This window comes from Propioniciclava sinopodophylli (assembly GCF_004324755.1).
Taxonomy (GTDB): domain Bacteria; phylum Actinomycetota; class Actinomycetes; order Propionibacteriales; family Propionibacteriaceae; genus Propioniciclava; species Propioniciclava sinopodophylli.
The window spans coordinates 1-201,503 of sequence record NZ_SDMQ01000004.1; the positions used below are offsets into that span (position 1 = coordinate 1).

The 201,503-nt window shown below is 70.1% G+C and carries 198 protein-coding genes, 4 tRNA genes and 11 pseudogenes; 107 read left to right on the forward strand and 106 right to left on the reverse strand.

The window, feature by feature from the left end:
* The first annotated feature begins 142 nt into the window (after window positions 1-142).
* Window positions 143-826, forward strand: a complete 684-nt coding sequence (locus ET989_RS05095) for an HNH endonuclease signature motif containing protein (protein ID WP_277751345.1) — start codon at window positions 143-145, stop codon at window positions 824-826.
* Here ET989_RS05095 and yaaA read toward each other — a convergent pair.
* Window positions 742-1,545, reverse strand: a complete 804-nt coding sequence (gene yaaA, locus ET989_RS05100) for a peroxide stress protein YaaA (protein ID WP_131167488.1) — start codon at window positions 1,543-1,545, stop codon at window positions 742-744. The two genes, ET989_RS05095 and yaaA, sit on opposite strands and share 85 nt — an antisense overlap.
* A 77-nt stretch (window positions 1,546-1,622) precedes the next feature.
* A complete protein-coding gene (locus ET989_RS05105; protein ID WP_131167489.1) occupies window positions 1,623-2,384 on the reverse strand; it encodes a DUF3152 domain-containing protein in 762 nt (253 codons plus the stop codon).
* Between the two features lie 191 nt (window positions 2,385-2,575).
* Between ET989_RS05105 and ET989_RS05110 the strand changes: the two genes are divergently transcribed.
* The 5 genes and pseudogenes from ET989_RS05110 to ET989_RS05130 all read left to right on the forward strand — a co-directional run bounded on the left by ET989_RS05110 (window position 2,576) and on the right by ET989_RS05130 (window position 6,154).
* Entirely contained in the window at window positions 2,576-3,847 is a 1,272-nt protein-coding gene (locus ET989_RS05110) for an ROK family transcriptional regulator (protein WP_241656217.1), read from the forward strand.
* 141 nt (window positions 3,848-3,988) lie between these two features.
* Window positions 3,989-4,183 (forward strand): annotated as a pseudogene (locus tag ET989_RS15940) (extracellular solute-binding protein); the annotation flags it as partial.
* Window positions 4,184-4,236: 53 nt separating this feature from the next.
* Window positions 4,237-4,329, forward strand: a pseudogene (locus ET989_RS15945) (galactokinase family protein); the annotation flags it as partial.
* Between the two features lie 100 nt (window positions 4,330-4,429).
* Window positions 4,430-5,119 carry a GHMP family kinase ATP-binding protein gene (locus ET989_RS05125; RefSeq protein ID WP_131167490.1) on the forward strand — a complete coding sequence of 230 codons (690 nt, stop codon included), beginning with the start codon at window positions 4,430-4,432 and terminating at the stop codon, window positions 5,117-5,119.
* Between the two features lie 9 nt (window positions 5,120-5,128).
* Window positions 5,129-6,154, forward strand: coding sequence for a ketopantoate reductase family protein (locus ET989_RS05130; protein ID WP_131167491.1), 1,026 nt, complete (start codon window positions 5,129-5,131; stop codon window positions 6,152-6,154).
* An 83-nt stretch (window positions 6,155-6,237) separates the two neighbouring features.
* Here ET989_RS05130 and ET989_RS05135 read toward each other — a convergent pair whose 3' ends face one another.
* Window positions 6,238-7,260: a Gfo/Idh/MocA family protein gene (locus ET989_RS05135; RefSeq protein ID WP_131167492.1), complete on the reverse strand. Its 1,023-nt coding sequence runs from the start codon at window positions 7,258-7,260 to the stop codon at window positions 6,238-6,240.
* Between the two features lie 108 nt (window positions 7,261-7,368).
* Between ET989_RS05135 and ET989_RS05140 the strand changes: the two genes are divergently transcribed.
* Both ET989_RS05140 and ET989_RS05145 read left to right on the forward strand, forming a co-directional pair.
* Window positions 7,369-7,824 carry a hypothetical protein gene (locus ET989_RS05140; protein ID WP_131167493.1) on the forward strand — a complete coding sequence of 152 codons (456 nt, stop codon included), beginning with the start codon at window positions 7,369-7,371 and terminating at the stop codon, window positions 7,822-7,824.
* Between the two features lie 34 nt (window positions 7,825-7,858).
* Window positions 7,859-8,239 carry an ankyrin repeat domain-containing protein gene (locus ET989_RS05145; protein ID WP_131167494.1) on the forward strand — a complete coding sequence of 127 codons (381 nt, stop codon included), beginning with the start codon at window positions 7,859-7,861 and terminating at the stop codon, window positions 8,237-8,239.
* Here the strand turns inward: ET989_RS05145 and ET989_RS05150 are convergent.
* From ET989_RS05150 to ET989_RS05165, 3 genes and pseudogenes are all read right to left on the reverse strand, one after another.
* Window positions 8,236-8,745, reverse strand: a complete 510-nt coding sequence (locus tag ET989_RS05150; protein ID WP_131167495.1) for a nuclear transport factor 2 family protein — start codon at window positions 8,743-8,745, stop codon at window positions 8,236-8,238. The genes ET989_RS05145 and ET989_RS05150 overlap by 4 nt on opposite strands.
* Window positions 8,746-8,773: 28 nt before the next feature.
* Window positions 8,774-9,480, reverse strand: a pseudogene (locus tag ET989_RS15140) (LrgB family protein).
* Complete coding sequence (locus tag ET989_RS05165) at window positions 9,480-9,839, reverse strand: CidA/LrgA family protein (protein ID WP_165490040.1); 360 nt, start codon at window positions 9,837-9,839, stop codon at window positions 9,480-9,482. Before ET989_RS05165 ends, ET989_RS15140 begins: the two are co-directional and overlap by 1 nt.
* An 85-nt stretch (window positions 9,840-9,924) precedes the next feature.
* On the opposite strand from ET989_RS05165, the gene ET989_RS05170 reads away from it, so the two are divergent.
* The 8 genes from ET989_RS05170 to ET989_RS05200 all read left to right on the forward strand — a co-directional run bounded on the left by ET989_RS05170 (window position 9,925) and on the right by ET989_RS05200 (window position 17,510).
* Window positions 9,925-10,662, forward strand: a complete 738-nt coding sequence (locus tag ET989_RS05170; protein ID WP_131167499.1) for a cytochrome b5 domain-containing protein — start codon at window positions 9,925-9,927, stop codon at window positions 10,660-10,662.
* Between the two features lie 111 nt (window positions 10,663-10,773).
* On the forward strand, window positions 10,774-11,520 hold the full coding sequence (locus ET989_RS15770; protein WP_131167500.1) for a S8 family serine peptidase: 747 nt from the start codon (window positions 10,774-10,776) through the stop codon (window positions 11,518-11,520).
* On the forward strand, window positions 11,484-12,164 hold the full coding sequence (locus ET989_RS15450; RefSeq protein ID WP_277751346.1) for a S8 family serine peptidase: 681 nt from the start codon (window positions 11,484-11,486) through the stop codon (window positions 12,162-12,164). The genes ET989_RS15770 and ET989_RS15450 overlap by 37 nt, the downstream gene beginning before the upstream one ends.
* Before the next feature lie 74 nt (window positions 12,165-12,238).
* Window positions 12,239-13,903: a glutamine--tRNA ligase/YqeY domain fusion protein gene (locus tag ET989_RS05185; RefSeq protein ID WP_131167502.1), complete on the forward strand. Its 1,665-nt coding sequence runs from the start codon at window positions 12,239-12,241 to the stop codon at window positions 13,901-13,903.
* A gap of 42 nt (window positions 13,904-13,945) precedes the next feature.
* Window positions 13,946-14,185 (forward strand): hypothetical protein, encoded by a 240-nt coding sequence (locus ET989_RS14815; protein ID WP_165490041.1) that lies wholly within the window; start codon window positions 13,946-13,948, stop codon window positions 14,183-14,185.
* Complete coding sequence (locus ET989_RS05190) at window positions 14,178-14,585, forward strand: PIN domain-containing protein (RefSeq protein ID WP_165490042.1); 408 nt, start codon at window positions 14,178-14,180, stop codon at window positions 14,583-14,585. The genes ET989_RS14815 and ET989_RS05190 overlap by 8 nt, the downstream gene beginning before the upstream one ends.
* A 44-nt stretch (window positions 14,586-14,629) precedes the next feature.
* Window positions 14,630-15,826, forward strand: a complete 1,197-nt coding sequence (locus ET989_RS05195; protein WP_131167504.1) for an MFS transporter — start codon at window positions 14,630-14,632, stop codon at window positions 15,824-15,826.
* 133 nt (window positions 15,827-15,959) lie between these two features.
* A complete protein-coding gene (locus tag ET989_RS05200; protein ID WP_131167505.1) occupies window positions 15,960-17,510 on the forward strand; it encodes a S1C family serine protease in 1,551 nt (516 codons plus the stop codon).
* A gap of 68 nt (window positions 17,511-17,578) precedes the next feature.
* Here ET989_RS05200 and ET989_RS15455 read toward each other — a convergent pair whose 3' ends face one another.
* From ET989_RS15455 to ET989_RS15460, 3 genes and pseudogenes are all read right to left on the reverse strand, one after another.
* The gene (locus tag ET989_RS15455; protein WP_165490039.1) at window positions 17,579-17,857 is read right to left on the reverse strand and encodes a hypothetical protein; all 279 of its coding nucleotides are present in this window, start codon (window positions 17,855-17,857) and stop codon (window positions 17,579-17,581) included.
* Between the two features lie 56 nt (window positions 17,858-17,913).
* A pseudogene (locus ET989_RS15950) lies at window positions 17,914-18,231 on the reverse strand (SDR family oxidoreductase); the annotation flags it as partial.
* 165 nt (window positions 18,232-18,396) lie between these two features.
* Window positions 18,397-18,576 (reverse strand): annotated as a pseudogene (locus ET989_RS15460) (aminoacyl-tRNA deacylase); the annotation flags it as partial.
* Between ET989_RS15460 and ET989_RS15465 the strand changes: the two are divergent.
* The 5 genes from ET989_RS15465 to ET989_RS05230 all read left to right on the forward strand — a co-directional run bounded on the left by ET989_RS15465 (window position 18,518) and on the right by ET989_RS05230 (window position 22,566).
* Window positions 18,518-18,682: a hypothetical protein gene (locus tag ET989_RS15465; RefSeq protein ID WP_241656231.1), complete on the forward strand. Its 165-nt coding sequence runs from the start codon at window positions 18,518-18,520 to the stop codon at window positions 18,680-18,682. The pseudogene ET989_RS15460 and the gene ET989_RS15465 sit on opposite strands and share 59 nt — an antisense overlap.
* Entirely contained in the window at window positions 18,679-19,032 is a 354-nt protein-coding gene (locus ET989_RS05215; RefSeq protein WP_131167507.1) for an iron chaperone, read from the forward strand. The genes ET989_RS15465 and ET989_RS05215 overlap by 4 nt, the downstream gene beginning before the upstream one ends.
* Entirely contained in the window at window positions 19,029-19,430 is a 402-nt protein-coding gene (locus ET989_RS05220; protein ID WP_131167508.1) for an MmcQ/YjbR family DNA-binding protein, read from the forward strand. Before ET989_RS05215 ends, ET989_RS05220 begins: the two co-directional genes overlap by 4 nt.
* 92 nt (window positions 19,431-19,522) lie before the next feature.
* Window positions 19,523-21,388 carry an MBL fold metallo-hydrolase RNA specificity domain-containing protein gene (locus tag ET989_RS05225; protein ID WP_180320758.1) on the forward strand — a complete coding sequence of 622 codons (1,866 nt, stop codon included), beginning with the start codon at window positions 19,523-19,525 and terminating at the stop codon, window positions 21,386-21,388.
* 104 nt (window positions 21,389-21,492) lie between these two features.
* Window positions 21,493-22,566: a proline-rich domain-containing protein gene (locus tag ET989_RS05230; RefSeq protein ID WP_131167509.1), complete on the forward strand. Its 1,074-nt coding sequence runs from the start codon at window positions 21,493-21,495 to the stop codon at window positions 22,564-22,566.
* Here ET989_RS05230 and ET989_RS05235 read toward each other — a convergent pair.
* Window positions 22,549-22,983 carry a MarR family winged helix-turn-helix transcriptional regulator gene (locus ET989_RS05235; RefSeq protein WP_165490043.1) on the reverse strand — a complete coding sequence of 145 codons (435 nt, stop codon included), beginning with the start codon at window positions 22,981-22,983 and terminating at the stop codon, window positions 22,549-22,551. The two genes, ET989_RS05230 and ET989_RS05235, sit on opposite strands and share 18 nt — an antisense overlap.
* 94 nt (window positions 22,984-23,077) lie before the next feature.
* On the opposite strand from ET989_RS05235, the gene ET989_RS05240 reads away from it, so the two are divergent.
* The 4 genes from ET989_RS05240 (at window position 23,078) to ET989_RS05255 (ending at window position 26,000) form a co-directional block, all read left to right on the forward strand.
* Window positions 23,078-23,293, forward strand: a complete 216-nt coding sequence (locus ET989_RS05240) for a hypothetical protein (protein WP_131167511.1) — start codon at window positions 23,078-23,080, stop codon at window positions 23,291-23,293.
* 77 nt (window positions 23,294-23,370) lie between these two features.
* Window positions 23,371-24,171, forward strand: a complete 801-nt coding sequence (locus ET989_RS05245; protein WP_131167512.1) for a sugar phosphate isomerase/epimerase family protein — start codon at window positions 23,371-23,373, stop codon at window positions 24,169-24,171.
* Window positions 24,172-24,217: 46 nt separating this feature from the next.
* Window positions 24,218-25,396 carry an aminotransferase-like domain-containing protein gene (locus ET989_RS05250; RefSeq protein ID WP_206662236.1) on the forward strand — a complete coding sequence of 393 codons (1,179 nt, stop codon included), beginning with the start codon at window positions 24,218-24,220 and terminating at the stop codon, window positions 25,394-25,396.
* 94 nt (window positions 25,397-25,490) lie between these two features.
* Entirely contained in the window at window positions 25,491-26,000 is a 510-nt protein-coding gene (locus ET989_RS05255) for a GNAT family N-acetyltransferase (RefSeq protein WP_131167514.1), read from the forward strand.
* An 11-nt stretch (window positions 26,001-26,011) separates the two neighbouring features.
* Here ET989_RS05255 and ET989_RS05260 read toward each other — a convergent pair whose 3' ends face one another.
* From ET989_RS05260 to ET989_RS05270, 3 genes are read right to left on the reverse strand one after another with little or no spacing between them, the layout of a single operon-like run.
* Window positions 26,012-27,019 (reverse strand): aldo/keto reductase, encoded by a 1,008-nt coding sequence (locus tag ET989_RS05260; protein ID WP_131167515.1) that lies wholly within the window; start codon window positions 27,017-27,019, stop codon window positions 26,012-26,014.
* A 12-nt stretch (window positions 27,020-27,031) separates the two neighbouring features.
* A complete protein-coding gene (locus ET989_RS05265; RefSeq protein ID WP_131167516.1) occupies window positions 27,032-27,886 on the reverse strand; it encodes a Cof-type HAD-IIB family hydrolase in 855 nt (284 codons plus the stop codon).
* Window positions 27,883-28,338: a PTS sugar transporter subunit IIB gene (locus ET989_RS05270; RefSeq protein WP_165490044.1), complete on the reverse strand. Its 456-nt coding sequence runs from the start codon at window positions 28,336-28,338 to the stop codon at window positions 27,883-27,885. The genes ET989_RS05265 and ET989_RS05270 overlap by 4 nt, the downstream gene beginning before the upstream one ends.
* A 479-nt stretch (window positions 28,339-28,817) precedes the next feature.
* Here ET989_RS05270 and ET989_RS05275 point away from each other — a divergent pair, with 479 nt between their 5' ends.
* Genes ET989_RS05275 through ET989_RS05290 form a run of 4 tightly spaced genes read left to right on the forward strand, consistent with a single transcriptional unit; the run spans window position 28,818 to window position 33,901 of the window.
* Window positions 28,818-29,564 (forward strand): TetR/AcrR family transcriptional regulator, encoded by a 747-nt coding sequence (locus ET989_RS05275; RefSeq protein WP_165490045.1) that lies wholly within the window; start codon window positions 28,818-28,820, stop codon window positions 29,562-29,564.
* Window position 29,565: 1 nt separating this feature from the next.
* Entirely contained in the window at window positions 29,566-30,606 is a 1,041-nt protein-coding gene (locus ET989_RS05280) for an efflux RND transporter periplasmic adaptor subunit (RefSeq protein WP_131167519.1), read from the forward strand.
* The gene (locus tag ET989_RS05285) at window positions 30,593-31,345 is read left to right on the forward strand and encodes an ABC transporter ATP-binding protein (protein WP_131167520.1); all 753 of its coding nucleotides are present in this window, start codon (window positions 30,593-30,595) and stop codon (window positions 31,343-31,345) included. The genes ET989_RS05280 and ET989_RS05285 overlap by 14 nt, the downstream gene beginning before the upstream one ends.
* Window positions 31,346-31,351: 6 nt before the next feature.
* Window positions 31,352-33,901, forward strand: a complete 2,550-nt coding sequence (locus tag ET989_RS05290) for an ABC transporter permease (RefSeq protein WP_131167521.1) — start codon at window positions 31,352-31,354, stop codon at window positions 33,899-33,901.
* 47 nt (window positions 33,902-33,948) lie between these two features.
* On the opposite strand, the gene ET989_RS05295 is transcribed toward ET989_RS05290, so the two are convergent.
* A complete protein-coding gene (locus ET989_RS05295; protein ID WP_131167522.1) occupies window positions 33,949-34,404 on the reverse strand; it encodes a cupin domain-containing protein in 456 nt (151 codons plus the stop codon).
* A 157-nt stretch (window positions 34,405-34,561) separates the two neighbouring features.
* Here ET989_RS05295 and ctlX point away from each other — a divergent pair, with 157 nt between their 5' ends.
* The gene (gene ctlX, locus ET989_RS05300; protein WP_206662237.1) at window positions 34,562-35,485 is read left to right on the forward strand and encodes a citrulline utilization hydrolase CtlX; all 924 of its coding nucleotides are present in this window, start codon (window positions 34,562-34,564) and stop codon (window positions 35,483-35,485) included.
* 302 nt (window positions 35,486-35,787) lie between these two features.
* Here the strand turns inward: ctlX and hutG are convergent, their stop codons facing one another.
* The 3 genes from hutG to hutU are packed head-to-tail and all read right to left on the reverse strand — an operon-like array spanning window position 35,788 to window position 39,525.
* Window positions 35,788-36,696, reverse strand: a complete 909-nt coding sequence (gene hutG / locus ET989_RS05305) for a formimidoylglutamase (protein ID WP_131167524.1) — start codon at window positions 36,694-36,696, stop codon at window positions 35,788-35,790.
* Window positions 36,689-37,852, reverse strand: coding sequence for an imidazolonepropionase (gene hutI / locus ET989_RS05310; RefSeq protein ID WP_131167660.1), 1,164 nt, complete (start codon window positions 37,850-37,852; stop codon window positions 36,689-36,691). The genes hutG and hutI overlap by 8 nt, the downstream gene beginning before the upstream one ends.
* The gene (gene hutU, locus ET989_RS05315; RefSeq protein ID WP_131167525.1) at window positions 37,852-39,525 is read right to left on the reverse strand and encodes a urocanate hydratase; all 1,674 of its coding nucleotides are present in this window, start codon (window positions 39,523-39,525) and stop codon (window positions 37,852-37,854) included. The genes hutI and hutU overlap by 1 nt, the downstream gene beginning before the upstream one ends.
* A 119-nt stretch (window positions 39,526-39,644) precedes the next feature.
* Here hutU and hutH point away from each other — a divergent pair, with 119 nt between their 5' ends.
* Window positions 39,645-41,192: a histidine ammonia-lyase gene (gene hutH / locus ET989_RS05320; protein WP_131167526.1), complete on the forward strand. Its 1,548-nt coding sequence runs from the start codon at window positions 39,645-39,647 to the stop codon at window positions 41,190-41,192.
* A 22-nt stretch (window positions 41,193-41,214) separates the two neighbouring features.
* On the opposite strand, the gene ET989_RS05325 is transcribed toward hutH, so the two are convergent.
* Window positions 41,215-41,988 carry an IclR family transcriptional regulator gene (locus ET989_RS05325; protein ID WP_131167527.1) on the reverse strand — a complete coding sequence of 258 codons (774 nt, stop codon included), beginning with the start codon at window positions 41,986-41,988 and terminating at the stop codon, window positions 41,215-41,217.
* An 18-nt stretch (window positions 41,989-42,006) separates the two neighbouring features.
* A complete protein-coding gene (locus ET989_RS05330) occupies window positions 42,007-43,425 on the reverse strand; it encodes a TIGR01777 family oxidoreductase (RefSeq protein ID WP_131167528.1) in 1,419 nt (472 codons plus the stop codon).
* Window positions 43,426-43,670: 245 nt separating this feature from the next.
* On the opposite strand from ET989_RS05330, the gene ET989_RS05335 reads away from it, so the two are divergent.
* Together ET989_RS05335 and ET989_RS05340 are read left to right on the forward strand one after the other, a co-directional pair.
* Entirely contained in the window at window positions 43,671-44,096 is a 426-nt protein-coding gene (locus tag ET989_RS05335) for a MarR family winged helix-turn-helix transcriptional regulator (RefSeq protein ID WP_206662238.1), read from the forward strand.
* Entirely contained in the window at window positions 44,093-45,397 is a 1,305-nt protein-coding gene (locus ET989_RS05340; protein WP_131167530.1) for an MFS transporter, read from the forward strand. Before ET989_RS05335 ends, ET989_RS05340 begins: the two co-directional genes overlap by 4 nt.
* 17 nt (window positions 45,398-45,414) lie before the next feature.
* On the opposite strand, the gene ET989_RS05345 is transcribed toward ET989_RS05340, so the two are convergent.
* From ET989_RS05345 to ET989_RS05355, 3 genes are all read right to left on the reverse strand, one after another.
* Window positions 45,415-45,945 carry an endonuclease domain-containing protein gene (locus ET989_RS05345; RefSeq protein WP_165490046.1) on the reverse strand — a complete coding sequence of 177 codons (531 nt, stop codon included), beginning with the start codon at window positions 45,943-45,945 and terminating at the stop codon, window positions 45,415-45,417.
* A 532-nt stretch (window positions 45,946-46,477) separates the two neighbouring features.
* Window positions 46,478-48,238, reverse strand: coding sequence for a DEAD/DEAH box helicase (locus ET989_RS05350; protein WP_131167532.1), 1,761 nt, complete (start codon window positions 48,236-48,238; stop codon window positions 46,478-46,480).
* A 341-nt stretch (window positions 48,239-48,579) separates the two neighbouring features.
* The gene (locus tag ET989_RS05355; protein WP_131167533.1) at window positions 48,580-49,044 is read right to left on the reverse strand and encodes an NUDIX hydrolase; all 465 of its coding nucleotides are present in this window, start codon (window positions 49,042-49,044) and stop codon (window positions 48,580-48,582) included.
* A gap of 188 nt (window positions 49,045-49,232) precedes the next feature.
* Between ET989_RS05355 and ET989_RS05360 the strand changes: the two genes are divergently transcribed.
* From ET989_RS05360 to ET989_RS05370, 3 genes are read left to right on the forward strand one after another with little or no spacing between them, the layout of a single operon-like run.
* Window positions 49,233-49,418: a DUF5302 domain-containing protein gene (locus tag ET989_RS05360; protein ID WP_131167534.1), complete on the forward strand. Its 186-nt coding sequence runs from the start codon at window positions 49,233-49,235 to the stop codon at window positions 49,416-49,418.
* Between the two features lie 6 nt (window positions 49,419-49,424).
* Window positions 49,425-50,531 (forward strand): alanine dehydrogenase, encoded by a 1,107-nt coding sequence (gene ald / locus ET989_RS05365; RefSeq protein ID WP_131167535.1) that lies wholly within the window; start codon window positions 49,425-49,427, stop codon window positions 50,529-50,531.
* A gap of 1 nt (window position 50,532) precedes the next feature.
* Entirely contained in the window at window positions 50,533-51,561 is a 1,029-nt protein-coding gene (locus ET989_RS05370; protein WP_131167536.1) for an NAD(P)H-dependent flavin oxidoreductase, read from the forward strand.
* A gap of 59 nt (window positions 51,562-51,620) precedes the next feature.
* Here the strand turns inward: ET989_RS05370 and ET989_RS14835 are convergent, their stop codons facing one another.
* Window positions 51,621-52,079, reverse strand: coding sequence for an SRPBCC family protein (locus ET989_RS14835; RefSeq protein WP_165490047.1), 459 nt, complete (start codon window positions 52,077-52,079; stop codon window positions 51,621-51,623).
* Window positions 52,080-52,169: 90 nt separating this feature from the next.
* Between ET989_RS14835 and ET989_RS14840 the strand changes: the two genes are divergently transcribed.
* Window positions 52,170-52,964 (forward strand): HAD hydrolase family protein, encoded by a 795-nt coding sequence (locus tag ET989_RS14840; protein WP_165490048.1) that lies wholly within the window; start codon window positions 52,170-52,172, stop codon window positions 52,962-52,964.
* A 16-nt stretch (window positions 52,965-52,980) separates the two neighbouring features.
* On the opposite strand, the gene ET989_RS05380 is transcribed toward ET989_RS14840, so the two are convergent.
* Entirely contained in the window at window positions 52,981-54,018 is a 1,038-nt protein-coding gene (locus ET989_RS05380) for a M20/M25/M40 family metallo-hydrolase (protein ID WP_131167538.1), read from the reverse strand.
* Between the two features lie 76 nt (window positions 54,019-54,094).
* Here ET989_RS05380 and ET989_RS05385 point away from each other — a divergent pair, with 76 nt between their 5' ends.
* A complete protein-coding gene (locus tag ET989_RS05385) occupies window positions 54,095-54,331 on the forward strand; it encodes a hypothetical protein (RefSeq protein WP_131167539.1) in 237 nt (78 codons plus the stop codon).
* A gap of 54 nt (window positions 54,332-54,385) precedes the next feature.
* Here ET989_RS05385 and istB read toward each other — a convergent pair whose 3' ends face one another.
* Genes istB through ET989_RS05420 form a run of 7 tightly spaced genes read right to left on the reverse strand, consistent with a single transcriptional unit; the run spans window position 54,386 to window position 65,841 of the window.
* On the reverse strand, window positions 54,386-55,150 hold the full coding sequence (gene istB, locus ET989_RS05390; RefSeq protein ID WP_131167540.1) for an IS21-like element helper ATPase IstB: 765 nt from the start codon (window positions 55,148-55,150) through the stop codon (window positions 54,386-54,388).
* A complete protein-coding gene (istA, locus tag ET989_RS05395; protein WP_131167661.1) occupies window positions 55,147-56,409 on the reverse strand; it encodes an IS21 family transposase in 1,263 nt (420 codons plus the stop codon). Before istA ends, istB begins: the two co-directional genes overlap by 4 nt.
* Before the next feature lie 48 nt (window positions 56,410-56,457).
* Window positions 56,458-56,763, reverse strand: a complete 306-nt coding sequence (locus ET989_RS05400) for a hypothetical protein (protein WP_165490049.1) — start codon at window positions 56,761-56,763, stop codon at window positions 56,458-56,460.
* A 2-nt stretch (window positions 56,764-56,765) separates the two neighbouring features.
* Window positions 56,766-57,275 (reverse strand): very short patch repair endonuclease, encoded by a 510-nt coding sequence (locus ET989_RS05405; protein WP_338324524.1) that lies wholly within the window; start codon window positions 57,273-57,275, stop codon window positions 56,766-56,768.
* Complete coding sequence (locus ET989_RS05410; protein ID WP_131167541.1) at window positions 57,214-62,532, reverse strand: hypothetical protein; 5,319 nt, start codon at window positions 62,530-62,532, stop codon at window positions 57,214-57,216. Before ET989_RS05410 ends, ET989_RS05405 begins: the two co-directional genes overlap by 62 nt.
* Before the next feature lie 2 nt (window positions 62,533-62,534).
* Complete coding sequence (locus ET989_RS05415) at window positions 62,535-63,911, reverse strand: hypothetical protein (protein ID WP_131167542.1); 1,377 nt, start codon at window positions 63,909-63,911, stop codon at window positions 62,535-62,537.
* Window positions 63,912-63,921: 10 nt separating this feature from the next.
* Complete coding sequence (locus ET989_RS05420) at window positions 63,922-65,841, reverse strand: hypothetical protein (RefSeq protein ID WP_131167543.1); 1,920 nt, start codon at window positions 65,839-65,841, stop codon at window positions 63,922-63,924.
* Between the two features lie 130 nt (window positions 65,842-65,971).
* Between ET989_RS05420 and ET989_RS05425 the strand changes: the two genes are divergently transcribed.
* Window positions 65,972-67,273: a DNA cytosine methyltransferase gene (locus tag ET989_RS05425; protein WP_131167544.1), complete on the forward strand. Its 1,302-nt coding sequence runs from the start codon at window positions 65,972-65,974 to the stop codon at window positions 67,271-67,273.
* A 24-nt stretch (window positions 67,274-67,297) separates the two neighbouring features.
* Here ET989_RS05425 and ET989_RS05430 read toward each other — a convergent pair whose 3' ends face one another.
* The 4 genes from ET989_RS05430 to ET989_RS05445 form a co-directional block, all read right to left on the reverse strand.
* Window positions 67,298-67,477 (reverse strand): hypothetical protein, encoded by a 180-nt coding sequence (locus ET989_RS05430; protein ID WP_131167545.1) that lies wholly within the window; start codon window positions 67,475-67,477, stop codon window positions 67,298-67,300.
* A 156-nt stretch (window positions 67,478-67,633) separates the two neighbouring features.
* Window positions 67,634-68,077 carry a hypothetical protein gene (locus ET989_RS05435; protein ID WP_131167546.1) on the reverse strand — a complete coding sequence of 148 codons (444 nt, stop codon included), beginning with the start codon at window positions 68,075-68,077 and terminating at the stop codon, window positions 67,634-67,636.
* Between the two features lie 222 nt (window positions 68,078-68,299).
* The gene (locus ET989_RS05440; protein WP_131167547.1) at window positions 68,300-68,590 is read right to left on the reverse strand and encodes a sigma factor; all 291 of its coding nucleotides are present in this window, start codon (window positions 68,588-68,590) and stop codon (window positions 68,300-68,302) included.
* An 81-nt stretch (window positions 68,591-68,671) separates the two neighbouring features.
* Window positions 68,672-69,202: a TetR/AcrR family transcriptional regulator gene (locus ET989_RS05445; protein ID WP_131167548.1), complete on the reverse strand. Its 531-nt coding sequence runs from the start codon at window positions 69,200-69,202 to the stop codon at window positions 68,672-68,674.
* Window positions 69,203-69,248: 46 nt separating this feature from the next.
* Here ET989_RS05445 and ET989_RS05450 point away from each other — a divergent pair, with 46 nt between their 5' ends.
* Complete coding sequence (locus ET989_RS05450; protein ID WP_131167549.1) at window positions 69,249-70,268, forward strand: FAD-dependent monooxygenase; 1,020 nt, start codon at window positions 69,249-69,251, stop codon at window positions 70,266-70,268.
* Window positions 70,269-70,765: 497 nt separating this feature from the next.
* On the opposite strand, the gene ET989_RS05455 is transcribed toward ET989_RS05450, so the two are convergent.
* Window positions 70,766-71,350: a hypothetical protein gene (locus tag ET989_RS05455; protein WP_131167550.1), complete on the reverse strand. Its 585-nt coding sequence runs from the start codon at window positions 71,348-71,350 to the stop codon at window positions 70,766-70,768.
* Between the two features lie 61 nt (window positions 71,351-71,411).
* Between ET989_RS05455 and ET989_RS14845 the strand changes: the two genes are divergently transcribed.
* Window positions 71,412-71,549 (forward strand): hypothetical protein, encoded by a 138-nt coding sequence (locus ET989_RS14845; protein WP_165490050.1) that lies wholly within the window; start codon window positions 71,412-71,414, stop codon window positions 71,547-71,549.
* Window positions 71,550-71,579: 30 nt separating this feature from the next.
* Window positions 71,580-72,827 (forward strand): alpha/beta fold hydrolase, encoded by a 1,248-nt coding sequence (locus ET989_RS05460; RefSeq protein ID WP_131167551.1) that lies wholly within the window; start codon window positions 71,580-71,582, stop codon window positions 72,825-72,827.
* 5 nt (window positions 72,828-72,832) lie between these two features.
* Here the strand turns inward: ET989_RS05460 and ET989_RS05465 are convergent, their stop codons facing one another.
* Complete coding sequence (locus ET989_RS05465; protein ID WP_131167552.1) at window positions 72,833-73,711, reverse strand: hypothetical protein; 879 nt, start codon at window positions 73,709-73,711, stop codon at window positions 72,833-72,835.
* Window positions 73,712-73,857: 146 nt separating this feature from the next.
* Here ET989_RS05465 and ET989_RS15470 point away from each other — a divergent pair, with 146 nt between their 5' ends.
* The 4 genes from ET989_RS15470 (at window position 73,858) to ET989_RS05480 (ending at window position 76,476) form a co-directional block, all read left to right on the forward strand.
* On the forward strand, window positions 73,858-74,163 hold the full coding sequence (locus tag ET989_RS15470; protein ID WP_241656219.1) for a sigma factor: 306 nt from the start codon (window positions 73,858-73,860) through the stop codon (window positions 74,161-74,163).
* A gap of 27 nt (window positions 74,164-74,190) precedes the next feature.
* Complete coding sequence (locus tag ET989_RS15475; protein WP_241656220.1) at window positions 74,191-74,301, forward strand: sigma factor-like helix-turn-helix DNA-binding protein; 111 nt, start codon at window positions 74,191-74,193, stop codon at window positions 74,299-74,301.
* Window positions 74,302-74,365: 64 nt separating this feature from the next.
* Window positions 74,366-75,067, forward strand: coding sequence for a hypothetical protein (locus ET989_RS05475; RefSeq protein ID WP_131167553.1), 702 nt, complete (start codon window positions 74,366-74,368; stop codon window positions 75,065-75,067).
* A complete protein-coding gene (locus ET989_RS05480) occupies window positions 75,055-76,476 on the forward strand; it encodes an HNH endonuclease signature motif containing protein (protein WP_131167554.1) in 1,422 nt (473 codons plus the stop codon). The genes ET989_RS05475 and ET989_RS05480 overlap by 13 nt, the downstream gene beginning before the upstream one ends.
* Window positions 76,477-76,480: 4 nt before the next feature.
* Here the strand turns inward: ET989_RS05480 and ET989_RS05485 are convergent, their stop codons facing one another.
* The 8 genes from ET989_RS05485 to ET989_RS05520 form a co-directional block, all read right to left on the reverse strand.
* A complete protein-coding gene (locus ET989_RS05485; protein ID WP_131167555.1) occupies window positions 76,481-77,659 on the reverse strand; it encodes a VanZ family protein in 1,179 nt (392 codons plus the stop codon).
* 67 nt (window positions 77,660-77,726) lie between these two features.
* Entirely contained in the window at window positions 77,727-78,338 is a 612-nt protein-coding gene (locus tag ET989_RS05490; protein WP_131167556.1) for a response regulator, read from the reverse strand.
* On the reverse strand, window positions 78,335-79,528 hold the full coding sequence (locus ET989_RS05495) for a sensor histidine kinase (protein WP_131167557.1): 1,194 nt from the start codon (window positions 79,526-79,528) through the stop codon (window positions 78,335-78,337). The genes ET989_RS05490 and ET989_RS05495 overlap by 4 nt, the downstream gene beginning before the upstream one ends.
* A gap of 20 nt (window positions 79,529-79,548) precedes the next feature.
* Window positions 79,549-80,343 carry an ABC transporter permease gene (locus ET989_RS05500; protein ID WP_131167558.1) on the reverse strand — a complete coding sequence of 265 codons (795 nt, stop codon included), beginning with the start codon at window positions 80,341-80,343 and terminating at the stop codon, window positions 79,549-79,551.
* Window positions 80,340-81,269, reverse strand: a complete 930-nt coding sequence (locus ET989_RS05505) for an ABC transporter ATP-binding protein (RefSeq protein WP_131167559.1) — start codon at window positions 81,267-81,269, stop codon at window positions 80,340-80,342. Before ET989_RS05505 ends, ET989_RS05500 begins: the two co-directional genes overlap by 4 nt.
* Window positions 81,270-81,475: 206 nt before the next feature.
* The gene (locus ET989_RS05510) at window positions 81,476-82,687 is read right to left on the reverse strand and encodes an MFS transporter (RefSeq protein ID WP_131167560.1); all 1,212 of its coding nucleotides are present in this window, start codon (window positions 82,685-82,687) and stop codon (window positions 81,476-81,478) included.
* 52 nt (window positions 82,688-82,739) lie between these two features.
* Window positions 82,740-83,486, reverse strand: coding sequence for a hypothetical protein (locus ET989_RS05515; RefSeq protein ID WP_131167561.1), 747 nt, complete (start codon window positions 83,484-83,486; stop codon window positions 82,740-82,742).
* Between the two features lie 128 nt (window positions 83,487-83,614).
* Window positions 83,615-84,211, reverse strand: a complete 597-nt coding sequence (locus tag ET989_RS05520; RefSeq protein ID WP_131167562.1) for a hypothetical protein — start codon at window positions 84,209-84,211, stop codon at window positions 83,615-83,617.
* Between the two features lie 153 nt (window positions 84,212-84,364).
* On the opposite strand from ET989_RS05520, the gene ET989_RS05525 reads away from it, so the two are divergent.
* Window positions 84,365-85,264 (forward strand): LysR substrate-binding domain-containing protein, encoded by a 900-nt coding sequence (locus ET989_RS05525; RefSeq protein ID WP_131167563.1) that lies wholly within the window; start codon window positions 84,365-84,367, stop codon window positions 85,262-85,264.
* Between the two features lie 137 nt (window positions 85,265-85,401).
* Here the strand turns inward: ET989_RS05525 and ET989_RS05530 are convergent.
* Both ET989_RS05530 and ET989_RS05535 read right to left on the reverse strand, forming a co-directional pair.
* Window positions 85,402-85,474: transfer RNA gene (locus ET989_RS05530), tRNA-Arg, on the reverse strand.
* A 137-nt stretch (window positions 85,475-85,611) separates the two neighbouring features.
* Complete coding sequence (locus tag ET989_RS05535) at window positions 85,612-86,631, reverse strand: LacI family DNA-binding transcriptional regulator (RefSeq protein ID WP_131167564.1); 1,020 nt, start codon at window positions 86,629-86,631, stop codon at window positions 85,612-85,614.
* A 173-nt stretch (window positions 86,632-86,804) separates the two neighbouring features.
* On the opposite strand from ET989_RS05535, the gene ET989_RS05540 reads away from it, so the two are divergent.
* From ET989_RS05540 to ET989_RS05570, 7 genes are all read left to right on the forward strand, one after another.
* Window positions 86,805-88,112: a sugar ABC transporter substrate-binding protein gene (locus ET989_RS05540; RefSeq protein WP_131167565.1), complete on the forward strand. Its 1,308-nt coding sequence runs from the start codon at window positions 86,805-86,807 to the stop codon at window positions 88,110-88,112.
* A 57-nt stretch (window positions 88,113-88,169) separates the two neighbouring features.
* Window positions 88,170-89,102 carry a carbohydrate ABC transporter permease gene (locus ET989_RS05545; RefSeq protein ID WP_131167566.1) on the forward strand — a complete coding sequence of 311 codons (933 nt, stop codon included), beginning with the start codon at window positions 88,170-88,172 and terminating at the stop codon, window positions 89,100-89,102.
* On the forward strand, window positions 89,099-90,016 hold the full coding sequence (locus ET989_RS05550; protein ID WP_131167567.1) for a carbohydrate ABC transporter permease: 918 nt from the start codon (window positions 89,099-89,101) through the stop codon (window positions 90,014-90,016). Before ET989_RS05545 ends, ET989_RS05550 begins: the two co-directional genes overlap by 4 nt.
* A gap of 1 nt (window position 90,017) precedes the next feature.
* Window positions 90,018-91,001 carry a family 43 glycosylhydrolase gene (locus ET989_RS05555; protein ID WP_131167568.1) on the forward strand — a complete coding sequence of 328 codons (984 nt, stop codon included), beginning with the start codon at window positions 90,018-90,020 and terminating at the stop codon, window positions 90,999-91,001.
* Between the two features lie 333 nt (window positions 91,002-91,334).
* Window positions 91,335-91,847 carry an ATP-binding cassette domain-containing protein gene (locus tag ET989_RS05560; protein WP_131167569.1) on the forward strand — a complete coding sequence of 171 codons (513 nt, stop codon included), beginning with the start codon at window positions 91,335-91,337 and terminating at the stop codon, window positions 91,845-91,847.
* A gap of 14 nt (window positions 91,848-91,861) precedes the next feature.
* Window positions 91,862-93,709: a phosphoenolpyruvate carboxykinase (GTP) gene (locus ET989_RS05565; protein ID WP_131167570.1), complete on the forward strand. Its 1,848-nt coding sequence runs from the start codon at window positions 91,862-91,864 to the stop codon at window positions 93,707-93,709.
* Between the two features lie 161 nt (window positions 93,710-93,870).
* On the forward strand, window positions 93,871-95,088 hold the full coding sequence (locus ET989_RS05570) for a globin domain-containing protein (protein ID WP_131167571.1): 1,218 nt from the start codon (window positions 93,871-93,873) through the stop codon (window positions 95,086-95,088).
* A 99-nt stretch (window positions 95,089-95,187) separates the two neighbouring features.
* On the opposite strand, the gene ET989_RS05575 is transcribed toward ET989_RS05570, so the two are convergent.
* Window positions 95,188-97,278, reverse strand: a complete 2,091-nt coding sequence (locus ET989_RS05575; protein ID WP_131167572.1) for a DUF4185 domain-containing protein — start codon at window positions 97,276-97,278, stop codon at window positions 95,188-95,190.
* A 195-nt stretch (window positions 97,279-97,473) separates the two neighbouring features.
* Between ET989_RS05575 and ET989_RS05580 the strand changes: the two genes are divergently transcribed.
* Genes ET989_RS05580 through ET989_RS05590 form a run of 3 tightly spaced genes read left to right on the forward strand, consistent with a single transcriptional unit; the run spans window position 97,474 to window position 100,551 of the window.
* Window positions 97,474-98,691 carry a quaternary amine ABC transporter ATP-binding protein gene (locus ET989_RS05580; RefSeq protein ID WP_165490051.1) on the forward strand — a complete coding sequence of 406 codons (1,218 nt, stop codon included), beginning with the start codon at window positions 97,474-97,476 and terminating at the stop codon, window positions 98,689-98,691.
* Entirely contained in the window at window positions 98,688-99,584 is an 897-nt protein-coding gene (locus ET989_RS05585; RefSeq protein WP_131167573.1) for an ABC transporter permease, read from the forward strand. The genes ET989_RS05580 and ET989_RS05585 overlap by 4 nt, the downstream gene beginning before the upstream one ends.
* Window positions 99,585-99,621: 37 nt before the next feature.
* Entirely contained in the window at window positions 99,622-100,551 is a 930-nt protein-coding gene (locus tag ET989_RS05590; protein WP_131167574.1) for a glycine betaine ABC transporter substrate-binding protein, read from the forward strand.
* 4 nt (window positions 100,552-100,555) lie between these two features.
* Here ET989_RS05590 and ET989_RS05595 read toward each other — a convergent pair whose 3' ends face one another.
* Window positions 100,556-101,158 (reverse strand): hypothetical protein, encoded by a 603-nt coding sequence (locus ET989_RS05595; protein ID WP_131167575.1) that lies wholly within the window; start codon window positions 101,156-101,158, stop codon window positions 100,556-100,558.
* Window positions 101,159-101,829: 671 nt separating this feature from the next.
* On the opposite strand from ET989_RS05595, the gene ET989_RS05600 reads away from it, so the two are divergent.
* Window positions 101,830-103,602, forward strand: a complete 1,773-nt coding sequence (locus ET989_RS05600) for an ATP-binding protein (RefSeq protein WP_131167576.1) — start codon at window positions 101,830-101,832, stop codon at window positions 103,600-103,602.
* Window positions 103,603-103,683: 81 nt separating this feature from the next.
* Here ET989_RS05600 and ET989_RS05605 read toward each other — a convergent pair whose 3' ends face one another.
* Window positions 103,684-105,411: a protein kinase domain-containing protein gene (locus ET989_RS05605; RefSeq protein WP_479681045.1), complete on the reverse strand. Its 1,728-nt coding sequence runs from the start codon at window positions 105,409-105,411 to the stop codon at window positions 103,684-103,686.
* Window positions 105,412-105,816: 405 nt separating this feature from the next.
* Between ET989_RS05605 and ET989_RS05610 the strand changes: the two genes are divergently transcribed.
* A complete protein-coding gene (locus ET989_RS05610) occupies window positions 105,817-107,424 on the forward strand; it encodes a pentapeptide repeat-containing protein (protein WP_131167578.1) in 1,608 nt (535 codons plus the stop codon).
* A 306-nt stretch (window positions 107,425-107,730) separates the two neighbouring features.
* Here ET989_RS05610 and ET989_RS05615 read toward each other — a convergent pair whose 3' ends face one another.
* Window positions 107,731-107,928, reverse strand: a complete 198-nt coding sequence (locus ET989_RS05615; RefSeq protein WP_131167579.1) for a hypothetical protein — start codon at window positions 107,926-107,928, stop codon at window positions 107,731-107,733.
* A 302-nt stretch (window positions 107,929-108,230) separates the two neighbouring features.
* Here ET989_RS05615 and ET989_RS05620 point away from each other — a divergent pair, with 302 nt between their 5' ends.
* The gene (locus ET989_RS05620; RefSeq protein ID WP_421958210.1) at window positions 108,231-108,776 is read left to right on the forward strand and encodes a tyrosine-type recombinase/integrase; all 546 of its coding nucleotides are present in this window, start codon (window positions 108,231-108,233) and stop codon (window positions 108,774-108,776) included.
* Between the two features lie 82 nt (window positions 108,777-108,858).
* Here the strand turns inward: ET989_RS05620 and ET989_RS05625 are convergent.
* Window positions 108,859-108,951, reverse strand: a tRNA-Ser gene (locus ET989_RS05625).
* Between the two features lie 96 nt (window positions 108,952-109,047).
* Between ET989_RS05625 and ET989_RS05630 the strand changes: the two genes are divergently transcribed.
* Entirely contained in the window at window positions 109,048-110,658 is a 1,611-nt protein-coding gene (locus tag ET989_RS05630) for an LCP family protein (protein ID WP_131167581.1), read from the forward strand.
* Between the two features lie 4 nt (window positions 110,659-110,662).
* Here the strand turns inward: ET989_RS05630 and ET989_RS05635 are convergent, their stop codons facing one another.
* Both ET989_RS05635 and ET989_RS05640 read right to left on the reverse strand, forming a co-directional pair.
* On the reverse strand, window positions 110,663-111,121 hold the full coding sequence (locus ET989_RS05635) for a hypothetical protein (RefSeq protein WP_131167582.1): 459 nt from the start codon (window positions 111,119-111,121) through the stop codon (window positions 110,663-110,665).
* Between the two features lies 1 nt (window position 111,122).
* Window positions 111,123-111,207 (reverse strand) — tRNA-Ser (locus ET989_RS05640).
* A gap of 53 nt (window positions 111,208-111,260) precedes the next feature.
* Between ET989_RS05640 and ET989_RS05645 the strand changes: the two genes are divergently transcribed.
* From ET989_RS05645 to ET989_RS05655, 3 genes are all read left to right on the forward strand, one after another.
* Entirely contained in the window at window positions 111,261-112,232 is a 972-nt protein-coding gene (locus ET989_RS05645) for an NAD(P)H-quinone oxidoreductase (RefSeq protein ID WP_131167583.1), read from the forward strand.
* Between the two features lie 9 nt (window positions 112,233-112,241).
* Window positions 112,242-113,516 carry an MFS transporter gene (locus tag ET989_RS05650; protein ID WP_131167584.1) on the forward strand — a complete coding sequence of 425 codons (1,275 nt, stop codon included), beginning with the start codon at window positions 112,242-112,244 and terminating at the stop codon, window positions 113,514-113,516.
* A gap of 426 nt (window positions 113,517-113,942) precedes the next feature.
* On the forward strand, window positions 113,943-114,269 hold the full coding sequence (locus tag ET989_RS05655; RefSeq protein WP_131167585.1) for a hypothetical protein: 327 nt from the start codon (window positions 113,943-113,945) through the stop codon (window positions 114,267-114,269).
* Window positions 114,270-114,366: 97 nt separating this feature from the next.
* Here ET989_RS05655 and ET989_RS05660 read toward each other — a convergent pair whose 3' ends face one another.
* From ET989_RS05660 to ET989_RS05680, 4 genes are all read right to left on the reverse strand, one after another.
* Window positions 114,367-115,200, reverse strand: coding sequence for an ABC transporter permease (locus ET989_RS05660; protein ID WP_131167586.1), 834 nt, complete (start codon window positions 115,198-115,200; stop codon window positions 114,367-114,369).
* Window positions 115,197-116,039 (reverse strand): ABC transporter permease, encoded by an 843-nt coding sequence (locus ET989_RS05665; protein WP_131167587.1) that lies wholly within the window; start codon window positions 116,037-116,039, stop codon window positions 115,197-115,199. Before ET989_RS05665 ends, ET989_RS05660 begins: the two co-directional genes overlap by 4 nt.
* Window positions 116,032-116,952: an ABC transporter ATP-binding protein gene (locus ET989_RS05670; RefSeq protein ID WP_241656221.1), complete on the reverse strand. Its 921-nt coding sequence runs from the start codon at window positions 116,950-116,952 to the stop codon at window positions 116,032-116,034. Before ET989_RS05670 ends, ET989_RS05665 begins: the two co-directional genes overlap by 8 nt.
* Before the next feature lie 255 nt (window positions 116,953-117,207).
* A complete protein-coding gene (locus ET989_RS05680) occupies window positions 117,208-117,675 on the reverse strand; it encodes a hypothetical protein (protein ID WP_131167588.1) in 468 nt (155 codons plus the stop codon).
* Between the two features lie 289 nt (window positions 117,676-117,964).
* Here ET989_RS05680 and ET989_RS05685 point away from each other — a divergent pair, with 289 nt between their 5' ends.
* Window positions 117,965-118,174, forward strand: coding sequence for a hypothetical protein (locus ET989_RS05685; protein ID WP_131167589.1), 210 nt, complete (start codon window positions 117,965-117,967; stop codon window positions 118,172-118,174).
* Window positions 118,175-118,177: 3 nt separating this feature from the next.
* Here ET989_RS05685 and ET989_RS05690 read toward each other — a convergent pair whose 3' ends face one another.
* The 3 genes from ET989_RS05690 to ET989_RS05700 form a co-directional block, all read right to left on the reverse strand.
* On the reverse strand, window positions 118,178-118,696 hold the full coding sequence (locus ET989_RS05690; protein WP_131167590.1) for a DUF1707 SHOCT-like domain-containing protein: 519 nt from the start codon (window positions 118,694-118,696) through the stop codon (window positions 118,178-118,180).
* Between the two features lie 39 nt (window positions 118,697-118,735).
* Window positions 118,736-120,076: a DUF4921 family protein gene (locus ET989_RS05695; protein ID WP_131167591.1), complete on the reverse strand. Its 1,341-nt coding sequence runs from the start codon at window positions 120,074-120,076 to the stop codon at window positions 118,736-118,738.
* 61 nt (window positions 120,077-120,137) lie between these two features.
* Window positions 120,138-120,947: an HAD family hydrolase gene (locus ET989_RS05700; RefSeq protein WP_131167592.1), complete on the reverse strand. Its 810-nt coding sequence runs from the start codon at window positions 120,945-120,947 to the stop codon at window positions 120,138-120,140.
* Window positions 120,948-121,044: 97 nt separating this feature from the next.
* On the opposite strand from ET989_RS05700, the gene ET989_RS15780 reads away from it, so the two are divergent.
* The 3 genes from ET989_RS15780 (at window position 121,045) to ET989_RS05710 (ending at window position 122,838) form a co-directional block, all read left to right on the forward strand.
* Entirely contained in the window at window positions 121,045-121,176 is a 132-nt protein-coding gene (locus ET989_RS15780; RefSeq protein WP_277751344.1) for a hypothetical protein, read from the forward strand.
* Between the two features lie 35 nt (window positions 121,177-121,211).
* Window positions 121,212-121,898, forward strand: a complete 687-nt coding sequence (locus ET989_RS05705; protein ID WP_165490052.1) for a DUF1707 SHOCT-like domain-containing protein — start codon at window positions 121,212-121,214, stop codon at window positions 121,896-121,898.
* 85 nt (window positions 121,899-121,983) lie between these two features.
* On the forward strand, window positions 121,984-122,838 hold the full coding sequence (locus tag ET989_RS05710) for an alpha/beta hydrolase (RefSeq protein ID WP_131167594.1): 855 nt from the start codon (window positions 121,984-121,986) through the stop codon (window positions 122,836-122,838).
* Here ET989_RS05710 and ET989_RS05715 read toward each other — a convergent pair.
* From ET989_RS05715 to serS, 3 genes are read right to left on the reverse strand one after another with little or no spacing between them, the layout of a single operon-like run.
* A complete protein-coding gene (locus ET989_RS05715; protein WP_206662240.1) occupies window positions 122,807-123,271 on the reverse strand; it encodes a class I SAM-dependent methyltransferase in 465 nt (154 codons plus the stop codon). The genes ET989_RS05710 and ET989_RS05715 overlap by 32 nt on opposite strands.
* Window positions 123,268-124,137: an aminoglycoside phosphotransferase family protein gene (locus tag ET989_RS05720; RefSeq protein ID WP_131167595.1), complete on the reverse strand. Its 870-nt coding sequence runs from the start codon at window positions 124,135-124,137 to the stop codon at window positions 123,268-123,270. The genes ET989_RS05715 and ET989_RS05720 overlap by 4 nt, the downstream gene beginning before the upstream one ends.
* Before the next feature lie 11 nt (window positions 124,138-124,148).
* Window positions 124,149-125,429, reverse strand: a complete 1,281-nt coding sequence (gene serS, locus ET989_RS05725) for a serine--tRNA ligase (RefSeq protein ID WP_131167596.1) — start codon at window positions 125,427-125,429, stop codon at window positions 124,149-124,151.
* 75 nt (window positions 125,430-125,504) lie between these two features.
* On the opposite strand from serS, the gene ET989_RS05730 reads away from it, so the two are divergent.
* Window positions 125,505-127,049 carry a bifunctional phosphatase PAP2/diacylglycerol kinase family protein gene (locus tag ET989_RS05730; protein WP_131167597.1) on the forward strand — a complete coding sequence of 515 codons (1,545 nt, stop codon included), beginning with the start codon at window positions 125,505-125,507 and terminating at the stop codon, window positions 127,047-127,049.
* 267 nt (window positions 127,050-127,316) lie between these two features.
* Here ET989_RS05730 and pheA read toward each other — a convergent pair whose 3' ends face one another.
* The 5 genes from pheA to aat form a co-directional block, all read right to left on the reverse strand.
* Window positions 127,317-128,237 carry a prephenate dehydratase gene (gene pheA / locus ET989_RS05735; RefSeq protein ID WP_131167598.1) on the reverse strand — a complete coding sequence of 307 codons (921 nt, stop codon included), beginning with the start codon at window positions 128,235-128,237 and terminating at the stop codon, window positions 127,317-127,319.
* Window positions 128,238-128,264: 27 nt separating this feature from the next.
* Window positions 128,265-129,956, reverse strand: a complete 1,692-nt coding sequence (mptB, locus tag ET989_RS05740) for a polyprenol phosphomannose-dependent alpha 1,6 mannosyltransferase MptB (RefSeq protein ID WP_131167599.1) — start codon at window positions 129,954-129,956, stop codon at window positions 128,265-128,267.
* 42 nt (window positions 129,957-129,998) lie between these two features.
* Window positions 129,999-130,871, reverse strand: a complete 873-nt coding sequence (locus ET989_RS05745; RefSeq protein WP_131167600.1) for an Fpg/Nei family DNA glycosylase — start codon at window positions 130,869-130,871, stop codon at window positions 129,999-130,001.
* Window position 130,872: 1 nt separating this feature from the next.
* A complete protein-coding gene (locus ET989_RS05750; RefSeq protein ID WP_131167601.1) occupies window positions 130,873-131,472 on the reverse strand; it encodes a DUF1707 SHOCT-like domain-containing protein in 600 nt (199 codons plus the stop codon).
* Window positions 131,473-131,565: 93 nt separating this feature from the next.
* On the reverse strand, window positions 131,566-132,261 hold the full coding sequence (aat, locus tag ET989_RS05755; RefSeq protein WP_131167602.1) for a leucyl/phenylalanyl-tRNA--protein transferase: 696 nt from the start codon (window positions 132,259-132,261) through the stop codon (window positions 131,566-131,568).
* Window positions 132,262-132,378: 117 nt separating this feature from the next.
* Here aat and ET989_RS05760 point away from each other — a divergent pair, with 117 nt between their 5' ends.
* The gene (locus ET989_RS05760) at window positions 132,379-133,059 is read left to right on the forward strand and encodes an EcsC family protein (RefSeq protein WP_131167603.1); all 681 of its coding nucleotides are present in this window, start codon (window positions 132,379-132,381) and stop codon (window positions 133,057-133,059) included.
* Here ET989_RS05760 and ET989_RS05765 read toward each other — a convergent pair.
* The 9 genes from ET989_RS05765 to ET989_RS05805 form a co-directional block, all read right to left on the reverse strand.
* Window positions 133,043-133,678, reverse strand: coding sequence for a flavin reductase family protein (locus ET989_RS05765; RefSeq protein ID WP_131167604.1), 636 nt, complete (start codon window positions 133,676-133,678; stop codon window positions 133,043-133,045). The two genes, ET989_RS05760 and ET989_RS05765, sit on opposite strands and share 17 nt — an antisense overlap.
* Window positions 133,678-134,313 carry a DUF2087 domain-containing protein gene (locus tag ET989_RS05770; protein ID WP_206662241.1) on the reverse strand — a complete coding sequence of 212 codons (636 nt, stop codon included), beginning with the start codon at window positions 134,311-134,313 and terminating at the stop codon, window positions 133,678-133,680. The genes ET989_RS05765 and ET989_RS05770 overlap by 1 nt, the downstream gene beginning before the upstream one ends.
* Before the next feature lie 39 nt (window positions 134,314-134,352).
* Window positions 134,353-134,586 (reverse strand): hypothetical protein, encoded by a 234-nt coding sequence (locus ET989_RS05775; RefSeq protein WP_131167605.1) that lies wholly within the window; start codon window positions 134,584-134,586, stop codon window positions 134,353-134,355.
* A gap of 42 nt (window positions 134,587-134,628) precedes the next feature.
* Window positions 134,629-134,829 carry a hypothetical protein gene (locus ET989_RS05780; protein WP_131167606.1) on the reverse strand — a complete coding sequence of 67 codons (201 nt, stop codon included), beginning with the start codon at window positions 134,827-134,829 and terminating at the stop codon, window positions 134,629-134,631.
* Between the two features lie 133 nt (window positions 134,830-134,962).
* Window positions 134,963-136,081 carry an alanine racemase gene (gene alr / locus ET989_RS05785; RefSeq protein ID WP_165490053.1) on the reverse strand — a complete coding sequence of 373 codons (1,119 nt, stop codon included), beginning with the start codon at window positions 136,079-136,081 and terminating at the stop codon, window positions 134,963-134,965.
* 24 nt (window positions 136,082-136,105) lie between these two features.
* On the reverse strand, window positions 136,106-136,837 hold the full coding sequence (locus tag ET989_RS05790) for a DUF4282 domain-containing protein (RefSeq protein WP_131167608.1): 732 nt from the start codon (window positions 136,835-136,837) through the stop codon (window positions 136,106-136,108).
* 114 nt (window positions 136,838-136,951) lie between these two features.
* Window positions 136,952-138,376: a dihydrolipoamide acetyltransferase family protein gene (locus ET989_RS05795; RefSeq protein ID WP_131167609.1), complete on the reverse strand. Its 1,425-nt coding sequence runs from the start codon at window positions 138,374-138,376 to the stop codon at window positions 136,952-136,954.
* 9 nt (window positions 138,377-138,385) lie between these two features.
* Complete coding sequence (locus ET989_RS05800) at window positions 138,386-139,363, reverse strand: alpha-ketoacid dehydrogenase subunit beta (protein WP_131167610.1); 978 nt, start codon at window positions 139,361-139,363, stop codon at window positions 138,386-138,388.
* The gene (locus ET989_RS05805) at window positions 139,360-140,532 is read right to left on the reverse strand and encodes a thiamine pyrophosphate-dependent dehydrogenase E1 component subunit alpha (protein WP_241656222.1); all 1,173 of its coding nucleotides are present in this window, start codon (window positions 140,530-140,532) and stop codon (window positions 139,360-139,362) included. The genes ET989_RS05800 and ET989_RS05805 overlap by 4 nt, the downstream gene beginning before the upstream one ends.
* A gap of 307 nt (window positions 140,533-140,839) precedes the next feature.
* Here ET989_RS05805 and ET989_RS05810 point away from each other — a divergent pair, with 307 nt between their 5' ends.
* A complete protein-coding gene (locus tag ET989_RS05810) occupies window positions 140,840-141,442 on the forward strand; it encodes an HAD-IA family hydrolase (protein WP_131167611.1) in 603 nt (200 codons plus the stop codon).
* Window positions 141,443-141,544: 102 nt separating this feature from the next.
* Here ET989_RS05810 and argF read toward each other — a convergent pair whose 3' ends face one another.
* Window positions 141,545-142,534: an ornithine carbamoyltransferase gene (gene argF / locus ET989_RS05815; protein ID WP_206662242.1), complete on the reverse strand. Its 990-nt coding sequence runs from the start codon at window positions 142,532-142,534 to the stop codon at window positions 141,545-141,547.
* A gap of 105 nt (window positions 142,535-142,639) precedes the next feature.
* Between argF and ET989_RS05820 the strand changes: the two genes are divergently transcribed.
* From ET989_RS05820 to ET989_RS05840, 5 genes are all read left to right on the forward strand, one after another.
* Window positions 142,640-143,023 carry a phage holin family protein gene (locus tag ET989_RS05820; RefSeq protein ID WP_131167613.1) on the forward strand — a complete coding sequence of 128 codons (384 nt, stop codon included), beginning with the start codon at window positions 142,640-142,642 and terminating at the stop codon, window positions 143,021-143,023.
* On the forward strand, window positions 143,023-143,508 hold the full coding sequence (locus ET989_RS05825; protein ID WP_131167614.1) for a low molecular weight protein-tyrosine-phosphatase: 486 nt from the start codon (window positions 143,023-143,025) through the stop codon (window positions 143,506-143,508). Before ET989_RS05820 ends, ET989_RS05825 begins: the two co-directional genes overlap by 1 nt.
* 9 nt (window positions 143,509-143,517) lie before the next feature.
* Window positions 143,518-144,219, forward strand: coding sequence for a response regulator transcription factor (locus ET989_RS05830; RefSeq protein WP_131167615.1), 702 nt, complete (start codon window positions 143,518-143,520; stop codon window positions 144,217-144,219).
* The gene (locus ET989_RS05835; protein WP_241656223.1) at window positions 144,216-145,652 is read left to right on the forward strand and encodes a sensor histidine kinase; all 1,437 of its coding nucleotides are present in this window, start codon (window positions 144,216-144,218) and stop codon (window positions 145,650-145,652) included. Before ET989_RS05830 ends, ET989_RS05835 begins: the two co-directional genes overlap by 4 nt.
* A 325-nt stretch (window positions 145,653-145,977) precedes the next feature.
* A complete protein-coding gene (locus tag ET989_RS05840; protein WP_131167616.1) occupies window positions 145,978-146,715 on the forward strand; it encodes a DUF1345 domain-containing protein in 738 nt (245 codons plus the stop codon).
* Here ET989_RS05840 and ET989_RS05845 read toward each other — a convergent pair.
* Window positions 146,705-147,298, reverse strand: coding sequence for a 2'-5' RNA ligase family protein (locus ET989_RS05845; RefSeq protein ID WP_131167617.1), 594 nt, complete (start codon window positions 147,296-147,298; stop codon window positions 146,705-146,707). The two genes, ET989_RS05840 and ET989_RS05845, sit on opposite strands and share 11 nt — an antisense overlap.
* A complete protein-coding gene (locus ET989_RS05850) occupies window positions 147,291-147,494 on the reverse strand; it encodes a cold-shock protein (protein WP_131167618.1) in 204 nt (67 codons plus the stop codon). Before ET989_RS05850 ends, ET989_RS05845 begins: the two co-directional genes overlap by 8 nt.
* A gap of 299 nt (window positions 147,495-147,793) precedes the next feature.
* Here ET989_RS05850 and ET989_RS15785 point away from each other — a divergent pair, with 299 nt between their 5' ends.
* Genes ET989_RS15785 through ET989_RS05865 form a run of 3 tightly spaced genes read left to right on the forward strand, consistent with a single transcriptional unit; the run spans window position 147,794 to window position 150,800 of the window.
* Window positions 147,794-149,122: a M23 family metallopeptidase gene (locus tag ET989_RS15785; RefSeq protein WP_165490054.1), complete on the forward strand. Its 1,329-nt coding sequence runs from the start codon at window positions 147,794-147,796 to the stop codon at window positions 149,120-149,122.
* A gap of 41 nt (window positions 149,123-149,163) precedes the next feature.
* Window positions 149,164-149,388, forward strand: a complete 225-nt coding sequence (locus tag ET989_RS05860) for a hypothetical protein (protein WP_131167620.1) — start codon at window positions 149,164-149,166, stop codon at window positions 149,386-149,388.
* An 8-nt stretch (window positions 149,389-149,396) separates the two neighbouring features.
* A complete protein-coding gene (locus ET989_RS05865; RefSeq protein ID WP_131167621.1) occupies window positions 149,397-150,800 on the forward strand; it encodes a sodium:proton antiporter in 1,404 nt (467 codons plus the stop codon).
* 33 nt (window positions 150,801-150,833) lie between these two features.
* On the opposite strand, the pseudogene ET989_RS15495 reads toward ET989_RS05865, so the two are convergent.
* From ET989_RS15495 to rpsF, 5 genes and pseudogenes are all read right to left on the reverse strand, one after another.
* Window positions 150,834-151,778 (reverse strand): annotated as a pseudogene (locus ET989_RS15495) (DUF4349 domain-containing protein); the annotation flags it as partial.
* A gap of 179 nt (window positions 151,779-151,957) precedes the next feature.
* The gene (gene rplI / locus ET989_RS05875; protein ID WP_131167623.1) at window positions 151,958-152,404 is read right to left on the reverse strand and encodes a 50S ribosomal protein L9; all 447 of its coding nucleotides are present in this window, start codon (window positions 152,402-152,404) and stop codon (window positions 151,958-151,960) included.
* A gap of 17 nt (window positions 152,405-152,421) precedes the next feature.
* On the reverse strand, window positions 152,422-152,658 hold the full coding sequence (rpsR, locus tag ET989_RS05880; RefSeq protein WP_131167624.1) for a 30S ribosomal protein S18: 237 nt from the start codon (window positions 152,656-152,658) through the stop codon (window positions 152,422-152,424).
* Between the two features lie 107 nt (window positions 152,659-152,765).
* Entirely contained in the window at window positions 152,766-153,296 is a 531-nt protein-coding gene (locus ET989_RS05885) for a single-stranded DNA-binding protein (RefSeq protein ID WP_131167625.1), read from the reverse strand.
* Between the two features lie 102 nt (window positions 153,297-153,398).
* Window positions 153,399-153,692, reverse strand: a complete 294-nt coding sequence (gene rpsF / locus ET989_RS05890) for a 30S ribosomal protein S6 (protein WP_131167669.1) — start codon at window positions 153,690-153,692, stop codon at window positions 153,399-153,401.
* A 230-nt stretch (window positions 153,693-153,922) separates the two neighbouring features.
* On the opposite strand from rpsF, the gene ET989_RS05895 reads away from it, so the two are divergent.
* The gene (locus ET989_RS05895) at window positions 153,923-154,309 is read left to right on the forward strand and encodes a globin (protein ID WP_131167626.1); all 387 of its coding nucleotides are present in this window, start codon (window positions 153,923-153,925) and stop codon (window positions 154,307-154,309) included.
* A gap of 2 nt (window positions 154,310-154,311) precedes the next feature.
* On the opposite strand, the gene ET989_RS05900 is transcribed toward ET989_RS05895, so the two are convergent.
* The 3 genes from ET989_RS05900 to ET989_RS05910 all read right to left on the reverse strand — a co-directional run bounded on the left by ET989_RS05900 (window position 154,312) and on the right by ET989_RS05910 (window position 158,040).
* A complete protein-coding gene (locus ET989_RS05900) occupies window positions 154,312-155,544 on the reverse strand; it encodes a hypothetical protein (RefSeq protein WP_131167627.1) in 1,233 nt (410 codons plus the stop codon).
* On the reverse strand, window positions 155,541-156,044 hold the full coding sequence (locus ET989_RS05905; protein WP_180320761.1) for an RNA polymerase sigma factor: 504 nt from the start codon (window positions 156,042-156,044) through the stop codon (window positions 155,541-155,543). The genes ET989_RS05900 and ET989_RS05905 overlap by 4 nt, the downstream gene beginning before the upstream one ends.
* 187 nt (window positions 156,045-156,231) lie before the next feature.
* Window positions 156,232-158,040 carry an AMP-dependent synthetase/ligase gene (locus ET989_RS05910; protein WP_131167628.1) on the reverse strand — a complete coding sequence of 603 codons (1,809 nt, stop codon included), beginning with the start codon at window positions 158,038-158,040 and terminating at the stop codon, window positions 156,232-156,234.
* Window positions 158,041-158,137: 97 nt separating this feature from the next.
* Between ET989_RS05910 and ET989_RS05915 the strand changes: the two genes are divergently transcribed.
* The 6 genes from ET989_RS05915 to ET989_RS05940 all read left to right on the forward strand — a co-directional run bounded on the left by ET989_RS05915 (window position 158,138) and on the right by ET989_RS05940 (window position 164,382).
* A complete protein-coding gene (locus ET989_RS05915) occupies window positions 158,138-158,521 on the forward strand; it encodes an ACT domain-containing protein (protein ID WP_131167629.1) in 384 nt (127 codons plus the stop codon).
* The gene (locus ET989_RS05920) at window positions 158,518-159,315 is read left to right on the forward strand and encodes a deoxyribonuclease IV (RefSeq protein WP_131167630.1); all 798 of its coding nucleotides are present in this window, start codon (window positions 158,518-158,520) and stop codon (window positions 159,313-159,315) included. The genes ET989_RS05915 and ET989_RS05920 overlap by 4 nt, the downstream gene beginning before the upstream one ends.
* 178 nt (window positions 159,316-159,493) lie before the next feature.
* The gene (gene pta / locus ET989_RS05925) at window positions 159,494-161,554 is read left to right on the forward strand and encodes a phosphate acetyltransferase (RefSeq protein ID WP_131167631.1); all 2,061 of its coding nucleotides are present in this window, start codon (window positions 159,494-159,496) and stop codon (window positions 161,552-161,554) included.
* Between the two features lie 14 nt (window positions 161,555-161,568).
* Complete coding sequence (locus tag ET989_RS05930) at window positions 161,569-162,756, forward strand: acetate/propionate family kinase (protein ID WP_131167632.1); 1,188 nt, start codon at window positions 161,569-161,571, stop codon at window positions 162,754-162,756.
* Between the two features lie 30 nt (window positions 162,757-162,786).
* A complete protein-coding gene (locus tag ET989_RS05935; RefSeq protein WP_131167633.1) occupies window positions 162,787-163,554 on the forward strand; it encodes an SDR family NAD(P)-dependent oxidoreductase in 768 nt (255 codons plus the stop codon).
* A gap of 45 nt (window positions 163,555-163,599) precedes the next feature.
* The gene (locus tag ET989_RS05940; protein WP_206662243.1) at window positions 163,600-164,382 is read left to right on the forward strand and encodes a lysophospholipid acyltransferase family protein; all 783 of its coding nucleotides are present in this window, start codon (window positions 163,600-163,602) and stop codon (window positions 164,380-164,382) included.
* Between the two features lie 175 nt (window positions 164,383-164,557).
* Here the strand turns inward: ET989_RS05940 and ET989_RS05945 are convergent, their stop codons facing one another.
* Both ET989_RS05945 and ET989_RS05950 read right to left on the reverse strand, forming a co-directional pair.
* Entirely contained in the window at window positions 164,558-167,110 is a 2,553-nt protein-coding gene (locus ET989_RS05945) for a YhgE/Pip domain-containing protein (protein ID WP_131167634.1), read from the reverse strand.
* Window positions 167,107-169,857, reverse strand: a complete 2,751-nt coding sequence (locus ET989_RS05950; RefSeq protein WP_165490055.1) for an MMPL family transporter — start codon at window positions 169,855-169,857, stop codon at window positions 167,107-167,109. Before ET989_RS05950 ends, ET989_RS05945 begins: the two co-directional genes overlap by 4 nt.
* A 100-nt stretch (window positions 169,858-169,957) precedes the next feature.
* On the opposite strand from ET989_RS05950, the gene ET989_RS15240 reads away from it, so the two are divergent.
* Window positions 169,958-170,590: a TetR/AcrR family transcriptional regulator gene (locus ET989_RS15240; RefSeq protein ID WP_206662244.1), complete on the forward strand. Its 633-nt coding sequence runs from the start codon at window positions 169,958-169,960 to the stop codon at window positions 170,588-170,590.
* Here the strand turns inward: ET989_RS15240 and ET989_RS05960 are convergent.
* Both ET989_RS05960 and ET989_RS05965 read right to left on the reverse strand, forming a co-directional pair.
* Complete coding sequence (locus ET989_RS05960; protein ID WP_131167636.1) at window positions 170,568-171,680, reverse strand: mannosyltransferase family protein; 1,113 nt, start codon at window positions 171,678-171,680, stop codon at window positions 170,568-170,570. The two genes, ET989_RS15240 and ET989_RS05960, sit on opposite strands and share 23 nt — an antisense overlap.
* Before the next feature lie 33 nt (window positions 171,681-171,713).
* Window positions 171,714-173,948, reverse strand: coding sequence for a transglycosylase domain-containing protein (locus tag ET989_RS05965; protein ID WP_131167637.1), 2,235 nt, complete (start codon window positions 173,946-173,948; stop codon window positions 171,714-171,716).
* A 289-nt stretch (window positions 173,949-174,237) separates the two neighbouring features.
* Between ET989_RS05965 and ET989_RS05970 the strand changes: the two genes are divergently transcribed.
* Window positions 174,238-174,310: transfer RNA gene (locus ET989_RS05970), tRNA-Ala, on the forward strand.
* A gap of 610 nt (window positions 174,311-174,920) precedes the next feature.
* Here ET989_RS05970 and ET989_RS05975 read toward each other — a convergent pair.
* From ET989_RS05975 to ET989_RS16110, 8 genes and pseudogenes are all read right to left on the reverse strand, one after another.
* Window positions 174,921-176,177: pseudogene (locus ET989_RS05975) on the reverse strand (recombinase family protein); the annotation flags it as partial.
* The gene (locus ET989_RS05980) at window positions 176,146-176,373 is read right to left on the reverse strand and encodes a hypothetical protein (RefSeq protein ID WP_180320757.1); all 228 of its coding nucleotides are present in this window, start codon (window positions 176,371-176,373) and stop codon (window positions 176,146-176,148) included. The pseudogene ET989_RS05975 and the gene ET989_RS05980, both read right to left, overlap by 32 nt.
* Before the next feature lie 4 nt (window positions 176,374-176,377).
* Window positions 176,378-176,917 carry a hypothetical protein gene (locus ET989_RS05985; RefSeq protein WP_131167638.1) on the reverse strand — a complete coding sequence of 180 codons (540 nt, stop codon included), beginning with the start codon at window positions 176,915-176,917 and terminating at the stop codon, window positions 176,378-176,380.
* 76 nt (window positions 176,918-176,993) lie between these two features.
* Window positions 176,994-177,296 (reverse strand): hypothetical protein, encoded by a 303-nt coding sequence (locus ET989_RS05990; protein ID WP_206662245.1) that lies wholly within the window; start codon window positions 177,294-177,296, stop codon window positions 176,994-176,996.
* A 79-nt stretch (window positions 177,297-177,375) separates the two neighbouring features.
* Window positions 177,376-179,151 carry a type IV secretory system conjugative DNA transfer family protein gene (locus ET989_RS05995; RefSeq protein WP_131167639.1) on the reverse strand — a complete coding sequence of 592 codons (1,776 nt, stop codon included), beginning with the start codon at window positions 179,149-179,151 and terminating at the stop codon, window positions 177,376-177,378.
* A 50-nt stretch (window positions 179,152-179,201) separates the two neighbouring features.
* Window positions 179,202-179,696: a hypothetical protein gene (locus ET989_RS06000; protein ID WP_131167640.1), complete on the reverse strand. Its 495-nt coding sequence runs from the start codon at window positions 179,694-179,696 to the stop codon at window positions 179,202-179,204.
* The gene (locus tag ET989_RS16105) at window positions 179,693-180,004 is read right to left on the reverse strand and encodes a hypothetical protein (protein WP_479681046.1); all 312 of its coding nucleotides are present in this window, start codon (window positions 180,002-180,004) and stop codon (window positions 179,693-179,695) included. Before ET989_RS16105 ends, ET989_RS06000 begins: the two co-directional genes overlap by 4 nt.
* 75 nt (window positions 180,005-180,079) lie before the next feature.
* Window positions 180,080-180,352, reverse strand: a complete 273-nt coding sequence (locus ET989_RS16110) for a hypothetical protein (protein ID WP_479681047.1) — start codon at window positions 180,350-180,352, stop codon at window positions 180,080-180,082.
* Between ET989_RS16110 and ET989_RS06010 the strand changes: the two genes are divergently transcribed.
* The 4 genes from ET989_RS06010 to ET989_RS06025 all read left to right on the forward strand — a co-directional run bounded on the left by ET989_RS06010 (window position 180,345) and on the right by ET989_RS06025 (window position 182,648).
* A complete protein-coding gene (locus ET989_RS06010; RefSeq protein WP_131167641.1) occupies window positions 180,345-180,662 on the forward strand; it encodes a hypothetical protein in 318 nt (105 codons plus the stop codon). The two genes, ET989_RS16110 and ET989_RS06010, sit on opposite strands and share 8 nt — an antisense overlap.
* 239 nt (window positions 180,663-180,901) lie before the next feature.
* On the forward strand, window positions 180,902-181,327 hold the full coding sequence (trxA, locus tag ET989_RS06015; protein ID WP_131167642.1) for a thioredoxin: 426 nt from the start codon (window positions 180,902-180,904) through the stop codon (window positions 181,325-181,327).
* Window positions 181,328-181,354: 27 nt separating this feature from the next.
* Window positions 181,355-181,813, forward strand: coding sequence for a polysaccharide deacetylase family protein (locus ET989_RS06020; RefSeq protein ID WP_277751348.1), 459 nt, complete (start codon window positions 181,355-181,357; stop codon window positions 181,811-181,813).
* A 97-nt stretch (window positions 181,814-181,910) separates the two neighbouring features.
* A complete protein-coding gene (locus ET989_RS06025) occupies window positions 181,911-182,648 on the forward strand; it encodes a hypothetical protein (RefSeq protein ID WP_131167644.1) in 738 nt (245 codons plus the stop codon).
* A 62-nt stretch (window positions 182,649-182,710) separates the two neighbouring features.
* Here the strand turns inward: ET989_RS06025 and clpB are convergent, their stop codons facing one another.
* Window positions 182,711-185,293, reverse strand: coding sequence for an ATP-dependent chaperone ClpB (gene clpB / locus ET989_RS06030; RefSeq protein ID WP_131167645.1), 2,583 nt, complete (start codon window positions 185,291-185,293; stop codon window positions 182,711-182,713).
* A gap of 314 nt (window positions 185,294-185,607) precedes the next feature.
* Between clpB and ET989_RS06035 the strand changes: the two genes are divergently transcribed.
* From ET989_RS06035 to ET989_RS06055, 5 genes are all read left to right on the forward strand, one after another.
* Window positions 185,608-186,354: a universal stress protein gene (locus ET989_RS06035; RefSeq protein WP_131167646.1), complete on the forward strand. Its 747-nt coding sequence runs from the start codon at window positions 185,608-185,610 to the stop codon at window positions 186,352-186,354.
* Window positions 186,355-186,459: 105 nt separating this feature from the next.
* Window positions 186,460-187,425, forward strand: a complete 966-nt coding sequence (locus ET989_RS06040; RefSeq protein ID WP_131167647.1) for a sensor histidine kinase — start codon at window positions 186,460-186,462, stop codon at window positions 187,423-187,425.
* Between the two features lie 2 nt (window positions 187,426-187,427).
* Complete coding sequence (locus ET989_RS06045) at window positions 187,428-188,087, forward strand: response regulator (RefSeq protein ID WP_165490057.1); 660 nt, start codon at window positions 187,428-187,430, stop codon at window positions 188,085-188,087.
* A gap of 117 nt (window positions 188,088-188,204) precedes the next feature.
* The gene (locus ET989_RS06050) at window positions 188,205-188,726 is read left to right on the forward strand and encodes a DUF308 domain-containing protein (RefSeq protein ID WP_165490058.1); all 522 of its coding nucleotides are present in this window, start codon (window positions 188,205-188,207) and stop codon (window positions 188,724-188,726) included.
* Window positions 188,727-189,001: 275 nt separating this feature from the next.
* Window positions 189,002-189,886, forward strand: coding sequence for a S1C family serine protease (locus ET989_RS06055; RefSeq protein ID WP_206662246.1), 885 nt, complete (start codon window positions 189,002-189,004; stop codon window positions 189,884-189,886).
* 81 nt (window positions 189,887-189,967) lie between these two features.
* Here ET989_RS06055 and ET989_RS06060 read toward each other — a convergent pair whose 3' ends face one another.
* On the reverse strand, window positions 189,968-190,879 hold the full coding sequence (locus ET989_RS06060) for a universal stress protein (RefSeq protein WP_165490059.1): 912 nt from the start codon (window positions 190,877-190,879) through the stop codon (window positions 189,968-189,970).
* Between the two features lie 238 nt (window positions 190,880-191,117).
* Here ET989_RS06060 and dnaK point away from each other — a divergent pair, with 238 nt between their 5' ends.
* From dnaK to ET989_RS06105, 9 genes and pseudogenes are all read left to right on the forward strand, one after another.
* Complete coding sequence (dnaK, locus tag ET989_RS06065; RefSeq protein ID WP_131167651.1) at window positions 191,118-192,953, forward strand: molecular chaperone DnaK; 1,836 nt, start codon at window positions 191,118-191,120, stop codon at window positions 192,951-192,953.
* A gap of 159 nt (window positions 192,954-193,112) precedes the next feature.
* A complete protein-coding gene (gene grpE / locus ET989_RS06070) occupies window positions 193,113-193,679 on the forward strand; it encodes a nucleotide exchange factor GrpE (protein WP_129457910.1) in 567 nt (188 codons plus the stop codon).
* Window positions 193,679-194,779, forward strand: coding sequence for a DnaJ C-terminal domain-containing protein (locus ET989_RS06075; RefSeq protein WP_131167652.1), 1,101 nt, complete (start codon window positions 193,679-193,681; stop codon window positions 194,777-194,779). The genes grpE and ET989_RS06075 overlap by 1 nt, the downstream gene beginning before the upstream one ends.
* Window positions 194,780-194,781: 2 nt before the next feature.
* On the forward strand, window positions 194,782-195,201 hold the full coding sequence (locus tag ET989_RS06080; RefSeq protein WP_165490060.1) for a MerR family transcriptional regulator: 420 nt from the start codon (window positions 194,782-194,784) through the stop codon (window positions 195,199-195,201).
* A gap of 43 nt (window positions 195,202-195,244) precedes the next feature.
* Window positions 195,245-195,415: a hypothetical protein gene (locus tag ET989_RS15500; protein WP_206660981.1), complete on the forward strand. Its 171-nt coding sequence runs from the start codon at window positions 195,245-195,247 to the stop codon at window positions 195,413-195,415.
* Window positions 195,399-196,416, forward strand: a pseudogene (locus tag ET989_RS15505) (NAD(P)/FAD-dependent oxidoreductase). Before ET989_RS15500 ends, ET989_RS15505 begins: the two are co-directional and overlap by 17 nt.
* Window positions 196,340-197,401: a rhodanese-like domain-containing protein gene (locus ET989_RS15510; RefSeq protein ID WP_241656224.1), complete on the forward strand. Its 1,062-nt coding sequence runs from the start codon at window positions 196,340-196,342 to the stop codon at window positions 197,399-197,401. Before ET989_RS15505 ends, ET989_RS15510 begins: the two are co-directional and overlap by 77 nt.
* A gap of 430 nt (window positions 197,402-197,831) precedes the next feature.
* A complete protein-coding gene (locus ET989_RS06100; RefSeq protein ID WP_131167673.1) occupies window positions 197,832-198,299 on the forward strand; it encodes an Hsp20/alpha crystallin family protein in 468 nt (155 codons plus the stop codon).
* Between the two features lie 369 nt (window positions 198,300-198,668).
* Window positions 198,669-199,196 carry a YflT domain-containing protein gene (locus tag ET989_RS06105; RefSeq protein ID WP_131167656.1) on the forward strand — a complete coding sequence of 176 codons (528 nt, stop codon included), beginning with the start codon at window positions 198,669-198,671 and terminating at the stop codon, window positions 199,194-199,196.
* Between the two features lie 32 nt (window positions 199,197-199,228).
* Here ET989_RS06105 and ET989_RS06110 read toward each other — a convergent pair.
* Window positions 199,229-199,378 (reverse strand): annotated as a pseudogene (locus tag ET989_RS06110) (IS3 family transposase); the annotation flags it as partial.
* A gap of 26 nt (window positions 199,379-199,404) precedes the next feature.
* Window positions 199,405-199,716: pseudogene (locus ET989_RS06115) on the reverse strand (transposase); the annotation flags it as partial.
* Between the two features lie 55 nt (window positions 199,717-199,771).
* Between ET989_RS06115 and ET989_RS15515 the strand changes: the two are divergent.
* A pseudogene (locus tag ET989_RS15515) lies at window positions 199,772-200,661 on the forward strand (IS3 family transposase); the annotation flags it as partial.
* Window positions 200,662-201,142: 481 nt separating this feature from the next.
* Here ET989_RS15515 and ET989_RS14850 read toward each other — a convergent pair.
* Window positions 201,143-201,304, reverse strand: coding sequence for a hypothetical protein (locus ET989_RS14850; protein ID WP_165490061.1), 162 nt, complete (start codon window positions 201,302-201,304; stop codon window positions 201,143-201,145).
* Window positions 201,305-201,503 lie beyond the last annotated feature (199 nt).

Consider the following 201,503-nt stretch of genomic DNA (forward strand, 5'->3'; position numbering starts at 1 on the left):
GCAGCGCACCGCCGACGGCCTCATCGCCCTCGTTGCTGGTCGCGCTCCCAGGCCCGCCCGGTCCCCTGAGCCGGCCCGGTTCGGTGAACCCGCCGAAGGGCACCGGGCCCCTGAGCGTGTCGAAGGGTCCAGCGCGCACTCGATGAGCTCAGCTACCCGACCTGGGTTCCCTGAGTCTGCGGAAGTGTCCTCGTCCCAGGCCGGGGCTTCGGCAAGATTCGCCACCCGGACCGGCCCGCCTGGGAAGCCGACCGTGGTGGTCACCCTGTCCTACGACGACGTCCTGAACCGGGTCGAGCAGGCCGGGGTGCTGGCCAGCGGCGAGCAGGTCACCGCCGGCGAACTGCGCCGGTTGGCGTGCGACGCCACCATCGTGCCGATCGTGCTCGGCTCGGCCAGCCAGCCCCTCGACGTCGGCCGCGACCAACGCCTCGTCACCCCCGCCATCCGCAAAGCCCTCGAGGCCCGCGACAAGCGGTGTGCGTTCCCGGGCTGCCGGGTGCCAGCCTCGGGGTGTGAAGCGCACCACATCCTCCCCTGGTGGCTGGGCGGCGAAACCGCCTTGGGCAACATGGTGATCCTGTGCCCCCACCACCACGGCACCGTCGAACCCCACCGGTTCTTCGACCACAGCTCCCCACCCACCCGATGGACCGTCCACATCGCCCACGACGGACACCCCGTCTTCACCCCACCCACCCGCGTAGGCCAACCCCGGCCCCACGCCCCTAGCGGCCTGCCCTACGCGGCGTTGGCCGGGCGGTCCTCGAAGGAGCGCACGAAGACCGGGACGTCCGGCGTCGAGGCGGTTTGGTCGAACCGGTAGCCCGCCTCATCGAAGCCGCGCAGGGCGCCCACCGTCCGAACGCGGTTGCGCACCATCCAGCCCGCCATCTCACCGCGGGCCCGCTTGGCGAAGAACGACACGATCTTGCGGGTGCCGCGGGCGTCGGTGTCCTCGAAGCGGGGCGAGATGATGCGGGCCCCCAGCACGTCGGGACGCACGGAGCGGAAGTACTCGTCCGAGGCGAGGTTGACCACGGCGTCCGCGCCGGGCGACTCCGCGAGGTCATCGCGCAGCACCTCCGAGATCCGGTGGCCCCACCACGCATACAGGTTCGCCCCCCGCTCGGTGCGAAGCTTGGTACCCATCTCCAGCCGGTAGGGCTGCATCAGATCCAGGGGCCGTAGCACGCCGTACAGCCCCGACAGGATCCGCACCGTCTTCTGGGCCTCGGTGAAGTCCCGCTCGTCGAACCGCTCGGCGGCCGCCATGCCCTGGTAGACATCGCCGTCGAACGCGAGCAACGCCTGCTTGGCGTTCTTCGTCGTGAACGGGGGCGCAAAGTCGGCGTACCGCTGCGCGTTGAGGGCGGCGAGCTCGTCCGAGATGTGCATGAGCGAGGCGAGGTCGGCGACCGAGCGCGTCCGCAACACCTCGATGAGCCCCTCGGACTCCTCCAGGAGGCGCGGCTCGGTGTGCTTGCGCGTGGTGGGCTTCGATTCGTAGTCCAGCGACTTGGCCGGGGACAGCAGCGTGATCACGCACCGAGGCTAGCCGAGGGCGTCCGCGCGGAAGCAGGGAGCGGCCACACTCGACCCCTCCCCCCCCGGGCGGGAGTTCAGTCGGCCGACCGCGGCCAGGCGTTGCGCACGCACCCGCCGAGGTCGATGCTCTGCTGCATCATCACGGGAGCGACGGCGCCCTCCCGGGGGCAGCCCACGTGGCCCTGCCCCAGGAAGTGCCCCACCTCGTGGTTGACGAGGTAGGCGCGGTAGTCGCCGAGGTCGTCGTAGGTGGGCGTCATGTACTTCCACCGGTCGGAGTTGAGCACGACCCGATCGCCCACCCGGCAGTTCCACTTCGACTCCACGTCGGCGGGCTTGCACAGCTCGTTCGTGGTGTCGGGCGAGGCCACGTAGATCGTGAGCTCGGCGTCGGCATCCGTCACGAGGCGGAACGTGCGCTTGCCGTACCCGGCCCAGCCGCGCTCGTCGTCGAAGACGGCCTGCACCTCGCGGGCCACCTCGTTGGCGTCCAGCTCGGTCGTGTCCTCCACCTGGAGGCGGTACGCCACCACGGCCGGCGCTTCGAGCGCGGGCTCGAGGGTGATCGTGTTGGTGAGGTACTGCCCCGACGGCTCGGTGTCGGAGGTCCACACCTCCTGGCGCGCGATCTCCGGGATGGAGGGCGTCGGGGAGGCCGTCGGCGCGGGCGCGAGCACGGTGCCGGGCGTGTACGCCTCGGGAGGCCGCTGGCTCATCCAGCCCCACAGCATGCCGAGCGCCGCGAGGATGGCCACGAACACCAGCCACCAGACCCGCGACGCCGGACGCCGTGGGCCGGAGCCGGCCCGCGCGTCGGGTCGTCTGGTCTCGGTCACCCCTTCACCCTAGGCGACGGCGACACCTGGGGCGCCCGCCACGCGCGTAGGGCTGATCTTCATTGACGTCTCGCTCTCTCCCGGCGCCGGGACCTCCACGGCGCCATTGATTCGCATTACTTCCTTATTAACTTAGGTGGCGTCGATGCCCCAAAGCCGTGCCAGACTTGGGGAGACGAGAGGAGGGGCGCGTGGCCAAGGAGTTGCTGAAGCGTCCCGCCCTGCCGCCCTCGCCGGGCAGCATCCTGGGCGGACGCGTGGCCCAGGCGGAGATGCGGGCCGCGAACATGGGGCTGCTGCTGCGCCACCTGCGCGGCCACGGCGGGCGCTCGCGCGCCCAGCTCGCCAGCGAGACCGGCCTGTCGAAGGCCACCACGTCCAGCCTGATCGCCGACCTCGCCGCCCGCGGCCTGGTGCGCGAGGGCGAACTCGTCCGCGGCGGGTCGGTGGGCCGCCCCGGCCAGACCGTCACCCTCGACGGCGCCAATGTGACCGGCATCGGCCTCGAGCTGAGCGTCGACTACGCGGCCCTCACCGCCGTCTCGCTGGCCGGCACCGTCGTGCGCGAGTCGGTCGTCCCCCTGGACGTGGCCCACCTCGCCCTCGACGTCGTCTTCGACCGCGCGGCCGCCTACCTCACCCGGGCCGTCGACTCGCTGCGGGAGGCCGGCGCCCACGTCGTCGGCATCACGGTCGCCCCGCCCGGCATCATCGACTACGACACCGGCACCCTGCGCTTCGCCCCCAACCTCGGCTGGCGCGGCGTCCCGCTGGTGGCCGAGCTGAGCGAGCGCCTCGGGCCGGAGGCCCCTCCGATCCGGCTGGAGAACGACGCCAAGCTCGCCGCGGTGGCCGAGTTCGACCGCGTGGCACCCCAGGGCATCCGCGACCTGCTGTACCTGTCGGGCGAGGTCGGCATCGGCGCCGGCATCGTCGCCGACGGACGCCTCGTGCGCGGCTACTCCGGCTTCTCCGGCGAGGTGGGGCACCTGCCGCTCGACCCGACTCTGACGCCCTGCAACTGCGGACGCCGCGGGTGCTGGGAGACCATCGTCGGTCTGACCGCCTTCCTGCGCTTGGCCGCCGACCCCGGCGACAGCCTGCACGACCCCAAGCGCGCCCTGGAGGATCGCCTGCTGACGCTGGCCGACCGCGCCCGCGCGGGCGACGAGCGGACGCTGGTCGCCCTGGCCACCGTCACCGAGCGCCTCGCGCTGGGGCTGGGCATCCTCGTCGACGTGCTCAACCCGAAGATGATCGTGCTGGGCGGCTACTACGCGTTCTTCGGTGAGTTCATCCTGCCCCCCGTGCAGGCCGCGCTGGCCGAGCGCCGGCTCGACGAGGGCAGCGCGATCGTGCTTGCCACCTCGGAGTTGGGACTCATCTCGACCGCCCGCGGCGGGGCCCTGCTGGCGCTCGAGGACGTGTTCACCGACCCCACGGTGGTGGCGGGAGCCGATTGACCCCCGCGCCCAGACGGCCAATACTTCGTTCATTGTCCGAACTTTTGGGGATCCGTCCATGCCCGCCATCGGGGCGGCCATTACCTGCGCGACGGCCAGCCGCGCCGCAAACGGCTCCACCTCCGAGGCGGACTGGGACCCATCACCGCCAAGTTCAACGAGGAGCACCCGAACGTCAAGGTTGAGCTGCAGATCGCCGGCTGGGACGACTTCGCCACGACGGTGCAGTCCCGCATCCAGGCCAACGACCTGCCCGACATCCTGAACGACAACGCCTTCGCGTCGTCGTCCGAGGCGGGTCTCCTGATCCCGATCGACGAGCTGCTGAGCGCCGAGACGATCGCCAACATCGAGCCCGGCCTGCTCGCCAACGCCAAGGGCGCGCCACCTGGCGGGTGCCGGGTCGCATCGAGGTGCTGGGCAAGCACACGGACTACGCCGGCGGCAACGTCCTGGTCTGCGCGGCTGCCCAGTCCGTCACCGCCACCGCCACCCCTCTCTGCCCCCCCCACGGCGCCGACAGCCCCGGCTTCGCCCGCCGACAGCCCCGGTTTGGTCCGCCGACAGCCCCGTCCGGGCCTCGTGGCGCGCTCCTCGGCGTTCGACGGCGAGGTCGTCATCGACGCCGACGGCGCCACCCCCCTGCCGCCCGGACACTGGGGCCGCTACGTCGCCACCGCCTGGCACCGCCTGCGCGCCAACTTCGGCGAGCTACCTGCCGCCGAGCTGACCTTCTCCTCCGACCTGCCGCTCGCCGCCGGCATGAGCTCCTCCTCCGCCCTCGTCGTCGCCTCCGCGCTGGCCCTGGCCGACCTCGCCGGGCTGCGCGAGACCGAGCTGTGGGCGTCCGAACTCGGCGACGATCGCCTGCGGTGGGCCACCTACCTTGCCGCCACGGAGAACGGCGTCACGTTCGCGGGCCTGCCCGGCAGCGCCGGCGTCGGCACCCGCGGCGGCTCCGAGGACCACACCGGCATGCTGTGCTCCCGCCCCGGGCAGCTCGGCCAGTTCGGGTTCGACCCCGTCGCGCGCCACCGCCACGTCGCACTGCCGTCCGGGATGGTGTTCGTCGTCGGCCTCAGCGGTGTCATCGCCGAGAAGACCGGCGCGGCGCAGGCCCAGTACAACCGCGCATCGGACGCCGGCGCGTTCGCGTCCGACTGGCTGGCGCGCCACCGCGCGGCCTTCCCGCACCGCGTCCAGGCGGACACGCTCGTGACGGACGCCGCGGCCGCTGCCCAGCGCGTCCAACGGCCGTACTTGCGCGGCTAGGGTGGTCGCGTGAGATTCCTCTTCCTCGGCGCGGGCGCCATCGGGACGTACGTGGGGGGTTCGCTCGCCTCGGCCGGGCACGACGTGGCCTTCATCGAGCAGCCCCTCCCTGCCGCTGAGATCGCCCGCCACGGCCTCGTGGTGGAGTCGGTCTCCGGCAGGCGCGAGGTCCGCGACGTGACGCTGTTCACCGACGCGCGCGAGGCCCTCGACGCCGGCGGTTGGGACATCGCGGTCTTCGCCCTGAAGTCCTTCGACACTGCCGAGGCGGTCGACCAACTCGTTGCGACCGCACGGCCGGTGCCGACGATCCTGTCGCTGCAGAACGGCGTCGACAACGAGCCGCTCATCGCCTCGCGGCTGGGCGCCGACCGCGTCATCGCGGGCACCGTGACCACCGCGATCGGCAAGCCCGGCGTGGGCCACGTCGTCGAGGAGAAGCACCGCGGCATCGGCATCGCGCACGGCCACGCGTTGTCGGCGCAGGTGGCGGACGCCCTCAACGACGCCCGGCTGGGGGCGCGGACGTTCCCGGCCGCCGGGCCGATGAAGTGGTCGAAACTGCTGACCAACCTGCAGGGCAGCGCGACGTCGGCGATCCTCGACCTGCCGGTCGGGGCCATCTTCTCCGACAAGCGGCTGCTCGCGGTGGAGACGGCGTCGCTGCGCGAGTGCATCGCGGTGATGCGGGCGCTGGGCCACGACCCGGTCGACCTGCCCGGGACGCCCGTCCGCGCGCTCGCGTGGGCCGTGGAGCGGCTGCCCCAGTCGGTGACGCGTCCGATCTTCACCCGCCTGCTCGGCGGCTCGCGCGGCGACAAGATGCCGTCGCTCCACATCGACCTGCACGCCGGACGCGGCCGCTCCGAGGTGGGACACCTCCATGGCGCCGTCGTCCGCCACGGGGCGTCGGTGGGCGTGCCGACGCCGGTGAACGCCGTGCTGACGTCGGTGCTGGAGGGCCTCACCCTCGGCACCGAGGACATCGAGTCCTTCCGGCGCCGTCCCGAGGCCCTGCTCGCCCGCCTGCCCTGACCGCCGAGGGCTTGGGTTCGATCCGCCGAGGGCTTGGGTTCGATCCGCCGAGGGCTTGGGTTCAGTCCGCCGAGGGCTTGCCTTCAGGCCGGGGCCACCATGCCGACCTGGGCGCGCATGGCGTCCATCGTCTCCATGATCGAGACCGTCTCGTCCAGCCCCAGCAGCGGCGACTCGGTGGCGCCGTCAGCCACCAGCTGCGCCAGGTGGGACGCCTCGTAGCACAGCCCGAGGTGCCCCGGGATACGCGGGGCCTCCGACTCGAACACCTCCCCGTCCCGGCCGATGAGGCGGACGACCTGCGGGGTGTAGAACGGCCCGGCGAGCTCGACCCGGGCGTCCGTGCCGCTGATGGACGCCCTGGTCGGCGTCCGCGCCGCGAGCGTCGTCGTCACCAGCGCCGTCGCCCCGGACGCGTACTCGAGCACAGCCGACACCTGGCGGTCCACCCCGGTCTCGGTGAGCGTGCCAGCCGCGGAAATGCGGGTGGGCGTCCCGAGCACGAAGGACGCGTACGACACGGGGTAGACGCCCAGGTCGAGCAGCGCCCCGCCTGCGAGCTCGGGCGCGAACAGCCGTGAGGACCGGTCGAACGCGAACCACTGCCCGTGGTCGGCGGTGAGGGTCTCGATGGCGCCGAGCGCCCCGTCTGCGAGCAACTGCCGGACGATGTCGGTGGCCGGCAGGTAGCGCGTCCACATGGCCTCGACGGCGGTGACGCCGGCCGCGCGGGCGTTGTCCACGACCTCGCGCGCCTCGGCGGCGGTGCGCGTGAAGGCCTTCTCGACCAGCACGTGCTTGCCTGCCGCGATCGCGAGCAGGGCCTGCTCACGGTGGTGCGAGTGCGGGGAGGCGATGTAGACCGCGTCCACCTCGGGGTCAGCGACCAGCGCCTCGTAGGAGTCGTGCGCGCGCCCGATCCCGAACCGCTGCGCGAAGGACGCCCCGCGCTCGGCCGAGCGCGACCCCACCGCCACCACCCGCTGGCGGGTGAACCGCTGCAGGGCCTCGACCATGGTGGCCGCGATGCCGCCGGGGGCGAGGATGCCCCAGTTCAGGGGCGGGGCGGCCAGAGGGTCGGGCGTGCGCGGGGACGGCAGGTTCATCGCCCCAGCATGGCACCGCCCGTGGGGAGTGCTCCCCGTTGCGGCCCGGACGCGCCGGGCCTAGGTTCGAGGCGTCCCCACCCCGGACCCACCCCCAAGGAGAAACAGATGACCGTTCGTTCCCGCCTGTCCAAGCTGGCCCTCGCCACCGCCGCCACGGCCGGCAGCCTCGCGCTGCTCGTCTCGTCGGCGACCCCGGCGGAGGCCGCCTTCAGCCGTTCGCCGTACGGCACCAGCGTCGGCACCTCGTGTTCGGGCAGCAAGACCACCTACAACTACCCGGGCGGCGCCCCGTTCGCGATCGAGGTGTACTACAGCACCGCCTCGGGCGGCACCAACTGCGTCAAGCTCATCAACAAGTCGGGCCGCTACGCCGACATGCGCGTGAAGCTCGAGGTGCCGGCCAACAACTACGCGTACGCGCAGGACGTCGGCTACTACCGCTCCTACGCCGGCGCCGTGCGGGTGCACAACACCAACGGCAAGTGCATCAACGTCTGGAGCGACGTGGTCCAGAGCGGCAAGTACTACTCCCGCGACCTCGTGCAGGTGCACTGCGGCTGAGCCCGCCCACGGGGCGGGGCCGTAGGCTGCCTGCATGACCGAGGTACCCGACGGCTCCGACCCCGTGGCTCTGGCCAACTGGCTCTTCGACCTCGCCCGCCAGGGCGACGCGGCCCGCCTGGCCGCCTACGTGGACGCCGGCGCCCCCGTCGACCTGACCGACGCCGAGGGCAACACCCTGCTGATGCTGGCCGCCTACCACGACCAGCCCGCGACGGTCGCCGCCCTCGTCGAGCGCGGCGCCGACGTCGAGGCCCAGAACCGGCGCGGCCAGTCGCCGCTCGCCGGCGCGGTGTTCAAGCAGGCCGACGAGGTCGTCCGCGTGCTGCTGGAGGCGGGCGCCGACCCCGACGCCGGGACGCCCACCGCCCGTCAGACCGCCCAGATGTTCGGACGCCCCGAGCTGTTCGGCTAGCGCCCACCCGGCCCCAACCGCGGCATCAGGAAGCGCTCGATGCCGCCGAACAGCGCCGCGAACGGCGCCAGCGACCCCGCCGCCACCCCGGCCCGGGCAGGCAGCACCCCGCGCGCCGCCAGCCGCGACCCGATGCGCGCGAACAACGCGATCGCCACGGGCACCGGCCGGATGAACAGCGTCACCTCGGCGATCAGCCCGTCGTCCCCCAGGCGTAGCCACTGGATCTCCTCCAGATTCCGCCCGCCCAGGGTGTTGGTCCCGTGGACGACCCAGTCGTCGCCGGCGCCGGTCACCGCCTCGATCTCGATGTCGGCCAGCAGGTCGAGGGCCGCGCCGAAGACCTGCGCGACGTCACGGCGTCCGACGAAGGTGAAGGCGTCGGTGAGCGGCGAGCGCAACACGGCGTGCGGGGAGAGTTGGGCCTCCATGGCGGGCAGCTCCAGCAGGCGGTCGGCCTCGACCCAGGCGGCGATGGCGGGCGGCATCTCGGGGGGTGTGCGCATACCGCCATCCTGCTCCATGCGGCAGGGGTCAGGGCACCAACCACGTGATGATCAGCGACACGGTCAGGCCGGTCAGGCCCATCGCCAGCCCCGAGAAGGCGCCCTGGGTCTGTCCCTCCTGGAAGGCCCGCGACGTGCCCACGCCGTGCGAGGCCACGCCCATCGCCAGCCCGCGCGCCCGCGGGTCGGTGACGCGCACCAGGTCGAGGATCTTGGGCCCGATCACCGCGCCCGCCAGCCCCGCGACCATCACGAACAGCACCGCCAGCGGCGCGAGCCCGCCGATCTGCTCGGCCAGAGCCATCGCGATCGGGGTCGTGGCCGACTTCGGCGCCATGGACGCCGCGAGCTCCGTCGAGCCGCCCAGCCACAGCGTCACCCAGTAGCCGGAGATGATCGAGAAGAACGCTCCCACGAGCACGGCGCCGAGCACCATCGGCGCGGCCTCCTTCACGTGCGAGGCCTGCCGGTGCAGCGGCAGCGCCAGCGCGACGGTGGCCGGCCCGAGCAGGATCGTCAGGATGCTCGCCCGTTCGCGTACGCCGTGTAGTCGATACCGGCCACGACCAGCACGATGCTGATCACGGTCACGGTGATGAGCAGCGGGGTCAGCAGGGGGTGGCGCCCGGAGCGCTCCCACAGCTTGTCGGCGGCCCAGTACACGCCCACGGTCAGGGTGAGCGCGAGCAGCGGCGAGGTCGAGAGCCACTCCCACGTGGCGGTCAGGTTCTCCATCACGCGACCTCCTCCTTCGGACGCCGCGGGCGCAGCCAGACCGCCACCCAGGCCACGAGGATGAACGTCACCAGCCACGTGCCGAAGGACGCCACCGCCGCCGGGAACCACTGCGCGGCCACCTGGGGGCCGTACGCCACGATGCCGACGGTGGTCGGGACGAACATGATCGGCAGGTAGCGCACCAGCACGTCGGCGGCCCGGACCGAGGGCGCGCCCTCGCGCGGGTGGTGCCAGCGCAACCACGAGAAGAACAGCACCATCCCGATCACCGGACCGGGGATGGGCAGGCCGGTCAGCCGGACGAACAGCTCCCCGACCAGCTGGAACGCCAGGAGCAGCGCGAGACCTCCGATCATGGTCGCCAGTCTCGCACCCGTCGCCGCCCCGCCCCACCGGGGCCCACCACGGCGGACGTCGGACCCCCTCCGTACACTGCACGACATGACCGCGCTGGACGCCTCGTTCCTCGGCCTGCCCCTGCACCCGCTCGTCGTGCACCTCGTCGTGGTGGCGCTGCCGGTGGGCGCGCTGGCCACGGTGGCGTCCGTGGTGTCCCCGGCCGTGCGGTCCCGCTTCGGGCTGCTGTCTCTGGCCACCCTGACAGTCGGCGCCCTGGCGGCGATCGCCGCAAAGTTCTCGGGCGAGGCGCTCGCCGAGACGGTCACGCGCCCCGAGTCCCACGAGCGATTCGGCAACATCACGCTCATGGCCGGCCTCGTCACCGCCGCGTTGGCGTGGCTGTGGTGGTGGCTGGAGCGCCGCCGCGAGCAGGCGCCCCCGGGCACGAGCGGCTTCGCGGCGATGGCGGTCGGCGGGCTCGTCGCCACCGCCGCCCTGGCGGTCACCGGCCTGGCAGTCGCGACCGGGCACTCGGGCGCGCAGGCCACGTGGTCCAGCCTCCTGGCCGCCCCGGCCGCGGCAGGCGGCACGGCCGCGCCCGCGGCGTCCACGTTCACGATGGAGGAGGTGGCCTCGCACGACTCGGCCGAGTCCTGCTGGGCCGTGGTGGACGGCGGTGTCTACGACCTGACCCGCTGGGCCGGCCTCCACCCCGGCGGGTCGCAGCGCATCCTCGACCTGTGCGGGACCGACGCGACCGAGCGGTTCCAGGTGCAGCACAGCCGGAACCCGCGCTCGAACGCCCAGCTCGACGGCCTGCGCATCGGGACGCTCGCCTGAGAATTCACCCATTTCACTTTTGACAGCGTCCGGCGCCCGACCTCCTCCCTTCCGGCGGCGAACCGCCACTGGTTTGCGTGCGGACACTCCCACACGTGGAGGGGGACCCACATGAAGACCAGTACCGCTGTTGCCCTTGTGGCGGCGTCCGCGCTGGCCATCGGGGGCGCGAGCCTGCCCGCCGTGGCCGCGCCCGACAAGAACATCGACATCAACGTGGCGCTGAAGGCCGACATCACGCCGGCCGCGCTCAAGGCGCTCGGCGCGTACGGCAAGGTCACCGGCCAGCTGCCGCAGATCGACGCCGTCACCATGAAGGCGCGCAGCTCGGCGCTGCCGAAGATCCAGGCGCTCGACATCGTCGCCGCCGCCAACCCGGACGCCAAGCGCATCGGCAAGCCGGTGGTGCCCAGCGAGCTCGCCGACATGGCCACGGGCCGGAGCACCTACAGCCTCGACCAGATGGACGTCCGTGGCCCGCTCCCGCAGGGCCCGCGCCAGGTCCAGCAGACCGGTGACGGCGTCTACGTGGCGGTCCTCGACACCGGGCTGTTCTCGTCGTGGCGTTACTACTTCGGCGAGGACCGCATCGCCACCGAGTACGCGAAGTCGTTCGGCGGCGGGGGCGGGTCGAACGTCAGCGAGCAGCCCAACGAGTGGCAGACCGATACCCAAGGCCACGGCACCCACGTGACCAGCACCATCATCGGCTTCGACATGGGCGACGTGGCCGTCGACGGCGTGGCACCGAAGGCCAAGATCATCCCGGTCAAGGTGCTCAACAACACGGCTCGGGAGCCTCCGCCACCGTCGCCGCCGGCATCACCTACGTCGCCGACCTCAAGATGGGCCCGCTGAAGGGTTCCCCGGTCGTGATCAACATGTCGCTGGGCGGCTCCGAGCTGGACGCTGTCGAGAAGGCGGCGCTGGACTACGCGCTTGAGGCGGGCGTCCTGATCGTGGCATCCGCCGGCAACTCCGGCGAGGCCGGCATGGGATACCCCGGCGCGTACGCGCCGGTCGTCTCCGTCGCCGCCACCGGCTGGACCGGCGAGTGGAAGCCTGACGCCAAGGGCAACCCGCGCACGTGGTGGTACGCGGGTGACGTCGCCGAGAAGCCCGGTGTGGTCGACGAGACCTACATCGCTGACTTCAGCAGCCGCGAACTCCCGGGCCCGGACCTCGACGTGGCCGCCCCCGGCGCGTGGGTGCTGGGCGCCTACCAGGTGAACCAGGGCCAGCAGGCCTTCTACTACCTGGGCGGCACCTCGATGGCCGCGCCGCACGTGGCCGGCCTCGTCGCCCTGATGGCCGAGAAGGACCCGGGCCTGACCCAGACCGAGACCGAGACGATCCTGGAGTCGACCGCCGTGGCGCTCGACGCCGGCTGCGCCGCCGTGCGCCCCGGCCCCGGTGCCGCCCCGGCCGAGGTCTGCTGGGGCGAGAACGCCACTGGCCACGGCCTCGTCAACGCCGTCGACGCCCTCGCCGCGCTCGACTGACCACACGGCAACAACCACCTGGAGGACCCCGGCGCATGCCGGGGTCCTCCTCGCTTCCGGATAGGCTCTCCCCCATGACCGAAGCACCTGTGGGATCCGACTTCATCCGCGACACGATCCGTCGCGACAACGAGGCAGGGACCTACGGCGGCCGCGTCCAGACGCGTTTCCCACCTGAGCCGAACGGCTACCTCCACATCGGGCACGCGAAGGCGATCGTCACCGACTTCGGCATCGCCGAGGACTTCGACGGCGTCTGCAACCTGCGCCTGGACGACACCAACCCCGAGTCCGAGGACGTCGAGTACGTCGAGGAGATCAAGGCCGACATCGCCTGGCTGGGCTACACCCCCGGCGTCACGGTGCACGCGTCCGACTACTTCGAGCAGCTGTACGCGTGGGCCGAGTACCTCGTCGAGCAGGGCAAGGCGTACGTCGACGACCAGGACGCCGAGACGATCTCGGCGCAGAAGGGCGGCTTCGGCACCCCCGGGGTCGAGTCGCCCTACCGCGACCGCACGCCGGAGGAGAACCTCGACCTGCTGCGCCGGATGCGCGCAGGCGAGTTCCCCGACGGTGCCCGCGTCCTGCGCGCCAAGATCGACATGGCCAGCGACGAGATGTGGCTGCGCGACCCGGTCATGTACCGCATCCGCCACGCGCACCACCACAACACCGGTGACGCCTGGCCCATTTACCCCACCTACGACTGGGCGCACGGGCAGTCGGACGCCATCGAGGGCGTCACGCACTCGCTCTGTTCCCTCGAGTTCGAGAGTCACCGCCCCCTGTACGACTGGTTCCTGGCCAACCTGCCGCTCGAGTCCGCCCCCCCGAAGCAGCGCGAGTTCGCCCGCCTCGAGCTGACCCACACGGTCACCTCGAAGCGCCGCCTGCGCAAGCTGGTCGAGGAAGGCGTCGTCGACGGCTGGGACGACCCGCGCATGCCCACGCTGTCGGGCCTGAGGCGCCGCGGCTACCCGGCGTCGGCGATCCGCGCGTTCTGCGAGGCGACGGGCATCACCCGCACCAACTCCCGCAAGGCCATCGAGGAGCTGGAGAGCTTCGTCCGCCGCGACCTCAACGCCACCGCGCAGCGCCGCATGGCCGTCCTGCGCCCGCTCAGGCTGGTGCTGACGAACTGGCCCGAGGGCCAGGTGGAGCACTTCGAGGTCGTCAACAACCCGGAGAACGCCGACGACGGCGTCCGGTCGGTCGCGTTCAGCGGCGAACTTTTCATCGAGGCGGACGACTTCGCCGAGGTGCCCCCGCCGAAGTTCTTCCGCCTGTCGCCCGGGCGCGAGGTGCGCCTGCGCGGGGCGTACTTCGTCACCGCCACCGACGTGGTGAAGGACGCCTCGGGTGCGGTCGTCCAGGTGAACGCCACCTATGACCCCGAGTCGCGGGGCGGCAACTCCCCTGACGGGCGCAAGGTGAAGTCGACGATGCACTGGGTCTCCGCCGAGCACGCCGTGGACGCCTCCGTCGCCCTCTACGACCGCCTGTTCACCGCCGAGGTGCCAGGCGCCGCCACGGGCGAGGCGCTGGACGACCTCAACCCCGCCAGCCGCGAGATTGTGGACGCCAAGGTCGAGGCCGCCCTGGCCGAGACGAAGCCCGGCGAGGTCGTCCAGTTCGAGCGCCTGGGCTACTTCGCCGCCGACCCCCGCGAGCCGATGCTGTTCCACCGCACGGTGGGCCTGCGCGACGAGTGGGCGGCCGCCCAGAAGCGGGGTTGATGGTGAACCCGTGCTCCACGGGTTCCGCGCTACACTGACTCCATGGCGAACCTGACGATCTCGGTCGACGAGTCCGTGCTGCGCCGTGCCCGGATCCGGGCGCTCCAGCGCAACGAGTCCGTCAACCGCCACCTGGCGGAAACCTTGGAGCGCTACGCCGACGGTTCGGACCAGAGCGCCGTCGAGGAGGTCATCAGTCTGGCCCGGACGCTGCGTACCGGCCGTACCGCCCACGCCGGCGAGGGGCGCGGCTGGACCCGCGACGAGTTGCACCGTGGCTAGGGTCTTCGTCGACACCAACGTGCTGGCCTACCTGTTCGATGACCGCGACGCGACCAAGCAGGCTCGAGCCGAGGAGGCGCTGCGCCGGGGCGACAACCTGGTGATCAGCACCCAAGTGCTCCTCGAGCTCTACTCCGTCCTGACCCGGAAGCTCTCGCCACCGCTGACGGCCGAGGAGGGCCACCAGGTGCTGGCCGGACTGCGGCGCTGGGAGGTGCTCGGCGCAGACGCCGACCTGGTGCTCACCGCGGCGCGCACGGCGTCCGAGCACCAGCTCTCGATTTGGGACGCCATGGTCGTGGAAGCGGCTCGACTCGGCGGCTGCACCGAGTTGTGGACGGAAGACCTGCAGACCGGAGCCGAGATCCGCGGCGTCCGAATCGTCAACCCGCTCGCCTGACCGGTTGCTTCCGGCTTGAAGCAAAGACCCTAGGATGGGCGACCGTGGCCCCGACCCTGCGCACGGCACGCACCGGCATCTCGCTGTTCTTCTTCACCAACGGCGCGCTGTTCGCCGGCATGTTGCCGCGCTATCCGGAGATCAAGGCGGCCTTCGAGATCTCCAACACCCAATTCGGCTTCATGGTCGCCATCGGACCGGTGGCGTCCATGCTGGCCTCGACGCTGCCCGCCCCGCTCATCCGCCGGTTCGGCGCCCAGCACGTGGCGTTGGGCGGCACGATCGTCATGGCCGCGGCGATCGCCCTGGCGGGCGTGGCCCCCGCCACCGGCCTGTTCGCCCTGTTCGCGGCGGCCCTGGCGGTCGCCGGCTTCTCCGACGCGATCGTCGACGCCGCCCAGAACGTGCACGGCGTGAAGGTCGAGGACGCCTACGGCAAGACGATCATCAACTCCCTGCACGCGTTCTGGAGCCTGGGCTCGACCACCGGCGGGGCCATCGGCGCCGCGGCGGCGGCGCTCGCGGTGCCCCTCGGCGTTCACCTGGGCGTGATGAGCGTGGTCATGGTCGGCGTCGCGGCGCTGGCCACCTGGCTGGGCCGCATTCCCGGGCACCGCGACCACGAGGAGGGCGACGCCGACGTCGCAACGGCCGTCGACCCCGCCCCCACCAAGCTGCCCAAGGGCGCCTGGGGGCTGGTGCTGCCGATGGTCGCCCTGGCCGTGGCCGGTGCGCTCGCCGAGGACGTCGCAGCGAACTGGTCCGCCCTCTACCTGGTGCAGGTGGTCGGGGTGACCGTCGGCGTGGGCGGCCTGGGCTACGCCGTCATGCTGGGCGCTCAGTTCGTGGGCCGCCTCCTGGGCGACCCCGCCACCGACAGGTGGGGCCCGGTCCGCGTCATCCAGGTCGGCGGCGCCATGATCGCGCTCGGTGGCGCGCTGGTGGTGTTCGTGCCGACGGTGTGGACCGTCATGCTCGGCTACGCGCTGGCCGGCTACGGCTGCGCGACGATCGTCCCAGCCGCCTACGCGGCCGCGGGACGCCTGCCGGGCCTGCCCGAGGGAGCCGGCATCACGCTGGTGAGCTGGCTGATGCGCATCGCGTTCCTGGCCACCTCCCCGCTCATCGGGTCGGTCGCCGACCTGACGAACCTGCGTGTCAGCCTGGGCGTCCTCATGCTCGGCGGCCTGACGGTGATCGCGCTGGCGGGAGTGGTCCGGCCCGTCGACGACGACTCCTGAGCCCACAAGGGGCGACGCTGAGCCGTTCCGGACGCTGGACGCCTCGGCACCGAAGAGCCATCACACCCTGCTAGCTTGCAGTCACCATCGACGCGCCGGCTCCACCCCCGGCCCAGGCTGCAAGGACACCGCCATGCCCCGCAACCCGTTGCGCGCCGCGCTGCGCGCCGCCGTCCCCCTGATCGCCCTCGGCTTGGCCACCACCGGTTGCTCGGCCACCAACTCCCCCATCCCGTTCCTCAACCCCGGCACGTCCGGCCTGGACGCGGTCAAGCAGTCCACCGTCCAGGTCCTGGCCGACGGCGAGATCCGCAGCTTCGAGGGCTCCCAGTCCTTCCACGGCTCGGGGTCGGGATTCATCCTCGACCGCGACGGCCACATCGTCACGAACAACCACGTCGTCACCGGCGCCGGCGCGCTGCGCGTCCGCATCGGCGGCAACGCCGACGAGTACCCCGCGAAGATCGTCGGGGTCAACGAGTGCAGCGACCTGGCCGTGATCCAGCTCACCGAGAGCGTGGACGCCCCGGCCCTGGGCTGGTCCGATCGGACGCCCAACCCGCCGATGGGCGTGTACGCAGCGGGCTACCCGCTCGGCGACCCTGAGTTCACGATGACCAAGGGGATCGTGTCCAAGGCCTCGGCCGCCGGCGACACCAGCTGGGCATCGATCCGCCGCGCGATCGAGCACGACGCGTCCATCCAACCCGGCAACTCGGGTGGGCCGCTGGTCGACGAGGCCGGGCGCGTCCTGGGCGTGAACTACGCCACGGGGAACCCCGGCACGGGCACGTCGCAGTTCTTCGCGATCTCCGCCGCAGACGCCCAGCCGCTGGTCGAAACCCTCATGGGCGGCGACGAGCACTCGATCGGCGTCAACGGCAATGCGATCCGCGATGACGCCAACGGGCTGGCCGGCGTCTGGGTCGCGGGGGTCGCCGCGGGCAAGTCGGCCGCGAAAGCCGGCCTCAAGCCCGGCGACGTCATCACCCACCTCAACGGCGTCGCGCTGACCTCGGGCACCTACAAGGAGTACTGCTCGGTCCTGCGCAGCAACGACATCGACGACGCGATGGCCGTGCGTGTGCTCCGCCTCGACACCAAGGAGGTGCTCGAGGGGGAGATCAACGGTCGCGAGCTGCAGCCGGTGTTCTCCTTCGAGAACAAGCTGCAGGGCCAAGTCGCGGACTCCGGCCCGTCGGCCGGTGTCGAGACGACCGAGGTCGTCGACGACACGGGCGCGATGTCCATGCTCCTCCCGACATCGTGGTCCGACCGCAACACCGCGCCGCAGGACCTGCTGGGCATCGGGCGTCCGATGCCGTCGATCACGGCGTCCACGAACATCGCACAGCTGGACAACAACGCCGCGCCGGGCATCATGGCGGTCTACTTCACCGCTGTCGGCTCGTTCACCGCCGACCAGCTGATCGACTCGATGGTCCAAGGCGTGGGGGCCGACTGCAAGGAGACCCTGCGCGACAACTTCGACAACAACGTCGTCCAGGGTCGCTACGCGGCGGTGGAGTGCAACGGCGGCGCGACCGGCACCCTGGTCGGCATCCTGCTGGTCGCGTCCTCGGACACCGACCCCAACTCCATCCTCGTCGGCGCCGCGGCGGCGCTCACCGATGGTGACCTTCGCGCCATCGACACGGCCCTGTCGAGCTTCACGCTGAAGTAGTTCCCAGACCGCCGTCCCGGCCCCCCAATGGGTCATGCCGCGCACACGGGGCCGGACGGCGGGTCGCCTCAGTCGGAGACGTCCGCGCGGCTCGCCCCCAACCCGCAGTCGATGCGCCGGGCGATGCGGACGGCGTCCAGACGCAGATCGCGGAACATGCCTGAGATCGGGTTGGTGAACCCCGTGAACCAGAGCCCGGGCAAGGCCGGACGCCCCCCGTGCGCCGTGGGCAGCCCCCGCTCGCCGAGCACCCCGAGGTGCCCCGCGAGCGGTTCCAGGCCCGCCCGGTAGCCGGTCGCGAGCAGGATGACGTCGGGGCGCACCCGCCGGCCGCCGGCCAGCACCACGTCGTCGCCCTCGAAGCGGCGCGCCGCCCAGGCTCGAGAGCTCGCGCCATCGCCGCCGCGGCCACGACGGCCTGCTTGGTGACGGTGTAGGGCAGCTGGCGGGGCGCGACCATCAGGCCCGCCAGCGAGCCGGTGTTGAGGATCGTCCCGCTGCCCTGCCGGGTCATCACCGCGTAGGCGGCCTGCGACCCGTGCACGACGCCGAGCAGGTTAACGTCGAGGGCGCGGCGCCAGTGGCCCTCGTCGTACTCGCCGAAGGGCCCGTTCAGCAGGATGCCGGCGTTGTTGACCATGCAGTCCAGGCGTTGTGGGGGGCGAAGGGTGGGCGGCCCATGGTCACTCCGAGACGTCCGCGACCTCGGCGCCGAGCGCAGCCAGCGCCGCGTCGGCGTCGACGGTGATGCCGACCCCGTGGGCGCCCCCGCCCATCGAGATGCGACGGCCCGCGACGGCGGCGTCGGCGATGACCGGCCACGCGTCGACCCGAAGGGGGTGATGGTGCCGCGCTCGTAGCCGGTGGCCTCGCGCGCGGTGGCCGCGTCGGGCATCGACAGCCGGCTCACGCCGAGCAGCGCCCGCAGCTTGGGCCAGCTGAACTCGCGGTCGCCCGGGACGAGCACGAACACGTAGTCGTCGTCGGCCCGGCGGACCACGATCGTCTTGACCAGGTCGCGCGGCTGGATGCCGCGCGCGGCGGCGGCCTCCTCCAACGAGTTCACGCGTCCGTGGCGGGTGACCTCGTGGTCGAGCCTGAGGGCGGTGACGGCCTCGATGGCCGGCGTGGTGGCGTCGGTGGCACTCATGCGGGCAACCTACAACCCATGACGGTCATCGACGACTACCTCGCGGAGCACTCCGGCCCCCACCGCGAGCACATGGACGCCCTCCGCGCGATCATCACGCGCCTGGCCCCCGACGCGACCCAGGCGCTGGCGTGGGGGATGCCGACGTGGAAGCTCAACGGCAACCTCGTCCACATCGCGGCCGGCAAGCACCACGTGGGGCTCTACCCGGGCGGCGAGGGCGTCGAGTTCGTGCGCGACGAGCTCGTCGAACTCGGCCTGAAGTTCAGCAAAGGCGCCATCCAGCTGCCCGTGGACCGGCCGGTCCCGGTCGAGCTGGTCGAGCGGCTGGTCGCGTTCCGCGTGGCCCAGCAGGAGGCGAAGGGGCGATGACCCACCCGCTGATGTTCGACGCCGACGACCCGATCCTCGCCTCGCTGCGCGAGCTCGCGCTGTCGTTCCCCGGGGCGCAGGAGAAGGTGAGCCACGGGCGTCCGGTGTGGTTCACGCAGAACCATTTCGCCTCGTTCGGGGGTCACGTGAAGGGCTCCCATGGCGACACCTCACTCGCCCGGGCGCTGCTGTTCAAGCCGGACGCCGACCACCGCGACCTGCTGCTCGGCGACGAGCGGTTCGTCGTGCCCGCCTACGTCGGCCCGTTCGGCTGGCTGGCGATCGCCCTCGACACCTGGGAACCGAGCTGGGACGAGGTGCTCGTCCTGCTCGACGAGTCGTTCCGCATGACCGCCCCGCCCAAGCTGGTGAAGGAGCTGGATTCCCGTGCGGGCTGACCGCGCCGAGGGCTCTACTTAGACCGTCATCAAAGTAGAGCCCTCGACGTGATCCCTCGATAAGTGTCGTCGGGGCGTGCCAGAGTGACGTCATGGCGAAAGCACCCCGTACGACCTTGACGTTCCTCGGTGCCGCGAGCACGGTGACGGGCTCGAAGTACCTCCTCCAGGTGGGCGATCGGCGGCTGCTGGTCGACTCGGGCATGTTCCAGGGCGAGAAGAAGTGGCGCGAGATGAACTGGGAGCCGTTCCCTGTCGACCCGGCGTCCCTCTCCGACATCGTGCTCACCCACGCGCACATGGACCACGTGGGCTACCTACCCGCCCTCACCAAGGGCGGGTTCGACGGGCCAATCTGGTGCACCGAGGGCACCCGCCAGCTCGCCGAGATCGTGCTGCGCGACTCGGCCCACCTGCAGGAGCAGGAGGCGCAGGACGCCAACGAGCAGGGCTACTCCAAGCACGACCCGGCGCTGCCGCTCTACACGACCGAGGACGTGGAGGCCATGCTCGGCCAGTTCGTCACCCTGGAGTACGACACCGACTTCGAGCTCACCGGCAACGAGCGCCCGGGCTTCACCGCCAAGCCCGAAGAGCTGGTGACCATCCACCTCACGCGCGCGGGCCACATCCTCGGCTCCGCCTCGGTCAACCTCTGGACGCCGTCGGCGTCGGTCCTCTTCTCGGGCGACCTGGGCCGCAAGGACCACCCGGTGCTCAAGCCCCGCGAGGTGCCCGGCGGTGCGCCGTTCGTGCTGGTCGAGTCGACCTACGGCGACCGCGAGCACCCCGAGCCCGCGAACCTGCCCCACGAGGGCTTCGCCGACGTGATCCGCCGCACGATGGCGCGCGGCGGCTCGGTGGTGATCCCGGCGTTCGCGATCGACCGCACCGAGATCATCCTCAAGACGATCTCCGACATGGAGCGCGAGGGCCGCATCCCCGACGTGCCGGTGTACGTGAACTCGCCGATGGGCGTCCGGGCCCTGCGGGTCTACCAGACGCTGACCGACGAGCTGCGCGACGACCTCCACCCCGAGGACTTCGTGAAGATCCCCGACCTGACCGCGGTCGAGACCGCCGACGACTCCAAGAAGCTCACCGGGGATGGCGGCCACGGCCCGGCCGTCATCATCTCGAGCGCGGGCATGGCGACCGGCGGCCGCGTGCTGCACCACCTCGAGAAGATGCTGCCCGACCCGAAGAACGCCGTGATCCTGACCGGCTACCAGGGCGTCGGCACGCGCGGGCGCCAGCTGTCCGAGGGCGCGACGCAGATCAAGATCCGCGGCAAGTACATCCCGGTGAAGGCCGAGGTCTACCACGACCGAGAGTTCTCGGTGCACGCCGACTGCTCCGACCTGCTCGACTGGCTCCGCGAGCTCGACCCGCAGCCGCAGGAGGTCTTCTGCGTCCACGGCGAGGAGGACGCCTCGAAGGCGTTCGCCGCGCGCATCCAGTCCGACCTCGGCCTCAACGCGGTCGTGCCGCGCCACGGCGAGGTCGTGCTGCTCGACACCGACGGGGTGGAGCCGCACGTCGGCACCGGCCAGAAGAAGGCGGCCCCCGCGCCACGGCCCAAGCGGACGCCCGCCGGGCCGGCCACGCGGCGTCCGGTCTCTGCTGCCCCGACGGCCGCCGTCGGCGACCTGCCCGCGGGCAAGCTCGCCTACCGGCTGGTCACGGGCGAGCCCGCGGCCGCGTTCGACCAGGAGGTGAGCGCCGCGCTCGGCGAGGGCTACACGCTGGCCGGGTCGCCGACGCTGGCGTTCTCGGGCGAGAAGGTCATCGCCGGCCAGGCCCTGGTGTGGTCGGGGCGGGTCCCGGCCGCGGCGCCGGCAGCGCCCGCATCCCAAGCCGTCGCCGTGACCGCCGAGACCGGCGAGCCGGCCGACGGGGCCGATCCCGACGGCACGACGCGCGTGGACCGGCCCGAGCCGGTGGGCCAGGAGGACTGACCGGTCGGGTTGGGCGTCTGGGCCGTGCCCGGGCGCCCGGCACCCGCGTCCCGAGGGGAGTGCTCCCCACCCGAACCGTCGGTCGGGAGCGTTAGGGTCGTGCCATGACTTGGACCACCCCCTCAGTCCCGGCCGCTGGCGGCCACGCCCTGCTCCCCCACGGCCCGCTCACCCTCGGCGACATCGTCGGCGGCGCGTGGCGCGTCTACAAGGCCCGGTTCGGGCTCTTCCTGAAGCTCCTGCTGATGCCGTTCCTGATCATGTTCGGCGCCACCCTGGTCTTCGGCCTCGTCATCGCGGCGATGGTGCTGGCCGACCCGCGCGGCGGGCAGCAGGCCACCCCGGCCGTCATCGGCCTGGGCATCCTCTTCTACATCGCCATGCTGGCGATCTCGCTGCTGGTGTACGTCTACCAGGGTCGCACGGTGATCGGGGGCATCGACCTGGCCACCGGGCGGGCCAACCCGACCAGCGCCAACCTCGCCGAGCGCACGCGCGGCATGCTCGGCCGCGTCTTCATCCTGATGCTGATCGCCTTCGCCGCGAGCATCGTCCTGGTCGTGGCGCTCATCGCGGTGATGGTGCCGATCGGCATGGCCGCCGACTCCGACAGCGGCAGCGCCAACGGCGCGAGCATCCTGCTCGGGTTCGTGTTCCTGACCGCGGTGTACGTGGGCGCGATCTGGCTCATGATCAAGGTCGTCTACACGATCCCGGCCATGGCCGAGGAGGGGCTCGACGCGATCCCCTCGATCAAGCGGTCGTTCCAGCTCACCAAGGGTGCGTTCTGGAAGACGTTCGGCTACCAGCTCGTGCTCGGCCTCATCGGCATGGCGCTGTTCCTGGTGCCCTACTTCGTGATGATGGGGGCGGCCTTCGCCCTGGCCCAGTCGCAGGGGCAGAACTCCGCGGCCGCGCTGACCGGCATGGGCTTCGCGCTGCTCGTCCTGTACGCCGTGCTGCTGCTGTACGTGCCCTACCAGTACATCTTCACCGGTCTGATGTACCTGAGCCGCACCCGTGAGCGCGGCGAGGTCCGCTCGGTGTGGGGTGCGGGCGCCAACGGCCAGAACCCGCCGTACGGCCAGCAGGGCTACCCGCAGCAGGGCTACCCGCAGCAGGGCTACCCGCAGCAGGGCTACCCGCAGCAGGGCCCGGGCTCAACCCCGCAGGGCTGACGGCTTCTTCACGTCGAGGATCTTCGCGGCACGTGCCAGCAGCTTGACGAGCTTCTCGGCCTCCTTGGGGCCGAGTTGCTCGGCAAGCGCATCCTCGACGCGCGTGGCCGCGGCCTGCTCGAGGCGCGCCCGTTCCCTCGGGGCCAGGTCGGCCCAGCGGGATCGGGCGTCCTTCGGGTTCTTTTCCCACTTGATCGCGCCCCGCTCGGTGAGCTTCGCCAAGGTCGACGAGACGTGGGACTGGGCGAACCCCGTCCGCTGGGTGATCTCCCGCACGGCGCTGCGGCCGTTCAGCAGAAGGTCGTCCAGGATGGCCAGCTCGCCCGGAGTGGTGCCCTTCTCGGCGTCCGCGTGGGTCAGGTCCCCGGCCAGGCCGGAGAGGCGGCGCCCGAGTTGGTGCAGGGTGGCGGCTCTCATGGAGCCAAGTATATCCATCGTTGCCGATCCATCGCCAACGATGTAAAGTTGGGCGTCGCACGCACCACACCCCGACCTAGGAGCGCACCACACCATGGGCCGCTACGACCTGACCACCACCAAGGTGGGCCAACTGCTCGACGACCCGGCCGCCGTCGCCGTCCTCGAACGCCGCTACCCCGGCCTCACCAGCCAGCCGATGGTGTCCATGCTGAAGGGCATGGTCGCCCAGAAGGCGCTCCGGATGGCCGCCGGGTACGTCAGCGACGCCGAGGTGGCCGAGGTGCGCGCCGAGCTCGAGAGCCTCTGAGCCGGGGGCTGTCGGCAGACCACGCTGGGGCTGTGGGCGCACGACCCGGGGCCGTCGGCGGTGGCTAGGCTGGCGTGGTGTTGACCCTCACCGGATTCACCGACGAGGCGCTGACGACATTCCCCAGCCAGGCGCGGATGGCGTCCGAAGCCGGGTTGACCCACGTGGAGTTGCGGCGCGTCGGCGTCCGGCCCACACCGATCCTCAAGGCGTCACCCCGCACGGTCGATGACGCCGAGCGCGCGCTGGCCCAACACGGTCTGAAGGTCTCGTGCATCGCCACCGGCATCGGCAAAGCTCCCGTGGACGCCCCGCTCGGCCCCCAGGTCGAGGCCGTCAAGCGCGCCGCCTCGCTCGCCCACCGCTTCGGGACGCCGTGGGTGCGCACCTTCTCCTGGCACACCGCCACCCCGAACGCTGACCGCCCCCGCGTCCTCCGACAGCTCACCACCCTCGCCACCACGGCCGAGGCCGAGGGCGTGCGGCTCGTGCACGAGAACGAGAAGGGCGTCTATGGCGACACCCCCACCCGATGCCTGGAGCTGGCTACCGAGTGCGGCATCCGCCTGATCTTCGACCCGGCGAACTTCGTGCAGTGCGGCGTCCGCCCCGCCGAGGAGGCGTGGCCGCTGTTGGGCGATCACGTCGCCTACGCCCACGCCAAGGACGCCCGCGCCGACACACGCCGCGTCGTCCCGGTCGGCGAGGGCGACGGCCAGTGGCCGGCGCTGGTCGCCGAACTGAAGAAGGCCGACTGGTCGGGGTTCGTCTCGCTCGAACCCCACCTGGGACTTGGCGGACGCGGCGGCCCCATCACCCCGCGCCGCTGGGTGCGGGCACTGAACGCCCTCCGCCGCACGCTCGCCACCGCGACGTAGTGGGACCGACCGGGCGCGCCCGACCCCCGGTGGGAGGATGCAACCCATGACGTTCAGGTTCCCGGTGAGCTCACGGTTCGGCGACGAGCCGGCCGATCCGGTCGGCGACCTCTTCTCGGTGCTCAGCCGCGGCGACATCATCAGCTTCGCCGGCGGCATCCCGGACGGGGCGCTGTTCGACGTCGACCCGATCCGGGACAGCTTCGAGTTCGTGCTGGGCCGCCACGCCCGGCGCGCGCTTCAGTACGGCGCCACCCCGGGCGAGCCGGAGCTGCGGGCCGCGGCCGCCGCCCTCGTCTCGCGCCACCTGCCCACGGCCCCCGAGGACATCCTCGTCACGTCCGGCTCCCAGGAGGGCATCTACCTGTCGGCCCAGGCGCTGCTCTCCCCCGGCGACGTCGTGCTGGTCGAGGAGCCGACCTACCTCGCCGCCGTCCAGGCGTTCTCGCTCAACGGCGCCAAGCTGGTTGGCGTCGCCGCGGACGCGGAGGGCATGCTGCCCGAGGCCCTCGACGAGGCGATCGCCGAGCACGCCCCGCGGTTCGTCTACCTGATCCCGACCTTCGCCAACCCGTCCGGCAAGACCATGGGCCGCCGTCGCCGCGAGGCGATCGCCGAGATCCTCCTGCGTGCGCAGGTGGCCCTCGTCGAGGACGACCCGTACGGACAGCTGCGCTTCTCGGGCGAGCCCGTGCCGCCGATCGCCTCGCTGCCCGGCATGGCCGAGCAGACGATCCTGCTCAACTCGATGTCGAAGGTGATGGCGCCGGGCCTGCGCATCGGCTGGATGCGCGTGCAGGGCCCGCTCAAGCAGATCCTCGGCATCGCGAAGTCGGCCGTCACCCTGCAATCGCCGGCGCTGAACCAGCTCGCGATCGCGCACTACCTGACCCACCACGACCTGGACGCCCACATTGCCCGCGTCGTCGGCCCCTACCGCGAGCGCCGCGACGCCCTGCACGCCGGGCTGCTGGCGATACTGCCCGCAACGGCGACGGTCACGCGCCCCGACGGCGGCATGTTCTGCTGGGTGACGCTCGGCGATGACACCGACACCGCCCGCCTGCTGCCGGTGGCCGTCGAGGAGGGCGTCGCCTTCGTGCCCGGCTGGAGCTTCTACGCCAGCGACCCCGACCGCTCCACGATGCGGCTCAGCTACGCGACGAACTCCCCCGACACCATCGCCGAGGGCTTGGGCCGCCTCGCGGCCGCTCTGGGGCGCTGAGTCAGGCCGGAGGCACGGGGCAGGCCATACCCGAGGGGGTATCAGTTGCCACCGGGGATTGGACGCACGCCCTCCCCGGGTGTGCAATCGGGCCATGGACTTCCTTGTCGACCTCGGTGACGTGTGCGTCGCACGGGCCACGCGCGAGCACATCTCTGCGATCGAGCGGCTGCTGGCCGACGATCCCACCTCCCCTCAGCACGTCGCCACGACCAACCTGGTCAGCGACGACATGCTCGGCGAGGGCCCCCAGGGCGCCGACCTCGAGGAGGCGTTCGCCCGCATCGACGCCGACCCTAACCAGGACCTGTTCGTCGTCCTCGATGACGGTGACCGCGCCATCGGCACCATGCAGCTCTCGCTGCTGCCGACCATGGCGCGCGGCGGCGGCATCCGGGGCGTCGTCACCGGGGCCCGCATCCGGGCCGGCGCCGACAGCATCATCATCGCCCGCCGTGTGGTCGGCTGGCTGGCCGAGCACGCGCGCGAGCGCGGCGCGCGCGTCCTCATCATCATCACCGACAAGAACCGCGCGCACATCCACGGCTTCTACACCACGATGGGCTTCCGCCAGAGCCACGAGGGGCTCGTCCTGCCCCTGTGAGGGCCCCGGTCCTACTCGGGGAGTGGCGCCTCCAGGTTCACGCGGACGTTCTGGTCCTCCGGGTAGCGCTCACCGACGATCTCGATCGCGTCCGCGGCGCGGGTGATCTCGTCGACCTGCCCGGGCGACAGCACGATGTCGGCGGCGGCAGTGTTCTCCTCCAGGCGCGCGACGCGCTTGGTGCCCGGGATCGGCACGATCCACGGCTTGCGGGCCAGCAGCCAGCCCAGCGCGACCTGGGCGGGGGTGGCGCCCATGGCGTCCGCCACGCCCTTGAGCACGTCGACGAGCGCCAGGTTGGCCTCGAGCGCCTCGCCCTGGAAGCGAGGCGTGGCCGCGCGGAGGTCCGTCTCCCCGAACTGGGTGTCGGCCGAGATCGCGCCGGTCAGGAAGCCCTTGCCGAGCGGGCTGTACGGCACGAGCCCGATGCCGAGCTCCTCCAGCACGGGGATGACGTCGGCCTCGCGGTCCCGCCACCACAGCGAGTACTCGCTCTGCACCGCCGCGACCGGGTGCACGGCGTGCGCGCGGCGGATCGTGCCGGCCGCCGCCTCGGACAGGCCCAAGTGCAGCACCTTGCCCTCGTCGATGAGCTCGGACACGGCGCCCGCGACGTCCTCGATCGGCACCGTGAGGTCGACGCGGTGCTGGTAGTAGAGGTCGATGTGGTCGGTGCGCAAGCGGCGCAGCGAGCCCTCCACGGCCTGCCTGATGTGCCCGGGACGGCTGTTGGTGCCGAGGTTGTTGCCGTCGGCGTCGAACTCGAAGGCGAACTTGGTGGCGATCTTCACCTGGTCGCGGACGGGCTCGAGCGCCTCGCCGACGATGTCCTCGTTGGCGAAGGGGCCGTAGACCTCGGCGGTGTCGAAGAAGGTGACGCCGAGCTCGACCGCCCGCCGGATCACGGCGATGCTGTCGGCGCGGTCGGGCGGGCTGTCGGCGTAGGCGCCGGTGAAGCTCATACAGCCGAGGCCCAGGGCGGAGACGGTGAGGCCGTCACCGAGGGTGCGCTGGCGCATGGGAGGTTCCTCTCATTGGGATGGGGCCAGGGGGCCGGTCAGGCCCAGGTGGTGGAAGGCGTGGGCGAGGCCATCCTCGTCGACGGGACGGGTGACGAACGTCGCCACCGCCTTGAGCTCGTCAGGCGCCTGCCCCATGGCGACGCCGGTGCCGCAGGCGCGCAGCAGCTCGATGTCGCTGCGGGCGTCGCCGAAGCCGACGAGGTCGGACGCCGTGGCCCCCAGGTGTTCGGCCAGCAGCCGGACCGCGTGCCCCTTGTGGACGCCGACCTGGCCGACCTCGCCGAACTCCGGCCCCGACCCGGTCAGCGACCACGTGTCGACCTGGACGCCCGCGCCCAGCTCGGCGGCCAGCGCGTCGAGGTCGACGTCGTCGCGCAGCACGAAGCTGATCTTGTTGGTGTCGGAGCGCCACGGGGCATCCGGGCCGGCGCCCTCGATGGCGCCGAGGATCAGGTCGGGCATCGCGGCGGTGACCATCGCGAGGGTCTCCTCGCGGGGGCCGTCGTAGAGCGCCGCGACGGCGGGGAGCAGGTCGTCGGTGCCGTACAGCCCCGCGTTGCACTCGATGTAGAACGGGAGCCCCTTGCCGAGCAGCCAGTCCACGGCGGCGCCCACGGCGTCCGGGTCGAGCACCTGGTGCAGCAGCACCGCGCCGTCGGACTCGACGTAGGAGCCGTTGCCGCCGATTATGCCGTGCAGCCCGAGGTCCCAGAGTTCGGGGTAGACCTCGGCCCTGGCACGGCCGGTGCAGGCGTACAGGCGGTGCCCGGCGGCGACGGCGGCGCGGACGGCGGCCTCGGCCGAGGGGGGCAGGTGGGTGGTGTGGTCGACGAGTGTGCCGTCGATGTCGAGCAGGAGGATCACTTCTCGGGCTTTCCGATGCTGGCCGCCTGCGTGAGGCGGGCGACGTGGAGGGTGAGGTACGAGATCTCGTCCTCGGTGATGGGCTGGCCCAGGCGCAGCTCGAGGATGTCGGCCACCCGCCGGGCGCAGCGGTGGGCGTCCGGGTAGGCGGTGGCGATGGCGTCCAGGAAGGAGGTGGGGTGGTCCTGGACCTGCTCCTCGCTGTGCACGCGGACGAAGAAGTAGCGCAGGTGGGTGATGAAGCGGGCCACGTTGACCAAGTCGCGGTCCAGCGGTTGGCTGAACGCTCCCTCGATCACCTCGAAGACCTGCGAGAACATGCCGGCCTTGTCGGCGAGCGACTCGTCCTTGAGCTTCAGGCGCAGGCGGGTGGCGCAGTGCGCCATCGAGACGATGTTCACCTCGCCGCCGACCTTCTCCAAGATCTGTGGTGCGAGTGCCTTGTAATCCACGGAGCCCATCGTTGGGTCCTCTCTCTTTGTGGGGAAACGCAAAAAAGGCCCGAGGCGCACGGGTGTGCGTCTCAGGCCTTGCCTCAACAGCTGAGTAACAATCCTGGGAGCCCGTCGAGGGGCTCACGTCCTCACGGTAAGCCGAGAACGCCGACGGGCGCAACCCCCCGCGTGGGGTGTTGCCACCCCTTGCGTCGGGGTCCCTCCGCGCGGGCTGAGGGCCCTGAGGTGCGCGCGAAGCGAGCCTCGAAGGGCTGGCACCGCACAGACGCACCCCGAAAGTGAATCTGCACCTGCTCCAGCGGGTGCGGATGCACTTTCGAGGTGCATCGACGCGAAAGACCACCACCCCACGAACCGTTGGCGTCCGGCGACCCGACGTTGCGGGTGGTCTCGACAGGCTCGCCCAACCGGGTTGACGACGGCGCCATCCGGCGTACACTTCGAACTGACTGACGGTCAGTCGGATGAGGTGGACCATGGCACGCAGGGTTTCCAAGCGTCCCGACGTCCGGCGTGACGAGATGATGGACGCCGCGCTCCGGCTCTGCATCGACGTCGGCTACGAGCGCCTGTCCATCGACCAGGTGACGCAGGCGGTCGGGGTGGCGAAGGGCACGTTCTACTACCACTTCCCCTCCAGGACCGCCCTGCTGCTGGCGCTCGTCGACCGCTGGGTGGACGAGCTCTTCGAAGGACTCGAGGCACGGGCGCCCCACCTGGAGGGCACCGGAGCGGAGCGCTTCCGCCAGCTCATGCAGCTGTCGGCCCAGTGGAAGCTGGCCCGCGTCGACTCGGCGCTGGCGTCCATCCCGCTGCTCTACAAGCCGGAGAACCTCGAACTGCGCCACAGGCTCTTCGACTCATGGACCGCCCGCATGCGCCACCTGTTCCTGCCGCTGGTCGAGATGGGGCACGACGACGGCAGCCTGGCCGTCGACGATCCGGGAGCGACGGTCGACGTCGTGCTGGCGATGATGGTCGACGGGTCGGCCCGCCTGACCGACCGCGCGTTCGCCGCCGACACCGAGGACGAGTACCTCCAGCTCCTCACGACCGGCCTGCCCGCGCTGATGACCGCCACCGAGCGGGTGCTGGGCGCCGCGCCCGACACGTTCGCGATCCCCGGCGACTTCACCGAGACCTACCGCGCCATGCGCGGCCCCTTCCTCGCCGCCCTCGGCCGCGACCCGGCCGACTCACCCCACCCCACCCAGGAGGACTGACATGACCAGGCGTCGCGTCATCGCCATTGCGGTCGTCGCCGCGCTCGCCCTCGCCCTCGGCGGCGGCTGGTGGTACTCCAAGCAGGCCGCGCGCACGACGGTCGCCACGGCCACGGCGTCCACCCAGCCGCTTGTCGTCACGGTGAACGCCAAGGGGACCATCACCCCGGACGCCCAGGCGTCCGTCACCGCCCCCGTCGCCGGGACGCTGGGGTCCGTCGCCGTCACCGACGGGCAGTTTGTCGAGGCCGGGCAGGTGCTCGGCGCGATGGACGCAGCACCGCTCGACCGGGCCGTCGCGCAGGCCGAGGCACAGTACGCGGCCGCCCGCGCGATGCCGACGGGATCCGACCGGTTGAACCGCTCCCGCGACGCGGCCACCCACGCCGCCCAGCTCGCCCTCGACCAGGCCCGCGCCGACCGGGAGCGCGCCGAGCTGACGGCCCCCGTGGCGGGCACGGTGCAGTTCACGTCGCTCTCGCTGGCGCCCGGCCTGCCGGCGCTCTTCACCACCGCGGCGGGCGTCGCTGTCACCGAGGGCATGACCCTGTTCTCCATCGTCGACCCGGCCTCGCTGCGCTTCGAAGCTCAGGTCGACGAGTCCGACATCGCGGGCGTCGCGGTGGACATGCCGGCCAGCGTCCACCTGGACGCCTTCGCCGGCACCGCGTTCACGGGCACCGTCGAGTCGGTGCGCCCGGTCGCGGTGACCACCTCGACCGGCGGCGTCGCGTTCCGCACCGTCATCCGCGTGGACCACGCCGGCAAGGCCCTGATGAACGGCATGACCGGCGACGCCGACATCGCCACCGCCGCGATCCCGGATGCCCTCGTGGTGCCCGTCCAGGCCGTCGTGGCGGACGGCTCGAAGCGCTACGTCTGGGTCGTCGACGGCGACACGGTTCGCCGCGCCGACGTCAGCGTGGGGCCGTCCACCGACACGCTCACCCAGGTCACCGCAGGGTTGGACGCCGGCGTCCGGGTCGCCACGACCAACCTCTCCGACCTCACCGAGGGGGCGAGGGTCCATGCCACCCCCTGACACCATCGAGCGCCCCATCGTCGAGACCGTCGAACTCGTCAAGACCTACGGCATCGAGCCCAACCCCGTGCACGCGCTGGCGGGTGTCAGCCTGAGGGTGCGCCCGGGCCAGTTCGTCGCGGTGATGGGACCCTCGGGCTGCGGCAAGTCGACGCTGCTCAACCTCATCGGCGGCCTCGACACCCCCACTGCGGGGCGCGTCGCCATCGACGGCATCGACATCGCAAGCCTTCCCGACGACGACCTCACGACCCTGCGCCGGCGTCGGCTGGGCTTCGTGTTCCAGTTCTTCAACCTCATCCCCGTGCTGGACGCCACGGAGAACGCCGCGCTCCCCCTCACCCTCGACGGGGCGCCGGACGCCGCGGCGCGCGCGCAGACGTGGCTGCGCCAGGTGGGCCTCGGTGACCGGCTCACCCACCGGCCCGACCAGCTCTCCGGTGGCCAGCAGCAGCGGGTCGCGGTGGCTCGCGCCCTGGCGACCGACCCGGCGCTGGTGCTGGCCGACGAGCCGACGGGCAACCTCGACTCGGCCTCGGGCACCGAGATCGCCGAGCTGCTCGCGACCGTGGCGTCCGAGTGGGGACGCGCGGTGCTGATGGTGACCCACGACCCGCGGATCGCGTCCTACGCCGACCGGCTCGTGCTGATGCGCGACGGCCGCATCGTCGACGACCTGGCCCTCGACGGGCGCCGCGAGGCCGCCCGCGACGCCATGGACCGCGCCGGGATGCTCTGATCCGCCATGACCCGCCGCACGCGCACCCCGTGGGCCACGTCGATCGACCTGGCCTGGCGCTACCTGCGCGGCCGCGGCCTGCGCTCGGCGCTCACCACGCTCGCGGTGGCTCTCGGCGTCATGCTCGTGTTCGGGCTCAACGGCATCTCCCCGGCCCTGATGGAGGCGTTCACCAAGTCGATGATGTCGGCGGCCGGGCGCATCGACGTCACGGTCGGCAGCGCGTTCCGCCAACCCATCGAGGTCGACGTGCTCGACACCGTGCTCCGCACGCCCGGCATTGCCGCGGCCTCCGGCGAGGTGCAACGGCCCGCCCCGCTCACCTCCCGCGCCGGATTGTCGGACGCCCCCGCCATGATCAACGTCGTCGGCATCGACCCGGGCCCGGCCGCCCGGGTCCGCGACCTGCCCGTGGAACAGGGCCGCGCGCTGGCGTCCGGTGACGGCGACGTCGCCGTGCTGTCGTCCGACCTGGCCGAACGCCTCGCGGTGCGGGTCGGCGACGAACTGACACTGCCGAGCGCGTCCGGCACGACGCGGTTGACGATCGTCGGGCTGTTGTCGACCCCGACCGTGCCGGGCCAGGAGCAGCTGTACGTGCCGCTGGCGTCCGCGCAGCGCCTGTTCTCGCTGGGCGACCGGCTGACGGTGGTCGAGGCGTCGCTGGCCCCGGGAGCCGACCGCGCGACGGTCGAGGACGCCCTCCGCCGCCAGCTGGGTGACCGCTACACCGTGGGCGGGCTGAGCTCGAACGGGTCGTTGGTCGCGAGCATGGAGGTCGCCCAGTACGCGTTCACCCTGTTCGGGGTGTTCGCGCTGGCCACGGCGGGGTTCATCATCGCCAACTCCTTCCGGACGGTGATCGCCGAGCGGCGCCGCGACATCGGCATGCTGCGCGCCATCGGGACGCCTCGGAGGGTGATCCGCCGGATGTTCCTGGCCGAGTCGCTCCTCCAGGGCGTGCTCGGCACCGCGCTCGGGCTGGTGCTGGGCTGGCTGCTCGCGGCCGGCGCGTTCGCCGCGATGCGCCCGATCGTGTCCCAGTACATGCGCATGCAGATTGGCCCGCCCGTCTTCGAACCCTGGACGTGGGCGCTCGCCATCGGCCTCGGGCTGCTCGTCACGGTGCTCGCGGCGGTGCTGCCCGCGCGCACGGCGTCCCGCATCGCGCCGCTGGAGGCCATGCGCCCGCCGGTCGCCGAAGTGCACCAGGCGGTGGCCGGACGCCGTGCGCTGGGGGGGGCCGCGCTGGTCATGGTGTCGGTGTTCCTGCTCGCCTCGCGCGTGCCGACCTGGATGGCGGTCGGGTCGGTGGTGTTCCTGGTCGCGATCGCGCTGGTCACCCCCGCGGTCGTGAACCCGCTGGCGTCCGCGTTCGGGTCGGTCGTCGAACTGCTGTTCGCCCGCGAGGGCGCGCTGGCCCGCTCGAACCTGCAGCGCAACCCGGCCCGCTCCGCGGCGACGGTGACGGCAGTGATGCTGGGCCTGGCCTCGATCGTGGCGATGCTGACGGTGGTGGCGTCCATCTTCAGCGGGTTCATGGGCTACATCGACCGCTCCATGGGCTCGGACTACCTGGTCATCCCCGGCTCGATCGTGCTGCAGGAGGGCAACGTCGCGGCCGGACCGCGGCTGGGCGCCGAACTGCGGGCCGTGCCCGGGGTGGCGTCCGTCGCGTCGCTGCGTGTGGCGAACGGCCGCCTCGACGGCCACGACGTGCAGGTGATCGGCATCGACCCGGTCGAGTACCCGAGGGTCGCCTCGCTGGAGTGGAACGGGTCATCGTCGGATGCGGCGTTCGGCCAGCTCGCTCAAGGCCGGTGGCTGATCGCCAACGGCATCTTCGCGTCGCAGGCGGGCCTGCGGACCGGCCAGGCCGTGACGCTGGAGACCCCGAACGAGCGCCGCACCTACGTGGTGGCCGCGGTCGGGAGCGACTACCTGAACGCCAAGCTGTCGACGATCTACGTCTCCCAGGACGTGCTGGCGCGCGACTTCGCGACCACCACCGACCTGATGTTCCTGCTCAACCTGGCCCCCGGCGCGGACGCCTCCGCCGCCGACCGCGCAGTGGCCAAGGTCGTGGACGACTACCCGGCGTTCACCCTGCACTCCACGCAGGAGTGGCGCGCCGAGCAACAGGCCACCTTCAACGGGACACTCGGCATCTTCTACGGCCTCATCGCCGTGCTGGCCCTGCCGTCGCTGCTCGCGCTGATGAACACGCTGGCCATCTCGGTGCTGGCGCGCACCCGCGAGATCGGCATGCTGCGGGCGGTGGGCGCCACCCGGCGCCAGATCCGCCGCATGGTCATGGCCGAGTCGATCCTGCTCACCCTGATCGGCATCGCCTTCGGCGTGGTTTCGGGGCTGTGGCTCGGCTACGCGCTGGTGGTGGCGATGTCGAACGTCGGCTGGGAGATGCCGTGGTCCTTCCCGTTCGACGGCGTGGTCGTCACCATCGCCGTCGGACTGGTCTTCGGCGTGCTGGCGTCGGTGGCGCCCGCCCGTTCGGCCGCTCGTCTCGACGTGGTGGACGCCCTCCACCACGAGTGAGGCCCCTGAGGTGCGAGCGCCAGCGAGCCTGTAAGGCCGCCCCGGCGTCAGCTGCCGGGCTGTACCGTCCAGGCCGGCGGCTCGTCGTTGCCCGACTCCTCGTCGGCCTCGGACTCGGCGAAGGTCTTGTGGATCTTGCCGGCCGCGTGGTGCGACGGGGCGTAGATCGCGTACAGCCGCATGGGCTTCTTGCCGGTGTTGATCACGTCGTGCCACGTGCCGGCGGGGACGAAGATGCACCAGCCGTCGGAAACCTCCTCCGTGAAGGTGACCTCCTCGGCGTTGGGGCCCATGCGGACGTGCCCCTCGCCCGCGTCCAGGCGCAGGAACTGGTCGGTCTCGGGGTGCACCTCGAGACCGATCGACTGCCCCGGCTCGATGGACATCAGGGTCAGCTGCAGGTACTTGCCGGTCCACGCCACCTGGCGGTAGACCTCGTTCTCCCCCGTGGCCTTCTCGAGGTCGAACGAGTTGGGCTTGGGGCCGACGTCGGTGATCTTCACTGTTGTTCTCCTTCGACGAGGTTCGCCCCCGACCCTAGCAACCGGCCCCCTCCGCGCCCATGGGTGTGCATTTCCATGGGGCGCTCCATTGCATCAGCGCGGCGTGTCGCCCCGATCCATCATGGACACGCCGCATGGAAATGCCCACGATGGGGGCGTGCGTCACCAGATCCAGGCACCGTCGGCCGTCGTGATGGTCCGCCCCCACCACTTCACGCCCAACCCGGAGACGGCGGCGGACAACGCCTTCCAGCTTCCCCGCCCGGAGATCAGCGCCGACGCGTTCGAGGCGCGCGCGCTGCGCGAGGTGGACGCGGTCGCCCGCACGCTCATGGAGCACGGCGTCCGCGTGCACGTCTTCGACGACCTCGGACGCGATACGCCCGACTCGGTGTTCCCGAACAACTGGTTCTCCACGCACCACGGCGGCCGCATCGTCATGTACCCCATGGCCGCCCCGAGCCGGCGCGGCGAGCGGCGCGCGGACATCATCGAGCTGCTCAAGCGCGAGTACCGCGTGCAGGAGGTCGTTGACTACTCGGGGCTGGAGCCAGACGGGCTGTTCCTCGAGGGGACGGGCGCGATGATCCTCGACCACCTCGAGCGGGTGGCCTACGTGGGGGCGTCGCAGCGCGCGGACCCGATCATCCTCGAACGGTTCTGCACCCACGTCGGCTACGAGCCCATGGTCTTCGCCAACCGCGACCCCGAGGGCCACGCGATCTATCACACGAACGTGATCATGAGCATCGGCACCGAGTTCGCCCTGCTCTGCACGGAGATCATGACGGACACCGCCCGCCGCGACGAGATCGTCGCCCGCCTGACCCACTCGGGACGCGATGTCATCGCCATCTCGTGGCAGCAGGTGACCGAGTTCGCCGGCAACGGGATGGAGCTGACCGGCACCTCGGGGAGGCTGTTCGCCTGCTCGGCACGCGCGGCGGCGTCCTACACGCCCGAGCAGCGCGCCCGCATCGAGGCATCAGCCACGATCGTGCCGATCGACGTTCCCACGATCGAGCTCGCGGGCGGTTCGGTGCGCTGCATGCTGGCGGGGATCCACCTCTCGCGGCGCTGACGTGGTAACCGAAGGTTCTTCTCGCGCCCCCGACCAAGACGTCCCTGCGTGCCGCGACCCTCGGCATCGCTGCCCTTGCGGCAGCCCCGTGCCGAGCTGACGCGTGTCGTAGCGCCATGTGGACCACACATGGTTGAGCCCGCGCCGCGTCACCCCTAGTCAGCGAGATACGCTCTAGGCGAGGCATCGTGGGTTGTGGTCGAGATGGCGCTACGCCGACGGCAACCCTCGACAGGGACCTCCTCGGGAGCACCCTCGAGCGACCCGACCACGAGGAGCCACAGGGGACGCCCCGAGGCCCGTTAGGCGCGCACGGCCAGGTCGATGAGCCGCGCCGCCGTGCGTGCGGTGCGTCCGTCGACGTCGAAGGACGGATTGAGCTCGGCGACCTCCAGCAGGCCGAGGGTGCCCGAGCCGACCACGGCCCGGACAACCGCCCGGACACAATCCAGCCCGATCCCGAACCCGGCCGGCGCGCTCACTCCGGGCGCAACGGACGCCGGCAGCGCGTCCAGGTCGAGCGTGAGGTGCACGCTGTCGACGCGGGCCACGAACTCCTCGGCGAAGGCACCCGCGGTGGCGGGCGTGCAGTCCTCGTCGAGCAGGACCTCGACGCCCAGCCGCTCGGCGGCGTCGAACAGCACCCGGGTGTTGTTGGCCCGAGAGATCCCGGCGACGGCGTAGGCGAGATCCCGGCCAGCGGACGCCTCATCGGCGGCCATCTGGGCGAAGGGCGTCCCGGACGTGGCGCGGTCGGACGCGCGCAGGTCGAAGTGGGCGTCCACGTTGAGGACGCCCCAGCCCGGGCGCCCGGCCCAACCGAGGTACGAGCCGTAGGCCACGGCGTGCCCACCGCCCAGCACGACGGGCAAGCCACCCGCATCGAGGATGGCGCCGACCACGGCGCCGAGGCGGGCCTGCCCGCCCTCCAGATCCGAGTCAACCACCACGTCGCCCGCGTCGAACACCGGACGGCCGGGATCGCCGAGCGAGGCCAACGCACCCCGCAGCGCAGCGGGACCGGCAGCAGCCCCGACTCGGCCCCCGTTGCGGCGGACACCCTCGTCGGAGGCGAACCCCACCATGACCACCCCTCCCGCCGGCAACGTCGAGCCCGGCACCCAACCCCGCACCACGGAGTGCCACCGGGCGTGCTCGGGCCCGGGGCCGTCGTCGCGCCCCGTCCACGGCACGAACAGACGGTCAGCCACGGCGTCCGTCCTTGAGCACGTCCCGCACGAGCGGCACCCCGGGGCGGTAGGCCAGGTGCAGGTACGAGGGGGCGTCCAGCACGGCGAGGTCGGCGCGGGCGCCGATGCCGAGGTGGCCGACGTCGTCCAGCCGCAGGGCTCGCGCCCCGCCGGCGGTCACCGACCAGAGCGCCTCGGCCGGGGTCATCCGCAGCTCGCGGACGGCCAGCGCCACCACGAGCGGCAGCGACGTCGTGTACGAGGTGCCGGGGTTGCAGTCGGCGCCGAGCGCGACCGTGACGCCGGCGTCCAGCAGGCGGCGGGCGTCCGGGTAGGGGCCGCGCGTGGAGAAGTCGGCCGAGGGCAGCAGGGTGGCCACGGTGTCCGAGCCCGCCAGTGCCGCGACGTCGGCGTCCGTCAGGTGCACGCAGTGGTCGACCGAGGCCGCGCCCAGCTCGACGCCCAGCCGGACGCCCCCGCCGGCGGTCAGCTGGTTGGCGTGCACGCGGACGCCCAGCCCGGCCTGCTTGCCCGCCAACAGAACAGCCCTCGACTGATCGACGTCGAAGGCCCCGCGCTCGCAGAACACGTCGATCCAGCGGGCCGAGGGGGCCGCGGCGGGGATCAGCTCCTCGACCACGAGCCGCACGTAGTCGTCGGCGCGTCCCTCGAACTCGGGCGGGACGACGTGCGCCGCGAGCAGGGTCGCCTCGTCGGTGTGGGCGGAGGCGATGCGCACGGAGCGCTCCTCGTCGCGGACGGTCTGCCCGTAGCCGGACTTCACCTCGAGGGTCGTCGTGCCCTGCCGCCGGTACTCGTCGGCCAGGCGGATGAGGTTGGCCGTCAGGTCGCGGTCGGTGGCGTGCCGGGTGGCGGCCAGCGTCGCGCGGATGCCGCCTGCGGCATAGGGCTCGCCGGCCATGCGGGCGGCGAACTCCTCGGCGCGGTCGCCGGCGAAGACCAGGTGGCTGTGCGACTCCACGAACCCCGGGATGACCGCCGCCCCGCCCACGTCCAGCACGTCGTCGCACGGCTGCGCGCGCGTGCGCGGGCCGACCCACGCGACTCGCCCGTCGGTGACGACGACCGCAGCGTCGCGGATCAGGCCGAGGGGCCCCTCACCCGTCGTCGGGTCGTTGGTGACGAGTTCGCCGATGCGGTCGACCAGGAGCGCCATCACTCCTCCATCATCGGGATCCGCACGCCCCGCTCGCGCGCGACGTCGCGGGCGTGCTCGTAGCCGGCGTCGACGTGGCGCATGACGCCGGTGCCGGGGTCGTTGGTGAGCACCCGCTGGAGCTTCTGCGCGGCCAGTTCCGAACCGTCCGCCACGCACACCTGTCCGGCGTGGATCGAGCGTCCGATGCCGACGCCGCCGCCGTGGTGGATCGACACCCAGGACGCCCCGGAGGCGGTGTTGAGCAGCGCGTTCAGCAGCGGCCAGTCGGCCACGGCGTCCGTGCCGTCGGCCATCGCCTCGGTCTCGCGGTAGGGCGAGGCGACCGAGCCGGAGTCGAGGTGGTCGCGTCCGATCGCGATCGGCCCGATCTCACCGTTCGCGACCATCTCGTTGAACCTCAGGCCGGCGCGGTGGCGTTCGCCGTAGCCGAGCCAGCAGATGCGCGCGGGCAGCCCCTGGAAGTGGACGCGCTCGCCCGCCAGGGTGATCCAGCGGCGGAGGTGCTCGTTCTCGGGGAACAGTTCGAGGATCGCGGCGTCCGTCTTCGCGATGTCCTCGGGGTCGCCCGACAGCGCGGCCCAGCGGAACGGCCCCTTGCCCTCCTCGAACAGCGGCCGGATGTAGGCCGGCACGAAGCCGGGGAACGCGAACGCGTTCTCCAGCCCGCCCTTGCGCGCCTCGTCGCGGATGGAGTTGCCGTAGTCGAACACCTCGGCTCCGGCGTCGGCGAAGCCGATCATCGCCTCGACGTGCCTGGCCATGGACGCCTGCGCCGCGGCCGTGAAGCCGGCCGGGTCGTCGGACGCGTGGCGCTTCATGTCTTCGAAGGGGACGCCGACGGGCAGGTACTGCAGGGGGTCGTGCGCGGAGGTCTGGTCGGTGACGACGTCGACGGTGATGTCGCCGGCGCGGTGGCGCTCCAGCAGCGCCGGGACGACCTCGGCCGCGTTGCCGAGCAGGCCGATCGACAGGGGCGTCCGTGACGCCTTGGCTTCGTTCGCGAGCGCGATCGCGTGGTCGAGGTCGTCGGCGCGCACGTCGAGGTAGCGGTGCTCCAGGCGGCGCTCGATGCGCGAGTCGTCGCACTCGACGCAGAGCGCGACTCCCTCGTTCATGGTCACCGCGAGCGGCTGGGCGCCACCCATGCCGCCGAGGCCGGCGGTGAGGGTGATGGTCCCGGCCAGGGTCCCTGAGCCTGTCGGAGGGCCGAAGCGCTTGCGCGCCACCGCACCGAACGTCTCGTACGTGCCCTGGAGGATGCCCTGGGTGCCGATGTAGATCCACGACCCGGCGGTCATCTGGCCGTACATCATCAGGCCGGCCCGCTCGAGCTCGCGGAAGTGCTCCCAGGTGGCCCAGTCGCCGACGAGGTTGGAGTTGGCGATGAGGACGCGCGGCGCCCACTCGTGCGTCCTGAACACCCCCACCGGCTTGCCGGACTGGACCAGCAATGTCTCGTCGGCGTCCAGCGTTTCCAGGGTGCGGACGATCGCGTCGTAGGCCTCCCACGAGCGCGCGGCCTTGCCGGAGCCCCCGTACACGACGAGCTGCTCGGGGTGCTCGGCGACCTCGGGGTCGAGGTTGTTCATCAGCATCCGCAGGGCGCCCTCCTGCTGCCAGCCGCGGGTGTTGAGGTCGAGGCCCCGAGGGGCGCGGATCGTCTTCGCCATGGCCCCAGATTCGCCTGCGCGGGACCACGCGTCTCCCTCCGCCGAGGGCTTGTCTCGGATTTCAGACAAGCCCTCGGCGGAGGGGGTGCGGGCGTCACCGGTCGGGGACACTCGTCCCCATGCTTGAGGTGTTGGTGGGAACAGGACCGGTCAGCTTCGAGGACGTCGTCGCCGTGGCACGGCACGACGCGCGCGTCACCGTCGCGGCCGAGGCGCTGGACGCCGTGGCCGCCACCCGGCGCCACATCGAGAAACTCGCCGCCGCCGACCGCCCCGTCTACGGCGTCTCGACGGGCTTCGGGGCGCTGGCGACCCAGCACATCCCGTCCGAGAAGCGGGCGCAGTTGCAGGTGTCGCTGATCCGCTCGCACGCGGCCGGCTCGGGCGCCGAGGTGGAGCGCGAAGTCGTCCGGGCGATGATGCTGCTGCGGTTGTCCACGCTGGCGAGCGGTCGCACGGGCGTCCGGCCGGTCGTCGTGGAGACCTACGCCGCCCTGCTGAACGCGGGCATCACCCCGGTCGTGCACGAGTACGGCTCGCTCGGCTGCTCGGGCGACCTGGCGCCGCTGGCGCACTGCGCGCTCGCCGCCATGGGCGAGGGCGAGGTGCGGGACGCCGCGGGCGTGCGTCGCCCTGGCGCCGAAGTGTTGGCCGAGGCCGGGATCGAACCGCTGGTGCTCGCCGAGAAGGAGGGACTGGCGCTCATCAACGGCACCGACGGCATGCTGGGCCAGCTGGTGCTGGCGTGTCACGACCTCGGCGTCCTGCTGGCGACGACCGACGTGATCGCCGCCCTGTCCGTCGAGGGGCTGATGGGCACCGACCGCGTCTTCGCCGAGGACCTGCACGCCATGCGACCCCACCCCGGGCAGGGGCTGTCGGCGGCGACGATGCGCGCGGTGCTGGACGGGTCACCGATCGTGGCACGGCACCGCGACGATCCCGACTGCCCGATCGTCCAGGACGCCTACTCGCTGCGCTGCGCACCCCAGGTCACCGGCGCCGCCCGGGACACCCTGGTGCACGCCATGCTGGTCGCCCAGCGGGAGCTGGCCTCGGTGATCGACAACCCCGTCGTCACGCCCGACGGGCGCGTCGAGTCGAACGGCAACTTCCACGGCGCACCGGTCGCCTACGTGCTGGACTTCCTGGCCATCGCGGTCGCCGACGTCGCCTCCATGTCGGAGCGCCGCACCGACCGGTTCCTCGACCCCAAGCGCAACCACGGGCTGCCGCCGTTCCTCGCCGACGACCCCGGCGTCGACTCCGGCCACATGATCCTGCAGTACATGCAGGCCGGCGTGGTCGCCGAGCTGAAGCGCCTGGCCGTGCCGGCGTCGGCGGACTCGATCCCCAGCTCGGCGATGCAGGAAGACCACGTGTCGCTGGGCTGGCACGCCGCCCGCAAGCTGCGCCGCTCGCTCGACGGGCTCGCGCGCGTGCTGGCCGGCGAGGCCCTGACCGCCGCCCGGGCGCTCGACCTGCGCGGGCTCGGTTCGGCCCCGGCCACGGCGGCGGTGGTGTCGCGGATCCGCGAGGTGGTCCAGGGCCCGGGCACCGACCGATTCCTGTCGCCGGAGATCGAGGCAGCGTTCGCGCTGGTCTCCTCGGGCGCCCTGGTGGACGCCGCGGCGTCCGTCACCGGCCCCCTCCCGCCGCGCCCCTGACCGCGAAAAGCTCCAGGGGGCGTCAGCCACCCAGACGGCGGGACACCTCGGCGGCGCCGGCCAGCAGGCCGGCCACGATGGGTTCCGAATCCCGCGCGGGGACGTGGGCCCGCCACGTGCAGCTCAGCGCCGCGACGGGCTGGGCGTGCAGGTCGAACACCGCCGCTCCCACCGAGCGGAGCCCGGGCGTGACGAGCTCGACCTCCTCCGACCAGCCCCGCTCGCGCTCGGGGGCAAGCTCGGCGAGCAGGTCGGCCAGCCCGCGCGGCCCACGTCCCGTGCGCGACACGAAGTCACCCGGACGCGTGTACAACGCCCGCACGGTGGCGTCCGCCAACCGCGCCAGGATCGCCCGCCCGGTCGCCGTCAGGTGCGCCGGCAGCAGCACCCCGACGGCCGTCACGAGCGACGGCTCATCCCCCGAGGCGGCAACGGGCCCCTCCTTCACCAGGTAGAGCGTCAACGGCCCCCGCAGGATCCCCAGGTGCACCGTGACCCACAACTCCGCAGCCAAACCCCGCATCACTGGGCGCGCCAGCCGCTCCAACCCCTCGTGCGGCGTGTACGCGCTGGTGAGCCCGTACGCCCCGGCCCCCAACACCCAGCCCCGCGACTCCGGCACGTGCAGCGCGAACCCCCGCTCGGCCAGCACCGTCAGGATGTGATACGTCGACGACCGCGGCAGCCCGAGGTCCCGCGCGATGGCGGACGCGCCCACCGGGCCGGCCTGCCGCGACAGGTGCGTCAAGATGTCCAGCGCCCGCCCGACCGCCGGCGACGCGCTCGAACCGGCCACGGCGTCCCGACCGACCCGTCAGCGCATCAGCGCGTGACGCAGCGCGTCCGCCAGGGTGCCCTGGGCGAACCAGAACCCCGACTCCGACAGCTTCTGCGACGCCACCCTTTGGTCGGTGTCGATCATCTGGTCGTAGCCGTCGGCGCCGAGCAGCAGCTTGGGGCCGATGCTCGGCGTCGGCACCGCCGCCGGCCGGTGCAGGACGCGTCCGAGCGTCGTCGCGAACTCCTGGTTCGTGACCGGACGCGGCGCGACCAGGTTCGTCGGGCCCTCCACCACATCAGTGAGGATCGTGTGCAGGTAGGCGCGGACGGTGTCGTCCAGCCCGATCCAGCTCATCCAAGCGTTCGGGGCGCCGAGGCGTCCGCCCAACCCCACCGAGAACAGCGGCACCTGCGGCGCGAGCGCTCCCCCGCCCTCGCTGAGCACGATGCCGGTGCGCAACTGCGCCACCCGGACGCCCGCGTCCGCCGCCGGCTGCGCGGCGGCCTCCCACGCGCGGACGACGCCGGCCAACAAGTCCTGGCCGGGGTCGGACGCCTCGGTCAACAGCTCGCCCGGACGCCGTGCGCCGTAGTACCCGATCGCCGACGCCTGCACGAGCGCGGGCACCCTCGCCGCGGCGACGGCGGACGCCAGCGTGTTCGTCGCGTCCAGTCGCGACGCCAGCACCTTCTCCTTGTGCGCCCGCGTGAACCGCCCGGCGATCGACTCCCCGGACAGGTTGACCACCGCGTCCGCCCCCTCGAGGGCGGCGACGTCGAGGCGGCGTTGCGCCGGGTCCCAGCGCACGGCGTCCGGCTGGCCCTTGGCCGACCCGCGCACGAGCCGCGTCACGGTGTGGCCGCCGGTGGTGAGGAGGGCGCACAACTGCGTGCCGATCAGGCCGGACGCCCCCGCCACGACCACGCGGCGGGGTGGCGCCGCGAGGCGCGTGTGCAGGTCGAGGTCGTCGCGGAGCTGGCGCTCGCGGAACGCGAAGAGCCCGTCGAGCTGCATCTCGACGAGGGCCTGGTCGATGCCTCCCGGGATGCTGACGGGGAGCGCCCACGTGACGCGGTCGGTGATGATCGTCGAGCCCCCGGGGCCGTCGGTGAACGTGTGCTCGTGGCGCCAGGACCTGAACGGCTCGCTCACCTGCTCGTCGACGAACCGCTCGTTCGCGACGAACTCCACGTGCCGCACCAACCACCGGAGGCCGATCGGCGCCCCCTTGCGCATCCCACGCCGGGGGACGTGCGGCAGCAGCCCAGCGACCAGCGGGTGACTGATCAGCAGCTCGGTCTCGGACCCCACCTCGATGCCGTTGGTCAGCGGCTTGAGGGCGGTGGCCATCCCGGGAGGGCTCAGCCGGGCGAACGCGCCCGGCCGGGTGTGCCAGGCGAACACGGTCGCGCGCGGGTACGGGTACCGGCTCACACGCTCGAAGACGGGCATGTCCCCACCCTATGTGCCGGTAGTTGTGCGCGACAGCCCCGGGTTTGTGTGCCGAGAGCCCCGGCGTTGGGCGCCGAGAGCCCCGGGTTTGTGTGCCGACAGCCCCGGGTTTGTGTGCCCAGAGCCCCGGGTTTGTGTGCCGAGAGCCCGACCTTTCGAGGCTCACTGCGGCCACGGTTCACGGACCGATGGCAACCAGGACAACGAATTTGATTAGCACAGGTAATGAGCTAGCCTAACCAATCGTGCCTGATCGTGATTCCCTCCAGACCCTCGCCAGTGATGTCCGCCTGGCGTGCCAGCACGTGAGCCGTCGGGTGCGGTACGACAACTGCCACGAGATCCCGCCGCACCAGTTCAGCGTGCTGGCCAAGCTCTCCAACGGCGCCAAGACCCCCGGCGAGCTCGCTCGCATCGAGGAGGTCAGCGCCCCCAGCATGACCCGCACCGTCAATGGACTCGTCGAGCAGGGCCTCGTCGCCCGCAGCGCCGACCCCAACGACGGACGCCGCCAGCACCTCGAGCTGACCCCGTCCGGCCGCGAGATGATCGAGCGCACCCGCGCCTCCCGCGACGACTGGATGGTGCAGCGCCTCCAGGGCCTCTCCACCGACGAGCTCCGCGTCCTGCGCGAGGCGACCGACATCCTGCAGCGGGTGATCCACGTATGAGCACCTCCACGAGCGCCCCCGCGCGGACGTCCACGTTCGCGTCCCTCAAGGTGCGCAACTACAAGCTCTTCTTCTACGGCGGACTGCTGTCCAACACCGGCACCTGGATGGGCCGCGTCGCCCAGACCTGGCTCGTCCTCACGATCCTGACCGACAACTCCGCCACCGCCGTCGGCTACCTCGCCGCGCTGCAGTTCCTGCCCATGGCGCTGCTCGGCCCGTGGGGCGGCGCGGTCGCCGACCGGTTCCCCAAGCGCACCATCCTCATCTGGACGCAGGTCTTCCTCTTCATCAACGCCGGCATCCTCGCGCTGCTGGTCCTCACGAACACGACCGAGTTGTGGCACGTGTACGCGCTGGCCCTGATGCTGGGTGCGATCTCCGCGGTCGACAACCCGACCCGGCAGGCGTTCGCGTCCGAGATGGTCGGGCCGGACCTGCTCCCCAACGCGGTCGGCCTCAACTCGGCGTCCTTCAACGGCGCCCGCCTCGTCGGGCCCGCGCTGGCCGGCGTCCTCATCGCCCTGTGGGGGGTCGGCCCCGCGATGGTCATCAACGCGGTCAGCTTCCTGCCGGTGATCATCGCTCTCGTCGCGATGAACCCCGCCGAACTCACCCCGGCTCCCCTGCGGCGCGGACGCGGTGCGGTGCGCGAGGGCCTCCGGTACGTGGCCGGACGCCCCGATATCCAGCTGATCATGTTCATCGTGTTCATGCTGGGCACCTTCGGGATGAACTTCCAGATCACCAACGCCCTCATGGCCACCGAGGTCTACGACGTCGGGGCGGATGCCTACGGCGCCCTCGGGTCGATCATGGCGATCGGGTCGCTGTCGGCGGCGCTGATGGCGGCGCGCCGGCCCAGACCGCGCCTCAGCATGCTGCTGGGGGCGCTGGGCGGGTTCGCCGTCTCCACGACGCTGCTGGCCCTGGCGCCCACCTACCTGACGTTCGCGATCATGCTGGTGCCCGTCGGCCTCACGGCCCTCACCGTGATGACCACCGCGAACGCGTCGGTGCAGCTCACCACCGAGCCCGCCGTGCGCGGCCGGGTGATGGCGCTCTACATGACGATCTTCCTCGGCGGGACGCCGCTGGGCTCCCCCGTCATCGGTTGGATCGGGGACGCCTGGGGCGCCCGTTGGACGCTCCTCATCGGCGGCATCGCCACCGGCATCGCCTTCGCCGTCGGCATGTTCTACGCCCTCCGCAACAACGACTGGCGCCTGCCGTCGTGGCGCGAGCTGCGCGGCTACCCCGACCCCGTGCCGCTGGATGCCGACGAGGCCCCGGCGCGCTGACATGTCCGCCCGTGGCCTCACCTGAGGCCGCGGCACAGCGCAGCTCGGGCCGTGACGACAGCCCGGATGGTCTCCTTCACCCGCTCCTCGGTGGCGAAGATGCTAACCGCGTCGAACCGCACCACCTGCCACCCCATGGCGGCCAGCCGAGCGTCATGGGCCCGGTCTGCCACGAAGGCCGCCCGGGTTCCGTGGAACTCCCAACCGTCCACCTCGAAGGCGAGCATGAGGTCGGGCAGCGCGTAGTCGAGGAAGCGGATGGTTCCGTCGGGCAGCGCGATCCGGTAGTTGGTGTGGTGCCGGTACGGCAGGTCGAGTTCGCGGTTGTAACGCTGGAAGTACCGCTCGGCCTCGGACCATGGCTCGTCACGGGAGTCCTCGAGGAGCTGCCGCCTCAGGATGTCGCCCCTGCGGCGCGGCAGGCCGGCGAAGACATCCTGTAGTTGGGTCAGGGTGACCGCTCGGCGCCGGAGCGCCTCGTCGATCACTGAACCTCCCAGCGAGGGCAGAAGGTCGAGCACTGTCAGCGGTGCCTCCGTGAATCTCACGTCACCGCGATCCACCGTGAGGTCGATGGGGATGCTCCGCCGACACCAGGTGATGCCGTCACCATCGGGGCGCCTGCCCGACGCCGCAAGTTCAACCGTGCTCGCAGCCCGTTGGGGCCACCACCCCAAGGTGGCGGCGGCATCACCGACCACGATGGCGTTCGGGTCATAGAGGACTGCCGCACGGATGCGGGTGATGAGGTCGAGCTCAGCCCCCGATGCCCGGTAGATCCCCGGCAACACGGGAGAGATCGCGCCGCGCCGCAACGCTCGATCAAGCGCTCGGCTCAGCGACGGGTGCTCCCGGCGAACGATCAAACCGTCACGGGCGCGCAACGCCCGTCTCCATGCATGCTCCACGCCTAGACAAGTAGGCGGCGCTTGTCACGGCCCATGATCGAAGTGACGGTCAACCGCCTCTCAGCAGGCTTCAGGTGTGCACGTACCGCTCAAGGAGGCGCCGCGACCCCGATCGAGAGGCGGTTGACCGTCACTTCTGGCCGAGCCCCTGTACCCCCACGCACCACTGCCCTCAGACGCGCCCGTGCCAGGCACGGATCATCGTGATGCGCGCCTCGACCTGGTCGGTCGTCGCGGCCGCGAGCGAAGGGCCCCCGCACTGGCGCCGCAGTTCGGCGTGCACGTGGCTGTGGGGCATCCCCTTCACGCGCGCGTACTGCGACACGAGCATGTTCAACTCCTTGCGCCGCGTCTCCAACGCCCGATGCAGCGACACCTCCGCCGGGACCTTCTCCCGCCGCTCCACCCGCTCGTGACGCCGCACCTGGCGCGCCTGGCGCTCGCGCAGCAGGTGGGAGATCTGGTCGGGTTCCAGCAGCCCGGGCAGCCCGAGGTACTCGGCCTCGTCGTCCGAAGTCGGCACGGCGTGCATCCCGAACTGCTGCGACTCGAACAGTACGTGGTCGAACGTCGCCGCCGAGTCGAGCGCCTCAAACGACCCCAGCAGGTCATCGGACGCCCCCTCAGCGCGGTTCGCCCGCTCCAGGATCGCCTCCGCCTCGGCCCAGACGTCGACCTCGGGCGCCCCCGGCTTCCTTCCGAGCACGTGGTCACGCTGCCGCTCCAGGGACGACGCGTGCGCCAGCACGATCGGCACCGTCGGCAGGAACACGGTCGCCACCTCCCCGCGGCGCCGCGTCCGCACGAAGCGCCCGACGGCCTGGGCGAAGAACAGCGGCGTGGACGTCGCTGTCGCGTAGACCCCGACCGCCAGACGTGGCACGTCCACGCCCTCCGAGACCATCCGGACCGCCACCATCCAGCGGTCCTCGGACCCGGAGAACTCCTCGATGCGCGCGGAGGCCCCCGCGTCGTCCGAGAGCACGACGGTCGGCTTCACCCCCGTCATCGACTCGAGCACCCGTGCGTAGGCGCGTGCGTTGGTCTGGTTGGTGGCGATGACGAGGCCGCCGGCGTCCGGCACGTGGCGGCGCACCTCGCTCAGCCGCTTGTCGGCCGCGCGCAGCACGGCGCCGATCCACTCACCCTTGGGGTCGAGGGCCGTGCGCCACGCCTGGGATGTGATGTCCTTCGTGGTCACCTCGCCGAGGTTCGTGGCCATCTCGTCGCCCGACTTGGTGCGCCACCGCATGGGGCCGCCGTAGTTCATGAACACCACCGGCCGGACGACGTGGTCGCGCAGCGCCTCGGCGTACCCGTACGTGTAGTCGGCCCGCGACACGAGCGAGCCGCCGGGTAGCTGTTCGTAGGTCACGAACGGGATCGGGTTGTCGTCCGAGCGGAAAGGCGTTCCGGTCAGCGCCAGCCGCCGCGTCGCGTACTGGAACGCCTCGCGCACCGACTCACCCCAGGCCAGCGCGTCGCCCGCGTGGTGCACCTCGTCGAGGATCACCAGGGTGTCCATGTTGGCCGTCATCGTCTGGTGGTGCAGCATCGCCGCCGCGACGCCCGCGTACGTGACGGCCACCCCGTCAAACTGCCGCGAGCGCCCGCGCTTGCGCCCGCCGGTGCCCGGGTCGAGCTGGACGCCGACCTTCGCCGCGGCGTCCGCCCACTGCACCTTGAGGTGCTCGGTCGGGGCGACCACGACCACGCGGCGGACGGTGCGCGAGTGCAGCAGTTCGACGGCGATGCGGAGCGCGAAGGTCGTCTTGCCGGCGCCGGGGGTCGCGACGGCGAGGAAGTCACGGGGAGCCTTGGCCATGTAGAGGTCGAGGGCCTCCTGCTGCCAGGCGCGGAGCTTCGTGGCGGTGCCCCACGGCGCGCGCTGCGGGAACGCCGGGCCGAGCCGGTCGAACGCAGATTGGCTCATGCGCGCGCGGGCCTGGCGGGGGCGTTCGGGGAAGGCATAGGTCCCCGACCATAGCTCGCAGGCAAGGGAACGGGTCAAACACCGGGCGAGGCGTGTCCCGCCGAGGGCTTGGGTTGCGGACGCCGAGGGCTTGGGTTCGATCCGCCGAGGGCTTGTCTTCCGGACGCCGAGGGCTTGCCTTCGAACGGGTGGACAGCGGACCGCGCCCAGCGAACACAAGCCCTCGGCGTCCTGAACCGGAGCCCTCGGCGCACCGGAGCGGAGCCCTCGGCGTCCTGAACCGGAGCCCTCGGCGCACCGGAGCGGAGCCCTCGGCGTCCTGGAGCGGAGCCCTCGGCGGATCAGCCGACCAGCTTCTCCAGCGAGTCCAGCAGGGGGACCTGGCCCAGCGTCAACTTGGAGCGGGCCTCCTCGACGGAGAACCAGTCGGCCCGGTCAACCTCAGGATAGGTCTGGAACCGCCCCGACTTGCGCGGCCACTCCACCTCGAAGGTGTTGCTCGTCACGAACGCCAGGTCGGCGGGCGCCTCGACCGCGTACCCCCGCACCCGCTTGCCCGAGCTCAGCCGCACCTCGCCGAGGTCGATCAACTCACCCTCGGGGGGCGTGCACCCGACCTCCTCGGCGAACTCGCGCAGGGCGGCGTCCTGGGGTGTCTCCTCGCCGGGGATGTACATGCCCTTCGCCAATGACCACCCGCCCGCGTCGCGGTGCCCCCAGAACGGGCCGCCCATGTGCACGATGAACACGCGCAAGGTGCCATCCACACGGGTGTATGGCAGCAGTCCGGCGCTGTGTAGGGGCATGGACCCATCGTGCCGCGCCTGTCCAAGAACGTCCACGACCAGCGTGTCCGGCTTGGTGGGGTGGCGTGTCGTGAGGGCTTGTCGTCGGCCCTTCGAGGCTCGCTTCGCTCGCGCCTCAGGGACCCCAGTCGCCCGCACCTCAGAGACCTCCCATGGACGCGAGCGCACCGGGGTGGAAAGGTAGGCACATGAGCGAAGCCAAGGATGCCGACAAGGTCATCGACCCCAAGGAGCAGATGAAGGCCGCCCTCGAGGCGAAGAAGAACGCCGCGCACGCGAACACCCAGGGCGCCCAGGGCGGGCCCAAGGCGTCCGGCGGGCCGCACGGCCAGCAGGGAGGGAAGCGCACGTTCCGGCGCAAGGCCGGGGGCTGATCGGCCGTGCGCGTCTCGATCCCCAAGGAGACGAAGGTCCACGAGTACCGTGTCGCCATCACGCCGGTTGGTGTGCACGACCTGGTCGAGGCTGGCCACGAGGTGCTGGTCGAGTCCGGTGCGGGCGCAGGCTCGGCCATCCAGGATGCCGACTACGAGGCCGTTGGCGCCCGGATCGTTGACACGGACGCCGCGTGGTCGGGTGACCTCGTCCTCAAGGTGAAGGAGCCGACCGACCAAGAGTTCGGACGCCTGCGCGACGACATGGTGCTGTTCACCTACCTGCACCTCGCCCCGGACCGTCCCTTGACCGAGGCGCTCCTCAACGCGGGCACGACCGCGGTCGCGTACGAGACCGTCCGCCTCCCCAACGGGCAGCTGCCGCTGCTGTACCCGATGTCGGAGGTGGCGGGTTGCCTGGCGCCGCAGGTGGGCGCGAACGCGCTCCTGCGCGCCCACGGAGGCCGCGGCGTCCTGATGGGCGGGGTCGCAGGGGTGCCCAGCGCGAAGGTCGTCGTGCTCGGCGGCGGCATCGCGGGGCAGAACGCGACCAGCGTCGCCCTCGGCATGGGCGCGGACGTCACCGTGCTCGACACCGACCTCAACAAGCTCCGCGACATCATGTGGAAGTTCGACGACAAGGTCGACACCCTCGTGTCGTCGACCCTGACCGTCCGCGAGCAGGTGCTGGCGGCGGATCTCGTGATCGGCACCGTGCTCGTCCCCGGCGCCCGGACGCCCAAGCTCGTCACCAACGACATGGTCGCCCAGATGAAGCCGGGCGCCGTGCTCGTCGACGTCGCGGTCGATCAGGGCGGCTGCTTCGAGGACTCCCACCCGACCACGCACGACGACCCCACGTTCACGGTGCACGACACGATCTTCTACTGCGTCGCGAACATGCCGGGCGCCGTGCCGACCACGTCCACCCAGGCGCTGACGAACTCCACCCTGCCGTACGTCCGCCGCATCGCGAACGAGGGCTGGGCGGACGCCGCGGCCGCCGACCCCGCGCTCGCCGAGGGCCTGAACACCATCGGCGGACGCCTCGCCCACCCCGGCGTGATCGAAGCGTTCCCGGACCTACCCGCCGTCTCACCCCAGGAGGACTGACATGGTCTCGCCCGCTGACCTCGCCGTGCCCGTCGTGGCCGCCCCGATGGCTGGCGGGCCCTCCACCCCGGCGCTGGTCGCTGCGGTGACGGACGCCGGGGGCCTCGGCTTCCTCGCCGCGGGCAACCAGACGGTGGACGCGGTACGCGACCAGATCGCCGTGACCCGCACCCTCACCAGCGGCGCGTTCGGCGCGAACCTCTTCGTGCCCGAGCTTCGCGAGGACGACGCGTCCCACCGCGAGATCAAGCGCGTCGAGGCGTACCGCGCGTCGCTGGCCGCGTGGGCCGACGAGTTCGGCGTCGAGCTACCGCTCCCCCACCCCGACGACGACGCCTGGGACGCCAAGCTCGACCTCCTCGAGGCCGACCCCGTCGCGGTGGTGTCGTTCACGTTCGGCATCCCGTCCTCGAAGGTCGTCCACCGCCTGCAGCGGGTCGGCACGTCGGTGTGGGCGTCTGTCACCTCGGTCGCGGACGCCGTGGTCGCGGCCTCGAGCGGGGTGGACGCCCTCGTCGTGCAGGGCACGCAAGCGGGCGGGCATCGTGCGACGAGCCACTGCATCGATATGCCCAACGAGGCGAGCACGATCGCCCTGGTTGCCGCGGTGCGCTGGGTGGTCGACCTGCCGGTCATCGCCGCCGGCGGCGTCATGGACTCCGACGGGCTTCACGACGCGATCATGGCCGGCGCGACCGCCGTCCAGTGCGGCACGGCGTTCCTGCTCACGCCGGAGGCGGGCACGTCCGCGGTGGTGCGTGCGGCGCTGGTCGACGACGTGTTCACCGAGACCGTCGTGACTCGTTCGTTTACCGGACGCCTCGCGCGCGGCCTGGCCAACCGCTGGACGACCGAGTTCCCGGACGCCCCGGCGTTCTACCCCGCCGTCCACCAGGTCACGTCCCCGTTGCGCGCCGCGGCGGCCGAGGCCGGGGACGCCCAGCGCGTCCACCTGTGGGCCGGCACCGGCTGGCGGCAGGCTCGCGCCGAACCGGCCGCCGACGTGGTGCGTTTCCTCGCGGGTCCCTGAGGCGACGCGAGGTCCCTGAGGTGCGAGCGAAGCGAGCCTCGACGACGACGCCCGTCATGTCAGATGTGCGCGGCGGCCACGATGTTGCGCAGGACGGTGGGCAGGCCCCGGGTGAAGGAGCGGCCGACGATGCGGTCCCAGAGCTTGGCGAGGGGGCCGGTGATGGTGGCGGTGTGGGTGAGCACCCAGGCGTCCGGCTCGACCTCGGCGAGGGGCTCGTGGAGGTCGGGGTCGTCGGCGGGACGCTCAAGGGTGTGCTCGAAGGTGAGCTGGGCGAGCGGCAGCCTGGTCTCGAGGACGAAGCGCATCGCGCCTCGGTCGACCTCGACGAGCTTGAAGGGGGTCTTGAAGCCGCCGCGGGGCTGGATCCAGCCGGTGGCGCCCTTGGCGAGCGGGCCGTTCAGCCGCGCCTTGACCAGGTCGGGGTCGTCGACGGGCCAGTGCTCGACGTCGGTCCAGCGCTCCCAGACGGCCGCCGGGTCGACGGCAGCGGTGACGCTGCGGCTGTGGACACCCATGTTGCAAACCCCCCTTGTGACGGCTCCATTGTGGGCCCCCACGCAAGGGCGGGGGCATGGGCGTCCAGATCGGTGGGCCAGAATGGCCGCATGACGGCTCACCCGCGCAAGATGGTTTTCCTCGACGTCGACGGCACGTACCTGGCCGGCGACAGCGTCCCGCCCAGTGCTGCGGACGCCGTGCGCGCGGCCCGGGCGAACGGTCACCTCGTGCTGCTGTGCACCGGCCGAGCCCTCGTGCAGATCTACCCGTGGATCCGCGAGGCCGGGTTCGACGGGATCATCGCCGCCGCCGGAGGCATGGTGATGGTGGGCGAGGAGGTGCTGGCGTCGCGGGCGTTCGCGCCCGAGCTGGTCGACCGCGCCACGACTTGGCTGGACGAGCGCGGCATCGCGTACTGGCTCGAGACGGACGCCGCCCTGCACGCAAGCGCGTCCCTGGAGAGGCTGCTGGAGGACGTCCCGCCGCAGCCCTACCTGGCGATCCCCTTCGAGCCGGTGGGGTCAGAGCGCGGCGAGGTGCGCAAGATCATCCTGATCGGGTCGGACACCCCCCTGGACGAGACCCGCGCCCATTTCGCCGGTGACCTGGACATCATCGGCGCCACGATCCCCGCCCTCGGGGACAACATGGGCGAGCTGGCGCTGACGGGCGTCCACAAGGCGACGGGCATCGAGATAGCCGCCCGCCACGCCGGCGTCGACCGCGCGGACACCATCGGCTTCGGCGACGGCACCAACGACCTGGAGATGCTCGCTTGGTGCGGCGTCGGTGTCGCGATGGGCGACGCCGCGGACGTCGTCAAGGACGCCGCCGACCTGGTCGTCGCGTCGGCCGCCGACGGCGGGATCGCGGAGGGGTTCGCGAAGCTCGGCCTGATCTGAGGCCTGCGCCGCCGGGTCAGGGGCGCGTGGAGAGCGTGAGCGTGGCGTGCGCGAGGGCGTCCGCCATGAGCTCGAGGACATCCGCGTCGATGGCGTCCGTGCGGTCGCAGGCGAGGTGGTAGCAGGGGTCGGCGGGGGCGTCCGGGGTGCCACCGTGGCGGACGGCCTCGCCGCGCGACTTGTCCTCGCCGGCGCCCGTGTAGAGGCCGCCGACGGGGATGCCCGCCTCCGCGAACGGCAGGTGGTCGCTGCCCTCGAAGAACACGATCTCGGGTGGGGTGCCCTGCGCGGTGAGGTAGTCGACCAGCAGATCTTCGATCACCTCGGACCCGTCCGCCCAGCCCTCGCCGTCGCCGTACACGGACGGGACGGCGTTGGGGGAGCCGACCATGTCGAGGTTGAGGTAGGCGGCGGTGCGCTGCGGGTCAGCGAGCTCGCGGACGTAGTGGTGGGACCCGTACAGGCCGTCCTCCTCGCCGCTCCAGAACGCGAAGCGGACGCGGTGGGTGGGCTGCACGCCGAGCGCGGCGAACTGCCGGGCGGTCTCGAGGGCCGCGGCCACCCCGGTGGCGTTGTCGTTGATGCCGGGACCGCCAGCCACCCCGTCGAGGTGCGCCCCGATGACGATGGTGCCGTCCTCGGAGCCGGCGGTGTCGGCGAGCAGGTTGGCCGTCGTAACGCGCTCCGTCGCCCCGTCCGGGGTCTGCCGCTTGTAGGAGAACTCCTGGCGCTGGGTGGTGTAGCCGGCCTCCTTGAGCTGCGCCTCTACGTAGTCGATGGACGCCTCGAACCCCGGCTTGCCCGCCTGCCGGTTGCCGCCGTTGGAGTCGGCTGCGGCTTGGAGCGCCTGGAGGTGTCCGAGCAGGTTCCCGCGCGTGACGGCCTCGGTCAGGCTCGCGGGTTCAACGGTGGCGGACGCGTTGGGTCCGGCTTGGGTGGTCGGTGCGGTCGGTGCCTGTTGGGTTGCCGTCGGGAGGATGCCGCACGCGGACAACACGATCGCGGACGCCGTCGCCACGGCGCTCGTGGCGAGACGCCCGGTGCGGTTGGTCATCCTGCGAACGTACCCGACTGGCCAATCTGGGCGGCTAATCGGAGGCCGTTGCCATCGCCCCCCCCTGGCTGGTGCCATGGGCATGATCTGGGTGGCATACCGCCGGGACCGGCTGTATGCGGACGTGCTCCTCGCCAACCCTGTCTTGATCGACGACCTGCTGGAATTCGACGACGAGGAACCGATAGCCGCGAAGATCGCAAGCCACCTGGCCGTACTCGACACGGCAGCGCTGCGCGCACGATTCGACCCCGCCGCGATGAGTCGGGCAGACGGCTGTCCGTCGGGCATGTCAACGCCGACCGAATTTTGACCCCTTTCTGCCGAACAAAAACTGACCCCCCTCGTTTGATGGTTGTTGTTGGTTCTACTTGTTGGGGCGCCGGTGTCCGCGGGTGCGGTAGGAGTCGCCGTCGAGCCCGATGACGTGGGCATGGTGGATGAGCCGGTCTATGGTGGCGGCGGCGACTATGACGTCGCCGAGGGTCTCTCCCCAGCGGCTGAAGGGCAGGTTCGAGGTCACGATCACCGAGCCGGTCTCGTAGCGGGACGCGATGAGTTGGAAGAACAACGCCGACGCGGTGGTGTCGAAGGGCAGGTAGCCGACCTCATCGATGATCAGCATCCGGTAGCGCTTGAGGCGTCGCAGCTCGCGTTCCAGACAGCCTGCGGCGTGCGCTGCGGCGAGGCGGTTGATCCAGCCGGTGGCCGAGTCGAACAAGACCGGGTGGGACGCTTCGGCGGCTTTCATGCCCAACGCGATCGCCAAGTGGGCCTTGCCCGTCCCCGGTGGCCCGAGCAGGACCACGTTGTCACGTTTCGCGATGAACGTCGTGGTGGCCAAGTGCGCGATCAGGTCACGGGACGCGGCCGGGACGTGGTCGAAGGTGAAGTCCTCCATCGTCTTGATCGTGGGGAAGTGCGCGGCGGCGATCCGCAGCCGGGTTCCGTTCGCGGTCCGGGAGGCGACCTGACGGCGCAGGACGGCCACCAGGTACTCCTCGTGGGACCAGCCGGCGTCGCGGGCCTGGTCGCCGAGGGTGGCGAACGTTTCAGCGATCACGGGGGTCTTCAGTTCCCGGGCCAGGAACGTGACCTCACCAGCGAGGTCACGAGTGAACGTGGTGCTCATCGGGCCACCGCCCCCACGTCGGTGTCCATACCCAGACGGGTCAGGTCGAACATGTCGTCGTAGACGCTCAAGGGTCGCTGCCCGACCTGCTCCCCAGTCATCCAGGCGGTGGGCCTGCCCGCCGTCCGCTGGGTCCGGTAGGCCGTCCGCAGGCTCTTCGCGGTGGCCACGTGGACAGGGTCGGTGATCGTACGACGGGAGTCCCAGCAGCGGGCGTGGCCGGCGACCTGCTGCCCAGCGCAGGTGACCCTCACGGTGGTCAGGTCGTAGTGGACCTCGACGAACCGGCCGATCACAGTGGGGTCGACCGAGTAGTCGGTGCCGGCGACCCGCACGTAGTAGTCCCGACCCAACCGCACCCGTTCTGACCAGCCGATCCGCGGCGGCACCGGCGGCAACGCGGACATCGCCGTCACCTCAGCCTCGAGCCGATCGACGGGCCGGGCGCCCGTGCGCCGCAACAGCCGCTGGTTCGCTCGCGGTAGCCATCCCTCGAGCTGGGTGTTGAAATCAGCCGGTGAGCTGAACTCCCTACCCGGAAGGAACGACGTCTGCAAGAACCCGTTCGCCCGCTCCACCACGCCCTTGGCCTCAGGATCCCGGGGACGGGTCTGGTAGATCCGGGTCCCCAACGTGCCCGCGAACGCACGCGCCCCCACCGTGAGCCGCTGGTGCTGCCCGATCCCGGCCTCGTTGTCCCACACCAGCATCCGCGGTACCCCACCGAAACTGCCCGCCAACAGCTGCCACATGCCCGTCAGCAGATCGCTGGTCTGCCGGGTGGGCAGCAACACCGCGGCGATGAACCCCGACCAAGCGGCCACCATCGTCAACACCGGCGGCACCACCAGCACTTCAGGAGCGACCGGGATCACCTTGGGTGGGAACCACAAGTCGCATTGCACGATGTCGCCCGGCTGGTACTCGGTACGGTCGGCCGGATCGGCATGCAAATAGAACGGCCGCAGCTCGGCGACCTTCGCCCGCAAAACCGACGCCGAATGCTCCCACCCGATCCGCTCCGCGATCACCGTGGCCGGCATGTCCGGCGTCGCCGCCAACAACGCCCGGATCTGCGGCTCGACATCGTCGACCAACGACCCCGACGCCTTGCGTTCGTACTTGGGTGGGCCATCGGAGGCCAACGCGGCCCGCACCGTGTTACGAGCCACCCCCAACTGGCGGGCGATCGCCTTGATAGCCATCCCCTCCGACTTGTGCAGCCGTCGAATCTCGGCCCAATCCTCCACACTAATCACTCCCTCACTCTGTCCGAGGGGGGTCAAATTTCACTCGGCGCCACGGGGTCAGTATTCACTCGGCATCGACAGGCCCTTGCCCGGCTTCTTGTTGTCTCCGTAGTAGGTGAAGTCACCGGTCGACGGATCAAGTTCGTCTGGCCAGTCGAGGTCCTCCCCCGACGTATAGAGAACCACCAAGCGCACGGTCCGCTGTCCGACGCTCCCCCTAAACCTGAAGCCGCCTTGGTTACCGACCGGGACGAGCCTGTTGATGGGGTCGTCGCCCGTGTTGCCCGCGCGTCCACCCCGATACGTCCGGTCAACGACCAGATCAGCGTGCGGTAGGTCCCCGAACTCGACTACGGGCGCCATGGTCACAGCATCCCAGAACCGGGTTTGGGGCTACCAAGACTCGGCTCCGCCAGGGCGCTTCGAACCATTTCCACAGCCTGAGCCGGCTCAACATGCTCCCAGATGCGGAGGACCCTCCAGCCCTCCTCGCGAAGCTTCGCATCGGTATCACGGTCTCGGGCCTCGTTGGTGGCCCTCTTCCAATCCCACCAGGAGGAGTTCCTCGCTGGAGGTTTGCGGTGCTCAGGGCAGCCGTGCCAGAAGCACCCGTCAATCAAGACCGCGAGCTTCTGACGCGGGAAGGCGACGTCGATGCGCCTCCGGGGAGCCCCCGGCATTGGGTACTCGACGCGATACCTCAGCCCCGAGGCATGCAGTGCTCGGCGGACGGCGAGCTCGGGAGCCGTATCGCGCCGCGCGAGCTGCGAGAACTTGGCGTGGACTGACGCGGTCGCGGCCTCGCGAGCTGGCTCACGAGTCATCTCGAACAAGTTCGTAGAACGGCGTCGCACGGATAACCCGCCCGGGTTCATCAAGTCCCTTGTAGAGGGCGTAGTGAACCTCAAGGGAACCTACTGAATCAGCCACCCGTTCACTCACCCGAATGCCAACCTTGTCCAGATCCCGCTCATTCACCGAAGGAACCTTGTGCACGAACCAGGTGAGCAGGGGCTCCGACCAGTCGTTCTTGCGGGTCCTGAAGTGGGACAGGAACTGGGACGACAGGATGACTCCGACTCCGTACTCACGCCCTTGGAGGAGCAGGTTCATGAGTACCTCGAAGTCATAACGCAGGATGTTGACAGCCTCATCAACCAAGAGGAACGAGTTCAGACGACGGAGTTGGGGCGATGCCCCTTCGAAAGGCCACTTCCGCTGCCGCGTCATATACCCGTAGTACTCATTGAGGAAGAGCGCCACCAACGAGTTCTTGCCATCCTGATCGTTGCCCAACTCATTGACGGCCAGCACCACTACTGAGTCGCCGAGCAACTCGTCGAGTGACTGGGTCGGACCACGCCCATCAATGAAGATGTGGCGCATTACGAAGTTCGAGAGTATAGAAGTCACGGAGTCCGGTCGTCCGTCCTCGCGGTACCGCTCCAGTACAGAACTCAGCGTCGGGGCTTCGCCGGCCCGCTCCCGATACAGATCGAGGATCGTCGTGGTGAGCCGCTCTTTCTGGACCGGACCCACCCCGGCATAGATCCTCCCGAGGACGTCACAGAACTCGACAGCCACCTCGTATGCCGCGCGCTCGGAGTACTCGCCACGAATCGCCAGGGGGTTCAGCGGAATGTCTTCGGGGTGCAGAACCCGTCCTCCCACCGCCTCTAGGAACTCAGGGTCCTGAAAGTCCCTCTTGTAGTCGAAGATCAGGAAGCTCAAGGGGTTCGGCTGGTTCGCCTTGGCTTGGCGGCGCAATTGATAGACCAACGCCTTCAAGAGCTGCGTCTTGCCCGTGCCGAGATCTCCCGCCACCCCGATGTTCATCTGGTTGAGCCGGGTGTTGGACGGCCACAGAGATGGCCGATCTTGACCAAGTGATCCTCGGTAGTCACCGAGATCGAACTTGATACCCGACCCACGGAGCGTGTCGGCGAGCGGAGACTGGGCCAACGCAACGTTCGCTGCCGCATCCCCCGAGGGAACGACAACTGGCTCCTGAGCCCGTTCGGAGGGCTCCAGAGTCGTGCCCGAGTCCACAGGCGTTACGTGCACTTGGTCCTCGAGGGGGACCTCGCGCGTTGCCCACTCGACGACCTTCGCCCACTGCGCGATCACCTCGTGGTCGGTTTGCTCCGACACGGCCTGGAAGACCAGGCGCGGGCGCGCAATCAGGCATCCGTAGTTCTCTGCTGCCGCTTCCACGTCCGTGTGCACATGGAAACCCGGTTGGACGTCATCGCCGTGCTGGAAGTAGACAACCACGGGGCTACCGACCTGCAGGGCTGACTCGCCACGGACGAGGGATTGCAGGACTTCGGTACTAGTAGGCGCCAGGTCACCATGGGTCTCGTCGCTCAGGCGAAGTCCACTCTCGATCAGGGTTGCGAACGCGTTATCCCAAAGATCCGCATCGGTTGTGCCATCGATCAACTTGCGGCGCTCCAGTGCCTGCTTGAGCGACTGCACGGTGGCTGCCACTTGGCCGACTGCCTCGCGCGTTGCCGCGCCGGGCTGAGGGAGGGCGTGGCTATCGGCCGCACCGGCACCGTAGAACTTGATCTCGATCGGCACGAGCACCACAGATTGCCGCCGGATCCGCGCCAGTAACACGTCCGCCCGCTTGGAAGCGTTCCCGGCCGGGCTGCCACCCATCGCTTCGAGGAACGTGTCGCACGCGTCCAGAGGGAGTGCAATGTCGACTGCATCCCGCGTCTGTGCCGCATCCAGCAACTCGTAGGTCAAGTAGAAACCGAGCGCTCCTGACTCGTGTGTGTCGCCCCGCGTGAACAACGACGACAGTCCGAGCCCGCGGGTCCCCAGTCTCTCGAGGACCCGATGCGACAGAAGCCCGAGTTGTTCATCATCGACAGCCGTGATGCTCCGTAGCTTGTCCAGGAGGTTGCGCTCAAGGGCAGGCGCTACGCGAGCGACGGTCACGTAGGGCCTCCGTTCGATGTGACCGCCCTGACCACCTTTACCTCCTTGAAGGTAAGGCGGACGCCATTCCCAGAGGAGACGTTTCGTCCCCGCCGTCGGCGCCTGCTCGACCAACAGTGCCCCAAGCGCACCCGGGCTCAGAAAGGCTTCTCCCGACACAGTCCAATCAGCCTCGGTGTCCACGAGGTAGCTCTGAGCCAGTCGAATCGCCAGGTCGGACGACTCGGGAGTCGATTCCAGCGCGTGGAGGGCAGCGTCGAAGCTGGCCCAGCCAGTCGGCGCCAGGGTCGTCGAGGAGGACGCCTCACTGTCTGCCACGAGTTCTGCCGTCGAGAAGCGCCGGAGTGGGATCTTGCCGGCAACCTGTTCGCTCTTGAGCCGGGCCTCCTTGGCACGGATCTGCGCACCCGAGTCCTGCAGCAGCCGGATGTTGCTCCGGAGATTGCTTCCGAGCTTTGGCCGATATCGGGACCACGTCACGACCGAGCTACCGCCGTCGACGAGTTTGGTTAGCTCATCTCGGGGGAGGTCACCTGCTCGGTGCAGGGAGTCGAGCACCCGCACTCCTTGGAGCCGCCCCTGCCCGGTCCACGAACGGATGGTGGCCAGCACCGCTGTATCGACCTCGGCCAGCCGCGGAGAATCCGCTGAGGCCGAGAGGTCGATCGTAAGGCTGGGCACATGAGGATGCGCCCGTCGGAAGTCACGCAGGGCCGCCTCCGCCGCCGAAGCGGTAAGCCCACTGGGGGAGGAGCCGGGAGCCGGCTGCCCCATGATTCGCTCAGGGCTGGCGAGTGCCTGCCCCTGATTAGTCGAGACCGGGACCATCAGGGACCAAGCAGCAAAGATCTCCCCCGGACCAGAGTCGCTCGGGATTGCCAAGACCTTCCCGCTCGGAGTCGGCGACGGCCCGATCAGAGGGAAGGCCCATCCCTCAACGACACCAACGAGACCCAGTGCTTCCTGAGATGCATCTTCGAGGGTGGCCTCTGTGGCCGCCAACCAAGCGAGCCGAACGGGGTGAAGCGGGCTCACGAGAACCGCGGTGCAGTTAGCCCCATCCCACACGCTGATGCTGAAGGGGAAGCATGCCCAGAACCGGTGGAAGTTGTTCTTCCCCGACGCAAGCTCGACCAGTTCGGAGTACGACTGTAGGTACTCGTCGAGAACTCCGGAGTCCTCGTCGAACAAGGAGCGCCAAGCCACCTTGCTCGGCCACCTGGCCGGGTCGCCCAGCCGCTGGAGAATCGCAGCAGCTGCCTTGGTGAACCGCTTGGCTTCGTCGGAGGACGCGAGGCTAGCGCTCACTGAGAGCCCCGTCTGAGCAGCCCAGTGCCCAGCGAATCCGTTCGGGGCAATCACCCGGTGGTCACCATGGACATTGAGGGCGTGGTCACTCAATTCGTCCCCTTCAGCGGGGAGGATGCAGTGGCCTAGCGCTCCGAGCAGAGCCTCGGGCTCACGGCTGGCAATGAACTCCTCGTAGATCCCCCGCACCATCCGCCTTGCAGGCTCGGGCGCTCGTCCTCGGAAGTAGGGCTCGGAGAACGGTGCAGCAGCAAGCGGGGTCTCATAGCGAGGGTCGCCCTCCGGACTGAGCAGTTGCAAGGTCGCATCGCCAATGCTCACCGTGGCGGACGCCTGGGCAGGACACTCGGCGTAGGAGAATCCCACGCGCCCCGGGAGTGGCAACAGGCCCAGTTCCTCCGACGAGGACTCGCCTCCCCAGACAAGGACCAAATGCGGCAAGTCGGCGAGGTTGTGCGTGAACACCGTCTCTTCCTCGTCGACCCTTTCAGGCCCGCAGTACTTGGCGGGGCTGAGGGCACCCCCAGCACGCCGTGGGAACACCAAGGCCCCCAGAGGTGAGGGGAGCAAGGTCAACGCGGCCTGGGCTCGCGAATTCACTCGCCCAAGGAGGTCTGGGTCCCGCGTGGCATCAAGGCTCAACGTGACACGAATCGGCTTGATGCTGGCTCGCGGCTTAACCTCGACGTATCCGCGTACCATCGCGCGGTTTCCTCGAATCCGCGTCTCCAGCTTGCGGAACTTGGCGTATGCCGGCTTCGAGACGAGCTCTATGTCAATCGACTCATCGGGCCTCAACGCCTCCACGACTACACCAACCCAGAACTCCTGCGACGTCCACATCTCCTCGCCGTCCAAGAGCGACAGCGGCGCCGGGCTGCCAGGGCCGGCCAGTTCAAGCTCCTCCCCGTCGATGGATTCCAGGTGGAGCGGCTCCTTGCTGGTCTCAGGAGCCTCGAACAACGAACGATGCATGTGGGACCACGCTGTCATCGCCTTGGGAGACCCCGTAACCGCCATCTGCAAGGCACGGAAGACGCTTCCCTCGCGAATGACGTTTTCGTCGAACTCGGCCCAATCGATCTCCTCCCACTTTGCTGACGGGTCCGCGACGGCGACGTGGGCCATCGTCACCTCGATCTGGGTGCTGTCTACCCACCAGTCCTCGGTCGCCTTCACGAACTGCCCAGGTGCCGTCGTAGCGCCCCATTTCTTGGTGACCTCGGGTTGCGGCAGACCGAATGCAGTCCACACCCACCGGTCAAAGGCCTCTTCGAAGGACTCCTTGCCTGGGCTTACCTCGGCGGCCCGTAGGACGCCGATCAAGGTCGCGATGGCCAAGTCCACGTGCTTGTACCAGATGGAGTTCCACGACTCCGTTATGTCTGCACTCTTCTCGTAGATCGACGCAACGACGTCAAGTGCGAGCGTCAACGAAGCAGCAGAGGTTTGCCAGCTGCCTTGTTCAATCACCGTCGACAACTCGGCCTGGATCAGGTTCAGGAGGGCCTCGCCTAGTCGAGCCAACGGGAGGAGTTGGGACTGCTGACGAGGGAACCCCGGCCCCACGGCCTGCCTGTAGGAACCATCAAACGAAGCGAGATCGACCCCGTTCCCGCCAACACAAGCGAGGCGGTCACCCTTCCGGTACTGAATCGCATTCGTTCGGGAAACCCGCGGCAGGCGGTTATCGGAGAGGTCCTCCTCTTCCGAGATGAGGATCGCGTAAGGCGGCGACGCGGGCCGCTCTTGATTGGCGGCGCACACGATGGACTCGGCGAACGAGCGCTCCAGATCACTGGGCAGTTGCACCACCAAGAGTCCGCTCTGACCAGCGCATACTTGCGCGATTGCCTGTGCGACGTAGGAGGCCATGACTACTCCCCTTCCCCAAATGGGCTAGCCACTCGGACCCCATGGTCCGCATCGGCACTTCCTCGTGCGAGACCCGCCGACTCAAGCAGCCGGACCAGTTCCGAGACAGGCGGCCGCAGCCCCAGCCGGGCCAACTCCTCAACGATCCTGCCCACATGGTTGGACGCGCCCGGCGCGGGCGCGGCAAGGCCCGCCACCATGGCAACCCATTCAGTCCCCGGGTCTAGCAGGGTGACATTGGTGCCACGCGGAACCAAGAGCCCATAGTGGTCAGACTGGTCGCGTCGAACGAGGGCGTAGAACACAGTTTCGTAGACGTTCTTCAAGGCGCTCGGGCGCGAGCTCTCGGACAGCGCGGCCTTGGCCTCATTGAGGAATGCCGGGTTCGAGGCCCAGCCCCGGCCGGAGGGGTCGCCTTCAACCACGGCCCAGCGGGCCATGACGTTTCGAAGCCGCCCTCCCTCATCGATTCTGCGCCTCATAGCTGGCCTGACGCTGCGCGAGCTCGGTGGGAGATAGGCGGCCGGCCAAGGGAGCAACTCCGGTTGACCCATATCCAAGGCATCCGCCAGTGTCCTGCTGCTGAGGATGCCCTGGAGGACGGACCGGTACCTCTCCGCCTCCCACAGGAATCCAAACGCCAAACCCATACGCAGGGTGGTGGTTGCCCAGTCGATCCAGACGCGCGGCGGGAGAGCGTCAACCCATTCGTTGCTGGTCAGCTTCACCCACGAGTCATGCAACCAGCCGAAGGGCGAATTGGGATAGGCCCCACGAAGGGAGTCAACCTCAGCTCTGGCGACCTGAGGGCGTTCACGATACTCCCCATAGAGTTCCACGAAAGCCGCATCCACGCGCGCGAGGACGGAGTCGGTGTCTACTCTCCGGCTTGCGGCGGATAGCCAGCGGGAAGCCATCGTGGGGCCGTCGCTTTCAGAGGACGGGGAGCCCATTGCGAACATCGCTTCCAAGATGGCTGCGTAGTTCACCGGATTGGCAAGCCCCGTCATACCCGTCGTGTCTTGGAGGAGCGCCAGGGCTGGGGTCATGGGACTTGCCGCCTGAACCTTGGCCCGAGTGGGCCGAACACCGGCGATGCTGTTGAGGAATGCCTTCGGTACGACGTTGCCTTCGAGTTCGTGGCTGATACCAGCTTCGGTGAGGGCGTCGCCGAACTTGACCAAGGCGTCACCAGTCGGCCGAGTTTCCTCACCCTTTGTCTTGGTGGAGGTCCGGTCAACCACTTGGTACTTGCGCCCTGCCGAAGTGCGAACGTCGGCGTACTCGAGGACTTCCCATGCGAGCGCCGAGATCAGTGTCTCTGCAGAAGGGACGTACTGAGGTCGGTTGAGGGGGAGAACCAGCGGGACAGCGTTCAACGTCGGCTCCTCAGTCGGTTTCGACAGAAATCTGGTCGTCACGCATCCCGTGCTCGACCGCCAGCGGGGGGTTCTGCGCCAGCCTGCTAGACACAAGCCGTCGAGCCCGGAACCGCTCAACACGCGGTTCAGTCTGCTCCCGAGCCTCGGTCATCCCGAGCCAATCGTCCGAGCAGGTCATCGCCTCCCTCAGGAGGTCGAAGTCGAGCAATACCGAACCAATGGGCCCGCCGTCCTCCTTGACGGTGAGGTGCAGCGCTTCGCCCTCCCTTCGAGTCCCAAACTGGAACGCGCTTGCTCGAAGTGCAAGCGTGGGTTGCGCCACATATCCCAAGATCGGCTCGGTTCTGCTGGCGTAAAGGGGGACGACCGGATTGGAGTCCAGCGAGGACGGGTCGCGCCGAGGGCTCAACAGGGTCCGCAGGGGGCCACCGAGAACGTCAGGAAGCGTCGGGCTGAGTGCCCACGCCCCCGTCCAGGCCGTCACGACCTCGCGGAACGCAGGCACGCCCATGGCGGCGGCATACATGCGGGTGAGGTACCTTCCGTACCAGGCCGTTGCCGACGCCCGCTGCTCGGGCTTCGCGGTGGTGCAGTAGTTCCGGAAGGCGAGGTCCACACTTCGGTCGAAGGGCTGAATGACGCCGTGTCGCTCCCGAGGCATCTCCTGCTCGAGGCTGTCGAGCGGCGAACCCCCAAGTGCTGTGCTGCTGAACGCATCGAGAACGGGCGAAGCCCAACCACCATCCGGTCGGGCTATGTTGCCGGGGCGTGCGTCCAGAAGCGGGTCGATGCGACGCGTAAAGCGGAGAACCGGGTCCTGGGCCATGCCCGGGTCGCCCGTCTCCATTCCACCGAAGAGGCCGACGAAGCTCCGCAACTGTGCGAGCTCCTGAAGCCGGGCGAAGGTGTCCTGCTCATTGGCGTCCTCAGGGGGCATCCGATCGGCGATGTAGGTAGTGGCTGGAACCGGGCCCATGCGTAAGGGCAAGTCGCCGAAGATTGCCCTGCAGATGGATCCCCAGAGCTCGCGGTAGGTGAAGCGCTCTCCAAGTGCGATCTCCGCTCCGCGCATGAGCTGAAGATGACCGCATAGGACTGCAGGGTCTTGCAGTGCTTGGATGTTGGCGCGAACAGGATCCCATTCGGGCGCCACCACGGACGGCCACGTCAACGAGTGCGCCACCTTGCTGAAGAGGATGCCCGCCGGGGTCTTGGCACGGTCGACCTTGCTGAACTGACCAAGCCTGTACTTCTTCGGCGCCAGGTCCCCACCAGAGAAGTGCACTTGCGGCTTCTCTTCGAACAGTGAACAGGTGTCGATCAGGACGGCGGCCAGAAGTGCGGAAGCAACTCCGTCCTCACCCACCAGCGCCCCCACCCGCAGGTAGTCCTGAGCCTGGATCGCCTCGACAACATGCGCTCCGTCCCCTGCCGTGAGCCAATCAGCTATCTGGTGTGCACGCGAACCGCCGCGGCTGGTCGCCGCATCTGCCAAGATCCCCCGGTTGATGCACGCGATGAGGTGATCCCCACGGTCGATGGCCTCCTGGATGTCCCCCAGGATGCCGTCACCCTCCGTAGCGATGGTCGCATCATTGATCAAGGTCAACGGCCCCGCGGGCGTGCGGTAGCGGTAGGTCCTGTGGGCCAGGTCGCTGTTCTGGGGGTCTATCTCCTCGAGACCAGCAACCAAGCTAGAGGCAGCCTGCGACTTGCCGCCCCCGGGCCCCCCGACGAAGAAGAGGAACCGGCGGGGACCATCAGCCCGCAGCCCGTCGACGAACCACTGGCACGCCTCTTCCACACCAGCAGCAGGCGGACCCATGGCCGCCGGCGGGGCCTTCAAGTTTGGATCTGCAGCCACCTTGCTGCCGCCGGTAGCCAATGACCAGACGACCTCGACATCGAGACCGGGGGTAGGTTCCACGCTCTTTGCTCCTCTGGGGTGACTTCGCCCAGGCTACCTGGCTAGGGCTGGCGGTGCGGGGCAAGCCTGCCCCGAACCTCTGAACGACCCGGCGGCAAGACCCTAACGGGTTGCTCCCCAAGCGGCTGGCATGTACCCGCAGGCGTTGTCAGAGTTTGCCGCTATCCTGGCCCGGACGATCGTTAGGACGGGTGGCGTGGGCAGTTTGGTAGACCTCTTCGCGGGCTGTGGAGGGATGTCGTACGGCATGGAGTTGGCTGGGTTCCACTCCATCTACGTGAACGAGCTGAGCCCGGATGCCATGTCCACGTACCGGAGGAACCAACCGCAAGGATCCCTGGCGCTGGATGAGGACCACCAGTCCCATGACATCCACGAGCTCAGCGGAGACCCGGGGCGGCTACGCGAATTGTCGGAGCACCTACGCCAAGTAGCAGGCGGCGACGTTGACTTCGTGACCGGTGGCCCACCATGCCAAGGCTTCTCTCGGATCGGGCACCGTCGCACGTTCAAGCTCGACAAAGAATCGATCCCAAGCAACCACCTCTACAAGGAGATGGCGACTGCAATCGAGGCCATCCGGCCTAAGGCCTTCATCTTCGAGAACGTGCAGGGCCTGATGTCAGCCCGCTGGACACCCAGCGGCAGGAAGGGCGAAATCTGGGAGGACGTGCAGGACACGTTCGGCTCTGTGACCGCCGACGGAGAACCCTATGTCGTGGGACCTGAACTAGTTCATGCAAGGCAGTTCGGAGTCCCTCAAAACCGCCCACGAGTCCTCATCGTGGGTGTGCGAGCGGACGTTGCACGGGCCGCGGGCTTCGAAGGCAAATGGCTTCCGGAAGATATGGAGACAATCACCCCTCCCCACCCTGAGGAACTGCTCGGAGACCTATGCGCAAGCGAGTGGACATCTGGAGGTTCGACCGACTTCTACGCCACGAACCCCCTGAACGAGACCCAGACCGCTCTTCGGACCCGCCGTGACGGGACGGTAATGGGGAAGGGAACCCCTCTCACAGAACAGCAGTTTTCGAACCATTCCCTGAGGGTTCAGGAGCGCTTCCACTTGATCCGGTCGAACAAGGCCATCCCGAAGGAGTATCAGACTAGGAAGTTCAACCAGCGCATGATCCCGCGCCGATGGCCTGAGAGCGGGCCGACGATGACCGTTGCCTCGTTGCCTGACGACTTCGTCCACTACGCCGAGAACCGCGCACCTACCGTCCGTGAGTGGGCGCGCTTCCAGGGGTTCCCGGACTGGTACGAATTCTCGGGGCCGCGCACCACGGGCGGGCGACGGCGGGCCGGCGACCCCTCTCTGGGCGTGTGGACTCGAGACCTCCCCAAGTTCACCCAGATCGGCAATGCTGTGCCGGTCAACCTAGCTGAATGGCTCGGGAAGCATCTGGGGCAGACGCTCAACCTCTAGTCAGCACGCCTCTTGCCGGGCCTGTCAGCATCTAGTAATCGCGGTGGGCAGATCGGACAACCGCGCCATGCTGCCGGTGTCACCACTCGGCCCGTTGGCTCGGCGCACCACGAGATCCCCCATCAGCTCGGGCGTGAGCTGCATCCCCTCGCCGGTGCCGTTGTCGTCCATGATCTCGAGCTGGTTCCCGGAGTTCAGATCCACCAAGGTGACCGTGCGGCCTCTCAGGACCAGTGCCGTGTCGCCTTCGACGGTGACAATGTCGGTGAGCGGGGCCCTTCCAGATCGGGCGCGACTCTCCGGTCACCACGTCGGTCAGGACCAGTTCCTCGGTGCCGTCGACCCTGTCGAGGTCGTGGATCACCTCGTTGCCTCCCTGGAACCGCCAGTAGTCGCCGGGGGAATGAAGGACAGGACGGTCACTTCCTCGAGGGTGTGGCGGTCGTACGCGACCCACGTGCCCTCCGGCTTGAACAGGATGAGGTCCCCCAACAGGATCGGACGACCCGATGCCTCGACCGCCAGGACGACCTCCGGCGTGGCGTCCGGGTCGTCCACCCGGATCTGGGTCAGGCGGTAGCGCTCCGGTAGGGCACCGTCCTCACGGACGAAGTCGACCCAGCGCAGAACATCGCCGTCGACCCAGAAGGCCTCGGGTCCGATGACGTCCCGTTCCTCGACCAGCAGCCGAGGTTCGGCGCCAGCGCCCTCCTGCACGAAGAAGCGCCACCACCGCGGACTGCTGGACGACCACCGCTCCCCGAAGACGATGCGCTCCTCGGTGAGCTCGGCGAGCAGGGGCATCGCTCCTTCGGAAACAGGGGGCAGGGCAAACGAATCGCCCCTCCAACCCGTGGGGGAAGACGCGCTGCACGAGGCGTCCATTCACTTGTCCACCGAGGATGACCGACTCACCGCGGACACCCACCAGCCGGGGGTTGGTACCCAACTCCGACGGCAGCTCCAGGGGTGCCGTGAGCGCCTCGCGCCACGCGTCCCGGATCTCCGGGCAGGACAGCGTCGGCGTCACCACGGGCGACGGGGTGGCGGACGGGGTGGGCGTCGGCGTCCAGCTCGCTGTTGGTGGGGGCGCTGTCGGGGACGCCAGCCGTCGGTGAGCAGGTTGCGGGCGACGGTCCGGATCCAGGCGTCGGGGTGGGGGTGGCGTCCGAACTCGCGGCGCTTGGTCCGCGCCCGGACGCAGGCCTCCTGGACGGCGGCGGCGGCGGCGTCCGGGTCGCCCCACATGGCCGTCACGTGCCCGACGAGCACGGGGTATCGCGCGGTGAAGTACCGGTCGAATGCCTCCGCGTCCATGCCGCCCCATCGGACTCTCCCCCACCCAACGTTCGAGGGGCCCGAAAGGCAACACGCGGCGTCCCGCCCGCGCGGGATTCGTCAGTAACCGGCGAGGCGCGCGAGGTTCGCGGCGATGACCTCCGCGGTCGGCACCGCGTTCGGCCGGACCGTGGTGCCGTGGAGGATGACCCCGTCGAGGTAGTCGAGGAACGCGGGCGCCACGACGTCGCTGCCCTCGACCCCGAGGAGCTGCAGGGCCCCCGCCACGCTGCCCAGGAACCGGTCGTGGCCCGGGGCGTACCGGTCGGGGTCGGCCATGAAGAGCGAGAACCGCACCCGGGACAGCTCGCCGTGGTCGACGACCATCGCCCGCGCGAACGCACCCAGCCAGTGGGTGAAGGCCTCGAAGGTCTCGGGCGGCGCGCTCAGGGCGGCCCACACCTCGAGGTCGCGCTGCTCGATGCGGTCGGCGACGGCGTCCACGAGGGCCTGTCGGGTGCGGAAGTAGTTGGACGTCGTGCCCGCCGGCACCTCGGCCATGGTGTCGACCGCGCGGTGCGTCAGCCCCTTGAGCCCCGCGGCGGACACCACGGCGATCGCCGCGTCCCCCAACTCCTCGCGCCGGCCCATCCACTCCCCCTTGTCGAGTTACTACATTCATAGTAACTTCCCTGACATGGGCACTATTTCTGTAGTAGGCGGCGGCATCGCCGGCCTCGCCCTCGCGGCGACGCTGGACCCCGAGCGCTGGTCCGTGACGCTGCACGAACAGGCGCCCGATCGCCCGCCGGCCGGAGCCGGGCTCGTCCTGTGGCCCGACGTGATGGCCGCGCTCGACAGCATCGGCGTCGGCGATACCGTGCGCGCGAACGCGAGGCTGATCGACCGGTTCGAGCTCGCCGACGGCGCGCGGCGCACCCTGCACGTGATCGAGAACCGGAGCGCGCACCTGGTCACGCGCCCCCACCTCCTCAAGGCCTTGGACGCCGCGGTCCCGGCCTCGGTGATCCGCAGCACCGGGCGGGTCGAGTCGCCTGACGCGTTGGCGGGCGACCTCGTGGTCGGGGCGGACGGCGTCCACAGTGTCGTGCGGCGGACGATGCTCGGCGGCGGCCCCGCCCGGAAGGTCGGCGTCGCCGCGCTGCGCGGGCTGTCGCCGGTCGCCACCGACGGCATGGTCGAGCTGTGGCAGGACGGCGCGCTCTGTGGACTCTCGCCCACGGCGTCCGGGGAGTCGAACTGGTACCTCGCGCACCGCGCCAACGGGGAGTTCGCGAACATCTCGGCCTGGGACGACGCCACCGCCCACCGGGTCGCCCTCGCCCTCGCCGCGCGGTTCGGGGCCGAGGCAGAGGCGCTGATCGGCGCCACTACCCCGGCGGCCATCCTGCGGCAGGACCTCTGGGTCGCGCCGGCGCGCTGGCGGCTGAGCTCGGGCCGGGCGGTCCTGATCGGGGACGCCGCCCACGCCATGGCACCCAATCTCGGGCGGGGTGCCTGCGCGTCCATCTTGGACGCCGTGGCCCTGGGTCAGGCGCTCAACACGATGGACATCCCCCGAGCCCTCCGGCAGTACCAGCGCACCCGGGCCGCACGGACGCAGGGACTGCGGGCGGCGTCCAGCCTGGCCATGAAGGTGTCGATGCTGGAGCGCGGCGCCGGACTGCGCGACCGCCTGGTGCGCCTGGGAGGGTGACCGGGCAGGACTGGCGATCAGGAGCGGCGGCGCAGAGCCTCGCTGACGGACGCGACCTCGTCGGCGACAGTGCCGCAGCCTCCCATCCTTGGGATTCCAGATGCGCGAGGAAGTCGTGGCCGGGCGACAGGTGGTACGTGCGCACGTAGTACGCGACGGCCTCGCTCCACACGTAGGTGCCGTCGCTCCGTGTCGAGATGGGCACCACAGGCGTGGAATCCTGCGGTCGCGCGGCATCAGGCACCAACTGGTGGTGCGCAGGATGATCGAGCCAGCCTCGAGGTACGAGGCGACCCGCTCGGCGAGCGCCGGGTCGAGTGCAGCCAAGTCCCCTCGCAAGCGGGGGGTCCGCGACTCCGGGTCGAAAATGCTCAGGAACTTCATGCCGTGTCTCCGCTCGTTCACCGTGGTTTGAAGGTCTTTCACTCGCCGGTCGGCGGGTCCACCGGGTAGTACAGGCCGGTCACGGGGTCGAACTCGGCCGCCGAGACCACCGGTTAACTGCCATGGGACATCGACCATACCGGGGCTGTGGGGGCGGTCACGTCCACGCCGACCTCGTCGGCCAGCTGCTGGGCGAAGCCGTTCTCGGTCGCACCCGTGTCGCAGGAGAACAGTCGGATGTGATCGGTCCCGTTCCAGCTGGTGTTGTCCTTGACGAACGCTGCGAACTCGGAGGCGTTCATGTCGGCTCCGTTCACGCCAACGGACTCGGGCGAGCCGTGCACGTCCAGGACGTACTCCCCGTCGTAGGCGGGGACGTCGAAGGCCGCGGGCTGATCCTTCTCGGGGAGGAACGACGCCCCCACCGGTGTCTCCTGCATCGAGTCTGCGAACACAGAGGCCGCGTCGTGGGGCGCATCGACCGTGTCGACGACCTCGGGCACCACTCCTGCCGCCGCAGGCTCGGCGAGCCACTCCTCGGGGTCGGCAGTGTCGGGCTGCGGCGCCTCGGGGACGTCGACCACCTCGGCCGGCGCACCCCAGTCGATCGCGTCCGCCTCGTCCAGGACCGGCGCGGAATCGACGGACGCGTCGGCCGTGGCTTCGAACGACGACTGGTCCCAAGCGTCCACGCTCACGGCGCCGTCCTCAGGCTGGCGGCCCGGTCCTGCACGCGACCTGGTCGCGCAGGGGGTGGCCTTGGGGCGCGATGCGGTCCAGGCCGCCACCGCGCTGACCGCCGGCTTCGACGCCATCGTCAGCTGCGACCGCGACTTCTACGGCATCCCCGGGCTGGCGCGGATCAACCCCGCCCATCTCGCCGGCCCGCTCCCCTGAGCTCGCCCGCTGAGGACTAGCCTCAGGCCCATGCGCACCAGCACGGACCGGCTGCCCGGACTGACCCTCACCAACCTGTTCCTCGACGTCCCCCTCGACCACGCCAACGACGGCGCGGGGACCATCGAGGTGTTCGCGCGCGTCGTCACCGGCGAGGACGGCGAGGGCAAGCCGTACATGGTCTTCCTGCAGGGAGGGCCCGGCAGCGAAGCCCAGCGCCCGTCACTCAACCCCGACAACCCGGGCTGGCTGCGCCGTGCGCTGGAGGACTACCGGGTCGTCATGCTCGACCAGCGCGGCACGGGGCGGTCCACGCCGTTCGGGCCGGCGTCCGCTCCCGGCACCAGCGCCGAAACCGCCGAGTACCTCACCCACTTCCGCGCCGACGAGATCGTCAACGACTGCGAGGCGGTCCGCGAAGCCCTCGGCGTCCGGCAGTGGACCGTCCTGGGCCAGTCCTTCGGCGGGTTCACCGCGCTGCACTACCTGTCGCTCCACCCCGGCAGCCTCGCGGGCGTCCTCATCACCGGCGGACTCAGCGCCGTTCAGCACCCGATCGAGGACATCTACGCAGCGACCTGGCTCACCATGGTGGAGAAGTCCGAGCAGTATTACCGGCGCTTCCCCGGCGACCGCGACCGCATGCGCAACCTCTCCCGCCTGGCCGCCGCAAGCGAGGTCGTCCTGCCGAACGGTGACGCCGTCTCCCCCGCCCGCCTGCGCACGCTGGGACACAAGCTCGGCGCCCAGGGAGGCGCGGAACAGCTCCATTTCCTCCTCGAACGCGACCCCACCTCGCTGGCGTTCCGCCACGACCTCGCCGACGCCCTCCTGTTCGGTGGACGCAACCCGCTGTACGCGGTGTTCCACGAGTCCAGCTACGCCGACGGCGTCCGGACGCGGTGGGCCGCCGACCGAACCATGCCGGACGCCGTGCGTGACGACCCGACGCTGCTGGCCGGCGAACACCTCCACCGCAGCCTGTTCGACGAGGCATCCGACCTCATCCCCTGGGCCGAGACGGCCGACCTGCTCGCCGAGCACCCGTGGCCGCAGCTCTACTTCCCCGACCGGCTCGCCCAGGCCGACGTACCCGTCGCCGCCGCGGTCTACGCCTTCGACGCCTACGCGCCGCTGGAGTTCTCCCTCGAGACCGCCGCGCTGCTGCCCGACTGCCGCACCTGGGTGACCAGCGAATACGAGCACAACGGCCTGCGCATGGGCAGCGGCGTCCTCGACCACCTGCTCGGGCTGCTGTCGGGACGCCGCTGGTTGTAGGGGGTTCACCGGGTGACGATGGTCCGCGGGGACAGGTCCATGCCGTGCCCGGTCGCGGTGTTCGTGCACTCGACCGTGTCCTCGCAGTTCACGCACTGGAAGTCGCCCCACCGCAGGCCGGCGCCGTAGTCCAGCGACGCGACCTGGGCGTCGCCGTAGTACGCGCTGGGCACGTAACCGCCGATGCCGAACGCCTCGACCCAGCGGGTGAACTCGCCCTCGTACGGCAGCGACGCCGGGTCGGTCGCGCACCCGTAGCTGGCCTCGCCATCGGCGAGCCGCACGTAGGTGACCCAGTCGAGGCCGTCACCGGGGCACGCCTCGGACGCCTCGGGCAGCGTCCCCGTGTACTCCATCGGGATGTCGCAGCGCACCTCGTCGGGCGAGATGGCGCACGCGACCGTCGAGCCCTGACCGGTGAAGTAGGCCACGTCGGTCGCCCAGCCGTCGGCCAAGTCGAGGATGGTAGGCTCGATGGGGTCGTTCGGGTCGGGCCCCTCGTTCTCGTCAGGCCCGTCGGTCGGCGGCAGCGGCTCGTCGGTCAGCACCCGCTTGGGCAGGTTGTTGCACACCCCCTCGCCGATCGGGTGCTCGACGGCGGCGGTCAGCCACACGTCCTTCTCGTCGATGACCAGCAGCCCCGGCACGTGCAGCTGGGCCGCCTTGTCGGCGGGCCATTCCTCGACGACCATGCGCTTGAAGTTCAGCGCGGTGTCGTCGACGCAGAAGCTCACGTCCGTCATCCCGGACGCCGCGGGCCGGCCGGGTGCGTCGGGCCGGGTCGCCTCGGGGGCGGCCTTCGGACCGGCGACCGCCGGGACGACGGCGACGAGGGTGACACACGCGGCGGTGGCGAGTGCGGCGGCGATGCGCTTGATGGTCATGTCCGTTCCTCTCTCGACGAGTCCTGCGGGCCCCTTGATGCCGTCTGTAGGCATCGGACCGGCCCGGAAGTTGCAGCGCGAACCCTGCAACTTCTGGCTTGCGTGAGCCGTAGTGTCTGCGGCAGGAGTGACCGGGAGGCACCGACATGTGGGGCATCACGCGGGAGCGGGACGCGACCTTCGCGCAGTTCGCCGAGGACGCCACGCGCTCCCTCAGCGGCACCGCGTGGCTGCTGTGCGGCGACCGCGAGCAGGCCCACGACCTCGTGCAGACCGCGCTGCTCAAGACCTACCTCGCGTGGCCGCGCGTGCGGCACGACGACGCCCTCGCCTACGGGCGCCGGATCCTGGTCAACGCGAGCGTCGACGCCTGGCGCAAGCGCCACGGCGATGTGGTCTCCGACGAGGCCGTGGAGGCACACGCCCCCGCGTCGGCGTCCGGTTTCGAGTAGGTCGAGGAGCATGATCCCGTCGGTCGCATGCTCGCCACCCTGCCCCCACAACAGCGCCGGGTCGTGGTGATGCGCTACTACGCCGACCTCTCCGAGCGCGAGGTCGCCGACAGTTGGGCCTGTCGCTGGGCGCCGTGAAGTCGAGCGCCGCCCGCGGGCTGGCCTCGCTCCGCGCCCGCTACGCCGAGGAAGGACTCCTGTCATGAACTCCTTCGAGGACCTCCTCCGCCGCGACCTCCAGGCGAGCGGTGAACGCAACGCCTTCGCGGTCGATGTCGACCCCGCGGTCGCCAACGGCCACCGTACGATCCGGCGCCGGGTGTTGACGACGTCCGCCCTCGGGTTGGCCGCCGTCGTCGGCCTGGGCGGGGCCTGGTTCCTCCGACCCGGGACGCCGCAGGTGGCGGCCCCTGCCCCCACGGTCACCCCCTCCGTGGTTTCGCCGGTGCCGTCCGCACCGGCGGAGACAGCGCCGCCGTCGGTGTCGCCGACTCCCTCGGCCCCCGCCAGCTCCCCTTCGCCCGCAACCACGTCGTCCGTACCCGCCCAGCCGGTCGACGTCGCCCGGTGGGCCTCGCCGAGCGTCGACTTCGCGTCACCCACGACGCGGATCGCGTGCGCGCTGCGGCCCGGCTCGGTGACCTGCGCGATCCCCATGGAGTTCACCGGCACGGTGCCGGAGGTCGACTGCGTCGACGGCCCGGGACCTGCCACCGAGGTGTACCTCGCCGACGGCGCCCCGGTGTACTCGTGCGCGAGCGACTCGGCGGCGTTCCCGACCCGGTCGGGTGGCACCGGGTCGCGCGGGCAGATGTGGACAAGCTCGCGACGTTCTCCACAGATTCGAACACATTGTTCTAATTGTCGGTGGTGGTGTCTAGCGTTGGGTGCATGGACGAGCTGACCTCCACCGGTGTTGCGGTGGCTGGTGCGCGCTCGCTGCTGAGTTCGGTCGACCACGAGGGGCGTCGCCGGTTGGACGCCGAATCCCGGCTCGCGCTCGTCACCGAGGTCGTGGCACTGGGGCGGCAGGTCGAGGCGTTACGGGCGGTGCTGATCGCGGAGGCGGATCGGGCGAAGGCGGCCGAGACCGCGCGGGGTACGAGCATCAAGACGTTGCTGGCGGTGTCCGCGAAAGTCACCGCCTCGGAGGCGGCGGCCTGGGTTTACGGCGGCCAGGAGATCACCGCCCACGCCAAGGTCGCGGAGGCGACCCTGGCCGGCGACGTGTCAGTCGCCCAAGCTAGGTCGATCGACCACGTGTTGGGCGAACTTCCCGCCACGCTGAGCCCCGACCAGCGGGCCCGCGCCGAAGAGATCTTGCTCGACAAGGCGGCCTTGGTGGACGCGAAGGACCTCGCCAAGCAGACCCGCCACGTGCTGGAGCAGGTTGCTCCCGAGGTGGATGTCGTCGAGGACGAGCTCGCCCGGCTGGATGCGCAGCGCAAGCAGGCCTGGGCCGGACGATCGCTGGTGTTCAGCAACGACCGACGCGGGAGTGTCCTGTTCAAGGGACAGCTCCCGACCCTGGAGGGTGAAGCCTTCAAGCGGCTGGTGGAGTCGCATGCGCTGAGCAACCGCCGCGCGATGGAACAGGCAGCCGATCGCCACGACGAAGCCGGCCTGCGGAGTTTCGAACAGCGCACCGCCGACGGCCTCATCGGCCTCATCGCAGGACGCACCCCTGAGCACCGGTTCCCTGAGCCTGTCGAAGGGTCCACCCGGACCAACCCTCCCGCGAAACCAAGCGTGGTAGTCACCCTCTCGTTCGACGACCTCCTCAACCGGATCGAGCAGGCCGGCCTGCTGGCCAGCGGCGAGCAGGTCACCGCCGGTGAACTGCGCCGGCTCGCCTGCGACGCGAACATCGTCCCGATCGTGCTCGGCTCGGCCAGCCAGCCCCTTGATGTGGGCCGTGACCAGCGCCTGGTCACCCCCGCCATCCGCAAGGCCCTCGAGGCCCGCGACAAGGGGTGTGCGTTCCCGGGCTGCCGGGTCCCAGCCTCGGGGTGTGAAGCGCACCACATCGTCCCCTGGTGGCTGGGCGGCGACACAGCCCTGAACAACATGGTGCTCCTGTGCCCCCACCACCACGGCACCGTCGAACCCTCGCGGTTCTTCGACCGGAGCTCCCCACCCACCCGATGGACCGTCCACATCGACGACGACGGACACCCCGTCCTCACCCCACCCAGCCGCCCCGGGCAACCAGCCAGCCAGACACCCCTGCGCAACCAACGTCTGGTCGACCAGCGAGCCCTGCCCACACCCGAACCCGAGCCGGACGCACCCCAGGGTGTCCTCCTCGAATAGCCCCTCAGGCGGCCGGGCGGCTCCCGGTCGCCAGCGCGAGGGCAGCCGGGTCGTCGGGGATGTCGTCGACGGTGCGGATGTCGACGATCTCGCAGCCCGTCAGCACACCGCTGAGAGAACGGAACGTCCGCGTGAACGGCACCAACACGAAGGCCACCCCCACGACCACCACCCAAGGGATGTTCGCCCACGAGTCAAGGTTCAGCCACTGGTCCAGCACCAGCGTGAGCATCATCGGCCCCGGCACCACGTGCGCGCGCAGGAGGCGCTGGGCGAGCGTCCCGTGCGTGCGCTGACCCTCGGCGTCCCGCCACAGGGGCGTGAGCCACACCGCGAACTGGCCGCCGGACGCCGCGTACCCGCCCCACGGCGGCACCACGAAGCAGACGATCCACGGGATGACCACCGTGATCGCGAAGCCGGTCCAGCCGAGCGACGCGATGCCGCCGGCGGTGTCGACACCCAGCACCAGCGCCCCCACCAGGGTCAGCACCGACAGGATCATGGACAACACCGTGAACGCGAAGGCGTCCGCGAGCATCCCGAGCCAGCGGCGCACCATGGTCACCGGACGCGGCACGTGCCGCTGCACCGACAGCTCGCGGGCGCGCGGCATCCACGCAAGCAGCAGCGGGGCGACGAGGCCGCCCACCAAGGCGCCGAGGGTGTTGGTGAGCACGTCGTCCACGTCGAAGGTCCGGTAGGCGCACGGGTAGATGCCGTACAAACCGGTCAGCTGTGCCGTCTCGATCACGACGGACGCCGCCAGCCCGCTCAGCGTCGTCACCAGCAGCCCCCGGTGCAGGAACTGCCGCACCACCACGCCCCAGGGCACGAACAGCACCACGTTGAGCACGACCTGCAGCACCGTGAACGACCACAGCCCCTCCGGCAGACCGACCCTCTCGAGCGCCCGAGCGATGTCGCCCACGAAAGCGAACGGCTCCACCTGGGCGGCGGGCGCGACCGAGCAGTCGAGGGTGTCCCGGTCGGGGAGCGGCAGCCACGTGTAGGTGAGCAGCGCCGTCGTGTACGAGGCGAGCCCGAACGCGCCCAGCAGGCGGGCGGGGTGGGGGCGTCCGTACCGCCGGTACTGCCAGACGACAATCGGCACGAACGTCAGGACGAAGACGATCAGCGCGTTGACCAGCGCGAGCTGGCCCTGTGCGATCCAGGTGGACATGCGTGAACCTCAGGGGTGGGGAACGGCCCCGAGCCTACGCCCGCCCACAACTGCCGGTGCACCCGGTTCAGATCAGCCCGCGCTCGTACGCCACCCGCACGGCCGCCGCCCGGTCGGAGACGCCGAGCTTCTCGTAGACCCGCGACAGGTGCGTCTTGAACGTCGTCTCGCTCACGTGCAGGCGTGCGGCCGCCTCGCGGTTGGTGCCGCCCGCCGCGAGCTCGCGCACCACGTCCGCCTCGCGCGCGGTGAGCGCGACCGCCGGCCCACCGCGTCCGGCCAGGGCGGCGAGGGCGGACGCCGACAGCACGGGGCGTCCGGCCGCCAGGTCGCGTACGGCGCGGATGAGGTCGGTGCGCGGGGTGTCCTTGAGCAGGTAGCCGTCGGCGCCCGCGGCCAGCGCCGCGCGGATGTCGTGGTCGGTGTCGTACGTCGTCAGCACGAGGATGCGCTGGCGTGCGCCCGAGGCCCGCAGCGTCCGGATCGCGTCGACGCCGTCGCCGCCGGGCATGCGCAGGTCCATCAGGACGACGTCGGGGTCGTGGTGGGCGACCATCGCGACCGCTTCGGGCCCGGACGCCGCCTGCGCGACGACGTCGAGGTCGTCCTCGCGGGTGAGAATCGCGACGATGCCGTCGCGCACCAGCGGGTGGTCGTCGGCGATGACGACGGTGATCATGGGGCCTCCTTCGTGAGGGGGTCGCTGAGGGGCACGGACGCGACGAGCCGGGCGCCCTCCCCCGGCGCCGAGGTGAGGTCGAGGCGTCCGCCGACCGCCGCCAGCCGCTCGCGCATGCCGCGCAGGCCGAAGCCCGTGACGGACGCGGTGGGGTCGAATCCGACGCCGTCGTCCTCGATGGTCAGCGATGCCGAGGCCGGGCCGTACTCCAGCACCACGTCGGCGCGGCGGGCCCGGGCGTGCTTGGCGACGTTGGCCAGCCCCTCCTGGGCGACCCGGATCAGCACGTCGTCGTGACCGGACGCCGCCGCCCGGCCGAGCACGCGCAATTCGCCGCCCAGCCCGGTGCCCGCGCGCCACTCGCCGAGCAGGTCGTCGAGGGCCAGCGGCAGGTCGGCGTCGTCCAGGCGAGGCGACGCGAGCGCCTTCACCGCGCGGCGGGCCTCGGCCAGCGCCTCGCGGGCGGCGGCGTCCACCACACCGAGCCGGCGGTCACGCTCGGCGGCGTCCGGGGCGGCGGAGGCGGCGTCCAGCTGGGCGATGATGGCGACGAGGTCCTGGGCGACGGTGTCGTGGATCTCCCGGGAGAGGCGGGCGCGCTCCTCGGCGATGCCGGCCTCGCGGGCCTGCGCGACGAGCTGGTCGCGCAGGGACGCCGACCGCTGCTGCTCGGCGCGCAGCTCGTCGTTGGCGCGTCCCAGCTCGACGAAGAGGGCCTCGCGGCGCCGGTCGAGCATGAGCATCAGGCCCGTCACGGCGAGGTTCACCGCGACGAACGCCGCGTACACCGCCGGGATGAACAGCACCGACCGCGGCCCGCCGACCTGCGCGATGGCGATGACCAGCGCGACGCCGACCATCCCCACCACCCTCTGCACCGGCTGCGGGAACCGCGCCGACTCGTAGTAGCCGATGAACAGGTAGAGCCCGAACGCGGGCGACAGCCACACGGCCACGGCGGCGAGCGCCAGGTTGAGCCAGAACAGGACGACCGCCCGCACAGGCGACCCGGGGCGTCCGCCCACGACGCGCACGGCCGCCATCGCCACGGTCAGCACGACCAGCCACGGCAGGTCGGCCACCCGCACCACCGGGACGCCGGCGTACGCCATCACCACGGCCGCGACCAGGCTCGCCGCGAGCAGGCCGAGCGGGACGGCGAACGGGAGGGGATCCCGGCGGGTGGTCATGGTGGTCATCCTGCCGGAGTTCACTCCCACCGGAACGTGCGTACCGCGACGAGGGCGCCGGCCACGGTCCAGGCGGCGAGCACCACGAACGGCTGCCACGACGGCTGGACGCCGACGGTCGCGTCCAGCATCGCCTGCGCGGCGGCGCCGCCGGGCACCAGATCGGTGAGCGTGACGAGCCAGTCGGGGAAGAGCTGGCGGGGCAGCCAGAGTCCGGCGGAGAACCACATGAGGGCGGCGACGACGTTGCCCAGGCCGGCCGCGACCTGCGGCGAACCGACGACGGCCGCCAGCACCGTGCCGAGCGCGAGGAAGGCGAGCAGGCTCAGGAGCCCCGCGAGGGCGAACCAGCCGAGGTGCGTGGGCAGCCCCGCACCCGCGAGCGCCGGGATCGCCACGATCAGCGCCCCCACCAGCAGCCCGACGGCGGCGACCACGGTGAACAGCGCCGCCAGCAGCGTGGCCGGGGACGCCGGCGTGGTCCGCAGCCGGCGCAGGATGCCCGCCTGCCGGTAGCCGCCGAGGATCGCCGGCATGACGGTGAGGCCGAGTACTGAGGTCGCGAACAGCAGGATCGTGGGCTGGTACGTGCGCACCACCGGCAGCCCGCCGAAGTCGGCCAGCGGCTCGCGCGCCGCCGGGATCGCGGACATCACGACGATCGCCGCCAGAGGCAGCACGGCGCCGAACACCAGGGCGGCGCCCTCGCGCGACAGCAGGCGGGACTCGCTGCGCAGGTGCGCGGCGTAGGCCTTGGCGAACCGCGCCCGGGGCGGCGCGACGGTTGCAGTCGTGGGGGCGGTGGGCGTGGTCATCGGAGGGACCCTTCCTGGGTGGTGCTGGTGGGGGCGGACGCCGTGAGGCTGAGGTAGGCGTCGTCGAGCGAGGGCGCGGTGACGCGGAGCTGTCGGGCCGTGACGCCGTTGGACGCCAGCGCGGCGAGGACGGCCTGGGGCGAGTCGGCGTCCCCACGCACGACGACGCGTCCGCGGTCGAGGTCGACGGACGCGACGCCGGGGAGGCGACGGAGGGTGTCCGGGTCGATGGCGTCGTCGGCGGCGAAGGAGGTCTCCTGCCCGCCGGTGGCCGTGGCGATGGCGTCCGGGGTGCCGGAGGCGACGATGCGTCCGCCCTCGAGGATGGCGACGCGGTCGCAGAGGTAGGCGGCCTCCTCCATGAAGTGGGTGACGAGCAGCATCGTGACGCCGTCGTCGCGGAGCAGGCGCAGGTACTCCCAGATCTCGCGGCGGGCGGCCGGGTCGAGCCCGGTGGTGAGCTCGTCGAGGAAGGCGATGCGGGGGCGTCCGATCAGGGCGAGCGCGATGGAGAGGCGCTGCTGCTGTCCGCCCGAGAGCTTGCCGAAGGGCTGGTGGGCGTGGGCCGAGAGCCCGAACCGCTCCAGCAGCTCGCCGGCGGGGCGCGGGTCGGCGTAGAAGGCCGAGTAGAGGTCGAGCGCCTCGGCGACGCGCATCTTGTTCGGCAGGCGGCACTGCTGCAGCTGCATGCCGAGCATCTCGCGGAGGGCGAGGGGGTCGGTGGCCGGGTCCATGCCGGCGACGCTGACGGAGCCGCCGTCGCGGTCGCGCAGGCCGCCGATGCACTCGACGGCGGTGGTCTTGCCCGACCCGTTCGGCCCCAGCACGCCGAGGATCTCCCCCTCGTCGACGTTCAGGTCGATGCCGTGCAGCACCTGCCGGGAGCCGTAGGACTTGGTGAGGCCTGAGACCGTGATGAGTGCCATGCATCAAGCGTCCCGTCCGGGCGGCCCGGAAACCTCCCCCACCCGCCCCGACCTGGGGTCATCCGATCGGAGGACCCCCGATGCGCCGAGAGCCCCGGTGTTGTCCGCCGAGAGCCCCGGCCTTCTCCGCCGAGAGCCCCGGTGTTGTGCGTCGAGAGCCCCGGTTCCTTCCGCCGACAGCCCCGGTTCCTTCCGCCGACAGCCCCTCACCCCACCGGACGCGCTGCGCGATGGGTGAGCACCGCCGCCACGAGCGCGACCAGGCAGAGGAGCGCCACCGGGACGACGACACCGATCCAGCCGGAGCCCATCCACGAGAAGCCGACCGCCCAACCCACCACCGCAGAGCCGGAGTAGTAGAAGACGTTGTACAACGCCGTCGCCTGCGCCCGGATGTTCGACGCCGCCCGCGCCCCGACCCACGACGACGCCACGGCGTGCGCGCCGAAGAACCCCGCCGTCATGACGAGCAGGCCCACGATGATGACAACCACGTGGTCGACGAGCATCACGAACAGCCCGACGGCCATCACGAGGATCGACCCGACGAGCGTCTGGAACCGGCCGAACCGAGGGACGAGGCGTCCGGCCCAGCCGGCGCTCACAGTGCCGGCCAAGTAGGACGCGAACAGCCACGACACGAGCGCGGCGGGCAGGCCGAAGCCCGGCCCCTCCAGCCGGAACGCGAGGTAGTTGTAGACGGCCACGAACCCGCCGAACAGGGCGAACGCCGTCAGGTAGAGCGTCACCAGGCCTCGGTCGCGCAGGCAGCCGAGCACGCTGCGGGACAGGTCCCCGAGCGACACGCGGCGAACGACGTGTCCACGGGCTGCTGGCATGAGCGCGAAGAAGACCGCGGCCGCACCGACGCACAGCAGCGCCACCACGGCCAGCCCGGCGCGCCATCCCCAGAACCCCGCGACGAACCCGGCGACGAGGCGTCCGCTCATGCCACCCACGCTGGTGCCGGCGATGTACACCGCCGCCGCGGACGCCGTGAACCGTGCGTCGATCTCGTCGTGGAGATACGTCATCGCGAGCGCGGGGAGCCCGCCCAGAGCGAGCCCTTCGAGGAACCGTACCGCCAGCAGCACGTGCAGGAACGGGCTGAACGCCGCCAACACCCCCAGGATGGCGGACGCCGCAATGGCGGCCCGCATGGCGTTGAGCCGTCCGAAGCGATCGGCCGCCCACGACCACGGGACGACCGCGAGCGCCACGCCCAGCATCGCGAAAGAGACAGTGAGCGCGACGTCGCTCGGCGGCGCTCCCAGGTCGGCCCTCAGCACGGTGAGCAGCGCCTGCGGCGAGTGGAGTTGGGCGAAGGTCGCCACACCCGCTGCGCCGAGCCCGACCAGGATACGCCGGTACTCTCGCGACTCGCGGTGGTGTCCCGCCCAGTCCGACTCGGCCTTCACGTGCGCAGTCTACGAGCGGGACGCCTCGGGTCGCGTCGGGCGGTCGGCCGGGTCAGCGGTCCCGGACGACGACGGCCTGCAGTTCGCCCACGGGGAGTTCGCGAGAGTCCGCGATGTTCAGCGGGATGGTGCCCGTGTAGCCGATCGCGGACCAGTCGATGCCCCAGTGCGCGGTGGCTGTGACCGTGTAGGAACCCTTCGGCAGGGACGCCTTGGAGTACGTGTACCCGCAGGTCGGAGACGGTGCGCCCGCCTCGACGGACTCGGTGTACGGGGTCATCGTCGTGCAGCGAACGGCGGAGCCATCCCCCATCGCGAAAGTCACCCCGGACCGCTTGGCATCCATGCGGATCGTGATCCCGTAGCCGGACACGCTGGTCGCCATCCGGTCAGGAGTGTCGACCCAGAGCCACAGGGGATGCCCTACGACGGCCATGTTCCACTCGTTCACGGACGGGTCGGGCCCGAAGGTGGGGACCGAGTCCGGCAACCTGAGGCGGGCCACCAGCGTGCGCACGACCGACTCGACCTGGTCGCGCGTCGGGGGCGCCGCCTCGACGGCCTCGTCAGCTCGCTCGCCGGGGAGGCAATCGTCGACCTCGCGACCGGCATCCCAGCACTCGGGTGCGAACACCCTGCTGAACGACGCCGGCATCCTGTTCTTGCCATAGTCGTACTCGGGGACGGCGGGCCGCGACGACGTTGCCCGCTTTAGCGTGTGGTCGCGGCCGGCATCCCAGGCGTCCTCGGTCTGGTATTGCGGGTTCCGCGTCTGGGTGGCCGGGGTCTTGACACTCACGTCCACCCCTCTTTCGCTCACTTGGGTGGTGGGCGTATCGGCTTGAGGCTCGTCAGAAGCTTCGGCCACCGGAGCCGCTGGAACACATAGCAGGACGACTGCGGCGACGCAGGCGGGCAGACATCGCTTCAGCATGATGGCACCCGCTCCGCATCAGAGGTGGCGATCTTCAACTGGCCGTCTGTCCGCGTGAAGAAGTACTTGCGCATCACGGCCACGCCTGCCGAGCCATCAGGGGAGTCCTTGGTTACGTAGCGCTCTCGAGTCCCGTCAACGCAGTATTGGATGGTCGCGACAGAACCTCCCCGCGCCTCGGCTGGAGTCCACTTCACCCACGCGATCGGGACGGCATCCCCGATGCGCCTAGCTTGGTCATGCCGATCTTGGTCAATCAATTGCTGGGTAGCCTGGCGGAAGGCACCAGTTGTGGTGTCTAGGAGTTCCGGCGTCATCTCCCGCAGGCTCCAGTCAGCCTCCTGACGGTCGACCTCGGCTTGGTAGCGCCGCAGCACAGCCTCAGCCTCCTCATACAAGGCCCGCTGCTCGGCCAACGCGTCGAAGTCGGCCTGGGTGCACGGGAACGGCGACGCACCGTCCAACGGCACGCAGGTGGGCACGCTCGGGGTGGGGATCGGACTCGGCGCGGCGGTCGGAGTGCAGCCGACGAGAACCGCCAGCCCCAGCCCGACCAACGCCGCGGAGATTCCGCGGAAGGTTCGTTGCATGGTGATGCTCCTAGTGGGGGTGTCCCCCAGTCTGGCACCCCGAAAGGAACACCCGAGAGTTGTCCACAGGGCAAATGGGACGCCCCCGCACCCACGAACCGATCCAGCACACAGAAGGCCGCACCAACGGCGTCCATTGCTTATGGTTTGCTTATGAAACCCGCCCTCGACCTGCGCAAGCTACGAGCGTTCGTCGCCGTCGCCGAGGAACGCCACTTCGGCCGCGCGGCGGAGCGGCTCTTCGTCGCCCAGCCGGCCCTGTCGCAGACGATCAAGGCACTCGAGGCGAGCATCGGCGTCCAACTGCTCGATCGCTCGACGCGACGGGTCGACCTGACTCTTGCCGGCGCGCGGCTCCTGGACCGCGCCCGCGACATCCTCGGCTCGGTCGACGATGCCGTCGCCGAGGCCCGCCGCATCGACGCCGGCGAGGAGGGGTCCCTGCGCCTCGGCTTCATCGGCTCGGCCAGCTTCGGCCTCATGCCATCCCTCGCGCGCGCTCTCGGCGATGAACTCCCCCGCCTCAGGCTCGACCTCACTGGTGACCTCCTCAGCCCCGAGGTCGCCGCCCGCCTGGCCGACGGATCACTCGACGTGGGCATCCTCCGCCCGTTCGCCCTCTCCCCCGGCGTCCACAGTCGCGTGCTGCACTCGGAGCCGCTCGTCGCCGCCCTGCCCAGCGGCCATCCCGCCACCGACGGCCCCATCGTGCTCGCCGACCTCGCCGAGGAGCCCTTCGTCAGCTACCTCTCGCGGGCCAGTGCCATGGCGTCCGCCCTCACTGACGCCTGCCGTGCGGCCGGATTCACCCCGACGATCCGCACCGAGGTGCGAGAGACCGCGACGCTGGTCGCCTTCGTCGCGTCCGGACTCGGCGTGGCGCTGGTGCCGCAAGGCGTGGCGCACCTCCAAATCCCGGGCGTGGAGTACGTCGGGCTCGCAGACGAGGTCACGATCGACCTCGTCGCCGGCTGGCGGTCGGACGCCCCGGCCACGGTCGAGCGGGTGGTCGACCGCCTTGAGACGCTCGCCACCGGCACCAGCACGGCCTGACCGGCGCCCGTCAATCCCCTCACCCGAGGGATCGAGGACTCAGGAATCGACGCCCGGCCCGGTCAATGTCACCTCGCTACCGCCGCGGTCCACGCAAGAGCAAAGTCCCGCATCAGCGAACTGATGCGGGACTCTTGCGCGCTCGGAGGGACTCGAACCCCCAACCTGCTGATCCGTAGTCAGCTGCTCTATCCATTGAGCCACGAGCGCATCGGTCAACGACCGAGTAGACACTCTACTAGCCAACCGCGATGACGTCCAAACCAGCGACAACCGGACTCTGCCGCGCGCGTCCAGACATCTGCGGGTGACAGCCCTCATCCGTTCACCCATGGTGGAGGGTGGCATCACCGTTGTCGGTCGGCGACCGACTCGCGCTTGCGAAGCGGCATGGGCACCTGGAGATGTCCCGCAGGCTTCCCTGTCAGGAGCATGTCCATGGCTGCCCTGCCCATTTCCTCGTAGGGGATGCGGACGGTCGTCAGCCCTGGGTGCACGTAGGTTGCGATGACATCGTCGTCGAAGGATGCGATCGAGATGTCTGCGGGGATCCGTAGTCCGCGCTCCCAGATGGCTTGGTAGGCCCCGAATGCGAGGCGGTCGTTCATTGCGATGATGGCAGTGAAGTCGAGACCCTGGTCCAGGAGCGCGCGCGTGCCGCGGTAGCCCTTCTCGGGTTCCCAGTCCTCCTCGAAGTGGCGCGCCGTGAAGGCGAGGCCCGCTTCGGCCATAGCCGACTCGATGCCCAGGAAGCGGTCGCCGATGGAGACCGACAGGCGTCGGTCGCGGCGCAGGGCGTCAACATCGCCGAGGAGGGCGATCCTCTCGTGTCCTCGTTCGATCAGGTGGTTCGCCACGTCCCGGCCCGCCGTGATCTCGTCTCGCAGGACCGAGGCGTGCCCACCGGTCGAGGTGCCGTTGAGCACTACCACGGGCAGGTCACCAATTTCGGCGGGGATGTCGATCTCCTTCGATCCCATCAGCGCGAAGATGAGCCCGTCCGGCCTGCGGTCGAGCATGGCGCGCACGGCCCGGTTGATGCGCTTTCGATCGTTGCCCGCCTCCGCCATCAGGACGGTGTGGTCGCGGGCCTCCGCGCCGTCCAGGGCGCCACGAATCATGGCCGACGCGTAACGGGTGACCGTCACATCGTCGGAGACGAACCCCACGGTGCGGGTCTTGCCCACACGAAGGCTTCGGGCTGCGGGGTTGGGCCGGTAGTCGAGTTCGCGGGCGGCCGCCCTGATGCGCTCCTGGGCGTCTGCAGAGAGTCGGGAGCCCTCGCGGTTGTTCAGCACGAGGCTGACGGCCGTGACGGACATTCCGGCCCGCTCGGCCACGTCGGCCAACGTTGCACGCTTTCCCATCCCGGCCCTCTCGTCCCGGCAGGCGCTCACCCCGCCGATGCCCATCATGCCCTGTCAAAAGGATTTAGCAAACCCGTTGACGACCGGTTTGAGGACGTGTTAGCTTCTGCGTGCTAAATCCTTTTAGCGCCGGCGCAAAGGCTGCGCCGGCCGAGAAATTTCGGAGGATCATCGTGACCACAGGCATCATCAGGAAGGTGGCCGCTGCGGGCGTCGTGGCCGCGCTCTCGGTCTCCCTAGGCGCCTGCACCAAGGGCGGTTCCAGCACCACCAACCAGGGCACGTCGGCCAATGGCACCACGGAGCTGGCGATGTGGACCCACAACGCTGGCAATGAGGAGGAGCTCGGGGCCATCACCGCCGTCGTGGACGACTTCAACGCCAGCCAGACGAAGTACAAGGTCAACATCCAGGCGTTCCCGCAGGACTCCTACAACCAGTCGGTGGTGGCTGCCGCAGCTTCCAAGAAGCTCCCCTGCATCCTCGACACCGACGGCCCCAACGTCCCCAACTGGGCGTGGGCCGGCTACCTCGCACCGCTCGAGGGGCTGGACGAGACCCTTGGCAAGTTCCTGCCCTCCACGGTCGGCCAGTACAAGGACAAGAACTACTCCTACGGCTACTACGACGTGGCCCTGGCCATGTTCTCCCGCAAGTCCGTGCTGGAGAAGCACGACATCCGGATCCCGACCGTCGACCAGCCCTGGACCCAGGCCGAGTTCGACGGCGCCCTGAAGAAGCTGAAGGACTCCGGCGAGTACGCCTACCCCGCCGACCTCTCCACCGGCTTCACGGGCGAGTGGTGGCCCTACGCCTACTCCCCCATGCTGCAGAGCTTCGGCGGTGACCTGATCGACCGCACCGACTTCAAGTCCGCCGACGGCGTCCTCAACGGGCCCGAGGCGGTGGCCTGGGCAACGTGGTTCCGCAGCCTCGTCGCCAACGAGTGGGTCGCGGCCAAGGGCGGAGCAGACTCGACCAAGGACTTCGTCAACGGCAAGTCGGCCATCCTCTACAACGGCTCGTGGTCAGCCAAGGACGCCCGCGAGGCCTTCGGCGACGACCTGGTCGTCCTTCCCCCGCCGGACCTGGGCCACGGCCCCAAGATCGGCGGCGGTTCGTGGCAGTGGGCCGTGTCCTCCAGTTGCTCGGCACCGGAGGGAGCGATGGAGTACATGAAGTTCGCTGCCCAGGACAAGTACGTCGCATCGGTGGCCGAGGCCACGCGCAACATCCCGGCCACTGACGCGGCTGCCGACCAGGTGGAGGCCTTCAAGCCGGGCGGCGAGAACGACATCTTCCGCCAGTTCGCCAAGGAGTTCGCAGTCGTGAGGCCGGAGACCCCCGGCTACCCCTTCATCGCGACCGAGTTCACCAAGACCGCCCAGGACATCATCAACGGCGCTGACCCCCAGCAGGCGTTGGACCAGGCGGTCCTGAACATCGACGCCAACCAGCAGTCCAACAACTACTTCGAGTGACGAACGGTGGGTGGCGGCGCACATGCGGCGCCACCCGCCCTCGAGGAGGAACTCGCCATGCCACCTGCAGTGACGCCCGACCTGGCCCCCGCCGGGAACCCGAGGTCTCGAACCACGCTCGGCCACCAACCCGTGACCGTCGCCTGGCTGATGCTCGTTCCGGCCATCGTCCTCATGGTCACCTTCCTGATCATCCCCATCATCCTGACCTTCGGGCTGGCCTTCACCAACGCCCGACTGATCTCTCCCGAGCCGGCGCGCTTCATCGGCCTGGACAACTTCACCCGCCTGTTCTCCAGCCCCACCTTCTGGCGCTCCTTGCAGAACACGGTGGTATTCGCGCTGGTCATCGTTCCCGTGCAGTCCGCCATCGCACTCGGGCTCGCACTGCTGATCAACGCCAAGGTGCGCGGGGTCAACTTCTTCCGCACCGTGTACTTCCTGCCCGTGGTCACCTCGATGGTGGTCGTGTCTATGCTCTGGATGTTCATGTATCAGCCGAACGGCCTCATCAACGTGCTGCTCGCCAAGATCGGCATCGACGGACCGGACTGGCTCGGGGACCCCAGGACCGCCCTGTTCGCGATCATCGTGCTGTCCATCTGGCAAGCCGTCGGAATGCACATGGTCATCTGGCTGTCGGGGCTGCAGACCATCCCCGGGGAACTCTACGAAGCAGCCGCCCTCGACGGTGCCGGACCATGGCGGCAGTTCCTCCACGTCACCTGGCCCGGGTTGCGCCAAACCGCCACATTCATCCTGATCACCATCACGATCGCCGCGTTCTCGCTGTTCACCCAGGTCAACATCATGACCCAGGGCGGACCACTGGACGCCACGTCCACCGTCGTATTCCAAGCCGTCAGGACCGGATTCCAGCAGCAGCAGACCGGGTACGCCTCGGCGATCTCGCTGGTCTTCTTCGCCATCGTGCTGGTCGTCTCCCTCATCCAGCGCTATTTCACCCGTGACAAGGAGGCCCGGCGATGAGCACCGCCACTCACACTCCCAAGGCCAAAGTGCCCCCCGCAGCGGCCGGCGCCCACAACCACCCCGTCGTGCGAGCCGCCGTGGCACTCGGACGCGTCCTCCTCGCACTCATCTTCGGGCTGCCGCTGGTCTTCATGATCGTCTCCAGCTTCAAGCCCGACAACCAGATCTTCGCTGACCTGGCCTCGATCAACGCATTCCTACCGCTGGGTGACCTCACCCTGGAGAACTACCTGGGCGTGTTCGACCGAGTTCCTTTCGCACGGTTCATGCTCAACTCCATCATCGTGTCGGTACTCACCGTCGGACTGGGCCTCCTGGTCAACTCAATGGCCGCCTTCGCCCTGTCGCGCATCCAGTTCCGCGGCCAGAAGATCATCCTCACCGTCATCTTGGCCACGCTCATCGTCCCCTTCGAGACCATGGCGCTCCCCCTGCTGTGGTGGAGCAACCAACTCCCTTGGATCGACGCCAACGGACTGTCGCAAGGCTGGCTCGACACCTACCAGATCCAGATCGTGCCCTTCATCGCCAACGCCTTCTCGATCTACCTCTTCTACCAGTACTTCGACTCGATCCCACGTGAACTAGACGAGGCCGCCCGCGTCGACGGCGCCAACTGGTTCCGCATCTACCGGAGCGTAGTCATGCCTCTGGCCGGCCCCGCCGTCGCCACCGTCGCCATCCTCACGTTCCTGCCCGCGTGGAACTCCTATCTGTGGCCCCTCATGGTGGTGCAGAGCGAGGAACTCCGTCCCGCCATGGTCGGCATCGACTACTTCAAGCAACTCAACGTGTCATGGGGTCAGATCATGGCCTACGCCACCATCATCACCGCGCCCGTGCTCGCCCTGTTCATCTCGTTCCAGCGCGCGTTCATCAGCTCCATCGCGAGCTCCGGAGTTAAAGGCTGACATGCTGCGACTCGACGACTCCTGGGTGTGGGACTTCTGGACCGCCGACGACGGCGAGCGCTACCACCTCTTCTTCCTCCATGCGCCCCGGTCCCTGGGCAACCCCGACGACCGGCACTACAACGCCTCCATCGGGCACGCCGTGTCCACCGACCTCATCAACTGGCGCCGGCTCGACGACGCCGTGACCCGAAGTGATGCCCCCGCCTTCGACGACCTCGCCACCTGGACCGGCAGCATCGTGCAGCACCCCGATGGAACCTGGTACCTCTACTACACCGGCACCACCCTCCGCGACGGCGCCAACGTCCAATCGATCGGCTACGCCACATCACCAGACCTGACCACGTGGACCAAGGCGCCCGGACCTGTCCTCGAGGCCGACCCCCGCTGGTACGAGAAACTCGCCGACGGCCAATGGCACGACGAGGCGTTCCGCGATCCATGGGTCCTGCCCGACCCCACCGGCAACGGCTGGCACCTACTCGCCACCGCCCGGGCCAACCACGGACCCGCGGACGATCGTGGGGTGGTCGCCCACGCCTGGTCACCCGACCTGCACACCTGGGAACTCCGCCCACCCCTTTCCGATCCAGGGCAGGGCTTCGGACAACTCGAGGTCGTCCAACCCGTCAACCTCGACGGACAGTGGTACCTCATCTTCAACTGCCTGGCGTCCGACGTCTCCCACAGCAGAAGGGCTACCGGCACCAGCGGCGGCGTCTGGGCCGCCCGCGCTGAGGGGCCCCTCGGCCCCTATGACATCGCCGACGCCCAGCAACTCACCGACAGCCGGCTCTACGTCGGCAAGGTCGTGACCGAACGAGCCACCGGGAGCCCCATGTTCCTGGCCTTCCGCAACGATGGCCCCGACGGCTTCGTCGGCGACATAACCGACCCCATGCGCTTGACGACCCGCGACGAGGCCGTCATGGCTGCCTCAGAACCAGCGCAAGGCTGGATCGCAGCAAAACAGCCCATCTGACTCCCGCGTGTCGCCGCCGGCCCCCTGCGGATCCGCAACAGGAGACTTGTCGACCCTGACCACGGATCAGCAGGTTGGGGGTTCGAGTCCCTCCGCGCGCAAGACATGCCCGCCCGGGGATCCCGTGCGGGCATCGTCATCCTTCCGTCTCGCCGAGGCGGCCCGGGAGCAGCTCGTGGCGGGTGGCGGACGACTCGTTCAGGCCCACGATCTCCACGGACTCGCCGAGGTCGCGGCATCCGTTTCGCGGGCGCTGTGGCATGCGCTGCCCGCACGACTTCGTTGTGGCCGAGGGAGCCTCTGAGCCCGGGGCGTCGCGGGAGGAGGGGCGCGATGCTGGAGGCACGTGATCTCGGGTTCCGGCACGCAGGGGCGAGCCGGCCGCTGTTCGAAGGGCTCAGCCTGAGCGTGTCGCCGGGGGAGCGGCTGGCGCTGCGCGCGCCGTCCGGGTTCGGGAAGACGCTGCTGTGCCGGCTCCTGGCGGGCTACGAGCGGCCCCGGGCCGGGCAGGTGCTGATCGACGGGGTGCCGCTGCCCGAGCGGGGTGTCTGCATGGTGCAGCTGATCAACCAGCACCCCGAGCGCGTGCTCGACCCGCCGTTGCGGATGGCGAGCAGCCTCGCCGAGGCCGGCGAGCCTGAGGGGCGGGTGCTCGACGGGCTGGGGATCCAGGCCGGCGCGCACGGCAAGCCCCGGGCGTCCCCTCGCGGGCCGGACGCACAGGCGAACTGCGCGGGCGTGCAGTATAGGGACGGCCACCTCGGTTGGGTGAGAACCACGCCAACGGTGCAGGATGTTCAGCAGAACTGGTCAAGGAGCTCGCTCGCGACCGCGGGGGAGCAGTAACGCAAAGGAGCACAATGACCGTCGAAGCCATCCCCAACAACGCGCCCGCCAACGCCCCTGCCAACCTCGTGTCGTGGGTCGAAGAGGTTGCCGCCCTGACCAAGCCGGACGCGATCTACTGGGTCGACGGCTCCGAGGCCGAGCGCGACCGCCTCAGCCAGCAGCTCGTGGATGCCGGCGTGTTCATCAAGCTCAACGAGGAGAAGCGTCCCAACTCCTTCCTCGCCCGCTCGGCCCCCTCCGACGTCGCGCGCGTCGAGTCCCGCACCTACATCTGCTCCGAGTCCGAGGAGGACGCCGGCCCCACGAACAACTGGGCCGACCCGAACGAGATGCGTGAGACCCTCAACGGTCTCTTCGACGGCGCCATGCGCGGCCGCACCATGTTCGTCATCCCCTTCTCGATGGGCCCCCTCGGCGGCGAGATCTCGCAGCTGGGCGTGGAGATCACCGACTCCGAGTACGTCGTCCTCCACATGCGCATCATGACCCGCATGGGCGCCGAGGCCATGGACCTGATCGCCAAGGGCGCCCCCTGGGTCAAGGCCCTGCACTCGGTCGGATACCCCCTGGTCGACGCCGAGGGCAACAAGCGCGACGACGTCGCCTGGCCGTGCAACGACGAGAAGTACATCACGCACTTCCCGGAGGCCAACGAGATCATCTCCTACGGCTCCGGCTACGGCGGCAACGCCCTGCTGGGCAAGAAGTGCTTCGCGCTGCGCATCGCCTCGACGATGGCCCGCCGCGACGGCTGGATGGCCGAACACATGCTGATCCTGAAGCTCACCCGTGAGGCCGACAACAAGGAGCTGTACCTCACGGCGGCCTTCCCGAGCGCCTGCGGCAAGACCAACCTGGCCATGCTCCAGCCCACGATCCCCGGCCTCAAGGTCGAGACCGTCGGCGACGACATCGCCTGGATGCGTCCCGGTAAGGACGGCAAGCTCTACGCCATCAACCCCGAGGCCGGCTTCTTCGGCGTCGCCCCCGGCACCTCCGAGAAGACCAACCCGATCGCGCTCAAGTCGCTCGACCACGACGTCATCTTCACCAACGTCGCGCTGACCGACGACGGCGACGTGTGGTGGGAGGGCCTGACCGACGAGAAGCCCGCGCACCTCATCGACTGGAAGGGCAACGACTGGACGCCCGAGTCCACCGAGCCCGCCGCGCACCCGAACTCCCGCTTCACCGTGCGCGCCGACCAGGCCGAAACCATCGCCCCGAACTGGGAGGATCCGGCCGGCGTGCCGATCGACATCATCCTGTTCGGTGGCCGCCGCGCGTCCAACGTGCCGCTGATCGCCGAGGCCTACGACTGGGAGCACGGCGTCTTCATCGGCGCCACCGTCTCCTCGGAGCAGACCGCTGCGGCTGAGGGTTCGGTCGGCGCGCTGCGCCGCGACCCGTTCGCCATGCTGCCCTTCTGCGGCTACAACATGGCCGACTACTGGCAGCACTGGCTGGACATGGGCAAGATCCTCGGCGACAAGGCGCCGAAGATCTTCCAGGTCAACTGGTTCCGCAAGGACGAGAACGGCAAGTTCCTGTGGCCGGGCTTCGGCGACAACAGCCGTCCGATCGAGTGGGCCATCAAGCGCGTGCTCGGCGAGGTCGACGCGAAGGATGGCATCTCCGGCCGCCTGCCGCTGGCCGGCGACCTGAACACCGAGGGCCTCGACCTCGACCAGGAGACGCTCGACAAGATCTTCGCCCTCGACCCCGCGGCGTGGGGCACGGAAGCCGACCTCACCGAGGACTACTTCAAGCAGTTCGGCAAGAAGCTCCCGCAGGCTCTCAAGGACCAGCTCGACGACCTCCGTGACCGGATCGACCCGGCCTCGGACGCCGCCCGCTGAGTTCACCGCTGAAGGCACCACGGAAGGCCCGGCCCCCTCTGGGGCCGGGCCTTCGGCATGGGGTCGGGTCCGGGCAGGGAATTTCCCGAGTGTTTCCTCCAAGCTCGGCGTGCCCTAGCGTGGGTGACGACCTCACTGTCGATGTCCAGAAAGGCCCACCCATGAAGCTCTCCCCCGCTTCCGAGGCGATCGTCAAGGCCACGGCCGGCGTCGTCGCCGCCAACGCCGAGACGATCACCGAGACCTTCTACCCCGACATGTTCGCCGCCCACCCCGAGCTCATGCGGGTCTTCAACAAGGCCAACCAGGCCGTCGGCGAACAGCCCAAGGCACTCGCGGCGTCCGTGGTGGCGTACGCGGTGAACCTCATCGACCCGGACGCCCCGGACTTCACGCCCGTCATGCAGCGCATCGCGCACAAGCACGTGAGCCTCGGCATCCGCGCCCAGGAGTACACGATCGTCGGCCACCACCTGATGAAGGCCGTCGGGCAGGTGCTCGGCGACGCGGTCACCCCCGAGGTCGCCGCCGCCTGGGACGAGGTCTACTGGTTGTTCGGCTGCGCCCTGATCGCCGAGGAGGCGAAGCTGTACGCGCTGGGCGGAACCGACCCCGAGAACCCGTGGCGCAAGTACCGCGTCGTGGAGCGACTGGAGGAGAGCGACGACATCTTCAGCCTCGTGCTCGCCCCCGTCGAGGGCGCCACCCCCGACCACAAGACGGGCCAATACGTCGCGATCGCGGTCGACCTTCCGGACGGTTCGCGCCAGCCCCGTCAGTACACGATCTCCTCCAGCCCCTCGGGCAGCGCCCTGCGGGTGACGATCAAGCGCGTCCGGGGCATCGACGGCGCCCCGGACGGCCAGGTCTCGAACTGGCTCGGTGACCATGCCCAGCCCGGCACCGTCCTCGACGTCTCACAGCCCTCGGGCGACCTGGTGCTCGACGAGTCGGACGCCCCGCTCGTGCTCGTGTCGGCCGGCATCGGCATCACCCCTGTCGCGGCGATCCTGGAGGACCTGTCGCGTCGCCAGCCGAACCGCACGGTGCGCCTGTTCCACGCCGACCACCGCCACGACACGCACACGTTCTACCCGTCGCTGCGCCGTCAGGTCCTGTCGATGGCGGACGCCCGCGCGCAGAACTGGTACGAGGAGGACGCCGACACCGCGCCAACCCTGCACCCGGCCAGAGCGGGCTTCATGGATCTGGCCGACGCCGACCTGCCGGCCGACCCGATCGTGTTCATGTGCGGCCCCCTGCCGTTCATGTACGCCGCACGCAAGGCCCTGATCGCCCAGGGTGTCGACCCCGAGAAGATCCGCTACGAGGTATTCGGCCCCGACCTGTGGGCGCAGAATCCCGACAGCGCCGACTGAAACCCGATCCGGCAGGGGGTGGCGTCCGGGCCCTCTCTTTGGCCACGGCGGCCGACGCGATCACGTCGCCCAGTGAAGTCGGCGGTCGCGATGACGCGCTCACTCCAAGACTGGGCCCCCGAACTCCGACAGGCCGAGCCGGTGCTCCATGAGCACCACCTGATAGGGGTTCCACGTCGACAGCGTGTAGCGCAGCACGAGGTCGTCCCCGTCGCGGCGGGCGTCGTAGAAGAAGGGCGCGTAGGCCGCACCCGTGGCGTCCGCCTGCCCGCGGAAGATACGGTCACCCACCGGGTCCGTGCCGTCGCCGTGGGCCTTGATGAACCGCGAGAAGGGGTCGTCGAACCACATGCCGCGTGCCACCCAGTCGAGCAGGCGGCGGCGCGGCGACCAGGGCCCCCACGGGTTCTCGGCGGTGCGGAGGGTGACGGCCAGCCCGATCGGGTCCTCCGGGCCGGACGTCCCGAGCAGCAAAAACCGGCCCAACTCCGGCACCCAGCGCACCGACACCTCGCCGAACGCCCCGGGGTGCAACAGCGGGCGGGCGTCCGCCTCGCGATCGCTCCAGCGCGGTTCACCGGACGCCGAGAGCCCGGCCCAGTAGCGCACGCCGAGTCGCGCCCGCGTCACGGACTCGGGGTCGAGCACTGCCAGCCGCAGGTCGCCGGCCCGGTAGGACCCCGAACCCCAAACGGCCACGACCTCGCCCTCCCCCGGCAGGCCGAGCGCCGCCGCCGGGAGCCGCTGCACCGACACGTTGATGAAGTACCGCTCCGAGAACGTACGTGCGCCGGTGAACGTGACCGGACGCCACGAGCGCGGGTCCACGCGCACCGGCCCGCGGTGCACGGCCAGAACCGACCGGCCCATGACCTGTTCGCGCCGGAAGTGGTTCGACGTGAAGAAGCCGTAGAGGTCGTCGCCGACCGAGAACGCGTCCAGCGGCACGTCGTACTCGCGCATCGTCACGCCCCACCCGCGCACGCGCAGCGGCGCCCCGTGGAACGTGAACCCCGGCAGCCCGTCGATCGGACCCGTGGGCTCGATGCGCGCGATCGCGTCGCGGGTGGTCAGCCACGGTCGGCGGTGCCAGTGCGTGTCGCCGAAGACCATCAGGTCCTCGCCGAGGTGCTCGACCCGGACGCCGAGGTCGGTCCCCAGAACCCCCGACGTCGTCGCCGACCGGCTCAACGTCACGCGCCGCCCGCCCGCGCGGACCGGCTGGGTGTCGGTCTCCCCCGACACCTGCGCGAGCTTGGTCGACTCGCGCTCCTCGACCGTGAACGCGCTGGTGTCGTGTAGCCGCAGGCAGTTGACGCGCATCCACGCGGCGCCGGCCGTGTGCCGCCGGTGCTGCACCACCGAGCCCTCCTCGTCGGTCAGCGCGTGGACCGCCCCGCGTCCGGCCGGCGCCAGCGCAACACCGTCGATCGCCCCGGCACCCCACGTGAGGGTGGCGTGGCGGGCGGCCGACCCGTCGCGGTCGATCCGCCAGGTCTCCAGCACGTCCCCGCGCGGGACGGCCAGCAGCCAGCCCCCCGCGTCCGCGACGAGCGACCCGGACGCCGTCCCGGCCCCCAGCCCCAGCCGGCGCCAGGCGCCCCGCAGGCGCAGGCTCAGCTCGCCCCCGACATCGGCGACGACAGCCCCGGTCGCGACCAGCGCGTCGCGCGCACCCGCCAGGTGTTCAACCCGTCGCCAGCCGCCCTCGAAGCGCCACAGAGTGGTGCCGTCGTCGTCCCCGACGGCGGCGAGCACGCCCCGGGCGTCCCGGGTGGCGGTGACGGTGGTGCCGGGCAGGGGCTCACCCCGGCGTCCCCAGGTAGTGGGGTCGAGGGTGTGCTCCCCCGACGCGACGATGCGCGGCAGGGCCGCCTTCACGTGGTGGGCGATGCCGCCGGCCTCCGGCACGAGCGCGTGCAGCACCCCCGCGGCGACCACGAGCGCACCGGGGCCCACGGCGTCCGGGCTGACGAGGTTGAGCCGCGCCCACCCTTGGTCGGGGCGCTCCTGGGCCCGCTCGTAGTGGCGCAGGCCCGGGCCCGCGGCGTCCAGCACCAGCGCGTGCAGCAGGCCTGGCGCGAGCCAGCCGCGCAGGCCCGCGCGGCCGGGCCGGGGGGCGGCGGCGAGCGACGAGGGACCCAGCACCGGCGGGCGCGCGGGACCCGGGTCAGCAGCGGCACTCAGCACGCCCCGCACTGTACTGAGCAGACGGCGGGAAAGTAACAAAACGATAAGAAAGTACGGTGCCGATTTGGCCTCCGGGTACCCGGTGTGGTTACGGTGGAACCGAACCATGGTTGGGGATGAGTCGCGGCGCACGGTCGCTGGGCACATTCCTGCGAGCTGTGCCCGAACGATCAACCCACCAAGGAGTCAAAGAGCGTGTCCGCCATTCAAGCGAATGGCCTCTACAAGATTTTCGGACGCCGCGCCACGCGCGGCGTCGCGATGCTGGAGGCCGGGGCGAGCAGGGACGACCTGCGCAAGGACGGCCTGACTGCGGCTGTCATCGATGCCTCCTTCGAGGTGGACCCCGGCGAGATCTTCGTCGTCATGGGGCTGTCGGGTTCGGGCAAGTCGACCCTGATTCGCATGGTGAATGGCCTGTGGGAGTCGACGGCCGGCGAACTCGAAATCTACGGCGAGAAGCTGACAAAATCGTCCGACGCTACTCTCCGTCGGATTCGCCGAGAAAAGGTGTCGATGGTGTTCCAGCACTTCGCCCTGCTCCCCCACCGTACCGTCGGCGAGAACGCCGCCTACGGGCTGGAGATCAAGGGCCTGAACCGCACCGAGCGCGAGGCCCGTGCGAACGAGGCTCTCGCGATGGTCGGCCTGGAGGGCTGGGGCGGCATGCTGCCGGGGGAGCTCTCCGGGGGCATGCGCCAGCGCGTGGGGCTCGCCCGCGCCCTCGCCGCCGGCACCGACATCCTGCTCATGGACGAGGCGTTCAGCGCCCTCGACCCCCTCATCAAGCGCGACATGCAGGACCAACTCGTGGACCTGCAGCGCCGCCTGGAGAAGACCATCCTGTTCATCACCCACGACCTCAACGAGGCCATGCGCCTGGGCGATCGCATCGCCATGATGCGCGACGGGCGGATCGAGCAGATCGGCACCGCCGAGGAGATCCTGAACAACCCGGCCAACGACTACGTCGCCCAGTTCACCCAGGATGTCGACCGCACCCGCGTCCTGACCGCGGCCCAGATCGCCGAGCAGCCGGCGAGCGTGCTTGGTGCCGAGCAGGGACCGCGTGCGGCCCACCGCCTGCTCCGCGAGTCGCACAACTCCTGGCTGGTCGTGCTGCACCACGACCGGACGCCCGCAGGCGTCCTCTGGGAGGACGACGTGGCCCAGGCCGTCCGGGACGGCAGCAATGCGCTCCCTTGGTCCGACACGCACGAGATGCCCGTCGTGGCCCACGACACCCCGATCGCCGACCTGTTCACCCAGGCCGCGCAGCACCTGTCCCCGCTGATCGTCGTCGACGACGCCGGCCGGTTCCAGGGCGTGATCCCGCGTGTGACGCTGCTCACGGCCGTGGGCCGCCCCCGAGCGGACGCCCCGGCCCCGGCACCGGCAGGAGCGGGCGGATGAACCCGACCATTCCCCACATCCCCATCGGTGACGTCGTCGACGCCGGGATCGGCTGGCTCCGCGCGAACGCGGGTGCCTTCTTCGACGGGCTCAGCGCGCTGCTCGCGATCCTGACCGACGCGCTCACCGACCTGCTGCTCGCCGTGCCGGAACCCGTGGCCATCGTGCTGTTCGCCCTGCTCGGCTGGCTCCTGCGCAGCTGGAAGATGGCGCTGGCGACCCTCGTCACCTTCCTGCTGATCTGGTCGATGAACCAGTGGACAACCTCGATGCAGACGCTGGCGCTGGTGCTGATCGCGACGGTGATCGCCGTGGTGCTCGCCATCCCGCTCGGCATCTGGGCCGCCCGCAACGACGCCGTGAGCGCAGCGCTGAAGCCGATCCTCGACTTCATGCAGACCATGCCGGCGTTCGTCTACCTGATCCCCGCGATCCTCTTCTTCGGGATCGGCGCCGCCCCCGGGCTCATCGCCACCCTGATCTTCGCGCTGCCCCCGGGCGTCCGGATGACCGAATTGGGCATCCGCGGCGTCGACCACGAGACGGTCGAGGCCGGCCACGCGTTCGGCGCCAGCGACGGCCAGATCCTGCGGGGCATCCAGCTGCCGCTCGCCGTGCCCACCATCATGGCCGGCGTCAACCAGGTCATCATGCTCGCGCTGTCGATGGCGGTCATCGCGGGCATGGTCGGGGCCGACGGCCTCGGCAAGGAGGTCGTCTCCGCCATCTCCACCCTCAACACCGCCAAGGGCGTGGAGGCCGGCCTGTCGGTCGTGTTCCTCGCCATCTACCTGGATCGCCTCACGGGCTCACTCGCACGCCCGGGCGACCAAAGGACGTCCCTGCTCGCCTGGCTGCGCTCGCGGCGACAGGCCGCGGCCCGGGCGTCCTGAACAGCCAATGCACAACACCGTCGGAAAGGAAACACCCATGAAGACCCTGCGCACCCTGAGCACGATGATCGGCGCCGGAGCGCTCGCGTTCACCCTCGCCGCCTGCGGCGGCAACGCCACCCCGGCCAACACGGCTGCCCCTGGCGGCGACGGCTCGGCACCCGCCGGCGGGGCGTCCGGCACCATCACGATGGGCTACCTGCCCGCGTGGACCGACGGCCTGAGCACCGCGTACCTCCTGGAGAACCAGCTCGAGCAGATGGGTTACACCGTCGAGCACGAGGAGCTGAGCGAGGCCGCCCCGCTGTACGTGGCGCTGAGCCGCGGTGATGTCGACATCTACCCGTCGGCGTGGCCCGAGGTGACCCACGCGTCCTACATGGAGCAGTACTCCGCCGACATCGAGGACCTCGGCGCCTACTACGACAACGCGAAGCTGACGATCGCCGTCCCGGAGTACACCGACATCGACTCGATCGAGGACCTGGCCGCCAACGCCGACCGCTTCGGCGGGCGCATCGTCGGCATCGAGCCCGGCGCCGGCCTCACGAAGGCCACCCAGGAACAGGTCATCCCGCAGTACGGCCTCGACGGCAGCTACGAGCTGGTCACCTCCTCCACCACGGCGATGCTGGCCGAGCTGAAGAAGGCCACCGACGCCCAGCAGGACATCGTCGTGACCCTGTGGCGCCCGTTCTGGGCCAACAGCTCCTTTCCCGTGAAGGACCTGGCCGACCCGAAGGGCGCGCTGGGGGAGGCCGAGGCGCTCCACTTCCTCGCCACGAAGGGCTTCGCCGCGGAGTTCCCGGAGGCGGCCGCCTACATCAGCAAGATCAAGCTGACCGACGACCAGTACGGCCAGCTCGAGGACATGGTCGTCAACGAGTACGGCGAGGGCCGCGAGGCCGAGGCCGTCCAGGCCTGGATCGACGCCAACCCGGACGTCCTCCCCGCCATCGAGGGCTGACCGCCTAGGGGCAGTACTCGTCGGCGACGCGGGCGGGGATGTCGTCCTTCGGGGTCGGCCGCGCCTCGCAGTCGAGGATGCCGGTCTCGGAGAGGGTCCACGTGGCGCCGGTGCCGTGGGCGGTGGTGCCGTCGGCGCAGGTCACCGCGATCGCGACCGGTTGTTCGTGGACGCCGTGGTAGGCCAGCACGATGCCCGGCATGGGGTTCTGGCCGAGCAGGTCGGACACGATCCGCACGCCGTCCGCCAGGTCAGACGGGACCTGTTCCTCGACCGCCGCACGGACAGCAGGGTCGGCCAGCCACGGCTCGTCATCGGCCCACGTGACGCCGCGGGTCACCTCGTCCCCGGGCATGTCGACGAGCGACATCGACCCGTCGGACGCCATGTCGCGCACTTGGACGGCCCTGACCTTCCAGGTCGTCTCGCCCTGGGGTTCGACGGTGACCTCGGGGGACACGCACACGAACGCGCGCGTGGGAGTGGGCGAGGCGACGGGCGACGTGGCGGGGGTGCTGACCACCGGCGACGGGGTCGGCTGACCGGCCGTGCAGGCGCTGAGCATGGTGACGAGGAGCAGTCCGGCCAGGGCCGACAGGGGGCGCATGGCTGCAGTATCCACCGCTCAGGGAACCCCGCGGGCCGGAACAGATAAACGCCCGAACCCCTGGTGGGCTCGGGCGTTCGTGGCGGAGGTGGCGGGATTTGAACCCGCGATGGGGTTAACCCCGAAACCCGCTTAGCAGTTCGTCGCAGGGGTGTCCGGCAGGGCCGTCCTGAGGTTCATCAGCCCGGACCGAGGGTGCTTGGGACTGTGGCGGACGCCGGCGTGCGTGGGCAACCGAGACCAGAACTGAGACCGCTGTGCCCATGGTCCACTCATAAGGGGGGTGAAGACTGACCGTCTCATTGAGAATGGCATCTGGCCTTGTCAACTGGGCGATTCGGGGGAGTCTTGAGCGGCGCTAGGGGTTTTGAACGTGCATGCGTTGCACCCCGGGGGCAATGAGGAGGCAACGGGTCAAGCCGGGCTCGCGGAGAGCCGGTGTGTCCAGCCCGAGAGTTGGCTTGACCCCCCAGAGGACAGGTGAGGGGCGCCGACCCCCGGCATCACTGCCCTGACGAGGAGCGCCCTCAAGAGCTGGGCGCCACCCACTGGCGACCCTCGAGCACCCGCTCTAGCTTGCACCGGCGCATGATGATGATCGTGATCATGATCATCGCGCCGATGATGATGATCATCGACTATGATCCTGCCAACTGGGAGGAGAATGCTTCATGGATGACGCAGACTTAGCCGAAGTTGTTGAGAACTTGCGGCTGTTCGGTAGTGACGTATTTGACGTCGAAGCGAAGCGAGCCAGCAAGACGCTTCCTAGGTCTGTCAGAGACACCCTCTCGGCCTTCGCCAATACAGCCGGAGGCGTGCTGATCCTCGGTCTTGACGAGACGCAAGGGTTCAAAGCTACCGGCGTCGACGACCCGTCGAAGTTGGCGGCGGACTTGGCCAGCACTTCCGGCGATGAGATGACTCCCCCGCTTCGGCCACTGATCCGGCAACACCTGTTTGAGGGTGTCCAACTCGTCGTGGCTGAGGTGCCGGAACTTCCAGACGCCGACAAACCCTGCTTCTACCAAGGGGCGGGCATGACGCGGGGTAGCTTTGTACGGGTCAGTGACGGCGACCGGCGGCTGACGTCATACGAAGTGCAAATGATGCTCGCGAACCGAGGGCAGCCCCGGGAGGATGAGCGCCCCGTCGATGGGCTCACAGAAGCCGATTTGGACACCGCGATGGTAGACCAATTTGTGGAGCGACTGAGGACCAACCGCCCTTACGCCTTCCGCGATCTCGGTCGCGGTGAAATCCTTCAGAGGACGAAGGTCATGGTGCGGGATGACGAAGGTATCGATCGCCCAAGCATGGCCGGACTTCTCGCCCTCGGCAAGTACCCACAAAGCAGCTTTCCACAGTTGATGCTCACGTTTATCCACTATCCCACCATCGCAGGCGAGGATACTGCCAGCGGTGAGCGCTTCATTGATAATGTTGCAATCGAAGGGCCCATCCCGGTTATGGTCAGGGAGGCCATGGCTGCCCTGAGGCGCAATATGGCGCGAAGGTCAATAGTTGCTGGCTACGGCCGAACGGATGTTTGGGAGTACCCAGAGACTGCGCTCCGAGAGGCAATCGTCAACTCACTTGCACACAGAGACCTCTCAGCCGCGTCATTGGGAGCGCAAGTTCAAGTTGAAATGTATCCGGATCGCTTGGTGGTCAGAAACCCCGGCGGCCTATTCGGGCCAGTGAGCGTCGACAATATCGCAGTGGAAGGGATCTCGTCGGCCCGCAACGCTACGCTGCTCAAGATCCTTGAAGACGTCGCACGGGTGGGCGATAATCGTACTGTTTGCGAGAATCGCGGGTCGGGCATTCGCGCAATGATTAATGCCCTTCGGGACGCTCGCATGAGTCTACCCAAGTTCGACGATCGGATCTCCAGTTTCTCTGTCACCTTCCCTAATCACACTCTGATGAGTGATGACGTTGTCGCCTGGCTGAGCTCCCTTGATGAGGATGGGCTATCAGATAAGCAAATGGTTGGCCTGGCTATGTTGCGACAGGGTGACGAATTGGACAATCTCACTTATCGGAGCGTGACCGGCGTAGACTCACGACAGGCAACGAGCGAGCTTCAGAATCTCGTTGCACGAGAACTGGTGGTGCAGGCCGGGACCAGGCGCTGGGCTAAGTACCGGCTCCACCCACGACTGCTGACAAGCGAAGGCACGACCCAAAGCCAACGAAGAAGGTCGCCGGCCGATCGTCGTCAGGAGATTCTGGACGCACTGGGTGATAGCGTCCTGTCTCGCTCAGACATCGTGGCAAAAACGGGACTGAGCGATCAAATCGTGATTCGCTGGCTGCGTACGCTGCGGGACGAGGGCCGCGTAGAGATTCCAGACGGGGGACGACCACAGAGCAAGAACACTCGTTATCGTCGGATCCCGGAAGCCGCTGCCCCATCGGACATGGAGTCACTATTTTAGTCCAAGTAGATCTCCATCAGACTGCAGCGAGGTCCGGAGCGGCCCTGACCCAACAGTCCCGAGAGCCACCAAGGCGGCGGCTCAGCTCCTGCGATAGCTGTCCGCCACTCGCCGCTCTGGAAGGTTCGTAGGGTGTGTCAGTTGCCCCTCGGATGCCTCGGCGAACCAGCCCAGCCACCGATCGATGAAGTCGCTCAAATCATCACGCTCCAGGCGCTCGGGGGACCAAGCCAATTGCTGGGCCCCAATCACTCCGGAGAAGGCATGCCCTACATCCTGTGGGTCATCTGAATGGGGAACCAGACTCGACGAACCCGCCCCGAGGGCGAACTCCATAAAGGCGAGCTCATACCACGCATAAGCCCCCTCAACTTGCGCATCGCAATACCATAACGAATGTGCTCGACCAGCGTATCCATGGTTGTTCATCGGCTGAGTTACCGCGATGCTCGCCACCGCAATCACGTCAAACGGCCCATGCCACTTCTTATCAACCTGCCGTGGCTTATAAATTTCGATCCTTCCTACGCCGAGCGTGCCAACGAAACACATTATTCCACGGCCCGCTTGATCGTCGATCTGCACCATCGGCGCATCCGCCATAATCGCGTCTAGCAATCCGGCCGGAATCACCTCAAAGGTGTATCGCGCGGCATCAAATAGGCTGTCTCGACGCCCTTGCTCAGTCAGCTGCTGCTGAGCTAGCGCGTTTTCGGCTGCCCGAGACGCTGCCGCACGCTCCGAGACGGCCGCCAGCTTGTTGGCTCCTGCGCCCACGGGAAGGCTCAGCGCATTCGCCAACCTTGCCACAAGTTGGTCTGGATTCGGTCGTGCACCCGCGGGCTTGTACAAGCACTCCTCCACGAGGATTCGGAGTCTCTGAGGGCCCGCGTTTAGCATGGGCGGCTTTTCGTGCAAGTGCTGGTGCCGGAAATCCTCACCACCAAAGGGCCACTTGCCGGTAAGCAGCTCATAGGCGATCACTCCGAAAGCATAGACATCGGTTGCGGACGAAGCCCGCTCTTCCAGCCACTGCTCCGGCGCGGCGTACGGTCGCGTCATCGAAAACTTCCGAGTAGCAGGATCGGTAGAGGCGTCTCGATAGCGAGCGATCCCGAAGTCGCACAACACCCAGGAATCATTCCAATACAGGATATTCTCCGGCTTCAGGTCGCGGTGGATTATTCCCGCTTCCGAGATCTGATGGATCCCTTCAGCCACCTGCCGAAGGATATCTATTACCTGCTCCTGGGGAAGAGGCTCGCCGCGATTGACCATTAGATCGCGCAGCGAGTACTCCGCGCGAGGCATAATCAGCACCCAATTGCCGCCAACCTCGCCAGAATCAAGGGTTGGAATAACGCGAGGTAGGCCACGCGCCTGAAGAGAATCCCCAACAAGGACTTCGCGTTGGGCACCCGGCACGGCTGGTACAAACTTCGCCACTGCGTCTTGGGCCAGCGGTCCGCTAGCTAGTCTGACGGCACCGAAGCCGCCCCCGCCGATGACGTCGCCGACTTGCCATTTTCCACCCTGGAGCTCAATTTCCACGCTTCGAAGGATAGCGGCGGTTACCCGGGCCAGGAGTTCCTGGGTCTTGAACGGCTTGGCCACGTAGTCGTCGGCGCCGGCCTCCAGGCCCTCCACCACGTCGGAGGTGTCGGACTTCGCCGTCAGCATGACGATGGGGACGTCGGACTCCGCGCGGAGGTCGCGGCACACGTCCACGCCCGACTGACGCGGTCTCTCGGCGAGTGGCCTCCCACATTGCCCGTTGAGTTGCGCTAGCCAACGGACCCCGCACAACACCGGAGCGAGGACCGCGCCGCAGCGGAGCGAGGAGCGGACCGCAGCGTGCGCCGGCGGAGCCGGCGCCTTGATCTTGTAGAGCCAGATTCATCAACGCCGCGCTCAGCGCTACTACGGAAAGCGTCTGCGGGCTGTGGCGGAGCCCCCGAAGTGCGACACGATTCCTGACGCAAGACATCGGCGAGCCGAGTGGCACATCATGGACGAAGGCGTAGGAGATGCACGAACGCCAGGTCGACAGCGGAGAGGGGCGATGCCGGATGACGAGAAGAGTTGTGGGATCGCGGCGAGGTGGCGCGGCTGGTCGACAGCCCGCCCTGGGAGCGGTCGCCCCGATGGGGTCGGCACACCGTGGGTGACCAGCGTCAGACGGCTCCCAAGGCTGCGCGGCGCCGGCGGGATCCTATGTCGCTGCGGACAGCCACCATCCTCAGCCTGGCCACCTTCGTGCTGGTCGCCTTCGGCGCTGTCTACATCCTGGGGCGGCCTTGGCAGCACGGATGGGGGCTGGAGATCGGCTACCTGTCGTGGAAGGATCGACTGCTCTACGCCGGCGGGCTGGTAACCCTCAGCGGTGCCCTCGTTGCCCTGGTCGTCAACTACCGCAAGCAGCTCGCCGCCGAAGCCGGCCAGTTCACGGCGGGCTTCGCCGACGCCGCCCGCCAACTCGGTGACCAGGCGCCCGCGGTCCGGATCGCCGGCGTGTACGCGCTTGCCACGCTCGCCGACCGGCACCCCGGCCGCCGACAGCAATGCATCGACGCGCTGTGCGGCTACCTTCGCCTGCCCTACCACCCCGAGGCCGGGGCTGGTCACCTGGCCGAACGCAGCACTGAAACCACCGACACAGAGACGCACGTCAAGACCATCGACAGGCGCAGTTACAGAGCCGACGACCGCGAGGTACGTCTCACCATCATCCGCACCATCCGCGATCACCTCCGGCCCCACGCCGCCGTCAGCTGGCAGGGCCACGATTTCGACTTCACCGGCGCCACTTTCGATGGTGGCGACTTCACCAAGGCCGTCTTCTCCGGCGGCACGGTCCACTTCGCGGGCGCGGAGTTTTCCGGCGGCACGGTCGACTTCAGGTGGGCGATGTTCTCCGGCGGCACGGTCGACTTCAGGTCGGCGGAGTTCTCCGGCGGCACGGTCAACTTCGAGGAGGCGGAGTTTTCCGGCGGCACGGTCGACTTCAGGTCGGCGGAGTTCTCCGGCGGCACGGTCAACTTCGCGGAGGCGGAGTTCTCCGGCGGCACGGTCGACTTCAGGTCGGCGGAGTTCTCCGGCGGCACGGTCAACTTCGCGGAGGCGGAGTTTTCCGGCGGCAGGGTCGACTTCTGGCGGGCGATGTTCTCCGGCGGCACGGTCAACTTCGAGGAGGCGGAGTTCTCCGGGAGCAAGGTCAACTTCTGGTGGGCGGAGTTCTCCGGCGGCACGGTCAACTTCGAGGAGGCGAAGTTCTCCGGGAGCACGGTCGACTTCTCGGAGGCGAAGTTCTCCGGGAGCAAGGTCGACTTCAGGTGGGCGAAGTTCTCCGGCGGCCCGGTCGACTTCAGGTGGGCGGAGTTCTCCGGCGGCACGGTCAACTTCGCGGGGGCGCAGTTCTCCGGGAGCAAGGTCGACTTCAGGTCGGCGAAGTTCTCCGGGAGCACGGTCGACTTCTGGCGGGCGGAGTTCTCCGGCGGCACGGTCAACTTCGAGGAGGCGAAGTTCTCCGGGAGCACGGTCAACTTCTGGCGGGCGGAGTTCTCCGGCGGCACGGTCAACTTCGAGGGGGTGAGGTTCTCCGGGAGCACGGTCGACTTCGAGGACGCGAAGTTCTCCGGCGGCACGGTCCACTTCGCGGGTGCAGTGCTCGCGGGCGGGGAGGTGCGAGCTGAGCGCGAGCAGCTTGCTGTGCTTGCGCCCGACCTTGCGAACGTCACTTGGGGGGGCGGGCGTCTGAATGTTGGAGCGGCAGTCGTGAAGTCCGAAGAGGAGTTGAGGCGGTTGCTGGCTTCGACTCAGTGATGTTCGGTTCCGAGTCACGTGTCCGGCGGACTCTTGCCCCGGTGTCGGCCGCGGCGCCCGACGACTCGAAACGCCGACTGGATACGGTTGTCGAAAGTCAGCCGTCCCACCTCGTGATTGCCGCGGTGGCCCAGTTCGAGCGGGAGCTGATCGTGGCACGCACGCGCGCCGCGCTGGCAGCCGTGAAGGCGCAAAACCGCCAGCTCGGTCGGCTCAACAACTTGAACGAACACCAGTTCCGCCTGATTCACCAGATGTCGGATCGGACCTCGGCAACACCATCGACGACCCCTGATGTCCACAGCGCTACCCGCCCTTGGACTTCCGATAGAACCTGCCTTCGCGAAGATCCGCAGCCGTCAGGCGCGCGAGCGCGCTGGGACTCACGAGCGACCCTGAGCCCGACAACGGCTTCTCGGGCGCCGCGCGGAAGGTCTCTTCGTTCTCGGCAGCCACCAGCAGGAGTGCCACCACTGCGGGATCCAGATGTTCGGGGTTTGACATCGGTCATCAACTCCTCACCCTTCAGACGTACGGCGGGCGCGTCTCCACGGACACCTCACGCTGAATTGGGGAGTCTGTGGACGACGAATGCCAAGTCTTCCCATCCGGAAGACGCCTGAGGCCGCCTACCCAAGGCCCTCGGAGGCGTCGCGCAGGAGCTGCTTGGCAGCCTGTCGATCGCGTGCGAGTGCCAGGTGTCCAATGTTGTTGGGGCGCGCTGGGCCGTGGCCTTGGCCCTGGGCCTTCGACAGGGTGAGGCGCTGGGGCTCCACTGGACAGACGTCGACCTCGAACGCGGCGTGGTGTCGATTCGCCGGACCCGTTCCCGACCCCGTTACGACCACGGCTGCTCGCCCGACTGTGGGAAGAGTCCGGGCCATTGCACGCAGCGCGTCCAGTCGAACCCGGATCTGGGTGAGACGAAGTCGGACGCCGGACGCCGGACCATCGGTCTGCCTGAGGAACTGGTGAGCATGCTTAGGGCGCACCGCGAGCAACAGGCCGCCGACCGCGTCGCCGCCCGCCAGCTGTGGGTGGAGGGCGACTGGGTCTTCACCGAGGTGACCGGGACCCCGGTGAACCCGGTAACGGACTACCACCGATGGAAGGCACTGCTGAAGCGCGCCGGCGTCCGCCAGGCCCGGCTGCACGACGCCAGGCACACGGCCGCCACCGTGCTGCTTGTCCTGGGCGTTCCCGAGCGCACCGCGATGGGGATCATGGGGTGGTCGACCACGGCGATGGCCGCGCGGTACCAGCACATCACCGATCCAATCCGGGCCACCGTGGCCAGCCAGGTCGGGGGGCTGCTTTGGGAGCAGGAAACGGGCCTCCGGAATGCCAACTGAGACCACAACTGAGACCGGAGGGCCCGTGGAGCGCGGGAACGCCGCCCGGATCATCAGACCCGGACGGCGTTTCCGCTTGTGTTGGCGGAGGTGGCGGGATTTGAACCCGCGATGGGGTTAACCCCCAAACCCGCTTAGCAGGCGGGCGCCATAGACCGGACTAGGCGACACCTCCTCGGCCAAGGCGTAAGCCTACCGGCCGGTCCCCGGCTCGGCAAAAGGGGGCTCAGGGACCCGAGTATGCTCAGAAGGTATTCCTGATGGAGGCACGATGGCCGGGCCGGAACCACACGCGCATGCCTACGAGGCAGCGCACGCTGGCGCGCCCGCGTCGCCCGCCTCGCCCGGGGGACGCCACCGACCCCAGCGCGCCCTGGCCAACAAGTCATTCGGCTCCTCGCTCGGCTGGACCGCCGCGGGCATGCTCCTCCCGGGCCTCGGGCTAACCCGCACGCGGGCGCGCGTGCTCGGCCTCATCCTGCTCGTCCTGTTCGTCCTGGCCGTCGCGTTCGCCGCGGTGGGTGCCCTGCTCGCCCGCGACCTCGCGCTGTCGTTCCTCGTCCTGCCCGGCGTCCTGACCGGCGCCTGGGTCGTGACGATCGTGTTCGGCGTCCTGTGGGCGGGCAGCATCGCCGCCACCCACCTGATGCTGCGTCCGGCCAACCCGCCCCTGTGGCAGCGGCTGCTCGGCTCGCTGGTGGTGGGGGTGCTGGCGCTGGGCATCACCACGGCGTCCTTCCTGACCGCCCGCTCGATCCGCGACACGGCCCTGCTGGTCGACAGCGTCTTCGGCCAGGACGGGGCCGAGCCGGTCACCGACAACGACGAGCCGTTCGGCAACGCGACCGACCCGTGGGCGAACAAGCCGCGGCTCAACGTCCTCATCCTCGGCGGCGACGCCGGCGCCGGCCGCGAGGGCAGCCGCACCGACACGGTGATCCTGGCCTCGATCGACACGAAGACCGGCAAGACGGTCCTGTTCTCGCTGCCCCGCCAGACGGCGCGCATGCCGTTCCCCACGTGGTCGCCGCTGCACACGCTCTTCCCCGACGGCTTCACCAACGGCAACGGGCTCGACCAGAACTACGCCCTCAACGCCATCTACGACACGGTGCCGCGGGTGGCACCTGACGCGCTCACCGGCGTGGAGGATCCCGGCGCCGAGGCACTCAAGCAGGCCGTCGGCGAGGCCCTCGGCCTGCGCGTCGACTACTACGCCATGGTCAACATGGACGGCTTCGTCGAGTTCGTGAACGCCCTGGGCGGCATCACGGTCAACATCAACTCCCCCGTGCCGGTCGGCGGCAAGAACCCGACCCGGGTGGGCGGCAGCGACGGTTTCCCGCCCGACCGCTGGCTCGTGCCCGGCCCCAACCAGAAGCTCAACGGCACGGACGCCCTCTGGTTCGCCCGCGGCCGCTACCACACCACCGACTACGCGCGGATGAGTCGGCAGCGCTGCGTCATCCAGGCCGTCGTCCAGCAGGCTCAGCCCGCCACCGTTCTGGCCAACTATGAGGCCCTCACCAAGGCGAGCAGCCGCATCGTCGCGACCGACGTGCCGAACCGGCAGCTGCCCCGCATGGTCTCGCTCGGCCTGCGCGTGAAAGACGCCGCGATGACCTCGGTCTCGTTCGAGAACGACAAGGACGGGTTCTCGACGGTGAACCCCGACTGGCAGTTGGTCCGCGAGCGCGTCCAGCTGGCCATCAACCCGCCGCCCGCCCCGACGGCGACGCCTTCGCCCACGCCCAGCCCGTTGCCCACGGCGTCCGCCGTGCCGACTGCCCCACCCACGGCGTCCACCACGCCGGCGCCGCCGTCATCGGTGGTCGACGAGTGCGCCTACAACCCCGCGCCCTGGCCGCCGACGGAGGAGTGAGGGCTCAGCCCTCCCAGACCTGGTAGCCGCGATCGTCGTCGAGCCGCTTGCTGATCCCCGCGGCGATCGCCTCGAGCTGTGGCGTCTGCCCACCCGGCGCAACGAGGTGGACGCGCTCGTCGTCGCCCTGGTGCAGCGTGATGCGACCCGGCGCCGCGGTGACGCGCTTGACGTCGGCCCACTTGCCGGTCCGGACGCCGTCGGGTGCGTCCACGCGGTACCCCTGCTCGCCGAGTTCGACGAGGACGCGCTGGCGTCGGGTGGCTGACAAGGCGGCCACCACGAGCACGATCCCGCCGACGATGAGCACCAGGCCGCAGATGATCAGCAGCGCCTGCCACATTCCGGAGGCCGGGACGACGGCCACGCCGGCGCCGACGAGCGCGAGGACGGCCGCCACCGCGAAGGCCCGCACCGGGGGGCGCGCTTCGATGACGAACTGGTCTGCTGCCTGGACTGCCACGCGGCGAGAGTGGGATTCGAACCCACGGAGGGTTGCCCCTCGGCCGCTTTCAAGGCGGCTGCACTAGTCCACTATGCGATCTCGCCAGATCGGCAACATCCTAGCGGCGTGGCCTCTCGTGCCCGACTAGGGTTGACCCATGCGTGCCGTCGTTGTCACAGAGCCGGGTGGGCCCGAAGTCCTGCAGATCGCCGACGTCGAGGATCCCACCGCGGGCCCCGGCGAGCTGCTGATCCGTACCGTCGCCGCGGGCGTTAACCGCGCCGACATCCTGCAACGGCAGGGCCACTACCCTCCGCCCAAAGGCACCACCGACACGATCGGGCTGGAGGTCTCGGGCCACGTCGAGGTCGTCGGCGACGACGTCGAGGGCTGGTCGGTCGGCGACCCGTGCGTCGCCCTGCTGGCCGGCGGCGGCTACGCCGAGCTGGTCGCCGTGCCCGCCGGGCAGGTCATCGCGCCGCCCGAGGGCGTCGACCTGGTCACCGCCGCCGGGCTGGTCGAGGTGGCCGCCACGGTCGTCTCCAACATGGACCACGTGGGCCTACGCCCCGGCGAGACCTTCCTCGTGCACGGCGGCGCGGGCGGCATCGGGTCGTTCGCCATCCAGTACGCCAAGGGCCAGGGCTGCCGGGTCGCCACGACCGCGGGCTCGGCCGAGAAGCTCGAGGTCTGCCGGCGCCTGGGCGCGGACATCGCGCTGGACTACCACGACGACTGGGTCACCCAGCTCAAGGAGGCCACCGACGGCAAGGGCGTCGACGTGATCCTCGACATCATGGGCGCCAAGTACCTCGACCCGAACGTGAAGTCGCTGGCCCGCCGCGGGCGCATGGTCGTCATAGGTCTGCAGGGCGGTGTCAAGGGCGAGCTCAACCTCGGCCTGCTGCTCAACAAGGGCGCCACCGTCACGGCGACGTCGCTGCGCTACCGGCCCGTCAACGAGAAGGCCGCGATCGTGGCCCGCGTCGCCGCCGAGGTGTGGCCGCTGATCAGCTCGGGCGAGATCAAGGTCGCGCACGAGACCCGCTTCAGCATCGACGAGGTGCAGCAGGCCCACGAGCAGCTCACCGGTGGCAACAATGTGGGAAAGATCGTCCTCACCTTCTAGCCTTGGGCGGTGAACTTTGCCGCCTACGCCGACATCTGGCGCCTGCCCGCCGTCCGGCAGGCGGTGCTGCTCGGCGCGCTGGGCAAGGCGCCCTGGTTCGGTGCGGGCATCGTCCTGACCCTGCACGTGGTCGGCTCGCTCGGAGCCAGCTACGCCAGCGCCGGCCTCGTGACGGCCGTGTTCACCCTCGCGATCGCGCTCGCCTCACCCATCCGTGGGCGGCTCCTCGACACCATCGGCCTGCGCCGCACCCTGCTGCCCTCGCTGGTGCTGCTGCCGGTCGCGTTCCTGGCCGCGCCGTTCCTGGACTACTGGCCGCTGATGTTCGTCATGGGCGGCGTCGGGCTGTTGGCGATCCCCTGGTTCGTCCTGACGCGGCAGCTCATGCTCGCCGCCGTCCCCGAGTCGCAGCGCCGCGCCGCTCTCGCCCTGGACTCGGTCGTCACCGAGATGGCCTTCATGGGCGGCCCCACGGTGGGCATCCTGCTCGCCACCTCATGGGACACCGGCTGGACGCTCGCCCTGCTCGCCTGCCTCTCGGTTGCCGCCGCCGCGCTGCTGGCGGTGCTCAACCCGCCGCTGGTCTCCGAGAAGAGGGACGCCGCGGGTGCGGAACCCAAGCCCTCGGCGGAGGGGACCCAAGCCTTCGACGGAACCCAAGCCCTCGGCGGACGCGTGGGGATGCGGTCGTGGCTCAACGGCCCCGTGGTGGCGACGTTCGTGGCCACGATGGCGGCGTCCTTCACGCTCGCGGGCACCGACCTGGCCATGGTCGCCGCCGCGCGGTCGCTGGAGTCGTCTTCGGCGCTGGCGATCCTCATCGTCGTGTGGGGCTTCGGGTCGCTCATCGGCGGCCTGCTGTTCGGCGGACTCCCCCGCGGCACCCTCGGCATCACCCACCTGCTCGTCGGGCTCGGCGTCACCACCATGCTCGCCGCCCTCGGCACCAACCTCTGGGTGCTCGCCGCCCTGCTCGGTGTGGCGGGGCTCTTCTGCGCGCCCACCCTGGCCGCCACGAGCGAGCGCCTCGGCGACCTCGTGCCCGCCACCTCGCGCGGGGAGGCGTTCGGCTGGTCCGGCACGATGGCGACCGCAGGCAACGCGCTGGCGCCCCCCGTCGTCGGCTACGTGCTGGACGCCGGGGGCTGGCAGCTCGGCTTCGTCATCACCGGCCTGTGCGGGCTGGCGCTGGCCGGCGTGGGGTGGGTCTCGCTCCAAGCCGGACGCCGCGGGCTCGCCCGGGCCCGGCGGCGGGGCTTCGAAAAGCTCAGGCAACCCGGGTAGCCCGGCGAACTGCCTGGCCGGGGGCTGCCCCTCCGCTTCCGCGCCCTTCCGTGTGCATTTCTATGGGGCAATTCTTCTCTGATTCGGGGACACGGCACTTCTGTGCGACGGTTTCCGCCCCATGGAAATGCACACGGGGGCTGGGCACCTGAGGACGCCCTGAGCGAAGCCCCGGGAACTATCAACAACCTCTCAGGAGATCGGGACAACCGTGGGGGCGCTTCGATCGTCTTGTGGGTGTGAGCACCTCCAAGAAGAAGATCGCCCTCGTGGCCTCCGCCGTTGCCATGACGCTCGCCGCGTCCCTTGCCGCTGCCACCCCCGCCACGCGGGTGTGACCGCCCCGTTCTCGGGCCTGTACTGCGACACGACCGACAACGGTGCCACCGGTGCCGAGCAGGCTCCGCTGCTGGGCCGCTGGTGGTCGTGTTCAGCACGACCAACGACCTCGACGTCTCGGTCGAGCACATCGTCACCACGTGGGGTTACGCGGACGCCGCCATGGTCGACCTGCAGAACGACACCGGTCTCTGCCGGGCCGCCCTCCTGCCGGGCTGCACCGTGCTGGTCGCCGAGCCCGGCAGCCTGGTCGCCACGTGGGGTGACGGCACCGTCGCCGGTGACGGCCACGATCGCGTTGTCGACCACGCGCGCGGCCTCGGCGCGGTCGTCGATGCGGTCGAACCAGTCGTTGACGAGCGCCTGCTGGACATCGCCGTCTCCAGGGCCGCCCGCTCCAAGGAAGTGTCTTGACCCCGCCCCCGAGCGCGCCCGCCCCACCACCCCGCGGGCCGGCGCACCTGCGCGCGGACGCACCGGCGCGCGGGCGTACGGCCCACCCCGGCGGGGCTCAGCGCAGGAAGAGCTTCCGCAGCCGGAAGGTGACCAGCGTGATGCCCAGCACGGTCATGCCCGCGAAGTAGGACAGGTGCACCAGCGTCATCGGCGAGAAGAACCCGATCGACAGCTGCCGCATCAGCTCGACGCCGTGCCACAGCGGCAGCGCCTGGATGACCCCCTGGACCCAGCCCGGGTAGACGCTGATCGGGAACAACGTCGAGCTGAACAGGAACATCGGAAGCAGCACCATTGGCACGAGGTCGAGCTGCTGGAAGCTCTTCATGAAGCTCGTCACCGCCATGCCCAACGAGGCGAAGCCGAGCGCGATCAGCAGGGCGACCGGGATCATCGCCAGCGCCCACCAGGACGTCACCAGCCCCATCACGCCGAGAACCCCAAGGAAGCCCACCGCGTACAGCAGGCCGCGAAACAGGGCCATGAAGATCTCGCCGAGCGCCACGTCCATCGGGCCGAGCGACGTCTGCAGCATGCCCTCGTAGACCTTGCTGTAGCGCAGCTTGAAGAACACGTTGTTGACCGAGTCGTAGATCGCGCCGTTCATGGCCGAGGTTGCCAGCAGCGCGGGTGCGATGAACATCGCGTAGCTGATCTCGCGTCCGTCCGGCCCGGGCACCCCGCCCACCAGCGCGCCCATGCCGACGCCCATCGCCAGCAGGTACAGCACCGGCTCGAAGAAGCCCGTGGCGATCACGCCCCAGTTGGCGTTGCGGATCACCCGGAAGCCGCGCTCGATCACCGCGCTGGCGTTGCCCGCGTACAGCGGCGCCAGCCACGACGGGCGGTTGGCCAGGCGCTCCTTGACCGGGGCCATCACGTCACTCATCGCACCAACCTCCGGGTGAATGTGCGGTGGGCCCAGACCTGGCCGCCGACGATGCACGCCAGCAGGAACACCACGTGGACGCCCACCAACCACGGCGGCACTGCCAGCCCGAATGACGCCATGCGAGCGAGCTGGGTGCCGTGCCACATGGGCGAGACCCAGCCGACCCACTGCAGGTAGATGGGCATCGACTCCAGCGGGAAGAAGGTTCCGGCGAACAGGAACATCGGCATGATGATGAGGCGCTGTACGAAGTTGAAGTGCAGGCCCTCCTCCTCCAACGTCGCCGAGTAGGCCATCAGCGGGGTGAACATCGCCAGCGCCGCCACCGTCGCGATCGGGATCGCCAGCAGCGACCACCCCCCGGGCCACGCGCCGAAGGCCAGCCCGATCACCCAGAAGATCGCCGCCTGCACGAACAGCCGGACGCCGATGGCGAGCGTCTCGCCCTGCGCCATCTGGCCAGGCTCCAGCGGGGTGGCCTGCGCGGCGAGGTAGTTCCGGATCCACTTGAAGCCGCCGAAGATCGGCCAGGTGCCGAACTGGGCGCCCGTCGTCGCGACGGTGGCCACGAGCAGGCCGGGCGCGACGAAGTGCAGGTAAGAGACGCCGGAGACGTCAGCCTGGACGATCGAGCCCAGGCCCAGGCCCATGGCCGCGAGGTAGAGGATCGGGTTGCCGATCGCCAGCATCAGCGCCGTGACCAGGAACGGCCCCTCGGACGCCTGCCGGTAGCGGGCGTAGTGCAGCCACCCCCACCGGCGGGTGCGCGCGGCGAGGGCGGCGTGGTCGAGCCCCGTGAACGTGACGACGGGTTGCTCATGCCGGACGTCAGTCAATGAGGGACCTCCCGGTCAGCCGGAGGAACACGTCCTCCAGCGATGAACGCCGCACGAGCGAGGTGAGCGGGTTGAGCCCGCGCCGGGAGATCTGCTCGAGCAGGCCCTCGCCGTCGCGGGCGTAGAGCAGGATGCGGTCGGGCAGCACCTCGATGCGCTCGGCCATGCCGCGCAGCTCCGCCTCCATCGCGGCGTTGCGGGCCGACCCGAACCGCACCTCGACGACCTCGCGGGTCGAGTACTCGCGGATCAGCGCCTGTGGCGAACCCTCGGCGACGATCTTGCCGTGGTCGATGACGACCAGCCGGTCGCACAGCTGCTCCGCCTCGTCCATGAAGTGCGTGGTGATGACCAGGGTGACGCCCTGCTCCTTGAGGCGGAACAGCCGATCCCACAGGATGTGCCGGGCCTGCGGGTCCAGCCCCGTGGTCGGTTCGTCCAGCAGCAGGATGCGCGGCTCGTTGACCAAGCCGCGCGCGATCGTGAGGCGGCGCTTCATGCCGCCGGACAGCGCGTTGACCTTCGCCTTGGCCTTCTCTGTCAGCTGGGCGAACTCGAGCAGCTCGTCGGCCTTGGTCTCCAGGTACGCCCGGGGCAGGCCAAAGTAGCGGCCGTAGACGATGAGGTTGTCGCGGGCGCGCAGCTCCTCGTCCAGCGAGTCCTGCTGTGGCACCACGCCGAGGGAGGCCCGCACCTCGGGGCCCCGCTCCTCGGGGTCGAGGCCCAGCACGGTCAGCGAGCCGGACGTTCGCAACGACGTGCCGCCGATCATCCGCATGGTGGTCGACTTGCCCGCGCCGTTGGGCCCGAGCAGGCCGAAGGACTCACCGGGGGCGACCTCGAACGAGATTCCGTCGACGGCGGTGAAGTCGCCGAACTTCTTGGTGAGGTTCTGGGCTTGGATCACGGGCACGGCGTGAACACTACAAGCCGCCACCCACAGGAAAAAGCACGGCTCCGTACGTCGCAGGGCCACGAACTGCGTGTGCGGATCGCGCTATTCGACCGCATCCTGGTGGTCAGGGAGACGATCTCCAAACGCGTCGGCGCGGTTCCCGCCGCAGCGGCGGTCGAGGACAAGACCCCCCGCCGCCACCGCGCGAGGAGCGTGCGGTCCCGATCCGGCGGGCGGATGCGCATGTGACGGCGTCCGCCCGGCGGATCGGCGTCACTTCACCCGGGCCTGCTCGAGCGCGACGTCATATACGGCGTGCAGCGCGTCGGCACCGCCGCTCTCGGCCCAGAACGGCAACGATGCCTCGAGAGCCGTCGCGAGTCCGAGGGCGTACCCGACGCGTCGCTCGTCGTCCTCGAAGAACTTCTCGTCGATGCGCGGCGGGAAGGGCAGCGGGAAGGGCCAGGGCCACCGCGGCGGACAGATCTCGTCGGGGTTCGGGCGGTACGCCGTTCCGAGCGCGTCGGCCAGGCGCGCTGTGCGGATCAGCTCGACGCCCGTCGCGGCTCCGAGCTTGAAGCCCGGGTCGACCCATGGGATGGGATGGGTGCCGGCGACGCGTTCACCGCGGCCGCCCTGGATGATGATGCCGCGCTCTTCGAGGCCGCCCTGGTTGATGATGTCCCAGATGATCGGGTGGCGCTGGGCCAAAAGGGTGAGCAGTGACGTGTTCGCAGGCATGGAGAGCCCCTCTCGGTCCGCAGGGCCGGCTGCCCCGCACACCCTAGAAGACCTCGCAGACGTGCCGGTGATACACCTGATCGGGTGACGACGGGACCGGTTGCAGGACTGCGGGGCTTCCGGTCGCCTCATTCGCCTCACCCGGACACAACAGCCCCAGTCAGCCCGACGACTGGCCCGGCGCCGGCGAGGGCGGCTTCCTTTCGATGCTGGCGAGCTTCAACAACGGCTTCTTCTTCCCCGGCGCCCCACCGGAGGAGGCCAGACCTGCCAGCGCTACGCCGAGGAGATGGTCGCCGGGTTCGTGCCGAACCCCGTCGCGAACCTCGACTCGGAGACCTCCTACAGCAAGGGCGACGCGCTCTCGACCATGGTCACCGACTACACCCCGGGCATCGTCACCGGGCGGCGCCCGCTGTCGGAGCTGGCCGACCTGCGCAAGCGGTGGGCGTCCGGGGGCGGCGACGCGATGCGGGCGGAGTACGCCGAGCAGCTGTGAGGGTCAGCGGCCCCGGTCGAGGCGACGCCGGTCGCGGTCGTCGGGGCGGGAACGGTTCGCCATCGACCCGCCGGACACCCACAGCACGAGGGCGGGGACGGCTGTGCCGATCATCGGCCAGATCGGCCAGTAGTAGTACGGGGCCTGCCCCGCGAACAGCCACGTCGCGACCCAGATGACGTTGAACAGCAGGGCCAGGCCGAGCCAGCTGCGCAGCGCCCCGTCCTGCAGCAGCCGGCCGGTGCGCGCGGGCGTCCGCGGACGCTGGCCGCGCCGGGACGACACCACGATGTCGGCCAGGATCGGCACCAGCTCCCCCAGCCGCTTCGACCCCAGCGCCGTGGTCATCCGCTCGGCGTGCTCGGCCGAGTCGAGGCGTCCGTCGCCGAAGGCGGCGTTCAGCACCTCGGCCGCCACGTCACGGTCGGCGTCGCTGGCACGCACGTCGCCCTGCGTGCGGGGATCGGCGCTGAACCGCGCCCACACGTTGTCGGGGACGGGGAGCTGGGGGGTGTCGCTCATCGGGGGTGGTGCCTCTCGGGACGTCGGGGTGGCGCCAGCCTAGCCGCGCAGAGGACGCGCGTACCGCAGCGAGTTGGGGCGGCAGGGCGCCTCGAACGCGATCTGGAGCGAGTCGGCGATCCGGTGCTCGTTGCGCAGCGCGAACAGGCGGTCGACGACCCGGTCGCGCAGCATCGCCGGCTCAATCGTGTTGAGGTAGATCTTCGTGGCCCCCTCGAAACCCGCCAGCGTGGAGACGCGCCACTTCAGCATCACCCGCCACGGCATGGCCAGGTCGACGTCGATGGGCCGGTAGTGCCACTCCTCGTTGCACGGCACCGCGGTGCCCGTCGCCGCGTGCATGGCCTGGATCATGTCGCTCATGCCCCGGACCTCCTCGGGCGACTGTTCCCACGGGTCCGGCTGCTCGGACTTGCTGTAGATCTCGATGGTCGGGAACCGGTGCCCGAACCCGGCGAACGCCATCGCGTGCTCGTTCTCGGCGATGACGAGGTTCTTGTACGAGGCGTAGTTCGTGGCGACGTCGTTGAACAGGTTCGTGTTCGAGCGCAGCTTCGCCAGCGTCGCCTCGTGCTGGACGCCCCGCTCATCGATCGCGACGAGCTGCTTGTGCAGGTGGTCGAAGGACGCCCCCGCCGGCTTGAGCCAGTTCTGGAAGACCGTCACGTAGCGGGCGTACCGGTTCAGGTCGTACAGGCCCCGCACCGACTCGATGGTGAACGCGATGAACTGGCCGTGCTCGTCGGGCGTGAGCGTGCCCGCGCCGGCCAGCTGGTCGTCGTGGGTGGCGCCGTCGACGTAGTGGCGGCGCGCGATGATCAGGTCGTGGCCGCCCCCGAAGAAGCCGGACGCCGCGGCGATCCGCTCGTCCTCGCCCATCGCGGCGACCTCGGCGGCGGTGCGCCCGGACGCCCGCAGCTTCATGTCGATGACCGACAGCAGGTGTTCGCGCCCCTGGGGGGAGGCCAGGTACGCCTCGCGTCGCGTGGCGACGTGGGTGGGCAGGGTATAGCCGTAGTTGAGGTTCCAGTACTCGTAGCTGAGGATCTCGAACAGGTTCGGCACCCGCCGGAAGTCGGCGACGGTGGTGAACATCTCCTCGGCGGTCGTCCGGTAGTGGGTCTCCCAGGTCGTGTTGCCGCGGTGCACCACCCGGGACTTCTCAGGCGGCGTCTCGGTGTAGCGCTTCTCGCAGAACGAGCAGTGGGCGCCGTGGGCGTCCGGGTCGAGGGGGGCCGGGTTGCCGCCACCCACGCCGAGCGGGCGATTGCCGCGTCCTGGGACCGTCCACACCTCCGTCCCCGTGAACGGGTTCAGCTGCTTGACCGTGCCGTCAGCGAGCGTGGTGAGGTACTCCGGTTCGCGGCTGTAGGGCTGCATGCCACCAGCGTGGCACAAGCTTCCGCCGAGGACTCGTGCAACTACCGGCGAGGACTCGTGGTCACCCCGACCATGAGTCCTCGGCGGAACCGAACCAGCGCCCCAGCTCCTCGACCAGGCCGCCTTCGGCGAGCGTGCCCGTCACGGCGTCCGCCACGGCGACGAGCTCGGCGGGAGAGCCGCCCATGGCGACGCCGCGGCCGGCCCAGGTGAGCATCTCGATGTCGTTGCGGCCGTCCCCCAGCGCGAGCACGTCGGCGGGGTCGATGCCCATCCGCCCGCACACGCGTGCCAGCCCGTGGGCCTTGTCGACACCCTCGGGCGCGATGTCGAGCCAGGCGGTGTAGCCGATCGCGTACGAGACGCCCTCCAGGCCGAGCCGGTGGGCGAGCTCGATGAAGTCGTCCTCGGATGCGTTGGGGTCGCGAACGATCACGCGCGTCACCTCCGAGCCGGCGAGTTCGTCGACGCTGACGACCTCGATCTCGCCGTGCAGCTCGCCCGTGGGGAACTCGTCCGACACCCGGTAGCCGCGGCCCACGACCTCGACGGCCAGCAGCGCAGCGGGGTGCTCGGCGAGGATCCGGTCCACCACGGGGCGAGGGTCGAAGGTCAGCACGTCCACGACCTCGAACGGCGGGTAGCGCACGGTGACCGCCCCGTTCGAGCAGACGTGCTCGACGTGCTCCAGCGGCAGCTGCTCGATCACCGTCAGCGCCGACGCCCACGACCGCCCCGTCGACAGGATCACCGGGACGCCGGCGTCCACCACCCGCTGCACGGCGGCACGGACGCCGGGGTCGATCACGTTGGACTCGTCGACGAGCGTGCCGTCGACATCGAGGGCCACGAGGGCGGGCTGCCAGGTCACGTCTGAACCCTAGGGAGATTTCTCCTGAGGAGTCTTCACCGTCCACGCAACCTTTCGGGGGTCCCGTGCGTCTTGGTAGGTAAGGAGGTACGCCCCCATGCTCCGCTACGACCAGTCCACCACCCCCACCCAGCTCAAGCGACTGCGCGACCGCGCCTACTGCATCGTCCTGCTCGTGGCCGCCCTCTCGATCTCGGCGGTGTTCCTCCTGCCCGCGCTGCTGCCGTAGCCCGGTCACTCGGGCGGGTCGGTAGCGTGGACGCCGTGAGCACCACTCCCCAAGGACCCGGACGCGAGTTGCACCTCCGCGTCGGCACGGCACAGCGCGAGCGCGCCCTGGAGGTCATCCGCAACGCGGCCGCGGACGAGCGCATCACCTTCGACGAACTCGAGGGGCGCGTGCCACGCGCCCTGGGGGCCGTCACCCGCGCCGACCTCGTCTCCGTGCTGGAAGACCTCGCCCCCGCCGCCGAGGTGGACGCCATCGTCGGCCTGGACGCCCCGATCGGCGAGGGGCCCGGCTTCACCTGGGACGACCCGCTCGTCCTGGAGGGAAAGGGCTGGCGTCAGCTCACCGTCTCCGGCGACTGGGTCACACCGCCGTTCATCGAGGTGCACTCCTCGATCGGCGGCGTCCTGCTGGACTTCACCCTCGCCACTGCCCCCGCCAAGGTGATCGACCTGGTGCTCGTCGTGAACGACTGGGGCACCACCACCATCGTCGTGCCCGAGGGCTGGGGCGTCGACACCCAGGCCACCCAGGCCGAGGCCAGTTACATCGAGACCCGCGGCGTCCGGACGCGGCCGCAGCACGGCAAGCCCCGCATCATCGTCCGCGGTCGCACCTCGGGCCAGGTGAAGGTGAAGCTCTCGGACGAAAGGGACGCCCTCAAGGCGCAGCGCTTCGTCGAGAAGGGACGCCCCGGCATGCCCGAACTGCCGAGGGCTTGAGTTTCCCGCGCCCAAGGCTTGAGTTTCCCGCGCCGAGGGCTTGGGTTTCGGCCCCCGGCCCGGCGACGACTGGCAGAATCGCGTCATGGAAGAGACCACGTTCACCGTTCCCAGCGACGACGGCATCGACCTCCACGTCTACCGGTGGGCCCCCGAGGGTGAGCCTCGGGCCGTCATCCAGGTGCAGCACGGGCTGGCCGAACACGGCGCCCGCTACCGCCGCTTCGCCGAGGCGCTGACGGCGGCCGGCTACCTCGTCTACGCCCCGGACGCCCGCGGCTCGGGCCTCACCGCCGCCGGCAAGCACGGCGACTGGGGACCCGACGGCTGGCAGGGCTGGGTGGACGACCTCGGCGTCCTCAACAAGCGCATCCGCGAGGACGCCCCCGGCCTGCCGCTGGTCCTGTTCGGCCACTCGATGGGCTCGTTCGCCACCCAGCACTTCCTGCTCGACCACGCATCCGACGTCGACGCCGTCGTCCTGTCGGGAACCGGCGACGCCGCCGTCCTCGCCCCCATGCTCGGCTCGGACGCCCCCACCGACCTCAGCGCGTTCAACGCCCCGTTCGAGCACCGCACCGGGTTCGAGTGGCTCTCGCGCGACGCGGACGAGGTCGACAAGTACGTCGCCGACCCCCTGTGCGGGTGGGCCGCGCCGTCGCCCGCGGGCATCGTGTCGCTGGCCCGCGCGGCCGACCCCGAGGCGCTGTCAGCCATCCCGAAGGACCTGCCGATCCTGCTGATCTCGGGCCGCGACGACCCTGTCGGCGGCGCCGGCGGCGAGGGCGTCGAGGCGGTGGCCCAGCGCTACCGGGACGCCGGCCTGACCGACGTCGAGGTGCACCTGTACCCCGAGGCCCGCCACGAGCTGCTCAACGAGACCAACCGCGACGAGGTCACCGCCGACGTCATCGCGTTCCTGGACCGCGCCCTGCCCTGACCGCCCGCACCGCGAACGTGGGCGCACCCGGGTCGAAGGGGGCGCCCGCGACGTCGCCGGTGACCTCGACCACGTCGAACCCCACCGACTCGACCTCGGCGCGCACCTCGTCGACGGTCAACCGCGCATGGGCCAGCGACCGGGCCCAGGCGTCCACACCCAGAACCCGGACGCCGCGCCGCGCCAGCCGCACGGCGTACAACCCCGGACCGCAGCCCAGGTCGAGCACGCGCGACCCCGGCCCCAACCCCAACACGGAGCGGAGCCAGTCGACCGACGCGTCGATGAACGCGTGCGGCCGCGACGCCGCCGCGGTCGCCGGGTCGAGGTGGTGGGCGAGCATCTGCGCCGAGATGTGCGGGTCGTCCCAGAACTCGGGTGTCGTGTAGGCGCTGAACGGCTCCGGCCTCACGCCCCGCGGAGGCAGGGTCACGGCTCCACCGCCTGCATCGCCTTGAGGATCGTCACCTGCCGCGTGACCGAGCCGTGCCAGTCGTCCCGTCGGCTCTCGGCAGAGCCGTCCTGCACCGCCCAGCCGAGGTTGATGGCGCAGCGCACCACGACCCAGTCGCGGGCACGCCGCTCGTCGAGCCCGGCTGTGTCGACCACCGCGTAGAACCGGTCCCGGATCGCCTGCCCCACGTCCCTCGACGCCTCGAGGTCGGCCCAGCGGTTCCACAGCAGCGGCGCCACCTCGTACTCGGGCGCGGCGTTGTAGCCCTTGGGGTCGATCGCGACCCACTCGTCGCCGCGGGCCATGACGTTGAGGTAGTGCAGGTCGCCGTGCACGACGTGGGTGCCGGGCTCGGCGGCCAGCTCGCGGCCGGCGCGCAACGCCCAGTCGACGAACCGCGGCGGCGCGGGCACCGCACGCCCCAGCCCCTCCAGCTCACCCAGCCAGCGGCGCACGAACGCGTGCCCGTCGGGCAGTTGCGGGGCGGCCCGGCGGTGCAGCCGGCCGTACAGCCCGGCCACGATCCGGGACGCCTCGTCGGCGTCCCAGTGCTCCTGCAGTTGGCCGTCCAACCACTCCAACAGCAGGACGCCGCGGCGCGGGTCGGCCCGCACCAACTCGACCGCGGGGCGTCCACCCCACAGGGTCAGGGTCGGGATCTCGCCGACGTTGTCGGCCTCGACGTGGCTGGACTTGCAGGCCCGGCGGACGCCGTCGGCGTCCAGCACCGGGTACACCCGCGCCGTGACGCCGGACATCGGCTCTCCGTCGGGCGTCAGGTGCCAGCGCCGGAAGGTGTCCTCGACGAGGCGCGGGAGGCTGTCCTCCCACGCCTGCCGGGACACCGGGCCGGAACTCAAGCGGCGGCGACCGGGGTCAGGAACTCGCGCCCGCCGAGGTAGGGCCGGAGTGCCTCGGGGACGCGCACCGACCCGTCGGCCTGCTGGTGGTTCTCCAGGATCATGATGATCGTGCGGGTCATCGCGCACAGCGTGCCGTTGAGCGTGGCCAGAGGGCGGGTGCCGCCGGCGTCCCGCTGCCGGATGTTGAGGCGGCGCGCCTGGAACTCGGTGCAGTTCGAGGTCGAGGTGATCTCGCGGTAGCGCTCCTGGGTGGGCAGCCAGCCGTAGCAGTCGAACTTGCGGGCGGCCGACGACCCGAGGTCGCCCGAGGCGACGTCGAGGACCTGGTACGGGATCTCCAGCGACTCGATGAACGCCTTCTCGTAACCCAGCAGCTTGGCGTGCTCGGCCTCGGCGTCCTCGGGCGAGCAGTAGACGAACAGCTCGGCCTTGTCGAACCAGTGCACGCGAAAGATGCCGCGGGTGTCCTTGCCGTAGGCGCCGGCCTCGCGGCGGAAGCAGCTCGACCACCCCACGTAGTGCTTCGGCAGCGACCCGGCGGGCAGGATCTCGTCGGAGTGGTAGGCCGCCAGCGCGACCTCGGAGGTGCCGACCAGGTACAGATCGTCGCGCTCGAGGTGGTAGACGTCCTCGGCCGCCTGGCCCAGGAACCCCGTCCCGGCCATCGCCTCCGGCTTCACCAAACTCGGGACGATCATCGGCGTGAACCCCCACGAGGACGCCATCGCCATCGCGTGCTGCAGCAGCGCGAACTCGAGCTGGGCCCCTTGGCCGGTCAGCACGTAGAACCGCGAGCCGGAGATCTTGGCGCCGCGCTCCATGTCGATGGCGCCCAGCATCTCGCCCAGTTCGAGGTGGTCACGGGGGGCGAAGCCCTCGGCGGCGAAGTCGCGCGGGGTTCCCCACGTCTCGATGATCTCGCCCTCGTCCTCGCCACCCGAGGGAACCCCGTCGATCACGATGTTGCCCAGCTGCATCATCAGCTCGTCGAAGGTGGCGTTGGCGGCCTCGGTCTCGGCCTGAGCCTCCTTGACGGACGCCGCGAGTTCCTTGGTGCGTGCCAGCAGGGCCTGCTTCTCCTCGGGCGAGGCCTTCGGGATCTGCGCCGACAGCGACTTCTGCTCCGCGCGCGCGGACTCCGACGTCGCCATCAGCGAACGACGCCGCTCGTCGGCGGCCACGAGCTGGTCGACCAGCTCGACCGACTCGCCGCGGGAGGCCTGGCTCCGGCGGACGCGGTCGGGGTCGGTGCGCAGAATCTTCGGATCGATCACGGCAGCATCCTAGCCGTGGGGCGCCCGACCGACGGGGCCCGCCCGGGCGCCCCGACCGCGTGGGAGACTGGACGCGTGAGGACACGCTGGGGGCTCGCGCACCTCGCCACGGTGGTGCTGGCGGCGGCATTCGGGCTGTGGACGTGGCTCACGCTGTCCGTGGGGGCTTTCGAACGGGTGGACGCCCTCTCCCGCGTCCCCGGCGTCACGGGCGCCTCGGCGCGCGGACAGATCCTCGCCGCGATCGCGATCCTCACGACCCCGACCGTCCTCTACACCGTGCTGGCCGGGCTCACTTTGTGGGCCGCGCGCCGCCGGCTGCACAACCTCGCGTGGGCGATGTTGCTGAGCATCCCTCTCGGGTGGGGCAGCAGCCAGCTGGTGAAGATGATCGTCCAGCGCCCCCGCCCGGACACCGCACTTCCCCTCATCACCGCCGAGGGGTATGCCTACCCCAGCTCCCACATGACGGCGGCGACGATCGTGGCGGTGCTGGTCATCGCAGCGATGGTCGTGACCCGCCGCCGCCGGACCATGGTGGTCGCCGCCACCGCGGCCCTCGTCGTGGCCTGGTGGCTGATCTTCGCCGACCGCTGGTGGCTGCGGGCGCACTGGTTCTCCGACCTCATCGGCGGCGGGTTGCTGGGTGGGTTCGTCGCCGCGCTGGCGCTGGCGATGGCCGGCGTGAGGGTCATCAAGTTCGGCAGCCCCCGCCGGGTGACCGACGGCACGCGCCGGGCCGCGGTCGTCTACAACCCCACGAAGGTGCCCGACCTACCGGTCTTCCGCCGCCAGGTCGAGGGCGAATCCGCCGAGCGCGGCTGGCAGCCCCCGCTCTGGCTCGAGACGGACGCCGACGACGCGGGCGCCCGGGTGGCGCGGGTGGCCCGCAAGCGCAAGGTCGACCTCGTGCTCGTCGCGGGCGGGGACGGCACCGTCCGCACGGTCAGCGCCGAGTTCGCCGAGACCGGCATCCCCTTGGGCATCGTGCCGGTCGGCACCGGCAACCTGCTGGCCCGCAACCTCGGCGTCCCCCTCGACCTCGCGGACGCCCTCGACGCCGCCTTCGACGGCCGCCCGCGCGGCATCGACATCGTCCGGCTGCGAGCCGACGATGCGCACGACGACGTGTCGCTCGTGATGGCGGGCATGGGCATCGACGCGCGCATCATGAGCGAGACCAACGCCGACCTGAAGAAGGTCGTCGGCCCGGCCGCCTACGCGGTCACGGCCCTGACCAGCCTCAACTCCCCGCCGTTCCGGGCGGTGATCACCCTCGACGGCGGCTCCCCCGTCGAGCGGACGCCCGCGCTCGCCCTCATCGCCAACGTGGGCAGCGTGCAGGGCCAGATCGCCCTCGCCCCGGACGCCCTCCCCGACGACGGGCTCCTCGACCTCGTGCTCGCCTCGCCCGAACGCCCCGCTGACTGGGGCGCGATGGCCACCCGCGTCCTCACCCGAACGGGCGACCACCCCGGCATCGAGCGCGCGCAGGCGCGCCGACTGGTGATCGAGACCGACGAGCCGGTCGCCTACCAGGTCGACGGCGACACCATCGGCGAGTGCCGCCGCCTCGAGGTGTCGGTACGCCAGAACGCCGTGCTGGTGATGGTTCCGTAACGCCCCGCCGAGGGCTTGGGTCCAGCCCGCCGAGGGCTTGGGTCCGGTCCGCCGAGGGCTTGGGTCCGGTCCGCCGAGGGCTTGGGTCCGGTCCGCCGAGGGCTTGGGTCCGGTCCGCCGAGGGCTTGGGTCCAGTCCGCCGAGGGCTTGGCTCCTATAGAGAAGAGGGGCTCTCGGCGCCCAGAGCCGGGGCTCTCGACACACAAACCCGGGGCTCTCGGCGCGCAGGGCCGGGGCTCTCGGCACACAGGGCCGGGGCTCTCGGCGTCAGCGCTCCTTCGGGGCGCGGCCCAGGACGTCGTCGATCCAGCCCTCGGCTGCGGCGTACTCGGCGTCGGTGAAGCCGCGTGCGATCTTGGGCCTCACCTTGTCGGCGCGCGGGTAGGACCCCAGGAACGTCACCGCGCGACAGATGCGGTGCAGGCCCTTGAGGGTGCCGCGCATGCGGGGCTCGCCGATGTGTCCCTCGGCGTCGATCGAGAAGCAGTACTCGCCGAACGCCTTCTTCGTCGGACGGCTCTCGATGCGGGTCAGGTTCACCCCGCGCATCGCGAACTGCTGCAGGATCTCCAGCAGCGCGCCCGAATGGTCGGTGTGCATCCAGGCAACGAGCGTGGTCTTGTCCGCACCGGTGGGGGCGGGCAGCTCGCCCGGCCGGCGCACGAGCACGAAGCGGGTGACGGCGTCCGGGTTGTCGGCGATGTCGGTGGCCAGGCAGTCCAGGCCGTAGAGGTCGGCGGCGACCCGCGCGCAGATCGCACCGTCGAACGTCGAGTCCGGTTCGGCGACGGCGGCGGCCGCGGCGGCGGTCGACCCGCCCTCAGTGACGGTGGCCCACGGCAGGTTCTGGTCGATCCAGTCGCGGGTCTGGGCGTACGCGTGCGGATGGGTGAGGATGCGCTTGACGTCCTCCGCGCGCGTCCCGGGGCGGACGGCCAGCACGAACGACACCGGCAGCAGCACCTCGGCGACGATGACCAGCGGCGTCCCCGCGGCGAGGTTGTCGAGGGTGGCCGACACCCCGCCCTCGACGGAGTTCTCGATCGGAACCAGCCCCGACTCGATCTCGCCCGCGCGCACGGCGTCCAGCACGCGCGCCACGGTCGCCAAGGGGGTGGACTCGGCGTCCGTCAGCGTCAGGAGGGCCTGGTGGGTGAACGTCCCCGCGGGCCCGAAGTATCCGATCACCCGGGTGAGTCTAGGGTCGCGGACGCCTCAGCTCCCGGACTTCCTGCCTCCCGGACGCGGGGCGGAGATCCGCCGCACTAGCGGCGGGCCGACCTTGCCGCCGGCTGGCGTCCCGGACGCCGCGGCCGCCCGTTCGGCGCGCGGGCCGCTGACGAGCAGCCCGCGGAAGCCGTTGAGCACGAAGGACGCCGTGGGCCACTGCCGGTTCGTCGACCAGAACCAGGAGACGATCACGCCCAGTACGAACCACTGGACGCCCGAGCTGATGACGTCGCGGATCGTGAACGCCACGACGTCGACCATGAAGTCGGAGAAGCCCACCGTCCGACCGGTGACGTAGCCGACGGACAGCGCGGTGCCGCGCAGGGCCATCAGCCAGTCGAGGCGGGTGCGGTGCAGCAGGGCGAGCGGCGCCCACACGATGAGGTCGTACCAGGCGAGCGTGTAGGGCGAGGTGACGAGCCAGGCAGTGCACAGGACCACGGCCGTGCGGACGGCGATGGTCAGCGGGTCCCGCTCAGCCGGCAGCGCGGCGCCCGGGACAGCCTTCCACGGCAGCACACGCGAGAGCATCCAGCCGATGACGAGCATGCCCGTCCAGCCGAGGATGCCGGTGGTGGAGCGCGCGACGTCGCCCGGCAGCACCCAGGCCAACGCCGAGTCGACCCACGGTGCCCACGAGCCGCCCGACACGTAGCCGGTGTTGCGGCTGGCCGCGAACAGGGCGTGCGGGGCGAACACTCCGTAGAGGATGCCGATGGGGATCAGCGCTCCGATGCTGAGCTGCAACACCTTGCGCCAGTCGTGGCGGTAGCCCCACACCATCGCGAGACCGTAGAAGACCAGCGAGACCTTCACCGACCCGGCGAGCCCGATGAAGATGCCCGTCACGAACGCGCTGCGCCGCATGAACCACAGGGCGACGATGGCGAACACCAGCGTGAGGGCCTCGTTGTGTCCGCCGGCGACGACGGCCCAGATCAGCAGCGGGTTGAGGATGGTGAACAGCACCGAGCGGGTCTGCAGCGCGGCGTCGCCGTGGGCGAGCTTGATCATCACCGCGCAGACGACGATGAACGCCGTCACGTGGATGAGCTGCAGCCAGAACACGACGTCGTGCATCGACTCGCCGCCGAGCACGTTCGCGAGCCACTGGGTGAACGACGCGATGGGCCCGTACACGCTGGGGGTGTCCTGCCAGGGGCGCTCGGTCCAGACCAGGACGGGGTCGTAGGTCTGCCGGAAGATCTCGGCCGGGGTGATGCTGTACGGGTCGACACCCTGGCGCTGGAGGCGTCCGTACGCCGCGTACATGAGGACGTCCGCGCTCGTCAGGGGCGGGACGGCCGCGGTGGCGACGTTCAGCCCGACGCCCAGGTAGAACATGCGGTGGATGCGCGGACGCCAGCCGGCCGTGACCGCGCGCCACGCGATGAGCAGCCCGACCGTGCCGATCGTGATGCCGACCCACAGTGCGGGGACGACCACCCACTCGGACAGCGGCAGGCCGATGCGCTCACCCCACTCGACGGGGATGAAGTAGGGCGGGAGCAGGCTGCCGTTGGCGGGCCCGACGTTGAGGGTGACGCTGGAGGGGCCCAGGAAGGCCACGGCGATGGTGGTCAGGCAGCTCGCCACGATGAGCCAGAACCCGAGGCGTCCGTTCTTGGTCCACGGCCGATCGAGGAAGCGGTTCCACCGCTGGACGATCGCGTTCACTCGGGCCTCCAGGGGGTCATGGATGGCCCAAGGCTACTGGGATCACTTGAGGAGCTTCGACAGGCGCCGGTCGGCGAGCAGCTTGCCGCCGGTCTGGCAACGGGGGCAGTAGTTGAGGAACGAGTCGGCGAAGCTGACCTCGGCGATGGGCGTGCCGCAGGTCGGGCAGGCCTCGCCCTTGCGGCCGTGGACGCGCATGGTGCTGCGCTTGCCGTCCTTGAGGTTGGCGGGCTTCTCGCCGACCGCGCGGTCGATGGCGGACGTCAGCTCGGTGCGGATCGCCTCGAACAGGCCGGTCACCTCGTCGTCGGTGAGCGAACCCGCCAGCTTGAACGGGCTGAGCCGGGCGGCCTGGAGGATCTCGTCGGAGTACGCGTTGCCGATGCCGGCCAGCACCGACTGGTCCTTGAGGAGCCCCTTCACCTGGGTGCGCGCGTGTTCGGTGAGCACGGCCGCGAAGTCGTCGCGGCTGAAGCCTGCAGCGAGCGGGTCGGGGCCGAGCCGGGTGATGCCGGGGACCTCGGCGAGGTCGGCGACGACGTACACGGAGAGGTGCTTCTGCGTGCCGGCCTCGGTGAGGCTGAAACCGACCGGGTCGGGGTCGCCGTCGAACGCGACCCGCAGCGCCAGCGGGCCCTTGCCGGGCCGGACTGGCGTCGCCGGGACGGGGTCGTGCCAGGTCAGCCAGCCGGCGCGGGCGAGGTGGAAGGCGAGCCAGGTGCCGTCGACGTCGATGGCCAGGAACTTGCCGTGCCGCTCGACGCCGGTGACCTCCATGCCGTGCAGCGCGCTGAGCGGGACGGCGAACGTCTTGAGCGCCGCGATCGCCGCCAGGTCGGCGCGGACGACCGCTCGCCCCACCAGGTTCTCGGCCAGGAACGCGCGGAGCGCCTCGACCTCGGGCATCTCGGGCATGTCAGCGGTCGCGCTTGTCGAGCTTCACCGTGTGACCGCCCAGCACGAGCATGCCGCGCAGGACGAGGGTGCCGTTGGAGCCGTCCCCCTGCGCCGACCGGCGGATGCTGTTGCCGCCCGCGACCGCCTGGGTCTCCTCCACCACGCGGACGCCGCGGGGCACGTGCAGGCTGTGCCCGCCCAGGACGGCGGGCAGTTCGAGGGTGAGGACGACGCCGGGGCCGAGGGCGTCCCGGAGGTAGATGTCGTCACCGCCCATCAGCGCGAAGTTCCGCACGGACGCCCCGCGCTCGAGGTCGATGCGGCGTCCGGTGAGGATGGTCGCCGTCCAGCCCGCGCCGTTGGACGCCGCGACCGGCGCCTTCGCGCGGCGGCGCGTGGGCCGGACCCAGCGGCCGTCGAGGGCGTGGCCCTCGGGCACATCGGCGACGAGCTCGGGGAGCTGGTCGATGTAGCGGGCGGCGAGCGCCTGCTCCTGCCGGTGGGTCAGGTCGTCGAGGTCGAGGCGCCCGGCCACGTAGGCCTCGTGCAGGATCGTGAGCACGGCGTCGCGATCCGCGTCGCTGGCGCGGAGTCGCCTGTGTCGCTCGATCTCGGGCATGCCATCGATTCTACGAGGTGTGGCCGGTGCCGCCCCGAGGGGCCGGATGGCTGAGCATGTCGAAGCCCGCCAGCCCTTCGGGGCTCCCCTCGCTCACACCTCAGGGACCTGGCCTCGCCTCAGTCCCCAGTTGGGCGCCGGCAGCCCAAGCGTCTCGTCGAGAAGGCGCAGGTAGTCGGGACGGTCGACCTCGACGGCACCCAGCGACTCCAGATGGTCGGTCACCCACTGGACGTCGAGCAGGCGCCCCTCGACACCGTCGTCCAGCAGCTCGACCAGCCCCAGCAGAGCCACCTTGGAGGCGTCCCGCCCAAGAACGGGGTCGTGGAACATCGACTCCCCCGCGAACAACCCGCCCAAGGACACCCCGTACAAACCGCCCGCCAGGTCGCCGGAAGACGTCCACGCCTCCACCGAGTGCACGACGCCCGCGCGGTGCAGTTCGGCGTAGACCTCGACGATGCGGCCGTCGATCCAGCCCGAGGGACGCGCGGGGTCCGCGCACCGGGCCATCACCTCGTCGAACGCGGCGTCCACCGTCACCACGTACCGCCGGGCCGACTTGCGCAGCGACCGCGTCACCCGCACGTCGTCCAGCGGCAGGACGCCCCGGTGGACCGGCGACCACCAGCCCATGGCGTCCGGCCACCCCGACTCGAGCAGCGGCATGGGGAACACGCCCGAGGCGTACGCGGCCACGACGAGGTCGGCGTCGAACTCCTGGGACAGGGCGATGAGGTCCTGGTCCGGCCAGGACGACTCCGGCCCGAACACGCCCGACAACGCCATGGCTGCAGTCTGGCACGCCCCACCGACACCGCCCGGACGCCCCCGACCAGCACCGCTCAGGGGACGGCCGGGGGGCACCCGCTGGGGCGCAGCGCTTTCGGCGCTTACCCTGAACCCATGGCACCCGAGTCGCGCGACATCAGCAAGAACCCGGTCGCCCGTGCCCCTGAGGTCGGCGGCAACCTGCTGCGCACCCTGCTGGAGACGGCGATCACGGGCACGTCCACCCTGCCGGGAGCGAAGGTCGCCGCGGCCAAGCACCTCGGCAGGCGCGACTCCGTCGAGGACGCCCTCGAGTCGCTCGTGCTCTCCCACGTCGGCCTCGCCGGCGCGCAGGGGTTCCTGACCAGCCTCGGCGGACTGCCCACCCTCGCCGTGACCCTGCCCGCCAACATCGCCGGCCTGGCGGTGGTGCAGATCCGCCTCATCGCGTCGATCGCCCACCTGCGCGGCTACGACATCGACTCCCGGCAGGTCCGCACGGCGATGACGCTGTGCCTGATGGGCCGCGACGGTGTCCAGCGCCTCGTGGACGCCGGCGTCCTGCCGACCACCGCGCTCGCCATCGCGACCGCCCCCGTGTTCGACTCCTCGCTCGACCAACTGGTCAGCGAGAAGGTGCTCGGCGAGCTCGTCTCCCGCATCGGCGGACGCCGCGCGTCGCTGCTGTTCGCCCGCCGCGTCCCCCTCCTGGGTGGCGGCGTGGGCGCGACGATGGACGGCCTCTCCACGATCGAGATCGGGGCGTACGCCCGCGAGGTCTTCGTGAGCCGCCGTCGCCTCACCCGCGGCGAGTGACTCCGTCGGGGTCGCGCGGGCGGAACAGGTCGAGCCGGCTGCCCTCGTCGATGCCGTAGTACGCCGACGGCCCGCCGCCGCGCAGCAGCGGCGCCCCGCCGACCGTGTCGTACACCCCGTCCACGATCAGGGACTCGTCGATGTGCACCACCACCACCTCCCCCATCGTCAGCACCGCGCCGCTGGGAAGCCCATCAAGCCCGGTCAGCTCGATCTGCTGGGTGACCCGGCACTCGAACGTGACGCGGGCGTCCGCCACGCGCGGGGCCGCGATCAGGTCGGACGCCGCGGCCGCCAGTCCGGCGCGCTCGAACTCGTCGACGTCGGCCGGCGTGGACGTCTCGTTCATCGCCTCGGCGAGCTCGCGAGAGACGAGGTTCCAGGTGAACTCGCCGGTGTCCGCGCAATTGCGGGCCGTGTGCTTCCACGAGGTGCTCGAGAAGCCGACCAGCGGCGGGGTGTAGTTGAACGCGTTGAAGAAGGAGTAGGGCGCGAGGTTGCGGCGTCCGTCGGACGCGAGCGTGCCGATCCAGCCGATCGGGCGCGGCCCGACGATCGCGTTGAACGGGTTGTGGGCCAGCCCGTGCCCCTCGGCGGGGCGATAGGTGTGGACGCCCATTACGCACCCTGCACGGCGCCGCGGATGAGGGCACCGAGCCAGGCGGACTCCCCCGCCGGCGCCTCCTGCGCCTCGTTCGGGTGCCGCTCGGGTGGGGCGTCGGCGACGCGGTAGGTGCCCTCGGAGCGGGTCAGGTAGCGGTAATCGATGAGCTCGCGGCGCAGGGTGGCGACGTCGTCGTGCGCCTCGCGCAGGATCGCGTTCACCTCGGGCTCGCTGTAGTCGCGGCCGGCCTCGAAGCGGCGCAGCAGCTCGAGCAGCACCGACACCCGCGCCTTGCGCTTGGCCGGGATCTGCCGCAGCCGCGGCCCGTCGAAGAAGATCCGCACCGTGCGCTGGTGGTCGGGGTCGTCGATACCCTCCTGCGCTCCGACCGGCGACGACCCGCGCACCTGGCTCAGCAGCCCGTCGTTGAGCGTGTACAGGCGCCGGGTGGCGTCGGGGGTGGCGGTCACGATGCCGACGCCCTCGAGCCGGTGCATGTGGTGGCTCACCGTGGCGGCGCTGAGGCCCAGTGCGTCGGCGAGCTCGCGGCCGGTGTGGGGCCGGTCCGCGAGCAGGCCGAGGATGCGCAGGCGGGTGGCGTCCGCGATGGTCTTCAGCAGGCGGACACGATCATCCAGGTCGTTCGACATGCATCAAACGTTAGATCTACATCGAACGAGACGTCAAGCTCAGCGCGGGAAGGCGAACTCCCCGATCACGAAGTAGACCGCGAACAGCGACGGCAGCACCGTCAGCAGCACGAGCAGCGAGCGCTCCTGCCGGCGGAACCACGCGACCACCGCGATGATGCCCGCCGCGATCAGGCCGCCCAACGCCGGCACGCTGACCAGGAACATCGGGACACCCGGGCCCTCGGGTCGGTTCGACGTCAGGACGAACGCGCCGACCACGAACAGCGCCACGCCCGCGATCGCGACGCCGAGCGACCACCAGCCGAGCCGGGTCTAGGGCAGGAACGCCAACCGCTGGTGGCGTTCGTGCAGGCCGTCGGCGGCTGCGAGCGCCACCCCGACCAGACCGACGAAGAACGCGGCCGTGTAGACCCAGGCGGCGGCCTCCATCGGCCGCACGACCAGGACGGCGAGGAGCATCACCACCGCGAGAACTCCGGCCCCGAGGGCCGCCAGGTTGAGCTTGGACCTCACCAACACCGACATCGTTCTCACCCCCGTCCGGGGAACGCGACCCGGTCGATCCGGGCCTGGCGATGCTTCGATGCTACGCCGCGTAGGACCGCCCCCGACAGGAGGAAAGGTGCCCCTGCCCGGGCCTCGAACCTCAGCCGACGACAGCCCGCGCGACGCGGGCGTTGATGAGGCAGGTGACCTCGTACGGGATGGTCCCCATGAGGTCGGCGATGTCCTGCACGGTGATCTCCTCGTCGCCCTGACGACCGACCAGGGCGACCTCGTCACCCGTAGCCACAGTCGAATCGGGCCCGAGGTCGACCATCGTCTGGTCCATGCAGACGCGCCCGACGATGGGGTACGAAGCACCGCCGATCAGCACCCGCCCCCGGTTGGAGAGCAGGCGGCTGTAGCCGTCGCCGTAACCCACCGGGATCGTCGCGATCGTCGTGTCGCGCGGCGCCACCCAGGTGCGCCCGTAGCCGACACTCTCCCCGGCCGCGACGTCCTTCACGAAGGACACCCGGGTCGTCCACTCCAGCCCCGGCAGCAGGGGCACGGTCGCGGGCGTGGTGGGGTCTGGCAGCAACCCGTAGACCATGATCCCGGGGCGCACCATGTCGAACCACGAGCCGGGGTGCATCAGCACACCCCCGGAGTTGGCCAGGTGCGCGATCTCGACCCGACCACGGGCAGCGGTCACGGCGTCCAGCACGTCGGCGAACAGCGCGACCTGGGCCTCGGTGAACTCCCGGCCCCCCTCGGTGTCGGACACCGGCAGGTGGCTGAAGAGACCGCGCAGGCGCAGGCCCGCGGCGTCCGCACGGCGGGCCAGGTCGGGCGCGGCGTCGGGTTGGCAGCCGATGCGGCGCATGCCGGTCTCCACCTTCAGGTGCACGGACGCCGTGCGCCCCAGCCCGGCGGCCACCCGGCCGACCTGGTCGATGGTCTCCGCGGACACGACGGCGAGGTCGACGTCGCGCTCGACGCACGCCGCGACCTCGTCGTCACCCAGCGCGTGACTGAGCTTGAGGATGGGCAGCCGCACGCCGGCATCGCGGATCGCGATCGCCTCGTCGACGGTCGCGACGCCGAGACAGTCGGCCGCGCCGGTCGCCTCGAGCATGCGCGACACCGGCACGGCGCCGTGCCCGTAGGCGTCGGCCTTGACCGCGGCCAGCACGAGCCGCCCGCCGACCCGCGCGCGGATGGCGTCGAGGTTGGCGCGGATGTGGTCCAGGCGCGTGGTGGCCGTGGTCGCGTACAGCATGGGGACCATTCTGGCCCCTCGCCGTCAGCTCGCCTTGTCGCGCTCGGCCATCTCGGTGACGCGGTCGTGGATGCGGATCAGCGCCACGATGCCCTCGAGCACGAAGCGCGTGAACGCGATCGAGAGCAGCACCGGGATCCACCCGACGAGCAGCACGAGCAGGCCGACCGCCGCACCGCCGTCGAAGCGGCTGGCGCCGAACGCCGCGAGCAGCCACAGCAGCCACGCGCCGACCGCGCCGACGACCTGGAGGATGTAGACGATCTTGACCAGGCCGGGCGTGGCGAACTTGGTGAAGCTGAAGTCGAACAGCGCCATGAGCGGGTTGGCGTCCCGGTGCTGGGGCACGCCGGGCCCGGCCGACCCGGGGGCCCACGCCGGGCCGCTCGCCGCGTAGGGCGCCGGGTACTGCTGCGCCTCGGGGGCGGGGGCGCTGGGGAAGGTCGCCGCGTACGGCGCCGCCGGCGGGGGCGGGGGAGGCGTGCTGCCCGGGAAGGGCGGCAGCTGCGAGGTGGGCTCGCTGCCCCACGGGGAGGTGTCGTAGGGGTTCTCGGGCTGGGCCGGCTCCACCGGCGGCTGGACGGCGGTCGGCTCGGCCTGCTCGACCGGCTCGGGCGGCTGCCAGGGATTGGCGGCCGGGCGGGCGAACGGGGACTCGTCGCCGGGCGGCGTCAGGTTCTGCCGCGGCATGGTGGCCCACGGGTCGGGTTCGGGCGAGGGCTGGCTCTGGGGGTTGCCTGGGTAGTTGTCTGCCATGGCGTCCATCCAAGCAGACGCCTCCGACAGGCCCCGGCGGCTTCCACCCGACAGCGGAGCCCCGGCCGGGGGAGGCCGGGGCTCCGTCCGACCGACCCACCGTGTTCCCGCTTGTCAGAACAGCAACGACAGCCCCGGGTCGGCCAGGATCGTGGCCACGTCGGCCAGGAACCGCGAGGCCTGCTCACCGTCGAGCACCCGGTGGTCAATGGTCAGGGTGAGCTTGGCGACCGTGCGGATCTCCAGGCGTTCGTCCGCCCCCTCCCCCACGACCCACGGCCGCCGGTTGAACGTGCCCAGCAGCAGGATCGCCGACTCGTTCGGGTTGAGGATCGGCGTGCCACCCTCCACCCCGAACACGCCCACGTTGGTGATGGTGAAGGTGCCGTGGGCGGCGTCGGCCGGGGTGATCCTGCCCTCGCGCACCTTGGTGACGAGGTCGTTGAGCGCGTGGGCCAGCTCGAGCAGGTTCATCTCGTTGGCCCGCTTGATGTTGGGGACCACGAGCCCCCGCTGCGTCGCCGCCGCGATGCCGAGGTTGACGTCGGAGTCGACGATGATCTCCTGGCGCTCCAGGTCGAGGCTGGAGTTCACCTCGGGGTGCCGCGCCATCGCGAGGCACACGGCCTTGGCGAGCACGATGATCGGGCTGATGCGCAGGCCGGCGAACTCGCGGCGTCCCTTGAGCTGCTCGATGAGCTCAACGGTGTTGGTGACGTCGACATCCATCCAGACCGACGCCTGCGGCACCTGCAGGGACGCCTGCATCGACTGCAGCATCTGCCGGCGCACGCCGCGGAGGGGGATGCGGGTGGGCCCGCGGCGTCCGGACGCCTCGCCCGCGGCCGCTTGCGCGACGTCGGTCGGGGTGATGGTGCCGTTGGGTCCGGTGCCCGCCACGGTGGCCAGGTCGAGGCCCAGGTCGCGAGCCAGCCGACGCACGGCGGGCTTGGCGAGCGGACGCCCCACCGGGTCGGTGGCGAGCTGTCCCCCACGGCGTCCGGCCTCGGGACGCGGCAGCGAAGGTTCGTGCGGCTCATCGACGACCGGATTCGTCGGGTGGGGCTCGTCGGTGCGGTGCCCGGGCGTCTCGTCCAGCCCGTAGCTGTCGTGCACCTGGTCGGTCTCGGGCACGGGCTGTGCCACGACCCCCTTGCGCGCACGACGGGTGGCGGGCGCCGAGGAGGTGCCGTACCCGACGAGCACGGACCCGGACGCCGCATCCGCCGAGAGCCCCGGCTCTTCCTGCCCAGAGCCCCGGCTTCCTGTGTCGACAGCCCCGGCTTCTTGCGCCGACAGCCCCGAGCCGTCGTCGATGCGCGCGATCACGGTCCCGACGGCGACGACGTCACCCTCGGCGACCAGCAACTCGGCGACCGTCCCCGCGACGGCTGCGGGCAGCTCGACCAGCGACTTGGCGGTCTCGATCTCGACCACGATGTCGTTCACGGCCACCTCGTCGCCCACGGCGACGAGCCAGGTGACGACCTCGGCCTCCAGCAACCCCTCGCCGGGGTCGGGCAGCGTCATCTCGAACATGCAGGTCTCCTAGTGGGCGAGCGACCGGTCGACGGCGTCGAGGATCCGGTCGAGGTCGGGCAGGTATTGGGCCTCGACCCGGCTGGGCGGGTAGGGCATGTCGTAGCCGGTGACGCGCAGCACGGGCGCCTCCAGCGCGTAGAAGCACGACTCCTGGATGCGCGCCGCGATCTCGGCGCCCAGCCCGCCCGAGCGGGCCGCCTCGTGCACGACGATCGCGCGACCGGTGCGTTCGACGGACGCCACGATGGTCGCCTCGTCCAGCGGCGACAGCGAGCGCAAGTCGATGACCTCGATGCTGCGCCCCTCGCCCGACGCGGCCAACGCCGCCTCGACGCAGGTCTTGACCATCGGCCCGTAGGTGAGCAGCGTCGCGTCCGACCCCTGCAGCACCACGCGCGCGGCGTCCAGCGGCAGGGGCGGCTCGGTGAGGTCGACCTCGCCCTTCTCGTGGTAGCGGCGTTTGGGCTCGAGGAAGACCACCGGGTCGTCGGAGGCCACCGCCTGCTGGATCATCCAGTACGCATCCAGCGGCGTGGACGGGCTGACGACCACCAGTCCCGGCGTGTGCGTGAAGTACGCCTCGGGCGACTCCGAGTGGTGCTCGATCGCTCCGATCGCCCCGCCGAACGGGATGCGGATCACCATCGGCATGCTGAGGCGCCCCATCGAGCGGAACCGCATGCGGGAGACCTGCGACGTGATCTGGTCGAACGCCGGCCACACGAACCCGTCGAACTGGATCTCGACGACCGGGCGGTACCCGCGCAGCGCCAGCCCCAGCGACGTGCCCACGATGCCGGATTCTGCCAACGGCGAGTCGATCACCCGGTCGGCACCGAAGTCACGCTGCAGGTGCTCGGTGATGCGGAAGACGCCGCCCAGCTTGCCGATGTCCTCGCCGGCGAGCAGTACTTTGGGGTCGGCCTCGAGCGCCCGGCGCAGCCCCGCGTTGAGGGCCTTCGCCATCGTCATGGTCTCGCTCATCGTCCACCCTCCCCATCGGCGTCCTCGAACGACGCCTCGTAGGCCAGGTACGCGTCGCGCTGCGCGGCCAGGGCCGGCGGGAGCGACGCGTAGGTGAGCGCCCAGTAGTCCTCCAGGCGGGGTTCGGGCAGCGCGAGCGCGCCCTCACGCACGCGGACGCCCAAGGCCTCCGCCTCGGCGTCCAGCTCGTCGAGCCAGGCCTGGTCGACCGCACCGCGTCCGAGGAGGTAGGTGCGGACGCGCTCGATCGGGTCCTTGGCTCGCCAGGCGGCTTCCTCCTCGCGCCGGCGGTACTTGGTGGGGTCGTCGGAGGTCGTGTGGGCGCCCATGCGGTACGTGAACGCCTCGATGAAGGTGGGGCCGTCGCCGCGGCGGGCGCGATCCAACGCCCACTCGGTGACGGACTGGACGGCCAGCACGTCGTTGCCGTCGACCCGCACGCTCGGGATGCCGAACCCCGTCGCGCGCCGGTACAGCGGGATGCGCGACTGGATCTCGATCGGCTCGCTGATCGCCCACTGGTTGTTCTGGACGAAGAAGACCGTGGGCGTCTGGTAGCTCGCGGCGAAAACCAGCGCCTCGCTGACGTCGCCCTGGCTGGTGGCGCCGTCGCCGAAGTAGACCAGAACGGCGCCGTTGTCGGCCGGGTCGGGGTTGCCGACGACGCCGTCGCGCTGCATGCCCATCGCGTAGCCGACGGCGTGCAGCGCCTGGGTGCCGATGACGAAGGAGTAGAGGTGGAAGCGGGTGGCCACCGAATCCCAGTCGACCATCGCGGTACCGCGGAACGTCTTGAGGAGGTCCAGCGGGTCGACGCCGCGCATGAGGGCGACCGCGTGTTCGCGGTAGCTGGGGATCACCTCGTCCAGCCCGGCGATCGCGGCACCCGAGCCGACTTGGGCTGCCTCCTGCCCCAGCGAGGGGGCCCACAGGCCGAGCTGCCCCTTGCGCTGCAGCGCGGTCGCCTCGGTGTCGAGGCGGCGGCCGAGCACCATGTGGCGCAGGTTGGCGGCGATCGTGGCGTCATCGTGGGTGAAGCTGAACGTCTCGTCCTCGACGCGTTCGCCGGTGGGGGTCAGCAGCTGGATGAACTCCTCGCTGCGCTCGATGCGCGTCCCGCCCGGCGTCACCACCGTCTCGGACGCGTTCGGGTCGGTACTCGTGGTCACCACCACCACTATACTGTTACGTAACCGTAGGTTGTAGGGGGTCCCTGCACCGTCGCCGCGCTGGCGTCCCGCCCCTGGCGCATCCTGTCACAGTCCCACGCGGACGCCCCCGCCCGGACGCCCCTGGGACCTCGACCGCAACCACGGCGGCCTGCAGGTGCTGCCCCCGTTCGAGGGCGGACCGGGTGAGGGCTTCGCCGAGGGCAACGCGGACGCCGTCCACCGCCAGCGGGAGATGATCCGCTCCCACGACCCCGAGATCGCCTGAGACTCGGCCGGGGGCGGCTCGGCGCGGCAGACTGGGCACATGATCCGTGCGGTGGTGTTCGACCTGGGTGGGGTGCTCGCGTCCGGCGAGGGTGTGACGAGCGAGCCGGCCAGGCTGCTGGGCGTCGACGAGGAGCGCTTCGCCGAGCTCTACTGGGCCGGACGCCGCGCCTACGACGCCGGCGCGTCCGACCGCGAGTACTGGACGCCCATCCTCGAGGGGGTCGGCAAGCCCGCCGCGGTGGAGACGGTGCAGCAGCTCGCCCGGTTGGACGCCGACCTGTGGCTCCGCATCAGGCCCGAGGCACGCCGCCTCGTCGCGGACGTCCGCGAGGCCGGCCGGACGGTGGCGGTGCTGAGCAATGCGCCCTTCAACCTCGACCACGCCCTGCTCGACAGCGACTTCGCCGACGCCGCCGACTACTGGTTCATCTCGGCGTCCATGGGGGTGCTCAAGCCCGACCTGGCCACCTACCTGCGAGCCACCGAGGTCATCGACCTGGCCCCGTACGAGATCGCGTTCATCGACGACGTCCCCGACAACGTCGCGGGCGCCGAGCGGGCCGGCTGGGTCGCCCACCTGTGGGTCTCGGACGCCGACACCCGGGCATGGCTTCAGGAGATCGACGTCCTCGGCAAGTGACCGGTCGGTATCCGAGGCCCGCCACCGCCTCGGGGGAACCCCCGAGCCACGCAGCCGCAGTCCAGCGGGGCACCGCCCGTTCGGCGTCCGCGTGCGGAACGCTCAGGAGCAGGTCGCGACCAGCACGGCCTTGATCGTGTGCAGCCGGTTCTCGGCCTGCTCGAACACGATCGACGCCTCCGACTCGAACACCTCGTCGGAGACCTCCAGTTCACGCATGCCCGTGATGTCGTGCACCAGCCGGGCCGTGGACGTCTCCAGATCGTGGAACGCAGGCAGGCAGTGCATGAATTTCGCGCCCGGCCCGGCCAGCTCCATCACCTGTGCGGTCACCCGGTAGGGCGCAAGAACACGGCACCGCTCCGCCCACACGCCCTTGGGCTCCCCCATCGAGACCCACACGTCGGTGTGCACGAAGTCGACTCCGCGCACGTCGGCGATGTCCTCGGAGATGGTGATGCGCCCGCCGGTCTCCCGCGCGATGTCCTTCGCGCCGGCGACGAGGTCGGCCTGGGGCGCGAACGCGGCCGGGGAGATCATCCGGACGTCCATGCCCATCATGGCGCCCATTGTCATCAGAGAGTTGCCCATGTTGAAGCGTGCGTCGCCGAGGTAGGCGAACGACAGCTCGGACGCGGGGCGTCCGGACGCCTCGACCATGGTGAACGCGTCGCACAGCGACTGGGTGGGGTGCCACTCGTCGGTCAGGCCGTTCCAGACCGGGACGGGCGAGAAGTCGGCGAGCGTCTCGATGGTGTCCTGCTTGGCGCCGCGGAACTCGATGCCGTCGTACATCCGCGACAGGACCCGGCCGGTGTCGGCGGCGGACTCCTTCGAGCCGATGTGTGAGCCCGTCGGATCGAGGTAGGTCGTGTGCGCGCCCTGGTGGCGGGCGGCGACCTCGAAGGCGGCCCGCGTGCGGGTGGAGCCCTTCTCGAAGATGAGGGCGAAGTTCAGCCCCTCCAGACGTCGCTCCTCGCGGCCTTGCCGCCGGGCGGCCTTCAGCTCCCCCGCCAGGGACACCAGGTGTGCCCACTCGTCTGGGGAGAAGTCCACCTCCTTGAGGAAGTCCCGTCCGGTCAGCTCGCCCACGACACCCTGCCCTTTCCGAAACAGCGCCTTGCTGCGACCCGGGCCCCGGCTTGAGGCAGGGTATCCCCGGGGTCGTCATTCTGCCGCACATGGAAGGATGGACCCGTGATCATTCGATTCTTGGTCAGCGCCCTCTCTCTCGGGCTCGCCACCTGGCTGCTGCCCGGCATCTGGCTCGACTACGTCGGCGAGCCCGCCGACGCCGCCATCACGATGCTCATCGTGGCCGCGATCTTCGGCCTGGTGAACGCCGTCGTGAAGCCGATCTTCGTGTTCGTCACCTCACCCCTGCTGCTCATCACCCTCGGGCTGTTCCTGCTGGTCATCAACGCGGCCCTGCTCATGCTCACCTCGTGGGTGTGCGCCCAGATGGGCGTTCCGTGGGGCGTCGACGGGTTCTGGGACGCCGTCCTCGGCGCCCTGTTCGTCTCGACGGTCAGCTTCATCCTGAACTCGTTCGTCGGACGCCGCGGCGAGGTCCACACCTGATGGCGCGGGGCAAGGCCGTCCGCGTCGTGTTCGTCTGCCTGGGCAACATCTGCCGCTCCCCCATGGCCGAGCGCGTGGCGCGCGGCTGGGCCGAGCGCGAGGGCCTCAGCGGCGTGGAGTTCACCTCCGCGGGCGTCAGCGCGGAGGAGACCGGAAACCCGATCGACCCCCGCGCCCGGAAGGTACTGACCGCGCATGGCTACGGTGCCGGGAACCACCGCGCCAAGCGGATCACGGCGTCCGACATCGCCGATGCCGACCTCGTGATCGGGCTGGAACAGTTCCACGTCGACCGGATGCGGCGCCAGGCTCCCGACGCCACGCACCTGCACCTGCTCACCGACTTCGACCCGGACGCCGAGCCCGGCTCCGGCATCGACGATCCCTGGTACGGCGGCCCGGAGGGGTTCGACGACACTCTGGCGGCCGTCGAGGCGGCCATGCCCGGCGTGCTCGGCAAGGTGCGCGAGTTGCAGCGCGGTTAGGATGCCTTCATGCACATCCTCGTGGTGGACGACGACCAGGCCGTCCGTGACTCGCTGAAGCGCTCGCTCCAGTACAGCGGGTACGAGGTCGCATCCGCCAACGACGGCATCGAGGCGCTCGCCCACCTGTCGGCCCACAAGGTCGACGCGGTCGTGATGGACGTGATGATGCCGCGCCTCGACGGACTCGAGACCACGCGCATGCTGCGCGGCCAGGGCAACGACGTGCCGATCCTCGTCCTCACCGCGCGGGACGCGGTGGGCGACCGCGTCGACGGCCTGGACGCCGGCGCCGACGACTACATGGCCAAGCCGTTCGCCCTCGACGAGCTGATGGCCCGCCTTCGCGCCCTCACCCGGCGCAGCCGCCCCGAGAACGAGGACGCAGGCGCGTCGGCCGAGACCCAGGTGCTCACCTTCGAGGACCTGCGCCTCGACCTGAACACCCGCGAGGTCACCCGCTCGGGCCACCGCATCTCCCTCACCCGCACCGAGTTCGCCCTGCTGCAGACGTTCATGGAGCACCCCCGCAAGGTGCTGGAGCGCTCGTGGCTGCTGAACGAGGTGTGGGGGTTCGAGTTCCCGACGACGGCGAACTCGTTGGAGGTCTACATCGGCTACCTGCGCCGCAAGACCGAGGGTGACGGCGGCTCCCGCCTGATCCACACCGTGCGCGGCATCGGGTACGTGCTGCGCGAGACGGCCCCGTGAGCCGACTGCGTTCCTTCTTCTTCGCCGCCAACCGGCCCCTTCAGGACCGGCTCGCCGTCCTGATCGCCTCGGCGGTGGCCGCGGCCGTCGCCGTGACGGGCATCGCCGCGTACGCCATGACCCTGCTGACCGCCTACAACCAGCTCGACAACGAGCTGGTGGACGTGGCGTCCCTGACCTCCGGCACCGTCTCAGAGGACCTGGACAACATGGGCGGCATCGACACCACGACGTGGCGCGCGGCCAACGTGATCATCATGCTGATCCGGGCCGACACCCACCAGATCACCCAGCCCAACCGGCAGGTCAGCCTCGTGCTGGGGCCGGAAGAGCTGGCCGTCGCCCGCACGTCGCAGGGCTACTCGTCGCGCACGGGCGTCGACTCCAACGGCGTCCCGACCCGCATCGTCGCCGTCCCGCTGGTCAACCAGGACGAGCACTGGGCGCTGGTGCTGGGGCGTCCGCTGTCGTCGACGAGCGCGATGCTGCAGACAACCGGCCTCTCCCTGCTGCTGTTCGGCGGCCTGGGCGCCGCCGGCGCGGCCGCGGCCGGCTACGTCATCGCGAAGTCGGGCATGGCGCCCATCCGGCACCTGTCGGACGCCGTGCTCAACATCACCGCCACCAACAAGCTGAACCCCATCGACGTGACCGGCGACGACGAGGTGGCCGACCTCGGCCGCTCGTTCAACCAGATGCTGGCGGCGCTGGGCAACTCGCGCGAGCGCCAGAGAAGGCTCATCGCGGACGCCGGCCACGAGCTCCGGACGCCGCTGACCTCGATGCGCACCAACGTCGAGTTGCTGGTCGCCGACGAGCGCCAGCACATGCTGCCCGAGGGCGCCCGCGCGGAGATCCTGCGCGACGTCGCGGCCCAGCTGGGCGAGTTCACCCAGCTGGTCGGCGACCTCGTGCAGCTCAGCCGCGAGGAGACGGTCGAGGCCGCCCCCGAGCCCGTCGACCTGCGCGACATCATCGAGAGCTCGCTGGCGCGCGTGAAGCGCCGCGGGCCGGGCATCACCTGGGACGTCACGCTCGAGCCCCTCTACATGATGGGTGAGCCGGACGCCCTCGAGCGCGCGTTCACCAACCTGCTCGACAACGCCGTGAAGTTCTCCCCGCCGGACGGGACCATCACCGTCGAGCTGGTCGGCGACCGGTTCCGGGTGGCCGACCAAGGCCCCGGCATCGCCGAGGAGGACCTCCCCCACGTGTTCGAGCGGTTCTACCGCTCCGACCACGCGCGCACCACGCCGGGCTCCGGTCTGGGCCTGTCGATCGTGGCACAGACCATCCAGGCCCACGGCGGCTGGGTGAAGGCGGGCCGCGCCCCGGGCGGTGGCGCGGAGTTCATCACGCGCCTGCCGGGCTCGCCCGTACCGCTGGACGAGGAGCTCGACGACGAGGAACTCGACCATCCCTACACCGACTGACCGCAGCCAACCTGTGGACAAGGCGGTGGACAATCCGTGGACTTCACTTCAACTTCGCTTTGACTAGGATGTTCGGTGTCGTGTGGCAGCCAGAGGGAACTGACCCCGGGTACGCCTACCCGGGCGTTGTGCACACCGTATCCACAGCAGTCGGACTGCTTTTCAGGACGCCTCAGAGGCCTGAGCACTACCCCTCACGGTCGCCCTCGGCGCGAGTGTCCCCGCCGGTCGGCGCGTGCTGGTTGCCCGGTACTGGAGGTTCCCGTCGGGCCCACCGTGCCGCGCCGACGTGAGGAGCAGCTGAGACCCGTGGGAGAGTGGCCCCATGTCCACCACCACCCCCGAAGAGCCCGCTTCGCCTGCTGAGCCCGAGCCCCAGCCGAAGGTCTCGTGGCTGGCACCCGACGGACGCCGGGGCTGGGTCTCGGTCGCGGGCGCTCTCATCCCCCAACTCGCGGTGACCCTGTGGGCCAACAGTACGACGGGGCCGGGCGCCGCGCGCGCCCAGGTGCTGGGCTTCATTCTGACGCTGGTGTTCTTCTTCGCCGCCTACCTCGGGCTCACGTGGTGGGTGTTCGGACGCCTGGACCCCCACCGTCTGCGCGCCGCGATCCGGGCGTCGAACAGCGCCCACGTCCGCCGCTTCGACCGACTCTCGGGCATGGACGCCACCAGCTGGGTGCTCGGCAGCGTCGGCGTTTCGCTGGGCGTGGTGGCGTACACGCTACTCGAGACCGAGACCCGGAAGGACCCGCTCGCGCTCACCCTGACCGGCCTCATGGTCCTGCTGTCCTGGGCGGTCATGCAGATCTCCGCGGCGGTGCTCCTGTTGCGGCTGGACGCCGAGTCCCCCGCGCTCGTGTTCCCCGACGAGGGCCCGCACGGCCTTCCGGACTACACCTACGTCGCCACCCAGGTGCTCACGACGTTCGCGACCTCCGACGTCACGGTCACGTCGACGACCGGGCGGCGGGCGATCACCACGCTCGCCATCGCGGCCATGGTGTTCAATACGGTCGTCGTCGCGCTACTGGTCGCGGCGTTCCTCGGGCTCACGAGCTGAGCGGGAACCGCCCCAGCACCCGGCACGCGCCGGACTCCCACCACGTGAGCACGAGATCCTCGGCCCGGCCGTACGCCGGCAGCAGGCCGGCGACGGACGCCCGCGTCGAGTCGACGCCGGTGTCCGGGCCGATGCGGTCGAGGGTGAGGTGCGGGACGGGCTCGAACCGCCCCCAGTAGGGCTGCACCTCGGGCAGCAGGCGCCGGGCGGCGTCCGTCAGGGCACGGAAGCCGGCGTCCGGCTCCGGAACAAGGTGGATCGTCCCGTCGGGGAAGGCCGCGACGCGGGACAGGGTGAAGTCGAAGGCTGCGGTGGTGGCTGCGATGGCGGCCGCGCGATCGAGCGCGTCGGGCGGGAAGGGCGCCAGCACGGTCACGTGCGCGTGGGGGAAGGCCGGCTCCTCCGAGACGAACGAGGCGTCGTGGAACGCCGTGCGCTCCCGCACCCAGCCCTCCAGGGCCGGGACGCCGACCAGCAGGACGCCGTGGCCCGGCCAGGTCCCGGAGGTGCTCCCCTCGTGGGAAAAGCCGGACGCCGCGGCTCGTGCGAGCCGCGGCGTCCGGTAGGTGTCTTGGTCAGCCAACCGTGATGTTGGTCGCCTGAAGGCCCTTGGGGCCCTGCTCGGTGTCGAACTGCACCTTGTCGCCCTCGTTGAGCGAGCGGAACCCGCGCGAGTTGATGGCGGAGTAGTGGGCAAAGACGTCAGCCGAGCCGTCGTCGGGGGAGATGAAGCCGTAGCCCTTGTCAGCGTTGAACCACTTGACGGTTCCGGTGGCCATGTTTCCTGCTTTCGTGATGTGTTGCTTCCCCCGGGTCCGGGGGCCATTGGGATGACGCTCGAACTTCTGCACCACGGGGACCGCACGCAAGAACTACCAACCTCAACCAGGGCCAAGCCTACACGGACGACCCCCCACGGCGTCCATCCGGAGGCAACCCCGGTTCTCGCTTGGCCACATCGTCACCCTCTGTTTGCCCGCAGCCTCTGGACTTTCCGGCGCGGATGAATAGAGTCGGGGACGACACTCGCCCCACCGGGTTCCAACCTTCCCCGTCCCGGCCGACTCGAGGGACATCGATGCAGCGCGCACACGGCGGCCCCACGCCGAACCGCAAGCGGCGACGCAGCCGCGCCGCCGGAGTTCTGGCCGCCTTGACAGTCTCCGCATGCCTCACCGTGCCCTTCACCGGCGCGGCCGCCCAAGCCCTCTCGGCGACGCCCGCTCCCCTGCCGCTCACCGACATCCCGACAGTGGCCGACGACATCCCGAGCGCGTTCGGCCTGCGTGGCACGGCCGCCGACTGGTGGTCGACCGAGGTCGCGTCGCGCGCCGAGCTCGTGCGCAACTCCACCGTCGAGTTCGGGGACGCCTCGGTTGAGGTTCCCTCGGGCCGCACGACCGCCATCAACGGCATGCTGGTGCCTCCGATGAACCTGAACCTGCCGTTCGTGTTCGGCGTCCCGGGCAGCCCGCAGAGCGCCCCGATCGAGTCGCGGTACGTCTCGCCCGTCCCCGGGCCGGTCACGTCGCCGTTCGGCCCGCGCTTCCACCCGATCCTCCACTACGTGCGCAGCCACAACGGCGTCGACATGACCGCCGCCTGCGGCACCCCGGTCGTCGCGATGGCGGACGGCGTCGTCACCCGCTCGGCCAACGCCGGCGGTTACGGCCTGCTCATCGAGATCGACCACGGAACGCTGGACGAGGACCGAATGAGCAGCCGGTCGGCGCACCTGTCGGTGCTCGGGGTGAAGGTCGGCCAGCGCGTCCTCAAGGGCCAGCAGATCGGACTGGCGGGCACCACGGGCCTGTCCACGGGCTGCCACCTGCACTTCGAAGTGCTCATCAACGGCGCCTACGTCGACCCCGTCGCGGTCCTGACCGGCTCGCCGTACGTCCGCCTGGACACCCCGATGGTGACGTGGACGCCCGGCACGCGCCCCTCCAGGCCCGCGCTGCCGAGCCTGGAGGAACTGCCGCTCGTGCCGGCCAAGCCGACGCCGAAGCCGACCCCGAGCGCCACCCCGACGCCCGTGCCGACCCCCACTCCGAGTCCGTCCACGCCTCCGGTGAAGCCGCCGGTCACCGCGGATCCGCTGCCGGACGCCACGCCGTCACCGACGAGCCCGCCGCCGCCGCGCGTCACCATCACACCGAGGCCGCCGGTCCCCAGCCCGACGCCGGAGCCGACCCCCGAGCCGGAGCCGCAGCCCGAGCCGACGGCCGCGCCCAGCCCCCAGCCCGCGCCCACGACGCCTGCTGCCCCGGCCCCCACGCCCGCCGCGCCGGAGCCCACCGCGTCCGCCGCGCCGGAGCCCACCGCGTCCGCCGCGCCGGAGCCCACCGCGTCCGCCGCCGCACCGGCGTCGCCTGCCCCCAGCTCAGCCCCCACGCCGGAGGCGTGAATGCCTGACTGAGCCGTGGTGCGTGGGAGTAGCATGCGCGCATGGCCGAGACACGCAAGCACCGCATCGAGGTCCGAGACGAACTCGACAAGGCGCTGCTCGCCGCGCTCGGTGAGCCGGTGCGTCGCGTTGAGCCGGGGGCTTCGACAGGCTCAGCCGCCGCGGACGCGACGGACGAGCCTTCGACGGCCCCGGCCAGCGGGGGTCCGTTCGTCACGCCGGACAGTTCCCTGGGCGGCTTCACGTTCGGCGCACCCAAGGGCTGAGCGAAACCATGACCGTCGCATGGTGGAGCGTCATCCCGTTCGCGGTGCTCCTGCTGTCGATCGCGATCCTGCCGCTGGTCCCCGCCACCGCCCACGCGTGGGAGCACAACCGCACCAAGCTGGCCGTTGCCCTCGCCTGCGGCCTGCCGGTCGCCGTTTGGTTCGTCGTGGCGGGACACGGCACCGAGGTCGTCCACGCGCTGTGGGAGTACGTCCAGTTCATCTGCCTGTTGTTGGCCCTGTTCGTGGTGTCAGGGGGCATCTTCCTCGCCGGTGACATCCGGGCGACGCCGCGCAACAACACAATCTTCCTCGCGATTGGCGGGCTGATCGCCTCCTTCATCGGCACGACAGGGGCGGCGATGCTGCTCATCCGCCCCCTGCTGAACACCAACCGGGAGCGCGCCCACCGCGTCCACACGGTCGTCTTCACGATCTTCGTCGTGGCCAACTGCGGCGGCCTGCTGACGCCGCTGGGTGACCCACCGCTCTTCCTCGGCTTCCTGCGCGGTGTGCCGTTCGAGTGGACCCTCTCGCTGTGGCCCCAGTGGCTCTTCGTCAACGTGCTGTTGCTCGCCACCTACTACGGGCTGGACCGTCGGGCGTACGCCCGCGAGACCCCCGAGGCCATCGCGTGGGACGACACGAGCCAGTCGCCCCTGCGGGTCGTCGGGAAGATCCACTTCGTGTTCTTCGCCCTCGTGATCGCTGCGGTGGCGTTCGTGCCCTCGCTCGACCTGCACGCGCTCGAGACCGGCCACGCGACCTGGGCACAGGCGATCCCGTGGCGCGAGCTGGTGTTCCTGCTAGCGGCGGTCCTGTCGTTCTTCCTCGGCGACCGCGAGGTGCGGTTCGCCTACAACCAGTTCAGCTGGGCGCCCATTCTCGAGGTCGCCGCCCTGTTCATCGGCATCTTCCTGGCGATGATCCCGGCGCTGAACTTCCTGGCGCAGGTGGCGCCGCGCCTGCCGTTGGGCGAGGTCACGTTCTTCGTGTTCACCGGCGGGCTGTCGGCGTTCCTCGACAACGCGCCGACGTATGCCACCTTCTACGAGATGGCCTCCCAACTGCCGGGCGACCCGCGCATCGGCCTGGCGCCGGGGGTCCCGGAGGCCTACCTGGTCTCGATCTCGCTCGGCTCGGTGCTGTGCGGGGCGATCACCTACATCGGCAACGGCCCCAACTTCATGGTCAAGGCGGTTGCCGACGACGCGGGCGTCACGATGCCGAGCTTCGGCGGCTACCTCGGCTGGTCAGTCCGCCACCTGGTCCCGACCCTGGCCGCGATGGCCCTCATCTTCATCGCCGACGGTGTCGTCTGGACGGCGCTGGGCCTCGCCCTCGCCGTGGGGCTGCTGGTCCGGGCTGTCCTGCTGGCCCGCGCGCACGTCCACCCCGTCGACGCGAGCTGAGGCACGCCGTCGGCGGCGCCACCACAGCAGAGGGACGACCACCAGCGCCGCGACAGCGGCGAAAGGCAGCAGCGCTGCGACGACCGTGACCAGGATCGACACCGACGCGAGGAACGCCGACCACCCGCGCGCCCAGCCAGTCTGCAGCGGGTTCGTCGTGGTCGACTGCGTCGGGGTGAGCAGCGACACGGTCAGCGTGGCGCGCTCGACTGCGCCGGCCAGCTGCAGGCGCTGAGACTTCAACGACTCCAACTCGGCCTGCCGGTTGGACAACTCACGCTCGACCGCGGCGATGTCCGCGACGCTGCCGGCGCGTCCGACCAACTCCTGCAGACGGGTGACGGACGCCTCCAGCGAGCGGATGCGGGCGTCCAGGTCGACCACGACCTCGGTGACGTCGTCGGCGGACGCCCCCCGGTTGCGGACGGTGCCCAGGGCGGCGACCTGGTCGGTGACGGCGTCCAGCCGGGACGCGGGCACCGACACCACCACCCACGAGCCGGCGGGCACCGAGTCGATGGCACCCTCGGGGAGGACGAGGGACTCGTTGGCCACCCAGCCGTCCAGCGAGGCGGTGATCGCGCGGATCCGGTCGGCGGTCGCCCGCAGGTCGTCGACCACCAGCGTCAGGGACGCCGTGCGCGCCACCTGCCGTTCGGCACCGGCCGCGTACTCGGACCCGCTCGCCCGGTCGGCGGCGGGTGCGCCCCCGGCCGGGGCGCCCTCGGGGGCCGGCGCGGCGGCCGGCGCGGTGGCCGGTTCGGGGAACCCGCTCAGGCCTTCGCCGGCACCACACCCTGACAACAGGGCGACGGAGGCGGCCAGGGCCGCGACGAGACGGACGGGGGTGCTGGTCAGGGTACGCATACCCACTCCACGCAGCGGACGCCACGGCCGTTGCGCGGGCGTCCGGCTGGTTGCTCCGTGGCAAGTCTGAGTGCGGATCCGGGTACCCGTGTGGCAAGTCTGGCTGCGCATCCGGGTAACCGTGTGGCAAGTCTGGCTGCGCTTTCGCACGCCTGGGCGGCGATTCCGTCACTCAGAGTTGCTACACACCCGGCAGGGACAGCACTCAGAGTTGCCGCACGCCGCCGAGCGCAACGCGAAACCGGCCGGCCCCCGAAGGGACCGGCCGGCTCAGCCTCGTGGCGGGTGCGTCAGGCGCTGACGACCTGCACCGGCAGGTGCGCGACGACGGCGTCGGTCAGCTTGACGCCGACCTTGTGCTCGCCGACGGTCTTGATCGGCTTGGCGATCTGGACCGAGCGCTTGTCGACGGCGGGGCCGCCGGCCTTCTTGATCGCGGCAGCGATGTCGGTCGAGGTGACCGCGCCGAAGAGCTTCCCCTCGGCGGCGGCGCGAGCCGGCACCTCGATGGACAGGCCCTCGAGCTGCGTGCGCAGCTCCACGGCGTGCGCGTTGTCGCGGACCGTGCGGGCCTCGCGGGCGCGGTTGATGCCCTCGATCTGCTTCTCCGCACCGCGGGTCCACTTGATCGCGTAACCGCGGGGCAGGAGGTAGTTGCGGCCGTAGCCGTCCTTCACCTCGACGACGTCACCGGCGATGCCGAGGTGGTCGACGGCAGCAGTCAGGATGAGCTTCATCTGTTCGTCTTCCTTTCTCAGCGAGCGGTGGATGCGTAGGGCAGCAGCGCGACCTCGCGGGCGTTCTTGATCGCGATGGCGACCTTGCGCTGCTCCTGCACGGACAGGCCGGTGACACGACGGGCGCGGATCTTCCCGCGCTCGGAGATGAACTTCCGCAGGGTCGCGGTGTCCTTGTAGTCGATGTTGCCGATCTTGATGGACTTCGCCGGAGCGATCTTCTTCTTGTTCACAGGCTTGCGCTGTGGGGCCATTGTGGTGCTCTCTCTCGTGAGCCCGGCTCGTGCCGGAATGGACTGTGTCTGGACTGGGTGGGGGCTTCGACAGGCTCAGCCACCCGCGGGAGGCTCAGCCGGGCCGATCAGAACGGCGGGTCGTCGCTCTGCGCGGTGGCCCACGGATCGTTGACCGGGGGCTGCGGACGGCCTCCGCCGCCACCCTGACCCTGGTTGGACGACCACTGGTCGCCGCCGCCGGAACCGCCGCCCTGGGGGGCGTTGTTCCAGCCGCCACCACCGCCGCCGCCACCCGTGGTGCGGGTGACCTTCGCCGTGGCGTAACGCAGGGAGGGACCGACCTCGTCGACGTCGACCTCGAACACCGTGCGGCGCTCGCCCTCGCGCGTCTCGTAGGAGCGGCTCCTCAGCCGGCCCTGCACGATGACGCGCATGCCCTTGGTCAGCGACTCAGCCACGTTTTCCGCGGGCTGGCGCCACACCGAGCAGTTCAGGAACATGGCATCCCCGTCCTTCCATTCGCCGGTCGCCCGGTCGAACGTGCGGGGGGTGGAGGCGACCGTGAAGTTCGCCACCGGGGCCCCGGACGGGGTGAAACGCAACTCGGGGTCAGCCGTCAGGTTGCCCACGAGCGTGATGGAAGTTTCGCCTGCCATGTTGGTCTCTCCGATTCAGTCGGACGTGTTGGATGAGTCGTTCACCAGCCTGTCAGGGCCCACCGACAATAAGAAGGTGTTCCCCGCAATCTGGGGACAGGCTCACTTGTGCAGGTCGGGGCGGATGACCTTCGTCCGCATGATCTGCTCGTTCAGGGTGTACTGGCGATCCAGTTCCTTGACGACAGCCGGCTCGGCAGTCACGTTGAGCACCGCATAGATGCCCTCGGACTTCTTCTGGATGTCGTAGGCGAGGCGACGGCGGCCCCAGTGGTCGATGTTCTCGACGGTGCCACCCGCGGCCTTGAAGGCCTCCAGCGGCTTCTCCACGACGCCGGCGACCTGACGGTCGTCCACGTCGGGGCTCACGATCACCATGATCTCGTACTCGCGCATGTTGGTGTCCCCACCTCCTCTGGTCTTGACGGCCACGGGTATCTCCCGGGGCAGGAGGGTTCTCATGCTCGGCACGCGCACGCGCGCACCGGGGTTTCACTCTACCGGACGACGTGGATCCGCCCGAAATCCCCTCAGCGATCCCCCGTCGCCACGAACCTCCAAGACCCCTGAGGTGCGAGCGCCAGTGAGCCTCACAGGGCCGTCCTGCCCCGCTTGGCCGTGGCACCATGGCCGGTGTGACCGAGAGCTTCTACGACCGCGTCGGTGGTGAGCCGACGTTCCGCGCGCTGGTGGACCGCTTCTACGAAGGTGTGGCCGGCGACCCGCCGCTGCGGGAGATGTACCCCGAGGAGGACCTCGGACCCGCTGCCGACCGGCTGCGGCTGTTCCTGGAGCAGTACTGGGGTGGCCCGAAGACCTACGGCGAGACCCGCGGTCACCCGCGCCTGCGCATGCGGCACGCGCCGTTCGTCGTGACGCCCACCCAGCGCGACCGCTGGCTGCACCACATGCTGGGGGCAGTCGACACGCTCGGCCTGCCCGAGGCCGAGGACGCCGAACTGCGCGAGTACCTCGTCCGCGCCGCGCAGTTCATGGTGAACGCGTTCGAGTGAACTCACGGGTGGCAGGCCGACGCCAGCTCCTCGTTGGGGTAGAGACCCTGCCACAGCGGCCCGGTGAGGACGCCGGCGCACGTCGCCCGGGACGGGCGGTACCGAGCGTGCCCGTCGTCGAACAGCGGCGGCCGGCAGCCGTCGAACGGCAGCCGCAGGACGGCCTCGCCGCCGTTGATCCTGAGCGTGAGTTCGTCGCGGGTCGGTGTGCAGGCCTGCGGCGGCTCGGACGCCGTGACGGGCTCGCCGAGCCCGCCGAGGATGGCGTGGGCGTCCGCGCCGGTGAACGCGACAGAGCCGGCCAGGTTGGGGCCGTCGCCGGGCAGGTCGGCGTACTGGCAGGCCACGACGGAATCGGTGGCCGTTGTCTGCGCGACAGGGGCACCGAGGGTGACGTCGCCGAGCCGCACCGGGCAGCCGCGCGGGTCGACCTCGACCACCTGGGCGGTGGCAAGGATGTCGTCCGCCAGCTGCTGGTCGGTGGCGGGCACCTCGACGGTCAGCAGCGCCGAGCTGACGCGGCGGGAGACTGCGAGCCACCCGTCGCCCAGGTCCTGGGTGCGGTCGACGTCGGTCGTTGCGGCGGGGCGCCAGGTCAGGTGGGTCTGGCGCAGGGCGTCCGGCATCGGTTCGGGACACGCGATGGCCATGGTCGCCCGCGCGGAGGGGTTGCGGTCGACGAACGGGGCGTCGGGGCGCTGGTAGCCGTCGGCGGCGCACCAGTCGGGACCGGGCGCGAAGTCGTGGCCCCACGCGTCCGGCACGAGGACGGCCACGTCGAGCATCGACTCCCAGCGCAGCCCGGCCGGGGCCTGCGCCTCCGTGGCGCCGGACAGGGTGGCCGTGCTGGGCTGGGCGGCCGGTTCTGGGAAGGACTCGATGCGGCTGTCCTGGGCGCCGCCAGCGGCCGCGGGGGCCCCGGCCGTGGCCGAGATGGTGTCGCGGTTGGAGAACCAGATACCGATGACCGGCACGGCGAGCACCAGCGCGACGGACGCCGCCGCCACCCCCACCCAAGTTCCTCGCCTTCGAGCGCCGAGAGCCCCGGGTTCGTCCGCCGAGGGCTTGCCTTCGAGGTCCGCCGAGGGCTTGCCTTCGAGGTCCGCCGAGGGCTTGCCTTCGAGGTCCGTCAGCTCGATCGGGGCGAAGTCGCGGTCGTCGGCGTGCTCGCGGAACGCCCTGCGGAAGGCCCGTTCTGCGCGGTCGGGGCTGTCGGCGCGGTCGTGGTCGGTCATCGCGATTCCTCCAACAGGTTCGTGCGGAGCCGGGTCAGCGCGCGGTGCACGTGGCTGCGGGCGGTGGCCTCCGCGCAGCCGAGCACCTCGGCGATCTCGGCGAAAGCCAGCCCGGACCAGAACCGCAGCACGACGGCCGCGCGCTGGTCGGGGCTGAGGGTGGCGCAGAGGCGCCAGGCGGCGTCCGCGTCGGCGAGTTCGTCCTCGAAGCCGGACGCCGCGGCCTGCGGCAGGTCCTGGGGCGCCTCGACCGGCGTGGAGTGCCGCGTCTTGCGCCAGCGGGACACCGACGCGTTCACGATCGAGCGGTGGACGTAGGCGTCCACGTCACCCTTGGCGGCGACCTCGTCGTAGCGGGGCCACAGGCCGATCAGGGCGTCCTGGACCGCGTCGCGGGCGTCCTCGGGGTGACGCGTGACGAGGTACGCGAAGCGTTGCAGTGCGACCGAGCGGGCGCGCACGTACTCCTCGAACGTGCGGGCCGGCTCAACATCCGCCACGGGCCTCTCCTCCAGCAGGGTCACACCATCATCCACGCACGGGGATGCGCATCCGTTGCAGGACGCGGACACGCGCCGGGTCGCCTCGCTCCCCCTTCGTCAGGACCGGGGCTCTCGGCGCAAAACACCGGGGCTGTCGGCACACAACACCGGGGCTCTCGGCACACGAACCCGGGGCTGTCGGCGGTCAGGGGCGGCGGGTGCGGCGCCCCTGGACCTTGGCGTACATGTCCTCGATGAGGGAGGCGAAGCGCTCCTCGACCTGGCGGCGCTTGACCTTCAGGGTCGGGGTGAGCAGGCCGTTGTCCATCGTGAACTCCTCGAGGGCGACCCGGAAGTCCTTGATGCGCTCCTGACTGGGGAGCTTCTCGGTCAGCGCCTCGACGCGACGCCGGATCTCCTCGACAACCTCGGGCGAGTTCGCCAGCTCGGCCGCGTCGGAGAAGCGCACCTGCAGCTTCTCGGCGAGTTCCTCAAGGTGCGGCATCGACGGGCGCACCAACAGCGTCACGAACGGGCGGTTGTTACCCAGAACGACCGCGTGCTCGAACAGCGGGTCGGCCAGGATCATGCCCTCGATCGGCGCCGGGGCGATGTTCTTGCCGCCGGAGGTGACGATGATGTCCTTGATCCGGTCGGTGATGACGAGGTAGCCGTCGGTGTCGACGTAGCCGACGTCGCCGGTGTGCAACCAACCGTCGGCATCGACGGCCGCGGCGGTGGCGTCCGGGTTGTTCCAGTAGCCCTTCATGACGTTGGGGCCGCGGTACCAGATCTCGCCCTCGTCGGCGATCTTCACCTCGCCGCCCTCGATCACCCGGCCGACTGTGCCGAACTTGAACGCCGCGGGCGCGTTGAAGGACACCAGCGGGGCGGCCTCGGTGAGCCCGTAGCCCTGGCTGACGAGCATGCCGGCGGCGGAGAAGAACTCCTCGATCTCCTTGCGCAGCGGGGCGCCGCCGCAGGCCATGACCGACTTGGGCCCGCCCAGGGCGTCCCGGATGGCGGAGAACACAAGCTTGTCGGCCACCGGCAGCTGCGCGCGCAGCCAGGCCGACGGCCGGCGTCCCTTGCGGTAGGCGTGCTGCGACTGCGCGCCGATGCCCATCGCCCACGCGAAGATCGCCTTCTTCGCCGGCGACGCTGAAACGCGCTGGTGGACGGTCGAGTAGACCTTCTCGTACAGGCGAGGCACCGACACGAACATGGATGGGCGGGCCTCGACGAGCGCCTCGGCGACGGTGCGGGCGTCCGCGACGTAGGTGTTCAGGGCACCCGACATCAGCACCTTGAAGGTCCACGCGCGCTCGAGCGCGTGCGAGAGCGGCAGGAACGCCAGCGAGGTGTCCTCGGAGGTGATGTCGAAGAAGGCGTCCAGCGAGTCGAGCTCGAACGTGAACGCGCGGTGGGTGAGCATCGCGCCGCGCGGCTCGCCGGTCGTGCCGGAGGTGTAGATGATCGAGGCGAGGTCGTCACCGGACGCCTCCGCCAGACGCGCCTTGGCCGTGGCGTCGGCGTCCGCCTCGACGGGCTCGGCGAGCACGTCGGCGAGGTTGCGGACGCGGTCGTCCTCGGACGTCGTGGGGTCGAACGTCCACACGCCGCGCAGTCCGGGCAACTCGCCCCAGACGGGGAAGATGCGGTCGAGCAACGTGCCGTTCTCGACGATGGCGAACACGGCACCGGAGTCCGCGGCGATGTGGCGCACCTGGTCGGGCGTGCTCGTCGGGTACACCGGAACGGTCACCGCCCGCACCGACAGAAGCGCCAGGTCGGCGACGCTCCACTCGGGGCGGTTGTTGGACAGCAGCAGGACGCGATCACCCGGCTCGATGCCCAGGCCCACGAGGTGCGCCGCGAGCGTGGACACCTTCTCGCCGAGCTCGCGGTAGGTCTGCACCGCCCAGCCGTCACCGGCCTTGATGCGCGTGGCTGGGCGCGAGCCGTTGCGGCTGATGGCCTCGGCGAGCCTGACCGAAAGGTGTGCGTGGTCCATGTCGATACGTCCTTGTCATCAGCGAGTACCCCAAACTTGCCACATGCGGACGCCGCCGCGCAGGTCGGGCGCCCTGCTGGCTCCCTACACTGCTGCCATGGCCGGACTCACCAACCTGCACGGGATCCTCGGCGCCCTACGCCCGAGCGTGCGCCAGGGCTTCTTCGTCTACGTCACCGCGTCCACGCCACCGGAGGTGGACGCCCACGCCCGCATCGTCGAGGACGAAGGCGTCACGCTCGTGCTCGACCAGCCCGTCGCGGACGAGCACGGGCTGGCGTACGAGGGCGTCTTCGGCTGGATCACCCTGCAGGCGCACACTTCGCTGGAGGCCGTGGGCATCACGGCGGCCGTGTCGACCGCGCTGTCCCGCGTCGGCATCTCCTGCAACGTGCTCGCCGGCTTCTACCACGACCACCTGCTGGTGCCGATCGACGCCGTCGACGAGGCCGTCGAGGTGCTGGGCGGGCTGGAGTCGTGACCGCCGGCTTCCACGTCGGCGCCCACTCGGACGCCGACCCGCTCGCCCACGCCGCCGCCGGCGGCTTCTCGATCATGCAGACCTTCATCGGCGACCCGCAGGCCTGGAAGGGCCACGCGGTCGACCACCCGGGCGGGGCGGCCGGCCTGAAGGCGGACGCCGAGGCCGCGGGCGTGGGCCTCTACATCCACGCGCCGTACGTGATCAACGTGGCCACCACCAACAACCGGATCCGGATCCCGTCGCGCCAGATCCTCGCGCGGCAGGTCAAGCTGGCCGCCGAGGTCGGTGCCCGCGGCGTCATCGTGCACGGCGGGCACGTGTCCGCCGGGGATGACCCGGCCGTCGGCTTCGACAACTGGCGCAAGGCGATCGAGGGGCTCGATCTCGCGGTGCCGATCCTCATCGAGAACACCGCCGGCGGCGCCAACGCGATGGCACGCCACCTCGACCGCATCGCCATGCTCTGGGACGCCGTGGGTGCGGCCGCCGGCTCGGAGAACGTCGGCTTCTGCCTGGACACCTGCCACGCGCACGCCTCAGGAATGGACCCGTCCGGCCTGGTCGACGCCATCAAGGGCATCACCGGACGCATCGACCTCGTCCACCTCAACGACTCTCGGGACGCCGCGGGTTCGGGCGCCGACCGCCACGAGGTGCTGGGCCTGGGCCAGGTCGACCCGGAGTTCCTCGTCGAGGTGGCACGCGAGGCCGACACGGCGACGATCCTGGAGACCCCCGGCGACGCGGCGTCCCACGCCGCCCAGGTGGGTTGGCTGCGCGAGCTGCTCTGAGGGGCTCTCGGCGCACGCAACCGGGGCTCTCGGCGCACGAAGCCGGGGCTCTCGGCGCACGCAACCGGGGCTCTGGACGCTTCGCTCCCACGTCGTCGCGGCGGAGGGGGGTCCGAGGGATGGAACGGGCTGACATCCCGAGTGAGCGCGGAACGGCCCGGAAAGGTAGCCTGACCCTGTGACTCGGAGCATCTATGTGATGGCGCCCGAGGGCCAGACAGGGAAGTCGGTCGTCGCCCTCGGCATTGTTGACGCGCTCACGCGCGAGGTCGAAACGGTCGGCGTCTTCCGGCCAATCATCCAGAGCGGTGCGAAGGACGCGATCCTCACCGCCCTACTCAGGCAGCCGGCCGTCCACCAGGAGTACGAGGAGTCCTACGGCGTCACGTACGAGGACGTGCGTGCCAACGCCGACGAGGCCCTCGCCACGATCGTGCGGCGCTACGGCGAGATCGCCGGGCACTTCGACGCCGTGGTCATCCTCGGCTCGGACTACCGCGACGCCCTCGGCGCCCCCGAACTGGGCCTCAACGCCCGCATCGCGGCGAACCTGAACGCGCCGGTCGCTTTCACGGTGTCGGCCCGCACGCGGTCGGCCGAGGAGGTCGTCCAGTTCGCGCGCAGCTCCCTGGAGGAGCTCAAGAAGCACCACGCGCAGACGATCGCGGTCATCCCGACCCGCGTGCCGACCGGCCACGAGGCCGAGTACGCCAACGCGGTCCGTGCCGCCTGGCCCGACGTCGTGGCCGGCGTCATCCCCGACCATCGGGTGCTCGCCGCCCCGCTGCTCGGCGCGCAGGTCAAGGCCGTCGAGGGACGCCTCATCGTCGGGCGCGACGACATGCTGCAGCACGACAGCCAGACCGTGATCGTCGGCGCCATGACGCTGCCCAACCTGCTGGCCCGCCTCGAGCCCGAGGCGACGGTCATCATGCCGGGCGACCGCACCGAGATGATCCCGGGCCTGCTGCTGGCCCAGTCGTCCGGCTCGTTCCCGCAGCTGGCCGGGCTGATCCTCACCGGCGGCTACGAGGTGCCGGAGACGATCATGCGCCTCATCACGTCCGTGCCGCACGAGCTACCCATCGCGGTGACCGAGCTGGGCACCTACACGACCGCGGAGCGGCTGTTCCGCCTCGAGGGCATGATGACCAGCTCGGAGCGCAAGACCGAGCTCGGCCGTCGCCTGTTCTCCGAGTTCGTGGACGCCGGCGCCCTGCTGGGCGCGATGCACGTCGACCGCGCCGAGATCCGGACGCCCGTCATGTTCGAGTACCAGCTCAACGAGATGGCCCGCCGCGACAAGCGCCGCATCGTCCTGCCCGAGTCGGGCGACGACCGCATCCTTGAGGCGGCATCCATCGTGCTGCGCCGCGGCACGGCCGACATCATCCTGCTCGGCGACCCGACCGACGTGAAGGCCCGCGCACTGGCGTCCGGCTACTCGCTGGAGGGCGCCGAGATCATCGACATGGCCACCCCGGAGCTGGTCGAGCAGTTCTCCGAGGAGTACGCACGCCTGCGTTCGGCGAAGGGCGTCACGGTCGAGCAGGCCAAGGAGAAGATGACCGACCCGAGCTACTTCGGGACGATGATGGTCCACCTCGGGCTGGCCGACGGCATGGTGTCCGGTGCTGCCAACACGACGGCGAACACGATCCGGCCGAGCCTGGAGTTCGTGAAGACACGCCCTGGCGTCTCCGTGGTGAGCTCGAGCTTCCTGATGTGCATGGCCGACCGGGTCGACGTGTACGGCGACTGCGCCGTCAACCCCGACCCGACCGCCGAGCAGCTCGCCGACATCGCGATCAGCTCCGCCGAGACGGCCGTGGCGTTCGGCATCGAGCCGCGCGTCGCGATGCTGTCGTACTCGACGGGCACCTCGGGCGCCGGCGCGGACGTCGACAAGGTGCGCGAGGCGACCGACCTCGTCCGCCTGCGCGCGCCCGAGCTCAAGGTCGAGGGCCCGATCCAGTTCGACGCCGCCGTCGACCCGACGGTCGGGCTGAAGAAGATGCCGGGCTCGGAGGTGGCCGGTCGCGCGACCGTGTTCATCTTCCCGGACCTGAACACGGGCAACAACACGTACAAGGCCGTGCAGCGGTCAGCGGGCGCGCTCGCCATCGGGCCGGTCCTGCAGGGGCTCAACAAGCCCGTCAACGACCTGTCGCGCGGCGCGCTGGTCGACGACATCGTCAACACCATCGCGATCACCGCGATCCAGGCCCAGCACGGCTGAGAAGGGACCCGACCATGCCTACACCCATCCTGCTGCTCAACGCGGGGTCGAGCTCCATCAAGTACCAGGTCATCGACGCCGACAGCGAGGAGGTGCTCGCCTCCGGCCTCATCGAGCGCATCGGCCTGGACGAGGGCGTCCTCACGCACAAGCGCGCCGACGGTGAGTGGATCGCGCACGAGGACTACTCGAATCACACGCTGGCCCTGCAGGCCATGGTGGCCATGTTCCACGAGCACGGCCCCTCGCTGGACGACGTGGTGGCGGTCGGCCACCGCACCGTGCACGGCGGCGACAAGCTGACCGAGACGATGCTGATCGACGACGCAGTGGTGAACACCCTCGAGGTGCTCTCCCCGTTGGCGCCGCTGCACAACCCGCCCGGCATCGCCGGCATCCGGGGCGCGCAGAAGGCGCTTCCGGACGTCCCGCACGTGGCGATCTTCGACACGGCGTTCTTCTCGTCCCTGCCCCCCGAGGCGTACACCTACGCGATCAACGCCGAGGTGGCCGAGCAGTACGCGATCCGTCGCTACGGCTTCCACGGCACGTCGCACAACTACGTGTCACACAAGGCCGCGGAGTACCTGGGCAAGCCGTACGAGGAGGTCACCCAGATCGTCTGCCACCTGGGCAACGGGGCGTCGATCTCGGCGATCAAGAACGGCGTGGCCGTCGACACCTCCATGGGGCTCACCCCGCTGGAGGGCCTGGTCATGGGCACCCGCTCGGGCGACATCGACCCGGGCATCATCGCCTACCTGCACCGCGAGGCCGGCCTCAGCACGGACGCCATCGACACGCTGCTCAACAAGAAGTCCGGCATGGCCGGGCTCTGCGGCAAGTCCGACATGCGTGACGTCGAGGCCGCCATGGTCGCCGGCGACGAGGCCGCCACCACCGCGTGGGGCGTCTACTGTCGGCGCATCGCGGGCTACATCGGCCGCTACATCGCAATCCTGGGCGGGGTCGACTGCGTCACGTTCACCGCGGGCGTCGGCGAGAACTCGGTCGCGGTCCGCCGCGACGTGCTCTCGGGCCTCGCCCCGCTGGGCCTGGTGTACGACGCCGAGCGCAACGCCCTGCGTTCCCGCGAGCCGCGTCCGATCTCGACCGACGACTCCCCCGTCACCGTCCTGGTGATCCCGACCAACGAGGAGCTCCAGATGGCCCGCGAGGTGAAGGCGGTCATCGTCGGCTGATCGTGGACGGGGGCGGGGTAGGTTGACGGCATGACCACTGCCCTCGTCACCGGCGCGACCGCCGGCATCGGCGCCGAGTTCGCCCGCCAGCTGGCCGCCCGGGGCGACGACCTCGTCCTGGTGGCGCGCAACGCCGAGCGACTCGAGGCGTCCGCCGCCGACCTGCGGACGCGGTACGGCGTCACCGTCGAGGTGCTGATCGCCGATCTGGCCGTCCGCGAGGACGTGGCCCGCGTGGCCGACCGCCTCGCCGACCCGGGGCGTCCGGTCGACGTGCTCGTCAACAACGCCGGCTTCGGCGACCCCACCCGCCTGCTCGACGCAGACACCAGCCCGCACGAGCGCGCCCTCGACGTGATGGGCGCGGCCGTCCTGGTGCTCGGCAACACCGCAGCCCGGGCGATGGTGGCCCGCGGCCACGGCCAGGTCGTCACGGTGGCGTCCCTGTCGGCGTGGATCACCCAGGGCAGCTACTCGGCGGTGAAGTCGTTCGCGAAGCTCTACTCCGAGGCGCTCAGCAACGAGCTGCACGGCACGGGGGTCACCGCCACGGCGTTGTGCCCCGGCTGGGTGCGCACCGAGTTCCACGAGCGGGCGGCGATCGATGCGGGCAGGATCCCCGCCCCGGTCTGGGTGAGCGCGCAGCGTTGCGTGAGCGAGTGCCTCGCCGACGCGGACGCCGGCAAGGCCATCTCGCTGCCCACCAAGCGCTGGAAGCTGGCCGCCCTCGCGCTGCAGCACCTGCCGCGCGGGGCCGTCCGGGCGATCACCCGGCAAGTCGACCGCGCCAGGAACTGAGGCCCGAGCAGGGATGGGAGCCCCGGCGTGGTGCAGAATGGTCCGGTGACCAGTGACCACGACGAGGCCAAGGCGAGGGACGACCTCGCCAAGTACTCTGATACCCCGCAGCGGGTGGCGCGCTTCGTGGCACAGCAGCTGATCATGAAGCCGTACGTCTGGTCGGCGCTGACGGTGCACATCCACGGCGAGCGCCACCTGACCGACCTGAATGCCCCCTTCATCGCGATCGCCAACCACTCAAGCCACGTCGACACGACGGTGATCTATGGCGCGCTCCCCCGTCGGCTGAGTCGCAACCTGGCCGCGGGGGCGGCCGCCGACTATTTCTTCAAGAAGAAGACCTCCGCGCTGGGCACCCGCCTCTTCTTCAACGCCTACCCGGTCGACCGCGGCGGCATGAAGGGCCACGCGGGCCTGTCCGGCCGACTGCTGGACGACGGCGTCCCGCTGCTGATCTTCCCCGAGGGCACCCGATCGCGCACCGGCGCGATGGCGAAGTTCAAGATGGGCGTCGCGGCGCTGTCGATCCAGCAATCCGTACCCGTTCTCCCGATCGCGCTGGTGGGCGCCTATGCCGCCATGCCGTACGGACAGAAGTTGCCGGTGCCCGGGCGTCCGACCGTGCACGTCGTGTTCGGCAACCCGCTGCGCGCGCACCCGGGCGAGACGGTCCCGCGGTTCACCGAGCGGCTGTACAACCGGGTCGTGGAGCTGCACGACACCACCGCGCGCGCCTACGGCATGCCGACGCAGGCCGACTTCCACCGTTCGGTCGCCCTGAAGGCCGCTGCGAAGAAGGCCAAGGACAGCTCGACCACCGACTGACGCCTCAGGGCGACCGGAGCACGCGCACGGGGTCCTTCAGCGAGGCCGACAGGGCGGGCGGTAGCTGTGCCGTCGCCGCGCCCAGCACCTGCCAGGCGACCAGCCAGCCCACCAGGGTCACGGGGGTGGCGGTGTGGGAGGCGAGCTGGTTCCTGGCCCCGGCCCGACCGAACGGCTAGGCGGTCCGGGCCACGACCGACAACGGCACCATGCGCGTCCGCGCGACGGCGGCGACGGACGCCAGCGCGGCGACCAGGGCCCAGCCCACGAGCAGCAGCAGCGGGATCGTCACCCCCGTGCCCGTGGAGACCGCACGCACGGCGTCCAGCGCCGGGGAGACCGGCGAGAGCACCCGCAGCGCACCGAAGATGCCCGGCGCGGTGGCGGTCGTCGCCGTCACGGCGGTGACCACGGCCATCGCGAGGGCGGCGACGCGCCCCCCGTTCCCGAACAGGGCCGCCAGCGCGTGGTTGACGACGGCGAACGCCGCGCCGGCCACGAGCAGGACACCGGTGAGCAGGAGTCCCTCCTCGAACGTCAGCTTGAGCGCCACCCAGCCGGCGATCGCCAGCAGGAAGGCCTGCGCCGACACGATCCCCAGCCCCGGCAGCAGGGCGCGCTTGAGCAGCGCGCCGGAGCCGGCCGTGGAGAGCGCCGCCCGGCGCGAGGTGCCCGGCACGACCGCGAAGGTCGCGAGCGCGCCGACCCACAGCGCGGTGGTGAGCAGCAGGCTCACCCACGCCAGGTTGGGGCGCACCAGCCCGGACAGCCCGGTCGTCTCGACCGGCGAGGCGACCACGTCGGCGAGCCGGTCGCGCTCGGCATCGGTGTAGGTCGGGATCTCGCCGGCTCCGGAGGCCACGCCGTCCGCGAGCTCGCGGGTGCCCCCGGCGAGCTCGGTGGCGCCGTCGGCGAGCAGGCCGAGCCCGCCGGCGAGCTGCGAGGCGCCGCCCGCGGCCTGGTCGATGCCGCCGGTGTACTGGTCGACGCCCGAGCTGAGCTGGCCGAGGCCGTCCGCGAGCAGGCGCGCGCCGCCGGCGGCCTGGTCGACGCCGCCGGTGTAGGCGTTCACGCCGGTGCCCAGCTGGTCGAGGCCGCTCGCGAGCTCGTCGATGCCGCCGGCGAGCTGGCCGGTGCCGTCGGCGAGGCCGCGCGCACCGTCGGAGAGCTGACGCGCGCCCACGGCGAGCTGGTCGGCGCCGTCGGCGAGCTGCTGCCCGCCCTCGTCGAGCTGCGTGCCGCCGTGGATGAACTCGTCCAGCAGGGCGAGCACGGCCTCCTTGGTCAGGGGCGTGTCGCCGGGGATCGAGGTCTCGAGCTCCTGCAACTCCTCCTGCGCGCGCGGCGCCCAGGCGACCATCTCCTTCGACAGCTCCGAGAGCCGATCCAGCAGGGCGAGGATCTGCTCGCCGGTCTGCTGGAGCAGCGTCGCGTCGGCGGCCAGGTCGCGCGCGTCGGTGCGGACCGGCGCGAGGACACCCGCGAGCTTCTCCCCGGCCTCGGCCAGGCCGGCGCGGTAGGCGGCGCACGCCTCCTCCGACAGGTCGGCCGGGCAGGCCTGAGCGTCGGACGCCAGCGCCGCGGCCGTGGCGGCCGCCGCGTCCACCCCACTGCGCACGTCGGACGCCGCGGGCGCGAGCGCCATGGCCTCGCTGATCCACGCCCGGGCCTGCTCGATGAAGGCCTGCACCTGGGCGTCCCAGGCGATGGCGTTCTCCGTGAGGTCGGTGACGCCGGCCTCGATGTCGTCGATCCAGCCGGCCCACTCGGGCAGGCGGTCGAGCGCGTCGCGCAGCGGGGTGACGAGGCTGTTCACGCCGCCGGTGTACTGGGTGACGCCGTCGGCGAAGGTGTGCATGCCGTCGGCGTAGGTCTCGACGCCATCGGCGTAGGTGTCGGCCCCGTTCGCCCACTGGGTCGTGCCCGCCGAGAGCGCACCGGCGCCGTCGGCGAGCTGGCCCGCGCCATCCGAGGCCGACGCCACGCCCGCGCGCAGCTGCGCGGAACCGGCCGAGGCCAGGCCCAGTCCGTCGGCCAGGGCGTCCGCGCCAGAGGCGGACTGGCGGGCGCCGTCGCGCAGCTGGGGCGAGCCGGCCGAGGCGAGGTCGAGGCCGTCGGCCAGCGCCCAGGCGCCGTCGGCGGACTGCCGGGCGCCGTCGGCGAGCTGCCCGGCGCCGTCGGCGAGCTTGGCCGTGCCATCCTTCATCTCGAGCATCTGCTCGGCCATCTGGTTGAAGCCGACGTAGATGTTCTTGAGGTACTCCCCGGTCAGGAACCGGTTGAGGGCGTTGGCAGCCGCGTCGGCGATGGTCTGGCCGAGCGCGGTCTCGTCGAGGCCGGCCACCGGCGAGGTCTCGACGTGGATCGTGGCCTTGCGCGCCTCGCCGGCCTCGCCGCCGAACGACGTGGCGGCCGCGGAGAACTCCTTGGGGATGGTCACGACGGCGGCGTAGCGGCCGTTCGCCAGGCCCTCGGCCGCCTTGGTCTGCGTGGCCAGCACCCAGTGGAGGTTCTGCTCCCGGTCGGAGTCGACGAGCTCGGCCGTCAGCTGGCGGCCCAGGGGCATGGACTGGCCGTTGACCTCGACCATCTCGTCGAGGTTCACGATCGCGGCCTGGACGCCGCGCAGGCCGCTGTCGGCGTACGCGGTGCCCCAGAGGAAGCCGCCGGCTGTCAGCAGCGGCACCAGGAGAAGGGCCACCCATGTGGTCCAGCGCTTGCGGTTCATCGGGTACCTCCAGTGAGGGCGGGGTCGGTGAGCTCGGCGGCGTCGGCCGGCACCGCGGGTGCGGCGAGGTCGGCGCGGACGCGCTGAGCGGGGACGAGGGCGGCCAGCACGTCGGCGTCCGACGCGGCCAGGACGAGGGACATGCCCTCGTGCGAGGTGAGTTCGGCCAGCGCGCCGCGGGCGTCCGCGGGGAGCCGGTCGGCGTCGTCGACGGCGACGAGGGTGACGTCGTCGTGGGCGGACGCCCGGGCGAGGATGCGGGCGGCGTCCGGGTCGCTGCCGTCCAGCCACAGGGCGTGGCGGCGCAGGGAGCCGGCCTGCTGCGGCAGGACCAGCCCGAGCACCTTCAGCTCGCCGGAGGTGAGCGCGAGGCGTCCGGTCAGCGCCAGCGTGAGCGCGCGCCGGGAAGCCGCACCGCCCTCGAGCACGAGCGTGCCGCCGCGGGGCAGGGCCAGGTCGACGTCGGAGAACAGGGTGGTGCGCTCGGTGGCGGCGGCGAGGCCCTCGCCGTAGACGGCGTGGTCGGCGTCCGGGTGCGGCCACTCGGCCAGGGACAACTGGTGGGTGATGGCCTCGCCCTCGGCGTCCAGCGCGGGCAGGCGGCGGTCGAGCCACGCCGGCAGCCACCAGGCGCCGCTGCGGAGCATCTTCATGACCGCCGGGCCGAGGGTCATGCGGACGAGGAAGGCGTCGATCGCCACGCCGACGGCCAGGCCGAGGGCGATGGGCTTGATGACGCCGCTACCCGCGGGCACGAAGAACGCGAAGACGCTGACCATGATGATGGCGGCCGCGACCACGACCTTGGCGGAGTGGACGAAGCCCTCCTCGGTCGGGTTGGTGCGGTTGCCGTGGACGTACTCCTCACGCATACGGGAGGTGAGGAAGATCTCGTAGTCCATGGCGAGGCCGAACAGGATGCCCATCAGGATGATCGGCAGGAACGAGATCACCGGGATGGCCTCGGGGAGGTTGATGACCTCCTTGAACCAGCCGAGGTTGAACACCAGCGTGGTGATGCCGAACGCCGCGCCCACGCTGAGCAGGTAGCCCAGCGCCGCCTTGACCGGGACCACGAGCGAGCGGAACACGACCGTGAGCAGCACCAGCGACAGGCCGACCACGAACAGCGAGAACGGCAGCAGGGCGCCGGCGAGCTGGGCCGAGACGTCGAGCGCCATGGCCGTGTAGCCGGTGATCGCCATGTCGACGCCGCGCTCGGCGCGCCAGGTGTCGGTGAGCGCCCGCAGGTCGTGGACGAGCTGGTTGGTGGCGGGGTCGTCGGGCCCCGTGGTCGGGATGACCTGGATGAGGCCGGTGTCGGCGTTGGGGTTGGGGACGGCCATCGCGACGAGCTTCACGCCGGGCACCTGCTCGACCTCGCCGGCCAGTTCGGTGACCAGGCCCATCGGGTCGTTGGACTCGACGATCGGTCCGGTGATGACCAGCGGGCCGTTGTAGCCGGCGCCGAAGCGCTCGGTGATGAGGTCGAACGTGATGCGGTCGGGCGCCCCGGGCGGGTTCTGGCCCGAGTTGGGCAGGGCCAGCTTGAGCTGCGTGGCCGGCAGCGCCAGCGCGCCGAGCATCGCGATGACCGCGAGGATGGTGAGCAGCGGCACCTTGGTGATCACGCGCACCCACCAGCGGGATGCCCGCGTCCAGGCGTCCGGCTTGGCGTGCTGCTCGATCGAACGCCCCTCGGCCATCGCCAGGCGCGCCTCCTTGGGGCGGATGCGGTCTCCGGCGAAGCCGAGCATGGCAGGCAGCAGCGTGAGCGCCAGCGCCACCTCGATGGCGACCGCGACGGCGGAGAAGACGCCCATGATGCCGAGGAAGGGGATGCCGGCGACGCTGAGGCCGACCAGCGCCACGATGACGGTGGAACCGGCGACGACGACGGCCGATCCCGCTGTGGCGGTGGCGCGGGCGGCCGACTCCTCGGCGTCCATGCCGGTGGCGAGCTGGTCGCGGTGGCGGCTCACGATGAACAGGGAGTAGTCGATGCCGACCGCCAGCGCGAGCATGAGCGCCAGCAGCAGCGTGGTCGACATGATGGGGATGACCCCGGCCGCGATCACGATGACGAGCACGGACGCCCCGGCGCCGACCAGCGCGCTGATCACGGGCATCAGGGCGGCGCGGAGCGACCCCAGGACGACCAGCAGCACGATGATGGCGATGCCGACGCCGATGGCCTCGATCGCGGAGAGGTGGGGCATGGAGACCGAGAAAAGGTCACCGCCGACGTGGACCTCGCCACCGGGGATGGCGTCCTGCAGGTCGGCGCCCGCCTCGACGAGCATCTCCCGCTGGGCGTCGCTGAGGTTGGACGGGCCGAGGCCCTCCTTGGCGCGGACGTTGATCAGCGCGGCGGTCTCGTCGTCGCTGATCAGGCCGTCGACGTACTCGAAGAAGGGCGACTGCGCCATCTCGACCCAGTCGAGCTCCTTCAGCTTCGGCAGTTCGTCCTCGATCGCCTGCTTGATGGCGGGGTCGGTGACCTTCTGCCCCTCCGGGGCGAGGACGACCATGTTCGCCGAACTCAGAGCGGCCTCGGGGAAGGTCATGCGGAGGCCGTCGAGCGCCACCTTGGAGGAGGCGCCGGGGATGTCGAACTCGTCGTTGAACGAGCCGCCGACCGCGAGGGCGAGGCCGCCGAGGGCGACGAGGATGGCGAGCCAGATCGCCACAACGCGACGGCGTGCACGCCAGGACGCGTGCGCGAGTCGGTAGATCCAGGTGGACACGTGCGGCCTTCCGATACAGAACTGTATTGAATACGGTACTGTATCGAACCGCGCCACCCAAGCCGGCTGCCCTGCCCCGGGCTGGCGCTGAGGAGGAACTGTGACGGAGCTCACCGCCCGGCGTGCCGCGACCCGAGAACGCCTGGTCGACGCCGCCGTCGTCGTGTTCGCCGAGAAGGGCGTGCTCGGTGCGGCGGTGGAGGAGATCTGCGAGGCAGCCGGGTTCACCCGGGGCGCCTTCTACTCCAACTTCACCAGCAAGGACGACCTCTGCGTCGAGCTCCTTCAGCGCAACTACGAGCTGCAGATGGCCGCGCTCGACCAGGCGATCGCCGGCATCGACGCCGCCCCCACGAGCAACCTGGACGACCTCATCGCACGCACGCTCGACATGTTCTTCGCCGCCCAGCCCGAGGGCCGGCACTGGGTGCTGGCCAGCCAGGAGCTGCGGCTCCACGCCGCACGCTCCCCCGAGTTCGCCCCGGCGTACCGGCGCTTCACCGACCAGGGCACGCTGCGGGTGGCCGAGACGATCCGCTCCGTCGTCCAGGCACTGGGCTACGAGCTCACCACGAGCGGCCCCGCCGCCATCGGGCTGCTCCACGCCGTGCACGAGTACGGCACGCTCGGGTCGCTGATCGGGTCGGGCACCCTCGAGGGCGGCTACAAGGAGCGCCTGCTCGCCGAGGTGCTGCGCACGCTGGTGCGTCCTAGCTCGACCACCGTCCGGTGAAGTAGAGCCACGCCCACACGCCCTGCACGGCCAGCGCCACCAGCCCCGCGAGGACGCCGACGACGCGCCACCCGGTCGTGTCGGGGCGGGACTCGACGAACTCCCCCACCTGCCGCCACAGCGGGAACCACAACAGGACGGCGCGGTTGACGCTCATCAGCCAGTAGGAGAGCGAGAACGCCAACACCTGAACGCCCACCCAGGCCGCCTCGGCGACCCGCTTGCGGAACAGGGCGACCAGCGTCACGACGACGCCCACGACCCACGAGACGAGTTCGGCCCGGAACAGCCACACCCACTCGGGGTGGTCCGGCGTCGGGCGCTGGACGACCTCCCAGTGGTTGGCGATGGCTTCCCAGGGCCAGTGGAAGCCGCGGTCCCAGCCGGCCTCCTGGGCGGCGAACCAGGCCGTCCACGATCCGGTGAGGCCGTAGAGGTAGGTGACGTAGGCGACCAGCACGGCGGTCGGCAGGACCAGCCAGGCCAGCCGCGCGCCCAGCCCACCGTCGCGGACGCCGCGGCGCCGGGAGGGGTTGCGGCCCTGCGTGATCGCGAGAATGGCCAGCGCCCCGATCAGGAACAGTCCCGAGACCCGGAGCGCGCACGCCAGGGCGGTGAGCAGGGCGGCCTGGCCCCAGCGGCGCTGACTGGCGCGCTCCCATGCCCAGAAGGCGGCCGCACAGAAGGGGGCCTCGGTGTACGGGACGGCCGTGAAGACGGCCGTCGGGGCGAGGATCCAGGCGATGGCGCCCCACGCGCCGGCGATGCGCTTGAGAGCGAAGGCGGCGGCCAGCGAGCAGGCCAAGGCGAGGATCGTGCCGAACAGCACCGCGGGCAGGCCCAACTCGGTGAAGCCGCGCAGAAGCAGCGGCAGGCCCGGGAAGAACGCCATCTCGTCCGGGTCCGCGTACCCCTCCCGCGCGATCTTGAGGAAGTGCCCCACGTCCCACTGGGCGAGGACGGACTCAAGCGGACGGCGTCCGGCCACCGCCAGCGTGACCGCGATGATCGCGAACAGCAACCGGCTGACGAGCCACACCTGCACGATGAGCAGGTTCTCGTCAGCCAGTCGCCTCAGCGTGCGCGCCATGCCGCTCCCCCTTCCGCGGGGGATTCTGCCAGCTCAGCCGTTGCCTCCCGGCCGACCGGGGGTCGGCCGCGGCCTGACCTGCCCCGGCGGCGACGCTGTCGGGAGCGGCGTGGCCGCGGGCGGCGGCTGCGTGGGCTCCGTGGTGGGCTCGGGTTCGGGCGTCGGCTCAGGCTCCTGCGTGGGCTCCGGCGTCGGCGTCGGCTCCGGCGTCGGCTCCACGGTGCGGGTGACCGTCGGGGCGGCGGACGCCTTGGGCACCGGCGGCGCGGAGAACTTGCCCGAACGCGACTGCTTCGTGGGGCCGGGGAAGCGGATCTTCTCCTTGCCGTCCATCGCGACGCGCATGAACTCGAGCCACGCGGGCGCCGGGTAGGTCGAGCCGTACGTCTGGCCGATGTCGGAGTAGCCGTGCTCTCCACCGGTGAGCACGACGGCGGTCGAGATCTGCTTCGTCGCGCCGATGAACCACGTGGCGCGGGTCTCCTTCTTGCCGGAGTCGTAGTACGTTCCCGTCTTGCCGGCGACCTGGTGGCCCAGGCGGGAGACGCTGCGCGCGGTGCCCTCCTCGACCACGCCGGTGAGCGCGGCGACGGCGTTCTGAGCGACGTCCGGCTCGATGGTCTGGTCCTGGGCGATGACCGGCTTGTAGATCACGTTGCCCTTGGCGTCCTGCACTTCGGCGACGATGTGCGTGTTGGTGCGCTTGCCCTCGTTGACGAGGGTGGCGAGCCCGCGAGCGGCGTCCAGGGGCGAGACCTCGGCGTAGCCCAGCGCGATCGTGGCCTGGGGGTCCCAGTTGCTGTTGTGGATGCCGACGTCCTCGGCGGCCTTGATGACCTTGGCCGGGCCGTCCTCCATCTGCGTGGTGAGGTCGACGTAGGCGGTGTTGATGGACAACGTCGTCGCCTTCTTCAGGGTCACCGGCCCGTAGCTGGTGCCGCCGGCGTTGGTCACCTCGTGGTTGGTGCCCTTGACGCGGAACTTGTTGTTGCCGTCGAAGCGGTCGGCCAGGGTCGCCCCGTCCCGGAGGCCCGCGACCAGCGCCCACGGCTTGAACGTCGAGCCCGTCGGACGCGGCGTCTCGGCCCACACGCGGGCGTCCTCGATGGCGTCCGCCCCGGAATACAGCGCGAGGATCGCGCCGGTCGAGGTGTCGATCGAGGCCATGGCCGGGTGGTAGAACATCGGGTCGCGGTCGGGGTTGGCCTTCGAGCGGAGGTTCTTCGCGACGCGGTCGCGCATGTCCTGCATGGTCTTGATGGCCGTGTCCTGCAGGTTCTGGTCCACGGTCGTGATGATGCGCAGGCCGCCGCCGTCGATGAGGGACTCCTCGATGCCGGCGTCCTTGAGCTCGTTCTTCACCTTGTTCATCAGGAAGCCGTTGGGGCCGCCGAGGCGGTTGTCCGTCGGCAGGTTCGGGAAGTCGGGGAGAGAAGTGTAGATCGCGTCCTTCTCGGCCTCCGTCATGTAACCGACCTTGACCATCTGGTTGAGCGTGTACTGGTAGCGCTCCAGGAGGTCAGCCGCCTGCTTCTCACCGCGCCGCGGGTCGAGGCGCCCGGGGTCGTTGATCATGGCGGTCAGCGCGACGGCCTGCGGGTCGGTGAGGTCCTTGGCGTCCACGTCGAAGAAGGCCCGCGAGGCGGCCTGGATGCCGTACGCACCGCGTCCGTAGTAGACGGTGTTGAGGTAGCCCTCGAGCACCTGCTCCTTGGGCACGTCGCGGCCCATCTTCAGGGCGAGGATGATCTCGGTCAGCTTGCGGGTGACGGTCTTGTCCTGGGTGAGGTACAGGACCTTCACGTACTGCTGCGTGATCGTCGAGCCACCGACGGTGTCGACGCCGGGCGTGAGGGCGGTCTGGACGGCGCGCGCGAGGCCGGCGACGGAGATGCCGGGGTCGTTCCAGAAGTCCTCGTTCTCGCCGGCGATGATCGCCTCCTTGGCGTTGTCCGGCATCTCGGACAGGGGGATCGACACGCGGTTGTGCACCATGAACGTGCTGATCGGCTGCTCGCCACCGGCGAAGTAGACCGTCGAGACGTTGGTCTGGAAGTCCTTGTTGGGGTCGGGGATCTTCGTGTTGGCGTACACGACCGCAAACGCGCCCGCGCCCAGCACGGCCAGCGCGACCGCAAGGATGCCGATCCACTTGAAGATGCCCAGCGCGATCTGCCCGCCGGTGCGCTTGGCACGCCGGGTCGTCGCGGACGTCGAACCCTGCGAGGGTCGCTGGCCTGAAGAAGCCGCGCGCTTGGCGTCAGTCATGCACAATCCTCAACATCGTCGTGCCCCGGGCCGAAGTCGTGGCGGTGGCCACCGCAGCTCGCCGGGACGGTCATCGCGTGGCGTTCTTGCCATACCACACCGTTCTAGGGTAGTTGCCCGGACGCCCAACCTGGAACCAGAGTTGCCACCGCCCCGCCGAGAGCCCCGGTGTTGCGCGCCGACAGCCCCGGTGTTGCGCGCCGACAGCCCCGGTGTTGCGCGCCGACAGCCCCGCACAGCTGCACGGTTGGCCTCCCGCCAGCGCCTCCGCGTACACTGATTCCTCGCCGGGGCCATGGCGCAATTGGTAGCGCACCTGCTTTGCAAGCAGGGGGTTAGGGGTTCGAGTCCCCTTGGCTCCACCGACGGCACAAGGCTCGAACCCTTGCCAATGGAAACTTTGGCGGGGGTTCGGGCCTTGTTCGTGTCTGCGGCCCGAGTGAGAGCGTTGGCGTTGACCTGGGGGTCGAGCAGCATTTCGAAGGGCCGGTTGTGCTCGACGCGCAGCTCGTTGTCCTCGTCGATGTCGACCTTCGTGAAGAACGCCTGGTTGCATAGCCGTCGGTTGGTACCGTCGCAGCGGGCGTAGATTTCGGCGCAGTTGGCGAGGAGCCCGAGGGCGTCGTCGAGGTGGGCGCGGGCGTCGGCGTAGTCGCCGAAGTGGGCGTCGATACGTCGGGTCACCTTGTCGAGTTCGGCGGGGATGCGGTCCTGCTCGCGCTTGAGCACGGTCAGCGGGATCGCGTCGGCATAGTGGGCCTGCATGAGTCGGTCTTGCTCGCTTTCGAGCCGGTCGCGGTTGGCCGTGAGACGCGCGAGTTCTTCGGTTTCGGCGGCCATCAGCCGGTCGAACTCGTGGTGGAGCATCCCGGCGAGGGCGTCTTGCTGGGCGGGTGTGATCTGGACGCGGGAGTAGTAGTCCTCGACGAGCTTCTCCACGTCCTCGATGAGCATGGCCTGGCGCGTGCACTCGGTCCGCTTGGAATGCCGGCCGGAGCAGACGAAGTCGCAGTACACGTTGCCGTGGCGGTTCTTCGCGTTGGAGACGATGAGCCGCGACCCGCATTGGCCGCAGTGGATGGTGCCTTTGAGGTAGTGACCGTGAACCTGGGTCGCCTCGACGGCGCACTGGTGCGCGGTGAGCACGGACTGGACCTGGTACCAGACCTCGGCGGGCACGAGCGCGGGGTGGTTCCCCTTGTAGCGGGTGCCGCGGTAGACGACATCGCCTTTGTAGTAGGGGTTGGTGAGGAGCCGGTGCACGGTCGAGACGGCGAGAGCCTTCGCCGCTCGCTTCGGGGTTGGCAGGCTGCGGAGTCCGCGTGAGGTGAGTTCGTCGTGGAGCTGGCTGACGCTCCAGTTCCCGGAGGCGTATGCCTTGAAGGCCCACTCGATCATGGGCGCGCGTTCGGGGTCGAGCTCGATGGTGCGGAGCTCGCGGCCCGTCTCGTCGCGCTTGCGGACGTTGAGGTAGCCGATGGGTGCTCGCCCGTTCGTTCCTCCACCGATGGCTTTCTGCGTCATGCCTTTGGTGACTTCGGTGGCGAGGTTGCGGGAGTAGAACTCGGCGATCGTGGACATGATGCCGTGCAGCAGCATGCCCGAGGGCGTCTCGTCGATGTTCTCTGTCGCGGAGACGAGCATGACCCCGCACTGTTGGAGTGCGAGGTGGATGCTCACGTCGTCGGCGCGGTTGCGGGCGAGTCGGTCTACCTTGTGGACGATGCAGTAGGAGACCTTGTTGGCCTTGACGTACTGGATCATCCGCATCAGCTCGGGCCGGTCGGATGACTTAGCGGAGGCTCCTGCGTCGATGAACTCTTCGACGATGCCGGCGCCGAGCTGTTCGGCCTTGCGCCTGGTCGCTTCGCGTTGGGCGGGGATCGAGAAGCCTTCGTCGGTGCCGCCCTTCTCTGCCTGCTCACGGGTTGAGACCCGGAGGTAGGACACTGCGACAGCAGCGGTCCGGGGTGGGTCGATCAGGCTGGCTGTTGGATCATCGGCGACGGTGGTCATCGGGGGCTCACTCTCACGCGGTTCGACCCTCGCGCTCCCACTGCGGTGGGATGGGGCGTTGATCGTGAGAGCAGCCGGTGAAGGCTGTAGGGCGAGACCCGATGGTCTCGGTGCGTGTTGCCCGCCAGATGACGAGGTTTGGGCCACAACGCCCCGCGTCGCGAGGCTTGCAAGGTTCATTCTACCGGGCGGCCTCTGAGACGACCAGGCCATCGGGGGGTCGCCCGGTAGGTGTCGGGCACCCGGACCGCTTCGCGGGCGCTCGGCTCTCGCCTGTCTCCTGCAACGTCAGCCGGATCAGCACTTCGGCGAGCTTGTGCAGGTCGGCGCGGTCGCGATGCACGGCCCGGACGGAGAATGACCGCTCGTCGTAGGAGCGTCGGTCGGTCTTCTTGACATAGCGGCTCATCGGTCTACGGAGCCCCGTCGTCGGCGAGATTGGCGTAGAACTCGTCTTCGGCTTCCTGCCGCTTGCGGACCTGAGCGATCACGAACTCGACGAACTCGCTATCCCGGTCGGTGAACTTCACGTCCTGGATTGCGGGGGCCGGCTCATCGCCGGGCCAGGCCGCTTGCCGGGTGGGGCGGTCGCGGTCCCCGTGCGTGCCGCAGGCGGTGACCCAATCGCGGAGTCGCTGGCGAGCATCGGCGAAGTCGCGGTGCCAGCCGAGGGGTGCGGACGCGTTCTGCTCGGGGTCGTAGGCAGCCAGCCAGTGCAGGTGGAGCGCCGAGAGTTCCCAGACGAGCTCGGGATGGTGATGCCAGAACGGCGGGATCACGGCGACTTGGAGACCGTAGGTGCGGCGCAGCCAGTCCACCCACCGGTTCAGCGCGAGCCATTCCTGCTCCAACTCGTGAGCCGTCAGCAGGTTCCAGTTCACCGGATGGGGCGGTTCGGGCGTGTCGGCGTTGGTGACGCGGGGCGGCCCGTCGAACACATCAGCCTCATCCACGTCGGACGGACTACCGGGGACATCTGGCGATGTGGGTTCCTGGTTCTGATCGTTCGTCATGGCCCGGCTCCCGAACTCACATGCTCACCGGCGCGGCCTGGGCCGCAGCGGTCGTCCGTTGCGGCGACTCGTAGGCGGCGGCGTCTCGTCCGGCCGAGTTGCGCGGGGTGCGGTCCACCTCGTAGCGGGTTCGCGCGGCGTCGTGGCCGATCTTCTTGGCGATGAACTCTTCGACCTCGATCGCCTGGCCGTTGCGCTCGTAATTGACCGGGGCGCGTGTAGCCCTCGGCCACGAAGTTGTCGCCTTGGGCGAAGTTCGCGTGCGCAACGGCTCCGAGGCGATGAAGCCTGACAGTGATTCCTGGGTGTGAATGGCCATGATGGCGTCCTCCTGAACTTGGGCGGCCAGCTGCATGTGGTCGCTGTGTCAGGCAGGTGCGCCCCAGCACCCAGAGTCGTCAGGGTGCGGGGCGGCGCAGGAGGGCTTCGAGCTCGGCGCGATCGCTGCGGAGTTGCGCGGCATCCTGCCGGCTGGGCCAGGCCCGCAGGTCGGTGACGATGGGTGGTGCGGAGCGGAGCATGGTGATGCCGGTGCCAAACGGCAGCGTGCGAATGCGGTCGGGCGGCAGGATCGGCACGCGGCGGATGGAGCGCTGGTTGGAGCGCGTGCCTCGGTCGCCGAGGGTGATGCTGTCGGTGTACTCGTCTCGCTCGCCGATGAGGGTGGAGAGGTCTTGGAGGTCGCGGCTGTTGGATGCGCCGCCGAGGATGATCTTGACGATGCTGGCATCCCAGATCGCGCCGGCCTGGTGCTCGCTCCACCGGTCGCGAGCCTGTGCGAGGGACTGCAAGACCGGCATGGTCGTGATCCCGGTGCCACCGCCTTCGGCCATGAGCGTCGGCAGTGACGGCATGGGCGCGAGGTTTCCGATCTCATCGAGCGCGAGCAGCAACGGTGGATCGAGCCGGGCTCCGGGTGAGCGGGCGGCGAGTCGGCGGGCGGTTTCGATGAGGTCTTCGACGAACGCCGCGACCAGTGACGCGGAGGCTCCCGCTCCGGCTCCGGTGGCGAGTAGGTAGAGGGTGCCTTGCTCGGTGAGGAAGGTCTCGGGGTCGAAGTGCTCGTGCGGGCCTGGCGTGATGGCATCGAGTACGCGCGGGTCGGCGAGGGCGGCGAGTGCGAGGGAGACGCCTTGCCAGATGCTGTCGCGGGTCTTGGGGTCGGCTTCGATCATCGCGCCCAGGGAGTCGTCCCAGCCCATCGCGGCGTTGGGGTGTGAGTTGAGGATCGCGACGGCCTCGGACGCCGCGCTGGGGTCGAGGGTCCACCTGAACAGCTCGGCGGGCGGGCGGCCATCAAGCGCGGCGGCGTGCAGCAACGACTGGAGTGCGGTGCGGGTCTTGCCTTCCCAGAACCCGCCGGACTCGACCCCTCCAGCGGACAGGCCGGTGGCGGCGGCGAGGCCGTTGGCGCGGATCATCGCCGTCAGCGGATCATCACAGCCGCGAATGGGTGACCAGCGCAGCCCGGCGGGGATGCCTTCGGCGAGGTGTTGAGGGTCGAACACGGCGACCGGGCCACCCTTGCGGCGTCGGGCGCGGAGGGTCGCGGTGAGGTTGTCGGGCCTTGTGCTGGTCGTGACCACAGCCCCCGGCGCGTCGAGGATCGCATTGATGACGACGTGCAGACCCTTGCCCGAGCGGGGCGGGCCGATCAGCAGGATCGAGTCTTCGACCGATGCCCAGACCTTCGTTCCACGACTGGCACCGAGCAGGTAGCCGACATCCTGCGGTGGTGGTGACTCCAAGGAGGGTCGCAGCGTGGCCGCGCGGTGAAGGAGCGCCTTGGCGGATGCTGCGGTCTTGACTTCGTGGCTGGTCGCGATTCCGGCGAGTCGGTGCGGGTCGGTCTCTGTCTTCCGGGTGTGTCGGCGCAGGACGATCCACACCCAGACGATCCCAGCGGCGAGTCCGGCGAGCAGTGCCGTGCTGACGAGCCAGTAGACAACTGGGTTGAGCCCGTCGGCACCGAGCGCGGTCGCAGGGTCGCTGGGGTTGAACAGCGCGGCGAGCCCCGCCGCTGCTCCGGCGTCGGGCTGCGGTGTGCCGGTGAGGAACGCGGCGACGCTGCCAGCGGCGCGGAGGACGAGAGCGATCCCGAACATGCCGATCAGGCCAATGAGGGCGGCGTTGGTGAGTTCGTCGCCCATGCCCCCGGCCTGGCGCTGGTTCATGTCAGCAGCCGCACCGCGAGCGTGCCCGAGATGCGCCCGAACAAGATCACCTAGTGCGTGCCGTCGGGCCGATCGTCGAGGTCGATGAGCGCGCGGGCCTCGCCGGTTCCGGTGGCGTCGGTATGGGAGACAATCGTCGCGACGGCGACATCCTCGCCGGGCACGAACCCCTCCGCGGTGACCTCAGCCAGGCGTGGCGCCCGTCGGGCGTGACGGCTCCGACGAGTCTCTGGCACAGGGTTCTCGGATGGGGCCACTGCGCGTCTGGGCTTGCGGGTGGGGAGGATGTCGGTGAAGACGGTGCCATCGCATTCGCGGACCTCGACCCGAACCGCGATCGTGCGGTCCTTGGTGATGGTATCCATGAGCGGCCCGAACGTCGCCCGCGTCCACGCGCTCGCGTCCGGTGACGCGAACGGTGTTCCATCGACCGTCGCGGTAAGGGTGCCGTCGTCGCCGACTGTGACGAGGACGTGCGGCAGCTCGACGGGAGCGGTCGTGTCGTCGTCGTTCGAGCCTGTTCGGCGCGGGCTGGTGAGGTTCATCGGTGACCTCCTGCTGCGCGGCTGCTGGTGTCGAACAGGGCGAGTTCGTCGGGGTGCAGTTGGTGTTGGCAAACGAAGCTCCTGGACTTGATCCGCCACAGGCCTTGGCCAACGCCAAGGTTCGGCAATAGCAGTTGCTCCGTGCCGGTCAGGCCGAGTGCCTTTGCGGTCGGACCGAGCTGGTCGGACTCCTGCCGGTACACGATCCGCGTCTCCGCGTTCGCCAACAATGAGTTGGCCAGGGAGCGCATGGCTGAGCCTTGGTCGCCCACGTTGTCGAGGTCGGTGAGCTTGTGGAAGATCAGCATGTTCGCGATCCCGTAGTGCCGGGCGAGGCGCCAGTGCGCACCCATCCGCCGCAACAGCGCGGGATGGGACATGAGTCACCATGCCTCGTCGTAGATCACCCACCGCTGCCCACCGTTCGGGTCGAGCAGCGCGGACTCCATCCACGCCGACGAGCACGTCATCAACACCGAAATCAGCGTCGAGTTCTCCGTGACCCGTGACAGGTCGAGGGAGATCATTGGCAACGACGGATCGAACTTGACCGTGGACGGCCCGTCGAGTCGGAGCTGTTCGGTCGCCCAGCGGCAGGCCCGGGTGGTCAGCATTGCCCGCGGTTTGGCGATACCGGTGTCCTGCTCGGTGACCACCCCCACCGGACACGACGGCTCCGGGCACGTCCACGTGCGTTTGCGCCAACGCACGAAGCAGCTCCTGCAGACGTGGCGCATGTTGGAAGACGCGCGGTGCATCCGCTGTTGCGGCGAGCGGGTCGACGAGATCATGGGACAGCAGGCCCAGTGCCGCTGGCTCCTGGAGCGGTACCAGGTCTTCGACCCGGCTGGCGACAATGAGCGCCACGAATCTCAGCAAGCCCTGCAGAGGCTGCAGGAACCGACACCATCTCAGGACTGGCTCGCAGCAGCGCAAGCCCTGATCCGCCTCCGCCCCGAAGCCTGAGGGAAGCACCCCATGGGACTTGACCCCGCACCAGTCGAGCCCTGCGGCGGCCTGAACCGCGGCGCGTCGGATGGCCGGCGGTGTGTGGGGTCTGGCCCCCATCTCGGCGTGGACGCCCGCCCATCCACCAGCTCCAATGCTGCATCAAGCACCCGTGCGGGGGCACGCTGGACGTGTCGGGTTGGCCACGGGTGTGGCCGCCCCTGGAGAAGCTATGAACCCTGACCTGTGGAGGAACCATGGACGCCCACATCACCACCTGTCCTGCCTGCAACACCCGCAACCGGGTCCCCGCGGTGGCTGCTGGGGTGCCGCAGTGCGCTACCTGCCACGCGCCATTGCCCTGGATCACCGACGCCCACGACGCCGACTTCGCCGCTGTCAGCGACTCGTCGAAGCTGCCGGTCCTGGTGGACCTGTGGGCGCCGTGGTGCGACCCCTGCAAGCAGTACTCGCCGGTGCTGGAGAGGCTCGCCGCGCAGTACGCCGGCCGTCTCAAGCTGGTGAAGGTCAACGTCGACGAGTCGCCAGCCACGCAGGCCTCCTTCGACGTCCAGTCGATCCCGACGCTGGTACTGCTGCGGGATGGCCAGGTGGTGGCCCGACAGGCCGGTGCCATGTCGTTGGGGGCCCTGCGGCGCTGGGTCGAGCCGCACCTGGACTGACCTCACCTGTCGACGAACATCCCGGCCATCACTAAGCATGCGCAGGGTTTCGAGATCGCCAACCACACCTATGACCACAAGCCGACCAGCGACCTGCCGGACGCGAAGGTGGCGTGGGAGGTCAGGCGCACCAATGCGGCCCTGCAGAAGATCACCGGCCAGAAGCCGACGCTGATGCGTCCGCCCTATGCCGCCCGCACGCAGCGCACGGACAAGGTCGTCGGCACCAACGGGCTGGCCGTCGTGGTCTGGAACAACCCACCGGAGGACTGGGTGGCCGGCCACAACACGGCGGCGGTCATCACGAAGCTCACGGTGCAGCGCGCCAGCCGGGACTCCATCCTGCTGATGCACGACATCCACCTGTGGACCGTGGATGCGGCCGCTCCCACCATCGACACGCTACAGAAGCAGGGCTACACGCTGGTCACGGTCAGCCAGCTGCTGGGCTCCACGAAGCCCGGGAAGCTCTACCCGGCGGCCTGACGCACCAGTCGACTGGCCAGGTGCGGTTGGAGCTCGAGCCCCACCTCCTGGCGAGGTGATCCCGATCTCTTGCGTCAGGGCCCGGTAGCCTCGAAGCATGCCCAGCCACCTTGATCCTCCAGTGACCGCCCTGACGTCCCAGCCCCCGCCCGGCTGGTCGATGCGACGCAGGCTGCTGCTGGTGGCCGCCTCCACCGTCCCGCTGGCCTTCGCCGCCGCGCTGGAGTGGGTCAAGGGCCGCGACGGCATCGGCACCGTCGCATTCGTCGCACTGAGCGCCGCTGGCTACCTGTTGGCGATGTACGGACGCCTGCCGGACGAGGTGAACGTTGCCGGTAACGGAGCCAAGTTCACCACCGAGCAACGCCTGGAGGTGCAGGCCATCCTCGACGAGATGACGGCCGAGCAGCTCGAGGAGATCGCCACCGGCGGGTCCGACGAGATGCGCGAACTGGCCAGCGACGCCCTCGACTTCCGCGACCGAGCCCGCGCCTACCTGGAGCAGGCCGCCACGCTGGAGGGCTTCAGCCTGTCGTCCACCGGCCACGGCAGCCTCGACGCCGGCCCAATCCTGGGCCTGGTGCGCGCCGTCAACGGCATCGTCCTCACCCGTGACGACCGGGTCGTGGCCGTCGACCTGGGCGAGGCCGAGCTCTCCTCGCTGGAGCTGGCCGCCCGGGGCGTCACCCATGTGCTGGAGGTGCAGCGCACCCACGTCACCGTTCGCCGCGTCAGCGACGACACCTCGCTCTACTCCTCCGACCGCACGATCAGCGTCGACCAGCTACGACGGGCGCTGCGTGCCGTTACCCAGGACACCACCCACACCGCCTGACCTCACGCAGACATGAAGCAGGCCGGGGCTCCCGTGGTGGGAGCCCCGGCCTGTTGGTCGGGTCAGACGATGCGCAGTTCGTCGGTGTCGGGATCGACATCGAAGGTGACCACGGCCCCGTCGACGATCTCGCCGGCGAGCAGCTTGCGGGCGAGCTGGTCCTCGATGGTGGACTGCACCAGGCGACGCAGCGGGCGGGCGCCGTAGACCGGGTCGAAGCCGTTGCGGGCCAGCCATTCTTTGCCCTCGTCGGTGACGTCGATCACGATGCGACGCTCCGCGAGCCGAGCGTTGATCTTGTCGAGGTTCGTGTCGACGATGTGGGTGAGGTCCTCCAGCGTCAGCGGGTCGAACATCACGATCTCGTCCAGCCGGTTCAGGAATTCGGGACGGAAGGCCCCGCGCACCACACCCATCACAGCCTCATGCTTGGCCTCGTCATCCAGGCTCGTGTCCGCGAGGAACTGGCTGCCCAGGTTGCTGGTCAGGATCAGGATGGTGTTGCGGAAGTCCACCGTACGGCCCTGCCCGTCGGTCAGGCGACCGTCGTCCAGCACCTGCAGCAGGATGTTGAACAGGTCCGGGTGGGCCTTCTCCACCTCGTCGAGCAGCACCACGCTGTAGGGACGTCGACGCACGGCCTCGGTGAGCTGGCCGCCCTCCTCGTAGCCCACGTAGCCGGGAGGCGCACCCACCAGGCGGCTGACCGAGTGCTTCTCCGAGTACTCGGACATGTCGATGCGGATCATGGCGGTCTCGTCGTCGAACAGGAAGTCCGCCAAGGACTTGGCCAGCTCGGTCTTGCCGACGCCCGTCGGGCCGAGGAAGAGGAAGCTGCCGGTGGGCCGGTTCGGGTCACTGATCCCGGCACGGCTGCGCCGGACGGCGTCGGCGACGGCCTCGACGGCCTTCTTCTGGCCGATCAATCGCTTGCCGATGTGCTCTTCCATGTGGAGCAGCTTGTCGGACTCGCCCTGCAGCATCTTGCCGACGGGGATACCGGTCCAGGCGCTGACCACCTCGGCGATGTCGGTGGCGGTGACCTCGTCAGCCACCATCCGTTCCGCCTTCTCCTGGTCCTCGGCCTGCTTGGCCTGCTCCAGCTCGCGTTCCAGTGCCGGGATGCGTCCGTAGGCGATCTCGGCGGCCGCGGCCAGGTCGCCGGCACGCTGGGCCCGTTCCGCCTCGATGCGCAGCTGGTCGATCTGGGTTTTCAGCTCACCGATCCGGTTCAGGCCAGCCCGCTCGGCCTCCCAGCGCGCCTCCAGGCGACGCAGCTTCTCCTCGGCGTCGGCCAGCTCCTTCTCCAGGCGCTCCAGGCGGGCCTTCGAGGCGGCGTCGGACTCATTGCTGATCGCGAACTGCTCCATCTTCATCCGGTCCACCTGACGGCGCAGCACGTCGATCTCCTCCGGGGAGGAGTCGATCTCCATCCGCAGCCGACTGGCGGCCTCGTCAATCAGGTCGATGGCCTTGTCGGGTAGCCGCCGGTTGGTGATGTAGCGGTGGGACAGGCTGGCGGCGGCCACCAGGGCGCTGTCGGTGATCCGGACCTTGTGGTGCGCCTCGTAGCGTTCGCGCAGGCCGCGCAGGATCGCGATGGTGTCCTCGACTGTCGGCTCACCCACGTAGACCTGCTGGAAGCGGCGCTCCAGGGCCGGATCCTTCTCGATGTGCTCGCGGTACTCGTCGAGCGTGGTGGCGCCGATCATGCGGAGCTCGCCGCGGGCCAGCATGGGCTTGAGCATGTTGCCGGCGTCCATGGCGCCCTCGCCGCCGGCACCAGCGCCGACGACGGTGTGCAGCTCGTCGATGAAGGTGATGATCTGACCCTCGGACTCCTGGATCTCCTTCAGCACTGCCTTGAGTCGTTCCTCGAACTCGCCGCGGTACTTGGCGCCGGCGACCATGCTCGACAGGTCGAGGCTGACGACCCGGCGGCCCTTGAGGGAGTCGGGGACGTCGCCGGCGACGACGCGCTGCGCGAGGCCCTCGACGACGGCGGTCTTGCCGACGCCGGGCTCGCCGATCAGCACCGGGTTGTTCTTGGTGCGACGGGCCAGCACCTGCACCACCCGGCGGATCTCCTGGTCCCGGCCGATGACCGGATCCAGCTTGCCCTCGCGGGCACTTTCAGTGAGGTCGACGGAGTACTTGCCCAGCGCCGACTCGCCACCCTCGGCCTCCGGACTGGTGACGCGCCGGTCACCGCGGGCCTCGGCAAAGGCTGCTTCCAGTTTCTCGGTGGTGGCGCCGGCTCCCACGAGGATCGTCTGGGCCTCCGACGGGATGGTGGTCAGGGCGATGAGCAGGTGCTCGGTGGAGACATAGGAGTCGCCGAGCTTGTCGGCGCGGATCTCGGCGTCGGCGAGCACCCGGGCCATGGCGCCCGACAGCTGCGGCTGCGCCACCGAGCTGCCCTGGCTGGAGGGCAGCTTGCCGATCGCGGCCTGGGCACGCTGGTCGACCTGGTCGGCGTCCACGCCGACGGCGGCCAGCAGCGGCGCGACGGAGTTCTCCGGCACCATCAGCAAGGCGTGCAGCAGGTGCTGGGGTTCGACCGTCGGATTGCCGGCGGCCAGGGCATTGCGGATCGCGGCCGAGACCGCGTCCCGGCTCATCGTGGTGAGCTTCTCGGTGTCCATCAGTGCTCCTTCGTCAGGGTGACCGCGCCGGTGGCGGGTCGTGGTCCATGGGTGGTTCGTGGGCGGTCCCGGCCTGCGGGGCTTGCGGCCCGGCGGCTGGGATCCGGTGCACATCGATGGTGTGCAGCGGCCCCCGGGCAGGTCAAGGAGTTCGCAGGCAATTGGGGGTTGGCACTCACCTGTGTGGGGGACGACGCCCATCCGGGCCGTGAACCGTGGCCTTTCGCGCGAGACCCGGTGAAGCTGGAGGTGTCCCGGACCGGCCGCAGCCTGCGGGTCCTGTCCCTGACCCAGTCCTCAAGGAGGCATCGCAGATGGAATGCACAGACCACGTCGTGGTGGGCGTCGACGGCTCGCCCGCCTCGATCGCCGCGGCCGTGTGGGCCCAGGACATCGCCCGCGCTGGCGACTGGCCCCTGACGATCCTGCACACCCCCCACCTCGCCACCGGCATCCGCACCCTGCTTGCTGACAGCGGCCAGCTCGTGGCCGCACCCGGCATGCTCGCCCCCGCCCTGGCCGAGGCCAGCCGCACCGCGGCCATGGTGGTCATCCCAGCACGAGGGGCCGATGCGCCGATCGTCCCGGTGATGGACACTGTCGCCGAGGACCTGCTGCAGGAGGCCCACGGGCCGGTGGTGGTGATCCCTGCCACCACCTGGAACACCTTCGAACGTCCCGTCGTGTTGGGGCTGGACCTGGAGGAGCCCGGCGTGCCGGGGATCCGCTTAGCCGCCGCCGTGGCCCGCCGCGCGGGGATGCCTCTCAAGGTGGTCGTCGCCGACGAGAGATGCGAGGACATTGACGAGCTGCGGAACCGTGCCGTGGCCATCCTCACCGAGGCCGCCGCCGAGCTGCTGCCCTCCAGCTACGACGTCATGATCTCACCCCACGAACCCGCCGATGCCCTGCTCGCCGAGGCTCTGGAAGCCAGCCTGACCGTGGTCGGTAGCCGAGGCCCGAACTACCGGGGCCAGCGGGAGAACTCCGAGAGCCGTCGACTGCTGCGGCTGACCTCGACCCCGGTGGCCGTCGTCGCCGACCACGACCCGACCCCCTGACCGTCCCGGACCCCTAGGATCGAGACTGCAGACTCACGACAGGGCCTGTCGCCGTCCCCCGGCCACCACTGGCGCCGAGGGCGGCTCATCCGCGAGGAGCCCCCGATGAGTCTGCAGCAGCGGGTCTGGGCGACGGTCTCGGGTGCCTTCCTGTCGATGAACCTGCTCATCGTCGCAACCCCACTCACCGTCAGCTGGCCCCCCAAGCCCTGGGAGATCGCCTGTTCCCTGACTGGAGTGATCATCGTGTCTATCATCAGCTGGCGCGCCATCGAGCGGGGCTTCGCCCCGGTGCAGAAGGTCGCGCGGCAGATCGCCGAGACACCCAACCTCGACGACGCTGCCCCGATCCAGGCCGTTCCGGAGATGCCCGACCTGGACAGCATCGTCGATGCCCACAATAACCTTGTGGAGCGCCTGCGGTCCCAGCGACGGGCGACGCTGACCGCGCTCATCGAGGGCCAGGAACTGGAACGGGCCCGCCTGTCGCGGGAACTGCACGACCAGATCGGCCAGACCCTCACCTATGCGCTGTTGCTGCTTCAGTCCATCCAGGACGGCGCCGACCAGGAGCAGAAGGTGGCCATGGCCCAGGAGGCGGTGCGCACCAGCTTGCAGGAGGTCCGTGGGCTGGCCGCCGACCTGCGTCCCAGCGTCCTGTCAGACCTGGGCCTGGTCGCCGCCCTGACCTCCTTGGCCACCGCACACGCCGAGGCCACCGGCGTGGTCGTGCGCCGAGACCTGCAGCCGGTGCCCGACCTGGGCTGGGCCGCCGAACTGGTCGTCTACCGCATCGCCCAGGAGGCCCTCACCAACAGCGCCAAACACGCCCAGGCCAGCACCGTCACCCTGTCACTGCACTGCGACCAGGACACCGTGCGGCTGGTCATCGCCGACGACGGCCGCGGCCTGCAGGGCTCCACCCCCGGCACGGGCCTGGCCAGCATGCACGACCGCGCACGCTCCATCAACGCCCAGCTCACCATCACCGACAACCCCGGCGGCGGCACCCGCGTCGAACTGCGCATCGACCGGGGTACCCTCCCCCACGACAGCCTCCCGGAGGACTGACCATGCACACGCCCACCACCCGAGTCGCCCGCGTGCTGCTGGCCGACGACCACACCCTGCTGCGCCAAGGCGTGAAGATGATGCTCGACCCGCAGCCCGACTTGACCGTCGTCGCGGAGGCCGCCGACGGGGCCGAGGCCCTCGAGCGGATCAGCCGCGGCGACATCGACCTGGCCATCCTGGACGTCACCATGCCCCGCATGACCGGGCTGCAGGTGGCCCGCGAGGTCTCCCAGCGCAAGCTGCCCACCCAGATGCTGATCCTGAGCATGCACGACAACGAGCAGTACTTGTTCGGGGCCCTCAAGACCGGCGCGGCCGGCTACGTCCACAAGTCCATGGCCGACCGCGACCTGCTCAACGCCTGCCATGCCGCCGTGCGCGGGGAACCCTTCCTGTACCCGGGTGCCATGTCGACCATCATCCGCGAGTACGTCCAGCGTGGTGAGGCCCACGAAGGCGACCGGCTGCTGACCCCGCGTGAGGAGGAGATCCTCAAGCTCATCGCCGAAGGGCACTCCGGCAAGGAAATCGCCGAGATGCTGTTCATCAGTCCCAAGACCGTCGAGCGGCATCGTGCGAACCTGCTGGGGAAGCTCGGGATGAAGGACCGTCTCGAACTGACCCGCTACGCCATCCGGGTGGGCCTCATCGAACCCTGACCCAGCCGGGTGCATGTCGGTGCCTGCGCATGTGGGTGTCGACACCGATGGTTGCGCCGGGTGTCGAGCACTGGAATGGACGACGTGAACATCCCGTCCAACCCTGTGGAGACCACCATGACCAAGACCCTGCGTACCCTGTCCCTCGTCGAACTGCTCAACGCCGCGCTGCTCATCGGGCTCGGCATCCTGCTCATGTGGTGGCCCGGCCTGACCCTGCGCTCGCTGGTCATTTTCTGCGGCGCCTTCCTGCTCGTCGAGTCCGTCTCGACGATGATCGGCGCCTGGCACGCTACCGGCCTGCTGCGCTGGGTCGCCGGCACCATCGGCGTCATCGGCATCGCCCTCGGCCTGCTCGTGCTGCTGCTGCCCGGCCTGACCCTGTCCTTCATCGCCGTCGCCGTCGGCCTGTGGACCATCGTGTCCGGCATCGCCCTGATGGCCCGCAAGGCAACCGATCACCGCTGGCTCCACGTCCTGGGCGGGCTGCTGCTCGTCCTGGCCGGCGGCTGGTTCGTCATCGACCACACCGCCGCTATCATCACCATCGGCCTGTGGGCCGGCATGACGCTGCTGGCCATCGGCGCGACGCAGGCCGCTGCCGCCATCGCCGTGTGGCGCGCGGCCAAGAACAGCTGACCTGATCCGTCGGCCCCGTCTGCAACCCATCCACAGCCCTCTACCCCATCAGGAGTTTTCCCATGCTTCAACCTCGCCTTGCACGTTCGGCGGTCACCGCCCTTGCAATGGTTTCGCTGCTTCCCCTTGCTGCCTGTAGTGACACCGCCCCGATGGACCCGGTTGGTCCGAAGGCCCCCTCGACGTCAGCGGCCGCCAGCGGTTCCCCGTCGGGGAACAATTCTGGTTCTTCGTGCAGCCTGGATGATCCTTCCTGGACGTCATTGGCGGACGCGGTGAGCCCGTCGGTGGTGTCGGTGGATGTCTCCAGCGGCGGCCGTCCGGTGGGTGAGGGCTCGGGGGTGGTCATTGATGACCACCACATCGTCACCAATGCCCACGTGGTGGGTGATGCCACCGACAGTGACGTGTCGGTGACCCTGTCCGACAACACCGTCAAGCCGGTCACCATCGCCGGTCGTGACCCGATCACCGATCTGGCGGTGCTCACGGTCAAGGACGCCAAGCTCACCCCGATCCGGATTGCCACCTCCGCGACGGTGCGCACCGGGCAGCCCGTGATGGCCGTGGGCAATCCCCTGGGCCTGGAGGGGACCGTGACCACCGGCATCGTCAGTGCCCTCAACCGTCCGGTGGCTGCCTCCGAACAAGGCGCCGGACCGAGCGTCGCGACGGTGACCAATGCCATCCAGACCTCGGCACCGATCAATCCGGGCAATTCGGGTGGGGCCCTGGTCAATGGCTGTGGCGAGCTGATCGGCATCAACTCCTCCATCGCCACGCTGGGCCCGGGCAGCGGCAGCATCGGCATCGGGTTCGCGATCCCGTCCGACCAGGTGTCGATGGTGGCCCAACAGCTCATTCGTGATGGCCGGGCCCGGCACTCGCAACTGGGGATCTCCGTGGCTGACGGCATCGCGGCACGCGGCACGCAACAGGTGCGCAGCGCGGTGGTCGTCTCGGTGGTTGCCGACAGTCCGGCTCAGCGGGCCGGGGTGAAGGCCGGCGATCACATCCTCAGCATCGACGGTGCTGCCACCACCTCTGCGCTGTCCCTGGTGGGGCATGTGCGGGGACTTCCCGTCGGCAAGCAGGTGAACCTGCTGGTGGTGCGTGACGGCAAGGAACTCACGCTGTCCGCGACGCTGGCCAGCGACTGACACGCCCCGACGCGTCAGACATGACAGATGCCCTCGGCATCCCGTGCGGGATGCCGAGGGCATCTGACGTGGTGAGGCGGGTCAGGCCTGGTGGGTGGGGGTGCTCTCGCTGCGCACGACCATCACCGGCGCCAAGCTCCGACCGGCGATGCGTCGGCTGGTCGAGCCCAGCAGCAGACCGATGAAGCCGCCCCGGCCACGGCTGCCGACCACCACGAGGCTGGCGCCGCGGGAACGCTTGACCAGGGCGTCGACGGGCTTGCCGTCGACCAGGATGGCGTCCACAGTGAGGTCGGGATGCTGCTCGGTCACCGGCTCCAGCAGATCATCGAGACGTTCCATGGCGTTGGCTGCCATCAGTTCCGGCATGCGGTCGTCGAATGCCGTGGTCCACGAGGGGTCGAAGTGGACGACGGTGACGGGCTGCAGCGTGGTGTGGTGGCTGCTGGCGATCTGTGCCGCCAGGTGCAGGGCCTGGCAGGAACCCTGGTCGTCGACCCCCACGACCACGGGGCCGTCGGGGCGCCAGTCACCCTGCATGGGCACGACGACGACTGGCTGCTTGCTGTGGGACAGGACGGCGTCAGTGGTGCTGCCGAGCAGGTGTTCCACGATGCCGTCGCGGCCCTGGCGCCCGACCACGAGGATGTCGCTCGGCCCGGTGGCAGCGATCAGGCCGTGGGCGGGGGCACCGAGCTGCACCTCGGTGGTGATGTCGACCTGGGGGAATCGAGCCCGGTTCAGCTCAGCCAGCTGGTTGACCTGCGCGCGCATCGCGTCGAGGTAGTCCTCGACCAGCTGCAGGGTGTACCAGTGGGAGATCGGGCCGGCGAAGGTGTCGGTGCTGGGAGGCACGGGCATGGACACCATCATCAGCAGCCGCACCGACAGGTCGTGCCGGTCGGCAAACTGACAGGCCCACGCGGCAGCACGGTCGGCGGCTGGGGAGCCGTCGACGCCGACGACCAGAGCGGTGAAATCCTTCAACTCCATGAGGTTGCCTTTCTGTGAGGAACAGCTTCGCTGTTCGTGGTGGCTCCACTCTCGACGCGCACCGGCAGCCCGGCCAAGCGTTCTGGCCCGGGGGTGGGGATCGCCCCGGCCACTTTGGGTGTCGCCACCCATCGACCGGAGCCGCGCCCTGGGCGACAGTGGATGACGAGAAGCGCACCGTTCATGCAGCGCTTCTGGACCATCGTTCGCAGTTCGCACCACACAGGAGGAGAACACCATGGCACGTTCCGTCGGCATCGATCTGGGCACCACCAACTCCGTCGTCGCAGTTCTTGAGGGTGGCGATCCCACTGTCATTCCGAACGCCGAAGGCGCTCGCACCACCCCGTCGGTAGTGGCCTTCAGCAAGACCGGTGAGGTCCTGGTGGGCGAGGTCGCCAAGCGCCAGGCCGTCACCAACGTCGACCGCACCATTCGCTCCGTCAAGCGCCACATGGGCACCGACTGGAGCATCAAGATCGACGGCAAGGTCTACAAGCCCCAGCAGATCAGCGCCTTCGTGTTGCAGAAGCTGAAGCGCGACGCCGAGGCCTACTTGGGTGAGCCCGTCTCCAATGCGGTCATCACCGTCCCGGCCTACTTCTCCGACGCGGAGCGTCAGGCCACCAAGGAGGCCGGTGAGATCGCGGGTCTGACCGTGGACCGCATCATCAATGAGCCCACAGCGGCCGCCCTGGCCTACGGCCTGGACAAGGGTGGCGAGGAGCAGACGGTCCTGGTCTTCGACCTGGGTGGTGGCACCTTCGACGTGTCCCTGCTGGACATCTCCGAGGGCGTCTTCGAGGTGAAGGCCACCAAGGGTGACAACCGCCTGGGTGGCGACGACTGGGACCAGCGCATCGTCGACTGGCTGGTCACGCAGTTCAAGAACAAGAACGGCATTGACCTGAGCAAGGACAAGATGGCTTCCCAGCGTCTGCAGGAGGCTGCCGAGCGCGCCAAGATCGAGCTGTCCTCCTCCCAGGAGACCAGCATCAACCTGCCCTACATCACCGCCGGTGCACAGGGCCCGCTGCACCTGGAAGAGAAGCTCACCCGCTCCGAGTTCCAGCGCCTGACCCAGGACCTGCTGGACCGCTGCAAGGCGCCCTTCCACGCCGTGATCAAGGATGCCAACACCTCGGTGGACAAGATCGACCAGGTCATCCTGGTGGGTGGCTCCACCCGCATGCCCGCCGTCGCGGACCTGGTGAAGGAGCTGTCCGGCAAGGAGCCGCACAAGGGTGTCAACCCCGACGAGGTCGTCGCGCTGGGTGCCTCTCTGCAGGCCGGTGTGCTGAAGGGTGAGGTCAAGGACGTACTGCTGCTTGACGTGACTCCGCTGAGCCTGGGCCTGGAGACCAAGGGTGGTGTGATGACCAAGATCATCGAGCGCAACACGACGATCCCGACGAAGCGCTCGGAGATCTTCACCACCGCCGAGGACAACCAGCCGTCGGTGATGGTGCAGGTCTACCAGGGTGAGCGCGAGTTCGCCCGCGACAACAAGTCGCTCGGTAACTTCGAGCTCACCGGCCTGATGCCCGCCCCGCGTGGCGTGCCGCAGATCGAGGTCACCTTCGACATCGACGCCAACGGCATCGTCCACGTCTCGGCCAAGGACAAGGCGACCGGCAAGGAGCAGTCGATGACCGTCACCGGTGGTTCGGCGCTGGGCAAGGAGGACATCGACCGGATGGTCCGTGACGCTGAGGCGCACGCCGAGGAGGACCGCAAGCGCCGTGAGGCCGTCGAGATGCGGAACGAGGCCGATGCCCTGGCCTTCCGCACCGAGAAGCTGCTGGCCGACGCCGACAGCATCGGTGACGAGGTCAAGGCCCCGGTCGTCGAGGCCCTGGAGAAGCTGAAGGAGGCCCTGAAGGGCACCGACAACGACTCCGAGGTCAAGGCCGCGATGGAGGACCTGAACACCAAGGCCGCCGCCATGGGCCAGGCCGTCTATGCGGCCAGTCAGGCGCAGGCCCAGGAGCAGGCCCAGGAGCAGGCCTCCCCGGCCGATGCCGGTGGTTCGGACGACGACGTGGTCGACGCGGAGATCGTCGACGACAAGTGATCCGCCGGGTGGGGTCGCCTCGCGGCCCCACCCGTCCCGGGCGGTGGCCACGCGATCGGCCCGCAGCACCCCCCCTGCGGGCGCTTCGCGGCGCCATGGGCCATTCGCAGCAGTGCCTACCCGCCAGGTGCTGCCACCCACCAGACATGAGGAAAACAGATGAGCGCAGACGACGTGACCACCACGACCGGTCAGCAGAGCACGACCGCTGAGGAGCTCGACGCTGCCGCGCAGGTCGAGGCGCTGCGCGCGCAGGTGGCCGAGCTGAAAGGTCGCCTGGCCGAGCGCACCGAGGACTTGCAGCGGCTGCAGGCCGAGTATGTCAACTACAAGAAGCGCGTCGACCGCGACCGCGACCTGGCGCGGCGGGGCGGTGTCGAGAAGGTGCTCGGTGAGCTGCTGCCGGTGCTCGACGCTATCCGCTTGGCCGACGAGCACGGCCAGCTGGACGGACCGGTGAAGGTGCTGGCCGACCAGGTGCTGGCCCTCACCACCCGTCACGGCATGACCAGCTTCGGTGAGGTCGGTGACGCCTTCGACCCGGCCCTGCACGAGGCGCTGATGCAGCAGCCCTTGCCCGGCGCCACCCAGACCTGTGTCTCGCAGGTGATGCAGCCCGGCCACCGCATCGATGACAAGGTGCTGCGCCCCGCCCGGGTCGCGGTCAGTGACCCCGATCCCGAGGCCACCACCCACGATGACCTGACGGGACAGGAGGACCGCTGATGAGCGCCCAGGACTGGGTCGACAAGGACTTCTACAAGGTGCTCGGGGTCTCCAAGGACGCTTCTGACAAGGACATCAAGAAGGCCTTCCGCAAGCTGGCCCGCGAGAACCACCCCGACCAGCACCCCGGTGACGCTGCGGCGGAGGCCCGCTTCAAGGAGGTCTCCGAGGCCAACTCGGTGCTGTCCAACCCCGACTCGCGCCGCGAGTACGACGAGATCCGCGAGATGGTCGCCAACGGCGGTTTCGGCTACGGATCCGGCGCCGGCCAGTACGGTGCGGGTTTCCCGGGTGCCGGAGGCCAGTACGGCCAGGGCGGTGGTGGGCCCTTCACCTACAGCTACTCCACGGGTGGCTCGGCCGAGCACCTGTTCGGCCAGGGTGGCGGCTACGAGGACATCCTGGGCGGCCTGTTCGGCCAGGGCGGTGGCTTCGGTGGGCGTCGCCCGCAAGGCACGCGCCAAGGTGCCGACATCGAGGGTGAGGTGACCATCGGCTTCGAGGAGGCCGTGGCCGGCACGACGATGTCGATGCAGCTGGTCTCGCAGGTGCCGTGCACGGCCTGTGGCGGGGCCGGCATCACCTCGGGCAACCCGCCGCAGGTGTGCGGCTCGTGCGGTGGCACCGCCCGGGTGCCGCAGTCGCGGACGATGAAGGTACGCATCCCGGCCGGCGTCGAAGACGGGCAGACCATCCGGATCAAGGGCAAGGGCTCGACCGGCGTCAACGGCGGACCTGCCGGCGACCTGCTGGTGCGCGTCCACGTCACCCCGCACCGGCTGTTCGGCCGCAAGGGCCGTGACCTGACCCTCGACGTGCCGGTCACCGTCGACGAGCTGATCCTGGGCGCCGACATCGAGGTGCCCACCCTCGACGGTGGACGGGTGACGGTGCGCGTGGCCGAGTGCACGCCCAACGGCCGCACGCTGCGGGTGCGCGGCAAGGGCGTGAAGACCAAGGCCGGCACCGGTGACCTGCTTGTGACCCTGCAGGTGCAGATGCCGAGCAGCGTGAATGACCAGGCCAAGCAGGCCATCCGGGACTTCGCCCGCGCGATGGGTGAGACCAACCCGCGCGCCTCGATTCTGGGGAGGGAATGACCATGACCAGCAACAACCACGAGCGGCGTGACAACGTCGTGTTCACCACCATCCAGGTGGTGCACCTGACCGGGATCCACCCGCGCACCCTGGATGCCTTCGCCCGGGCCGGGATCGTGCGTCCCGGCCAGGACGTGGCCGGCCAGCCCGTCTACGGCCGGGCCGACGTGGCCCGGCTGCGCCAGGCGCTCAACATGGTGCAGCACGCCGGGATGCCCGTCGCGCAGGTGGCCTCGATCTTCGCGCTGCGCGACCAGATCGACCAGACGCGACGTGAGCTCGACCACCTGGTCGGCCAGTTGTGGGCCGAGCTGGACAGCGCGATGCCCACGCCCAGTGGCCGCGTGTTCACCACGGGCGCCGACGGCCGGGTCTGGGTCGGGCGTCACCGCCCGGGTGCCCGGCGTCGTCTGGGCCGCTGAGCCCGCCAGGCCACCCCTTGACATCCTCCGGAAAGAAAGTCCCATGGACATCGTGATCATCGGCGGCGTCGCCGCCGGCATGTCGGCCGCCGCCCGCCTGCGGCGTTTCGACGAGCAGGCCTCCATGACCGTCGTGGCGAAGTCGGGCCACATCTCCTCCGCTCGCCGACTGCGGTCTTCCCTACTACGTGGGTGGTGTGATCACCGACCGTGATGCCCTGCTGCTGCAGACGCCCGAGGCCATCAAGGCCCGCTTCAACATCGACGTACTGGTCAACACCCGCGCCGAGGCCATCGACCGCACAGCTCACACCGTCACCGACCTGGCCACTGGCGCCGCCCGGCGTCTGCACTACGACCGGCTGGTGCTGGCGCCCGGTGCCACACCGGTGCGTCCGTCGATCCCCGGCATCGAGTGGGCACTGACCCTGCGCAATGTCGAGGACGCCGATGCGCTCGCTGCCGCCGCCCAGCAGGCCCGCACCGACGCGGTGACCGGCGGCGGTTTCATCGGTCTCGAGGTCGCCGAGAACCTCGTTCGCAAGGGCCTGCAGGTGGCGCTGGTGGAGGCCACCGACCAAGTCCTGGCACCGCTCGACCCCGAGATGGCCACACCTGCGCGACGCGCTGCGCTCGGCCGGGGTCGACCTGCACCTGGGGTGCGCGGTCACCGCCATCGGTGACCACGACGTGACCCTCGCCGACCAGTCGATCCTGGATGCCGACCTGGTGGTGGCCGCCATCGGGGTGCGCCCTGACTCGCAGCTCGCCCGTGATGCGGGCCTGGAGTGCGCACCCAATGGCGGGATCGTCGTCGACCGGAACCTCACCACGCACAATCCGCACATCTACGCGGCCGGTGACGCCGTGGCCAAGCATGACGCCGTCGATGGGTGCTTGGTCTTGGTGCCGCTGGCCCAGACGGCGAACCTGCAGGGACATCGGATCGCCGACCGCATCATGGGCCGCGAGATCGGCGACCGTCCGGTGCTCGGCACCGCAATCGTGGACCTGTTCGGTCTGCAGGCGGCCACCGTCGGCTGGAATGAGAAGCGCCTGCGTGCCGCAGGCGCCCCTACCGCGCGATCCACACCCATCCGACCGAGACCATGCCGGCTACTACCCCGGCGCCACACAGATGGCGCTGAAGCCGCTCGTCGACCCCTACACCGACGCGATCATCGGACCCCAGGGCGTGGGCCCCAAGGGTGTTGACAAGCGGATCAATGTCATTGCCACGGCAATGACCGGCCATGTGATGGCCAGTGATCTGGCGCAACTGGAACTGGCCTATGCGCCGCCCTTCGGCAGCGCCAAGGATCCGGTGAACATGCTCGGCTTCGCCGACGAGAACCTGCACACCGCCACCTCGCTGACCCACCAGTGGCACCAGCTCGCCCAGGCCCAGGACAGTGTCGCCGTCCTCCTCGACGTCCATAGCCCCGCAGAGTTCGCGGCCGGAGCCATCCCCGGAGCCATCAACATGCCCGTCGACGAGCTGCGCCAGCGCATCGACGAGGTCCGGGAGCTGGCCCCGGGCCACGAGTTGTCGTGCACTGAGCTGTCGGTGTGCGCGGCCATGTGGCGTGCCGGATCCTGGCCGGGCACGACATCCCTGCCCGCAACTTGGACGGGGGCTACAAGACCTGGATCGCCGGAACCCGCGCCTGGACGAAAGCGCTTCCACCACGCACGTGACGGGAAGAGCGCGGGGGTGGCCACCAGCGATGCTGGTGGCCACCCCCGGGGCATTGGTGGTTCAGATGGCAATGGACAAGTGGGACACGGCGGCCGCGTCGTCGGTCTCGGCCTCGGCTGCCGCAATCTGCGCAACCCGGTCGGCGTAGGCCCGGCGTTCGCGGTCGATGTCGGCGGCGTCCCACCCCAGCAGTGGGGCCATGATGACGAGGATCTCGTCGCTCGCAGACAGTCCTCGATCTCGTCGTTCGATGTCCAGTCGCACACGTCGCAGAAGCACATCATCAAGGTGGGTGGCACCCTCATGGGTGACTGCCCAGGCGACTTCTGCCCGCAGGAAGTCCGGTGCACCGGTCAGCGGCTGGCCCCAGGCCAGCTCCCGCGATCCCACGGCCAGCGCCGCGTCGTGCTCGTCAGCGACAGCCAGCAGAGCAGGCGTCTCCGACCCATAGCGATCCAAGAGGTGTGTGACTGGTCTGATTGGCTCTCAGCGGACAGCTGATGTTGCTGGTTTACGCTGCGTTTGACCTGTTTTGCTGGTATTCGAGGGCGACTTGGGCGGGGGTCTTGAGCGCGGCCATCAACCGCGCCCGTGCAATGAAGCGGTGGCGCGTCGGAACCGCGCCTTGTGTGTCAGTTTCCGAAGTGGACTGCACGAGTGTCCGAACTCGTCTGCACAGCGATGAGGGCACGGTGCAGGTCGATCTGTTCACGCCGGGCTGCTGTTGCGATCTGGGCCTTGGCCGGCGGTCTGGGCATAGGTTGCTCGGCCCGGGTCGATCGGATGTATCCAGGGACGTCCCTGGGTGTCAATATGGCCACCGCGCGGGCTCGCGGTCCCCTGCGGTCGCGTCGTCTGGGCTGTGGTAGTGTCATGGAGAGGCGAGACCCGGATGGGCCGGGCCGCCGGTCACGGAGAGGCGATGGTGAAGATGACGGCTTTGGATCCCTTCCGCGAGATTGAGCGTTTGCTGGGCACGGCCATGCGTCAGGCCCCGTCCGCGGTGGCGATTCCGATGGATCTGTACCGCTCTGGTGATGATGCCTTCGTCGCCAAGATCGACCTGCCGGGCGTGGACCCCGGCTCGATCGATATCGACGTCGATGACCGTACGTTGACGGTGCGCGCCGAGCGGCGCCCGGAGGAGGCGCAGTGGCTGGTGCGGGAGCGGCCCACGGGGACCTTCGCCCGTCAGCTCACCTTGGGCCGGGGGCTGGCGACCGACCGCATCGAGGCCAGCTACGCCGATGGGGTGCTGACGTTGACGATTGCGGTGGCTGAGGAGTCCAAGCCGCGCAAGATCCAGGTTTCGGCCTCTGACCGCACGGCAGCGATCGAACAGGGATCCTCCTCCGGTGAGCAGCAAGCCACCGGCGAGGGATCGGGTCAGACGCAGTAGAGCGACCGCGGCCGCCCGCGCGATCGGCGCCGGCGTCGCCGCGGGTCTGGGAGAGGAAGCCATGCCCAATCCGCTGGGGTTCGACTCCCCCGTTCGACGATCTCATCGGCCAGTTTTTCGGCGGGCGGGATCCGTTCAGTGTTCTGGGCGCGGAGCGACCCCGCCGCCGGTGCAACGAGTCGATCTGTCCCGGGCGCTGTCGGAAGACGCCCGGGCACTGGTCGCCAGGGCGGTGGAACAGGCCGCTGCCTGGGGCAGCCCGGACGAACGGCGCAACACCCGTCCTTGCAAGACCGGAAGACGGGCATGCACCCAGCCTTCTGGTCTTAGCACGGTGGTTCATCCAGTTTTCACTGAAGGAGTACGCCCATGACCAGCCCCGAGACCCCTCGCAACAACCCTCCGGAGCAGGAGGCTAATGAGTTCTCGTTCACCAATGACCCCCGCTGGAAGCAAACGATCGCGCAGTTCTCTGACTACGCCAGTGCGCAGGCAGCGGTTGACCGTCTTTCCGACGCCGGCTTCGATGTGGAACGAGTGACGATCGTGGGGCTCGACGTTCGTGTTGTCGAGCAGGTACTCGGTCGCTTGACAGGAGGAAAGGCTGCGCTACGGGGCGCAGCCGTTGGAGCATGGTTCGGTGTTCTGCTAGGTCTGCTGTTCGGGCTGTTCGCCCCCGGATTCGGTTGGCTGGCCATCGTGATCATCTCGGTCGCCTCTGGCGCAGTTTGGGGCGCTTTGCTTTACTTCCTTGGACACCTGGCTACGGGCGGCCGACGGGACTTCGACTCACTGAAGACCCTTGAGGCGGGCCACTACGAGGTCCAAGTGGAAGCACCATACGCTGCGGAGGCCGCTCGTCTCCTCGCGGACCAGACCGCCCACCCCGGAGACTGAAAAGGCGTGAAGTGAAGCGCCCTGAGTCTGGGGTAGCCGTGTAGGCGCTGGGTGTCGTGCCAGTGCACCCATCCGAGGGTCGCGAGCTCGCGGTCCTCGACCGTCCGCCACGGTCCGGGACGGGCGGGGCCGCGGACGAGTTCGGTCTTGTAGTAGCCGATCACGGTCTCAGCGAGGGCGTTGATGCTCCTATAGATCGTCAAGTCGATCAGGCCGCGATTTCGAGCTCTCCATTAACGGGCTTGGCGATGGCGTCCGGGGCCGGCAGCAGGCGGAAGAGCTCGCGAGCGAGGTACCGCTTCAGGCACCGGATGATCTCCCGCTTCGACATGCCCTCGGCGGTGCGACGGGCCACGTAGTCGATCGTCGGCTGATGCCAGCGCATGCGCACGATGACCACGCGATACAGCGCGGCGTTGGCCTGCCGGTTCCCGCCGCGGTACAGACGGTGCCGGCTGTTGGTCTTGCCGGATCCAGCCGGGATCGGGCACGCGCCACACATCTTGGCAAACGCTGCCTCTGGGGTGTGACACTTCTCGTGGACAGTCGTTACCAGGAAGGAACGACGAGACGAGATGTCATCGAAACGCAGGAGGTACACCCCGGAGTTCAAGGCTGACGCGGTCCAGCTCGTGGTGGTCGCGCAGCGGCCGATCGCGCAGGTCGCGCGGGAGTTGGAGATCAATGAGAGCTCGCTGGGCTACTGGGTCAAGATCTACCGGGAACAGCACCCTGACCCGGTGAAGGCCCCGCCCCCGGTGGAGGCGGCCCGGCTTGCCGCGTTGGAGGCCGAGGTGTGCCGGCTGTCGGAGGAGAACGCGTTCCTGAAGAAAGCGGCGGCCTTCTTCGCAACGACGCAACCGTGACCGACAAGTTCACGCTGATCCACGCGGAGAAGGCCGCCCACTCGGTCGAGTTGATGACCCGACTGCTGCACGTGTCACGGGCCGGGTACTACGCCTGGGTGAAGCGAGGCGACACCCCGAGCCCGGCGGCGACCCGGCGGGCGGAGGTGACCGCGGCGGTGATCGAGAGCCACGCCGCCTCCAACGGCGTCAACGGGCACCGCCGGGTGCTGGCTGACCTGACCGCCGACGGCGTGCCCGCCTCGGAGGGAATGGTGCGCTCGATCATGCGTCAGGCCGGGATCGCCGGCATCCAGCCTCGCACGAAGAAACGCACCACGATCCCCGCCGACGACGCCGAACAGCGCCCTGACCTGGTCAAACGCGACTTCACCTCCGACACGGCAGGGACCAAGCTGGTCGGTGACATCACGTACCTGCGCACCAGCGAGGGATGGCTCTACCTGGCCACCGTGATCGATCTCCACTCCCGGATGGTGGTCGGCTGGGCGATGGCGGAGCACATGCGCACCGAACTGATCAGCGCCGCTCTGCGGATGGCCCACACCCACGGACACCTCGCCCCCGGGGCGATCTTCCACTCCGACAGTGAGACTGTTTGTGCTGGTGTTCTCGAGGGTCCTGACCCACACAGCGACGGACGCGCAAGGATGCTGGTGCCGGGTGTTCTCAGGGGTTCCTGACCCTCACTCCGATCGACATCTGCTGTCTTTCCTCGGATCTGTCGGTCCCTTGAGAACACCCGGCGAGGCGTCACGCCTCGCCGCCGGAGTGACCTAAGGAGAGCCTGCGCCAACAAACCCAAGTGGAAGACCCGGACAGACCGGGCGATCACGCATGCCCGCACACCCTCGTGACGTCAATCCCAGACGGGATCCACAAGCACAAACACACGCACAACGTCAACCGGTGGATTGAGGTTTAGAGGACCGCATAGCCCGACTGGAGGCAAATCATCCCTTCCTCATTGAGGGGACCGGAGACGCATCCCTCACGTCACGCTGGTCGACAAAGGGGAGGCGTCTGGCAACGCGCCTTCGCGCCCTAGCGTCCCGACGGAGGCGGTAGGGGCCGGACTACCTACCCGTGGACCCACGCCTCTCCCAAGAGCACGGACACGACGGCGTACTCGGTGCGGTCTCGGTCGAGATCGGGGACGAGGTGGGTGAGGGCGTGCATGGCGCGCTCGGCTGCGTCGAAGACGGTGGAGATCAGGGTCTGCTGGCTGGTGGTGGCTCTCATGCGCCTGGACTGTAGCCAGGCGGGCCGACGACCTCAGCCACTCCAGCCGATCCGCCCTTGCCTGAACTGCCACCTAGGGCGTGTCTCGTAACCGTTGGAGCCATCTGATGATCGCGTTCAGGACCGCGGCCCCGCGGTAGACGATGCCGAGTTTGTCGTAGCGGGTGGCGAACCCGCGCCATTGCTTGCCGTGGTTGAA

What these genes read in the sequence shown, in the direction of transcription:
- ET989_RS06050 (WP_165490058.1), top strand. Translation starts at nt 188,205, where the DNA reads ATGACCAAGACCCTGCGTACCCTGTCCCTCGTCGAACTGCTCAACGCC.
- ET989_RS05745 (WP_131167600.1), bottom strand. Translation starts at nt 130,871, where the DNA reads ATGCCCGAGATGCCCGAGGTCGAGGCGCTCCGCGCGTTCCTGGCCGAG.
- ET989_RS06000 (WP_131167640.1), bottom strand. Translation starts at nt 179,696, where the DNA reads ATGAACCTCACCAGCCCGCGCCGAACAGGCTCGAACGACGACGACACG.
- ET989_RS05225 (WP_180320758.1), top strand. Translation starts at nt 19,523, where the DNA reads ATGGCGAAAGCACCCCGTACGACCTTGACGTTCCTCGGTGCCGCGAGC.
- ET989_RS05145 (WP_131167494.1), top strand. Translation starts at nt 7,859, where the DNA reads ATGACCGAGGTACCCGACGGCTCCGACCCCGTGGCTCTGGCCAACTGG.
- ET989_RS05445 (WP_131167548.1), bottom strand. Translation starts at nt 69,202, where the DNA reads ATGGGCCGGCGCGAGGAGTTGGGGGACGCGGCGATCGCCGTGGTGTCC.
- ET989_RS05765 (WP_131167604.1), bottom strand. Translation starts at nt 133,678, where the DNA reads ATGGGCGTCCACACCTATCGCCCCGCCGAGGGGCACGGGCTGGCCCAC.
- ET989_RS05535 (WP_131167564.1), bottom strand. Translation starts at nt 86,631, where the DNA reads ATGGGAAAGCGTGCAACGTTGGCCGACGTGGCCGAGCGGGCCGGAATG.
- ET989_RS05790 (WP_131167608.1), bottom strand. Translation starts at nt 136,837, where the DNA reads ATGGCAGACAACTACCCAGGCAACCCCCAGAGCCAGCCCTCGCCCGAA.
- ET989_RS06100 (WP_131167673.1), top strand. Translation starts at nt 197,832, where the DNA reads ATGACGGCTTTGGATCCCTTCCGCGAGATTGAGCGTTTGCTGGGCACG.
- rpsF (WP_131167669.1), bottom strand. Translation starts at nt 153,692, where the DNA reads ATGCGCGAGTACGAGATCATGGTGATCGTGAGCCCCGACGTGGACGAC.
- hutU (WP_131167525.1), bottom strand. Translation starts at nt 39,525, where the DNA reads ATGGCGAAGACGATCCGCGCCCCTCGGGGCCTCGACCTCAACACCCGC.
- ET989_RS05630 (WP_131167581.1), top strand. Translation starts at nt 109,048, where the DNA reads ATGGCCGGGCCGGAACCACACGCGCATGCCTACGAGGCAGCGCACGCT.
- ET989_RS05490 (WP_131167556.1), bottom strand. Translation starts at nt 78,338, where the DNA reads ATGATCACCGTCGTCATCGCCGACGACCACCCGCTGGTGCGCGACGGC.
- ET989_RS05680 (WP_131167588.1), bottom strand. Translation starts at nt 117,675, where the DNA reads ATGCCTGCGAACACGTCACTGCTCACCCTTTTGGCCCAGCGCCACCCG.
- ET989_RS05590 (WP_131167574.1), top strand. Translation starts at nt 99,622, where the DNA reads ATGAAGACCCTGCGCACCCTGAGCACGATGATCGGCGCCGGAGCGCTC.
- ET989_RS05500 (WP_131167558.1), bottom strand. Translation starts at nt 80,343, where the DNA reads ATGACCACGCCCACCGCCCCCACGACTGCAACCGTCGCGCCGCCCCGG.
- ET989_RS05825 (WP_131167614.1), top strand. Translation starts at nt 143,023, where the DNA reads ATGGCGCGGGGCAAGGCCGTCCGCGTCGTGTTCGTCTGCCTGGGCAAC.
- ET989_RS06035 (WP_131167646.1), top strand. Translation starts at nt 185,608, where the DNA reads ATGGAATGCACAGACCACGTCGTGGTGGGCGTCGACGGCTCGCCCGCC.
- ET989_RS05165 (WP_165490040.1), bottom strand. Translation starts at nt 9,839, where the DNA reads ATGATCGGAGGTCTCGCGCTGCTCCTGGCGTTCCAGCTGGTCGGGGAG.
- ET989_RS05460 (WP_131167551.1), top strand. Translation starts at nt 71,580, where the DNA reads ATGCGCACCAGCACGGACCGGCTGCCCGGACTGACCCTCACCAACCTG.
- ET989_RS05360 (WP_131167534.1), top strand. Translation starts at nt 49,233, where the DNA reads ATGAGCGAAGCCAAGGATGCCGACAAGGTCATCGACCCCAAGGAGCAG.
- rpsR (WP_131167624.1), bottom strand. Translation starts at nt 152,658, where the DNA reads ATGGCCCCACAGCGCAAGCCTGTGAACAAGAAGAAGATCGCTCCGGCG.
- ET989_RS05405 (WP_338324524.1), bottom strand. Translation starts at nt 57,275, where the DNA reads ATGAACCCGGGCGGGTTATCCGTGCGACGCCGTTCTACGAACTTGTTC.
- ET989_RS15510 (WP_241656224.1), top strand. Translation starts at nt 196,340, where the DNA reads ATGGCGCTGAAGCCGCTCGTCGACCCCTACACCGACGCGATCATCGGA.
- ET989_RS05230 (WP_131167509.1), top strand. Translation starts at nt 21,493, where the DNA reads ATGACTTGGACCACCCCCTCAGTCCCGGCCGCTGGCGGCCACGCCCTG.
- ET989_RS05140 (WP_131167493.1), top strand. Translation starts at nt 7,369, where the DNA reads ATGACCGTTCGTTCCCGCCTGTCCAAGCTGGCCCTCGCCACCGCCGCC.
- ET989_RS05840 (WP_131167616.1), top strand. Translation starts at nt 145,978, where the DNA reads ATGTCCACCACCACCCCCGAAGAGCCCGCTTCGCCTGCTGAGCCCGAG.
- ET989_RS05690 (WP_131167590.1), bottom strand. Translation starts at nt 118,696, where the DNA reads ATGAGCGACACCCCCCAGCTCCCCGTCCCCGACAACGTGTGGGCGCGG.
- ET989_RS05380 (WP_131167538.1), bottom strand. Translation starts at nt 54,018, where the DNA reads ATGACCAACCGCACCGGGCGTCTCGCCACGAGCGCCGTGGCGACGGCG.
- ET989_RS05235 (WP_165490043.1), bottom strand. Translation starts at nt 22,983, where the DNA reads ATGAGAGCCGCCACCCTGCACCAACTCGGGCGCCGCCTCTCCGGCCTG.
- ET989_RS05850 (WP_131167618.1), bottom strand. Translation starts at nt 147,494, where the DNA reads ATGGCCACCGGAACCGTCAAGTGGTTCAACGCTGACAAGGGCTACGGC.
- ET989_RS05520 (WP_131167562.1), bottom strand. Translation starts at nt 84,211, where the DNA reads ATGCAACGAACCTTCCGCGGAATCTCCGCGGCGTTGGTCGGGCTGGGG.
- ET989_RS05410 (WP_131167541.1), bottom strand. Translation starts at nt 62,532, where the DNA reads ATGGCCTCCTACGTCGCACAGGCAATCGCGCAAGTATGCGCTGGTCAG.
- ET989_RS05285 (WP_131167520.1), top strand. Translation starts at nt 30,593, where the DNA reads ATGCCACCCCCTGACACCATCGAGCGCCCCATCGTCGAGACCGTCGAA.
- ET989_RS05340 (WP_131167530.1), top strand. Translation starts at nt 44,093, where the DNA reads ATGAGCACCTCCACGAGCGCCCCCGCGCGGACGTCCACGTTCGCGTCC.
- ET989_RS14835 (WP_165490047.1), bottom strand. Translation starts at nt 52,079, where the DNA reads ATGGGTGTCCACAGCCGCAGCGTCACCGCTGCCGTCGACCCGGCGGCC.
- ET989_RS05800 (WP_131167610.1), bottom strand. Translation starts at nt 139,363, where the DNA reads ATGAGCGAGACCATGACGATGGCGAAGGCCCTCAACGCGGGGCTGCGC.
- ET989_RS05250 (WP_206662236.1), top strand. Translation starts at nt 24,218, where the DNA reads ATGACGTTCAGGTTCCCGGTGAGCTCACGGTTCGGCGACGAGCCGGCC.
- ET989_RS05860 (WP_131167620.1), top strand. Translation starts at nt 149,164, where the DNA reads ATGGCCGAGACACGCAAGCACCGCATCGAGGTCCGAGACGAACTCGAC.
- ET989_RS05200 (WP_131167505.1), top strand. Translation starts at nt 15,960, where the DNA reads ATGCCCCGCAACCCGTTGCGCGCCGCGCTGCGCGCCGCCGTCCCCCTG.
- ET989_RS05930 (WP_131167632.1), top strand. Translation starts at nt 161,569, where the DNA reads ATGCCTACACCCATCCTGCTGCTCAACGCGGGGTCGAGCTCCATCAAG.
- ET989_RS14840 (WP_165490048.1), top strand. Translation starts at nt 52,170, where the DNA reads ATGACGGCTCACCCGCGCAAGATGGTTTTCCTCGACGTCGACGGCACG.
- ET989_RS06105 (WP_131167656.1), top strand. Translation starts at nt 198,669, where the DNA reads ATGACCAGCCCCGAGACCCCTCGCAACAACCCTCCGGAGCAGGAGGCT.
- ET989_RS05895 (WP_131167626.1), top strand. Translation starts at nt 153,923, where the DNA reads ATGGCCGGTGTGACCGAGAGCTTCTACGACCGCGTCGGTGGTGAGCCG.
- ET989_RS05220 (WP_131167508.1), top strand. Translation starts at nt 19,029, where the DNA reads ATGACCCACCCGCTGATGTTCGACGCCGACGACCCGATCCTCGCCTCG.
- ET989_RS15785 (WP_165490054.1), top strand. Translation starts at nt 147,794, where the DNA reads ATGCAGCGCGCACACGGCGGCCCCACGCCGAACCGCAAGCGGCGACGC.
- ET989_RS05355 (WP_131167533.1), bottom strand. Translation starts at nt 49,044, where the DNA reads ATGCCCCTACACAGCGCCGGACTGCTGCCATACACCCGTGTGGATGGC.
- ET989_RS15475 (WP_241656220.1), top strand. Translation starts at nt 74,191, where the DNA reads ATGCTCGCCACCCTGCCCCCACAACAGCGCCGGGTCGTGGTGATGCGC.
- ET989_RS05240 (WP_131167511.1), top strand. Translation starts at nt 23,078, where the DNA reads ATGGGCCGCTACGACCTGACCACCACCAAGGTGGGCCAACTGCTCGAC.
- rplI (WP_131167623.1), bottom strand. Translation starts at nt 152,404, where the DNA reads ATGAAGCTCATCCTGACTGCTGCCGTCGACCACCTCGGCATCGCCGGT.
- ET989_RS05370 (WP_131167536.1), top strand. Translation starts at nt 50,533, where the DNA reads ATGGTCTCGCCCGCTGACCTCGCCGTGCCCGTCGTGGCCGCCCCGATG.
- ET989_RS05695 (WP_131167591.1), bottom strand. Translation starts at nt 120,076, where the DNA reads ATGCAGCCCTACAGCCGCGAACCGGAGTACCTCACCACGCTCGCTGAC.
- clpB (WP_131167645.1), bottom strand. Translation starts at nt 185,293, where the DNA reads ATGGACACCGAGAAGCTCACCACGATGAGCCGGGACGCGGTCTCGGCC.
- ET989_RS06045 (WP_165490057.1), top strand. Translation starts at nt 187,428, where the DNA reads ATGCACACGCCCACCACCCGAGTCGCCCGCGTGCTGCTGGCCGACGAC.
- ET989_RS05440 (WP_131167547.1), bottom strand. Translation starts at nt 68,590, where the DNA reads ATGGACGCGGAGGCATTCGACCGGTACTTCACCGCGCGATACCCCGTG.
- ET989_RS14850 (WP_165490061.1), bottom strand. Translation starts at nt 201,304, where the DNA reads ATGAGAGCCACCACCAGCCAGCAGACCCTGATCTCCACCGTCTTCGAC.
- ET989_RS05910 (WP_131167628.1), bottom strand. Translation starts at nt 158,040, where the DNA reads ATGGACCACGCACACCTTTCGGTCAGGCTCGCCGAGGCCATCAGCCGC.
- ET989_RS05760 (WP_131167603.1), top strand. Translation starts at nt 132,379, where the DNA reads ATGGCACCCGAGTCGCGCGACATCAGCAAGAACCCGGTCGCCCGTGCC.
- ET989_RS05995 (WP_131167639.1), bottom strand. Translation starts at nt 179,151, where the DNA reads ATGAACCAGCGCCAGGCCGGGGGCATGGGCGACGAACTCACCAACGCC.
- ET989_RS05645 (WP_131167583.1), top strand. Translation starts at nt 111,261, where the DNA reads ATGCGTGCCGTCGTTGTCACAGAGCCGGGTGGGCCCGAAGTCCTGCAG.
- ET989_RS06025 (WP_131167644.1), top strand. Translation starts at nt 181,911, where the DNA reads ATGCCCAGCCACCTTGATCCTCCAGTGACCGCCCTGACGTCCCAGCCC.
- ET989_RS05550 (WP_131167567.1), top strand. Translation starts at nt 89,099, where the DNA reads ATGAGCACCGCCACTCACACTCCCAAGGCCAAAGTGCCCCCCGCAGCG.
- istB (WP_131167540.1), bottom strand. Translation starts at nt 55,150, where the DNA reads ATGAGCACCACGTTCACTCGTGACCTCGCTGGTGAGGTCACGTTCCTG.
- ET989_RS05450 (WP_131167549.1), top strand. Translation starts at nt 69,249, where the DNA reads ATGGGCACTATTTCTGTAGTAGGCGGCGGCATCGCCGGCCTCGCCCTC.
- ET989_RS05990 (WP_206662245.1), bottom strand. Translation starts at nt 177,296, where the DNA reads ATGGCCATTCACACCCAGGAATCACTGTCAGGCTTCATCGCCTCGGAG.
- ET989_RS05710 (WP_131167594.1), top strand. Translation starts at nt 121,984, where the DNA reads ATGGAAGAGACCACGTTCACCGTTCCCAGCGACGACGGCATCGACCTC.
- ET989_RS05585 (WP_131167573.1), top strand. Translation starts at nt 98,688, where the DNA reads ATGAACCCGACCATTCCCCACATCCCCATCGGTGACGTCGTCGACGCC.
- ET989_RS05545 (WP_131167566.1), top strand. Translation starts at nt 88,170, where the DNA reads ATGCCACCTGCAGTGACGCCCGACCTGGCCCCCGCCGGGAACCCGAGG.
- ET989_RS05960 (WP_131167636.1), bottom strand. Translation starts at nt 171,680, where the DNA reads ATGGCGCGCACGCTGAGGCGACTGGCTGACGAGAACCTGCTCATCGTG.
- hutI (WP_131167660.1), bottom strand. Translation starts at nt 37,852, where the DNA reads ATGGCGCTCCTGGTCGACCGCATCGGCGAACTCGTCACCAACGACCCG.
- ET989_RS05505 (WP_131167559.1), bottom strand. Translation starts at nt 81,269, where the DNA reads ATGGCACTCATCACGGTCTCAGGCCTCACCAAGTCCTACGGCTCCCGG.
- ET989_RS05385 (WP_131167539.1), top strand. Translation starts at nt 54,095, where the DNA reads ATGGGCATGATCTGGGTGGCATACCGCCGGGACCGGCTGTATGCGGAC.
- ET989_RS05185 (WP_131167502.1), top strand. Translation starts at nt 12,239, where the DNA reads ATGACCGAAGCACCTGTGGGATCCGACTTCATCCGCGACACGATCCGT.
- ET989_RS05610 (WP_131167578.1), top strand. Translation starts at nt 105,817, where the DNA reads ATGTCGCTGCGGACAGCCACCATCCTCAGCCTGGCCACCTTCGTGCTG.
- ET989_RS05900 (WP_131167627.1), bottom strand. Translation starts at nt 155,544, where the DNA reads ATGACCGACCACGACCGCGCCGACAGCCCCGACCGCGCAGAACGGGCC.
- ET989_RS15470 (WP_241656219.1), top strand. Translation starts at nt 73,858, where the DNA reads ATGTGGGGCATCACGCGGGAGCGGGACGCGACCTTCGCGCAGTTCGCC.
- ET989_RS05685 (WP_131167589.1), top strand. Translation starts at nt 117,965, where the DNA reads ATGGTCGCCGGGTTCGTGCCGAACCCCGTCGCGAACCTCGACTCGGAG.
- ET989_RS05260 (WP_131167515.1), bottom strand. Translation starts at nt 27,019, where the DNA reads ATGCGCCAGCGCACCCTCGGTGACGGCCTCACCGTCTCCGCCCTGGGC.
- ET989_RS05255 (WP_131167514.1), top strand. Translation starts at nt 25,491, where the DNA reads ATGGACTTCCTTGTCGACCTCGGTGACGTGTGCGTCGCACGGGCCACG.
- ET989_RS06075 (WP_131167652.1), top strand. Translation starts at nt 193,679, where the DNA reads ATGAGCGCCCAGGACTGGGTCGACAAGGACTTCTACAAGGTGCTCGGG.
- ET989_RS05810 (WP_131167611.1), top strand. Translation starts at nt 140,840, where the DNA reads ATGATCCGTGCGGTGGTGTTCGACCTGGGTGGGGTGCTCGCGTCCGGC.
- ET989_RS05350 (WP_131167532.1), bottom strand. Translation starts at nt 48,238, where the DNA reads ATGAGCCAATCTGCGTTCGACCGGCTCGGCCCGGCGTTCCCGCAGCGC.
- ET989_RS15780 (WP_277751344.1), top strand. Translation starts at nt 121,045, where the DNA reads ATGCTCCGCTACGACCAGTCCACCACCCCCACCCAGCTCAAGCGACTG.
- ET989_RS05400 (WP_165490049.1), bottom strand. Translation starts at nt 56,763, where the DNA reads ATGGCGCCCGTAGTCGAGTTCGGGGACCTACCGCACGCTGATCTGGTC.
- ET989_RS05560 (WP_131167569.1), top strand. Translation starts at nt 91,335, where the DNA reads ATGCTGGAGGCACGTGATCTCGGGTTCCGGCACGCAGGGGCGAGCCGG.
- ET989_RS05465 (WP_131167552.1), bottom strand. Translation starts at nt 73,711, where the DNA reads ATGACCATCAAGCGCATCGCCGCCGCACTCGCCACCGCCGCGTGTGTC.
- ET989_RS05330 (WP_131167528.1), bottom strand. Translation starts at nt 43,425, where the DNA reads ATGCCCGTCTTCGAGCGTGTGAGCCGGTACCCGTACCCGCGCGCGACC.
- ET989_RS05935 (WP_131167633.1), top strand. Translation starts at nt 162,787, where the DNA reads ATGACCACTGCCCTCGTCACCGGCGCGACCGCCGGCATCGGCGCCGAG.
- ET989_RS16105 (WP_479681046.1), bottom strand. Translation starts at nt 180,004, where the DNA reads ATGCTGATCTTCCACAAGCTCACCGACCTCGACAACGTGGGCGACCAA.
- ET989_RS05915 (WP_131167629.1), top strand. Translation starts at nt 158,138, where the DNA reads ATGGCCGGACTCACCAACCTGCACGGGATCCTCGGCGCCCTACGCCCG.
- ET989_RS05770 (WP_206662241.1), bottom strand. Translation starts at nt 134,313, where the DNA reads ATGTCGAACGACCTGGATGATCGTGTCCGCCTGCTGAAGACCATCGCG.
- ET989_RS05425 (WP_131167544.1), top strand. Translation starts at nt 65,972, where the DNA reads ATGTACCCGCAGGCGTTGTCAGAGTTTGCCGCTATCCTGGCCCGGACG.
- ET989_RS05135 (WP_131167492.1), bottom strand. Translation starts at nt 7,260, where the DNA reads ATGAACCTGCCGTCCCCGCGCACGCCCGACCCTCTGGCCGCCCCGCCC.
- grpE (WP_129457910.1), top strand. Translation starts at nt 193,113, where the DNA reads ATGAGCGCAGACGACGTGACCACCACGACCGGTCAGCAGAGCACGACC.
- ET989_RS05435 (WP_131167546.1), bottom strand. Translation starts at nt 68,077, where the DNA reads ATGCCCCTGCTCGCCGAGCTCACCGAGGAGCGCATCGTCTTCGGGGAG.
- ET989_RS05525 (WP_131167563.1), top strand. Translation starts at nt 84,365, where the DNA reads ATGAAACCCGCCCTCGACCTGCGCAAGCTACGAGCGTTCGTCGCCGTC.
- ET989_RS05215 (WP_131167507.1), top strand. Translation starts at nt 18,679, where the DNA reads ATGACGGTCATCGACGACTACCTCGCGGAGCACTCCGGCCCCCACCGC.
- trxA (WP_131167642.1), top strand. Translation starts at nt 180,902, where the DNA reads ATGGACGCCCACATCACCACCTGTCCTGCCTGCAACACCCGCAACCGG.
- ET989_RS05475 (WP_131167553.1), top strand. Translation starts at nt 74,366, where the DNA reads ATGAACTCCTTCGAGGACCTCCTCCGCCGCGACCTCCAGGCGAGCGGT.
- ET989_RS05980 (WP_180320757.1), bottom strand. Translation starts at nt 176,373, where the DNA reads ATGAGCCGCTATGTCAAGAAGACCGACCGACGCTCCTACGACGAGCGG.
- ET989_RS05660 (WP_131167586.1), bottom strand. Translation starts at nt 115,200, where the DNA reads ATGAGTGACGTGATGGCCCCGGTCAAGGAGCGCCTGGCCAACCGCCCG.
- ET989_RS05275 (WP_165490045.1), top strand. Translation starts at nt 28,818, where the DNA reads ATGGCACGCAGGGTTTCCAAGCGTCCCGACGTCCGGCGTGACGAGATG.
- ET989_RS14815 (WP_165490041.1), top strand. Translation starts at nt 13,946, where the DNA reads ATGGCGAACCTGACGATCTCGGTCGACGAGTCCGTGCTGCGCCGTGCC.
- aat (WP_131167602.1), bottom strand. Translation starts at nt 132,261, where the DNA reads ATGGCGTTGTCGGGCGTGTTCGGGCCGGAGTCGTCCTGGCCGGACCAG.
- ET989_RS05615 (WP_131167579.1), bottom strand. Translation starts at nt 107,928, where the DNA reads ATGTCAAACCCCGAACATCTGGATCCCGCAGTGGTGGCACTCCTGCTG.
- ET989_RS05170 (WP_131167499.1), top strand. Translation starts at nt 9,925, where the DNA reads ATGACCGCGCTGGACGCCTCGTTCCTCGGCCTGCCCCTGCACCCGCTC.
- ET989_RS06040 (WP_131167647.1), top strand. Translation starts at nt 186,460, where the DNA reads ATGAGTCTGCAGCAGCGGGTCTGGGCGACGGTCTCGGGTGCCTTCCTG.
- ET989_RS05600 (WP_131167576.1), top strand. Translation starts at nt 101,830, where the DNA reads ATGGATGACGCAGACTTAGCCGAAGTTGTTGAGAACTTGCGGCTGTTC.
- ET989_RS05480 (WP_131167554.1), top strand. Translation starts at nt 75,055, where the DNA reads ATGGACGAGCTGACCTCCACCGGTGTTGCGGTGGCTGGTGCGCGCTCG.
- ET989_RS05885 (WP_131167625.1), bottom strand. Translation starts at nt 153,296, where the DNA reads ATGGCAGGCGAAACTTCCATCACGCTCGTGGGCAACCTGACGGCTGAC.
- ET989_RS06080 (WP_165490060.1), top strand. Translation starts at nt 194,782, where the DNA reads ATGACCAGCAACAACCACGAGCGGCGTGACAACGTCGTGTTCACCACC.
- ET989_RS05865 (WP_131167621.1), top strand. Translation starts at nt 149,397, where the DNA reads ATGACCGTCGCATGGTGGAGCGTCATCCCGTTCGCGGTGCTCCTGCTG.
- ET989_RS05830 (WP_131167615.1), top strand. Translation starts at nt 143,518, where the DNA reads ATGCACATCCTCGTGGTGGACGACGACCAGGCCGTCCGTGACTCGCTG.
- ET989_RS05150 (WP_131167495.1), bottom strand. Translation starts at nt 8,745, where the DNA reads ATGCGCACACCCCCCGAGATGCCGCCCGCCATCGCCGCCTGGGTCGAG.
- ET989_RS05485 (WP_131167555.1), bottom strand. Translation starts at nt 77,659, where the DNA reads ATGTCCACCTGGATCGCACAGGGCCAGCTCGCGCTGGTCAACGCGCTG.
- ET989_RS05965 (WP_131167637.1), bottom strand. Translation starts at nt 173,948, where the DNA reads ATGACTGACGCCAAGCGCGCGGCTTCTTCAGGCCAGCGACCCTCGCAG.
- dnaK (WP_131167651.1), top strand. Translation starts at nt 191,118, where the DNA reads ATGGCACGTTCCGTCGGCATCGATCTGGGCACCACCAACTCCGTCGTC.
- ET989_RS05570 (WP_131167571.1), top strand. Translation starts at nt 93,871, where the DNA reads ATGAAGCTCTCCCCCGCTTCCGAGGCGATCGTCAAGGCCACGGCCGGC.
- ET989_RS06060 (WP_165490059.1), bottom strand. Translation starts at nt 190,879, where the DNA reads ATGGAGTTGAAGGATTTCACCGCTCTGGTCGTCGGCGTCGACGGCTCC.
- alr (WP_165490053.1), bottom strand. Translation starts at nt 136,081, where the DNA reads ATGCTGTACGCGACCACGGCCACCACGCGCCTGGACCACATCCGCGCC.
- ET989_RS05750 (WP_131167601.1), bottom strand. Translation starts at nt 131,472, where the DNA reads ATGCCCGAGATCGAGCGACACAGGCGACTCCGCGCCAGCGACGCGGAT.
- ET989_RS05095 (WP_277751345.1), top strand. Translation starts at nt 143, where the DNA reads ATGAGCTCAGCTACCCGACCTGGGTTCCCTGAGTCTGCGGAAGTGTCC.
- ET989_RS15770 (WP_131167500.1), top strand. Translation starts at nt 10,774, where the DNA reads ATGAAGACCAGTACCGCTGTTGCCCTTGTGGCGGCGTCCGCGCTGGCC.
- ET989_RS05495 (WP_131167557.1), bottom strand. Translation starts at nt 79,528, where the DNA reads ATGACCACCCGCCGGGATCCCCTCCCGTTCGCCGTCCCGCTCGGCCTG.
- ET989_RS05795 (WP_131167609.1), bottom strand. Translation starts at nt 138,376, where the DNA reads ATGTTCGAGATGACGCTGCCCGACCCCGGCGAGGGGTTGCTGGAGGCC.
- ET989_RS05280 (WP_131167519.1), top strand. Translation starts at nt 29,566, where the DNA reads ATGACCAGGCGTCGCGTCATCGCCATTGCGGTCGTCGCCGCGCTCGCC.
- hutH (WP_131167526.1), top strand. Translation starts at nt 39,645, where the DNA reads ATGCTTGAGGTGTTGGTGGGAACAGGACCGGTCAGCTTCGAGGACGTC.
- ET989_RS05945 (WP_131167634.1), bottom strand. Translation starts at nt 167,110, where the DNA reads ATGAACCGCAAGCGCTGGACCACATGGGTGGCCCTTCTCCTGGTGCCG.
- ET989_RS05555 (WP_131167568.1), top strand. Translation starts at nt 90,018, where the DNA reads ATGCTGCGACTCGACGACTCCTGGGTGTGGGACTTCTGGACCGCCGAC.
- ET989_RS05565 (WP_131167570.1), top strand. Translation starts at nt 91,862, where the DNA reads ATGACCGTCGAAGCCATCCCCAACAACGCGCCCGCCAACGCCCCTGCC.
- ET989_RS05290 (WP_131167521.1), top strand. Translation starts at nt 31,352, where the DNA reads ATGACCCGCCGCACGCGCACCCCGTGGGCCACGTCGATCGACCTGGCC.
- ET989_RS15500 (WP_206660981.1), top strand. Translation starts at nt 195,245, where the DNA reads ATGGACATCGTGATCATCGGCGGCGTCGCCGCCGGCATGTCGGCCGCC.
- ET989_RS05595 (WP_131167575.1), bottom strand. Translation starts at nt 101,158, where the DNA reads ATGCGCCCCCTGTCGGCCCTGGCCGGACTGCTCCTCGTCACCATGCTC.